Source organism: Kitasatospora acidiphila (assembly GCF_006636205.1).
Classification (GTDB): Bacteria; Actinomycetota; Actinomycetes; order Streptomycetales; family Streptomycetaceae; genus Kitasatospora; species Kitasatospora acidiphila.
Map to the genome: position 1 here is coordinate 1,137,582 of NZ_VIGB01000003.1, position 230,686 is coordinate 1,368,267.

General features: G+C 69.8%; 191 protein-coding genes and 5 pseudogenes (2 of these 196 only partly in view). 100 read left to right on the forward strand and 96 right to left on the reverse strand.

All coding sequences use genetic code 11. The features are described from left to right. Positions 1-3,139, reverse strand: the 5' portion of a protein-coding gene (locus E6W39_RS06005) for a non-ribosomal peptide synthetase (protein ID WP_141632624.1). It extends 17 nt beyond the left edge of the window; only the first 3,139 of its 3,156 coding nucleotides appear in the window; the start codon lies at positions 3,137-3,139; its stop codon lies off the left edge, out of view. 296 nt (positions 3,140-3,435) lie between these two features. Here E6W39_RS06005 and E6W39_RS06010 point away from each other — a divergent pair, with 296 nt between their 5' ends. From E6W39_RS06010 to E6W39_RS06080, 15 genes are all read left to right on the forward strand, one after another. Continuing rightward, positions 3,436-4,239, forward strand: a complete 804-nt coding sequence (locus E6W39_RS06010) for an AfsR/SARP family transcriptional regulator (RefSeq protein ID WP_141632625.1) — start codon at positions 3,436-3,438, stop codon at positions 4,237-4,239. 10 nt (positions 4,240-4,249) lie between these two features. Further along, on the forward strand, positions 4,250-5,773 hold the full coding sequence (locus E6W39_RS06015; RefSeq protein ID WP_141632626.1) for an aldehyde dehydrogenase family protein: 1,524 nt from the start codon (positions 4,250-4,252) through the stop codon (positions 5,771-5,773). After that, complete coding sequence (locus tag E6W39_RS06020; RefSeq protein WP_141632627.1) at positions 5,770-7,536, forward strand: non-ribosomal peptide synthetase; 1,767 nt, start codon at positions 5,770-5,772, stop codon at positions 7,534-7,536. The genes E6W39_RS06015 and E6W39_RS06020 overlap by 4 nt, the downstream gene beginning before the upstream one ends. Continuing rightward, complete coding sequence (locus E6W39_RS06025) at positions 7,526-8,296, forward strand: thioesterase II family protein (RefSeq protein WP_141632628.1); 771 nt, start codon at positions 7,526-7,528, stop codon at positions 8,294-8,296. Before E6W39_RS06020 ends, E6W39_RS06025 begins: the two co-directional genes overlap by 11 nt. After that, positions 8,293-8,493 (forward strand): MbtH family protein, encoded by a 201-nt coding sequence (locus tag E6W39_RS06030; RefSeq protein WP_141632629.1) that lies wholly within the window; start codon positions 8,293-8,295, stop codon positions 8,491-8,493. The genes E6W39_RS06025 and E6W39_RS06030 overlap by 4 nt, the downstream gene beginning before the upstream one ends. A 2-nt stretch (positions 8,494-8,495) precedes the next feature. Continuing rightward, a complete protein-coding gene (locus E6W39_RS06035) occupies positions 8,496-9,704 on the forward strand; it encodes a cytochrome P450 (protein WP_141632630.1) in 1,209 nt (402 codons plus the stop codon). A gap of 63 nt (positions 9,705-9,767) precedes the next feature. Further along, positions 9,768-11,360: a tryptophan halogenase family protein gene (locus tag E6W39_RS06040; RefSeq protein ID WP_141632631.1), complete on the forward strand. Its 1,593-nt coding sequence runs from the start codon at positions 9,768-9,770 to the stop codon at positions 11,358-11,360. Then, entirely contained in the window at positions 11,357-11,872 is a 516-nt protein-coding gene (locus E6W39_RS06045; RefSeq protein WP_220140171.1) for a flavin reductase family protein, read from the forward strand. The genes E6W39_RS06040 and E6W39_RS06045 overlap by 4 nt, the downstream gene beginning before the upstream one ends. Positions 11,873-11,942: 70 nt before the next feature. Next, entirely contained in the window at positions 11,943-15,977 is a 4,035-nt protein-coding gene (locus E6W39_RS06050; protein ID WP_181799128.1) for a non-ribosomal peptide synthetase, read from the forward strand. An 83-nt stretch (positions 15,978-16,060) separates the two neighbouring features. Continuing rightward, positions 16,061-16,708 (forward strand): 4'-phosphopantetheinyl transferase family protein, encoded by a 648-nt coding sequence (locus E6W39_RS06055; RefSeq protein ID WP_141632633.1) that lies wholly within the window; start codon positions 16,061-16,063, stop codon positions 16,706-16,708. An 89-nt stretch (positions 16,709-16,797) separates the two neighbouring features. After that, entirely contained in the window at positions 16,798-17,880 is a 1,083-nt protein-coding gene (locus tag E6W39_RS06060) for a winged helix DNA-binding domain-containing protein (protein ID WP_141632634.1), read from the forward strand. 99 nt (positions 17,881-17,979) lie between these two features. After that, a complete protein-coding gene (locus E6W39_RS06065) occupies positions 17,980-21,168 on the forward strand; it encodes an alpha/beta fold hydrolase (protein ID WP_141632635.1) in 3,189 nt (1,062 codons plus the stop codon). Continuing rightward, entirely contained in the window at positions 21,165-23,597 is a 2,433-nt protein-coding gene (locus tag E6W39_RS06070; protein WP_228717991.1) for an amino acid adenylation domain-containing protein, read from the forward strand. Before E6W39_RS06065 ends, E6W39_RS06070 begins: the two co-directional genes overlap by 4 nt. Positions 23,598-23,672: 75 nt before the next feature. Next, entirely contained in the window at positions 23,673-25,181 is a 1,509-nt protein-coding gene (locus tag E6W39_RS06075) for an MFS transporter (protein WP_141632636.1), read from the forward strand. Positions 25,182-25,218: 37 nt separating this feature from the next. After that, entirely contained in the window at positions 25,219-28,539 is a 3,321-nt protein-coding gene (locus E6W39_RS06080) for a non-ribosomal peptide synthetase (protein ID WP_141632637.1), read from the forward strand. A gap of 30 nt (positions 28,540-28,569) precedes the next feature. Here E6W39_RS06080 and E6W39_RS06085 read toward each other — a convergent pair whose 3' ends face one another. Both E6W39_RS06085 and E6W39_RS06090 read right to left on the reverse strand, forming a co-directional pair. Beyond that, positions 28,570-29,604 carry a threonine aldolase family protein gene (locus E6W39_RS06085; protein ID WP_141632638.1) on the reverse strand — a complete coding sequence of 345 codons (1,035 nt, stop codon included), beginning with the start codon at positions 29,602-29,604 and terminating at the stop codon, positions 28,570-28,572. 139 nt (positions 29,605-29,743) lie between these two features. Beyond that, positions 29,744-30,523, reverse strand: coding sequence for a polysaccharide deacetylase family protein (locus E6W39_RS06090; RefSeq protein ID WP_141632639.1), 780 nt, complete (start codon positions 30,521-30,523; stop codon positions 29,744-29,746). A gap of 238 nt (positions 30,524-30,761) precedes the next feature. Between E6W39_RS06090 and E6W39_RS06095 the strand changes: the two genes are divergently transcribed. Further along, the gene (locus E6W39_RS06095) at positions 30,762-31,811 is read left to right on the forward strand and encodes a C40 family peptidase (RefSeq protein ID WP_141632640.1); all 1,050 of its coding nucleotides are present in this window, start codon (positions 30,762-30,764) and stop codon (positions 31,809-31,811) included. Between the two features lie 70 nt (positions 31,812-31,881). On the opposite strand, the gene E6W39_RS06100 is transcribed toward E6W39_RS06095, so the two are convergent. Beyond that, complete coding sequence (locus tag E6W39_RS06100; RefSeq protein WP_228717992.1) at positions 31,882-34,320, reverse strand: DUF4132 domain-containing protein; 2,439 nt, start codon at positions 34,318-34,320, stop codon at positions 31,882-31,884. Here E6W39_RS06100 and E6W39_RS39100 point away from each other — a divergent pair. Then, positions 34,244-34,765, forward strand: coding sequence for a hypothetical protein (locus E6W39_RS39100; RefSeq protein WP_181799746.1), 522 nt, complete (start codon positions 34,244-34,246; stop codon positions 34,763-34,765). The two genes, E6W39_RS06100 and E6W39_RS39100, sit on opposite strands and share 77 nt — an antisense overlap. Before the next feature lie 54 nt (positions 34,766-34,819). Here E6W39_RS39100 and E6W39_RS06110 read toward each other — a convergent pair whose 3' ends face one another. The 3 genes and pseudogenes from E6W39_RS06110 to E6W39_RS40295 form a co-directional block, all read right to left on the reverse strand. Beyond that, a complete protein-coding gene (locus tag E6W39_RS06110) occupies positions 34,820-35,077 on the reverse strand; it encodes a GyrI-like domain-containing protein (protein WP_141632642.1) in 258 nt (85 codons plus the stop codon). A gap of 131 nt (positions 35,078-35,208) precedes the next feature. Further along, positions 35,209-36,030 (reverse strand): alpha/beta fold hydrolase, encoded by an 822-nt coding sequence (locus E6W39_RS40290; RefSeq protein ID WP_220140346.1) that lies wholly within the window; start codon positions 36,028-36,030, stop codon positions 35,209-35,211. Between the two features lie 51 nt (positions 36,031-36,081). Continuing rightward, positions 36,082-36,534 (reverse strand): annotated as a pseudogene (locus E6W39_RS40295) (cupin domain-containing protein); the annotation flags it as partial. Positions 36,535-36,636: 102 nt separating this feature from the next. On the opposite strand from E6W39_RS40295, the gene E6W39_RS06120 reads away from it, so the two are divergent. Next, on the forward strand, positions 36,637-37,260 hold the full coding sequence (locus E6W39_RS06120) for a TetR/AcrR family transcriptional regulator (protein WP_141632644.1): 624 nt from the start codon (positions 36,637-36,639) through the stop codon (positions 37,258-37,260). A gap of 48 nt (positions 37,261-37,308) precedes the next feature. Here the strand turns inward: E6W39_RS06120 and E6W39_RS06125 are convergent, their stop codons facing one another. Together E6W39_RS06125 and E6W39_RS06130 are read right to left on the reverse strand one after the other, a co-directional pair. Further along, positions 37,309-37,914 (reverse strand): serine hydrolase domain-containing protein, encoded by a 606-nt coding sequence (locus E6W39_RS06125; protein ID WP_141632645.1) that lies wholly within the window; start codon positions 37,912-37,914, stop codon positions 37,309-37,311. Between the two features lie 208 nt (positions 37,915-38,122). After that, positions 38,123-38,287, reverse strand: a pseudogene (locus E6W39_RS06130) (pirin-like C-terminal cupin domain-containing protein); the annotation flags it as partial. A 95-nt stretch (positions 38,288-38,382) separates the two neighbouring features. Between E6W39_RS06130 and E6W39_RS06135 the strand changes: the two are divergent. After that, positions 38,383-39,531, forward strand: coding sequence for a tyrosine-type recombinase/integrase (locus E6W39_RS06135; protein WP_228717993.1), 1,149 nt, complete (start codon positions 38,383-38,385; stop codon positions 39,529-39,531). 50 nt (positions 39,532-39,581) lie between these two features. Here E6W39_RS06135 and E6W39_RS06140 read toward each other — a convergent pair whose 3' ends face one another. After that, positions 39,582-39,794 (reverse strand): helix-turn-helix transcriptional regulator, encoded by a 213-nt coding sequence (locus tag E6W39_RS06140; RefSeq protein WP_141632647.1) that lies wholly within the window; start codon positions 39,792-39,794, stop codon positions 39,582-39,584. 260 nt (positions 39,795-40,054) lie between these two features. On the opposite strand from E6W39_RS06140, the gene E6W39_RS06145 reads away from it, so the two are divergent. Together E6W39_RS06145 and E6W39_RS06150 are read left to right on the forward strand one after the other, a co-directional pair. After that, a complete protein-coding gene (locus tag E6W39_RS06145) occupies positions 40,055-41,146 on the forward strand; it encodes a restriction endonuclease (RefSeq protein WP_141632648.1) in 1,092 nt (363 codons plus the stop codon). Positions 41,147-41,182: 36 nt separating this feature from the next. Further along, positions 41,183-42,241 (forward strand): PDDEXK family nuclease, encoded by a 1,059-nt coding sequence (locus E6W39_RS06150; RefSeq protein WP_141637572.1) that lies wholly within the window; start codon positions 41,183-41,185, stop codon positions 42,239-42,241. 52 nt (positions 42,242-42,293) lie between these two features. On the opposite strand, the gene E6W39_RS06155 is transcribed toward E6W39_RS06150, so the two are convergent. The 6 genes from E6W39_RS06155 to E6W39_RS06180 form a co-directional block, all read right to left on the reverse strand. Then, positions 42,294-44,609, reverse strand: a complete 2,316-nt coding sequence (locus E6W39_RS06155; protein WP_141632649.1) for a UvrD-helicase domain-containing protein — start codon at positions 44,607-44,609, stop codon at positions 42,294-42,296. Next, positions 44,606-51,340, reverse strand: a complete 6,735-nt coding sequence (locus E6W39_RS06160) for a DEAD/DEAH box helicase (RefSeq protein ID WP_141632650.1) — start codon at positions 51,338-51,340, stop codon at positions 44,606-44,608. Before E6W39_RS06160 ends, E6W39_RS06155 begins: the two co-directional genes overlap by 4 nt. Then, complete coding sequence (locus E6W39_RS06165; protein ID WP_141632651.1) at positions 51,337-56,655, reverse strand: hypothetical protein; 5,319 nt, start codon at positions 56,653-56,655, stop codon at positions 51,337-51,339. The genes E6W39_RS06160 and E6W39_RS06165 overlap by 4 nt, the downstream gene beginning before the upstream one ends. Then, positions 56,652-59,750 carry an SNF2-related protein gene (locus E6W39_RS06170; protein ID WP_228717994.1) on the reverse strand — a complete coding sequence of 1,033 codons (3,099 nt, stop codon included), beginning with the start codon at positions 59,748-59,750 and terminating at the stop codon, positions 56,652-56,654. The genes E6W39_RS06165 and E6W39_RS06170 overlap by 4 nt, the downstream gene beginning before the upstream one ends. An 88-nt stretch (positions 59,751-59,838) precedes the next feature. Further along, positions 59,839-61,020, reverse strand: a complete 1,182-nt coding sequence (locus tag E6W39_RS06175) for a serine/threonine-protein kinase (RefSeq protein WP_141632652.1) — start codon at positions 61,018-61,020, stop codon at positions 59,839-59,841. Positions 61,021-61,336: 316 nt separating this feature from the next. Beyond that, on the reverse strand, positions 61,337-62,164 hold the full coding sequence (locus E6W39_RS06180; protein ID WP_141632653.1) for an inositol monophosphatase family protein: 828 nt from the start codon (positions 62,162-62,164) through the stop codon (positions 61,337-61,339). A 196-nt stretch (positions 62,165-62,360) separates the two neighbouring features. On the opposite strand from E6W39_RS06180, the gene E6W39_RS06185 reads away from it, so the two are divergent. After that, the gene (locus E6W39_RS06185) at positions 62,361-63,296 is read left to right on the forward strand and encodes a phosphotransferase family protein (RefSeq protein ID WP_141632654.1); all 936 of its coding nucleotides are present in this window, start codon (positions 62,361-62,363) and stop codon (positions 63,294-63,296) included. Positions 63,297-63,480: 184 nt separating this feature from the next. Here the strand turns inward: E6W39_RS06185 and E6W39_RS06190 are convergent, their stop codons facing one another. From E6W39_RS06190 to E6W39_RS06235, 10 genes are all read right to left on the reverse strand, one after another. After that, positions 63,481-64,149, reverse strand: a complete 669-nt coding sequence (locus tag E6W39_RS06190; RefSeq protein ID WP_141632655.1) for a GDSL-type esterase/lipase family protein — start codon at positions 64,147-64,149, stop codon at positions 63,481-63,483. 271 nt (positions 64,150-64,420) lie between these two features. Continuing rightward, entirely contained in the window at positions 64,421-64,939 is a 519-nt protein-coding gene (locus E6W39_RS06195) for a GNAT family N-acetyltransferase (RefSeq protein WP_141632656.1), read from the reverse strand. Positions 64,940-65,087: 148 nt separating this feature from the next. Next, positions 65,088-65,660, reverse strand: coding sequence for a histidine phosphatase family protein (locus tag E6W39_RS06200; RefSeq protein ID WP_141632657.1), 573 nt, complete (start codon positions 65,658-65,660; stop codon positions 65,088-65,090). Continuing rightward, positions 65,653-66,414 (reverse strand): SDR family NAD(P)-dependent oxidoreductase, encoded by a 762-nt coding sequence (locus E6W39_RS06205; protein ID WP_141632658.1) that lies wholly within the window; start codon positions 66,412-66,414, stop codon positions 65,653-65,655. Before E6W39_RS06205 ends, E6W39_RS06200 begins: the two co-directional genes overlap by 8 nt. Further along, positions 66,399-67,529 (reverse strand): hypothetical protein, encoded by a 1,131-nt coding sequence (locus E6W39_RS06210; protein WP_141632659.1) that lies wholly within the window; start codon positions 67,527-67,529, stop codon positions 66,399-66,401. The genes E6W39_RS06205 and E6W39_RS06210 overlap by 16 nt, the downstream gene beginning before the upstream one ends. Next, a complete protein-coding gene (locus E6W39_RS06215) occupies positions 67,526-68,692 on the reverse strand; it encodes a glycosyltransferase family 9 protein (RefSeq protein ID WP_141632660.1) in 1,167 nt (388 codons plus the stop codon). Before E6W39_RS06215 ends, E6W39_RS06210 begins: the two co-directional genes overlap by 4 nt. Beyond that, positions 68,689-69,267: a phosphoribosyltransferase gene (locus E6W39_RS06220; RefSeq protein ID WP_141632661.1), complete on the reverse strand. Its 579-nt coding sequence runs from the start codon at positions 69,265-69,267 to the stop codon at positions 68,689-68,691. The genes E6W39_RS06215 and E6W39_RS06220 overlap by 4 nt, the downstream gene beginning before the upstream one ends. A 60-nt stretch (positions 69,268-69,327) precedes the next feature. After that, the gene (locus E6W39_RS06225; RefSeq protein ID WP_141632662.1) at positions 69,328-71,133 is read right to left on the reverse strand and encodes a DUF4254 domain-containing protein; all 1,806 of its coding nucleotides are present in this window, start codon (positions 71,131-71,133) and stop codon (positions 69,328-69,330) included. Then, positions 71,130-71,804 carry a hypothetical protein gene (locus E6W39_RS06230; RefSeq protein WP_141632663.1) on the reverse strand — a complete coding sequence of 225 codons (675 nt, stop codon included), beginning with the start codon at positions 71,802-71,804 and terminating at the stop codon, positions 71,130-71,132. Before E6W39_RS06230 ends, E6W39_RS06225 begins: the two co-directional genes overlap by 4 nt. Then, entirely contained in the window at positions 71,798-72,259 is a 462-nt protein-coding gene (locus E6W39_RS06235; RefSeq protein WP_141632664.1) for an NUDIX hydrolase, read from the reverse strand. Before E6W39_RS06235 ends, E6W39_RS06230 begins: the two co-directional genes overlap by 7 nt. 234 nt (positions 72,260-72,493) lie before the next feature. Between E6W39_RS06235 and E6W39_RS06240 the strand changes: the two genes are divergently transcribed. From E6W39_RS06240 to E6W39_RS06265, 5 genes are all read left to right on the forward strand, one after another. Next, positions 72,494-73,564, forward strand: coding sequence for a hypothetical protein (locus E6W39_RS06240; RefSeq protein WP_141632665.1), 1,071 nt, complete (start codon positions 72,494-72,496; stop codon positions 73,562-73,564). A 23-nt stretch (positions 73,565-73,587) separates the two neighbouring features. Beyond that, positions 73,588-74,178, forward strand: coding sequence for a cysteine hydrolase family protein (locus tag E6W39_RS06245; protein WP_141632666.1), 591 nt, complete (start codon positions 73,588-73,590; stop codon positions 74,176-74,178). After that, a complete protein-coding gene (locus tag E6W39_RS06250; RefSeq protein WP_141632667.1) occupies positions 74,141-75,100 on the forward strand; it encodes an FAD-dependent oxidoreductase in 960 nt (319 codons plus the stop codon). Before E6W39_RS06245 ends, E6W39_RS06250 begins: the two co-directional genes overlap by 38 nt. A 46-nt stretch (positions 75,101-75,146) precedes the next feature. Continuing rightward, entirely contained in the window at positions 75,147-75,617 is a 471-nt protein-coding gene (locus E6W39_RS06255; RefSeq protein ID WP_141632668.1) for an NUDIX hydrolase, read from the forward strand. 246 nt (positions 75,618-75,863) lie between these two features. Next, positions 75,864-76,850, forward strand: a complete 987-nt coding sequence (locus E6W39_RS06265) for a phosphotransferase family protein (RefSeq protein ID WP_323808990.1) — start codon at positions 75,864-75,866, stop codon at positions 76,848-76,850. A gap of 124 nt (positions 76,851-76,974) precedes the next feature. On the opposite strand, the gene E6W39_RS06270 is transcribed toward E6W39_RS06265, so the two are convergent. The 3 genes from E6W39_RS06270 to E6W39_RS06280 all read right to left on the reverse strand — a co-directional run bounded on the left by E6W39_RS06270 (position 76,975) and on the right by E6W39_RS06280 (position 80,141). After that, positions 76,975-78,018 (reverse strand): S66 peptidase family protein, encoded by a 1,044-nt coding sequence (locus E6W39_RS06270; RefSeq protein WP_141632671.1) that lies wholly within the window; start codon positions 78,016-78,018, stop codon positions 76,975-76,977. Positions 78,019-78,058: 40 nt separating this feature from the next. Beyond that, entirely contained in the window at positions 78,059-78,790 is a 732-nt protein-coding gene (locus tag E6W39_RS06275; protein WP_228717995.1) for a His/Gly/Thr/Pro-type tRNA ligase C-terminal domain-containing protein, read from the reverse strand. Positions 78,791-79,379: 589 nt separating this feature from the next. Beyond that, the gene (locus E6W39_RS06280; protein WP_181799129.1) at positions 79,380-80,141 is read right to left on the reverse strand and encodes a methyltransferase domain-containing protein; all 762 of its coding nucleotides are present in this window, start codon (positions 80,139-80,141) and stop codon (positions 79,380-79,382) included. Positions 80,142-80,741: 600 nt separating this feature from the next. Between E6W39_RS06280 and alaS the strand changes: the two genes are divergently transcribed. Beyond that, positions 80,742-83,396, forward strand: a complete 2,655-nt coding sequence (gene alaS, locus E6W39_RS06285; RefSeq protein ID WP_141632673.1) for an alanine--tRNA ligase — start codon at positions 80,742-80,744, stop codon at positions 83,394-83,396. Between the two features lie 129 nt (positions 83,397-83,525). On the opposite strand, the gene serS is transcribed toward alaS, so the two are convergent. Together serS and E6W39_RS06295 are read right to left on the reverse strand one after the other, a co-directional pair. Further along, entirely contained in the window at positions 83,526-84,824 is a 1,299-nt protein-coding gene (gene serS, locus E6W39_RS06290; RefSeq protein WP_228717996.1) for a serine--tRNA ligase, read from the reverse strand. Positions 84,825-85,202: 378 nt separating this feature from the next. After that, positions 85,203-85,901: an HAD family hydrolase gene (locus E6W39_RS06295; RefSeq protein ID WP_141632674.1), complete on the reverse strand. Its 699-nt coding sequence runs from the start codon at positions 85,899-85,901 to the stop codon at positions 85,203-85,205. A 95-nt stretch (positions 85,902-85,996) separates the two neighbouring features. Here E6W39_RS06295 and E6W39_RS06300 point away from each other — a divergent pair, with 95 nt between their 5' ends. After that, the gene (locus E6W39_RS06300; RefSeq protein ID WP_181799130.1) at positions 85,997-86,764 is read left to right on the forward strand and encodes a DUF5919 domain-containing protein; all 768 of its coding nucleotides are present in this window, start codon (positions 85,997-85,999) and stop codon (positions 86,762-86,764) included. Beyond that, a complete protein-coding gene (locus E6W39_RS06305; RefSeq protein WP_141632676.1) occupies positions 86,757-87,227 on the forward strand; it encodes an NUDIX hydrolase in 471 nt (156 codons plus the stop codon). Before E6W39_RS06300 ends, E6W39_RS06305 begins: the two co-directional genes overlap by 8 nt. Here E6W39_RS06305 and E6W39_RS06310 read toward each other — a convergent pair. The 7 genes from E6W39_RS06310 to E6W39_RS06340 all read right to left on the reverse strand — a co-directional run bounded on the left by E6W39_RS06310 (position 87,215) and on the right by E6W39_RS06340 (position 93,358). Further along, complete coding sequence (locus E6W39_RS06310; RefSeq protein WP_141632677.1) at positions 87,215-87,790, reverse strand: HD domain-containing protein; 576 nt, start codon at positions 87,788-87,790, stop codon at positions 87,215-87,217. The genes E6W39_RS06305 and E6W39_RS06310 overlap by 13 nt on opposite strands. A 219-nt stretch (positions 87,791-88,009) precedes the next feature. Further along, on the reverse strand, positions 88,010-88,549 hold the full coding sequence (locus E6W39_RS06315; RefSeq protein ID WP_141632678.1) for a S1 RNA-binding domain-containing protein: 540 nt from the start codon (positions 88,547-88,549) through the stop codon (positions 88,010-88,012). A 24-nt stretch (positions 88,550-88,573) separates the two neighbouring features. Beyond that, on the reverse strand, positions 88,574-89,365 hold the full coding sequence (istB, locus tag E6W39_RS06320) for an IS21-like element helper ATPase IstB (RefSeq protein WP_141632679.1): 792 nt from the start codon (positions 89,363-89,365) through the stop codon (positions 88,574-88,576). After that, a complete protein-coding gene (istA, locus tag E6W39_RS06325; protein WP_141632680.1) occupies positions 89,362-90,957 on the reverse strand; it encodes an IS21 family transposase in 1,596 nt (531 codons plus the stop codon). Before istA ends, istB begins: the two co-directional genes overlap by 4 nt. Positions 90,958-91,311: 354 nt before the next feature. After that, complete coding sequence (locus E6W39_RS06330) at positions 91,312-91,806, reverse strand: flavoprotein (RefSeq protein WP_228717997.1); 495 nt, start codon at positions 91,804-91,806, stop codon at positions 91,312-91,314. Positions 91,807-92,030: 224 nt separating this feature from the next. Next, entirely contained in the window at positions 92,031-92,552 is a 522-nt protein-coding gene (locus E6W39_RS06335; protein WP_141632682.1) for an NUDIX domain-containing protein, read from the reverse strand. Positions 92,553-92,599: 47 nt separating this feature from the next. Then, positions 92,600-93,358, reverse strand: a complete 759-nt coding sequence (locus E6W39_RS06340) for a phytanoyl-CoA dioxygenase family protein (protein ID WP_141632683.1) — start codon at positions 93,356-93,358, stop codon at positions 92,600-92,602. Positions 93,359-93,671: 313 nt separating this feature from the next. Here E6W39_RS06340 and E6W39_RS06345 point away from each other — a divergent pair, with 313 nt between their 5' ends. Beyond that, positions 93,672-94,922 carry an IS701 family transposase gene (locus E6W39_RS06345; protein WP_181799131.1) on the forward strand — a complete coding sequence of 417 codons (1,251 nt, stop codon included), beginning with the start codon at positions 93,672-93,674 and terminating at the stop codon, positions 94,920-94,922. A gap of 111 nt (positions 94,923-95,033) precedes the next feature. Here E6W39_RS06345 and leuS read toward each other — a convergent pair whose 3' ends face one another. The 8 genes from leuS to E6W39_RS06385 all read right to left on the reverse strand — a co-directional run bounded on the left by leuS (position 95,034) and on the right by E6W39_RS06385 (position 105,355). Next, positions 95,034-97,535, reverse strand: a complete 2,502-nt coding sequence (gene leuS, locus E6W39_RS06350) for a leucine--tRNA ligase (protein ID WP_141632685.1) — start codon at positions 97,533-97,535, stop codon at positions 95,034-95,036. 218 nt (positions 97,536-97,753) lie between these two features. Further along, positions 97,754-98,545, reverse strand: a complete 792-nt coding sequence (locus tag E6W39_RS06355; RefSeq protein WP_181799132.1) for an HAD family hydrolase — start codon at positions 98,543-98,545, stop codon at positions 97,754-97,756. Between the two features lie 11 nt (positions 98,546-98,556). Beyond that, positions 98,557-99,723 carry a glycosyltransferase family protein gene (locus E6W39_RS06360; protein ID WP_141632687.1) on the reverse strand — a complete coding sequence of 389 codons (1,167 nt, stop codon included), beginning with the start codon at positions 99,721-99,723 and terminating at the stop codon, positions 98,557-98,559. 49 nt (positions 99,724-99,772) lie between these two features. After that, the gene (locus E6W39_RS06365) at positions 99,773-101,032 is read right to left on the reverse strand and encodes a nitroreductase/quinone reductase family protein (protein ID WP_141632688.1); all 1,260 of its coding nucleotides are present in this window, start codon (positions 101,030-101,032) and stop codon (positions 99,773-99,775) included. Next, positions 101,029-102,081 carry a hypothetical protein gene (locus E6W39_RS06370; protein ID WP_141632689.1) on the reverse strand — a complete coding sequence of 351 codons (1,053 nt, stop codon included), beginning with the start codon at positions 102,079-102,081 and terminating at the stop codon, positions 101,029-101,031. Before E6W39_RS06370 ends, E6W39_RS06365 begins: the two co-directional genes overlap by 4 nt. Positions 102,082-102,140: 59 nt before the next feature. Then, positions 102,141-103,250, reverse strand: coding sequence for a DegT/DnrJ/EryC1/StrS family aminotransferase (locus E6W39_RS06375; protein WP_141632690.1), 1,110 nt, complete (start codon positions 103,248-103,250; stop codon positions 102,141-102,143). Between the two features lie 48 nt (positions 103,251-103,298). Continuing rightward, the gene (locus E6W39_RS06380) at positions 103,299-104,255 is read right to left on the reverse strand and encodes a glycosyltransferase (RefSeq protein ID WP_220140173.1); all 957 of its coding nucleotides are present in this window, start codon (positions 104,253-104,255) and stop codon (positions 103,299-103,301) included. Next, complete coding sequence (locus E6W39_RS06385; protein ID WP_141632691.1) at positions 104,252-105,355, reverse strand: UDP-galactopyranose mutase; 1,104 nt, start codon at positions 105,353-105,355, stop codon at positions 104,252-104,254. Before E6W39_RS06385 ends, E6W39_RS06380 begins: the two co-directional genes overlap by 4 nt. Positions 105,356-105,866: 511 nt before the next feature. Between E6W39_RS06385 and E6W39_RS06390 the strand changes: the two genes are divergently transcribed. Next, the gene (locus E6W39_RS06390; protein ID WP_141632692.1) at positions 105,867-106,901 is read left to right on the forward strand and encodes an NAD-dependent epimerase/dehydratase family protein; all 1,035 of its coding nucleotides are present in this window, start codon (positions 105,867-105,869) and stop codon (positions 106,899-106,901) included. A gap of 52 nt (positions 106,902-106,953) precedes the next feature. Here the strand turns inward: E6W39_RS06390 and E6W39_RS06395 are convergent, their stop codons facing one another. Beyond that, the gene (locus E6W39_RS06395; protein WP_141632693.1) at positions 106,954-108,288 is read right to left on the reverse strand and encodes a DNA-binding protein; all 1,335 of its coding nucleotides are present in this window, start codon (positions 108,286-108,288) and stop codon (positions 106,954-106,956) included. A 489-nt stretch (positions 108,289-108,777) separates the two neighbouring features. On the opposite strand from E6W39_RS06395, the gene E6W39_RS06400 reads away from it, so the two are divergent. The 21 genes from E6W39_RS06400 to E6W39_RS06500 all read left to right on the forward strand — a co-directional run bounded on the left by E6W39_RS06400 (position 108,778) and on the right by E6W39_RS06500 (position 133,345). Next, positions 108,778-109,680: an SAM-dependent methyltransferase gene (locus tag E6W39_RS06400; RefSeq protein ID WP_228717998.1), complete on the forward strand. Its 903-nt coding sequence runs from the start codon at positions 108,778-108,780 to the stop codon at positions 109,678-109,680. A 403-nt stretch (positions 109,681-110,083) separates the two neighbouring features. Further along, positions 110,084-111,082 (forward strand): hypothetical protein, encoded by a 999-nt coding sequence (locus tag E6W39_RS06405; protein ID WP_141632695.1) that lies wholly within the window; start codon positions 110,084-110,086, stop codon positions 111,080-111,082. Between the two features lie 87 nt (positions 111,083-111,169). After that, complete coding sequence (locus E6W39_RS06410) at positions 111,170-112,675, forward strand: amino acid permease (RefSeq protein WP_141632696.1); 1,506 nt, start codon at positions 111,170-111,172, stop codon at positions 112,673-112,675. Further along, a complete protein-coding gene (locus E6W39_RS06415) occupies positions 112,675-114,072 on the forward strand; it encodes a glutamine synthetase family protein (protein WP_141632697.1) in 1,398 nt (465 codons plus the stop codon). Before E6W39_RS06410 ends, E6W39_RS06415 begins: the two co-directional genes overlap by 1 nt. Before the next feature lie 83 nt (positions 114,073-114,155). Beyond that, positions 114,156-116,186: a glutamate ligase domain-containing protein gene (locus tag E6W39_RS06420; RefSeq protein WP_141631657.1), complete on the forward strand. Its 2,031-nt coding sequence runs from the start codon at positions 114,156-114,158 to the stop codon at positions 116,184-116,186. Between the two features lie 28 nt (positions 116,187-116,214). Continuing rightward, entirely contained in the window at positions 116,215-116,742 is a 528-nt protein-coding gene (locus E6W39_RS06425) for a helix-turn-helix transcriptional regulator (RefSeq protein ID WP_141631658.1), read from the forward strand. A 93-nt stretch (positions 116,743-116,835) separates the two neighbouring features. Next, the gene (locus E6W39_RS06430; RefSeq protein ID WP_141631659.1) at positions 116,836-117,768 is read left to right on the forward strand and encodes an endonuclease/exonuclease/phosphatase family protein; all 933 of its coding nucleotides are present in this window, start codon (positions 116,836-116,838) and stop codon (positions 117,766-117,768) included. A 204-nt stretch (positions 117,769-117,972) separates the two neighbouring features. Continuing rightward, a complete protein-coding gene (locus E6W39_RS06435; protein ID WP_141631660.1) occupies positions 117,973-118,410 on the forward strand; it encodes an NUDIX hydrolase in 438 nt (145 codons plus the stop codon). An 85-nt stretch (positions 118,411-118,495) separates the two neighbouring features. Beyond that, positions 118,496-120,427, forward strand: coding sequence for an ABC transporter ATP-binding protein (locus tag E6W39_RS06440; protein ID WP_228717848.1), 1,932 nt, complete (start codon positions 118,496-118,498; stop codon positions 120,425-120,427). Continuing rightward, on the forward strand, positions 120,424-121,794 hold the full coding sequence (locus E6W39_RS06445) for an NUDIX hydrolase (protein ID WP_181798988.1): 1,371 nt from the start codon (positions 120,424-120,426) through the stop codon (positions 121,792-121,794). Before E6W39_RS06440 ends, E6W39_RS06445 begins: the two co-directional genes overlap by 4 nt. Further along, positions 121,791-122,231, forward strand: a complete 441-nt coding sequence (locus tag E6W39_RS06450; RefSeq protein ID WP_141631662.1) for an NUDIX domain-containing protein — start codon at positions 121,791-121,793, stop codon at positions 122,229-122,231. Before E6W39_RS06445 ends, E6W39_RS06450 begins: the two co-directional genes overlap by 4 nt. 579 nt (positions 122,232-122,810) lie before the next feature. Next, a complete protein-coding gene (ltrA, locus tag E6W39_RS06455; protein WP_228717849.1) occupies positions 122,811-124,571 on the forward strand; it encodes a group II intron reverse transcriptase/maturase in 1,761 nt (586 codons plus the stop codon). Between the two features lie 98 nt (positions 124,572-124,669). Next, positions 124,670-124,858 carry an NUDIX hydrolase gene (locus tag E6W39_RS06460; protein ID WP_141632698.1) on the forward strand — a complete coding sequence of 63 codons (189 nt, stop codon included), beginning with the start codon at positions 124,670-124,672 and terminating at the stop codon, positions 124,856-124,858. Continuing rightward, positions 124,855-125,541 carry an isochorismatase family protein gene (locus tag E6W39_RS06465; RefSeq protein ID WP_141632699.1) on the forward strand — a complete coding sequence of 229 codons (687 nt, stop codon included), beginning with the start codon at positions 124,855-124,857 and terminating at the stop codon, positions 125,539-125,541. The genes E6W39_RS06460 and E6W39_RS06465 overlap by 4 nt, the downstream gene beginning before the upstream one ends. A gap of 110 nt (positions 125,542-125,651) precedes the next feature. Next, positions 125,652-126,440, forward strand: coding sequence for a class I SAM-dependent methyltransferase (locus tag E6W39_RS06470; RefSeq protein WP_228717999.1), 789 nt, complete (start codon positions 125,652-125,654; stop codon positions 126,438-126,440). 35 nt (positions 126,441-126,475) lie between these two features. Further along, positions 126,476-129,079 (forward strand): methyltransferase, FxLD system, encoded by a 2,604-nt coding sequence (gene fxlM / locus E6W39_RS06475; protein WP_228718000.1) that lies wholly within the window; start codon positions 126,476-126,478, stop codon positions 129,077-129,079. Further along, positions 128,973-129,755 carry a glycosyltransferase family 2 protein gene (locus E6W39_RS06480; RefSeq protein WP_228718616.1) on the forward strand — a complete coding sequence of 261 codons (783 nt, stop codon included), beginning with the start codon at positions 128,973-128,975 and terminating at the stop codon, positions 129,753-129,755. Before fxlM ends, E6W39_RS06480 begins: the two co-directional genes overlap by 107 nt. 65 nt (positions 129,756-129,820) lie before the next feature. Beyond that, positions 129,821-130,588, forward strand: coding sequence for a PIG-L deacetylase family protein (locus tag E6W39_RS06485; RefSeq protein ID WP_141632702.1), 768 nt, complete (start codon positions 129,821-129,823; stop codon positions 130,586-130,588). 60 nt (positions 130,589-130,648) lie between these two features. Beyond that, positions 130,649-131,521 (forward strand): methyltransferase domain-containing protein, encoded by an 873-nt coding sequence (locus E6W39_RS06490; RefSeq protein WP_141632703.1) that lies wholly within the window; start codon positions 130,649-130,651, stop codon positions 131,519-131,521. A gap of 166 nt (positions 131,522-131,687) precedes the next feature. Beyond that, positions 131,688-132,299, forward strand: a complete 612-nt coding sequence (locus E6W39_RS06495) for a 2'-5' RNA ligase family protein (RefSeq protein ID WP_141632704.1) — start codon at positions 131,688-131,690, stop codon at positions 132,297-132,299. 80 nt (positions 132,300-132,379) lie between these two features. After that, a complete protein-coding gene (locus E6W39_RS06500; protein WP_141632705.1) occupies positions 132,380-133,345 on the forward strand; it encodes an NUDIX domain-containing protein in 966 nt (321 codons plus the stop codon). A gap of 464 nt (positions 133,346-133,809) precedes the next feature. On the opposite strand, the gene E6W39_RS42680 is transcribed toward E6W39_RS06500, so the two are convergent. Beyond that, complete coding sequence (locus E6W39_RS42680; RefSeq protein ID WP_267286675.1) at positions 133,810-133,938, reverse strand: hypothetical protein; 129 nt, start codon at positions 133,936-133,938, stop codon at positions 133,810-133,812. Between the two features lie 140 nt (positions 133,939-134,078). Here E6W39_RS42680 and E6W39_RS06505 point away from each other — a divergent pair, with 140 nt between their 5' ends. Continuing rightward, positions 134,079-134,552 carry a P-loop NTPase family protein gene (locus E6W39_RS06505; protein ID WP_220140174.1) on the forward strand — a complete coding sequence of 158 codons (474 nt, stop codon included), beginning with the start codon at positions 134,079-134,081 and terminating at the stop codon, positions 134,550-134,552. A gap of 191 nt (positions 134,553-134,743) precedes the next feature. Here E6W39_RS06505 and E6W39_RS06510 read toward each other — a convergent pair whose 3' ends face one another. The 3 genes from E6W39_RS06510 to E6W39_RS06520 form a co-directional block, all read right to left on the reverse strand. Then, entirely contained in the window at positions 134,744-135,808 is a 1,065-nt protein-coding gene (locus E6W39_RS06510) for a hypothetical protein (protein ID WP_141632706.1), read from the reverse strand. A gap of 271 nt (positions 135,809-136,079) precedes the next feature. Next, complete coding sequence (locus tag E6W39_RS06515; RefSeq protein WP_141632707.1) at positions 136,080-136,730, reverse strand: hypothetical protein; 651 nt, start codon at positions 136,728-136,730, stop codon at positions 136,080-136,082. A gap of 188 nt (positions 136,731-136,918) precedes the next feature. Beyond that, complete coding sequence (locus tag E6W39_RS06520) at positions 136,919-137,140, reverse strand: M20 family metallopeptidase (protein ID WP_141632708.1); 222 nt, start codon at positions 137,138-137,140, stop codon at positions 136,919-136,921. 392 nt (positions 137,141-137,532) lie between these two features. On the opposite strand from E6W39_RS06520, the gene E6W39_RS06525 reads away from it, so the two are divergent. Further along, positions 137,533-137,922: a hypothetical protein gene (locus tag E6W39_RS06525; RefSeq protein ID WP_141632709.1), complete on the forward strand. Its 390-nt coding sequence runs from the start codon at positions 137,533-137,535 to the stop codon at positions 137,920-137,922. Positions 137,923-138,228: 306 nt separating this feature from the next. On the opposite strand, the gene E6W39_RS06530 is transcribed toward E6W39_RS06525, so the two are convergent. From E6W39_RS06530 to E6W39_RS06550, 5 genes are read right to left on the reverse strand one after another with little or no spacing between them, the layout of a single operon-like run. Then, positions 138,229-139,587, reverse strand: coding sequence for a DUF2399 domain-containing protein (locus E6W39_RS06530; protein ID WP_141632710.1), 1,359 nt, complete (start codon positions 139,585-139,587; stop codon positions 138,229-138,231). Then, on the reverse strand, positions 139,584-142,697 hold the full coding sequence (locus tag E6W39_RS06535) for a hypothetical protein (RefSeq protein ID WP_141632711.1): 3,114 nt from the start codon (positions 142,695-142,697) through the stop codon (positions 139,584-139,586). The genes E6W39_RS06530 and E6W39_RS06535 overlap by 4 nt, the downstream gene beginning before the upstream one ends. Continuing rightward, positions 142,694-143,353, reverse strand: coding sequence for a hypothetical protein (locus E6W39_RS06540; RefSeq protein ID WP_141632712.1), 660 nt, complete (start codon positions 143,351-143,353; stop codon positions 142,694-142,696). Before E6W39_RS06540 ends, E6W39_RS06535 begins: the two co-directional genes overlap by 4 nt. Beyond that, a complete protein-coding gene (locus E6W39_RS06545; protein WP_141632713.1) occupies positions 143,350-143,943 on the reverse strand; it encodes a hypothetical protein in 594 nt (197 codons plus the stop codon). The genes E6W39_RS06540 and E6W39_RS06545 overlap by 4 nt, the downstream gene beginning before the upstream one ends. Next, positions 143,930-145,219: a hypothetical protein gene (locus E6W39_RS06550; RefSeq protein WP_141632714.1), complete on the reverse strand. Its 1,290-nt coding sequence runs from the start codon at positions 145,217-145,219 to the stop codon at positions 143,930-143,932. Before E6W39_RS06550 ends, E6W39_RS06545 begins: the two co-directional genes overlap by 14 nt. Before the next feature lie 258 nt (positions 145,220-145,477). On the opposite strand from E6W39_RS06550, the gene E6W39_RS06555 reads away from it, so the two are divergent. Both E6W39_RS06555 and E6W39_RS06560 read left to right on the forward strand, forming a co-directional pair. Then, positions 145,478-146,083, forward strand: coding sequence for a hypothetical protein (locus tag E6W39_RS06555; RefSeq protein WP_141632715.1), 606 nt, complete (start codon positions 145,478-145,480; stop codon positions 146,081-146,083). A gap of 139 nt (positions 146,084-146,222) precedes the next feature. After that, complete coding sequence (locus E6W39_RS06560) at positions 146,223-147,158, forward strand: DUF5655 domain-containing protein (protein ID WP_141632716.1); 936 nt, start codon at positions 146,223-146,225, stop codon at positions 147,156-147,158. Between the two features lie 85 nt (positions 147,159-147,243). On the opposite strand, the gene E6W39_RS06565 is transcribed toward E6W39_RS06560, so the two are convergent. Further along, positions 147,244-147,993: a DNA-methyltransferase gene (locus tag E6W39_RS06565; RefSeq protein ID WP_141632717.1), complete on the reverse strand. Its 750-nt coding sequence runs from the start codon at positions 147,991-147,993 to the stop codon at positions 147,244-147,246. A 587-nt stretch (positions 147,994-148,580) separates the two neighbouring features. Between E6W39_RS06565 and E6W39_RS06570 the strand changes: the two genes are divergently transcribed. From E6W39_RS06570 to E6W39_RS44485, 16 genes and pseudogenes are all read left to right on the forward strand, one after another. Then, positions 148,581-149,732: a C40 family peptidase gene (locus E6W39_RS06570; RefSeq protein WP_141632718.1), complete on the forward strand. Its 1,152-nt coding sequence runs from the start codon at positions 148,581-148,583 to the stop codon at positions 149,730-149,732. A gap of 67 nt (positions 149,733-149,799) precedes the next feature. Beyond that, a complete protein-coding gene (locus tag E6W39_RS06575) occupies positions 149,800-150,108 on the forward strand; it encodes a DUF6112 family protein (RefSeq protein WP_141632719.1) in 309 nt (102 codons plus the stop codon). Further along, positions 150,108-150,815: a hypothetical protein gene (locus E6W39_RS06580; protein WP_141632720.1), complete on the forward strand. Its 708-nt coding sequence runs from the start codon at positions 150,108-150,110 to the stop codon at positions 150,813-150,815. Before E6W39_RS06575 ends, E6W39_RS06580 begins: the two co-directional genes overlap by 1 nt. Positions 150,816-150,842: 27 nt before the next feature. Next, positions 150,843-152,264 carry an SCO6881 family protein gene (locus E6W39_RS06585; RefSeq protein WP_141632721.1) on the forward strand — a complete coding sequence of 474 codons (1,422 nt, stop codon included), beginning with the start codon at positions 150,843-150,845 and terminating at the stop codon, positions 152,262-152,264. 138 nt (positions 152,265-152,402) lie between these two features. Continuing rightward, positions 152,403-153,875 (forward strand): PrgI family protein, encoded by a 1,473-nt coding sequence (locus tag E6W39_RS06590; protein WP_141632722.1) that lies wholly within the window; start codon positions 152,403-152,405, stop codon positions 153,873-153,875. Between the two features lie 33 nt (positions 153,876-153,908). After that, positions 153,909-154,358 carry a DUF6238 family protein gene (locus E6W39_RS06595; RefSeq protein WP_141632723.1) on the forward strand — a complete coding sequence of 150 codons (450 nt, stop codon included), beginning with the start codon at positions 153,909-153,911 and terminating at the stop codon, positions 154,356-154,358. Between the two features lie 16 nt (positions 154,359-154,374). Then, the gene (locus E6W39_RS06600) at positions 154,375-155,880 is read left to right on the forward strand and encodes an ATP-binding protein (protein ID WP_141632724.1); all 1,506 of its coding nucleotides are present in this window, start codon (positions 154,375-154,377) and stop codon (positions 155,878-155,880) included. A gap of 32 nt (positions 155,881-155,912) precedes the next feature. Beyond that, the gene (locus E6W39_RS06605; protein WP_141632725.1) at positions 155,913-156,356 is read left to right on the forward strand and encodes a hypothetical protein; all 444 of its coding nucleotides are present in this window, start codon (positions 155,913-155,915) and stop codon (positions 156,354-156,356) included. A gap of 184 nt (positions 156,357-156,540) precedes the next feature. Further along, positions 156,541-157,539, forward strand: coding sequence for a hypothetical protein (locus E6W39_RS06610; protein ID WP_141632726.1), 999 nt, complete (start codon positions 156,541-156,543; stop codon positions 157,537-157,539). 68 nt (positions 157,540-157,607) lie between these two features. After that, positions 157,608-158,105 carry a hypothetical protein gene (locus E6W39_RS06615; protein WP_141632727.1) on the forward strand — a complete coding sequence of 166 codons (498 nt, stop codon included), beginning with the start codon at positions 157,608-157,610 and terminating at the stop codon, positions 158,103-158,105. Between the two features lie 1,388 nt (positions 158,106-159,493). Further along, positions 159,494-160,765, forward strand: a complete 1,272-nt coding sequence (locus tag E6W39_RS41050; protein ID WP_228718001.1) for a hypothetical protein — start codon at positions 159,494-159,496, stop codon at positions 160,763-160,765. Between the two features lie 36 nt (positions 160,766-160,801). Beyond that, positions 160,802-161,443: a hypothetical protein gene (locus tag E6W39_RS06625; protein WP_141632728.1), complete on the forward strand. Its 642-nt coding sequence runs from the start codon at positions 160,802-160,804 to the stop codon at positions 161,441-161,443. Between the two features lie 104 nt (positions 161,444-161,547). Then, positions 161,548-163,339, forward strand: a pseudogene (locus E6W39_RS06635) (type IV secretory system conjugative DNA transfer family protein). Positions 163,340-163,435: 96 nt separating this feature from the next. Next, positions 163,436-163,672, forward strand: coding sequence for a hypothetical protein (locus E6W39_RS06640; protein WP_228718002.1), 237 nt, complete (start codon positions 163,436-163,438; stop codon positions 163,670-163,672). Further along, positions 163,672-164,853, forward strand: coding sequence for a DnaB-like helicase N-terminal domain-containing protein (locus E6W39_RS06645; RefSeq protein ID WP_141632731.1), 1,182 nt, complete (start codon positions 163,672-163,674; stop codon positions 164,851-164,853). The genes E6W39_RS06640 and E6W39_RS06645 overlap by 1 nt, the downstream gene beginning before the upstream one ends. After that, positions 164,841-165,046: pseudogene (locus E6W39_RS44485) on the forward strand (transposase); the annotation flags it as partial. The gene E6W39_RS06645 and the pseudogene E6W39_RS44485, both read left to right, overlap by 13 nt. A 118-nt stretch (positions 165,047-165,164) precedes the next feature. On the opposite strand, the gene E6W39_RS06655 reads toward E6W39_RS44485, so the two are convergent. Further along, the gene (locus E6W39_RS06655; protein ID WP_181799134.1) at positions 165,165-166,457 is read right to left on the reverse strand and encodes a DUF4241 domain-containing protein; all 1,293 of its coding nucleotides are present in this window, start codon (positions 166,455-166,457) and stop codon (positions 165,165-165,167) included. 378 nt (positions 166,458-166,835) lie between these two features. On the opposite strand from E6W39_RS06655, the gene E6W39_RS06660 reads away from it, so the two are divergent. From E6W39_RS06660 to E6W39_RS06710, 11 genes are all read left to right on the forward strand, one after another. After that, entirely contained in the window at positions 166,836-168,047 is a 1,212-nt protein-coding gene (locus E6W39_RS06660) for an MFS transporter (protein ID WP_181799135.1), read from the forward strand. A gap of 34 nt (positions 168,048-168,081) precedes the next feature. After that, complete coding sequence (locus tag E6W39_RS06665) at positions 168,082-168,786, forward strand: HAD family hydrolase (RefSeq protein ID WP_141632734.1); 705 nt, start codon at positions 168,082-168,084, stop codon at positions 168,784-168,786. A 131-nt stretch (positions 168,787-168,917) separates the two neighbouring features. Further along, positions 168,918-169,487, forward strand: coding sequence for a DUF4913 domain-containing protein (locus E6W39_RS06670; RefSeq protein ID WP_141637578.1), 570 nt, complete (start codon positions 168,918-168,920; stop codon positions 169,485-169,487). Between the two features lie 97 nt (positions 169,488-169,584). Beyond that, complete coding sequence (locus E6W39_RS06675) at positions 169,585-170,100, forward strand: hypothetical protein (RefSeq protein ID WP_141632735.1); 516 nt, start codon at positions 169,585-169,587, stop codon at positions 170,098-170,100. Then, positions 170,100-170,756 carry a hypothetical protein gene (locus tag E6W39_RS06680; protein WP_141632736.1) on the forward strand — a complete coding sequence of 219 codons (657 nt, stop codon included), beginning with the start codon at positions 170,100-170,102 and terminating at the stop codon, positions 170,754-170,756. Before E6W39_RS06675 ends, E6W39_RS06680 begins: the two co-directional genes overlap by 1 nt. Continuing rightward, positions 170,753-171,610, forward strand: coding sequence for a hypothetical protein (locus tag E6W39_RS06685; protein WP_141632737.1), 858 nt, complete (start codon positions 170,753-170,755; stop codon positions 171,608-171,610). Before E6W39_RS06680 ends, E6W39_RS06685 begins: the two co-directional genes overlap by 4 nt. Positions 171,611-171,627: 17 nt before the next feature. Next, the gene (locus tag E6W39_RS06690) at positions 171,628-172,443 is read left to right on the forward strand and encodes a winged helix-turn-helix transcriptional regulator (RefSeq protein ID WP_141632738.1); all 816 of its coding nucleotides are present in this window, start codon (positions 171,628-171,630) and stop codon (positions 172,441-172,443) included. Positions 172,444-172,560: 117 nt separating this feature from the next. After that, entirely contained in the window at positions 172,561-173,364 is an 804-nt protein-coding gene (locus tag E6W39_RS06695; protein ID WP_141632739.1) for a DUF317 domain-containing protein, read from the forward strand. A gap of 16 nt (positions 173,365-173,380) precedes the next feature. Next, the gene (locus tag E6W39_RS06700) at positions 173,381-174,232 is read left to right on the forward strand and encodes a DUF317 domain-containing protein (protein WP_141632740.1); all 852 of its coding nucleotides are present in this window, start codon (positions 173,381-173,383) and stop codon (positions 174,230-174,232) included. A 20-nt stretch (positions 174,233-174,252) separates the two neighbouring features. After that, on the forward strand, positions 174,253-175,098 hold the full coding sequence (locus E6W39_RS06705; RefSeq protein WP_141632741.1) for a DUF317 domain-containing protein: 846 nt from the start codon (positions 174,253-174,255) through the stop codon (positions 175,096-175,098). Positions 175,099-175,162: 64 nt separating this feature from the next. Next, positions 175,163-175,612: a hypothetical protein gene (locus tag E6W39_RS06710; protein WP_141632742.1), complete on the forward strand. Its 450-nt coding sequence runs from the start codon at positions 175,163-175,165 to the stop codon at positions 175,610-175,612. A gap of 7 nt (positions 175,613-175,619) precedes the next feature. Here E6W39_RS06710 and E6W39_RS06715 read toward each other — a convergent pair whose 3' ends face one another. Beyond that, entirely contained in the window at positions 175,620-175,883 is a 264-nt protein-coding gene (locus E6W39_RS06715) for a hypothetical protein (protein ID WP_323808991.1), read from the reverse strand. Between the two features lie 141 nt (positions 175,884-176,024). Here E6W39_RS06715 and E6W39_RS06720 point away from each other — a divergent pair, with 141 nt between their 5' ends. The 6 genes from E6W39_RS06720 to E6W39_RS06745 all read left to right on the forward strand — a co-directional run bounded on the left by E6W39_RS06720 (position 176,025) and on the right by E6W39_RS06745 (position 182,025). Further along, positions 176,025-176,426, forward strand: a complete 402-nt coding sequence (locus E6W39_RS06720) for a DUF317 domain-containing protein (RefSeq protein ID WP_228718003.1) — start codon at positions 176,025-176,027, stop codon at positions 176,424-176,426. 187 nt (positions 176,427-176,613) lie between these two features. Beyond that, positions 176,614-177,225 (forward strand): MarR family transcriptional regulator, encoded by a 612-nt coding sequence (locus E6W39_RS06725; protein ID WP_141632743.1) that lies wholly within the window; start codon positions 176,614-176,616, stop codon positions 177,223-177,225. A 50-nt stretch (positions 177,226-177,275) separates the two neighbouring features. After that, positions 177,276-177,488, forward strand: a complete 213-nt coding sequence (locus E6W39_RS06730) for a hypothetical protein (protein WP_141632744.1) — start codon at positions 177,276-177,278, stop codon at positions 177,486-177,488. A gap of 82 nt (positions 177,489-177,570) precedes the next feature. Further along, positions 177,571-177,900 (forward strand): esterase, encoded by a 330-nt coding sequence (locus E6W39_RS06735; RefSeq protein ID WP_228718004.1) that lies wholly within the window; start codon positions 177,571-177,573, stop codon positions 177,898-177,900. 110 nt (positions 177,901-178,010) lie between these two features. Next, a complete protein-coding gene (locus tag E6W39_RS06740; RefSeq protein ID WP_141632745.1) occupies positions 178,011-178,247 on the forward strand; it encodes a MarR family transcriptional regulator in 237 nt (78 codons plus the stop codon). A 499-nt stretch (positions 178,248-178,746) separates the two neighbouring features. Next, positions 178,747-182,025 (forward strand): PDDEXK family nuclease, encoded by a 3,279-nt coding sequence (locus E6W39_RS06745; RefSeq protein ID WP_181799136.1) that lies wholly within the window; start codon positions 178,747-178,749, stop codon positions 182,023-182,025. A gap of 479 nt (positions 182,026-182,504) precedes the next feature. On the opposite strand, the gene E6W39_RS06750 is transcribed toward E6W39_RS06745, so the two are convergent. From E6W39_RS06750 to E6W39_RS06785, 8 genes are all read right to left on the reverse strand, one after another. Then, positions 182,505-182,900 (reverse strand): hypothetical protein, encoded by a 396-nt coding sequence (locus E6W39_RS06750; protein WP_141632747.1) that lies wholly within the window; start codon positions 182,898-182,900, stop codon positions 182,505-182,507. A gap of 108 nt (positions 182,901-183,008) precedes the next feature. Next, positions 183,009-184,763, reverse strand: coding sequence for a relaxase/mobilization nuclease domain-containing protein (locus tag E6W39_RS06755; RefSeq protein WP_141632748.1), 1,755 nt, complete (start codon positions 184,761-184,763; stop codon positions 183,009-183,011). Further along, entirely contained in the window at positions 184,760-185,194 is a 435-nt protein-coding gene (locus tag E6W39_RS06760) for a MobC family plasmid mobilization relaxosome protein (protein WP_141632749.1), read from the reverse strand. The genes E6W39_RS06755 and E6W39_RS06760 overlap by 4 nt, the downstream gene beginning before the upstream one ends. Before the next feature lie 179 nt (positions 185,195-185,373). Then, the gene (locus tag E6W39_RS06765) at positions 185,374-185,598 is read right to left on the reverse strand and encodes a hypothetical protein (RefSeq protein ID WP_141632750.1); all 225 of its coding nucleotides are present in this window, start codon (positions 185,596-185,598) and stop codon (positions 185,374-185,376) included. A gap of 83 nt (positions 185,599-185,681) precedes the next feature. Continuing rightward, positions 185,682-186,758: a DUF2637 domain-containing protein gene (locus E6W39_RS06770; protein ID WP_141632751.1), complete on the reverse strand. Its 1,077-nt coding sequence runs from the start codon at positions 186,756-186,758 to the stop codon at positions 185,682-185,684. After that, positions 186,755-187,321 (reverse strand): WhiB family transcriptional regulator, encoded by a 567-nt coding sequence (locus tag E6W39_RS06775; RefSeq protein ID WP_141632752.1) that lies wholly within the window; start codon positions 187,319-187,321, stop codon positions 186,755-186,757. Before E6W39_RS06775 ends, E6W39_RS06770 begins: the two co-directional genes overlap by 4 nt. A gap of 108 nt (positions 187,322-187,429) precedes the next feature. Continuing rightward, positions 187,430-188,137, reverse strand: a complete 708-nt coding sequence (locus tag E6W39_RS06780; RefSeq protein ID WP_141632753.1) for an ATP-binding protein — start codon at positions 188,135-188,137, stop codon at positions 187,430-187,432. After that, positions 188,137-189,186: a hypothetical protein gene (locus E6W39_RS06785; RefSeq protein WP_141632754.1), complete on the reverse strand. Its 1,050-nt coding sequence runs from the start codon at positions 189,184-189,186 to the stop codon at positions 188,137-188,139. Before E6W39_RS06785 ends, E6W39_RS06780 begins: the two co-directional genes overlap by 1 nt. A 751-nt stretch (positions 189,187-189,937) precedes the next feature. Here E6W39_RS06785 and E6W39_RS06795 point away from each other — a divergent pair. From E6W39_RS06795 to E6W39_RS06810, 4 genes are all read left to right on the forward strand, one after another. After that, the gene (locus E6W39_RS06795) at positions 189,938-190,372 is read left to right on the forward strand and encodes a Secondary metabolite protein (RefSeq protein ID WP_141632756.1); all 435 of its coding nucleotides are present in this window, start codon (positions 189,938-189,940) and stop codon (positions 190,370-190,372) included. 1,490 nt (positions 190,373-191,862) lie between these two features. Further along, a complete protein-coding gene (locus E6W39_RS06800) occupies positions 191,863-192,360 on the forward strand; it encodes a regulator component (protein WP_141632757.1) in 498 nt (165 codons plus the stop codon). 20 nt (positions 192,361-192,380) lie between these two features. Then, positions 192,381-193,625 carry an MAB_1171c family putative transporter gene (locus E6W39_RS06805; RefSeq protein ID WP_141632758.1) on the forward strand — a complete coding sequence of 415 codons (1,245 nt, stop codon included), beginning with the start codon at positions 192,381-192,383 and terminating at the stop codon, positions 193,623-193,625. Positions 193,626-193,627: 2 nt separating this feature from the next. Beyond that, positions 193,628-194,803, forward strand: a complete 1,176-nt coding sequence (locus E6W39_RS06810) for a cytochrome P450 family protein (protein WP_141632759.1) — start codon at positions 193,628-193,630, stop codon at positions 194,801-194,803. Positions 194,804-195,344: 541 nt separating this feature from the next. On the opposite strand, the gene E6W39_RS06815 is transcribed toward E6W39_RS06810, so the two are convergent. The 3 genes from E6W39_RS06815 to E6W39_RS06825 all read right to left on the reverse strand — a co-directional run bounded on the left by E6W39_RS06815 (position 195,345) and on the right by E6W39_RS06825 (position 197,986). After that, a complete protein-coding gene (locus E6W39_RS06815; RefSeq protein ID WP_141632760.1) occupies positions 195,345-196,307 on the reverse strand; it encodes a pirin family protein in 963 nt (320 codons plus the stop codon). Positions 196,308-196,376: 69 nt separating this feature from the next. Beyond that, the gene (gene rpe / locus E6W39_RS06820) at positions 196,377-197,060 is read right to left on the reverse strand and encodes a ribulose-phosphate 3-epimerase (RefSeq protein WP_141632761.1); all 684 of its coding nucleotides are present in this window, start codon (positions 197,058-197,060) and stop codon (positions 196,377-196,379) included. Between the two features lie 122 nt (positions 197,061-197,182). Then, positions 197,183-197,986 (reverse strand): methyltransferase domain-containing protein, encoded by an 804-nt coding sequence (locus E6W39_RS06825; RefSeq protein WP_228718005.1) that lies wholly within the window; start codon positions 197,984-197,986, stop codon positions 197,183-197,185. Between the two features lie 65 nt (positions 197,987-198,051). Between E6W39_RS06825 and E6W39_RS06830 the strand changes: the two genes are divergently transcribed. Continuing rightward, positions 198,052-198,903, forward strand: a complete 852-nt coding sequence (locus E6W39_RS06830) for an SDR family NAD(P)-dependent oxidoreductase (protein WP_141632763.1) — start codon at positions 198,052-198,054, stop codon at positions 198,901-198,903. A gap of 86 nt (positions 198,904-198,989) precedes the next feature. Here the strand turns inward: E6W39_RS06830 and E6W39_RS06835 are convergent, their stop codons facing one another. From E6W39_RS06835 to E6W39_RS06845, 3 genes are all read right to left on the reverse strand, one after another. Then, positions 198,990-199,961 carry an aldo/keto reductase gene (locus tag E6W39_RS06835; protein WP_141632764.1) on the reverse strand — a complete coding sequence of 324 codons (972 nt, stop codon included), beginning with the start codon at positions 199,959-199,961 and terminating at the stop codon, positions 198,990-198,992. 155 nt (positions 199,962-200,116) lie between these two features. Then, entirely contained in the window at positions 200,117-200,908 is a 792-nt protein-coding gene (locus E6W39_RS06840; RefSeq protein WP_141632765.1) for an ABC transporter permease, read from the reverse strand. Beyond that, positions 200,908-201,930 carry an ATP-binding cassette domain-containing protein gene (locus tag E6W39_RS06845; protein WP_141632766.1) on the reverse strand — a complete coding sequence of 341 codons (1,023 nt, stop codon included), beginning with the start codon at positions 201,928-201,930 and terminating at the stop codon, positions 200,908-200,910. Before E6W39_RS06845 ends, E6W39_RS06840 begins: the two co-directional genes overlap by 1 nt. Positions 201,931-202,059: 129 nt before the next feature. Here E6W39_RS06845 and E6W39_RS06850 point away from each other — a divergent pair, with 129 nt between their 5' ends. After that, positions 202,060-202,815 carry a TetR/AcrR family transcriptional regulator gene (locus E6W39_RS06850; RefSeq protein WP_141632767.1) on the forward strand — a complete coding sequence of 252 codons (756 nt, stop codon included), beginning with the start codon at positions 202,060-202,062 and terminating at the stop codon, positions 202,813-202,815. A 127-nt stretch (positions 202,816-202,942) separates the two neighbouring features. Then, the gene (locus E6W39_RS06855) at positions 202,943-203,329 is read left to right on the forward strand and encodes a RidA family protein (protein ID WP_141632768.1); all 387 of its coding nucleotides are present in this window, start codon (positions 202,943-202,945) and stop codon (positions 203,327-203,329) included. A gap of 7 nt (positions 203,330-203,336) precedes the next feature. On the opposite strand, the gene E6W39_RS42685 is transcribed toward E6W39_RS06855, so the two are convergent. Genes E6W39_RS42685 through def form a run of 4 tightly spaced genes read right to left on the reverse strand, consistent with a single transcriptional unit; the run spans position 203,337 to position 207,167 of the window. Continuing rightward, on the reverse strand, positions 203,337-204,101 hold the full coding sequence (locus tag E6W39_RS42685; protein ID WP_267286676.1) for a nucleotidyltransferase domain-containing protein: 765 nt from the start codon (positions 204,099-204,101) through the stop codon (positions 203,337-203,339). A 46-nt stretch (positions 204,102-204,147) separates the two neighbouring features. After that, positions 204,148-205,578: an RsmB/NOP family class I SAM-dependent RNA methyltransferase gene (locus tag E6W39_RS06865; RefSeq protein WP_181799137.1), complete on the reverse strand. Its 1,431-nt coding sequence runs from the start codon at positions 205,576-205,578 to the stop codon at positions 204,148-204,150. A 52-nt stretch (positions 205,579-205,630) separates the two neighbouring features. Then, positions 205,631-206,566, reverse strand: coding sequence for a methionyl-tRNA formyltransferase (fmt, locus tag E6W39_RS06870; protein WP_141632771.1), 936 nt, complete (start codon positions 206,564-206,566; stop codon positions 205,631-205,633). Positions 206,567-206,621: 55 nt separating this feature from the next. Then, complete coding sequence (gene def / locus E6W39_RS06875) at positions 206,622-207,167, reverse strand: peptide deformylase (RefSeq protein WP_141632772.1); 546 nt, start codon at positions 207,165-207,167, stop codon at positions 206,622-206,624. Between the two features lie 134 nt (positions 207,168-207,301). Between def and E6W39_RS06880 the strand changes: the two genes are divergently transcribed. Then, on the forward strand, positions 207,302-207,832 hold the full coding sequence (locus E6W39_RS06880; RefSeq protein ID WP_141632773.1) for a hypothetical protein: 531 nt from the start codon (positions 207,302-207,304) through the stop codon (positions 207,830-207,832). 169 nt (positions 207,833-208,001) lie between these two features. Here the strand turns inward: E6W39_RS06880 and E6W39_RS06885 are convergent, their stop codons facing one another. The 14 genes and pseudogenes from E6W39_RS06885 to pyrR all read right to left on the reverse strand — a co-directional run bounded on the left by E6W39_RS06885 (position 208,002) and on the right by pyrR (position 224,535). Beyond that, positions 208,002-210,083, reverse strand: a complete 2,082-nt coding sequence (locus tag E6W39_RS06885; RefSeq protein ID WP_141632774.1) for a primosomal protein N' — start codon at positions 210,081-210,083, stop codon at positions 208,002-208,004. Between the two features lie 95 nt (positions 210,084-210,178). Further along, positions 210,179-211,375, reverse strand: coding sequence for a methionine adenosyltransferase (metK, locus tag E6W39_RS06890; RefSeq protein WP_141632775.1), 1,197 nt, complete (start codon positions 211,373-211,375; stop codon positions 210,179-210,181). 225 nt (positions 211,376-211,600) lie between these two features. Then, on the reverse strand, positions 211,601-212,821 hold the full coding sequence (gene coaBC, locus E6W39_RS06895; protein ID WP_141632776.1) for a bifunctional phosphopantothenoylcysteine decarboxylase/phosphopantothenate--cysteine ligase CoaBC: 1,221 nt from the start codon (positions 212,819-212,821) through the stop codon (positions 211,601-211,603). A gap of 80 nt (positions 212,822-212,901) precedes the next feature. Next, positions 212,902-213,168, reverse strand: coding sequence for a DNA-directed RNA polymerase subunit omega (rpoZ, locus tag E6W39_RS06900; protein ID WP_035840778.1), 267 nt, complete (start codon positions 213,166-213,168; stop codon positions 212,902-212,904). 34 nt (positions 213,169-213,202) lie between these two features. Further along, positions 213,203-213,759 (reverse strand): annotated as a pseudogene (gene gmk / locus E6W39_RS06905) (guanylate kinase). A gap of 105 nt (positions 213,760-213,864) precedes the next feature. Continuing rightward, positions 213,865-214,191, reverse strand: a complete 327-nt coding sequence (gene mihF / locus E6W39_RS06910) for an integration host factor, actinobacterial type (protein WP_035840782.1) — start codon at positions 214,189-214,191, stop codon at positions 213,865-213,867. Positions 214,192-214,482: 291 nt separating this feature from the next. Next, entirely contained in the window at positions 214,483-215,331 is an 849-nt protein-coding gene (gene pyrF / locus E6W39_RS06915; RefSeq protein ID WP_141637581.1) for an orotidine-5'-phosphate decarboxylase, read from the reverse strand. A 49-nt stretch (positions 215,332-215,380) separates the two neighbouring features. Continuing rightward, positions 215,381-216,475 carry a quinone-dependent dihydroorotate dehydrogenase gene (locus E6W39_RS06920; RefSeq protein ID WP_141632777.1) on the reverse strand — a complete coding sequence of 365 codons (1,095 nt, stop codon included), beginning with the start codon at positions 216,473-216,475 and terminating at the stop codon, positions 215,381-215,383. Between the two features lie 58 nt (positions 216,476-216,533). Then, positions 216,534-219,842 carry a carbamoyl-phosphate synthase large subunit gene (gene carB / locus E6W39_RS06925; RefSeq protein ID WP_141632778.1) on the reverse strand — a complete coding sequence of 1,103 codons (3,309 nt, stop codon included), beginning with the start codon at positions 219,840-219,842 and terminating at the stop codon, positions 216,534-216,536. Continuing rightward, positions 219,835-220,992: a glutamine-hydrolyzing carbamoyl-phosphate synthase small subunit gene (gene carA, locus E6W39_RS06930; protein WP_141632779.1), complete on the reverse strand. Its 1,158-nt coding sequence runs from the start codon at positions 220,990-220,992 to the stop codon at positions 219,835-219,837. Before carA ends, carB begins: the two co-directional genes overlap by 8 nt. Next, entirely contained in the window at positions 220,989-221,531 is a 543-nt protein-coding gene (locus tag E6W39_RS06935; protein WP_141637582.1) for a PH-like domain-containing protein, read from the reverse strand. Before E6W39_RS06935 ends, carA begins: the two co-directional genes overlap by 4 nt. 29 nt (positions 221,532-221,560) lie before the next feature. After that, on the reverse strand, positions 221,561-222,853 hold the full coding sequence (locus E6W39_RS06940; protein ID WP_141637583.1) for a dihydroorotase: 1,293 nt from the start codon (positions 222,851-222,853) through the stop codon (positions 221,561-221,563). Between the two features lie 86 nt (positions 222,854-222,939). Next, complete coding sequence (locus E6W39_RS06945; protein ID WP_141632780.1) at positions 222,940-223,917, reverse strand: aspartate carbamoyltransferase catalytic subunit; 978 nt, start codon at positions 223,915-223,917, stop codon at positions 222,940-222,942. 9 nt (positions 223,918-223,926) lie between these two features. After that, the gene (gene pyrR / locus E6W39_RS06950) at positions 223,927-224,535 is read right to left on the reverse strand and encodes a bifunctional pyr operon transcriptional regulator/uracil phosphoribosyltransferase PyrR (protein ID WP_141632781.1); all 609 of its coding nucleotides are present in this window, start codon (positions 224,533-224,535) and stop codon (positions 223,927-223,929) included. A 326-nt stretch (positions 224,536-224,861) separates the two neighbouring features. Between pyrR and bldD the strand changes: the two genes are divergently transcribed. Then, positions 224,862-225,365: a transcriptional regulator BldD gene (gene bldD, locus E6W39_RS06955; RefSeq protein ID WP_030056198.1), complete on the forward strand. Its 504-nt coding sequence runs from the start codon at positions 224,862-224,864 to the stop codon at positions 225,363-225,365. 127 nt (positions 225,366-225,492) lie between these two features. Here bldD and E6W39_RS06960 read toward each other — a convergent pair whose 3' ends face one another. The 5 genes from E6W39_RS06960 to E6W39_RS06980 form a co-directional block, all read right to left on the reverse strand. After that, positions 225,493-226,338, reverse strand: coding sequence for a thioesterase family protein (locus tag E6W39_RS06960; RefSeq protein ID WP_141632782.1), 846 nt, complete (start codon positions 226,336-226,338; stop codon positions 225,493-225,495). 133 nt (positions 226,339-226,471) lie between these two features. Then, on the reverse strand, positions 226,472-226,909 hold the full coding sequence (gene nusB / locus E6W39_RS06965) for a transcription antitermination factor NusB (protein WP_101383809.1): 438 nt from the start codon (positions 226,907-226,909) through the stop codon (positions 226,472-226,474). Positions 226,910-226,911: 2 nt separating this feature from the next. Further along, on the reverse strand, positions 226,912-227,478 hold the full coding sequence (efp, locus tag E6W39_RS06970) for an elongation factor P (RefSeq protein ID WP_141632783.1): 567 nt from the start codon (positions 227,476-227,478) through the stop codon (positions 226,912-226,914). A 76-nt stretch (positions 227,479-227,554) separates the two neighbouring features. Beyond that, the gene (locus E6W39_RS06975) at positions 227,555-228,661 is read right to left on the reverse strand and encodes a M24 family metallopeptidase (protein ID WP_141632784.1); all 1,107 of its coding nucleotides are present in this window, start codon (positions 228,659-228,661) and stop codon (positions 227,555-227,557) included. Positions 228,662-228,739: 78 nt separating this feature from the next. Beyond that, the gene (locus tag E6W39_RS06980; RefSeq protein WP_141632785.1) at positions 228,740-229,126 is read right to left on the reverse strand and encodes a hypothetical protein; all 387 of its coding nucleotides are present in this window, start codon (positions 229,124-229,126) and stop codon (positions 228,740-228,742) included. Positions 229,127-229,399: 273 nt separating this feature from the next. Here E6W39_RS06980 and E6W39_RS06985 point away from each other — a divergent pair, with 273 nt between their 5' ends. After that, positions 229,400-230,686 carry the 5' portion of a lipase maturation factor family protein gene (locus tag E6W39_RS06985; RefSeq protein WP_141632786.1) on the forward strand. The gene runs 120 nt beyond the window's last position, so the window shows 1,287 of its 1,407 coding nt (coding positions 1-1,287); the start codon lies at positions 229,400-229,402; the stop codon falls past the right edge of the window.

Consider the following 230,686-nt stretch of genomic DNA (forward strand, 5'->3'; position numbering starts at 1 on the left):
GGGCCTCGGCGGCACTCACCGCCTGCGCGCCGATCGCTTCGTCGGCCGCCAGCCGGTCGGCCAGCTCGCCGAGCACCGGGTGGCCGAAGACGGTCCTGATCGGGATCGGCACGCCGAGCAGTTCACGCAGCAGCGACGCCAGCCGGGTGCCGCTGAGCGAGTCGCCACCGAGCCGGAAGAAGTTGTCGGCGGGCACCGCGTCGGCCAGTCCGAGGATTTGGGCGGCGGCCGCGCAGACCACCTGCTCCAGCGGCCCGCCCTCGGTCGGCGCGGGCGCCCGGTCACTCTGGCGGCCGGCCGACTCGACCAGCGCCAGCCGGTCCACCTTGCCGTTGCGGGTGAGCGGCAGCGTGTCGAGCACGGTCCACCCGGAGGGGACGAGGTGCTTGGGGAGCCGCTGCGCCAGCCGGGATCGGATCTCGTCGGCCGGGCAGCCGTCCGCGGTCACCAGGAAGCCGTGCAGCCGGCGGACGCCGTGCTCGCTGCGCGGCGCCACCACCACGGCCGCTCGCACGCCTGGGTCCTGTCGCAGGGCCGCCTCGATCTCGCCCAGCTCCACCCGCTGGCCCTGGATCTTCACCTGGAAGTCGTCCCGGCCCAGGATCTCGATGCTGCCGTCCGGCAGGTAGCGGCCGAGGTCGCCGGTCAGATAGGCCCGCCGCCCGCTCCCGGGCAGCCGGACGAACTTGGCGGCCGTCCGCTCCGGATCCCGCCAGTACCCGTGGGCCAGGCCGACCTCGGAGGCGACCACCATCTGGCCCGGCACGCCGATCGGACGCTCCCGCAGCTCCTCGTCGAGGATGTGGTACGCCTGGTTGGTGATCGGCGTGCCGTACGGGATGCTCGCCCAGGCCGGGTCGACCTCGCCGATCGGCTGGAACAGCGACCAGCAGATGGTCTCGGTGGGCCCACCGGATCCGACCACCTGCACCCGGCTGCTCTGCGCCCGCATCCGGGCGGGCAGGGTGAGCGGGATCCAGTCACCGGACAGCACCGCCAGGCGCAGCGAGGCGAGCGGGCGGTCGGTGCGGGTCTCGGCCTCGCCGATCAGCAGTTCCATCAGCACCGGGACGGAGTTCCAGACCGTGATCGACTCGGCCGCCACCCGGTCCGCCCAGGCGTCCGGCTCGGCCTGCTCGAACTGGTCGGGCAGCACCACCGTGCCGCCGACGGCCAGGACGCCGAACACGTCGTAGATCGAGGCGTCGAAGTGCAGCCCGGAGATGGCCAGCAGCCGGTCCGCCGCGGTGACTCGGAAGCGGGTGTTGACGTCGTCGATCAGGTTCACCACGCCGCGGTGGTCCACCACCACGCCCTTGGGTTCCCCGGTGGAGCCGGAGGTGTAGATCACGTAAGCCGGATCGGTCTGCCGCTGGACCGTGGGCAGCGCGGTGGTGTCACCGGTCTCGAAGTCCTCGTCCACCCGGTGGCGGACGACGCCGGCCGGCCAGTCGAGCTTCTGGTCCAGTCGGGCCTGGGTGAGGACGGTGCGGACCTGCCCGCCGGCCAGCAGCCGGTGCAGCCGCTCCGCCGGGACGGTGGCGTCCACCGGGAGGTACGCCGCGCCCGAGGCGAGGACGCCGTAGACGGCCGCGTACTGCTCCCAGCCCTTCTCCATCACCACGGCGACCAGTTCTCCCGGACCGGCACCGGCGGCGCGCAGCCGCCGGGCGATCCGGTTGGCGTACCCGCCCAACTCGGCGTAGCTGAGCCGCCGTCGGCCGTCCACCACGGCCTCGGCCTCGGGGGTGCGGGTGATCTGCGCGGACAGCAGCTCGTGGAGCAGCGCGTCCCGGACTTCGCCGTCGGTCGCGTTCACCGAGAACCGCAGCGCCTGCTGGTCGGCCGGGATCAGGTTGAACCGGTCGGTGTGCCAGACGTCCCGGTCCTCGGCGAGGAGGTCGAGGAGCGCACCGTAGGCGGCGAACATGGCGTCCAGCACGCCCGGCGCGAAGGCACCGTCCACGAAGTCCCAGATGACGCGCAACTCGTCGTCCAACTCCCGAAGTTGGACATCCAGTGAGACCTGCGGGGTCTGTGAGATCGAGTACACCTCGCGGCCGAGGTCGGAGACCGGGCGGCGGGTCGGGTAGTCGAGCAGGCTGGTGACCACCACCGGCATGGCGGCCTGCATGCCGGCGCCGTGCACCCGGGTCAGCTCGCGCAGCACCTCGATTCCGTTGAACGCGCCGTGTTCCGTGTCGAGTTCGAGCTGCTGGTGGAGGGCGCGGGCGCGGTCCAGGAAGGTGTCACCGGTCGAACGCGCGGTGAGCAGGACGGCGTTGGTGAAGTCGCCGAGGACCCGGCCGATGCCCGGATGGACCGAAGGGCGGTGGAACACCGGGTAGTTGATGGTGAAGTCGGGGGTGTCCGACCAGTCCCGAACCACCTCGGCGAAGGCCGCGGTGAGCAGGGTGGACAGGGTGAGCCCGTGCTCGGCCGCGAGCTCGGCCAGGCGGGCCGTGTGCTGCTGCGGCAGTCGGCGTTCCCGGCGGTCGAAGCGGACCGGGCCCGGTTGCGACGTCCCGGCCGGCAGCCCGGGGGCCGGGGGCAACTGCGGTACCCGGTCCAGCCAGTAGGCCCGGGCCCGCTGGTACGCCTCGGTGTGCGGGAGTTCCTGCCGCCGCCAGATCGCGTAGTCGCGGAAGCCCAGGCCGGGGTCCGGGAGTCGGGCCTGCGGGTGTTCGTACAGGTCGACGAGGTCGGGGAAGAGCACCTGGAACGCACTGGAGGCGTCGAGGACTTGCAGGTCGATCCCGAGGTGGATCCGGGAGACCCCGTCGGCCAGCTCGGTGATCCGCAGGTCGAACAGCGGCCAGCTGCCGACCGGGAACACCGCGTGGCTCATCTCGGCCCGGATCTCCGCGAGTTCGCGCTGCTCCCGGTCCGGTGTGAGCGCCGCGAGTCGGCGCACCGGGATCCGGTAGTCGCCGGGATCGGCCAGGACCTGCTGGGTGCCGTCCGGCCGGGCCACGGTGCGCAGCATGTCGTGCCGGTCCACCAGCCGGCGCCAGGCCGTGGCGAACCGTTCGGCGTCCAGGTCGTCGCGCTCCCACTCGAAGTAGCCGTGGCAGCCGATGTTGCCGAACTCGACGGCGTCGCCCCGGCCGATCATCAGCGCCTGCTGGGTCTCGGTCATCGGAAAGGGGTGATACCGGCCGTTCGGATCGACGCTGAGCGCGTGTTGCAAGAGATCAGTCACGTCCTTCTCCGCTCGCTGGGTGGCCACCTCGGCAGTTGAAGGCTCCGCAGCGGGGGTTACCCGGGGGTTACGGCTGGTGCGCTATGTCCCATAGCAGGAAGTTCGTCAGCTTTGTGCGGCTGTCGTATGGCGCAGCGGCGACAACACGACACCTTGGCCGGGCCGGTCCGCCCTCGGCCCGGTGGCACGCTCGATGAGGAATCCCATCCCACCCACGTCAAAGGAGTGGTCCGTTGGATGACGGGGCACGGCACTCCGTGGAAGTCCGGTTCCTTGGGTGCTTCTCACTCACTGTCAACGGCTCGCCGATCCGGCAGTGGCGGGCGGGCAAGGCCCGTAACCTCTTCCAGTACCTGGTGCTGAACAAGGACCAACTCGTCACCCGGGACCAGCTGTACGACGCGCTCTGGCCCGAGTCCGAGTTCCCGGGCGGCAGTTCGCTCAAGGTCGCGGCCCATGCGCTGCGCCGGGTGCTGCAGGCCCATCCGGACCGGCCGGGTGACACCGGAATCAGCATCGTCTACCGCGACTTCGGCTACTCGATCCACATCGAGGACTTCTGGTCGGACGTCGAGGAGTTCCAGCGGCTGGTGTCCGACGGCCTGCGCGCGCACCGGGCGGGGGACGCGGAGCGCACCGACCGGAGCCTGCGGGCGGCACTCGGGCTGTACTCGGGTGAGTTCCTGCCCGGCGAGTCGGCCGCGTGGGTGGTCGAGCAGCGCGAGTACCTCAAGTCGCTGGCCATGCGCGCCCTCGATGTGGTGCGGGCGGCCGCGGTGACCCGGGACGACTTCGACGACCTGATCCAGGTGTGCCGGCAGACCCTCGGCATCGACCGGTACCACGAGGAGACCTACCGGGTGCTGATGGCGGCGCACGGCCGCCGGGGCGAGTTCGACCGGGCGCGCAGCTGGTACGAGCTGTGCTCCCGCCGGCTCATGGAGGACCTCGCGGTGGCACCGGACCGGGAGACCGAACGCACCCTTCAGACGATCATTCCGCGCGCCAGGCTCGCCCCGGTGCGCCTGGCCGGCTAGGAGGCAGACCATGACCGCGCGCAGCCGGCCGCCGGTGCCGGAGCAGCAGTTGACAGACCAGTGGATCGGCGGACGCTGGCAGGCATCCACCGCGGAGGCCGGGATCGAGGTGGTCGACCCGAGCACCGAACTGCGCATCGCCACCGTGCCGGCCGGCACCGCGGCCGACGCCGATCGGGCGGCCCGGGCCGCGGCCGCCGCGTTCGACGGCTGGGCGGCGACCCCGGTGCCCGTCCGGGCCAAGGCCCTGCGCCGGATCGTCGAGGGCCTGACCCGGCGGGCGGACCGTTTCGCCGAGCTGATCACGGCGGAGGTGGGTGCGCCGGTCCGGGTCGCCCGCCGCACCCAGGTGGGCCTGGCGATCGGCATGGCGGCGCACAGCCTCGACCTGCTGGACGGCTTCGCGTTCGAGCGCCGGATCGGCAACTCGCTGGTGGTGCACGAGCCGGCCGGGGTGGCGGCCTGCATCACCCCGTGGAACATGCCGCTGCTGCTGACCGTGCAGAAGGTGCTGCCCGCCCTGGCCGCCGGCTGCACGGTGGTCCTGAAGCCCAGTGAGATCACACCGCTGCACGCCTACCTGCTCACCGAGCTGATCGCCGAGGCCGACCTGCCGCCGGGGGTGTTCAACCTGGTGGTGGGAACGGGCCCCGAGGCGGGCGCCGCCCTCGCCGGCCACCCGCTGGTGGACACCGTCTCGCTGACCGGGTCGACCAGGGCCGGGCGGGACGTGGCCGCGCTGGGCGCCGCGACCGTCAAGCGGGTGCACCTGGAGCTGGGCGGCAAGGGCGCCAGCGTCGTGCTCGACGAGGAGAGCCTGGAGGACGCCGTCCGGGCCACCGTGGACCAGGTCTGCTTCAACTCGGGGCAGTCGTGCCTGCAGTGGAGTCGTCTGCTGGTCCCCGCCCGGCTCGAGGACGAGGCCCTGGCGCTCGCGGTCGAGGCGATCGCCGACTACCGGGTCGGCGATCCCCGGGACGAGTCGACCGACCTGGGCCCGCTGGTCAGCGCGGCGGCCTTGGCACGCGTCACCGGCCACATCAGCCGGGGCCTCGCGGACGGCGCCCGGCTGGTGGCGGGCGGGCCCGGCCGACCGGACGGCCTGGACCGGGGCTACTTCGTGCGGCCGACCGTGTTCGCCGGGGTCTGTCCCGATGCGGCTCTCGCGCAGGAGGAGGTCTTCGGGCCGGTGCTCTGCGTGCTCCCCTACCAGGACGAGGACGACGCGGTGCGGATCGCCAACGGCACCAGGTACGGGTTGCACAGCTCGGTCTGGGCCGGGCGGGACCGGCGGGCCGAGCGGTTCGCCCGGCGGCTGCGGACCGGCCTGGTCGACCTCAACGGCGGACCGTTCAACCCCGCGGCGCCGTTCGGCGGCTTCAAGCAGTCCGGCCTGGGCCGCGAGTGCGGCACGGCCGGCCTGGAGGCGTTCCTGGAAGTCAAGTCCCTGCAGTTTCCGCAGGATTCCGGTGGCCCGCTCGGGCCCCGGCTCAAGGACACCGCACCTCGGACCGAGGAGAGGACCTCACGATGAGTACCAGCGCCACAACCGACGCGCGGACCGCCGGCCCGGTGCTCGCCGCCCTGCTCCGCTGGGCCGAAGAGCTGCCGCTGAGCACCGCGGTCAGCGCACCGGACGGTGCCTTCGACTACGTCCAACTGGCCGATCGCACCCGCCGCTTGGCCGCCGCCATGGCCACCCGCGGGATCGGTCCCGAGCGCCGGGTGGCGCTGCTGCTCGGCCGTTCGCGCGACAGCCTGGCCGCCCTGCTGGCGGTGTGGTGGCTGGGTGCCACCGCCGTGCCGCTGGACCCGGGGCACCCCGCGGAGCGCCTGCGCTACATCCTGCGGGACGGCGGCGTGGAACTCGTGGTCACCGCGCAGGCCCCGGACTGGCTCCCGCCCGAGCTGGCCATCCTGCATCCCGAGCAGCCCGCCCCGGCCGCGCCGGCAGCCCTCCCGGTGCGGCCGTACCCGGACGGCGCCGCCTATCTGATCTACACCTCCGGAACCACCGGGCGCCCCAAGGGAGTCGAAGTCACCTACGGCGGCCTCGCGGCCTTCGCCGACGCGCTCGGCGGGATCGGTCTGCCCAGTACCGGGCTCGGCCTGAACGCCGTCTCGCCGGCCTTCGACGGCTGGCTCTGGTGCTCGCTGCTCTACCTGCTGCACGGCCAGGGCGTGGCGATGGTCGACCTGACCCTGGAGGCGCCCGCGCACCAGGGCCCGGAGCCGATCCGGGCCGCCGCCGTGCGCACCGTCTCGCTCACCCCGTCGCTGCTCGCCGCCCACGGCGACCAGGTGACCGGCGCGGAGGTGATCGTGGTCGCCGGGGAGCCCTGCCCACCCGCGCTGGCGGACCGGTTCGCCCCGGGCCGGCGCTTCCTCAACGTGTACGGGCCGACCGAGGCGACCATCGCGGCCACCTGGTCGGACAGCGTCCGGGGCGACGACGTGCACACCATCGGCCGTCCGCTGCCCGGCTACCGGGCCTACGTCCTGGACGCCGAGCTGCGCCCGGTGCCGCCGGGGACCGAGGGCGAGCTGTTCCTCGGCGGTCCGGCGCTGGCCCGCGGCTACCGCGGGCGGGCCGGGCTCACGGCGGCCCGGTTCATCCCCGATGTGTTCCGGGCGGACGGCTCGCGGATGTACCGGACCGGGGACGTGGTGCGCGAACTCCCCAGCGGGGAGTTGGAGTACCGGGGTCGCCGGGACGACCAGGTGAAGGTCCGGGGCTTCCGGGTCGAGCTGGGCGAGGTGGAGCGGGCCGCCCGGGAACTGCCCCAGGTCGCGGCGTCCGCGGCGTTCGTGGTCGGCTCCGGCGACGCCCTCGGGCTGGCCGTGGTGCCGGCGCCCGGCGCGGCCGCGGCGGGCCTGGCCGAGCGGGTGGCGGCGCACTGCGCCACGCTGCTGCCGGCCGCCGCGGTGCCGCAGACCGTCCAGGTCCGGGACGGCATCCCCACCCTGGCCACCGGCAAGGCCGACCGGGCCGCACTGGCGAGCGAGGCGGCGTCGGCGCCCGTGGCGGTCGGCACCGGACGGCCGCCCGCCACCGAGCGGGAGCGTGAACTGCTCGCACTCTGGAGCGAGCTGCTGGACCGTCAGATCGACGGTGCGTCAGCCGACTTCTTCGAGCTCGGCGGCCACTCGCTGCTCGCCGCCCGGATGGTGGCCGAGCTGCGCCGGCGGACCGGTCTGCCGGTCAGCCTCGGGATGCTGCTGGCCAACCCCACGGCGGCGGCGCTGGCGGCGGAACTCGACGCGCTGGCCACCGCCGAGTCGGTGGGTGTGCGCTGAGATGGGCGGCTCCTGGCTGATGGACTGGCCCGCCCCGCCGGCCGTCCCCGTGCTGCTCTGCGTGCCGCCGGCCGGGGCCGGCTGCGGACGGTTCCGGTCCTGGCAGCAGACCTTGGCAGGCGTCGCCCAGGTGATCGGCATCCAGCCGCCCGGGCGGGAGAACCGCTGGCTCGACCCGATGCCGGAGAGCGTGGCCGAGGCCGTCGCTGAGCTGTCGGCCCAGGTCGCCGAGTACGTCGGCCCGGCCCGCCCGGTGGTGGTCTTCGGCCACAGCTTCGGCGGACTGCTCGGCTACGAGCTGGCCCGCACCCTCCGGGCCGAGCGCACCGCCCGGGTCACCGCCCTGGTGGTGAGCGCCTGCCGCCCGCCCGCGCACTGGCACGGGGCCGGACGCGGCATCGCCGAGGACGAGGCCGCACTCAACCGCCTGTTCGACACCGGCGGTCCGGATGTCGCCGCCCTGGACCCGGACACCCGCGAGCTGCTGCTTGAGGTGCTCCGGCGGGACGCCCGGTTGTCGCTCGGCTACCGCCACGACGGCACCCCGGTGCTGGACGTCCCGATCCACGCCTGGGGCGGCGACGGGGACGACACCGTCACCCCGGAGCAGCTGGACGGCTGGCCCCGGTACAGCGAACTCGCCTGCCACCGGCGGCAGTTCCCCGGCGGTCACCATTTCGCCCTGCACACACCGGAGTTGGTGCTGCCGCTGCTCGCCGAACTGCTCGCCGCCGGATCGACCGCAGGAGGACGGCCATGACCAGCACCGACGCACCGCGCTACCGCGTCCTGACCAACCACGAGGGGCAGCACGCCCTGCTCCCGGCCACCGTGCCCGTCCCGGCCCGGTGGTCCGACACCGGATTCCTCGGTACCGAAGCCGAATGCATCGACCACGTCGACGCGCGGTGGACCGACCTGCGTCCGCTGAGCCTGCGGCGAGCCCTGGAGGAGTGACCATGCACATCGACCTGCTGGACCCGGGTCCGTTCAGCCGCAACGAGTTCTGGCCCGTCTTCGCCTGGCTGCGGGCGAACGCCCCGGTCCACCGGCACCCGGAGCCGCAGGGCCCCGGCTTCTGGGTGCTGAGCCGGTACCGGGACATCGTCCAGGTGTACGGCGACAGCGACACCTTCAGCTCCCGGCACGGGATGCGGCTCGGCAGCGATCCGGCCGCGGTGGCCTCGGTCGCGCAGCAGATGCTGATCGTCTCCGACCCGCCCGAGCACACCAACGTCAAGCGAGCGCTGAGCAAGGCCTTCGGGCCGGCCCAACTGCCGAAGCTGGAACGGATGGTGGCCCAGGTGGTGGGCGACCTGGTGGCCGAGGCGGTGGACCGCGCCGAGTTCGACTTCATCGAGCTCGCCAAGCAGCTGCCCAACCGGGTGGTGTGCGCCATGATGGGCATTCCGCGCGGCGACTGGTCCTGGATCGGCGACCTCACCACCGAGGCCTTCGACTCACCGGACGAGGTGGTCCGCAGCCACGCGCACTCCGAGATCTTCCTGTACTTCATCGAACTGCTGCGGCAGCGCCGCGCCGACCCGGGCGACGACCTGATCAGCCAGATCGCCTTCGACGTCCCGGTGCAGGAGTCCGGCACCGAACGGATGCTCACCGACGAGGAGATCGTCTTCAACTGCAACGGCATCCTCTCCGGGGCCAACGAGACCACCCGCTACTCGGCCGCCGGCGCGGTCAACATGTTCGCCCGACTGCCCGACCAGTGGGCGCTGCTGCGCCGACTGGGCCCGGCCGGGATCGATTCGGCGGTGGAGGAGATCCTGCGCTGGACCACGCCGGGCGTGCACGCGCTGCGCACCGCGACCCGCGACACCGAGATCGCGGGCGTCCCCATCGCGGCCGGCGACCAGGTCACGCTGTGGAACGTCTCGGCCAACCGGGACGAGGAACTCTTCGACCACCCCGAGCAGTTCCGGGTGGACCGGCGTCCCAACCGCCACATCGCCTTCGGCCACGGCCGGCACCTGTGCCTGGGTGCCCGGCTGGCCCGACTGGAGCTCTCCGCCCTGCTCGGCGAACTGCTGGCCCACCTCGACGGGTTCGAGCTGACCGGCCCGGCGCTGTTCAACGCGTCCAACTTCACCTGGGGAGTCCGCAGCCTGCCCGTCCGGCTGCTCCGCGCGCCCGCCGTAACCGGGGCATGACTGCGCACCGCTTGACTCATAAGCGCCAATCAACAAGAGCCACAAGCCAGTTGGAGGACTCACGTGAGCAACCGCATCAACAAGGTCGTCATTCTGGGCGGCGGCACCGCGGGCTGGATGACCGCGGCCTACCTCGGCAAAGCCCTGCAGGGCACCGTGGACATCACGGTGCTGGAGGCCCCGACGATCCCCCGGATCGGGGTCGGCGAGGCCACCGTACCCAACCTGCAGCGCGCGTTCTTCGACTTCCTCGGCATCCCGGAGGACGAGTGGATGCGCGAGTGCAACGCCAGCTTCAAGGTGGCGGTCAAGTTCCTCAACTGGCGCACCCCCGGCCCCGGCCAGGCCACCGCCCGGAGCTACCAGGGCCGTCCCGACCACTTCTTCCACCCGTTCGGGCTGCTGCCCTCGCACGACAACGTGCCGCTGTCGCACTACTGGGAGTACCGCCGGCTCCAGGGCGAGACCGACGAGCCCTTCGACTACGCCTGCTTCACCGACACCGCGGTGATGGACGGCAACCTCGCCCCCCGGTATCCGGACGGCCGCAAGGCCGTCAACTACGCCTGGCACTTCGACGCCGCGCTGGTCGCCGACTACCTGCGCCGGTTCGCCACGGACAAGCAGGGCGTGCACCACCTCTCCGACGAGATGACCGACGTGCTCAAGGACGGCCGGGGGTTCATCACCGGACTGCGCACCAAGGCGGGCCGGCTGGTCGAGGGCGACCTGTTCGTGGACTGCTCCGGCTTCCGCGGCCTGCTGATCAACCAGGCGATGGCCGAGCCGTTCCTCGACATGAGCGACCACCTGCTGTGCGACAGCGCGGTGGCCACCGCCGTCCCGCACGACGACGAGGCCAACGGGGTGGAGCCGTACACCTCGTCGATCGCGATGCGCCACGGTTGGAGCTGGAAGATCCCGATGCCCGGCCGGTTCGGCAGCGGCTACGTGTACTCCAGCAAGTTCACCGAACAGGGCGAGGCCACCGAGGAGTTCTGCCGGATGTGGGGCCTCGACTCGAACGCCAAGTTCAACCACATCCGGTTCCGGGTCGGCCGCAACCGGCGGGCCTGGGTCAAGAACTGCGTCAGCGTGGGCCTCGCCTCCTGCTTCCTGGAGCCGCTGGAGTCCACCGGGATCTACTTCACCTACGCCGCGATCCACCAGCTCGCCAAGCACTTCCCGGACCGGGGCTTCGACCAGACCCTGGTGGACCGCTTCAACCGCGAGATCCAGGAGATGTTCGACGACACCCGGGACTTCCTGCAGGCGCACTTCTACCTCGCACCCCGGACGGACTCGGAATTCTGGCGCGCCAACAAGGAGTTGGCCCTGCCGGACAACATCCGGGAGAAGATCGCCATGTTCCGGGCCGGGGTGCCGATCAACCCGCCGGCCACCGACGAGTCAAACTACTACGGCAACTTCGACGCCGAGTTCCGCAACTTCTGGACCAACGGCAGCTACTACTGCATCTTCAGCGGCCTCGGCCTGAGCCCGGACCACCCGCTGCCCGCGCTGACCTACCGCCCGGAGTCGGTCCAGGGCAGCCAGCGGCTCTTCGACCGGGTGAAGCAGCGGCAGCGGGAGCTCACCGAGACCCTGCCGACCAACCTCGAGTACCTCAAGCAGCTGCACGGGACCCGGCCGTGAGCTGGGACCAGGCCGCGGCCACGCCCCAGGCGTTCAGATCCTGGATGAGCTGGTACCCGACCGGGGTCACGGTGGTCACCACCGCGGACCGCGCCGGGAAGCCGTACGGCATGACCTGCTCCTCGCTCACCAGCGTCGCCCTGGAGCCGCCGACCCTCGCCGTCTGCCTGCGCACCGACGCGCTGACCTGGCGGGTGATCGAGCAGCGCGGGGCGTTCGCGGTCAACCTGCTGCACGACGACGCCCAGCGGGCGGCCGAGCTGTTCGCCTCCCCGGTCGCCGACCGCTTCGCCGAGGTGGACTGGCGTCCCTCGGCCACCGGCCTGCCGCAGCTGGCCGGTGAAGCGTTCGGCTACGCCGAGTGCGAGGTGTCGGGCACCGCCGAGGTCGGCGACCACACCGTCGTCCTGGGCCGGGTGACCCGTCTGCAGGGTGGCGGCGGCTTCCCGCTGCTCCACCGCCACCGGTCCTACGGGACCTGGCTCGCCCGTCCGGTCGCCAACGCCATCTGACCCCCGTGGGCCGGGCACCCCGCCGAGGGGTGGCCGGCCCGCGTCCGAAGACCGCCAAGGAGGTCATACCGTGACCGATACCGTGCTCCCTAGCCCGGACTCCGCCGTGCGGCCGGCCGCGGAGTGGAACCGCACCGAGGCCGTCTGGCCCACCGCCGCCTACCCCGAACTCCTCGCCGAGCAGACCGCCCGCACCCCGGACGCGCCTGCCGTGGTGCAGGGCGCGCGCGTCCTCAGCTACCGGGAACTCGCCGCCGAGACCGACCGGTTGGCCGCACTGCTGCAGACCGTGGGCGCGGCGCCGGGCCACCGGATCGGGCTCTGCTACCCCCGCGGCGCCGACTACCTGATCGGCGCGGTCGCCATCCTCAAGACCGGCGCCGCCATCGTGGCCCTCGACCCGGTGAACCCGGACGAGCGGCTCGCCTTCATGCTGCGGGACGCCGCACCGCTGGCCGTGCTGGCGCCCGCCCCGGTGGCGGACCGGCTGCCCGGCGGCTGCCCGGTCCTCGATGTGGGCACGGACCTGGCGGTACCGGGGACCAGGCCCGCACCCGTCCCGCTGACCGCCGACACGGTGAGCCACCTGATCTACACCTCCGGCTCGACCGGCACCCCGAAGGCCGTGCTGGAGCGGCACGGCGCGATCGTCAACCTGGTGCACTGGACCCGACGGGCGTACGGGGTCCGCCCGGGCGACCGCGCCTCCTGGCTGTCCACGCCCGGGTTCGCGGTGCAGATCATGGAGTGGCTGCCCTACCTGGCGATCGGTGCCGCGGTGCACGTCCCCGAGGCGGGCCAGGCGCAGACGCCCGAGCAGATCCGGGACTGGCTGGTCGGCGCGGGCATCACGCACACCATGCTGGTCGCGGCCCTGGCCGAGCGCGCCTGGGGGCTCGACTGGCCGGCCGACACGGCGCTGCGGATCATGGTCACCACCGCCGAGCGGGTGCACAGCTGGCCGCCGGGCGACCTGCCGTTCACCGTGGTGATGACCTACGGCACCACCGAGACCACCAATGTGCTGTCCTGCCTGGACCTCGGCGCGGGCATCGACTTCACGACCCGGGCCACCGACCCGGCGGTGCGCGCCGAGCGTCCCGTTCCGGTCGGCCGTCCGATCGCCAACCTGCGGGTCCACCTGCTGGACGAGCAGGACCGCCCGGTGCCGGTGGGGGAGGTCGGCCGGCTGCACGTGGCCGGTGCCGGGCTGGCGCTCGGCTACCACGACCGGCCCGAGCTCACCACGGCGAAGTTCCGCCGCAACCCCGCCCCCGAACTGGGCGAGGAGGTCCTCTACGACACCGGCGACCTGGCCCGCTACCGGCCGGACGGCGCCGTGGAACTCCTCGGGCGGGGCGACGCCCAGGTCAAGGTCCGCGGCTTCCGGGTGGAGCTCGGCGAGGTGGAGACCGTGGTCGCCCGGCTGGCCGGGGTGCGCGAGGCCGTGGTGCTGGCCCACGAGGAGGCACCGGGCGACCTGCGGCTGATCGCGTACGTCGCCGCCGAGCCGGACGGCGCGCTGGAGCCCGGTGACATCCGGGCCCGGGTGGCCCGCCACCTGCCGTACTACATGGTGCCCAGCGCCGTGCTGGTGGTGGCGGCGCTACCCAGGCTGGCCAACGGCAAGGTGGACCGCAAGCAGCTGCCGCCGCCCCCGCAGGCCCGGGAGGCCGTGCAGACCGGCTATGCCGCGCCGCGCGACGAACTCGAGGACGGGCTGTGCCGGATCTGGTCCGCACTGTTCCGCGCGCCGCAGATCGGCATCCACGACAACTTCTTCGAGCTGGGCGGGCATTCGCTGCTCGCCTTCCAGCTGATCGACGCCGTCCGGCGCGGCTACGCCACCGAGCTGAGCCTTCCGGACCTGTCCGCGCACCCGACCGTGGCCGAGCTGGCCGAGCTGATCGCCTCCGGGCGGCGGACCGGCACCGCGGCGTTCGCCGGCCTGCCGCCGATCACGCCCGACCCGGAGCACCGCTTCGACCCGTTCCCGCTGACGGAGAGCCAGCAGGCGATGTGGATCGGGCGCGGCGGCCTGGTCGAGCTCGGAAACGTGGGCTGCCACGGCTACTTCGAGTGGGAGAGCCAGGACTTCCGGCCGGACCGGTTCGCCCTGGCGTGGCGGCGGCTGGTCGAGCGGCACGACGCGCTGCGCACCGTGATCAACCCCGACGGCACCCAGCAGGTGCTGGTCAGCCCGCCGGACTACGCGATCGAGTCGCTCGACCTCACCGGGCACAGCGAGGAGGACGCCGGGCAGCGGCTCGCCGCGCTGCGCGAGCGGCTCTCGCACCAGGTGCTGGACAGCGACCGGTGGCCGCTGTTCGACGTCCGGGTGAGCCTGCTGCCCACGGTCGCCGAGGGCGCGCTGCGGGCCCGGATCCACCTGAGCCTGGACTTCCTGATCGCCGACGCCTGGAGCTACTTCCAGGTGCTGATCCCGGATCTGATCGCCCTCTACGAGGACCCGGACGCCGAACTGCCGCCGTTGGAGCTGACATTCCGGGACTACGTACTGGGCACCCAGGTCGGCATCCGGGAGACCGAGCTGTACCGCCGCTCGCAGTGGTACTGGAAGGACCGCCTCGCCACCCTGCCGCCGGCACCGGCGCTGCCGGAGCGCGCGGCCGGCCCGGACGGCGCGGACGGCGGGCCGGTGCGGTTCCAACGCCGCAGCCACGTCCTGGAGTCGCAGCAGTGGCGGCTGGTCCAGCAGCACGCGAACGAGCTGGAGGTCACCCCGTCCGGCGCCCTGGCCGCGGCGTTCGCGGAGGTGCTGAGCGCCTGGAGCGGGCAGTCCCGGTTCACCATCAACTTCCCGCTGTTCAACCGGCTTCCGCTGCATCCGCAGGTCAACTCGCTGCTCGGCGACACCACCACGACACTGCTGCTGGCCGTGGAACGCACCGAGCCGACCTTCGCGGGACGGGCGCAGGAGCTGCAGCGCCGGCTCTGGGCGGACCTGGAACACCGCTACTTCAGCGGCGTCCAGGTGCTGCGGGAGCTCACCAAACTGCGCGGCAGCCTGGCTCCGGCGATGCCGATCGTGATGACCAGCCTGGCCGGCCATCCGGCCGGGCTCACCGAGACCGCCCTCGGCGTGCCGGTGTACGGCATCTCCCAGACCCCGCAGGTCTCGCTGGACTTCCAGGTCTTCGAGCGCTCCGGCGGGCTGGCCTTCAACTGGGACTACCTCCCCTCGCTCTACCCCGACGGCCTGATCGAGGAGATGTTCGACGCCTTCGTCTCGCTGCTGGAGGGGTTGGCCGATCCGCGCGCCTGGCAGCGCGAGGAGTTCGGGCTGCTGCCGTCGGTGGTCGGCGCGGGCGCCCTGCTCGCCACCACCGCGCCGGTTGCCGGGCCGCCCGCCGAGCGTGACACCTCCGACGCCTGGGAGGCGTACTGGGCCGGCATCGAGCGGACCGGGCGCGGCGGCGACGTGCTGTGGGATGCGGACGATCCCGAGGAGCTGGCCTGGTGCGCCGCGGTGGCGGAGCGCTACTTCCGGCCGGGCCTGCCGGTCATCGACCTGGGCTGCGGCAACGGCCGGTACAGCCGGGCCCTCGCCGAGAGCTACCCGCGGGTGGTCGGCGTGGACGTGTCGCGCAGCGCGATCGAGCACGCGATCGCCGAGGGCGCCGGCCTGGACAACGTCTCCTACCACGCCCTCGACATGACGGACCGCCGGCAGGCGGCGGACCTGGGTTCCGGGCCGTACAACATCTTCGTGCGCGGTGTCCTCCACATCCTGGACGACGCCGGACGGGCGGCCCTGGCCGAGGTGGTCGAGGAACTGCTCGGGCCGGACGGGGTGCTGATCGTGCACGAGCCCGACTACTCGGCCGGCTCCTTCGGTTACGTCGGCTTCGTCGGCGGCAGCAAGGGCCGGGCGGCCGACCTGGTCGGTCCGCTGGAGGCGGCCGGCGTGCGGCACTCCGCCACGTTCGCCTCGGCGGAGCTGCGCCGGTTCTTCCCCGGCGACCGCTGGGAGGTGCTGGCCGACGAGGAGGTCACGCTGCACGCCATCGACCCGCGGACCGACGCCGGAGCGCTGCGGCTGCCCGGCCACTTCGCGGTCCTGCGGCGGACCCGCGGCAAATGAGCGGATCCCCGGCCAGTGAGAAGGCGCCGGCAGGTGAGAAGGCGCCGGCAAGTGAGAAGCCCCCGGCTGAGGAGGGAGGTTCGATGGGCGGCCTGGTCCTGAGCGGCCCGACGTCGCTGCTGCTCGACCGGATCGAGGGCGCTCACGCACTGAGCGCCACCGAGCTCGACCGCGCCGCCGCGATCCGGGACGAGGCGGACCGGGCCGATTTCGTGGCCGCGCACGCGCTGGTCCGGGTCTGCGCCGGGCGGCTCCTCGGGGTGCCGCCGGGTGCGCTGACCCTGGTGCAGCACTGCGGCTCGTGCACCCGCCCGCACGGCGTCCCGTCGCTGCTGGAGGCGCCGTCGCTGACGGTCAGCCTGTCGCACACCCGGGGGCTGGTGGCGGCGGCCGCGAGCGCCGGTCCGATCGGCGTGGACGTCGAGGCGATGGGCGACCAGCCGCTGGACTGGCGGGTCGTCGAACTAGCCGCCTCGGCGGCGGAGTTCGCCGCGCTGCGGCGGGCCGAGCGGCCGCAGCGCTCGTTCCTCCGGCAGTGGGTGCGCAAGGAGGCGCTGGTGAAGGTCGGGGTCACCACCCTGGACGAGATGGCCTCGGTCGACCTCCCGATCGCGGACCGCTCGCCGATCGACTGGCACGGCTGGCGGCTGGCGCACTGGTACGACCCCGACGGCCGGGCCATCGGCTGCGTCGCGTCCCGGCACCCGGCGACCGTCGAACTGCTCGGCTGAACGGCTGAACGGCCCGGGGGACGGGGCGCTGCGTCCGGTTCGGCGCAGCGCCGCGTGCCCCGAGCTGCCGCGACCTAGGATGACCAGACATGCAGAGCCTTGACACCGCCACAGCCCGGCGGCTCCGTGCCGGTGCCCAGGGCATCGGCGGCGGCGTGCGCGCCGCCTCCGCCGCCGCCGCCCTCGACCGCGCCTTCGCCGTGCAGGCCCAGGACCAGTCGGCCGCCGCGCTCGGGCTCCGGGTCCGTGCCACCGGCCTGACGGCGGCCGACGTGGTGCACGCGCTGGAGACGGACCGCAGCATGGTGCGCGGTTGGTTCATGCGCGGCACGCTGTACCTGGTGCCGGCCGCCGACCTGCGCTGGTTGACCGGCCTGCTCGGTCCGGTCTTCCTCAAACTCAGCGCCCGCCGCTACCGGGAGCTGGGTCTGGACGCGGCCGCCCTGGCCCGCGCCGAGCAGGTGGTCACGAGTGCGCTGGCTGCCGAAGGCCCGCTCACCCGCGCCGAGTTGGCCGAGCGGCTGGCGGGGGCCGGTCTGGATCCGAGCGGCCAGGTCCCGTTCCACGTGCTGCGGCGCAGTGCGCTGCTCGGCCAGATCTGCCACGGGCCGACCCGGGACAAGGAGCCCTGCTTCGTGCTGCTCGACGACTGGCTGCCGCCCGGGCGCACCCTCGATCAGGCCGACGCCGCCGCCGAGTTGGCCCGGCGCTACCTGTCCGCCCACGGCCCCGCCGCGCTGGAGGACTTCGCCACCTGGTCCGGGCTTCCGGTCACGGTGGCGCGCGGGGCCTGGCGGGCCCTGATCGAGGGCGGCGAGGCCGTCGAGTACGAGGTGGCCGGACAGCCCTGCCTGCTGCCCGCCGACCGGCCGCCGGTCGCTGCTCCCGGCGAGCCGGATGTCCGGCTGCTGCCCGCCTACGACAACTACCTGGTGGGCTACCGCACCCGCGCCCTCTCGGTGGCCGCCTCCGACGAGCGCCAGGTCTGGCCCGGCGGCGGCCAGATCCGGGCCACGGTGACGGCCGACGGGCTGGCCTGCGCCACCTGGAGCCGGAAGACGGGCGGTCGGACGGTGGCCGTGGCGGCGTTCCAAGAGCTCTCCCCCGAGGTCAGGGCGGGGATCGCCGCCGAGGAGGCCGACGTCATGAGGTTCCTGGGTTCGAACACGTAACCGGTCCCTAACCGAGCCGTCATTGGCTTCTGGACGACGACGCTGCTGCGCCACGGCCCCGGCCTGGCGCCGGCCCGGACGACCGAGGAGCGATCACAGATGACCCAGCTCGAGGAACTCGGCTCCCGACTCTCCCCGCAGCGCCGGGCGCTGCTCGGTGAACTCGCCCGCAGGCGGGCCGCACCGGTGCGGATCCCGCGCCGTGACGGCGGCGGACCGCTGCGGGCCTCCTTCGCCCAGGCCCGGCTGTGGCTGGTGGACCAGCTGGAACAGGGCGCCTCGGCCTACCAGGTGCCGCTGCCGGTGCGGTTGCGCGGTGTGCTCGACATCGATGCGCTGGCCGGCTCCCTCACCGACCTGATCGGCCGGCACGAAGCGCTGCGCACCGCCTTCCGGGAGGACGACGCCGACGGGCTGCTGCAGGTGGTCCGGCCGCCGCAGCCGATCACGCTGCCGGTCACCGACCTGGCCGGCCTGTCCGAGCCGCAGCAGCAGGCCGCCGTCCGGGAGCACCTGGCCGAGGACCAGGCCGCGCCCTTCGACCTGGCCGAGGGCCGGCTGCTGCGGGCGCGGCTGCTCCGGCTCGCCCCGGACCACCACGTGCTGCTGGCCGGTGCCCACCACATCGGCTTCGACGGCTGGTCGGTTCCGCTGTTCCACCGGGAGCTGGCGGCCGGCTACAACGCCCGGGTGCGGGGGGAGCTGCCGCGACTGCCCGCGCCCGAACTGCAGTACGCGGACTACTCGGCATGGCAGCGGCGGCAGTTGACCGGGGCCCGGCTGGACCGGCTGCTCGACTACTGGTCCGAGCGGCTGGCCGGCGCCGTGGAGCTGGAGCTGCCCACCGACCGCCCGGTGCAGGAGGTCAGGTCGACCCGCGGCGGCACCGCCAGGGTCGCCATCCCGCGCGAACTCATGGCCGATCTGGCGGAGTTGGCGCGCAGCCAGGGCGCCTCGCTGTTCATGGCGATGGCCGCCGCGCTCGGCGTGATGTTCTCCCGTCACACCGGCGGGCAGGACATCTGCTTCGGCACCACCTACGCCGACCGCGACCGGTCCGAACTGCACTCCGTCATCGGCTTCTTCACCAACACCTTCGTGCTCCGCACCGACCTCTCCGGCAAACCGGGCTTCCGCGAACTGCTGCAGCGCACCAGGGAGCGGGCGGTCGGCGACTACACCCACGCCGGCCTGCCGTTCGATCTGCTGGTCGACCACCTGCAGCCGCGCCGGGTCGGCAACCGCACGCCGTTCTTCCGGGTCCACTTCCAGGTCGAGGAGGCCGCGGGCACGCTGTCCGCCTACGAGGAACTCCCGGCCTACCAGGGGCTGTCGGCCGAGGGCCTGGTCCCCGAGTTCGTCGCCGCCAAGTTCGACCTGAGCTTCACCCTGCGCTCGGCGGCGGACGGCGGACTGGTCGATCTGGTGTACAGCGCCGACCTGTTCGACGCCGCCACGGCTGACCGCCTGGTGGCGCAGCTGCGGACCGTGCTGGCCGCCCTGGTCGCCGAGCCCGACCGCGGCATCGCGGAGCTGCCGATCCCCGAACTGCCGCGCCCGGCCGCGCCGCAGCCGGCACCGAGCGGCGGCACGGGAGCACAACAGCAGGCGGTGAGCGAGGAGTTGACCGCGCAGGTGCGCCAGGCCTGGCAAAGCGCACTCGGCCTGGAGGACTTCGGCCCGCACGAGGACTTCTTCGATCTGGGCGGCAACTCCTTCGCCGCCATCAAGGTGCGCCGGCTGCTCGGCGGCCGGGTGCCGATGGTCGACCTGTTCCGCTTCCGCACCGTCCACCAACTCGCCGCCCACCTCGGTGGGTTGTCCGACCGCACCGCCGAACCGGCAGGACTGTGGAGCGAGTTGACCACGCCAGGCCCCTCTGCCGAGGTGTCGCTGATCTGCGTTCCGTACGCGGGCGGGAACGCCGCCGCCTACCAGCCGCTGGCCGAGCGGCTGCCGTCCCGGATCGCACTGTGGGCGGCGAACCTGCCGGGCCACGAGGGCGGCGGAGCCGCGGCGGACCTGCTCCCGCTGCCCGAGGCCACCCAGCGGCTGGCCGACGAGCTCCAGGAGCGGGTCAGCGGGCCGGTGGTGGTGTACGGCCACTGCGCGGGCGCCTCCCAGGCCATCGACCTGGCCCGCGAGTTGGAGGACCGGGGAGTCCCCGTCCGGGCCGTCTTCATCGGCGCCAGCCTGACCGACCCGGAGGCGGCCGCCAACCTGTCCCGGGCCACCGACAGCCCCGACGACGAGCTGCACGGCTACATCAAGGCGATCGGCGGCTTCGACGGCGCACTGGACGAGGCGGACCTGCGGCAGGTGCTGCGAGTGCTGCGGCACGACATGGTGGACGCGACCCGGTTCCAGCGGGACACCCACGCCGCCCCGCCACGCCGGCTGCGCGCCCCGGTGCACTGCGTGCTCGGCGACGCCGACCCGGCCACCCCGGAGTTCGGCACGCGGTACCTGGGCTGGCAGGTGTTCGCCGAATCGGTCTCCCTGGACGTGCTGCCGGGTGCCGGTCACTACTTCCTCCGGGACCGCGCCGCCGAGTTGGCGGCGATCATCGAGAGCCGCACCGGCCTCGCCGACGACCGGATCCCGGTGCTCTGCCTGCCGCACACCGGCGCGGGCGCGTCCTTCTTCCACCCGTGGCTGGAGGCGGCCGGCGACCGGTTCCTCCCGGTGCCGCTGGAGCTGCCGGGCCGGGAGAAGCGGATCGCCGAGGAGCCCTGCCGCACCGTGGCGGCCGCCGTCGACGACCTGCTGCCGCAGGCGCTGCGGGCCGCGGGCGCCGCGAAGCGCGTGGTGGTCTTCGGGCACTGCCTGGGCGGGGTGCTGGCGTACGAGCTGGCGCACCGGCTGGTCACCAGCACCGACATCGAGGTGGCCCGGATCCTGGTCAGCGGCGCGCCCGGCCCGCTGGTGCCCAGGGTGCGCAAGGCCACCGGCCTGCCGGACGACGAGTTCCTGGCCCGGCTGGAGGAGTTGGCCGGCTACCGGCACCCGGCCCTGGACGACCCGGACATGGTCGAGCTGCTGCTCCCGGTGCTGCGGGCCGACCAGGAGATGTACGAGGGCTACTGCCGCACCGAGCCCGCTCCGCTGGACGTGCCGATCACCACGCTGCGCGGCGCACAGGACGCACTGGTGAGCGCCGCCGAGGTGGCCCAGTGGCAGGCCGCCACCGCTGCCCCGCTCGACTCGCGCGAATTCCCGGGCGGCCACATGTACCTGACCGACCGTGCCGGCGAGGTGCTGGACCTGATCTCACGGGAGCTGTCGTGACCGTCGCCGTGCCGCAGACCGCGATCTCCCCGGCCGAACGGGAAGCCCGGATCGCCGACCTGCTGGCCGCCGAGTACGTCCGGCCCGACTGGGGCCTGGGCGACGGCTCGGGTGCCGGAGTCCACCGGGAGCCGCTGGACGGTGCCGAACCCGCGGCGGTCCTGGCTGCGGCCGCCGTGGTGCTGTCCCGGTACGACCACCTCGACCGGCTGGCGGTGCTCGGCCTGGCCCGAGGCGGCGCCCCGGACAGCCTGGCCGCCCTCCCGGTCGGCGAGGACCAGCCGGTGGCCGAGCTGCTGCGGGCCGCCGAGGACCGACTGGCCCGCCCCGGCCCCGCCGACACCCCCGAGCTGGCCGCGCGGCTGGCCCGGGCCGACGGCGGTGGCGCGGTGTCCGTCCAGCTCCGCCTTCCCACCCACGGCCGGGCGGAGCGGGCGGTGGGGAACGGGCGGTTCCCGCTGACCGTCACCGTGGAGCGCGGCCGACTGCGCTGCGACTACCGGCGGGAGGCCTTCTCCCCCGTCATGGTGGCCCAGTTCGCCCGCCACCTGGCCCGGGTGAGCAGGCAGCTCGCCGCCGCCGGCCCGGACACGCCGCTGTCCGCGATCGCCTTGCTGGACGAGTCCGAGCGCGGCCGGGTGGTGGCACTGTGCGCCCCCGGACGGTCCGTGCCCGAGCAGCGGGACCGCATCGACCAGCTGGTCCGCGCCCGGGCCGCCGAACGCCCGTCGGCGGTCGCGGTCCGCTGCGGCGAACGGGATCTGACGTACCGTCAACTCGACGCCAGGGCCGATCAGATCGCCAAGGCCCTGGGGTGGGAGGGTCTGCGGCCCGGGGACCGGGTCGGAGTCTGCCTGGAGCGCTCGGCCGAACTGATCACCCTGCTGCTCGGCGTGCTGCGGGCCGGCGGGGTGTACGTCCCCATGGAGCCCGGCTACCCGGCCGAGCGGCTCGCCCACACCGCCGCCGACGCCGGCCTGGCGCTGGTGGTGACCGAGCTTGCCGACTTCCCGGCCGGCCGGGCACGCCTGCTCCACCCGGCCGAGCTGGCCGCCCTGGCCGACCGCTTCGACGCCGGCCCGGTACCGCGGCACGGCAGCCCGGACGACCCCGCGTACGTCATCTACACCTCGGGCTCGACCGGGCGCCCCAAGGGCGTGGTGGTGACCCACCGCAACGTCACCTCGCTGATCGCCGGAACGTCCCAGGACTTCCGGTTCGGCCCGGCCGACGTCTGGGCGCTCTTCCACTCGGTCGCCTTCGACATGTCCGTCTGGGAGATCTGGGGCGCGCTCACCACGGGCGGGCGGCTGGTGGTCGTCCCCTCCCTGGTCTGCCGCGCCCCCGGGGAGTTCCACGCCCAGCTGGCAGCCGAGCGGGTGACCGTGCTCAACCAGACCCCGTCGGCCTTCGCCCAGCTGATCGAGGCCGACCAGGCCGAACCCCGGGCGCTGGCCCTGCGGTTGGTGTCGTTCGGCGGCGAACCGCTGGACACCCGGATGCTGCTGCCCTGGTTCGACCGCCACCCGGAGACGGACTGCCGGATGGTCAACCTCTACGGGATCACCGAGACCACCGTGCACAGCACCTGGCAGGTCGTCGGCCGGGCGGAGGCCCTGGCGGCCTCCCGCTCGGTGGGCACCGCCCTGCCGGGCGAGCACCTGTACGTCCGCGACCGGCACGGCAGGCTGCTCCCGCCGGGAGTGGCCGGTGAGATCTACGTCGGCGGCGCGGGCGTGGCCGCGGGCTACCTCAACCGGCCCGAGCTCAACGCCGAGCGCTTCCTGCCCGACCCGGACCGGGGCGGCCGGATGTACCGCAGCGGCGACCAGGGCCGGCTGCTGCCGAGCGGCCGGCTGGAGCACCTCGGCCGGCTGGACGGCCAGGTGAAACTGCGCGGCTACCGGATCGAGTTGGACGAGGTCCGGGCCGTGCTGCTGGAGGACCCCGCGGTGCTCGCCGCCGCGGTGGTGCTGAACCGGCCCGATCCGGGCGATCCGGCCACCGACCGGCTGGACGCGTACGTGGTGCTCGGCGACGGCGATCCGGCGGCGGTGCGCGAGCGGGCCGCCCGCCTGCTGCCGGGCTACATGATGCCCTCGACGGTGACCGCGCTGCCCGCCCTGCCGCTGACCGTGAACGGCAAGCTGGATCGAAGCCTGCTGCCCCAGCCGGCCCTGGCGCCGCACGCCCCGGCCGGCCAGTCGGTGCAGGAACGGGTGCACCACGCCTGGCAGTCGATCGTCGGCAGGCCGATCGGCCTGGACGACAACTTCTTCGACACCGGCGGCAACTCCATGCTGGTCGGCCGCCTGGTCAGGCGGCTGCCCGAGCTGGGCCTGCCGAAGCCGAGCCTGCGTCAGACGTACGTCCACTCCACCGTCCGCAGGCTCGCCGCGCTGCTGGAAGAACTCCAGGCCGCAGGGTAACCGGCGCATAACCGCCCGCTTCTAGCGTCGCACCAGATTCCCCGTCCCAGATCGAATGAGGAGCGTCGACCTTTCATGTCCGAGATCATCGTGCAGCGGGACAGCGAGGCTGACCCGGACTCGGCCGCCGCCCCACCGGACGGTGCGGCGGCCGGTGCCGCCGCGCCCGACCCGAGGCGCTGGAAGGCGCTGGGCGCGCTGGCCCTGGTGCAGTTCGTCATCTTCCTGGACGCGACCATCGTGAACGTCGCGCTTCCGTCGATCCGGCGCGACCTGGGGTTCTCCGAGGGCGGGCTGGCCTGGGTCGTCAACGGCTACCTGCTGGCCGCCGGCGGTCTGCTGCTGCTCGGCGGCCGGCTCTCCGACCTGCTCGGCCGGCGCCGGATGTTCAGCCTCGGTGCCGCCCTGTTCGCGGTGGCGTCGCTCACCGCCGCGCTGGCGCAGAACCCGGCGATGCTGATCGCCAGCCGCTTCGCCCAGGGCACCGGAGAGGCACTGGCGGCGCCGGCCGCCATGTCGATGGTGGCCCTGCTGTTCACCGACGAGAAGGAGCGGGCCAAGGCCTTCGGCATCTGGGGCGGCCTGGCCGGCCTGGGCGCGGCCGCGGGCGTGCTGCTGTCCGGGGTGCTCACCGATCTCCTCAGCTGGCACTGGGTGTTCTTCATCGGCATCCCGCCGTGCGTCGCCTCGGTCCTGCTGGTCTTCCGGCTGGTGCCAGAGAGCCGGGTGCCGGAGTCCAGGCGGCGCAGCCTGGGGAGCGCGCTGCTGCTGACGGCCGGACTGGTCGCGGTGATCGACGGCCTGCTCGGCGCCACCGACCACGCCTGGACCAGCGCCGCGGTGCTCGGCCCGGTGGCGGCCGGGGTGGTCGCGCTCGCGGTCTTCCTGGCCGTCCAGGCGCGCTCCGCCGCGCCGCTGATCCCGCTCGGCTTCTTCACCAGCCGTACCCGGGCGACCGGTTACGCGGCCCAGTTGTTCATGGCCACCGCGACCGCCGCGATGTTCTTCCTGATCGTGCTCTACATGCAGGACACCCTGCACTACTCGCCGCTGCGCAGCGGGCTGTCCTGGCTGCCGTTCACGGTGGCGTTCATGCCCGGCCTGGTGTTCTCGACCAAGACGATGCCGAAGCTCGGCTACCGCGGCGAACTGGCGATCGGCCTCGCCGTGATCGCGGCGGGCATGTTCCTGTTCAGCCGGCTGGGTCCGGACAGCTCGTTCCTGACCGGACTGCTGCCCGCGATGGCACTGGCCGCCTTCGGCAGCGGCGTCGTTGCACCGGCGATGCAGGTGGTGGCCCTGCACGGGGTCTCGGACGCGGACGCGGGTCTCGGCTCCGGTGTGCTGACCACCGTCCAGCAGGTCAGCCAGGCGCTCGGCCTGTCGGCCATCGTGGCGATCGGGTTCAGCCACCAGCGCTCCCTGCTCAAGGCCGGGATCTCGGCGGCGTCGGCCAACACCCAGGGGCGCCAACTCGCCCTGGAAATCGCCACCGTGGTGCTGCTGGTCGGCTCGGTCGCCTGCCTGGCACTGCTCCGCAAGCCCGCCCCGGCCGCTGAGTCGGCCGAGCCGAGCACCATCTGATCCGCAGCAGCGTCCCCCGAACCGGAGGAGCACACTCATGCGCGAGGTCCTGGCCAAGCTGGCCGCCATGTCGGACCAGGAGCGCGCCGCGTTCCTGGCTCGGACGCGGACCGCACCGGCCGCCGGCCCCGAGGGTCCGACGGCCCACGAGCGCCCGGACGGTCGCTCGGTCGCCTCATACGGGCAGGAGCAGCACTGGTTCCTGGACCAGCTCTGGTCGGGGGACGCCGCCTACCTGGTGCCGTTCACGCTCCGCCTGCGCGGGCCGCTGCGCACCGACGCGCTGGCCGCAGCGATGCGCACGGTGGTCGAGCGGCACCAGGTGCTGGGTGCCACCTTCGACTTCGAGGACGGCGTGCTGCAGCAACTAACCCACCAAGGACGGAAGTTCGAGCTCCCTGTGGAGACGGTCGACGGTGCGACGCCGGCCGGGCGGGAGCAGGCAGCGCTGCGGTACGCGGTGGCGCAGGCCCGGGCCAAGTTCGACCTGCGCACCGGCCCGCTGCTGCGCACCCGGCTCCTGGTGCTCGGCCCGCAGGACCACGTCCTGCTCTGGATCGCCCACCACGCCGTGGCCGACGGCTGGTCGGTCGGTGTGCTGATCGAGGAGCTGTCCGCCGCGTACCGGGCCGAGCTCGCCGGTACCGCCGCCGAACTGCCGGACCTGCCCATCCAGTTCGCGGATTTCGCCGAGTGGCAGCGGGAGCGGCTCGAAGGCCCCGGGGCGGCCGAGCTGATCGGCCGCTGGCGGGCCCGGCTGGCGGGTGCTCCGGCGGCGGCCGTGCCCACCGACCACCCGCGCCCACCGGTGCAGACCTTCCGCGGCGAGTCCCTGGACTTCACGCTCCCGGACTCGACCACGGCCGCCCTGACCACGCTCGGCCGCCAGTACGGCGCCACGCTGTACCCGGTGCTGCTGGCCGCGCTGCACGTGCTGGTGGCCCGGCACGGCGGCGAGCCGGACGCGGTCACCGGCGCGGTGCTGGCCGGCCGGGCGCGGCGCGAGACGGAGCCCCTGATCGGCCCGTTCGCGAACACCCTGCCGCTGCGGATCGACGCCTCCGCCGACCCCGCCTTTCCCGAACTGCTGGCCCAGGTGCGGGACACCGTGCTGGACGGTATGACCGATCAGGAGCTGCCGTTCGGCCACCTGGTCAAGGAACTCGGTGTCGGCCGGGACACCAGCCGCAACCCGCTCTACCAGGTGCTGTTCAGCATGGGCAGCCTGCCCCGCGGCTCCGGTGGGACGCAACTCGCGCCCGGGCTCACGCTGGTGCCGGTCGGCCTGCCCAACGGCACCTCCCGGCTGGACCTGGAGTTCACCATGGAGCAGACCGGCGAGAGCCTCGCCGGGCGGCTCGACTACAACACCGACCTCTACGAGCGGCGCACGGCCCAGCGCCTGATCGACCAGTTCACCGTGCTGCTCGGAGCGATCGCCGCCGATCCCGAGCTGCCGGTATCCCGGTACCCGCTGCTGGGCGAGGACGAGGAGCTGCGCACCCTGGCGGCGTCGGCCCGCCCGGAACGGCCCGCGATCCGCACCGGGTTCCTCGACCTCTTCGCCCGCCAGGTCCGCGACCGCCCGGACGCGGTCGCCGTCCACTGCGACGGACGGCGCCTGACCTACCGGCAGTTGGACACCCTGGCGGACCGGATCGCCCGCGCCGTCCTGGCCCGCACCCACTCACCGGCCCCGGTGGTCGCGGTCGGCACCGGCCGGACCATCGACCTGCTCCCCGCGATCGTCGGCATCCTCAAGGCGGGCGGCGTCTACCTCCCGCTCGAACTCGAGTACCCGGCAGACCGGTTGGCGTACATGATGGCCGACAGCGGCGCCGAGCTGCTGATCACCGGCAGCGAACCGCAGCCGCAGCTCACCGCACTGCTGCCGGCCGTCCTGTCCGTGGCGGAGCTCGGTGACCCCGACGGCGGTCCGGGCGGCCCGGTACCGGCCCGGCCGGATCTCGACCGGCTGGCCTATGTGATGTACACCTCCGGGTCGACCGGACGGCCCAAGGGCGTCGCGGTGCAGCACCATGCCCTCGGCAACTTCCTGGCCTCGATGGCCGAGCTGCGGGTCATGCGGGACGGGGACACCACCCTGGCGCTCGCCAGCCTGCCGTTCGACGGCTCGGTGATCGAGCTCTTCCTCCCGCTCGCGGTCGGCGCCGCCGTGGTGGTCGGCCAGCGCGCAGACGCCCGGGACGGTGCCAGGCTGCGCAAACTGCTCACCGACCACCGGGTGACCGTGCTGCACGGCACGCCGTCCACCTGGCGGCTACTGCTGGACACCGGGGCGGATCCGGGGCTGCGGGCGGCGCTGTCCGGGGGTGAGGCCCTCCCGCCGGGCCTCGCCCGGGAGTTGCGGGCCCGGATCCCCGAGGTGTGGAACCTGTACGGCCCGGCCGAGACCACCGTCTACTCGCTGGCCCGACGGCTGACGGCCGATGACACCCCGCTGATCGGCCGGCCGATCGCGGGCACCACCGTGCAGGTGCTGGACGAGCGGCTCCGCCCGGTACCCCCGGGCGTGCTCGGTGAGCTCCACATCGGCGGCGCCGGGCTCGCCCAGGGCTATCTGAACCTGCCCGAGCTGACCGCCGCCCGGTTCGTCACCCATCCCGTGACCGGCGAGCGGCTGTACCGCACCGGGGACCTGTTCCGCGAGCGGGCCGACGGCACCCTCACCTTCCACGGCCGGGTCGACCACCAGGTCAAGCTGCGCGGCCACCGGATCGAGCCGGGCGAGATCGAGAGCGTCCTGGCCCGCCACCCCGCCGTCCGGGAGGCGGTGGTGCTGCCCAAGACCTTCGCCGAGGACGACCGGCGGCTGGTGGCCTATGTGCGCTGCGGTGCGGACGTGACCGAGACCGAACTCAAGTCGGCGGCCCGGGGCCTGCTGCCCGAGTACCTGATGCCGTCCCGGGTGGTCCTGCTGCCCGACTTCCCGCTGAACGGCAGCGGCAAGGTGGACCGCAAGGCGCTGGCCGCCCTGCCGCTCACCGAGGACGAGCCCGGCGAGCACTACGAGGCCCCGGCGACACCCACCCAGGCGCAGCTGGCCACCGCGTGGCACGACCTGCTGGGCCGCAGCCGGATCGGGGTGCGGGAGGACTTCTTCACCGCCGGCGGCCACTCCCTGCTCGCGGTACGGCTGCTGCACCGGGTGCGCGACGAGTTCGGGGTGGAGGTGCCGCTCGACGCGTTCTTCGCCGCCCCGACCATCGCCGCACTGGCGGAGCTGCTCGACACCGCCCTGCCGCCCGAGGAGCTGGCCGACCTCGGTAGGCAGGTGGCAGAGCTGAGCGACGAGGAAGTCGCCGACCTGCTGGCCGAGTTGCTGAACGAGCACTGAGGCGCTGAACCGCCGGCGCGCGCGGTCCCGCTACTCGGGGCCGGCGGCGCCGGCGGCCAGCAGCACCTCGGCGGCCCGCTCGCAGGCCCGCCGCCGGACGTCGCGATGCGTCACCAGGCGGATCAGCTCCGGCCCGAACGCCGAGACCAGGACCCCGTGTTCGGCGGCCCGGGCCGCCAGCTCGGGCGCGCCGGGGACGTCCAGCAGCACGATGTTGGTCTCCACCGGACGGACCCGGCAGCCCGCCCCAGCCAGCCGCTCCGCCAGCAGCGCCGCATTGGCGTGATCGGCGGCGATGCTCGGCAGGTGGTGGGCGAGGGCGTACCGGGCGGCGGCGGCGAGCAGCCCGGACTGGTGCATCCCGCCGCCCAGCCGCTGCCGCAGCCACCGCGCGGTGTCGATGCGATCGGCATCGGCGAGGAGCACCGAACCGATCGGCGCGCCCAGCGCCTTGGAGAAGCTGACGGACATGGTGTCCGCCAGCGCGCCGTACTCCGCGAGCGGCACGCCGTTGGCGATGTGGGCGTTCCAGATCCGGGCGCCGTCGATGTGCACGGCGGCCCCGACCTCGGCGGCGGCCGCCCGGATCCGGCGCAGGGTGTCGAGCGGGTAGACCGAGCCGCCACCCCGGTTGTGGGTCTGCTCCAGCGCGACCGCCGTGGTTCCGACGGTGTAGGGGTTGCCGACCCGCAGCACCTTGCGGAGGTCCCCGGGCTCGATCAGGCCGCGCTCGGCGAAGACCGTGCGGGTCTGGATCCCGCCGTGCCAGGCCAGTCCGGCGCCCTCGTGGGAGACGAGGTGCGCCTCGGAGTCGCAGACCAGCTCCTGCCCGGGCTGCACCAGCAGCCGCACGGCGATCTGGTTGGCCATGATCCCGGACGGCATGAAGAGCGCCCCGGAGAAGCCGAGCAGCTCCTTGACCTCGGCCAGCAGCGCGTTGACGGTGGGGTCCTCGCCGTAGACGTCCTCCCCCACCTCCGCCTCGGCCATCGCCGCCCGCATGCCCGGCGACGGCTTGGTGACGGTGTCACTCCGAAGGTCGACCAGCTCCCCCGACCAGCCCATCCCGCACCAGCTCCCCTGCTCCCGGAACCCTGCCGCTCACCCGCACGGCATTGTCTCCGGAAGCCCGCCTCGCCGATCCCCCCGCACCGCCCGCACCCGGGGACTCCGTCAGGTTTGCGGCCGGTCGGCGAGGCGCGGTTCAGGCGCTGCGGTGCTGGTGCTTGGCCGGGAGCGGTGGGTGGGCGTCGGGTGTGGTGAACGTGTAGCCGGCCGCGAGCAGCTTCGGCAGGTAGGTGCCCAGGGCGGCCACGGTCTGGGAGCGGTCGCCCCCGCTGCCGGGAGCGGGGTCGGAGTCACCGCCCTCGGTGCCGTCGTGGTCCAGCACGATGGCACCCGTCGCGGCGCCGGCCAGGACCCGGTCGACGATGGTGTCGGTGCCGGGGTTGGCCCAGTCCTCCGGGTCCACCGACCAGGAGATCGGACGCAGGCCCATGTCGGCGCAGACGGCCAGCGTGGAGTCGGAGAAGTCGCCGTAGGGGGCGCGGAACAGCACCGGCGTCCGGCCGCAGGCGTCGTTGACGGCGTCCTGGGTGCGCTGGATCTGGTCGCGGATGTCGGCGGCGGACAGGCCCGGGAGGTCGGGGTGGGACCAGGTGTGGTTGCCGATCGTGTGTCCCTCGGAAACCATCCGGCGGATGACGGCGGGATACTCCACGACGTTGTCGCCGCACACGAAGAACGTCGCTTTGACGCGGTGCTCGCGCAGCACGTCCAGCACCTGCGGCGTGTACTGCGGGCTGGGGCCGTCGTCGAAGGTGAGGGCCATCACGTTCGGGCCGGCGTGGACCTCGTACTCAGGCTGCGGGACCTGGACGGTCCTGGCGGCGGCCCGGCCCGGCGGACCGCCGAGGCCCAGCAGGGCCGTGGCACCCACGGCAAGGAAGCGGCGGCGGGACAACGGCAGGCGGATCTCTCGCATCGGCCCAGTGTTGGTCCAGGGGCGTGCCCCGATGAGCAGGCTCACCGCGAGGTCCGGCTGATCCGCCCGGACAGCTCAATCCGGCGGCTGCTGACGCGAACTCAGCAGACTCGTTCGACCGGTGAGTTCCCCGGGGGCGAGCTGGCCCGATCATCACAGGAGCAGTATGGTCTGACGTCAAACCGCTCGTCCGGCCGACTCACTCGACCGAGCGACCCCTCGGGAAGAAGGAGCCGCCGTGGCGTCCCACCGCCGTCCGAAGCAGCCGAGCCAGGCCCGGGTCCTGGTGCTCACTGCTGCGGCCGCTGCCACGGTCGCCCTGTCCGCGCAGAGCGCATGGGCCGATCCGAAGCCGTCCGTCGACGACGTCAAGACGCAGATAGACGGCCTGAACGCGCAGGCGGAGCACGCCACCGAGCAGTACGACGGCGCCAAGGAGAAGGCGGACGCGCTGCGCCAGCAGGCCTCCCAGCTCCAGGACCAGGTGGCCCGCACCCAGGCCCAGGTGACCCAGCTGGAGGAGGGGCTGGGCGCGGTGGCCGGTCAGCAGTACATGCAGGACGGGCTCGACCCGTCGGTCGAGCTGATGTTCAGCTCCAACCCGGACGGCTACCTCGACCAGGCCACCACCCAGCGCCAGGCGAACATCAGCGAGGCCGAGGCACTGAAGGCCCTGCAGCAGGCCGAGCGCACCCTGGACCAGCAGAAGCAGGACGCCGCGAGCACGCTCGCCCAACTGGACACCAACACCACCGCGCTGAACAACGCCAAGGCCCAGGTGCAGGCCAAGCTCCAGCAGTCCCAGACGCTGCTCGACTCCCTCACCGCGAGCCAGCGGGCAGCCCTGCAGGCGGCGCAGGACCAGGCCGACGGCGGCGCGGCCTCCCGCAGCAGCAACCGGGCCGACCTCGGAAACCCGCCGCCTGCCTCCGGCCAGGCGGGGGTCGCGGTGCAGCAGGCGCTGACCCGGATCGGCGACGCCTACGTCTGGGGTCACAACGGCCCGACCACCTTCGACTGCTCGGGTCTGATGCAGTGGGCCTACGCGCAGGCCGGCGTCTCGCTGCCTCGCACCTCCCAGGAGCAGGCCACGGTGGGCAGCGCGGTGCCGAGCCTCGCCCAGGCCCAGCCCGGCGACCTGGTGATCTACAACGCCGAGGACGGCCCGGAGGGCCACGTGGGCATGTACATCGGCAACGGCATGGTGGTGCACGCGCCGCACAGCGGCGCCGATGTGCGGACCATGCCGGCCGACGCCATGCCGATCGCCACCATCCGCCGGGTCTGACCGCCCGGCACCGGGCCTGCGGGCCGCCGGCGTCCCACCGCCGCCGGCCCGCGACGGCCGCCGCGACCCGCTACAGCTGGCTGAGGATCGTCGGGTCCGCGATCTTCGTGTCAGCGGCCAGCAGCATCGCCTTGCTGAGGATCACCGCCAGCGTCCGGTCGCCCTCGAAGGGGAGGTACCCGGTCTGCGCGGCGCCCGGGTCGGCCTTCGGAACGATGCACAGGTACCGGTCGTCCGGCGTCATCAGGATGTTGCCCGAGCCGAGGTGGATCTTGTACGTGTGGCGCTCGCCCGTCACGTGCAGGAAGCGGCCCTCGATGGTGCAGCGGTCGGCGATCGCCAGCCGGGGTACCAGCCGCTCCAGCAGCCCGCGGCGGGTCTCGGCGCTCTGGTTGAGCTCCCCGAAGCCGTAGCGCGTCCAGTACTCCCGGAAGCGGCCCTCGGGCCCGCCGTCCTGCCAGGTGGGGTCGTTGCCGACGCTGGCCACACCCACGAACAGGTCGACGTCGCGCAGGACTTCGGACAGCACCAGGGGCGGGATGTCGGCGAGCGGGAGGGACTCCACCGGGGCGGCACCGGTGCCCAGCCACATCTGGTACTCGCCGCCGGAGCAGTGCGCCGAGTTCTCCGGGGCGTCGATCGGGTAGAAGCGGACCTGGTCGGTGCTCAGGCGCAGATAGCTGCCGGATTCGGTGGTGTCCTCACCGTAGCCGTCGCCCTCCCCGTGGATCCAGTACTCGGCGCGCAGCCCCCACTGCGGCAGCTCGCGGGTGGCGGGCGGGGCCGAGTCGTCGACCATCAGCCGCAGCCGGTTGCGCCAACCCCGGATCGCGGCCAGTGAGTTGAACTGGTGCTGGCGCAGGATGTGGGCGGCGAAGCGGTTGGAGTAGCTGCCCGTCGCCCGCTCGGCGTCGGTCAGCAGGTACACCTCGCGGTGGGCCTGCTTGAACGGCTGGGTGATCCCGTGCCGCTCCAACCAGTCACGCCAGGCCACGATCGCGGCGGGCTCGTGGCCCACCGGGTGCCAGAGCCGGACCTCGGCCCCTTCGCGCACCGGGTCGTCGGTGAGGGTGCGCAGCTCGCCGTCGGCGAATCCGACGGTCGTGCCGTCGACCGTCCACAGCAGCCGGCGGACCAGGGTGCCGATCAGGGGGTGGTCGAGGTAGCGCTCGCGCCAGGCGGCGTACGGCCAGCTGCGGCGGGCGAGGAACTGGCGGTCGAGGCGCTCGCTCTGGGCGGCGAGCATCTTGTCGATGTCCTTGACCGCCGCCTTCAACTCCTTGAGCTCCTCGGCGTGGTCGCGCTTCACGGCGGCGGGCACGCTCTTGGTCACCTTGCCCGCCGCGTTGCGCCAGCCGACGACCGCCTTGCCGCCCTGGACCTCCAGGACGGCGGTGGCCTCGCCCAGTTGCCGCTCGGCGCGGCCGACCTCGGTCAATCCGTAGGCGGGGACGGCGAGTTCCTCGATCTCCTCGCGGGACAGGCCCAGCGCCTCGGCCCGGCTCTCCAGGGCGGTGTCGAGCAGCTTGGCCGTGCCCTTGTAGGTCACCCGGGTGGCCAGGCGGGCGAGTTCGGCGAGGGCGGGTTCGCCGTCGATGCGGGAGAGCGCGGTGACGCCGGCGTTGGCGACCTTCGGGTTGCGCGGGCCGAGCCCGGCGACCTTCTTGAGCGAGGTCTCGACCAGCGCTCCGAGCGCGCGGGCGGTGTCCGGGTGCGGCGGCAGCAGGGCGAGCAGCCAGGTCAGTCCGCGCAGGGCATTGGCGTTGCAGGGGTCGTAGGCGTTGTTGATGTCGGCCTCGTACTGCCGCCGCTCCAGCTGGAACGTGCGGCGGCCGACCAGCGTGAGCCAGGGCAGCAGGGTGGAGCGGACCAGGTCGGCGCCGAGGGGCTCGATCAGGGCGCGGGCCTGCTGCTCCCAGGTGCGGGTGGGCTTGGCCGCGGTGGCGGTCGTCGCGTGCCGCAGCAGGGCCTGCCAGCCGGGGGCGCCCCGGGTGTCCCGCATGGCCTGCTCGGCCCACTCCTCGCCGACGTTGAGCACGGGCTCGGTGAGCTTCCGGGCCAGCGCGGCGACCGACTCGTCCCGGTAGGCGTCCAGGGCCGAGCGCCGGAAGGCGGCCACGACGGCGGGCGCGAGGGCGCGCCCGGCGGCGAGTTCGGCCTCGGCGAGGGCCTCGTAGCGCATGCCGTACCAGAAGGAGTTCTGGCGGCCGAGTTCGTCGAGCGCCTCCAGGCGCTCCACCGGGAGCCGGTCGCCGGGCAGGCCACGCGTGACGACACCGACCAGGGTCAGGGCGTTGCCGCGGGCGATCGGGCCCGCCTCGGCCGAGTGGTACTGCGCCACCAGGGCGTCGGCGAGCGCCGTGCGGGCCTCGGGCGGCAGCGCGCGCAGCTCCTCGGGCACGTCGGCCAGCACCCCGGTCCAGCTGCCCCCGTTGACGGCCGCGGCCTTCAGCAGCTCGACGGCGAGCTCGGTCGACTCCCCCGCGGCGGCGCGCTGCCGGATCAGCATCCTGAGCTTTTCGGCCTGCCCCATCGTCATCCCCCACCAGCGCGACGAGCTTCAGGAACGTGACCTCCGTGCCGAGCGCGAGCTCGATCTCCTCGGCCGGGTCGGTGACCTGACGGTCCCCCACCAGGACGAGGAAGCCATTGCCCGCGAAGGCCTTGAGCGCCAGCTCGGCCTGCGCCTCGGGGTCGATCCGACGGGGGGTGCGCAGCACATAGCCGTTGAGCACGCGCTCGGCGTCCTCGGGCTGCACGAGCCCCTGGAACACCTGCGGTGTGCGCGCGTTGTACTCAGCGACCTCCTGGAACACCCGACGCCGGATCAACTCACCCACGGTGAGCCGCTCCTCGGCGATCTCCAGGCCCCAGCCGTCGCTGCGGTCCCCCGCCGTCGTCTCGTCGACGAACATCACGATTGCCATGCCGCCGACAGTACGGGCCACCAGTGACAACGCGACCGTGCTGCGGGCCGCGGCGTCCTGGCCGCCACCGCGGCACGGACGCTAGCCGTTGGAGCGGAAGATGGGCCAGCCGACCTCGGTGACCAGGTCGTCCTCGTCGGGCACGTCGAGGGGACTTCGCAGGTAGTACTCGCGCAGCGGGCCGTCGACGCCGATCTCGTGGCGCGCGGCGTAGACGCCCAGGTCACCGAAGGTGAGGTCGATGGTGTTCAGGGGCCCGCGGTGGACGGCGATCGCGAGTTCCGCACCGGGCACGACCAGCGAGTCGATGCGGCCGACCAGGCGCGCGTCCGCGTCCACTGGGACGAACCCGCCCCCTGGTGCTCCACGGGGCCTGAGCCCGTGCGGGACGGCCCGTCCTCGTGCAGGATCGCCGCGCCCACGAACCAGCTCGTGACGTCGAGCGGGCGGACGGCCGCGACGGTTGGCCGTCAGTTGCCTTCGGGCTTGAGCTCGGTGGCCACGAAGTCGCCGATGGCGCCGAAGACCGCGTCCGGCTGCTCGAGGTGGGGGAAGTGCCCGGCCTCGGGGATCGGGCGGAAGGTGGCGCGGGGGAAGGAGTCGGCCAGGGCGCGCTCGTACTCCAGCGGGACGATGCCGTCCTGCTCGCCGGCGAGCACCAGCACCGGGACGCCGACCCGGTGCAGGCGGCCGCGCAGCTTCGGGTCGTGGCAGAACGGGTCGCCGGCGTACACGGCCAGGGTGCGCCGGTTGGCGGCCATGGCGGCCTTCTGCTGGTCGCTGAGCGCGGCCGGGTTGGGGCGCAAGTCGGGGTTGTGGAAGGCCAGTTCGCCGGTACGGACCGGGCCGAGGTCGGCCGGGTCGGCGATGGCCAGCGGGGGTTCGGGGGTGATGCCGGTGGCGCCGAGCAGGACCAGCGCGCTGATCCTGCCGCGGTTGTCGCGCAGTGCCATCTCGGCGGCGATCCAGCCACCGGCCGAGCTGCCGACGACCATCACCTCGTCCAGGCCGAGTTCGTCGAGCAGGTCGAGGTAGGCGCAGGCCAGGTCGGCGACGGTGTCGGTCCCCTCCGGGCGGGGCGTGCCGTCGAAGCCGGGGTGGGTCGGGACGAGCACGTGGGCGTGCTGGGACATGCCGGCGGCGAAGCCGGCCATCGAGCGCGGTCCGGCGCCGCCGTGCAGCATCAGCACGCCGGTGCCGTGCCGGTGCTCGCCGAACTCCTGGACGGTGACGCTCGGGCCGTGGTGCAGCTCGATGGTGCGGGTGGTGCCGGTCGGGGCGGAGACGGTCATGGGGTTGGCTTCCTTCTGCTCGATCGTGGGCGTGGCGAGCGGGCCGTCGGCATCGGGGACGGCGGTCGTGGCGTAGCGGTCCATCACTTCGGCGATGTTCTGCGCGGTCATGGCCCGGCCGCCGGTGATCATGTCCCGCAGGTCGCGGAAGTACTGGACGTACAGGTCCGGGGTGAAGGTGTTGATCATGACCAGCGGCTGGTCGCCCGGGTTGGCGAAGGTGTGCGGAGCGCCCGGGGGGACCATGACCAGCGTTCCGGCCGGCGCCTCGTGCACATCGCGGCCGACGGTGAAGCGGGCGGTGCCGGAGACCACGTAGAAGCCCTCGTCGTGCTGGGCGTGGCGGTGCTGGGGCGGCCCTTGGGTGTGCGCGGGGATCGTGATCTCGGCGATCCCGAGCCGATGCGCGGTCGTGGTGCCGTCTTCCAGGATGCGGATCCGAGCCTGCCCGAGGTCGATCACCTCGCCGCCGCCGGGAGCGACGACGGAGACGTCTGGTGTCATGGTCGATCCTTTGTGAGAGCTGACTCTCATGACTGTAGGGCGGTCGCATCTCATCGTGCAAGTGCTCTCTCATCATTGGAGTCCACTTGCTAGAGTGGCGTCATGCAGGAGACGGAACCGAAGACACGCCAGGGCGCGAAGGGCCGCACCAACCAGAAGCTGCGGACCCGCGCGGCGATCGTGTCGGCCGCGGCCGAGCTGATGCGCACCGGGCACGAGGTGACCATGCCCGAGGTCGCCAAGGCGGCCCTGGTCTCCGAGGCCACCGCCTACCGCTACTTCCCCGATCTGGCCAGCCTGCTCCGGGAGTCGATGGCGGACCAGTGGCCCACCCCGGAACAGGCGCTCAGCGCCGTTGCCGGCTCCACCGACCCGGTGGCGCGCGTCGCCGCCGCGACGGAGCACCTGCTGCGGCACGTCCTGGCCTACCAGGGCGCCACCCGTGCCATGATCGCGGCCACCATCACCCGCCCCGAGGCCGCCGCCACCCGCCCCGCCCTGCGGATCGGGCTCATCGAGCACGCACTCGCCCCCGTCGCGGACGCCCCCGGCACCGACCCCGCCGCGCTGGCGCAGCTGAAGCGGGACCTCGCCGTCGTGCTGAGCGCCGAGACCCTGTTCACCCTCACCGACCTGCTCCGCCTCGATGCGGAGGAGGCCATCGCCAGCGCCGTCCACACCGCCACCACGCTCACCCGCGTCGCCCTGGGCTCCGACCTGAGCTGACCCACTGCCCCAGGCCGCCCCCGCAGCGGCAACGGACCCGGTGCGCGGCTACGCCCGAGGGCCCGGTTCGCCGAGCACCGTGCAGACCGCCGCCTGCTCCAGGGCCCGTTCGGCAGCGGCTGCCGCCGGGGCGGCCAGTCCGAAGATGGTGGGGACCAGGATCGTCACCGTGCCCCGCCCCGCCGCGTCGGTGTAGGCGACGCTGCTGTAGCCGGCCGCCTGGCCGTCGTGGCCCCACACCGTGCCGCAGGGGAAGACGACCTTGCGCAGCCCGAGCCCGTAGCCGTTCCCGGACGGGTCGTTCGGGTCCTCGGGGACCGTGGTCTTCATCTCGCCGAGCTGGGCGGCGGGCAGCAGCCTGCCGAACAGCAGGGCCCGGTCGAAGCGGGCCCAGGCCGCCTGGCGGACGATCTCGGTCACCCGGCCGTGGCCGTCCTCGACGCGCACGACGACGCCCGGCGCGCCCGCGTCCACGACCTGCTGCGCGAGGGCCGCCAGGCCCATGGGGTCCGCGGCGGCCCGCGGCTCCGCGGCGGTGTGCGCGGGGGAGGCCTGCGCCGTCCCCGCGCACACCGCCAGGGAGCCGCCGAGCAGACCGGCGAGGGCGAGCACTGCGGCCGACCGGCGACGCGCCGCCCGAAATTGCTCGAACATGACTACTACCCCTCAGAGTTGGCGTCCTCGGCGTCGAACGCCAGTCTCCCGCCCGGCCGGCCGGCGGGGACTGGGGCAAGTCCCCCTTCTGCCATGGGGATAACCCCCTGCCAGTAGCCGTGAGGCGGCACTCACGCCTGCGAGGCGGGCAGCGGGTTCTGGGAACCTCCGGCGGCAGCTGCCAAGCGGGACCAGCACGCCGCCGGGGTCAGCGCGCCCTCCCCCGCGGCTTCAGCCCCACCGCCGGCAGCTCCGGCGCCCGCAGCCGCTCCCCCGCGTACCCGTGCACCTCGCCGAACCGGTCCCCCCGCTCCCACTCCTCCCGCGCCTGGGCGATCTCCTCGCTGGAGCGGCCCACGAAGTTCCACCACATACCACGTATTTGGCGGTTCTTCCCAGCTCAGAGCCTCGGTGGACCCTCCAGAGTCAGCAAAAGGTCAGCAAGACTCCCGGGGGTTCGAACCGATCATGGCAACCACCAACCTCATCCGCGGCATGGGCACGTTCTTCAAGGAGTGCGAGCACCCCGAGTCGCGGTGGAGCAGGTGCCCGCACGAGTACAAGATCCGCTACCGCAACGCGGCCGGCCGCCAGACCGAAGAGGGCGGCTTCACCACCCAGGACAAGGCGAAGGCCCGGCTCGCCGAGGTGTACCAGGCTCGGAAGAACTCACCGATGAGCCAGCGCAAGGCGGAGCGCATCCAGAAGTACGGCAGCATGCAGTTCTCGGAGTACGTCGCGGACTGGAAGAAGGGCCAGCGGCACCTGAGCCCGAGCTCGCTACAACACCTCGACTCGCTCCTGACGCATCATCTGCTCCCGGAGTTCGGAAGTCGTCGGATGGGCACCTTCGATCACAAGGTCGTAGACGCATTCATCCGGACCATGGAGCGCAACGGCACCGGCCTCGCCACACAGGCCAATACCTTCGACAAGCTGAAGGCCATCCTGCTGGACGCGCATCGACTCGGCCTCTACGAAGACAACCCACTCGACGGCGTCAAGCCGCCCCAGTACGACCCCAAGCGGGCAGTGATCCCGTCGATCGGCCAGGTGAAGGAGCTCCGCACCGCAGGAGACGACGCGTTCCGCGTGGTGGCCGACCTGATGAGCGGGTGCGGCCTCCGCAACGGCGAGGCGTATGCCGTCAACGTCAAAAACATCGTCGCGGACGACATTTATCGAGTCCACGAACAGGTCAACCACACCACCCACACATTCGCACGCCTGAAGCACCGCAAGGATGGCGAGTACCGCGATGTCCCGCTGCCCGCCTACACCAGGCAGACCATCGAGTGGTACGCCGACACCTACGGGACCGTCGACGGGTACCTCCTCCGCCGCCCTACAGACATCTCAAAGCCGATGCAGTGGTGGACCATCGAGAACCAGTGGCGGAGGATCAAGGACTCCGGCCTGGTCGACATCCCCGAGGGCATGGTCATGTACGGCCTGCGCCACTTCTTCGCCTCGAACTGCCTCGGCAACAACATCCCGATCACCGACGTCGCCGAGTGGATGGGGCACCGCAGCATCGACGTCACCTTCAAGATCTACCGCCACCTGATGCCCGGTTCCATCGGTCGCGCGGCCCAGGTCCTCGACCTGGCCGCCTGAACACCGCGGTGGGCCAGCCCGGTTGGGCTGGCCCACCCTCGTCAGCACAGTCAACCAGCAGAGATCCTTTGCTGGTTGACCCACGCCTGTACTTCCGAGATCTTGAACTGCAGCTTGGCGTTCCTGCCCGTCCCGAAGCGGTACGGCACAAGTCCGACATCAGCGGCTTCGCGGTAGACCCAGGCCACAGACATATTCAGATACTCTGCGGTTTGTTTAACGCTCATGAACTGCTCGGGCAATGCATCCTCCTTCTCGATCAACAGATCTGCCCGAGATCATCCAAGAAGGCGCAAACTTGGCGCCGCCGCCCTGATCCGGTAAGAGGCCTGCGCCCCATCGGGTGGATTGCCTGGTCATACCTCGGTTCTACTCGAGCCACTTGGCCCCAGCGATCGCACGGGACGCCTGACTGCGCCAGTCCGAACCGCGCAGGTCAGGGCCGTATCGGACGTTCCAAGGCCCCTCTTGTCACTCCCCGCCGGTAGCCTCTCGTGCCGTAGGGAACGACGGAGGGGCGTAGATGAACGAGGCGGGCACGGCTGGCCTGGGGACAACGGAACGCAGGCTTCCACCAGCAGCCGGGGCTGATCAGATGGCCGACCTGGCGAAGGCCGCGGGAAATCTGACACAGGCGTTAACGCGACGGGATGACATCGTCCCCCCTGATGAACTCCTGGGCCGATTCACGCTCGGGATGCCGCAGATGAAGGCTGGACTGCGCGAGAACTCGATCGAGCGCCGCGAGGCCCTGCTGTATCTCGACATGGCGAACCAGTTCCAGGAGTGGGCGGATGCCGTCGAGCGGGCTTCCATTCAGCTACGCTCGAACCTTCTGGCCGCTCTGGCGTTGGACCCCAAATCCTCGCGACGGAAAGCGCTGGTTCACTACTTCGCTGACTGGTTCCACGGCCTGTCCGTCTACACGGAAGCGAAGCTGGACCAGAACGGTGAAGCGGAGGCCGTCAATCCGGGTATCGACCCGCGGGGCATGGAACGTGCAAAGTCTGTCTTCATCCATGCCGCCTCCCCGATCCTGGAGTCCGAGTTCTACGCTCCGTCGCGAAAGCTCCTTTTCCGCTACGGACAGGAGGCTCAGCTATGCCTGGACCGGTTCGATCGGTCCCGAGAGGTCACTCTGGAGCTGAAGCGGGCACTGAGCGAGCTCGAAGAGTCACAAGCGTTCGCTCCCCGAACCGCCGCCTACCTCGACTACATCGACACCATGCACTTCAGCGAGTTCGAGCACCTGGTGGCCGACCTGCTCGACCGCGATGGCTACCGTGTCACTCAGCGCGGTGGTAAGGCTGGGGACCACGGCATGGATGTGATTGCTCTCGGCGAGTTGGGGCAACCCGTCGTCGTCCAGGTGAAGCACTCCGAGGGCGGCAACGGCAAGGTTGATGAGGGGGTAATCCGGGACATCGCGGGGGCATCGCGAGTCATGCACCCGTCCTCAATCGCTATGGTGGTGACGAATCGTCACATCACACAGCCGGCGCGGGATTGGGCGGCGAGGGAGAACGCATTCGTGCACCTGGTCGACCGTAAGAAGCTGCAGCGATGGGCAGAGGACGGGTTGCCGCTCGCTGCAGTACTCGAGGACGGCCGGTGACCCGGACACTGTCTTGGCAGTGTGCGGGGGTTGACCATGGTTAAGGGTGCCGTACTGCAGGGGTACCTCCTGGAGGAGGCGCTTGCCTGGCTCCTACGCTCCTCCGGCTATCGCCTGCTGGTGCATGCGAGCCAGGATCCCGATGAACTGGTGACCGACGGGAACACACTTCGGGTCCGGGGCCGGGGTGCGCTGCACCAAGTGGACGCGTTGGGGGAATTCGCTTTCACGCCGGCCTTCTCGATGCCCGTGCGGCTCTTCCTGGAAGCGAAGTTCAAGCAGGATCGTTGCGGACTGGAGATCGTTCGCAACGCTCACGGTGTGCTGCATGACGTCAACGAGAACTTCATGACACACGCCGGCAGGAGACCACGGCAGCGGTACCACTACGCGTACGCCCTGTTCTCGACCAGTGGGTTCACGCCGGATGCTCAGAAGTACGCCGTGGCCCACCAGATCTCGCTGGTAGACATGTCGGGTGCCTCATTCGCCTGGCTGCTGGGAACGATCGGCACGACGGCCTGGACCCTGGAGCAGGCACAGGGCGGTCTCGGGAAGTCGGCGACGTTCCCGGTGACGTGGTTGCGCACCGAACTGCGCAAGAGGCTGGGGACCTGGACCGCGTCTCCGAGCTTGCTGTCGTCGGCGGTGCCGACGGACGACAGGTTCCGAAAAGAGGCCGCGGCGGTGATCGCTGACTTCGCTGACGCGCTGCGGCGAAACGGCGGTGCCGAGCTGCTACTGGGCTTCCCTTCAGCGCCGTTCATCCTGCCGCTGGCTGTCAACAATCACCTGGCATTCACCTCGTACGCGGACGCCCAGCCGGACCATGCAGTACGAATCCGGCGACGGGGCAGCGGCGGGTCGGCGGAGTGGACCTTGTCACCGCTTGGCCAAGAGGGTGCCTACGAGCTCGCTTTCAAGCTGCCGGAGCAGGTGGAGGAGTGGATCAGCGACGTCGAGGAGAAGGAGCGACGGCGCACCGTGGAGGTGAAGGAGCAGTTCCTTTCCACGATCACGATCTACCGGATGAACGGCGGTGGCGTGCGGGCATACCAGCTGCGCTACGAGCCCAGTTCCCTCTCGCGTTCCTGAGCTGGCGAAGCATAGTGGTCGGCCTCCCCGCTCGAGGAGGCCGACCACGGTGTCAGACCGGCAGATAGGGGCTGGGCTTGCCGTGCCAGCTGATGTTCAGTGCATCGCGGGCCCGGGTGGTGGCCACGAATAGCAGGGACCGGGCCTTTCGCTGCTCGCGCTCATAGCGCGGCGGGTCTTCGGTGCGGTACCGGTCGATGACGTGGGTGCGGGGAATGATGCCATCGCTGGCGGCCACGATAGCGAGACGCTGGTACTCAAGGCCCTTGAAGCGGTGCATAGTGCCGACGTGGACCTCGCCATCGCCCTTGGGGCCTTCCTTCGTGAGCTCAGCGCACGTGATGCCGGCCTTGGTCTCCAGGTAGTACATGGCCTGGTTGACCAGGTCACGGTCGGCGACGCAGACGGCGATGTGACCGCTCGGATCCCTAGGCGATCCGTTCTCGTCCGTGGAGAGCTCCGCACGCCATGCAGTCAGGGTGGCAGCGAGGCCGGCGAGTTCGTCGTCCCAGCTGATATAGGGCGTGAAGGTGGGAGCAGGACCATGGAGGACGGAGCGGTAGCCGGCGAGGTTGTCGGCGCCGTCGTCCAGGTCGTCGTAGCTGACCTTCTGACCGGGCGCGCTGGGGTCGACCACACGGAGGGCCTCGGTGAGGATCTCCTTAGTGGTGCGGTAGCTGAGGGTCAAGCGGGAAGACCGGCCCCGGATGTGGATGCCGAGGGCGCTGAGGGCGACCTGGTGATCGTAGATGCGCTGGTGGGTGTCCCCCGCGATGAACATGTCGTTGGGAAGCTTCGGGTCGACCATGGCCCGGAGCATCTTCCAATGCGCAGGGCTGAGGTCCTGGGCCTCGTCGACGATGATGTGCCGGTAGCGGTAGTTGATGTAGCGCATGCCGGAGCTGTTGTCGCGGTGGATGAGGTCCTTGCCGCCGACTTCCTCCTTGTACTCGCTCCGGGCCTTGATCTTCGCTGCGCGTTCCATCTCGAACCGGGCTGCACGCTCGGAGACCTGTCCCCAGGTTTCCACACCGAGCTTGTCGAGTCGGGCGGTGAACTGCTCGAGGAGCTTCCAGATGTGGTTGCGCTCCGGCCGGGTGAGCGAGCGACCCCGGCCCGCCCTGCGAGCCTGGAAGTAGGCGGAGCGGGTGGGAACGGACTGCCCGAGGATGACCTGCTCCCACTCCTCGATGAGGAACTCGGGCTCCCAGCGGTGGTCGCCGAGTTCGGCGAGGAGCTGCCGCATCTCGTTCAGTGCCACGTGGTCGTAGACACGCTGGCGGCCACGACCGGGGGCGGTGTTCTCGCCCATCACCCTGGCGGCGAGCTGGTCGATGTGAGCGATTTCGACGCGAGCGAGAAGCTCGGGTTCGACCAGGGAGGCCAAGCGCAGACGCAGGTCAGTGGTGAGGTTCTTGGTGAACGTGGTCAGCAGGATCGCCTTGTTGTTGCCGGGCGGCAGCTGCTCGGCGAGGTACTTGACCCGGTGCAGGGCGACGATGGTCTTGCCGGTGCCGGGACCGCCTGAGACCCGGGCAGGACCGTTGTTGTGGCGGCGGACGATCCGTTCCTGGGTGGGGTGGAGGAACACCTTCCAGGCGCGGAAGTCGCCTTGGTCGATGGCAGCCTGAACGTCGTCATCGACGGCAGTGACCTTAGTACGGATCAAGGCCGCGGCGAAGTCGCCGAGATCGGGTTCTTGGCCGAGCTCGACGGGCTGGGTGATCTCCTGGCGGACCTCATCGATGGACATGCCGGCGGCGAGACCGTAGAGGACGTCCTTGGACAGCAGAGGGGCACCCTCAAGGAGCTGGTCCAGCTCTGCACTGTCGGTGACGGCGAGGGCCAGTTCGACCAGCTGGTCGGCAACGCCCAACTCGCGCAGCTGATCAGCGCTGTACGCGGCCAAGAGCGCTGCCTGGACCGGGAGAGGTCCCTGCGGCTCCGGCTCGGCTTCGGTGCGGGTTACGGCCTGGTCCGGCTCGGCCGGCGTGAGGGTGATGCCGGCGCGGCGGAGAGCACTGTCACCAACGACAGCGAGGTCGACGAACTCGATCTCGCCGGTGACGCGGTTGACGGCGACCTGGAGTTCTTCGTAGACGTCCTTGCGATGCCGGACGGCGATGACCAGCCAGCTCTCGGTACCGTCGGCGTCGACCCCGGTCGGTGTCAGCAGGGCGCGGTAGGAGTCGTTGACCCGTGCGGACCAGATACGGGAATCGCCCTTGAGCTTCTTCTTCTTGAGGCCGGGCTGGTCCGGCTTGTTCCGGAAGACGTGGCAGAAGTCGTAGAACTGGGCCTTGACCGAGCGGTCGAGCTTGTACAGCTCCTGTTCGGCCTTGCGGTACAGGCTGAGCCGGGCGGTCATCGGGTGGTGCCTTCCGTGTCGGGGAGCTGGTCGAGCAGGTCGTCGAGGTGGTCGAGCCACGCGGCGGCGGTCCGGACCGTCCAGCCATCCTGGGCGTAGGCCGCGTCGCGTCGCTGGGCCTCGATGTCGTTGTCGCCGTGGTGGGCGGCAACGACGACGATCTTGACGTCCGGAGTCTGCCAGGCGAAGTCGGCAGGCCAGAGACTCAGCCCGAGTTCGTATCCGAAGACCGGAGCCCGCTTGCCGCGTTCGGCGAGCGTCTCGGCGAGGCGGAGCAGATCTGGTGCTTCCTCAGCGTCCTCGCGGAGGATCTCCAAGATGTCCTCGTCCCAGGCAGCGTCTCGGATGATCTTCCTGAGGCTGGCCTCCAGCGGCGAGTCCGTACTCGGGGTCGAGGCGGCACTCGGTCGGGCGGACTCGGGCACGGGAGCCGATGCGGGGGCGAGTGCCGCAGTGAGCGAGTCGAGTTCGCCCAGACCGCCGCACACGGCGAGGACCTCGACCTCGAAGTCTTCGGCGCTGCTGGCCGCGAGCTGGACGCCGTCACCGCCGGCGAGGGACAGGAACTGGGTGATGTTGGTCCAGTACAGCCAGGACCGCCACCGCAGCTTGTGCTCGTCGGTGTCCAGGACGGCGTCGCTGTCGTCAAGGACTGCCAGGGCGGTCCACCGCAGTTCGTCGGGGTTGGCGGCGTCCAGGGCAAACACGATCGGCAGACCGTGCTCGTCCTGGGTGCTGAAGACGTGGACGGGGCCGATGCCACCGGCATCGGCTGTGATCGGCTTGTCCTGCCCCCGGCCGGCTCCGAGGGAAGCGAGCTGCTCACGGAGCGCGGCTACGAGCTCGCTCCGTCTTCCAGTCGCGACCACGGCGGTCGTGGCAGGGACAGCGGTGAGACCAGTGACCAGGGCACGGGCTCTGCGCGCCCACCGGGTGGCATCTGGATCCCGGAGGTACGCGATGAGGGTGTCGATCGGGTTCACGAAGACGGCTTCGCCAAAGTGCGCCCGGTGGCCCCCATACTGCTCGTAGGCAGCCCTGGCCTGCTCCTGGGCAGTGCCGCGGTAAGGCGGCCAGACAGGCCGGGCGCGCCCCTGACGCTGCTCGAACAACTCGACGTCGGCCCAGGTGACCTGGAAGACGATCTTGCCGTCGGCGCGGAGCCGAGTGCGCTGGGCCGCGTTCTTGGCGATGAGGTTGTGCTCGCCGCTGGCGTGGAAGCGGAAGCCCTCCGTGTAGACGTGCACGTTCTGCGCCGGACCACCGACGCGACTGAAGGTGAAGTCCGTGCGGGTGCCCCCCAGTCGGCGCTGAGCGGTGAGCCGCCAGTGCATCACGTCCGAGCCGTCGGTGAACCGCAGGTGCCCGCTGGCATGGCCGTCCTCGTCCAGCGACGCGTCGCCAGTGTCCTTCACCCAGCCCCGAAGGGCAGTCAGGAAGCGGGCCTCAAGGTCGGATTCGACCTGGGCGTCCAGCCCGACCAGGCCAGTGTGCTCCACGTCGCTGATGTCCCAGCCGTCCTCACCGTCCTCCTTGAAGAGCAGCGACTTCAGCATGCTGAGCGCGGCCTGCCGGGAGACGACGTCCTGGAACTGCTCGGGGGTGTAGCGGTGCAGGCAACGGTGGCAGGCTCGCCGCTGCTCCTCAGCGCAGGGACACGCCTCCAGCTGTTCGTACGCCCGAAGGAGGGTGTCCCGGAACGCTTGGCGGTCGGTGAGCCGGTCCAGGTAGCCGGTACCTCCGGGGAGCGAATCGAACAGCACCAGGAACCAACGGCGCTCGCCGCTGCCGTTGTCCGGCATGGAGGCCACCGTGGTGTCCAGGTGCTGCGGGTCGCCGCCGAAGTGCAGGTCCACACCCAGCCGCAGAGCGGCCCGGAAAGAGTGCACCCGTGCGTCCACATCCGCCGTCGCGGCCGGGATGAGGATCCGGAGCGCCTCGGTCTGCAACTGGTGGGCGAGCAGCACCCGCTCCTGCGTGACGCCCTCCTTCTTGCCGCGGCGCAGCGGGCACCACGGGCGGTGGTGCTTGAGCTCCGGGGAGCGGGCCGCAGCCGATTCCAGGGCATCGGTGTCGTGGTCGAAAACGGGTCGCCCGTCTGCGGTCGCGGCTCCGCAGGCCGTGCACACATGGAACGGGTTCAACCGGACCAGATGGCCGGCGAAGTCGTCACGGGCGGGAGCGTCGTAGCGGACCGGCCCGACGTTGATCCGGCGGATCACGGCCGTGCGGCAAAAGTCCACGCCGAAGGTCTCGCGGTCGTGCCGCCAGGATCCCGGTGCGATGCTCTCGACAGGGATGTCCACCGCGTCAACGACGGTGTACGAGCGGCGCTCGCGGTCGTCCTTGTCGTCGCGGATCCGGGCGTCCTCGCGCTTGTCCCGCGACGTCACGGTGGCCGGTTCGACCACCTGGAACAGGCAGGAGCCGTCGTCGGCAATCTGGCTCGTCTTGCACCGGGGGCACGACGAACGGTCGTTGGTAGCGTCCTCGGTGCGCACGTACCCGCAGCCCGGGCACACCCGCCAGGTGTGCCACTCCTGGCGTCCACCCGTGGACAGTTCCAGCCCCGTGACCTCATGGCGGTAGCCGTTGACGTAGAAGGTGTTGCCCGGCGCCAGTTCCTGGATCGCGTAGCGGCGTGGCCGCTCGTAGGAGAGGGTCTCGGACGTGAAGACGGTCTTGCCCGTCTTCGGGTCGATACCGTCCTCTCCGTACAGGGTCGCCGACAGCGTGGTCGAGGAGTCGATCAGGGCGTAGTTGGGTAGTAGTCCCAGGTCGCACAGGGCGCTCTGTGCCGAGGTGTCGCCCAGGTGGAGCAGCTGCCGGCCCACTCCGCGGCGCTCGGCGTCCAACTCGGCCTTCTGGCGAGCCTGGTCGGGATCGCTGTCGTGCAGCTCGCCGTGGGCTTCGTCGATCTCGCGCAGGCGCCCCCGCAGGGCTTCCTCGGCGCGGCGCCACTCGTGCTCCGCCTTCTCCACGGCGCTGCGCAGGCCGTGGCTCGCGTATGCCTTCAGGTCCTCCTGGGTCTGCTCGCTGACACCGGTCGGGAAGAGCCGCAGGAACCCCTTGGCCAGTTCCTCGCCCTGGTCGAGGGCCAGCTCTACGAGGTCGGCCAGATAGCCGGACGGGCCGAACAGGCGTGGCGCCTTGTGCGGCAGCGCGCGCAGCACGATGCCATCCGCCCGGACGAGACGGCCTGCTGCGGCAAGGTCCAGCAGGTGCGCCAAGTACTGGCGCCGCAGGATCTCGACGGCCGACAGGTAGCACCCGGGCGGCACGATCGTGCCGGCGATCAGGTCCTTCGGCCGCTCAAGGAAGTACAGGTCGCGGCGCCGCCGGTCCGGGATAGTCAGCAGGAACGCGTTGCCGGTGCGGCGGCCGGCGCGGCCGACCTGCTGCGCATACGAGGCAGGACGGCGCGGCAGTGCGGCAAGCACGACGGCGGACAGGTCGCCGATGTCGATACCCATCTCGAGCGTCGGCGTGCAGGACAGCACGTTGGGGTCCTTGAACCCGCCACCGCGCTTGAAAGCTTCCTCCACCCGCTCCCGCTGATGGCGCGTCAGCATGCCGGTGTGCTCGGCAGTGACCACCTGGTAGGTGCCCGCGCCGAGGTACAGCCGCCGGTAGTAGTCCTGCCGGTAGTCGCGGTCACGGTGGTGTATCCCCAGGCCCTCGGGCCGGTCGCCGGCCACCAGGTGGCCCTTTCGGCAGCGGTAGGAGGGACACGGCTGATCGTGCCACTGGTCAAGCAGCGACGGGTGGACCGTCTGCTCCCAGAAACACACCGGACACCGCACGTACGAGACCCGCACCTGGTCGTCGTCCAGCAGCCTGGCCTCGATGTTGCCGGGCTTGAGTCCGTACACCCGCACCGAGGTGTCGTTCGGGGTGCGCACCGATAGCAGCCCCATCGAGGCTAGTTCGGGCAGTAGCCGGCTCCACAGCTCGGGCGCCAGCTCGCGTGGCAGTCCGAGGCACCGGCGCACCCACCGCTCGTACCAGGACAGTCGGCCGGTAGCGAAGTCGAACTCGCTGCCGTTCTTGGCCTGTCCGAGCAGGAAGACGGGGGCGGCGATCCCCCTCGGGAACGCCCGCATGCCCGGAGCCCGCTTGCCCCAGACGAAGTACCGGCTGGTGCCTGCCTCGTCGATGTACTTGTCCAGCCACTGGTGCGCGACCGCACCGCGCGTGCGCAGCCGCTCCAGGAAGATCCGCACGAACGCCAGGTACCGGACATCGTCCTGCACCACCAGCGGCAGCCCGTCCCGCACGCACTCCTCGTGCAGTCGCTTGACCAGCGCGATCACGGCCGCCGGGTCGTCGATGCGCACCTGAGCGGCAGCCGTGCGGGTCAGCTCCAACGTACGGCCGTTGCGGGACCTGAAGCCGAACTCCATCAGCGCCTCGAACGCCAGTCGCTGCCCGATCAGCCGCCACGTCTTCAGGTCTCCACCGCGGCCCTGGCCGGACAGGAGCCGGTCCACGCCTTTGAAGCCGTGCAGGTCCGGCGGCACCACCGCTGAGAGGGTGTCCTTGTCCGTCGTGGCGGTGACGACGTTGGCGATCAGATCGTTCAGTGCGGTCGGCTCGTCGTGCCGCAAGTGGTCGGCGAGGAGCGCACGGAGCGAGAAGGTGTACGAGCGGTTGGCGACGAACCCGGCCCGGTGCGCGGCATCCTGCACCGAGTCGTTGAACATCAGCGTCTTGTCCTCGTGCAGCTCCTCGTCGAGCTCTCCGCCCGTGAACAGCTGCGTGATCGACGCCGCGGCCATCGCGGCAGCACCCGTACCGAGGTAGCGGATCGCGTTGCGCTCACCGCACGCCGGGCACCAGTCCTCCTTGGCTGCGGTGTTCGCCGTCTCCCCGAAGTTCACGAGGACGAACGCCGAGTCACGGGCCGTCAGCCGGGGCTCCTTGGTCTCCCGGTCGTAGTCGTTCAGCGGATCGGGCAGTCGCAGCCGCTTGCGGGTGCCGTCCAGCACCATCAGCACGCCGCCGGCGCCTTGGGACGCGGCCGAGCCCGCCTTGCCGCTGGCCGCCGTGAGCGGCGCGGCACCCGAACCCTCCCGGGCTTGCTGCTCCGTCGCGGTGATCAGGTTCCGCACCCGCGCCTTGTCCTGGCCAAGTGACGCCCGCCTGATCTTGTACGTGTCGAACTGAACGTCGTGGTCGTCGCTCTCAGGAGAGAACACCGCCCAGCCCGACCGCCCGCAGTCACGGCAGTAGATCGCCGGCAGGAACAGGTTCGCGCTCTGCCCCGAGGTCGCGGTCGTCACCGGCGCTGTACGCCCACCGTCGGCCGCGCTCGCGTCGGCCATGCCGGCCGCGTCCCAGCGGAACTCCGCCTTCGGCCACGGCAGCACCCCACGCAGCAGCCGCGACACCGAACGCGCCCACTGATGAACCTCAACATGGACGAAGGGCCGGGGCTCCGCCGGGGAGGATTCCGGATCCCGAGCGTACGAGAGCAGCGCGACGAACCGCGCGAGCGCCTCGGCCGCCTTCTCGGGCTGCCGCGCCACGGCCTCGGACCAACCGGCTGCGCCGGCCCGCCACATCACGTCCAGCACCTCGGCGCTGGTCTTCACCCCGCCGCCGAGGGCCTGCATCACCGCACGGGTGAACAGATGCCGCCTGAGGTTCCCGCCGAGCGCGAACGGGTCGAGATCCCGGACGTCCGTCACCTTCTCGATCAGATCCAGCAGCGCCTCGTCGCCGGTGGCCGGATCAGGCAGTGCCAGCAGCTCGTCGGGGGTCGGCATCGGCTGCATGGTCACTTTGCCGAGGGGGATGAACTCCTCGACCGTGAGCCGGTTCTCCCCCACGATGGAGTCCTTCGTGAACTCCGTGCCGAAGACGTGGGAGGCCACCTCCAACAGCTGTGCCGTGCCGTCCTCGCCCGTGCCTGAAGCGAGTGTCGCCGACGTCGCCACCGGACAGATCTTTCCGAGCGGACGGCCGTCCTCGGTCGCGCCCACGGCGGCGGCGAGCCGACGCAGCAGAATCCCGACGTCCGTGCCTTGGGCGCCGTCGTACGTGTGGAACTCGTCGACGACGACGTAGCGGATGTCCGACTCCCGCCACAGGGCGGCATCGTCCGCGCGCTGGAGGAGGAGGTCCAGCATCTTGTAGTTGGTGATCAGAATGTCCGGCGGGGACAGCTGCATGTCCGACCGCCGGGTCCGCACCTTCTCGTACTGCGTCGCCGCGCGCTCACCGATGTACAGGCCCGCCGACAGCCTCTCCAACTCGGCGTTCTGCGTGAGCAACTCGTTGATGCGCTGCGCCTGATCGGTCGCCAGGGCATTCATCGGGTACAGGAAAACCGCCTTCACCCCGGTCTTGCCTGCTGCCCGCTCGCGCCGGCAGTGGTCCAGCACGGGGTACAGGAATGACTCCGTCTTACCGGACCCAGTACCCGTGGTGACCAACGTCGGCTGTGGAGTGTGGCCGTGCGCCGAGCTCAACCGCGCGAACGCGACCGCCTGGTGTGCATACGGCCTGAAGCCCTCGCGCTGCCACCCCAGGTGCTTGCGCCACTCCTCGCCGGCCACGGTGAACGGCGTCCGGATCCGCAGGTACGGACCACGGAACATCCCCGACGTCTCGTCCCCGAGGAACCGGTGCAACGCCTCGCGTGCGCCCTCGTCGGTGAGTGCGTACGTCGTCGACAGATACTGCAGCAGGCTCTCCTTGAGCCCGCGCGCTTGAAGCGTCGGCCTCACGGCTTCGGCACCTCCTGCTTCACTGGGTCCCACTCGCCACGGGCGACAGCCTCATCGAGCCGCTTCTGGAAGTAAGCGTGAGCTTCGCGCATCTCCGCCTCGCGGTCGACCTTGTGGAACGGTGGCACATAGCCCGCGGGTGGAGGCACTACGGAGGGAGTGGCTAGGTGAGCTTGGAGCTGCTCGTAATGCTCCTTACTTTGACCATGGCCAAACGTGTAACGGTTTCCGGCGATCTTCCGTTCGTTACCATCGAACCACATGACTGATTCGAAATCTTGCAGCACAGGGAAGCGCGCCTTATACATTGCAATTAGCGCATCTGCAGAAACTCCGAGCCATACAGCAACCAAAGCGTCCAGCTCAACAAGGGCAGCTCGTCGTGAGCGTTCACTTCGCAACGGAGTAGCACTCGTCCAGATAGGAGCCACCGCATGGAGCGGCTGCAGTTCCGGCCAGCCGCACGCCCACGTTTCGTGTGTCAACCAAGCGGGATCAAAGAGTTCCATCCAGAGATCAGCGTACGCCTGCGTCAAGCAGTTAAGACGGAGCGCCCGGAGTAGCAACGCCGAGGCAAGCGGATGTTCGGGAACAGGTACCGGGATGCGCTTTACTGCACCCGGCTGCAAATGCCTGGTTCCCGTGATACGCAACAAGTAGTCCGTAGGCAGTGCACTCCAGAAACCGACCGTCAGCGCCACATCGAGGGCGCCCCGCATGGGAGAGCTGAAGATGGAATTGACATGCGCGGGTCCAGGGGGAAGCAGGGCGGAATACAGTGCACGCTCAGTATCAAGCGCAATGAATTCACGCCAGGCAATCCTATAGAATTCAGTGAATGGCTTCCCTCGGGAATCATCGAAGCCGGGGGCGACCCAGCGGTCGATAACATCCGCGACCCTATCGCTGTCAGCTGAATACAGAAACGAGGTTTCAGGGATGGCATCCACTGCAAGGGTTGCAAGATTCAATCCAAGCACCTCGCCAGCCCCCTGACTGGGCTGCTTAAACATCGGATTCGAAACACCAATCTGGGGACCCGAAAGAATCACATCACCCCACCTCCGGGGCTTGCAATCCTCACCCTTGGGGTTATGGCCGATAATCCCGGCCAATTTTGCCTCGGTCTCACGGAATCCGCGAGAAAATTGATCAGTGCGCTGCCCGAGGCGAATTGGATATTCGGCGAGCGCCTCCATGGCGTCAGCTTCCGCCGTACTGACAGGTGAGAGCAGACGCGCCTGCTCGACAGGCATTTCAAAGTCACCGGTCAACTTCTGCCATCGAGCGAGAATTTCTTCGGTGACACGAATGACTCGCTTCCTGTGCGGCCTCTCATCCCAGGAGTCGCCATACTTCACTCCTGGGTCCGACTGGCTCCCGTCATCACTCGGGGAACGACGCAGGACTTCGACGGAGAAAAGCCAAGAAAGGTGATCGAAAGAGATTTCGCCGCATTTCCCATAGATATGGACACCGAAATGCTTTGCTCGACTAACGGGGGGAGGGAAGAAGCGATTAGCAACATTCGCAAAGTCGCCATGGACCTTTAGGCGCGAATAGGCTTCCGCGCGAAGTCGACCTTCCGTGTCACCTGTGAAATGGGTGTCAGGGTGAATCATCCCCGCCGTACCGGCGGCCGATGTATGCTCCCAAACCTGCGACATGAATGCGCGGTACAGGTCAGGCTGAGTACCTGTCAACAGTGGGTACATCTGCGCTGATCCGAACACGGCGACTTGGGCGGTAGTGCTCGTCAGCTCGCCGCGTACATATCGATTTGCGACCTCGGATGCCAGCAGCTTTCGACGCCGACGGTCCTTCTCAATCGCTGGCGCCTTGTCCTCCAGCTCGAACCATGGCTCATGCTCCGCGAGCACAGCCGAATCATTCCAGCGGGGTCGCACCCACGGCGGATTCCCCACTTGGAGGTCGAACCCGCCGCCGCCAGCGAATACGAGAGCGAACTCCAACTCCCAGTGAAGAAATCCCTGATCCTCCGCGATATCATGCACTTCCCGCAGCCATGGAAAGCGGTCCTCCGGGTTGCCAGCGTCCATGCCCATAAAGCCGGGCAGTGTCTCCTCGAAGGTCTTAAGTGCGTCGAGGTCCTTGAAGCTGTCGATGAGGGTGCCTTCGGGCACGTCGGCCGTGCCGAGCATGGCCTCCAGGAACTCCAGCCAATCGTCGAGGTCGTTGAGCGGGACGGTCGGTCGGCGTTCCGGGGTCTTCGGCTTCGGCGCTGTCACCTGCGCCCTGCCTCGCGACGTAATCTGCTTGATCTCCACATTGGCGTCGTCCGCGCTCAGTTCAAGGTCCCCGAAGCTGGTCTGCTCCGGGCCGAGTGCAAACAGGGCTGGCGCTTCGACGAATCGCGGCATGGGCCGGAGCATGGGGGCAGCCAACGGTTCCGGTTCGGCGAGGGAGGCGGGTGGCTCCGTCGCCAGCGGCACGCCGTCGAGCAAGCGGCTAAGGCTGTCCACTCCCGTCACCTGATGGCACGTCACGTAATCACTGGCCGTGCCGTCGAGCAGCCCGGCCTTATCGACGGGCCAGAACCACAGCGCACACCAGGCGTCCATGATCTTCTTCAGGCGCCAGTACGGGGTGTCCGCAGCATTAAACAGGTCTTCGAGGACCTGCTCCTTGGTCACCGCCTGATCCGGGTGGCGCAGGAAGGCGTACTCGGGATCGGCCGGATCGGCGCCCCAGACGTCTATCCGCCGAGCGATCGCCCGCTCGGAGAGCTCCATGCGCTTGACGACGAGGGACCAGAGGAACTCAGTCCGCCGGGCGGCGTCCCGGAGGCGGGTGAACTGGGAGACCGGCTCCTTCTTCGCCTTGCCGACCTTACTGCGCTTGGGGCGTTGGAGGATGCCCTTCTTCCAGGCAGCGAGCTGTTCGACACCTTCCTTCGCGAGTTCCTTTGCCTCCTTCGAGCCCGCAACGGCAGCCCAACCGGGGCTCGGCAGCAGGAACTGGTGCACCGAGTCCTGGGGCAGCAGCTGGGACTCGCTTTCCTTGAGGAAGGGCAGCGGAGTGGGAGCCAGCGCGCCCTTGGCCTTGAGCCATTCCCTGCCGGTAACGTCGTCGGCCGCGTAGACGGCGCGGCGGGCGCCGATGAGGCTGTTGCCCCGGCGCAAGTGGAGTCCGAACCAGGGGGCTCGCATACCGGGGTGCATGGTGTTCAGCCACAGTGACACCTCGGCAAGTTCGACGCCGGTGGCGTTGAGGTCGACGCCATACGCGTTGTGGAGGGCGATGTACGCCTTGGCCTTCTGCTTCTCAGTAAGGGTGTCGGCGGTCGGGATCGTGACGCCCAGTTCGTCCTGCCTGCGGCGCAGGTACTCCTCAGCGACTTGGTTGATCGCCTCGTTGAGGAAGGCTCCCGAGCCGAGGGCGGGCTCGCAGATCTTGTACTTGAGCAGGTCGGCCGCACGGGTCTTGATGACGTTGCCGTCGGCGTCGCGTTCCTGGTCGAGGCGGTGCTTGAGGGTGAGCTCGACCGTGACCTGGGTGAGCGACTCGGGGGTGTAGTAGGAGGCGCTGGTCTCGCGGTCGCGGCCGGCGAGGCGGTAGACGAAGGAGCCCTTCTCGTACTTCTTGACGCCGCGCAGGCCCTTGCGGGCGTCATCCTCGTCGTACTGGACGAGCGTGTTGTCAGGGTACTGATCCTGCTTGTGGGAGGGGATGAGCCACGAGCCCTTCTCTGGGTCGCCACCCTTGGCGACCTCGCAGAGCTCCTCCTCGGCGATGATGCCGGTGTACGACATCAGGCCCTCGTACACGGCGCCGAGTTGGTTGATGCCGAGGTTACGGTACGAGATGAAGCCACCTCGCTCGCCGCGCTTGCCTTTCTTCATCGTGAGCAGGCGCAGCACTTCATGCAGAGCGACGTTGCGCAGGCGCAGGTCGAGCCAGCTCGGGGCATCGTCCTCATCGCTGCGGGGGTCGACGACGTTCCGGCCGATCAGGCGCACCGCGCCGGGTTCGAAGAGTTCGCTGCGCAGGGGTTCGAAGCGCAGGCCGCGGTCCTCGCTGCGGCGCTCGGCCTTGGCCTTGCGGGTGTTCTCGTCATCGCCGGGCTGGTCGTCGTCGGTCTCGGTTCCGTACGGACGGTGGCCGAAGTTGACCTTGTTGAAGAGGACGTCCAGGGATTCGTGGAGGTGGAAGCCGTTCCGGGCCTCTTCCTCGACGAGTTCTTCGTCGCGTTCGACGAGCTCGCGCAGGCGGGCCACGGAGTAGCCAGCCTCGTAGCTGCCGTCGTCGGCGGGAAGGATACCGAGTTCGGGGCGGGCCTCGGCGTAGAGGAGGAACAGAATGCGGTAGAGGTAGCGCAGGGACTCGCGGGTGAGTTCCCGAGCGAAGGGGATCTTGGGGCTTTCGATGTCGGCCGGGGTGACGTCGTTCTTCGGTTCGGCCATCCGTGCCAGGACTTCGTTGGCGATGATCTCCACCGAGCGCTGGAGGCCATGGCGCAGTTCACCGGAGACGCCGGCGGCGTTGGCACTGGAGGACTTCAGCAGGGCATCGATGGCCCGGCTCTGGTCGTTCTCACCCGGGCGGAGCATGTCCAGACTGAACAGAGCGGCGATGGTGGCGAGTTCGCCCTGCTGGGTGCGGTCGTTTCGTTCCAGCGCCGCGTCGAGGTTGACGGCGAGGTAGCGGCCCTCGCTCCAGGACTGGCGGTCAGCAAGAACGAGTACCCCACCGCACAACAGCAGGACGAAGCGGGGATGGGGTCCGCCAGCCTCGCCGAGCTCGCTCTGGAACAACCACGAAGCGAGGGCGGCGCCGGTCTCGTAGGTCTCGCTCGCGCTCACTCGCAGCGTGTGCAGCAGTCGGCCGGGGCCGGTGCCGTCGAGGGCGGCGTCGTTGTCGGCGGCCCAGCCGCAGTCGAGGGCGATGATCCCGTGGCCGTGGTACGCAACGGGCAGAGCGTGTTCGCGTCCGGCGCGGTGGACGGTGACCTCGGTCGGGGTGTCCTCGTAGCCGAGGGCACTCAGAACCGTTCGATGCCACTCAGATACGCGCTTGCGCCACTCGGTGTTGTTGTGGGTGTTCGGGCGGAACTCGTCTCCGGTATCGCGCTCGGCTGCATCGGCGAAGTACCCGCGTACGTCCTCGGAGAGATAGGCGCCGCGCAGGGAGCGGAGCTGCTCGCGCGGGGTCTTGCGCGGGTCGTTTTCGTCGCCTTCGCGCATGGCCCAGGTGGCGAACAGTCCCTTCTTCAGGTCCGTGCCGAGCTGCTCGGCGAAGTAGTGCGCGGCGAGGTATTCGCCGCGGTTACTGAAGGAGTCGAAGTCGGTGCTCATCGGTTGTTGCCTCCCTCAGCGGCGGTGAGCGGTTCCAGGACAGCGAGCAGGCGCAGCATCGGCTTGCCCGTCGTCTGCAGGGACTTGAGCAGTGTCAGCCGCGTGCTGGCGCTGCGGTCCACTCCGCGCTTGCCCGTTCCGTCAGATGAGAACAGGGCTTCCTGTTGCCAGTGCACGACGCGCTTGCGGTACGGGGTCAAGATTGCCTCGATCTCCTCCTCGTGCCGCTTCCTCAAGCCTTGCAGGTGCTGTTCTGCTCGGTCGATTGCAGCGGGCACGAGCTCTGTCAGGCCGTCGAGATCGCGCGGTGCGGCACGGCCGGGCATCGTCGGACCCACGCCGTAGTCGTCGAGGGCCTCCGGGGTCAGCGAGGTCACCTGAAGGGCGTCCGGTTCGCCGTGGACGGCCATCCACTCGACGATGGTGGGCCGCCCCAGGGCATTAGAGCAGATGCCCTGGACCAGGAAGGTCGGCGAGCTGACGGAGGCAGCGAGCACGGGCGCCTGATGGCGGCCGACCTCGACAAGCACCTTGTCGGTCAGCCAGTCCAGGACCGGGTGGACGTCGGTGACGTAGGAGACGTTCGGCCACTGCGACTTGGACGACTCCCGAGCCGCCTTGAGCCGCCGGTCCGCGAGGTCCTTGGAGAAGGTGATCCGAATCCGGCCCGGTTCACCCTTCCTGGGCATGATCCGCTGCTCGTCGAGATACGACTTAGGCAGTGCCTTCAGCCGGTACAGGAGGTCACGCGGGGGTTCGAAGGCGATCGTGCCGTCGTCGTCGCGGCGCAGCGAGAGCTGGTCCTCGGGATTGGGCCGGCAGACCTGGCGCAACGCCTCGTCGAAGTAGTCGGCGGTGGAGGCGAAGAGCTGCGGCACGTTAGCCCGTCGTACCTCGGGGTGCTCGGGGACGGCGCCCACCTGGCCGAGCAATCCGGATAGGAATGCGGCTCCGCCCTGTTGAGACTGCTTGATGGACTCCTCGACAGTCCGGCCGGCGATGAGATCCTGGGTGAGGCGACTCTCCTCTTCCTTCGCCCGGTACAGACCAGTGACAGCCTCCGCCGAGCCCTCGATCTTGTGCGCTTCCTCCTCACGCTTCAGCAGCTTCTCACCCACGAGACGGTCGTCGAGCGTGCGGGGCTCCCCCGTGGTCTCGTCCGTCCGCCAAGGGACGTCGCTGGTAAGGATCAGCGCGCGGAACTCGGGCTGGTGCTTCTGGCCGTAGCGGTCGATACGGCCGTTGCGCTGCTCGATGCGGATCAGGGACCAGGGCAGGTCGAAGTGGATCAGCCGGTGACACTGCTGGTGGAGGTTGACGCCCTCGGAGGCGACATCGCCCGTGAACAGGATGCGGATCGGGTCGTCGCGCAGCCCGAACTTCTCGACGAGCGCCTGCTGTTCCTCGTCGCTGGTGGCCTCCCCGTGCATGACCTGCACCACGCCGCCGAAGTCCAGCCAGGGCTTGTTGTCGTCGGGGCTGGCACCGCGTGGAAAGCCGAGCGCGGCCGGGACGGCCTGCGCGAGCCACTTCAGCGTGGGGATGCGCTCGGAGAACACGACCACGCGGGTCTCCGAGCCTGGGCCGACGCCCATCGCACGCAGCTCCTCCAGGAGGGCCGTCAGCTTCGCCGAATCCTCGTCCTGGATCTGTTCGGCCAGGGCCCGGAGATCCAGGAGGGCCGCTCGCTCGATCTTCCTTGCTTCCTCTCGGACCGCCGGGTCGAGCGGGCGTGCCTTTCGCTGTCCGGGCCGTGCGGGCTCTGTAGCCGGCTGCTTGTCCAACGTCGTCAGCCGCGTTTTGACGGTTTCCAGGAGCGCCTTGTGCGAGGACAGAAAGGACTTCAGCAGTTGGTAGGGCACCAGCTGGTGCCGGCTGACCGACGGCTGGTCCGGATCGGCCGGGATCCAACGCGTAGCGAGCTCCTGGAAGACGGCGAGCTCCTTCTCCCTCGCCGGAACGCGGATCGGCAGAGATGGTCCACGGTCCGCCCAGGCACCTTTCAAGGAGTCACGGACCTCCGGCGTGGTCTTCGTACGCCGGATGTAGAGGTGCTCCAGGTCCTTCACCTCGTACTGCGACGGGTTGGCGATGGCCGCCTCGTCCAGCATCTTGACCAGCTCAGCGAACGACTCCGTTCGACCGTTGTGGGGTGTGGCGGACGCCAGCACCAGCGCGTCGGTCTTCCTTGCCAGCAGTCGGGCGAGCTCGTTGTTCTTGGTGCCCCGGTTGACCAGGTTGTGGGACTCGTCGATGACGACGGCGTCCCAGTTGGTGTGCTCCAGGTGGTGTGCGTAGACGTCGCTCTTGAGGGTGTCCACGGAGATGATCGCCCGCTTGAAGTACGCGAACGGGTTCCGCCCGGCCGGAATGTCCTGTTGGATGCGCTGAATACCGGTGGAGTCCAGTCGGACCAGCGGGATCGCGAACCGGGTCCACAACTCCCGCTGGAACTGCTCCAGCACGTGCTGGGGGGTCACAACCAGGATCCGCTCGCCGCGCCCCCGCCGGATCAGCTCGGCCAGCAGCACCCCGATCTCCAGGGTCTTGCCCAGGCCCACCACGTCCGCAATCAGGATCCGCGGTTGGGGGTTCTTCTCCAACGACAGCGCCAACTCGGCTGGCCGCAGTTGGTGGACCTGATGGTCCATGAGGAACCGGTCAGCCAGCGCCAGCCCGTGCTCGCTCTGCGGCAGGAACGTCTTGCGCATCACCGCTTCAAGGAACAGGCGGCCCCGCCGGTGATTCGGTGAGTCGTCCGGGACAAGCCGGGTCTCCCGCGGGTCCAGCACCTGGATGGCGTCAAGCACACTGTAGAAGACCGCGTCTGTTCCCCGCACGAAGGACGAGATCCCGGTGACCTCCACCATCCAGCCGTCCTTGCCGACGTCCTCGGACTTCCGGACGAGCCATAGCTCGTCGCGGATCAGGACCTGGGACCCCGGAGCGTAGCCTGCGGAGCCGGTAGTCGGCCGCACAGCCGGAGCATCCTCCGGCTTCCAGGCCTCCCATACCGCATCGCCCTGGCCGCCAACGGCTTCCGCCTCGACGCTCAACGTCCGCTCCGATCCCTCACCAGTGGCCTTGGCGGCCACTCACATCCTGCGTGTCTTTTAACGACGGACTGCGTCGTCCTACGCACTACTCGAACAGAGCTCTCAGCCGGTGGTGTCGGCGGAGGAGTCACAGAACCGGATCGGCCGCATACAACACACGCAGCTCGTCCGCGATCCGCTTCGACGCCGGGGGCCGCCCCCTCGCCGGACCGGCCTTCGGCTGCTCGTTCCGCCGCCCGGTATCCGCAGACGGCCCGGGCAGGAGGACCTGCGGCTCTTCCGGTTCCGCCACCGGCTCCGCTTCGTCGATGCCGGACTGTGATGCACGTGCGGGGTCGTCGAGCGGGCTCGCCGGCCCGTTGTCCTCGACGAGGTCAGCCCGCTCCTGGAGGAGCTTCTCGAACGACACCGTCAGTGGCTCGCTGGGGGCTGCCGGGGCTTGGCCCACCCTGGTGTGGGCGATCAGCGCGAGCCGAGCCGCAGCAGGGGTCATCCTGCAGTCGGTAAGGACCTGCGCACACGCATCGGAGACCGCTTCCAGAGCCAGCCGCTCCTCCGGCGCGTGAGCGAGCATCGACTCCAACAGGGGAACCAGCGGCGAGGGCACACCAGAGAGATCGGGAGCGATCTCGGGGTTGGTGACCTGCGCCGCGATCGCCTCCCAACGTGATCCGTCATACGGATAGTGGCGAGCCGCCGCGTACAGCAGAACCGTCCCCAGCGCATACACATCCGCCGCGGGCGACACCTGCGGATGACCGCCGGCCTGCTCCGGCGGCATGCACCGCACAGTGCCGATGATCATCCCGCTGTGCGACAGCGTCTCCTGCGAGGCGTCCATGAACGCACCCAGTCCGAAGTCGATGATCATCGGACCGTCGTCGCCCATGACGACGTTCTGCGGCTTGAGATCCCGATGAAGCAGCCCCGCGGCGTGCACTGCCGACAAGCCCTCCGCGAGCAACGCCCCTAGGCTGGCCACCAGTGGCAGCGGCAGCACACCGTCGCTGTCCACACAGGCCAGCAGCGTGCGACCGGCCACGTACTCCATGGCCAACCACGGCCGGTCCGCGTAAGGGTCGGCGTCCAGGAAGCGGGCCACGCGGTTCGTGCCGATCACAGTGCGGGCGATCAGCGCTTCCTTCTCGAAGCGCGCACGCGTCAGTGGATCAAGCTTGTCGCTGCGGATGACCTTCACAGCGACCGGATCACCCGCCGGCGTGTAGGCGAGGTAGACCTCGCCCATCCCGCCCGAGCCGAGCTCCCGCGCCACCGTGTACCGGCCAATCCGCGTGGGCACCCCACTCATCCGTACCGACTCACCTTTCCAGCCGCGCCCATCCGATCGGCACTCTTGTCCCGGACCACTCTAGTCGGCTGAATGATCAGCCTGAGGGGCTTTCGTCCCGATCGGGACACTGAGCGACATGGTCGCCCCACCTCAGGCTGGATGAGGCCGCCGGCGACGAGTGGGACTCGCGTCGGTACTCCCGCTTCCCGGTCACGGTCAGGCAACCATTCCATCACCGACCCCGACCACGCCGCCGCGGTAGCCCACCTGCGCGAGGACGCCTCGGCTCGCGTCCAACGCTGACTTCTGCCGGCGGCGCCCCCGCCAGGTACCTCTATGCGGTGCCCGCCAGTAGGTCACGGACGCGGATGGCGGTTGCGTCGTCACGCGCGATCGCGAAGGGCAGCGCGTTGTCCCAGTCCACCCGAAATGGCTCCCCGGCCACCGTGTACTGGGCACCGCCGGCTTCCGCGACCAGCAGCAGGCCTGCCGCGTGGTCCCAGGCTGCAGGCCAGCTGAACGCCAGGGCATCCATGTCGCCCTGTGCCACCCGCAGGTACTCCAGCCCGGCCGCGCCGCAATACCGGAGCCGCACGCCGGGCACCTCAAGGCGGGCCAGCACCGCCTTCTCCTCAGGACTGGTGTAGTCCGGGTGCGTGATGGCCACCCTCAGCTCGGAGCCCGACTCGGGCGAACCGCTCACCAGGCGCCGCCCGTTGAGGTACGCCCCCTCACCACGCACGGCGGTGGCGAACTCCCCCAGCGCGGGTGCGTACGTCCAAGAAGCGAGCAGTTCACCGTGGTGTGCCAGCGCCACCAGGGTGCAGAACGCCGGGTCCCCGTGCACAAACTGACGGGTGCCGTCGACCGGGTCAACGATCCACACCGGCACGCTTCCACGCAGCGCCCCGTACACGCCAGGGTCGGCGTGCACCGCCTCCTCGCCAACCACGACCGAACCCGGCAGCAGCCCCGTGAGCGCGGCGGTCAGGTACTCCTCGGCGAGCCGGTCCGCGACGGTGACCAAGTCGTGCGCGCCGGCCTTGGACTCCACTTCGTGGTCTGCCAGTTTGCGGAAGCGAGGCATGATCTCCGCGGCCGCGGCCTCGTGCACGGCCTCCTCGACGGCGCCCAGGCGGTGGGTCAGGAAGTCATCGATCACGCCCCCAGCCAAGCACACTCCCGCGGTAAACCGCTGTCCGTAAAGGAAGATGGAGTGCCAATTCTCTTTTGGTTCAGTCGTTCAAAGTCGCATGCACTCCCGCAGGCAGCTGTGTAGTCCTTCTGTGTAGCAAAGCGCTACTCTGCGTGGGGTGTCCGGCGATGGCCGATCTGTCGAAGCTCCCTCGAGGTCGCACATGCAGTCGCACGAGACGAACTGGATCGAGTACTTCAGCTCTGGCGGATACCGTGACGTGGTCCCGCTGGCCGCCGGGATGGAGGGTGCGGTCTACCGCCTCGGCCAGGGGCTGGTCGCCAAGGTCTGGGGTCGGCGCGAAGCTGCGGAGTTGAAGCGCCTGCAGAAGTTCTACTCGGACATCTCTCGGGCGGGCCTGTCGTTTGCGACACCGCAGATCCTCGAAGTCCGCGAGGTCGATGGGAATGCTGTAACGATCGAGAGAGAGCTGATGGGTCGGCCGCTCAAACAGTTCGTGGGTGCCGGCGTGCCACCAGAGGCGGACGCTGCCGTCATAGAGGTACTGCGGGGATTGGCCATGGTGCCAGCGACGGCAGCAATGCGTCAGCTGGCGGTACTGGATGAGCCGACGCCGTTGTGGGAAGGCGCGGAGAACTGGGCGGCCGCCCTTAACGGGTTGCTGCAGCGTCGGGTTGCGTCGTTCGGAGACCAACTGCGCTTGGTGGTCGATGGCTTCGACGTTGTCTTCAGCCAAGTTGCCGAGCTTGTGTCTCGGCAGGCTGAGCGGCCGCAGTCAGTGGTGCACGGTGACGTGTGCTTGGAGAACATCCTCGTGGGCGACGATCTGCGGCTGACTGCCTTGCTGGACTTCGGTTTCCTATCTGGCGCGGGCGATCCTGCATGGGATGCGAGCATCGCTGCGGGGATCGTCGACATGTACGGGCCTCACGCTCGAGAGGTCGATGACCGGCTTACTCACCGGGTGGCGCGAGAGTTCGGTTACCCCGTTGAGCTGCTGCTCGGATATCGCGCCGCGTACGGGATCGCAGCGTCCAACGCGTACGACCCGAATGGGGCCGACGGACATTTCTCCTGGTGCGCCGCGGTACTTGGGCGTGAGGATGTCCGCGAGGCTCTTGAAGCTGTTGCCGTCTGAGGAACCGTTCCTCCCCTGCCCGGATGGAACACGGGCCTCTCGGCATCAGCCGACTGGTCTCCTGAACCGGTCGATGGCGTCAGGAACTTCGCCGAGTCGGCCGCCCTGGCAATCGCTCGCAGATGCCCGTAGAGGTGGTAGCGGTCGTACAGGCGTGGCAGGGCGATACCGGCGGCTGGCGGGTTCAGACCGCCACCTTCCCCTTGATTGCTTGCGCCACAAGTTCGGCGACAGGAGCGTGCGAGTCGCGATCGAGGTGCAACCCGTCTTCACCCACGCTGGCCACATCGCCGAGGCTAACGAACGCCAATCCACGACTCACCGCCAAAGCGCGAAGTCCGCCAGCCAACTCCTGTGACTTATCGATTGATTGACGATCAAAGTCGGCACCATAGAGTTCGGCGAACTTCGGCCTACGATTGTCCGGAGGCACTGGGGCCAGCAGGACAATGTGACTTTGGGCACCGTCGCGGCTACTTGCCGTGACCAGGATGTCATCCACGAGTTCGGATACTGCAGAGACAATCTGAGCTGAAGAGCGTTCGAAGCGGACCTTGAGGTCGTTCGTACCCAACATCAATACCACGATATCCAGCGGCAGATGCGTCTCCAGGCACGGCCGTAGGTATTCGCGACCATTGGCGCCGATTTGCTCGCAATCGTCCAAGTCGGTCGTACGCCCGCTCAGCCCCTCCTCGATGACGCTGTACTCGTCTCCCAACAGGCGCTGCAACTGACCCGTCCAGCGCATGTCGACGGGCCATCGTCCGAGCTCGACCTGCTCGGAGCGCTGTCCGTAGGTGTTGGAGTCACCGAAGCAAAGCACGGTAAGCGCATCGGGGTTGGTGAGCACTCGCCGATGATACTCGGAAGAGCGCCGGATCTGCTGGCGAACCGCAGCAACCTTGCCAGACATTCCGACGTCAAATCCGTTGGGGGGAAGCAACTTCGGCACGATGACATGACGTCATGCGTCATGTCGGGTGCTGTCGCGGGGTAGCCTCCGCAAGGACCGGTGCCAGTTCCGCGTAGTACCCGCGACCGACTATGCGGACGAGGAAGGCCCGCTACAGGCCCGCCTGCGTTACCGTCAGCGGTCTCCAGAGCAGACAGAATCTGGCAACTCACGTGAGACGTAGGTCGAGTGTGTATCGCAGCTCGGGGATGGTGAAGCCCCTGATGGTTTCTTCGCGGGCGACGCCGTCAGGACTCCAGCCGTGCCGTTCATAGAACCTACGGGCGCGGGCATTGCCGGTGAGCACCCACAGAGTCGCCCTGTCGAACCCGCCTCGACGCAGGACGTCATGAGCCGTCCGGACGAGGGTGGAAGCCAGGCCGCTACCCCATTGCGACGGTGCCACGTTCAGCGCCCAGAGCTCGCCGGCACCGTCAGCGTCCGCGTCCCGTCCAGGACCAGTGTGCGCAAAGCCCAGTGGAGTTCCGTTCACTTCGGCGACCAAGATGTTCTCTCTCAAGGTGCGTTCCCCGCTCAAGGTTAGTTGCCACGACACCGTACGGCGCTCCATGGTCGTCGCGTCGAGCAGGCCCTGCGGCATGAGGCCGGCGTATCCGACATGCCAGGCATCAAAGTGAACACGGGCCAGCGCGGGGCCGTCGCCGACGACCGCGTCGCGAATCAGCATGTTGAAGCCCTTCAGGCGACCTGGGCCCCGCAGTTGGCGAGGCCGTTTGAAGCTGGCCCGACCACGCCCGGAGGCGGATCCTGTGGAACTGGGTAGCCGCTGCGAATGCCCCGAGAACTGGGCAGGTGCCCCTCTCGTCGCTGCGGCTTCAGTTGCCTGCAGTCAATGTTGTCAGCACTCGGGTTTCGGTGAACTGCCAAAGGTCCCGCGCCGCGTCCTCGAAGGCTACTGCCGCGCTGTTGCCGAGACGGGTGAGAACGCCGAGATACAACGCGTGGGAGATGAGGAGCAGGCTGCCCTGGCGGGCTGTGGCGTTCAGAAGCGTGAGGCCGTCCATAGCGCGCGCATGCAGGTCGGCGAGGCTTTCGCCGTCGCCGCACCGCAGTTCAGGTTCCTCGCGTCGCCGAGCCTGCCAAGCGGTGTACCTCTCGGGGTAGGTGCCAGGTCCGCGGCCGTAAACGATGCTCGGCGCTTGCCACTCGGCGAAGATCGGAAGCGCAGCGACCAGCGGCAGGCTGGTGTGGTTGGCGAGGATCTCGGCGGTTTCTCGTGCACGGGGCATCGTGCTGGTGACGATGCCGACGATGCCGTCCGGGACGCTGCGGGCAGCGTGACGGGCCTGCTCACGGCCTTCGTCGCTGAGCGGGGCGCCGGGGTGGGCGTGATGGCCGGTTTGGTGTCCCTGGTAGGCAGCGTGGCGCATGAGCCAGATGTCAGCCAAGGATCCAACCTCCGTCAACGCGCAGGGTCTGGCCGGTGATGAAGCCGGCTTCGTCGCGGGCGAGGAAGGCGACTGCGGCGGCCACGTCGTCGGGATGGCCGCGGCGTTGGATGCACTGGCGGGCGAGTTGGCGGGTGGTCATGGCTTCGGGGTCGGGGACGACGTCGTCTTCGGCCGGCACGCGGATGGAGCCGGGGACGATGCAGTTGGCGGTGATGCCGCTGGGGCCGAGTTCGCGGGCGAGGGCGCGGGTGAGTCCTTCGAGGCCGGCCTTGGCGCTGATGTAGGGGGCGAGGTCGTGGCGGCCGGCGGTGGCCAGGACGGATCCGAGGGTCAGCATTCGTCCCCAGCCTTGTGCGGCCATGGCCGGGGTGAGGGCCTGGGCCAGGAGGTAGTGGCTGGTGAGGTTGGTGTCGAGGCTGTCGCGCCAGTGGTTGAGGGTGAGTTCGGGCCAGGGTGTGCGCGGATAGACGCCGGCGTTGCTGACGAGGATGTCGATGGTGCCGAGTCTGTCGGTGGCGGCCCGAGCGAGGTGTTGGGCCTGGTCGGGGTCACGCAGGTCGGCGTGGATCGGCACAGCGGTGGTGCCTTGTCGGCCGAGGTGGGCGGCGAGGTCGTCCGCGGCCTGGTGGTCGTTGAAGTGGGCGAGGATCAGGGTGGCTCCGTCGGCGGCGAGGCGGCGGGTGATGGCCTGGCCAATGCCGCCGGTTGCTCCGGTGATCAGGGCGGTGCGGCCGGTCAGGGTGTCGCGCACAGGGTTTCCTCGAGGTGGAAGAAGGTGATCGGGTTGAAGCCGGGGTCCATGGCTTCGGCGAGGCGGGCGAGGATGATCATTCGGTCGCGCGCTTCGAGGTCGGCGACGTTGTAGATGGCGAGGATGCGCATCACGAGGTAGGGGCGCAGGAGTTGGCCGAGGTCTTGGCCGGGCCAGAGGTCGGCGGCGGTGGGTTCGACGAGGTGCTTCCAGTACCAGTTGGCGGCGGCTTGGCGGGCTGGTGCGGGGGTCGTGCTGTAGTCGATGCGGATGGTGCGGGTGCGCGGCTCGATGGCGAGCCAGTGGAGTTTGGGCCGGTTGATGGGGAGTTGATCGAGGGTGGCGGGGTGGTCGGTGAAGGCCGTGGGGTTGTAGGTGGGTACGAGCCATCCGCCGAGGGCGGTGGTGTACCAAAGGAAGTTGGCGAACTCGCCCGGGAGGCTGTTCATGCCGGCGGTGTCGTAGTCGAGCCAGGCGAGGGGGTAGGCGAGATTGACGTCGGTGGGGTCGCCTTGGGTGAGTGCCGCCCAGATCGGCTCGTCGGTGGCGAACTGGTCTCGGATCCAGGTGAGGGTGTGGTGCCAGTCGAGGTGCAGTTCGCGGTTGTTGACGATCAGGGTGTGGTTGGTGAGTTCGCTGACGGTCAGTGGGCCGTGGAACGGGTAGTCGCGGCCGAGGTAGTAGTCGTCGAGGCGTCCGCCGGGTTGTGCGCGGTCCCAGTAGAGCTTGCGGACGATGTGGCGTGGGTGGAGCAGGCGGGCGGTGGTGGACATGGCCTTCCGGTACGCCTCGGTCAGTGCGGTCATGTAGTCGCGCAGTTCGTTGGTGGGCTCGCCGGGTTGGTTGAGCAGGTCGAGGAGCAGGCCGCTGTCGGTGCCGACCGGCAGGCGCTCGTAGAGGAGCAGGTGCCCGCCGGGGACGCGCTGGTGGGTGTGGAGGGCGGGCACGCGGTAGTGGTCGGCCAGAACCTGGTGCCCGCGGATCTCGGCGAGTGCCTCACTCGGGTCGCGGGTGTACTTGAGCATGATCGGGTGGCCGGCCACGGTGGCGGGCAGGAGCAGGTTGCGGGTGAAGCGACGGATCGGTCCGATGCTCCAGCGCGGGTTCGGGGTCATCGGCGGCCTGCCAGGAGGTGGGTGGCGAGGTCGGCGACGGCGGCCGGGGTGATCGCGGTCAGGTCGGCGTCCTTGGGTTGGTCGAGGTGGTCGCGCACCGGGCAGAGGTCGCCCTGGTGCATGCGTTCGGAGGCGGTGGTGGCGATGGCGTGGTGGTGGGGCAGTCCTGTGCGCCACTTGCTGTGGCTGTGACGGGCGTAGAGGCCGATGACCTGGGGGCCGGCTCCGTTGGGGTTGCGGGCGAGGGCCGCGAGGTGGGTCAGCCCGGTGTCGTTGCCGAGGACGAGGTCGGTCTGTGGGAGGAGGTCAGCCAGGTCCTCGGCCGGCATGCCGTCCAGGTGCAGGATCTGCAGGTTGCCGCGGGGCGGCTCGGCCTTGGCAGTGGTCCGCGTGTCGGTTTCCGTCTTGGCGCCGATGAGCAGGAGCCGGACGGGGGCGCCGGTGTGGTGGGCGATGCGTTCAGCGGTTTCGGTGAACCGGTCGGTGCCCCAGTCTTTGAGTTGGGGCCAGCTGGTGGCGGTGATGGCGGCGATGGTGAGTCCGTCCAGCCAGTGTGCGCTGTGGAGTTGGTGGACCCTTGGATTGCTGCGTGCGTACAGCAGCGGGGTGAACGGGCCGCTGGCCGGAAGGCGCACGCCCAGGCGGCGCTCGAGCGCGAGGTAGTGGCGGGCGGGCAGATCGGAATGAGCGTGGCCGTCGGTGGACCAGCACGGTGGTGCGGCGGGGTCGCACATCAGGTAGGTGCCGGCCGCGGGGCCGCGGGCACTGGCACCGTCGCGGTCGGCGATCACGGCTTGCTGCTGGTCGCTCGGGCCGATGACGTCGAGGCGGGCGAGGTTGCTGCGCGCGAACAGCGCGGTGTGCGGGCCGGTTACCGTGACCGGTACCGGTTCGCCATGGCGTAGGGCGAGCCACTCGGCTGCGGCGCGGACGCTGGACAGTGTGAGGAGACTGTCGCCAAGCTTGCCGTGCAGGGCGATCTCGATCTGAGTGCAGTCGGCCAGGCGGTTGACCAGGTCGATTGCGGGCGGGATGGGAAGTTGCTGGCCGATGTCCAGGCCGGATCGGTCGTAGCCCAGCGGCGTGGTGTGCAGGTCAGCTGCCGGGTAGCGGGTCTGCCCGTTGTGGCACCCTATGGCAGGAGCGGGGGTCTTGGTGCTCACCGGTCGGCCTGGATGGAGTGCAGGCTGGTCAGTGGGAGGCCGAGGCCGGCCAGGCGGTGCCGGCCGGCGTGGCGCTTGTCCTCGACAAGGCAAACCGCGCCGAGCGGGATCGCGCCCGCGCCGCGCAGGCGCTGAGTGAGGTTGGCCAGGGTCTCGCCGGTGGTGATCTCGTCGTCGACGATCAGTACCCGGCTGCCACGGGTGATCCCGTAGGCGTAGACGTCGGTGCGGCGGGCGTGCGGCTCGCTGAACTGGACCATGCCCTCCAGCGGCAGGTGCAGCTTCCAGGCGATCTTGTACGGCAGCCCGGCCGCCTGGGCCAGCGCAAGGGTGGGGATGATGCCGCCGGCATCCAGGCCGAGGAGGTAGTCGATGGGGCCCAGCTCCATCTCCTCGTTGGACTTCTTCCACAACTCCTGGCCGGCGCTGGTCAGGTCGGCCATGCGGACGGGCTGTTCCAGGCCGTCCAGCGAGTGGATGACGCGCTCACGGCGGCTGGTCTCGGGAACGCTCAGGCGCTCCACGGTGCGGGCGGCGAACGGTGCGGGGATGGTGGGCGCGAGGGTTTCGGGCATGGCTGTACTCCGGTCGTGGCTCGTGGGGTGCTGGGAGGCGGTTCGGCGAAAGGGTCAGCGTTATGCGGCGAGCTGCAAGGCGTACCAGGCCAATAGGCGATCGGCCGCGGCGATGACCGTGCTGAGCGCGTTGTCGGGTGTGCCCTCGCGCCACGCGTCGGCGACGCTCTGCAGCGTCGGCAGGTCGAGCGGGCCCAGCCCCGGCAGGTTGGAAGCGGCGGCGAGGATCTGGTCGGGGCCGCTGGTCCATTGACCGTTCTCGCGCAAGATGAGTCGGGCGGCGAGAACGATGTGCTTGTAGAGCTGGCGCAGGATGCCCGGTGTGGCTTCGGCCCGCAGGCGCCGCAGGGTGATGACGACCTGGGGAAGTTCGCGCACGGCAGCCCGAGCAAGGTCGTCAGGCGTGATGACGGGCACGTGCAGCGTGGCGGTCCGGTGCAGGACGGGCATGCCGTTCTGGATGTTGTAGAGGGCGAAGGCCAACCGGGGCACGAGGCGGTGCGCGAGCAGCTCGTCGGCGGTGACCAGCGTCAGGCCGACCGAGGCCACATCGCCCAGGCGGCGGCGGTAGTCGGCCAGCGCCCTGCTGACGGCAGGGGCGGCCTGGTGGTCGGCGACGACCAGCAGGTCCAGGTCCGACCAGCCGGGAATCCAGGCTCCCTGGACGGGGCTTCCGGTCAGGGCCGCAAGCTGCACCGCAGGGCCGGCGGAGCGCAGGGTGTCGGCGAGCGCGGCAGTGGCATCGGCCACGGTTGTCGGCACGTCGGGAGGCTGGGGTATCGCGGTCGGTGACTGGTCGGGTTGGACGGCCGGCCGCTGGGCGATGTGGGCCAGCCAGGCGCGCAGGTCGAGGACGCTGCCGGTGTTGTCGAGGACAAAGTCGGCCACCTCCAGGACTCGGTGGGCGCCGCGGGAAAGCTTGACCTCGTCCTTGGCGGCAACCGCTTGCGGGCAAGTTCCGGAGCGGGTTGCGCGTACGTCGAACGGCACGTCCAGGTAGACGATTTGCAGCACGTCGCCCATGAGTTCCTTCAACTCGGCGATGGAGGCGTCGTCGTGGACGGACTCGATGGTGAACAGGCGAACGTCGCGGTGCCCTTCGGCGAAGCGGTTCAGCTCCTCCAGCAGCAACTCGGCCTGGCGCGCAGCGGACAACTGGTAGGGGTCACTCAAACCCCGGCGCAGCGCGCCCTGCTGCAGGAGGTAGCCGATCTTCAGGCGCTGTGCGCCGTGGAAATCGACGAGGTACCGGGCGCTGGTGCTCTTGCCGCACTCGCTCAGGCCACCGAAGGCCACCACCTTGTCGATTCCCCGCGCCGGTCGCATGGTGACCGAGACGGCCTCATCGCGGCCGTAGAGCTTGTGGCGAGCCGCATTCGGGAGCCGGCGGCGCCCGGACATCACCTCGATGGTGAGGATGTCGATGGCGGCGCCGAGCTCGTCGCGTTGCTGGTGGAGCGTCGGCACCCTGCGAGCAATGAGGTCGTCGAGTACGGCGGCCCGCTCCGTGTGGAAGACACGAAGCGTCAGAACGCTCAGCCGGTCCAGGCTGCCGGCGATCGTCTCGGTGTGCACCGGGGTCTCGGCCGACGCGGTGGTGGCCAGGGTGGCCAAGACCTCGTCGGCTCGTTCGGCGAGCTGGTTGCGCTCGGCGTTCAGCTGGTCGATGGCCCGCTTGGCATCGGCCACCGCCACCGGGCTGGCGTCGGCCGCGCGAACGCGGTCTTCCGCCTCCCACAGGCGGCTGTTGACGGCGTGCAGGCCCTCCAGCGCCTGAGTCAGGCGGCGGCAGTCCTTGTCGGGCAGCGTTTGAACAGCCTCGGCCAGGCCGTCCGGGAGAATCAGGGGCGGGATCGGGAGGATCACGAGTCGTCTCCTGTCCGGAGAAACAGTGCGGGGATGATGCGTGCGGCGTGGGTGAGCAGGCGGACGTGGACGTCGTTGATGCTGCGGCCTTCACAGTCGATCACCGCTGCGTAAGTGCCTTTGCTGGCTTGAAGGGTGAGGACCTCGTGCAGGGTGTGCTGGTAGCGGACGTACACCCCGGTCCACACCCGGCCCTCGCGCACGCTGGTGATCGCGTAGCTGCGGGCAGCGTCACGCGAGGGCAGCAGCAGGATCGCTGCCTCCGGCTCGGCGGCCAGGCCGCTCTCAGCGGCGAGGGCTTCGATGCCGGCCAGCGCCTGCGCGCTGGTGAGGCTGTCCTTGATGGCGCTGGTGGCCGCGGCTGCCGCCAGGAGCATTGGCAGACCGCGATCCAACAGACCCACGGACTGCGGACTACGAGCCGCGGCTCGCATGGCGTGGCTGGCCAGCATCATGCCGGTCAGCTCCCTGGTGCTGACCTTCTCGAACCACCAGGTAGCGTAATCCCCTTGCGCGGCCCCATTCCACGGCGTCGGATCGTGATGGTGGATCGAACCGAGCGGCTGCAGTGCGGGATAGTGCTCGGCGATCCGCGCCAGGTGGGTGGTCTTGCCGACGTTGTCCGGCCCGTTCAAGCTCAGGAACCGCGGCAGCGCGTCGCGGCTCACCATTCGCTCACCGTTCGGATCGCCTCGATGTTGGCGGCGATGAAGTCGGCCAGCTGGGGCGGCATCAGCTGGATCCCGCGCACGGCCTCCGCCGTGAACGGCACCCGGACGACCTCGTAGCCGCCGCGCTCGGGCTTGGCGAACTCGGTGCCGGTGCGCGCCTCGAGGTCCATCTCCTTCAAGCGGGCCACGAAGATGTGCTGCACGCCCAGGCCCTCCTCCAGCTCGTCCGTGATCAGGTGGACGAGCCGGGGCGGGTGGATCGCGCCGCCCAGCTCCTCGAACACCTCTCGGTGCAGCGCCGCCTCAACGCTGTTGTCGCTGGACTCGACGCCCCCTCCGACCGTCACCCAGTACGGCTCGCGTCCGGGCTTGGTCCGCCGGATCAGCACCAGCTGGTCCAGCTCATCGCCGTCGAGCAGGATCACCCGGGCGTTGCGCTTCACGATCTGAGACATGGTCTGTGGACTCCTCGCGGTCACGACCGGACGGGTAACTCCGGTGAGACATCAGCATGGCGGCTGACGAACTGCATGAGGTTGAACGAGTGCCGCACCGCCGCCGTACCGCTGCCGAACCAAGATGGCTACGCTGGCCGTCCAATGCCGGTACTGTCGGTGACCCGTAGGGGGTGAGGGATGATCGGCGTGCAGCAGTGGAGTGGCAGGGAGGCCGCCCTTCTGTGTGCGGCTATGCGCAAGTCGCAGCGCGACTTCGCCGAGCACCTCGGGGTCAGCGACCGGACAGTGTCGAAATGGTTCGCCGGCGGAGCTGCCCTGATCCCGCGTCAGGAGTCACAGGCCATCCTGGACACCGCACTGGAGCGCTGCTCGCAGGACGCCCGCGCCCGCTTCGCCGAAGCTCTCGGGCAACGACCCGCCACCGGTTCGGTATCCGCCCCGATCGTCGTCGACTCCCACAAGTTCATCCCGGTCTACATCGGCGAGGACCTCGCCCGACACCTGCGCGGTTCGACGGCTGGTGCGCCGGAGGCGTGGCTGGAGCGCTCGTCCGCGCAGGTCAACCACCCTGACGGCGATTGCACGCTGCACCTGTTCGCCTGCGGTGTGGCCGTGTTCCATCTCGTCCAGCGCCGAGAGCCCTCCTCCCTCACCGATCTGGCCCTGTGGCGCTACCGCACCTACGCCGCCGACCTGCCCTGGGCCCGAACCGCGCTCGCCGGCGCCCTCGACATCCCAGCCGCGCAGGCTCCGAACCCGGAGTACGTCCTGTCCCTGTACTGGCTCGCCAGCAGCCCGTGGGCCGGCGACCAACTCGACACCGCCACCCGGCTACTGTCGACTCCGTCGGTTCTCGTCAACCGCACCAGCGCCACACCGCAGCCCCTCGACGCCTCGGTGGAGGACTCACTCCTCGCCAAGGGCTTCGAGCATCCCGACCTGGTCTCCTTCGGCATCCGCGGCGTCTCGACCGGCTACGCCGGCTGGTCCGGCGTGGCCTACGCCGCCCAGGACGCCGAACGGAGTCTGACCCTCGACGAGCTGATTGCCTGCGAGCTCGACGTCCAGGCGCTGTGGGCCTTCTGTCGCCAGATCCAGCAGCTCGTCGAAGACGGCCGCGACCCCACCATCTCCGAGGGCTACGGCTGGCGCTTCCTGCGAGCGGCGTACTCTCGCCTCACGACGGCCCGCGCCCAGGAAACGGCCCAGCACGTCCTGATGCGCGAAGCAGTCGTGAACACCAGCGGCCTGGCCGCCCGCATGCGCGCGGCCCAGGACGCCCTGCGGGACACAGTCGGCTGACGGTCAGGACGGGAAGGACATCGATGGACCCCAAAGCGGCGTTGATCGTCGTCGACATGCAGAACGGCTTCCTCAACCACCACACCGAGCACCTCGTGGCCAAGGTCGCCGGACTCATCGACCGCTGGAGCGCGACCGGTCGGCCAGTCGTCTTCACCCGCTACCTCAACTACCCCGGCAGCCCGTTCGAGCGGCTCATCCACTGGACCCGCCTGCAGACCTCCCCGGAAACCGATATCGCACCTGGCCTACTGCCCCACGTGGAGCAAGCCGTAGCAGTGATCGACAAACCCGCCTACAGCTGGTTCACCCCCCAGGCCGCCTCCCTCGCCGCCGAGGAACGCTGGAGCGACCTGGTGTTCTGCGGAGTAGCAACAGAAAGCTGCGTCCTCAAGTCAGCTGCCGACGCCTTCGAGCGTGGCTTCACGCCGTGGATCGTGACCGACGCCTGCGCCAGCGACGCCGGCCCGGAGATCCACGACGCTGGCCTGCGCATCGCCCGTCGCTTCATCGGCTCCGGCCAGCTGGTCACAAGCGACCAGCTGCTCACCCGGCTTACCACACCCACCGCAGAACATGAGATGGAGCGCAGTGGACATCCCCTCTCCCCATGACTTGATCATCATCGGCGGCGGCCCCGCCGGCTGCGCGGCAGCCGTCATGGCCGCCAGCGTCGGCATGCGCTCGGTCCTCGTGGAACCGCGCTCGCTGTGCCACACCCTCCGGCGCATCCCCGCGCTCGGCAACGTCCTCGGCTTCACCGCCGGCCCCGCGCTGGCCGACGCCATCACCGCCGACGTCCACCGCAGCGGTCTCTGCGAGGTCCTGCTGAGCGAACACGCCGAGTACCTCGACGCAGACGAGAACCAGGCCACCGTCGGGCTCGCCTCAGGACGGCGCCTCACCGCCCCCTTCGCCATCGTCGCCACCGGCGTACGACCAGCACACCTCTCCGAGACGCCCTGGATCAGCCACCACTCATCCAGTCATCTCACCACTCCCCCGCTCTGGGAAGCCGACCCCTCTGCCCTGAAGAACCGGACAGTGCTGGTCCTCGGCGCCGACCGCCCCCTCGGCACCCTCCTGCGCGCCCACCCCGACCTGCCAACGCGCCTCCTGGTCCTCCACCCGGCCGCAGACGACTACAAAGCCGAAGAAGCTCGCCACGACAGCCGCGTCGAACTCATCCGCATCAACCACATAGCCCTCGAAGAGCAACAGGACGGCACGCTCGCAGCAACGGGCACCACCAATGACGGCCGGACCGGCCGCTGGCCAGCCGACGCCGCCTTCCTGAACGTCGGTTCAATACCCGCCACGCTGAGAGGACTTCTCGCCACCGACGCTTCGGGGTACTGCCCACCCGATCGCCAGCACCCGCGTGTCCTCACCGTCGGCGACCTGCGATCCTCCCGCGGACAGCGGATCATGATCGCTACCGGATCCGGCAGCGAAGCGGCCCTGCATGCCTACTACACCACCCGACTCGACCAACAACGGCCCGGCACGCCCGCTCAGAGTTTCGAAGCGGCCTAGAGCACGGCGCGGCCCTGGACAAACGATCACGAGGAGTCCGGTTCAGATGCGTAGGACGGAATACTACGGCGACCCGGCGGCCCCACAGGCGAACTCGCTCGTCCCTGCAAGCAACCTGCTCGTTCAGGATGAGGACGGCGCGATCCTCCTGCAGCGCCGGCGCGACACCGGCCAATGGGCACTTCCAGGTGGCAAGCAGGACATCGGGGAGTCCGCGGCGGAGTGCGCGGTGCAGGAGTGCCTGGAGGAGACGGGCATTGTCGCTGAGATCACCGGGCTGCTCGGGGTCTACTCCAACCCGGCGCACATCGTCGTCTACAGCAGTAACGGCGAAGCCCGCCAGCAGTTCGAGGTCGCCTACATCGGCCGCCCCATCGGCGGTGAGCCGACAGTCAACGAGGAGGCCGACGGCGTGCGCTGGGTGCAGCCGCGGAACCTCGACGACTACGACATCCACCCGAGCATGCGGCAGCAGATCGGTGACTACCTCAGCGGCAAGTATCCCTTCCTCGGCTGAGCGTTCAGTGCGGCGGCGATCTGAAGCTCACCTTGATAGAGTCGTTCGGCGTGGTCAGGACCACTCTGCTGCTGCCAGTTGATCAGTTTTTGAGCCATGGGCACAGTACCTCGGGGACGGTAACGCTGCCGTCGGGCTGCTGATGCTGCTCCAGGATCGCCGGGGGCACCCGGCTGGTGGCCAGCCGGCACGTGCTCGCGCGGTATTTCAGTGGCGGCCGACAAACTGCGACGACAGCATGAGCCCATGCCGAGCACCGTAACACCCAGGCCGTCTTACACCTCTACGGCAGTTCGCCCATGCTGGGCGCAGCTTCCACCGACCGTAAGGGCCACCATCGAGCAGCGGCTGGGTGGCGCAGTGGTCCCTGGTCTGGTTGCGGGCAGTGGCTTTACGCCGGGGTTTGCGGCCGTCGTTCAGGGGCAGAGCGGTGCCCAGTTCGTAAAGGCCGTCGACGGCACGATATACCCGGGTTTGGCTGATAACTACCGCCGGGAGAGCAGGATCAATGCGGCGCTGCCTGATGGGGTGCCAGCTCCCCGGGTGCGCTGGGTGAACGAGAGCCCGGATGGCTGGGTCGCTCTCGGTATCGACGCCGTCAATGGGGCGCGCATGCCCGTCGACCCATGGCAGCAGAACGAACTCGACGCTGTCCTCGTGGCCTGTTCCCGGACGGCGGAGCTACTGGCTGAGCCAAGCCGTCAACTGCTCGACCAGGGGTTGCACCCTCTTGCGGATGAAGTCTCGTTCGAGTACTGGCGCCAGGCCGACGCGGGAACGGCCGCGGTCGATGAGCTCCCGGACTGGTTCCCGCGGTGCTTGATCGCTGCCCTGGCGGAGTTGGAGAGCACCTGGATCGAGGCGACGGCTGGCAGTTCGGTTCTCCACCACGACCTTCGGCGCGACAACCTCCTGCTTGATCCTATTGGCCAGGTATGGATTTGCGACTGGAACTGGCCATGCCTCGGGGCAAGTTGGTTCGACAGCTCGCTCCTGCTGGCAACGGCATACGCCGATGGCTACGACGCGACTGCACTGTTCTCCGCTTACTCGCCTGCCCGAGGCGTGTCCCCCGAGCAACTGGACGCTGCCCTTGCCGCCCTGTGCGGACTGTTCCTCTTCAATGGTGCTCTTCCCGCACCGGCCGGCAGCCCCTCGCTGCGCCAGCACCAGACGTGGTGCGGCGAAGTCGCCCTCCGCTGGCTCGCTGAGCGGCGCCGATGGAATATCTGATGGAAGGCAACGGTCAGCTTTCACCGTTCGCCGACAGGCCAGGTCTGGCAGGGCCACGCGGGCACCGGCGTCCCGAGTTGGCTAACTGAAGCAGGCGGGTGGCAGCGCCGAATCTGGCCGGTCCTCAGTACGTCACGAAGACCCTACGCTCTGGCCCATCGACGCGGATGGTACCGCCGCAGGGGATTACTAGCTGTGGGTCTGTGTGGCCAAGGTCGACGTCAAATACAGCGACAGCCCGAGGTGCGTACTCTGCCAGGGCGCGTAGGACGGCCTCGCGCTGTCCTTGGCGGAACTGTGTCTTCTGCTCAGCATCCAGCGTGCGATAGCGGGACCACGTCTTCGGACGGCCCATCAGCAAGGCCGAAAACTGCTCGAGCAGACCGCGCTCTCCCATGTTGCGCATGATCACATACGCTTGCTCAGCACTTGGCATCGAATCTCCGGTTTCCAGAAACAGCACCCCACCGGAGTACGCCTCGACCGGTTGCATAGCCAGGCCCGCCATCAGTTGCCAGGACACGATCTCCAGGTCACCTCCCCAGCCGGCGCCTTCCACTACTCGATTCGCGTTGTGCCAGTTCCAGCCGTTCGCAGGTTCCATGTACGGCTCGACATCGAAGGTCTGCGGATCCTGCCAGGAACCAAGGACCTCGCCGAACATGAGTGGCTGCCGAAGTTCAAACTCGCCGGAGGTAAAGAGCGCCGCCCGCAGGGATTCTGCTGTCATCGGGTGCAGCTTGCCGGGTCGGCCGTACTGAGTCATGACCATGCCGCCGTGAAAGCTGACAATGCCCAGGCTGCACAGGAACAGCACCAGATTGGTGTTGTCGCTGTAGCCGAAGAACGGCTTCGGGTTGGCGCGAATTAGGTCCCGATCGAGGTGGCGTAGCACGGTGATCTGGTCGGAGCCGCCTACGCTGGCGATGACTGCCTTGATCTGAGGGTCAGCGAAGGCCGCGTTGATGTCGGACGCACGAGCCTGCGCGCTCGCTCCCATTGTGCGGGTGGTGGGGTACTCGACAGTCCTGAGACCGAAGTCTTCCTGGAGCCTTCGCAGCCCCAATTCGTAGGGTAGTGGTACGTCACCGGGCAGGCCGCGCGAAGGTGATACGACTGCGACAGAGTCGCCGGGCTTAGGCTTGGGCGGATAGACCGGAGCGATCATGTCGTCATGGTAGTAGGCAAGTTGCCAGACCAGGGGGACATCAGTGCTGACATGTCATTGAGCGGCTCCCTGGTTGAACCTCACAGGGGTAACCCGAAGATATGCCCCTGAGATTGTCAGCTTGGGCTAGCAATCCGCCGATTGCAGTCGTTTGCCGCCCTATCCCCGCGTGGCGCGTGCGTTCGAGAAGCTTGGTCACCTGTCCAACAACCTCGCTGAGAGTCACCTCGATCTGCTCGCGGGTAGCCAGGTTCCGAACAGCTACGAGTCCGCGTTCCCACTCACTCGGAGCGACGACGACCGCGACCCGGGCACCGACCTGGTCGGCGTGCACGAGCTCCTTGCTCAGCTTTCGAGGCTCCAGTGGCGTAGACGTGCGGATGCCGGCTAGCCGCAAGGTGCGGGCGACGGCTCGACAGTCGGACAGCAAGTCCGCGCCGACAGGGATCACCACGACGTCAACCTCAGCGCGGGGCTCTGGCAGTAGTCCGTGTCCCTCCATGAAGTCATGGAGGGTGACGTCACCCATGCCGAATCCAATACCCGGAATCCTCTGGGTCGTGAAGAGCCCGGCCAGGTCCTCGTACCGGCCGCCGCCGAAGAGCGAGCGGCTGTTCTGCGGATGCTGGTCGAAGACCTCGAACACGGTGCCCGTGTAGTACTGCAGGCCACGCACGATGAAAGGGTCGAAGGTGACCAGGTCGCGGGAGTCTCCCGCAAGGATCTGCGCCAGCATGGACCTGCTGCGCGCCTCCTCGGAGACGTAGTCCAAGACGCCGATTCCACTGGGAATAGAGCTGCTGATTGGCGATCTCCTGGCCGGACTTCGCCTCGTAGATCTCCGCCGACTCCAGGATGGGGCCGTCATAGCGGACGAAGCCGTAACGCTCGATCGCTTCGTAGAGCTGATGGAAGACCTGCTGCCGAACGGACATCTCCGAGGGGAGGAAGTCCCTCGTGCCGCGATACGGGGTTGTTGGCAGCAAACGTCCCACCAGGTATGCCTTTCTACGCGAAGCGAAGTCCGTTGAAGGAGCAGACGTTCCGTCAGCTTAGCAACCGGGCAGTGACGTTGCGTCGACGTCGTATCGCTCGGGCGAACCCCTGCTCGTGCCTGCCAGGGCTGGTTCAGCTCCGGCAGGCCACGAGCGACCGTAGCGCGGAGGTTCTACTCAGCGCACTCGAGCCCGCGCGGCACCAGGTCGCAGAACGCGAAGCGCGGATCGGCGTTGCGGCGCGAGTAGACCGCGCGGCAGGCGAGATCGGAGCGCCGGAAGAGTCGAGCCAGCTGGTATGCCTACGCGAGAAGCGCTGGAGCGTCAGGATGTGCACCAGGTCCAGGTCGGAGTCACTCTGTCTCACTACGCCGGTCGGCTAGCGCTGACGACCACTGCTGTCTCAGCAAAGAAGAACCGTCCGAGACTGGCCGACTCCTGTACGGCGGCGTACCAGGCATCGACCTCCTCAAGGGCCACGAGACCCGTCCCTCGCCGCGCCGAGTTGGTCAATGCCTGCCGGATGTTGTCGATCCGGCGGGCGGCTTGGCCGCTCATCTCGGTCGAGGAGGTGACCCATGTACGAACCTTCGTCAACGCCAGCGGTGATGCCTTGACCAGTCCCGGGAGCTTCCTGCCGATCCGCCCGTCAGCGTGATCCATCCAGGTCTGCTGGTCGTCGGTGAACGCATGACAGATCTGCCGGTCCAGCTGGCGGTCTGCTCCTTCGATCACGATGGAGTCGAAGTCGACGTGCGCCACTACGGCCTTCCCGCGCGGCTTCAGTAGCCGCCAGATCTCGGCGAAGAACGGGTCCGCGTCCGGAAGGCACTCGAGGAGGTTGTACGAGACCACCGCGTCGGCGCAGCCATCTGGCAGGGGAGCCGGAACCCGCAGATCTGCAGCAAGAACCTCCAGCCGTCCGGAGTAGTCGGCCAACATCTCCCGGGCCGCCTCGACGCTCTCAACTGAGCGGTCAATCCCGGTCAAGCGCATTCCGGGGTACGTACGCGCGAAGGCCGCCAGAGTCGGCCCCCTCCCGCAGCCGAGATCGATGACCCACCCATCCGAAGGAGCCTCTGCCGCCTCGACCAGGTACTGGTGGATCAATTCGCTTTCATCGGACACGCTGCTTCCTTCCTCAGCCAACCCGGGCAAGCGACTCCACCGACGGCACGTCAGGTAGGCCGGCACAGGCGTACTCGTGAACGGTGGCCAACCCAAGATGAGTTGGGACAGCCTTGGCGACGAGTACAGTCCCCGGAGTCCGCTTGAGGCAACTGGATATGAGCCTCAGGGATCACGGTTGGAAGATCGTTGGCAGCGTCCATCCGATTCGAGTCGGTGCAGCCCTTCGAAGCCCGCAGTGCCGACGGTGCAGCAGCCCGGCGTGGTCATCGCTCTGCCAGCGCTGTCATGATCCGCCTCGCTGTTGTGACGTAGCGCCGCGGCATGGATGCCGCATGCTGGGCCGCGACGGACCCCCGTGAATAACCCAGAGCGATCTTCGCGTTACACGCTATGCTCCTCGGTACACTGGGAGGAACCGTTCATCCTGACCTGATGTACGGCCTGCAAGCAACGGATCTGGAGTCATGGTGTTCACCGTGGGGGCGCGAGCTATCTGCGTCGAGCTGGAGAACTGAGAACCTCTCAGTCCCTGTTCTCGGCCCGGCTCGACATGTGCTCTGCCCACCTCCCACGACTCTTCCGTGAGGCCATGCCGTCATGCGCTCAACGCAGATCCGCTCCACCTTCCTGGACTTCTTCACCTCCCGCGGCCACCGCCAGGTACCGTCCAGTCCACTGATCCCCTCCGACCCGACGCTGCTGCTGGCCAATGCCGGCATGAACCAGTTCAAGCCCTACTTCCTTGGCGAGGTCACCCCTGAGTTCACCCGCGCCACCTCGGTGCAGAAGTGCGCGCGGACCAGCGACATCGCCAACGTTGGCCGCACCAACCGGCACGCCACGTTCTTCGAGATGCTCGGCAACTTCTCCTTCGGCGACTACTTCAAGGCCGACGCGATCGCATACGCCTGGGAGCTATGCACTCAGGGCTACGGCCTGGAGAAGGACCGGCTGTGGATCACTGTCTATGAGGACGACGACGAGGCCGAGCAGCTCTGGCGCAAGATCGGTGTCCCCGCGAGCCGGATCCAGCGACTCGGCATGGAGGAGAACTACTGGTCTATGGGCGTCCCCGGACCGTGCGGCCCGTCCTCGGAGATCAACTACGACCGCGGCCCGGCGTTCGGCCGTGAGGGTGGTCCCGCGGCTGACAGCGAGCGCTACATGGAGATCTGGAACCTGGTCTTCATGCAGAACCAGCGCGGCGAGGGGCCGGCCAAGAAGGATTACCCGATCCTGGGTGAACTCCCGCAGAAGAGCATCGACACTGGGCTGGGCTTGGACCGGCTTGCTGCGATTCTTCAGGGCGTCGAGAACGTCTGCACCACTGACTTGCTGCTGCCGACGCTGAAGACCGTCCAGGAACTCGCCGGGCGTGAATACCCGGGCGGGGGCGAGGAGAAAGTCTCCTTCCAGGTCGTCGCCGAGCACTCACGCTCCATCGCCTTTCTCATCGCCGATGGTGTTCTGCCCGCCAAGGACGGCCGTGGCTATGTCCTGCGGCGCCTCATGCGCCGGGCGATCCGTCACGCGTGCCTGCTCGGCATCGATGGCCCGGTCCTGTCCACCACCACCGCCAGCGTGATCACCAACCTCGGCGAGGTCTGGCCCGAACTCGCCGATCACTCCTCCCTGGTCGAGCGGGTCGTCACGGCAGAGGAGAAGTCCTTCACACGCACCCTGACCCAGGGCAGTCGATTGCTGGATGCCGCGATCACCCACACCCGCAGCGCCGGCTCCGCGTCGATCGCGGGTGAGACCGCGTTCGAACTCCATGACACCTACGGCTTCCCCGTCGAGCTGACCATCGAAGCTGCTCGCGACGCGGGTCTGACGGTCGATGAAGACCGTTTCGTCGCCCTGCTCACCGAACAGCAGCAGCGTGCGAAGGCCCGCGGCAAGTCCAGGACGGCCGAGGCTCTGCGCCGCCAGGATGCCTATCGGGAGTTGTCCGCCCGGCATGGCAGCACTGACTTCGTCGGCTATGACCGTTTGCAGACCGAGGCCACCGTCGTGGGTCTGGTCAGCGACGGCGTGATCGTCCCTGCGGCCTCGCAGGGTATGACCATCGAGATCGTGCTGGACCGCTCACCGTTCTACGCCGAATCCGGAGGGCAGGTTGGAGACACCGGTGCCGTCCGGACCGCTGGCGCTGATCTGGAAATCCTCGACACACGCCTTGGACTGGACGGATTCCACGTCCATACCGCCCGGGTGCGTGACGGCGAGATCCGCGCTGGTGAACTTACCGAAGCCCTCGTCGACGAGGCCCGCCGGAACGCGGTCGCACGCTCGCACACTGCCACCCACGTCCTGCACGCCATGCTGCGGCGCACTCTCGGCGAGCATGCGCGCCAGCACGGCTCGCTGGTCGACGCCGGCCGCTTGCGGTTCGACTTCGCGCACTTCACGGCGGTCGACCCGGTCCAGCTCCGGGCGATCGAGCATTTGGTCAACGACCACCTGCTGGATGATCCGGACGTCCGTGTCTGGCACGCTTCCCGCGCGGATGCCGAGGCAGCCGGCGCGACGGCCCTGTTCGGCGAGAAGTATGGTGACCACGTGCGGATCGTGGACATCGGTGACTTCTCCCGCGAGCTCTGCGGCGGCACCCACGTGGGACACGGTTCCAACGCTGGCCCGGTGCGAGTCCTCGGTGAGACGTCCATCGGATCCAACCTCCGCCGGATCGAAGCCCTGACCGGGGGCGACGCGCTCAGCTATTACGACGGTGAGCGGCACCTGCTCGAGGAGCTTTCCGCCTTGCTCGGCACCCGGCCTAAGGACGCCCCTTCCGCGCTGCGCAAGCGCCTGGAGGCGCTGACCACGGCGCAGGTCGAGCTTTACCGGCTCCGCGCGGAGGAACTCCTCGCGCAGGCGAACTGGCTCGCGGCGCAGGCCCGTGAGACAGGGCGTGGCTGGATCGTCGCCGAGAAGATCACCGGGATCGGAGCTGAAGAGCTGCGCGACCTCGCCCTCGAAGGGACCCGCCGCGTCCACCGCGGACCCGCCATTGTCGTGCTGGGCGCCGAACAGGCGGGCAAGGGCTTGCTCGTTGCGGCCGTCTCCAAGGGGTTGCTGGACGAAGGGATCCAGGCTCGGGCCGTCCTTGCCCGGGCCGCAAAGGCTGTTGGAGGCGGAGGCGGTGGTGCTGGCCAGGTCGCCAGTGCCGGCGGCCGCAACCCTGAGGGGCTCGACCAGGCAATGATCCTCGCGGCCGAGGACGCCGGCCGGCTACTGGCAAGCAACTGAGCCTACGAAATTGCCCGCGGGACGGGGCATGAGACACCCCGTCCCGCGGTCCGTGATGCAGCGGACCTATCGACCTCGCCGACCTCACTACCGCCGAGTTGCCGGGCTATTGATGGTCAGCTGCGAGGGTCATTCAGTCGTTGACGGTTTCAAGAACTCGCAGCCGAGCCAGCGTTGCAGCACCTTCGGCACGGCGACGGTCCCGTCAGGCCGCTGGTGCTGTTCCAGCATCGCCGGCAGCAGGCGGCTGGTCGCCAGCCCGGAGGCGTTGAGGGTGTGCACGTATGCGGGCTTTCCTGCTGCTGGGCGGTAGCGAGTGTTGCCGCGCCGGGCCTGGTAGTCCCGGGCGTTCGACACCGAGCTGACCTCGACGTAGGCACTGATGCTGGGCAGCCAGACCTCGACGTCGAAGGTCTTGGCCATCGCCGCGCTGGTGTCCTCGGCGGCCAGCCGGGTGATCCGGTGGTGCAGGCCGAGTGCCTCTACCAACTCGGCTGCCCTGGCCAAGAGTTCCTCGTGGGCGAGGTCGGAGGCGTCGGGGTGGGCGAACTGGAACATCTCGACCTTGTTGAACTGGTGGCCGCGAAGGGTCCCGCGCTCGGTGGCGCGGTAGCTGCCGGCCTCCCGCCGGTAGCAGGGCGAGTAGGCGACGTACTTGCGGGGCAGCTCGGCCTCCGCCAGGACCTCGTCGCGGTGCAGGTTGACCAGGGCGGTCTCCGAGGTCGGCAGCAGGAAGCGCTGCGGTCCGGCCGGGCCCTGCTCGATCGCGAAGACGTCCTCGGCGAACTTGGGGAACTGGCCTGCGGTGTAGCCGGCCTGGTAGGTCAGCAGGTGTGGCGGCAGGATGAACTCGTAGCCGTCGCGCACGTGGGTCTCGAGGAAGAAGTTGAGCAGCGCCCATTCGAGCAGCGCGCCGTTGCCGCGGTACACCCAGTGGCCGGTGCCGCCGAGCTTGACGCCCCGCTCGTAGTCGATCAACCCGAGGCGGCGGGCGAGGTCGACGTGGTCCCGCGGCTCGAAGTCGAAGTCCGGCTGGGTGCCGTGCTCGCGGACGACCTGGTTCTGCGCCTTGCCGCCGGCCGGTACGTCCTCGTCGGGCAGGTTGGGGAGCTGGTCGAGGAAGGCTTGGCGCTCGGCGGTAAGGCCGGCGAGTTGCTCCTCGATGGCGGCGAGGCGGGCGCTGAGCTCGGTTGCCTCGGCGCGCTTGGCGACGGCGGTCGGGCCCGTCGGGGGGAGCTGCGCGATCTTGCGTGAGATCCGCTTGCGCTCGGCGCGCAGCGTTTCCGCCTGGGTCTTGTTTTGCCGGTACTTCTCGTCCAGGGCGAGGAAGGTGGTGAGGTTGACGTGAACGGCCCGCTTCGCCAGCGCGCGTTCGACGCGCTGCGGGTGCTCGCGGATCAGGGTGAGGTCCAGCATCTCGGGTCCCATCGATCAGTCGGAGTCCGACGTGATCCCTTGGGGGCATGGGCGAGAAGGGAACTCGCGGTGCCACCACGCCTTCGCCGCCACCCGGAGGTGGCGGCCTCGACAGCTCGGTAACGGGAGCTAACCGGCGGGGCATTGGACCGCGGACGGCCGTTCCTCCCCGCACTCGGGAGGGGATTCGCCCCAGGACGCGAGACTGCCTTCCCAGCTACCGGCAGCTCTCTCTGCTCGCGTGCCCTGCGGTTACTCGTCTCCGTCAGCGCGTTGTCGAGAGGATAGAACGGTCCGCTGCGGTGGGCAACGCAGAATCGCCGCCCCATGGCCGATCGATCGCCCTCGCGCGCCGATCGACCAAGGCCACACGGGCCACTGCTTCGCAGCTCAGCGGCGCTCTGCTGCCATCAAATGGAGATGATCGATCACCGATTCCGTGTCCGTCAGGTCCGGCAGGACCACGCGGGCGCCAGCATCTCGCAGCTGGCCGGCGCTGTGCACACCGGTGGAGACGGCGATGATGCCCGTGTCATTCACCAGTGCGGCCTCCACGTCCCTGGGAGTGTCGCCGACCAGCACGACGGGCGTGGAAGCAGGGAGTTCGTATGCCTCGCCCACGCGGTGCCGAGCCACCGCGACGAGAGCCTGCCGCTCCTCGTCGTCGGCTCCGTAGGCGCCGACCCCCATGTCCACCAGGCCGTCAAGGTCGAACGCGGACAACTTCGTTCTGGCGTTCGCGGCGATATTCCCCGTCAGTACGGAACTGATCAACTGCCCCTGCCGCTGGACCGCGTTGAGCGTCTCCCTCACACCTGGCAGAGCGCCCCCTCGGCGGCGCAGCTCGGCAGTCAGCCGGTTCCCGGCCGCTTCGAGCGCGTCGTTCACGACTGGCCAGTCCGGCATTGCCAGGTCGTGTCGGAGGAACATGTCACGCATGATCAGGCGGTCGGTCCGGCCGTCAGTTACCGCCGGTGCCACGGGTGCGTGTCCTGCGATGGATGCGAAGGCGCTGGCATAGATCTCTTTGCTCACACCCCCGTTGTCGATGAGGGTGTGGTCGATGTCCCACAGGACGATGAGCCGCATCCTGCCAGCGTAAGCACGAGATCGTGTGCTTGCCCGGGCCAATTCGTCCCAAGACGTCCTTGCGCGTCCCGGCGCGGTCGGATTGGATGTTCGCTGTGAACGAGCGACTGCGCTCCGCACTCATCCAGCGTGGCATAACTCCCGAGGACCTCGCCACGCTCTGCGATGTGGACCCCAAGACCGTGGCGCGCTGGATCGGTGGCCGCCCCCCGCGGGTGCGCTACCGCTGGATGGTGGCCAAGCATCTCGACATGGACGAGACGTACCTGTGGCCGGATCCGCAGCCCAAGGGAGGCCGGGCGCCAGGGTTGAGTGGGTCGGGGTTCGTCGCGGCCTACCCAGACCGGGCCAGCGTGCCCAGAGAGATGTGGATCTCGCTGCTGCTTGAGGCTGCCCAGCAGGTCGACGTCCTCGTGTTCTCCGGGACGTTCTTCGCCCAGTCGAATCCGCACGTTGCCAAGATGCTCGCTCAGCGCGCCGAAGCCGGCGTCCGGGTCCGGCTGTGCTTCGGCGACCCAGACGGCCAAGCAGTCGCGCTCCGGGGGCGCGAAGAAGGCATCGGGGATGCGCTCGCAGCGAAGATCCGGGCCTCCCTCACCTACTACCGGGCGTTGATCACGAGCCCGAACTGCGAAATCCGGCTGCACGACACAACGCTCTACAACTCGCTGTTCCGCTACGACGGGGACATGCTGGTCAACCCGCACCTCTGGGGTCAGCCGGCGAGCGCGAATCCGTTGATGCACCTTCAGCAGAGCACAGAAGCCAACTGGTTCGACGGCTATGCACAGAGTTTCGAGGCGGTCTGGCACACGGCGCGGCCCTGGACAATCGATCGTGAGGAGTCCGGTTCAGATGCGTAGGACGGAATACTACGGCGACCCGGCGGCCCCACAGGCGAACTCGCTCGTCCCCGCAAGCAACCTGCTCGTTCAGGATGAGGACGGCGCGATCCTCCTGCAGCGCCGGCGCGACACCGGCCAATGGGCACTTCCAGGTGGCAAGCAGGACATCGGAGAGTCAGCGGCGGAGTGCGCGGTGCGGGAGTGCCTGGAGGAGACGGGCATCGTCGCTGAGATCACCGGGCTGCTCGGGGTCTACTCCAACCCGGCGCACATCGTCGTCTACAGCAGTAACGGCGAAGCCCGCCAGCAGTTCGAGGTCGCCTACATCGGCCGCCCCATCGGCGGCGAGCCGACAATCAACGAGGAGGCCGACGGCGTGCGCTGGGTGCAGCCGCGCGACCTCGACGACTACGACATCCACCCCAGCATGCGGCAACAGATCGGCGACTACCTCAGCGGCAAGTACCCCTACCTCGGATGAGCGTCCGGCTCAGCGGTGAGCCTGGCCTCCATCCGGGCCACCGCGGCATAGATCTCGGGCTCGGCCCGCCGAATGAACCGCCCAATGAGACTGTCGACGCCGTACCGGCCGACGATCTCCGCAACACGCTCCGCTGCAGTCGTCACGTCTCCGTCCGGGGTAGTGGTCATATCGCAGAAGACCAGGGCGTCCACCAGCAGCTCATCCTCGAGAAGCGGGAACTCCACCTCCAGGGTCTTCCGCAGTCCTCGTTCCTCGGCTTCCAAGAGCGCGAACGAGTGATTGGCGACCAGGCGGGTCAGCCGCTCGTCCGCCCCGTGGCCATCGCGCAGATAGCGCGCCCCGTCCAACGGATGGAACCCGGTCACGGCCAGGTGCGGCGCGTAGCCGACATCATGGAGCACGGCAGCGGCGGCCAGGAGGTCGAAGTCCTGCCCGAGGGCCGGCGCGAGGAACGCGGCCCGGTCTGCGACGCCTTGCGAGTGCGCCCACCTGCGCGGCAGACACGCCCCCAGCTCCTGATCCGCGAGCTGCCGCGCCCACTCCCTCAGCGTCCCACCCATGAACCTGCCTCCCACTCCCTGGCCGCACAGACTGCTGAGACAGTGCCCCTGCAGTTGCCCGGATACGACGCACAGCATGGGCCACATCACCCGACTTCAGATACTCTCAGCCCGCATCGGCGGTGTGGGGCAGAACGACAGAAGTACCTGTGGACGATCGCGTAATTCCCCGGGCCTGTGGTCATGGAACTCCCCGGGTGCTGACGTGGGTGGGCGGCGTCATGCTGTGCCCCGGGCTGGGAGGGAGAGTCGGATGCGGCGCATTGCTGGTTCGACTTCTGCGATCTGAACGGTGAGCTCGTCTCCGACCTGGATGTTGTGCTCGATACCCAGCTGGGCCAGCTCGGAGTTATGGATCAAGCCATCCATACCGTCATCAACACTTACGAATATCCCGAACGGGACCTGCTTCGTGACGGGCCCTCGAAGGACGCTGCCGATCCGGTCGACCCATGCCAGCCAGGGGTTGGGTTGCAGGGCGATCAAGGAGAGGACCGCCTGGCCGCGCATCTGGGTGTCGACGCCAAGGACCGCCGCGGTCACCCGTTGACCGGCCGTCACGACCTCGTCGCAGGAAGAGATCCACTTCCACGAGACCTCCGGCGGTGGGATGAAACCGACCGACGGCTCGGGGGCTCCATCAAGATCGACGAACACGCCGAAGCGTTCGATCGAGGTGACCACCCCCGAGCGTTCTTCACCACGCCGGAGTGTCGCGAGGAAGTCCTTCAGAGTCTGGGAAAGAGGCGGATAGGTCACGGCGTGACCCTATGCCACGCCTGCTCAGTGGGCGATCGAGGCACTTTCCCGATGGCTGCCAGATGCTCCTGCCGCAGGGGTCTTGGGGCGCTTGTTGGGCCGGTAGCTGGGGCCGTTCATGATGACCTGGTGGCTGGTGTTGATCAGTCGGTCCAGCAGTGACTCGGCGACGACGGGGTTGGGGAAGAGCGGATACCAGTCGCTGGGCGCCCGGTTGCTGGTGATGATCAGGGACCGGCCCTGGCGTTCGCTGACCAGCTCGTAAAGGTCGTCGGCCTGGGCCGCGCTCAGCTGGCGCATCGCGAAGTCGTCCAGGATCAGGACGTCGGGGCGGATCAGCTCGCGCATCCGCTTGTCCCAGGTGCGGTCCGCGTGGCCGCCGGCCAGCTCGGCCAGAACGCGGCTGGTCTTGGCGAAGCGGACGTTCGCACCCAGCCGGACGGCGAGGTGCCCGAGGGCCTGGGCGACGTGTGTCTTGCCCACCCCGACCGGCCCGAACAGGATGACCGACTCGCCGGCGTGAAGCCATCGCAGGGCGGCCAGGTCGCGGATCTGGGCCGCGGGCAGCTTCGGGGAGGCGGCGAAGTCGAACTCCTCCAGGGTGACCTGCTGCTCGAACTTCGCCTTCTGCAGCCGCCGTTGGAAGGCGACGGTCTCGCGGCGGGTGATCTCGTCCTGGCAGAGGACCTGGAGGAAGTCCAGGTGTCCGAGCTCGCCGCCATGTGCCTGGGCCAGCCGGGCGTCGAGGGTCTCCAACATGCCGGAGAGGCGAAGGGCCTTCAGCGACTCGCGCAAGGCGGTGTCCATCACGCTCATCGCACGGTCTCCTCAACGTCGTCGCGACCCCGGTCATCGCGGAGTTCGTCCTGCGTCTGGGTGGGGATGGCGGCGGCGAACAGACCCTCCGGACCGTGGAGGAAGGCCGAAGCCCCGGCGTCTCCGGTCTCCGGCTCGGGATCGGTCTCCGTGCCGGCGATCAGGATGCCCTTGATGGTCCGGTAGGACGGGTCGCCGACCGCGATCGCCTTGCGGCAGGCCGCCTCCAGACGGCTGTCGCTGTACTTCTTCCGCAGGCCGAGGATCCCCTGGGCGGCGCGGAGGCGGTAGAGCGCGTTGACCTCAAGCAGTTGGTCGATCACCTCCCGGCAGGCGTCGCCGACCTCGGATGACTGGCTGCGGCACCAGATCGGGGTCTTCATCTGGAAGGCGATCTTCTCCGGCGGGTAGTCGCCCTTGTCGGTGCGTTTGCCCTGTTCAAGGGCGGCGTGGGTCTTGACCAGCTCACTCTCGTGGAAGACCTGGACCATGGTCGCGGTCGAGCGGACGTCCACCCGGCGGCCGATCAGCTTCCAGGGCACCGAGTAGAGGGTGCGGCCGACCTTGATGTGGATATCCGGGCCGACCGTGGCGGTTGACCAGCGGGCCAGCACGAACGGTACCTCCGGCAGCGGCAGCAGGGTCTGGGCCTCGACCGCCTCGAACACCGCGATCGGGGCGGCTCCTTCCAGTGGCCGGCAGTGACGGCCTCCGGCGACGTTTCTGGCCCAGGTGACGGCCTCGGCCTGCATGTGCTCGATCGAGGTGAACTGGCGCCCGCTCCAGAATGAGTCGCGGACGTAGGGCATCGGTCGCTCGACCCGCGGCTTGTCCTTCGGATGCAGGGCTCTCGCCGGATCCACCAACGTCCCGTAGTAGGTGGCAAGTTCGGCATACGACTTGTTGATCTTCGGGTCGTAGAGGTCCGACTTGTCGACACCGGTTCGCAGGTTGTCCGGTACCAGCCGTCGCGGGACGCCGCCGAAGAAGCGAAACGCCTCGACGTGGGCCTGGGTCCAGGCATGCTGGTCCACGTGCACCACCGGGCGGACGAACATGTGCCGCGAGCAGGGCAGCACCATCACGAACGCCCAGATCCGGTGCCGCTTGCCGGTGCTCGGGTTGACCCACTGGCCCAAGAAACCGTAGTCGATCTGGGCCTCCGAGCCCGGTTCGACGTCGTCGCGCAGGACCGTCACCCGCGACCTGGCCGCCTCGTCCGGCAGGTTGGCGTGCACCCACCGGCGGAACGACGACAGCGACGCCTTCAACTTCTGCTCGTCCCGCAGACGCTGATGGATCGTGGTGACCGTCGTGGTCTCCAGCAGGTCCTTGATGTAGTCGCGATGCTGGTCGATCTCCGGCCAGGTGATTTGGTTCAGCCGGCGACTGGACAGCTCCGGGAACCAGCCCTTGATCAGCTTGGCCCAGTCCGCCTCGCTCATCGGTGGCCCGCCCGGGGTGATCCCGGCCGCCTCCGCCGGCCCCAGGTACTTCCTGATCGTCTTGCGATCCACCCCCAGCGACGCCGCTACCTGCGTCTTCGACCTCCCCGCGTACCAGTGAATGTAGATCTCGATGATGTCGACCACGGCGAACGTTCTCCTTGCCATCCAGTGCGTCCGTCGACCTCTCGGCCCGTAGGTCGAGGAAGACTGCAGCTCCGAGATGGCCAGGCCCCTCAACCCGGCACCGGGATGCCCCTGGGGAAACAGAAGGAACCAAGGCGGATGGAATATCTGTTCTCAAACCACCCAAAACAGCGAACCTGCGGTCAGATCATGCTCAGCTTCCGCAGCAGACCGCGGCCACCGTCCCCACGGGGAAACGTGACCACAGTGGTGGAGAATTCGGTGACGCTCAGCCCACCTGACGCGGGGAAAAGCGTGACCGCTGACAGTACCGGACAACAGCGCGCACTTGACGGTGACGCGCTACTCGCCGTCCTACGCAGCGCCGCGAACCTGCTCCAACTGAGTGCCCACCGCAGCCCAGGGGAACAGCTCCGACTGATCGGCTGGCAGGAGTCGTACTCCCCAGCCGCGAAGACGTGCTGTGGCATTTTTGTATGCCGGATGCCGTGCCAAGCTGGCCTGAGTCCACGGTACGGCGATGACCGGCAGACCGTCACCGAGAACGTCGTGGACGAGGGCGAGAGCCAATGTGTCCGCAATGCCAGCGGCGAGCTTGTTGATGGTGTTGAAGGTGGCCGGGGCGATGACAGCAGCACGTGCCTTGCACTGAGTCAATTCGTTTGGGGCATCCGGATCGAAGTCCCAATACACAGTGTTGCCCGACTTCTCCTCGGCCTGCGAGGCGTTCAGAAACCGGCGGCCCACGGGCGTCGGCACGATGAACGGATCCCAGCCAGCTGACCGCAGTTGACCGGCGAAGCGAGGCAGATCGGTGGTGGGCCGACTGCCGCAGCCGATGAGGTACACCAATGTGCGCACCTGGGTACCCCTCTCGCACCAAGCCTGATGCCCGGCGCTGAAGCGCGTTGAGTGCCGGGCAGGCCGGACCGCTTCTTCGTCCCGGCTGTTGACGGATGGGTCACCATTCTGACCAAGCTCCAGGGGTACCGCACCCGCTGGCTGATCCACAGCGATGACGTACCGCTGCGCACTGGCGCAGCTGCTGTGTATGCGCTACCGCGGAGAGCGCGTCATGGGGATGCTGGGGACGCGAAGAATGCCTCCATTGCTTTTGTGTGTGCCGGGAAGGCAAGTGGCACGGGCTCACTCACTAGAAACCATTCGATGGTCTCGGGAGTCGGCATTGGGGCTGGCATTGTCTTGGCGTCACAGGCGGGAAGAAGTGCAAATATATCGATCGTTCCTACAGCAGTTCGCACATCGAAAAGTTCAACATCGCGTGCCGCTGCGACGAGGTGGGTTTCCTCTCGCAGTTCTCTGACAGCAGCTTCTTGCCAGGACTCTCCGACCTCGATGTAGCCGCCGGGAAAGGCCAGCTTGCCCCGACCAGGCTCAACGTTCCGGCGCACCACCACGAGGGAGAGCTGGCCATCCGGGCCGACGGCTGGCTGCAGCGCAACCGCGACAGGTAGCGGGTTATGCCAACTCGTCTCTCCGCAGGCAGCACAGTCACGGGGCCAGCCGGCGTCGTCTGCATGACGGGTGCCACAGAAAGGGCAGTGGCGGCTGACTCGGCCGCGTGTGTATCCCACGAGCGACGGACTCCTCGGCTCGGTGCTCCTTGGTGGTGACGTGTTGCTCAGACATCGAGAATGAAGCGTGCGGCAGGGCCGGTGCGGGCCAACGTCTCCGGGCGGACAAACGCCGCCTGATCGAGCTGCTGCTGGTTGGTCCGGCGGGTGAAGTAGGCGTTCACCGCACGACGGGGGCGGGTACTGCGATTCTTCGTGCCGCCATGCCAAACGTGCCCATTGAAGACCACCAGCGTGCCTGCCGTGCCCAGGATTAGTTCCTCTTGCGGGTGCGGCGCGGTCAGGTCGGCCATCACCGCGGAGGGCGACTGGCCCAGCAGGTGCGATCCAGGGATCACGCGCGTTGCGCCGTTCTGCGGGGTGAAGTCATCCAGCATCCATATCGTGTTGAACACCTGGTAGTCCCCGTTGACAGGTGCGGGACCCTCCCAGTCGGGGTGCAGTTCCTGGTGTCCCTCGCCCGGCGGCACAGAGCGACTGCTGAGTGAGGACAACTTGAAGTCGCCGAGGACATGGTGGGCGAAGGCGAGGACAAGCGGGTGGGTATAGCCGATTTCGAAGGCGGTGCCCTTGTTGACCAGGTCGGAGAGGCGGTCGATGCCCTCCTCCGTGCCGACCTCCGTGCCGGCCAACTCGCCTTCCAGCGTGTGAAGCTCTGCCAGGCGCGTCCGAAACGAGTTGACTGTCTCCCGGGGAATGACTCCTGGAATGCTGGCGTAGCCGTCCTCATCAAGCTTTCGAGCTGTCTCGGTGTCGAGCAGAGCTTCGGTCACCCCGAGCTCCTGCAGGGCCAGCACGACGTCCATTCAGGGGCCTCCTGAGGCGTGAGAGTCCATCTGGGCAAGCTATGGCGGATTTGCTCAGAGCACGCGATATCGGCGCCAAGGATAATCGGGGTGATTTCACCGAGATTGGGTGGCTGATTATCTTCGCGGTCGGCTCGCCGAGATCAAGGTGGGCGAGTAAGAATCTGGCTGGCCCGCACACTCCCCGGATTATCCGGTCTACGGTGCGGGCCAACCAATTCCTGTGTTGCTAGTAGGGCTTGGTCAGGTCGGCTCGGTGGTGGCGTGTCCTTTGTGCCGGGTGGCGCGTTGTTGAGGTGTGACACCTGGGGAGATGGCCGAGGTCCGGGAGGACCTGGAGGCGTTCGCGGCGGAGATGTTCGGTGCGTTCACCCGTGCCGATCAGCGCCGTTGGGGGCAGGCGTATGTGCGGGGTCTGCTGTTGGACGGCCGGAGGAAGTCGGTGGAGCCGATGGCCGCGCGGCTCGGTGAGGACGGCAACCGGCAGGCCCTGGCGCACTTCGTCACGACGAGCCCGTGGGACCCCGCGCATGTCCGTGCGCGGCTGGCGTGGAGGATGCAGGATGCCATCGCACCGACCGCGCTGATCATCGACGACACCGGGTTCCTCAAGGACGGGGACGCCTCGGCCTGCGTGTCGCGCCAGTACACCGGGACAGCGGGCAAGGTCACCAACTGCCAAGTGGGCGTGTCGCTCCACCTGGCCCGCGACCACGCCTCCGCGCCGGTCGACTGGCGGCTGTTCCTCCCGGCGAGCTGGGATGCGGCCTCGGCGAAAGCGGATCCGGACAAGGTCGCCCGCCGCACCCGGTGCGGCATCCCCGCCGACCTGGGCCACGTGGAGAAGTGGCAGCTGGCGCTGGACATGATCGACGAGACCCGGTCCTGGGGCGTCCACGTCCCGCTCGCCGTCGCCGATGCCGGGTACGGCGACGCCGCCGCCTTCCGCCTGGGCCTGCAACAGCGAGGCCTGCACTACGTGGTGGGGATCTCCACCACCCTGTCCGCGCACCCCGGCGAAGCCCGTCCGTTCACACCCGCCTACAACGGCACCGGCCGGCCGCCGGTGGCGAAGTACCCGGACAAGCCCCGCAGCGTGAAGGAGCTGGCCATCGCCGCCGGACCGAAGGCGGCCAAGCCGGTGTCGTGGCGAGAGGGATCCCGCCCCGGCCGCGCAAGGAGCGGCTTCAAGCGGATGTACTCGCGGTTCGTGGCCCTGCGGATCCGCCCCGCCGGGCGCGAGGTCCGCGACGCCACCGAAGGCGCGGAGCTGGCCGAGTGCTGGCTGCTGGCCGAATGGCCCGCCAAGGAAGCCGAACCGGTCCAGTTCTGGCTCTCCGACCTGCCCGCCGACACCCCGCTGACCACGCTGGTCCGAACAGCCAAGCTCCGCTGGCGGATTGAGCACGACTACCGGGAGATGAAGCAGGCCCTGGGCCTGGCCCACTTCGAGGGCCGCACCTTCGGCGGCTGGCACCACCACGTCACCCTCGTCTCCCTCGCCCACGCGTTCTGCACCCTGCGCAGGCTGAACACCGCCCCAAAAGACACGGCGCCGGCCTGAGCCTCTACCAGGTCGTCCGCCAGCTGCAGACACTCCTGGCGACCTGGGCCGGCGCCTGCCCCACCTGCCACCGCGACATACCCACACGACAACAGACCTGACCAAGCCCTACTAGTTGCTTGCCGGGACAATGTTGACGAGCTTGGGGGCCCGTACGATCACCTTCGCGGCCTCATTCCCGTTGAGGGCCTCGCGCACCTTCACCGAGTCCAGCGCGAGCCTCCTTAGCTCCTCCTCGCTGATCTCGGGCGAGACCTGCAGCCGGTCTCGAACCTTGCCGGCCACCTGCACCACGCAGGTCACCTGGTCCTCGATCAGCAGCGCCGGATCGGCTTCCGGCCAGCCGGCCCGGAGGACCGAGGGCTCGTGGCCGAGCCGGCTCCAGCACTCCTCTGCGGTGAACGGCGCAACGCACGACAGCATCCGGGCCAGCGCCTCCACGCCTTCCTGCACGGCGCTGTCGCGCGGCCCGGGCCCGCTGTCCACGGCCTGGCGCAGCACGTTGGTCAACTGCATCATGCGAGCGATGGCGACGTTGAAGCGCTTGGCCTCCATCGTCTGGGTGGTCTCGGCGATGAGCCGGTGGATGGTCTTCCGCAGTTCCGCATCGTAGGGCGTGTTGTGCAGGTCGGGGCCAGCGCCGCCGATGTCGCGCGCCAGACGCCACACGCGGGCGAGCCACTTCACCGAGCCAGCGGGCGAGACGTCGGCCCAGTCGATGTCGTCCTCGGGCGGGCTGGCGAACAGCATGGTCACCCGGACGGCGTCCGGGCCGTATGCGGCGATCTGCTCCTGGAGGTTGACCAGATTGCCGAGGCTCTTGCTCATCGCCTTGCCATCCATGATCACCTGGCCCTGGTTGGTCAGGCGCTTGAACGGCTCGGTGAACGGCACCAGTTCCATGTCGTAGAGGACCTTGGTGAGGAACCGGGCGTACATCAGATGGCCGGTGGAGTGCTCCTTGCCGCCGACGTACTCATCGACCGGAAGCCACGCGGCCATGCCGGCCGGGTCGAACGGGCCTTCCTCGTAGTGCGGGTTGGGGAAGCGCAGGAAGTACCACGAGGAGTCGACGAAGGTGTCCATCGTGTCGGTGTCCCGGCGGGCCTCGGCGTGGCAGGACGGACAGCTGACCTGTACCCAGGCGGTCGCGGTCTCCAGCGGGGACTTCCCGCCTTCCGGCCGGAGCGTGTAGCCCGTCTCAGGCAGCCTCACCGGCAGGTCGTCGTCCGGGACCGGAACCGCACCGCAGGACTCGCAGTGGATGATCGGGATAGGGGTGCCCCAGAACCGCTGGCGGGACAGCAGCCAGTCCCGAAGGCGATAGGTGACCGCTCCCTTTCCGAGGCCGCGTTCTTCCAGCTCGGCGTTGACCGCAGCGATGGCCTCCTGCTTGGCAAGCCCGTCCAGCGGTCCGGAGTTGACCAGCACGCCGTCGCCTGCAGTTGCCGTGCCGCTCTGTACGGGATCCGCCTCGCCCGTGTCGACCACGACGCGAACTGGCAGGTCGAAAGTGCGGGCGAAATTCAGGTCGCGCTGGTCGTGAGCAGGCACGGCCATGACCGCTCCGGTGCCGTAGTCGGCCAGAACGTAGTCCGAAGCGTAGATCGGCAGGAGTTCACCGTTCATCGGGTTGACGGCGTGCCGGCCGAGGAAGACACCGGTCATCGGCCGGTCGACGGCCAGGCGCTCCTGCTCCGGCTTGGCGACCAGGCCGGCCCGGTACTCCTGCAACTGGTCGACGTGCTCCGGGGCACACAGTTCCTCGGCGAGAGAGGAGTCAGCGGCCACGACGAAGAAGGTGGCGCCGTAGATCGTGTCCGGCCGGGTGCTGAACACCCGTACGGGCTCCGTGCGGCCCTGGATCGTGAAGTCGATGTAGGCACCAGTGGAGCGGCCGATCCAGTTGCGCTGCATGCTCAGGATCTCGTCGGGCCAGTTGCCCTCAAGCTGTTGCATGTCGTCCAGCAGCCGCTGGGCGTAGTCGGTGGTGCGGAAGAACCACTGGGTGAGGTTCCGCTTGATCACCTCGGTCCCGCACCGCTCGCACTTGCCCTGGATCACCTGCTCGTTGGCGAGGACCGTCTCGTCGGTCGGGCACCAGTTGACGGGTGCGGCCCTGCGGTAGGCGAGGTTGCGTTCGAACATGCGCAGGAACAGCCACTGGTTCCAGCGGTAGTACTCGGGGTCGGAGGTGTGGAACCGGGTGCGCCAGTCGAAGGAGATCCCGAGCCGTTCGAAGGACTCGGCCTGGATCTCGATGTTGCCGTAGGTCCATACCCTCGCGTCGAGGCCGCGCTTGCGGGCGGCATTCTCGGCAGGCAGCCCGAAGGAGTCCCAGGCGATCGGGTTGAGTACCTGCTGACCACGCAGGCGGGCATACCGCGCCATGGTGTCGCTGATGCTGTACACCTCGGCATGGCCCATGTGAAGGTCACCCGAGGGGTAGGGGAACATGCTGACGACGAGGGTGCGCTGCTCATCCTTGGCGCTCGCGGGAGTTAGGTCGCCCGCCTCGAACAGGTGCTGCTCGCGCCACAGTCGAAGCCACTTCTCGATTCCGGCGTGGGGGTCGTACGTCTCCTGGGGTGCGGCCCCTTGCTCGTCAGCCATGTGGTCCAGTCCTCGTTGCGGGATGAAGTGGTGAGCCCTTGCGGGTTCAGCGTGCTCGTCTCGGTGCGGGGCGAACACTTGTCCTGGCCGCCGACTCGAGCCGATATCCCGAAACAGGGTAGCGCGAGTTGACGGATCATCAGAGCCAGGTCAATACAGGACGGTTGGCCCACGCGCGGGCTGTGCGGCGATACTGGCCTGCTCAGGCGCCCAGACAGTCAGCCAGGCGACTCCTCCAGTGCCTGTAACGCCCCGAGTACCTCCCCCGTGGAGTCGACAGCTGTCACCGAGCTGTTCGCCGGTCGTGTCTGCCCCTCCTGGCCGCAGATCCAGATAGCCGGCACATGGCAGGCCAGCGCTCCCAGGACGTCGCGGTCGTAGGTGTCGCCGATCACGATGGCCACATCGGTGTTGCCGCCAGCACGGTGAACAGCCAACGCGACGGCCCGCGGGTCGGGTTTGGCGAACCCCACCTCCGTTGAGATCACCGCGTCCAGGACCAGGTCCTGGAGCCCGGAGACCGCCAGCTTGCGGCGCTGTCCGTCTGCGGGGCCGTTGGACAGGATCACCAGGCGCCGGTCCCGCCCGAGCTGCTCCACGAGCTCGGCCGCGCCGGGCAGCAGTCGAACGTCCTCGTGCCGGTGGCGGATGTACGTGTCACCTACCGCAGCGGTCAACCGCGCGTTGCTGATCCCGAACTCCTGGAGGGCGAGGGACCAGACATGTCGGCGAAGGTCCGGCAGCCAGGACCGCAGCTGGTCGAGCGCGGGCACCGTGCCGGTGAAGTCCTCCGACAGCCCGTCCCAGGCGGACAGCCCGAACGCATCGCTCAGCGGATCGATCCAAGCCTCATCCCACCACGCCTGCTGAGCGGTGGCTCGGGCAGCCTCGGCGAAGCGGCCGGCATCGATGCCAGCGTGCTTGTGGGCGACCTCTCCGGCTGCCGTGAACGCTCGCTCCACGTTCCCGTGTTCATCCGTCAGGGTGCCGTCCAGGTCGAGGATCACCACCTCGCGGCGCCTCACCGGGCCCGCAGCCGATCGAGCCAGGCGCCGAGCTCCGAGGCCATGCCCTCGTAGGAGAAGTCATCACCCGCCGCCGCAGCGGCTGCGCGCATTGCCTTCGAGGCGCCTCCGTCGAGACAGGCGCGCATCGCCGAAGCGACCTCCTCCGGTGCCAGGGACGCGGCGGTCATGCCGAGGCCCCGGGCTGCGACAAGGTCACCGAGGGCCCCGCGCCGTGTGGTGACGATCGGGAGCTGATAGAGCAGCGTCTCCCGAAGCCGCATGGGTGGGCACAGGTCCCACAGGACGTGCGGCTCATACAGGCACACCGCCGCTCGTGCCGACTCCAGTACGGAGATGCGTTCCAGCATGCTCAGCCCGCCGTCGCAGAACCGGACGCGGGTCGCCAAGCGGGGATCCGCCCTCACCGCCTCCTGGACCGCCCGATAGGCCGCGGTGGCTGTGCCGCGCAGCGGGTACAGGAACCACAAGCTTGCGTCGTAGTCACCATCCAGGAGTGCGCCCAGCCCGCGGACCGCGGCGACGGGCGAGTAGTGGTTCCATAGCCCCCCGTTCCAAACGAAGTCCGGCGCCGGCGCAGAGGTGCCGCCAGCCAGCCGCAGCTGGCTGCGTTCGTTGACCGCGCTGAGCCCGACGGGCACGGTCGCGATGATGTCCTCCAGCGACAGGTCGAGTCCGTCAGTCAGGAGCCGTTCGAAGCTGCAGGTCGTCAGCATGCCGGTGAGCACCTGCTTCTCCATTTGTGAGGCGACGAGATAGCCGTCTGCCAGCCGGAGCTGCCTCAGGTAGTCGTCCAGCACCTCCTGATAGGCCGCCGAGCTGTCAGAAGCATCGCGGATCCACTGGTAACCGGTGTACTCCATAGGCCAGATGATCGCGTCGAACACGCAGATCGCGCCGGCCTTCTTGAAGCGCGCTATGGACTGCGGGTCTGTGGCGAACCCGTAGAGGAGAACGTCCTGGTCGTGCCGGACACTCGGCAGCTCGGACGTCCTGCGCCAGGCCACCTTGCTCCAGGTCTCACGAACGTCCGGGTGCGGGACGTCGGGAGTCAACACGAGCACCTCCTCGTAAGCGGAGAGCGCTGCGGCCAGCTCCCACGCTCTGATGCCGACACCGTTCAGTCCCGGGGCCATGTCGACACCGAAGTCGATGAACAGCACGATCAGCTCCCTTCTGCACGGATCAACGACGGCGGACGCCGGCGATGGGTCAGCGTGCGTCTTCGGTCAGCCGGATGACGGGTATCAGCCGACTGGTATCGCGCTGGTACTGCGCGAACTCGGGCTTTAGCGCGACCTGGCGGGCGAACGCCTGTTCGCGTTCTTCGCCTTCGAGTTCTTCGGCGACCGCTTTGAACGTGCGGTCTCCGAGCTCGACGGTCACCTGCGGCTTGGCGACCAGATTCTGGTACCAGTCGGGGCTTCTGGAGCTGCCTCCGTTCGACGCGAACACCAGCAGGCCCTGGCCGTCGCGCAGGTAGCCGAGAGGTGTCGTGCGGTGCAGCCCGGTCCTGACCCCCACCGTCGTCAGCAACAACAGCTCCCAGCCCTCACGGCGACCGCCGAGCCGACCGCCGTTGGCGCGGTACTCCTTGATCACCTGGTTGCGCTCTTCATGGCTGGCCGCGAGCTGGCTGACAAGGCCTTCGGCCAGGACGGCAGGAAGGTGGCGGCCTGTGGAAGTGGCGGCGGGTAAATGCAGACCGAGCCTGTCGGCGAAGCCCAGGGCCAACGCGAGCTCTCGACTGGTGCGCTGAACGAACGGAGTCGTGCCGAGACCGTCGCTCAGGGCGCGCTCGTCCGCCTCACCCCAGTGCTCCAGGACCCAGCTGCTACCGGTGCTCGATCGCACCCCAGACAGAAGAGCTTCCCGGGCGACGCCGCCGCTCTCGCACAGGTGGGCCACCTCCAGCATGGCCAACCTGTTGGCGTGAAGCAGCAGGTTGTTGCCGAGCTTCAGCGCCATGCCGGCGCCCACCGGGCCGGCATGCACCACATTGTTGCTGTAGAGGTCGAAGGCCCACCTCGCGGACTCGATGGCATCCGCCGTTCCTCCGGCGAAGAGAGTCAGCACCCCGTCCCTCATCGATCCCCGCCCGCGGCTCATGCCGGCGTCGACCACGACGAGTCCATGCGCCTTCAGACGGTCGGCGAGGGCAGTGCACGTGGCCGGATCCACCGTCGAATGGACGACCACGGTCGTGCCCTTGCAGGCGGAGTCCAGGATCCCGCCCTGGCCCACGACCACGTCTCGGACCTCGGCGTCGGTGTGGACGATGACGAGGACCACGTCGCAGGCCACAGCAACGTCCGCAGGCCGCCCGGCCCGGGTGAAGAGCGGGGAGTCGAAGTCCTCTGCTGTTGGTGAACTGTCGTGGCCCACGACCGGCTGGCCGAGCGACAGAATGCGCGCGGCGATCACTCGGCCCATCTCGCCCAGGCCGATCACACCGATAGGTCGGTTCGTCATGAGGGGGTTGTCCCTTCGAAGCTCTCGAGCCGGTCGTCGAAAGGCGCGGAGTTGGCGGAGCTGGCGTACGACCTGTCCGCGTCCCTCAGCAGGGCACGAGCGCGCTCGAGCAGCGCCGCCACCAGGTCCTGGCCGTCGGGGCCACCGCGTGCATCGGACGGCGGGGGCCAGACCCGTTCCCAGAAACACCGCACTGCGGCGGGCATGCGGCGGACCTTCTCCGCCTGAGCCTCGGGGGCTTCCCCGCAGAAGATCACGGATCGCTCGGACGCTCGGGCCATCCGGCTCGTGCCGCTGACCGAGGGAGAGGGGAGATGAGCGAGATGATCGAGCCTCGCGCTGGGGGCCAGCGCCGGAAGGAGACGCCGGGCGGCATCGATGGCCCGAACCTGGTGGAAGTTCTCCGCCACGACGACGTGCTGGACATCCGCGTAGCCGGTGAGCGCCGCAACCACCGAGGGCAGGTAAGAGACGATGCTGCGGCGGTACTGCCGGAGCCTGGCGGTCCCAGGCCGCTGAGCGCGTGCGGGAACGATCGTGTAGAGCTCCTCCATCTCGCGCTGGTCGAGCAGGACCGACACCTGGTCAGCCGCCGTTTCCAGATGAGTGGAGACCTCTGGGGCGTCTGTCCTGATGAGGATCGGCCGCTGGCCGTCGGGGATGGCGTCGGCCAAGGCGTTGACGAAGACCTCGAGGCGGTCGCCGAAGCTCTGCCATGCAGGCAAGCCGATGGAGGGGCCGCTGACGATGGCTTCCTCCGCGATGGGCAGGTACAGCACACACGGAGTGCCGGCGCATGCGGCGAGCAGCAGGGGGTGCACGGTGTCCGCCACGAACTCGAGCCGAAGCCGGTCGAGCCGTGCGGCGCAGCCACTCAGGCAGGCGCCACCGATCACCAACGACCCACCGGACTGCGGGCCCTGGAACTCCTGGTTCGTGGCGAACGCCATGCCGGCGGCCACCGGCCGGTAGTCCGCCAGGGCGCTAACCGTCGAAGCCGACTCCATCCCGCGGTGCTCCAGAAGCCATTCCGGCGACCGGTCGTACATCCCTTGAAGCAGACTGCCCGTCAGTCCTGCGATTGCCGCTGCTTTGTTCGTCGGTGATGTCAATGGCCCGTCCTCACGTGCGCCAGTACGGCTTCGCCGATGAAGTCGATCTCGGTGTCCATCAGTTCCGGGTAGACCGGCAGCGACAGCACCTCGTCAACCAGACGGGAGGCGTGGTCGAAGCTCTCTGCCCGTAGGCCCCTACCGGCGAACGCTGGCTGGGTGTGCAACAGGTGCGGGTAGCAGACGAGTGTGCTGACCGAGCTGTCCTTCAGGTACTTGCGCAGGCCATCGCGGTCAGGTATCCGGATCGTGTACTTGTGGAACACGTGCGCCCCAGGCTCAACCATCGACGGCGTGATGATCTGCGGCGCCTGGGACAAGATGCTGGTGTACCGGTCGGCCACTTCGCGCCGCCGCCCAATCCATCCGTCGAGGTAGGGAAGCTTCACGGACAGCAGCGCGGCCTCAAACGGGTTGAGCTTGCTGTTGATGCCGAGCGCCGTGTGATGGAACGTCCCCTCGTTGCCGTAGCTTCGAAGAGACCGAAGCCGGTTGGCCAGGCCAGCGTCGTTGGTGAGGATCGCGCCACCGTTGGAGAAGCTGGACAGGTGCTTCGACCAGTTGAAGCTGACGGCTGCTGCAACGCCGAAGGAGCCGACGAGTTGGCCGTTGCTGGTCGCTCCGAGCGCCTGGGCAACGTCCTCGACGATCGCCAGCGAGTGCTCGCTGGCCAGTTTCTGGAGTGCCGGCATGGCCACTGCTTCCCCGAACAAGTGGACCGGCACGATGGCGGCTGTACGCGGGGAGATGGCCGCGCGGACCGCGTCCAGGTCCATGGTCATCCGCCCAGGCGCCGTGTCCACGAACACCGGGATCAGGTCGGCCATGATGATGCTCGCGGCCGTGGCGTAGAACCCGAAGTCGCATGTGATGACTTCCGAGCCGGGCGGCAGGTTGAGCGCCCTCAGGGCCAAGACCAGGGCGTCGCTGCCCGACGCGACCGACACCACGGATTCGACCTGGCAGTAGTCGGCCAGCTTCTGCTCGAACTTCTCCAGCTGGTGCGCGAACGCCGAATCGTCCTTCAGGTCGACACCGTGCAGTGCCTGCGCCAGCGCCTCCGAGAGGTCGGCGTGCTGCCTGCTGTTCGAGTGGAACGGAATCAACTCGTCGCTCCCTTGAGTGCAGTTGTGCGGGAAGGTTGGGGAAGGCGGTTACTCGGGAAGCCGTTCGCCGTGCTCGACAGCTGCCACCACCTGGCGCCGTAGCTCCTGGCAATGGGCAAGGTCCCGGGCGAGCTCGTGATCGGTGCGGACGCACTCCTCGGCGACGTGCAGGAACTGCTGCCAGGGGCGCTCGATGTCACTGCCGTACTCCCGCACGAGCGCTCGCCACGACTTCTCGTAGGCGGTGACCGACACCACCCACTCGTTGAGCGTCCTGCGCGGGGTGTGGCGGCACAGGAGCCGGCTGGTCGCGCGGATCTCCCGGCCGGCGGCGAGCGAGGTGGCCGACAGCGTCGGCCCGATCAGGGTTCCCATGGCCAGTGCTTGGTCCACTGCCTGTTCGAACACCTGCCGCCGGGCGAGAGTGCCACCCGCCCCACCCTGGATGTACGGCTTCTCGACGACGCCGACCACTCGCGCGACTGCTTCGATGAAGCGCTGGGAACTCGGCGTCTCCCACACCTCGCAGTGCTCATGGATGACCAGGCCGCTGACGGCATCCAGCATCGGGTTGAGGGAGAGTGCCTTCGCGAGAACGCTCCAGTGCCCGAGGTCACACAGCAGCGCGTCAGCGTCCAGGAACCCGACAAGATCAGCGTGACAGCCGAGCCGGCTGGCGATTCCGAGCCCCGCCCGAACCGCTCGCACGTACCCCACGTCAGCGGGTATGACGGCCACCGCGAGGTCGGGGGTCAAGCTCGTCAGCTCTCGGACCAGAAGTCCAGGCTCCACAGCCGGCTCCCGGGACCCATTGAGGATCACGATGTGCAGGGTCGACGGGTGTGCCCCGTCGCCCCGGCTGGAACGAAGGCTGGACTCCACGGCAGCGCGGGGGTCATGCCCTGGCCCCACGGGCACGACGATCGGCAGAGTCTGCCCGTAGGCCCGTGAGTTCGGCTCGTACACCATGGCAACGGGGCTCTCCGTAGCCTGGCTGCTCGTCACGATGCCTCCAGAATCCGTCGGGCTGCGTCGAGCCCCTGACGGATGGCTTGGTCCATGTTGATGTAGCGGTACGTCGCGAGCCGGCCTGCGGGGATCAGGAGGTTGCGGGCGTCCTGTACGAGTAGGTGTTCGTAACTGCGCTGCAGCGCGCGATTGGCGCCAGCACTGTCCGGAACGGGATAGTGCTTCGAAGGAGCGCCCGGGTACTCGCGCATCACGATCGTTCCCGGGAGGGAGTGCAGCCTCTCCAGCGCCCACTTCGTCTCGATACTGCGAGTCCACGGCACCGTGGCGTCCGGGTCGTTGACGACCATGGCCGGCTGCACGAGCTTGGCGTGCGGGACCAGCTCGCTCTTCAAGCGCACACCGCGCCATTCGAGTGGGCCTAACCCGCAGCCGAAGAAGTCGTCCAAGGCTGAGGTCACGATGACCGGCTCTCCTGGAGCGCAGAGCTCTACGAGGTCTGTGTGCGTCACGGCCTGCCCGAGATGCAGCTCCGCCCGCTCAAGCAGGCCCTCCACCAACTCGGTGTATCCGCGATCCGGCCACCCCTGGTAGGGATCACGGAAGACGTCGTGATGCCCGTCACCCCGCAGCTCAATCCGACCGTAAGCAGCTGATGCTGACAGGGTGTCGGGATCGCGGCCCCACTGCTTGCGGGTGTACTCGCGAATCGCCAGACCGTACAGCGTCTCGCCCATGAGGGAGACGCAGTGCGTCTCGAAGTTCGTGCTGTCCGGGACCGGTGGACGGGCACTCAACTGGAACTCGATCTCCGGCCACTCTTCAAGCTGCGACAGTTCGGCGTGCTGGAGCGGCCAGCTGAGATGGTGGGAACGGATGCGCATGGCGACGCGGTGCCGGTAGGGGACGAAGGCCGCCAGCTTCGTGACCAGGTTCCAGACGTCTTCATCGGCGGTGTGGAAGATGTGAGCACCGTGCGGCTCATAAGGAATGCCGCGCAGCCACTCGTTTCGCACGTGCCCGCCAACGACGTCTGCCTGTTCGTGAACTCGCACCTTGAAGCCATGCTGGGTCAGTTCCCATGCCGCAGCCGATCCGGCGAGGCCGGCGCCAATGATCAGGCAAGTTTTGCGCATTGCTCACCCCCACCTCTATATGGACACTGCTCATCGGGCGAGCACGCGAGACCGCGGTGGCGGCTCACGGGTTGGTGTGTCCAGTGCGATCGCGGGCCTGGCAGGTCGGTGCACTGGTGAGCGCGCGTCCTGCCGTTTCGCTCCGCGTGGTCTTGGATGCTGGCAGGTAGGAGCGGGACGGCACGACCCCACACTGGGACGCTACGGAGACGTCTGGGGACGCTCTGTAGTCACTCGCGTGAGTATCAAGCCCCTGGGTGTGTGCCCCGAGCTCTGCCCTGCGGTGCTCCACGGTCCCCGTTGCGGGGTACTCAGCGCCATATCACGGAGGACTCACCCTTGGGGTGAACGGATCAGCGGGTGATCGAGGGCTGTCATCTGCCGCTCAGGCCTTGCGTCCAGCCGGGCACTGCCGTATCGACGCGCCGCAGTGAAGATCAGATTCCTTTGGCAACCGCCGAGCGTGGCTACGGGGGTGGCACCAAGGCCCTGGATTCGGCAGGATCTCGGCATGAGGATTCTGGTGATTGGTGGGACATGGTTCCTAGGTCGGGCGGTAGTTGAAGACGCACTCCGTCAGGGTTGGGCAGTCACTACGTTCAATCGTGGCCGATCGGGCTCGGATGTGCCTGGCGTGGAGCCGATTCATGGTGATCGAACCGATGGAGACGATCTGGCGCGTCTGGCAAGCCATGGGCCGTGGGACGCGGTCATCGACACCTCGGCCGGCGAACTGCCACCACGGGCAGTTCTGGCGGGCGCACGAGCCTTGGAACCCGTGACTTGCCAGTACGTCTACATCTCCACAGCCTCGGTCTACGCGGGATGGCCCGACGAGCCGCTTCGCGTCGGTGATGCGGTGCTTGACGGCCCACCGGACGCGGACGAGGACTACGGGCGCAACCCGGCCGGTTGGCTAGGACCCAACCTTCACTACGGGCGGCAAAAGGCCGGCGCCGAGCGCGCAGTGGTCACCGTCTTCGGCCCGGAGCGGTCCTGGATTCTGCGTCCCGGTGTGATTCTTGGACCGGGGGAGTACGTCGGCCGGCTGCCTTGGTGGTTGCGTCGGGCCGTACGCGGTGGACGGATCCTGGCACCCGGAGATCCGCGAAAGGCCATCCAACCAGTCGACGTTCGTGACGTAGCACGGTTCGCGCTTGGCGTCGCCCAGCGAACCGGCGGTGGGGTGCACAACGTCACGGCACCGATCGGCCGCGAGACGATGTCAGACCTTCTGCAACTCTGCCTCGACACCACAGGAAGTGATGGGCAGCTTGAGTGGGTCCCCGATGCTGTGCTGCTGGAGAGCGGCGTGACCCAATGGACCGAACTCCCGCTGTGGCGCACGCACGAAGGGGTCTGGCTCATCGACGCATCGACGGCCTATGAGGTCGGGCTGACATGTCGACCGCTGGCGCAGACCGTCGCCGACACTTGGGCGTGGCTGCAGTCCGGAGGTCTTCCGGTTCCGCACCCAAGGGCCGCAGCGCACGGCATTGCCCCTGAGAAGGAGGCGGCGATTCTCGCAACGGCAGCCCGGAAATGAGTTGGTGCGCGCGTCGAGCTTGGCTGGACGCGCGCACCGGCCCGATTGGGCGTCAGTTCCCGAGCGCGAGACGAGTTGCACCAGTGCCGAGTTGCCTCGGTGCTGATGCCCTGACGTACTCCTCGAGGTCCTCGCCAAGCGAGATCGCCACCGCCGACGTGCGGATGGGGTCTTCCGTAAGCAAGCCGCGAACACGGCGGATCCGCTCCACCAGGCCCGCGATCCGCCGGTCAGGTGGTAGCGCCGCAATGGGCTTCAGCATCTCGACCGCGCCGTCCAGATCGCCCGTGAGGAGCAGGGCCGCGGCGCAGTCCGCGCGGGCCTCGGCTTCGATCCGGGGTGTCCGCTTGGACGCTGGTAGCGCGGACTGCAGAGTCAGGACCCTGGTGGTGTGTTCCTGAGCTCCAGCGCCGTCGCTCAGCAGAAGGAACGTCGTGCCGTACGAACGGGCCAGGCGAGCAGCATCGTGATGGAACTCGCCGCCGATGCCGTCATGGAGGTCGTCGACGCCCTCCCAGTCATCGTTCAGGAAGGCCTGGACAGCTCGTTGCGCCCGAGCGGCGTCGCCGAGGTGGCCATAGGCACGAGCCTCGATTGAGCCGAGCCGCGCACGGGCAGCAGCTCCGATGCCCGGGTGCAGCTTGGCCTGCCGGACAAGTTGGACAGCCTCCGCGGGACGACCGTCCCAGTAGGCAAGAACAGCCAGCGTTCCACCGGCAAAGGCTTGCAGCGGGCCGAACCGTGCTGCTTCTCCGTAGATTGCTGCCGAGCGGGCCAGCCTGGTTGCGGAACCCAGTGACCCGAGATCGAACGCTGACATGGCGAGCAGCGCAGCAGCCTGGCCGGCGATGATTAGTAGGTCCTGCCGTTGCGCCGGAATCTGGGTGCGGTCCAGCAGATCCGCCACGTTCGCGCGCAGCATCTTGCCTTCGCGGAAGACGTCGAATGGTGGCCTTCGATCATAGGTACGGGCGAGATGAACGAGGTCGTCACGGAGCTGCTCTAGCGACATTCCGGGAAGGGACTGGGAGGCCAGGGCGAACGCGTGGTCGGATGCGTCACGTGCGGTCATCGCGATGTCGCTTTCGAGGTTGTACTGGGGCTGCTCGTTGGAGGCGAGGCTGGGCGCCGGTGCTAACAGCGAGGCCGCTGTCCTATGGAACATGTGCTCCAGCACCTGGGCAGACCTGCCGGCTGTCCGGCCCACCCGACCTGCCGTCCAACGTCGGAACGTCGGTTCGGAGACGGTCAGGTTGTTGAAGTGCCGGTCGCCGAGGCGCTTCGCCAAATCGGTGGCGGCTGCGGCAAACGCTCGCTCGAAGTCCTTGTAGCTCCAGTGGCGTTGCTCGGCAACCAGAACCCAGAGCAGGGTCTTCGTGTTCGTCACGCGGTAACCCCTTCCGGTCGTCCTCGGCACTCGAGGCAGCCCTGTGCAAAGTCGTACGAGCCGATATCCACTGATACAGCCTCAGGTCGCTATGCGCAGCGGTTATCGCTCAGATGACACGTCGGTGATACCCAATGGCTTCGATCGCGCTCAGTTGATCGCGGGGCGAGGTGGTGGCGATACGGCACCTTGACGGACAGTGAGTCCCCGGTCAGGTTCGAGTGTTGCGTCCCAGGACGTCCTTGCACCGTCCGGCTATGCGGTACCACCGTCCGTGCTTCAACGGCCACTATCAGCCAAACGAGCAGGCGAGCTGAACCTCCCCGTCGAGCACACGATCGCACTGTCCACCGTGTGACCTACGGCGCGTCGGCACGCGCACCGCCACCCGTTGACCGCCTGCTCGCCGTGACATCCCCTGCGCGGCGAGCAGGCACCAGCAGCTCCACCCGTTTCGTCCGGACCATGCAGATGAGCGCCGAGGAACCCATGACCGTGCTGAAGACAGAGCGAGCGGTAGTCGCTGAGGCGACGGTCTCGGTGGCTTCCACCGAACCTGACGGGCGGTCCGATCCACTGAGGGGTTGGCAGTCGATCGGCCGAGCCGGGGGGAACGGCAAGCCGTCGCGGGCGCGTCTGGACGACCTGCTCCTTGGCGGGAAGGACCATCAGGTGATCGACCGGACGGTGGCGGCTGAGCTGAAGAAGGTTGCCCCTGCGATTCGGCGATCGGTTCGGGCCCGGCGGGATTTCATCGAGCGTGCTGTGCAGTTCCTGGCCAGGGCGCACCAGGTGCGTGATGTGCTGGTGCTCGGTGCCGGCTTGCCTACAGGTCCTGCCTTGCACGGTCTGGCCCAGGCGTTCCAGCCCAGTGTCCGAGCCGTGTACGTGGACGACGACCCGATGGTGCTGACCCACCTGCGGGCCCGGCTCAGCTGTCCTCCGCCCGGGCGGATTGCGGTGGTACCTGGTCACCTGGGACAGCCGAAGGAGTTGTTGGCTGCTTCGCCGGTGCAGGCGTTGCTGGAGCCGGGGCGGCCGGTGGCTCTGGTCGTGGAGTCGGCGCTCGAATTCATGCCTGACGAGCAGGACCCGCACGGCTGCCTGGCGGCCGTGCTCGAGGTACTGCCTGCCGGCTCCTGGGTGGTGCTGGCGCACGCGACTGCGGACTTCACCCCGAAGGCGTGGGAGAAGGTCGCAGCGGTCTTCGCCCGGCACCGGTTGCCGATCCATCCACGGTCGGTGGAGGAGGTGGCCGGGTTCTTGGAGGGGCTGATGCTGTCGGCGCCGGGGCTGACCACCGTGAACCGGTGGCCTCGCCTGGTGGATCAGCTCACTCCGGCTGAGGTGTCCCGGTACGGGGCCGTGGGTCGAACTCTGGGGGCTCGGTGATGGCTTCGGTGACACCGGCGGTGGCCGGGACGATCGTCTGCTCTCTGGTCGCGCTGCTGGTGGCAGTCGTGTCCCAGCGCTCCGCCGCGACGGCCCGGCGTCGGGCCGCCGCGGCGGAACGGCAGCTGGCCATAGTCAGGAAGCAGGACAGCGACCTCCTAGCCGAGGTGGCGGTGCAGTTGGCGGTGCTGTCCGATGAGCCGAACTCCCTGGCCTACGTGGTCGGGGAGGTCGTGTCGAGTATGCGGGCAGAGCGCCGGCAAGTGGACGAGGCGATCAGCCGGCTGGTGACGCTGGTGTGCTCCGCGACTCGAGGGCCGGCTTCGGCGTGGTGCCCTCGCTGCACCGGGGCGCGAACGGACGGCAGGTCGGTTGGCGGTCGGCGCGGTGAAGGGGGGCGGCGATGAGCGGCAGCTCACCGTCGGACCGGGTGGTCTTTCACCCGGCTGGCCTGGACGACGCGTTGAGGGCGGTGGTGGAGGAGGTAGGGGCGGGCCGGTGGATGGCGATGCGTGACCTGCTGGCTGCCTCGCGCTCCTTGCCCGGAGTACGGACCGCCCGCTCCCAGGTGCTCGGGGCTGTGGCCGCCGGGTCGACGGTGGTGGAGGAGTGGCGCCGTGAGGAGCCCAACAGTGCGGATGCGGCGGCCATGAGCGCTCGAGTGGCGGTCGAGCGGGCGCTGCGAGCCGGCCGGGAGCACCCTGGTTGGGCGGGGGTGCTGGCGGGCCGGGCCCGTGAGGCCTGCTGGTCGGCAGTGAACACTGCACCGGCCGACCCGGTCCCATGGGTGTGCCTGCTCGCACTTGCCCAGCTGGACACGACCGAAGCGGTGCCCGACCACCGGGTGGCGGCGCCGTGGGGCGGGAGTTTCCTGCCGACCGGTCCGTGGGGTCTCCTGCACGAGGCGATGCTGCGGGACCCGGTGGGACGCGAGGCCCATGTGAGGATGCTGCAGTTCTGGCTGTCGCGGCCCACCGGCCAGTTCTCGGCGGTGTGGAACTTCGTCTTCTTCATGGAGGGCCTGGCACCGGCCGGGTCGCCACGCCTGGTGCTGCCACTGCTGGCGCACGCGGAGACCTACTGGGCGCTGCGCAAGAGCGGCCGGGCGCGAGACGCGGACCACCGGCAATGGCAGGTCTCGGAGTCGGTGGGCCGGCGCACGGAGCGGGCCTGGAGCGAGTGGTTCCGGCAGCCGTTTCAGGAGCCGCCCACCGCGGTGGACCTGAACCTGTTGGCCCACGCGCTGTGGGCCGGGCGTCGCCGCGCCGATGCGGCGCAGGTGTTCGAGGTGATCGGGCCGCACGCCAGCCGCATCCCGTGGGCCTACGTGGCTGACCGACCCGGCGGCCCGGAGCAGGCATTCCTCGAAGCGCGCGATCAGTGCCTGTACCTGAGGCACTGAAGAACCACCGTGCTCACGGCCGACTGCCCAAGCTTCGGCTTGATGTTTTCAACTTTCCTATTTCATTGCTGATTTGGAGGTTGCACAATGGCGCGCTCGCACCGAGCGGTGTCCGGATCCGCGGATGAAGCGTTACTGCGCCAGCTGGGCTATCAGCCCCAACTGGTCCGCAGAATGAGCAGTTTCGGGAACTTCGCGATCTCGTTCTCGGTCATCTCGATTCTGTCCGGATGCATGACCCTGTACGGGTACGGCTTGGGGGCGGGTGGCCCGGCGGTGATGCTGTGGGGCTGGGTCGGTGTCGGGGCGCTGGTGCTGCTGGTCGGCTCCGCCCTGGCAGAAGTCACCTCGGCCTACCCGACGTCCGGGGCGCTGTACTTCATGGCGGACCGCTTGGGCGGGAGGGCCTGGGGCTGGTACACAGGCTGGCTCAACCTGCTCGGCCTGTTGGGCGGGATCGCTGGCATCGACTACGGGGCCGCGTCGTTCATCGGGGCGCTGGCGCACCTGCAGTTCGGGTTCAACCCGACGCCCAGTTCGCTGATGGGGATCTACACGGGGATCCTGCTGCTGCACGCGGTCCTGAACTTGGCCGGGGTGCGGCTGGTCAGCATGCTGAACAGCGTCTCCGTGTGGTGGCACATCGCAGGTGTGGTGCTGATCGTCGGCGTCCTGCTGCTGGTGCCCAGCCATCATCAGTCCGCTGCCTGGGTGTTCGGCCACTACAACAACGCGACCGGGTGGCACAGCCCGGTGTACGTCGCAGCGATCGGCTTGCTCCTCGCCCAGTACACGTTCAGTGGGTACGACGCCTCCGCGCACCTGTCGGAGGAGACGGTCTCGGCGGCGGTGTCGGCCCCGCGGGGGATCGTCCGGTCAATCTGGGTCTCCTGGGCAGCGGGTTTGGTGCTGTTGTTCGGCCTGACCTTCGCGATCAAGGACTACGCCGCCACCGTCGGCACAGCCACCGGCGTGCCGCCGGCGCAGATCTTCCTCGATGCCCTGGGCACGCGCGGGGCCGAGGGCCTGTTGATCGTGGTCATCGTGGCTCAGCTATTCTGCGGGAACGCCGAGACCGCCGCGGCAAGCCGGATGGTGTTCGCGTTCTCCCGGGACGGTGCGCTGCCGGGCAGCACCTGGTGGCGACGCACCTCGACCCGCACTGGCACGCCCGTGGCGGCAGTATGGCTTTCCGTTTCGGTGGCCTGGCTGCTGGCGCTGCCCTCCCTGTGGTCGATGACCGCCTACGGTGCCGTCACCGCCATCAATGTCATCGGCATGACCCCGGCGTACGCCATCCCCATCTACTTGCGCCTGCGCGCCAAGTCCCGCTTCGTTCCGGGACCGTGGCACCTTGGCCGGTGGAGCCGTCCGATCGGGATTGCCGCGGTGGTGTGGGTGGTGATCGTCACCGTGCTGGTGTGCCTGCCGCAGAGCAGCCCGATCACCGCCAACTCGTTCAACTACGCACCCGTCGCCCTGGCCGTCGTGCTACTGCTGGCCACCGTGTGGCGGTGGATCGCCGGCCGCTCATACACCCCGCCCAACGCCCCGAGCGCCCGCATGACCGAACTGGCCGGCGAGGTCGTCTGATGCCCACCACACCGACCACCACCCAACAGCTCTCGGGTCGGTTGACGCGAGACCAGCTGCGCCAGGCCGCGCTGACCGGCGAGCTCCGCAGCGTCCTGCTTGCCGTGGTCGACACGCAGGGCCGGTTGAAGGGGAAGGCATACGATGCCGAGTACTTCGTGCGGCACTTCGTCGACGGCCAATCCGAGGCGGAGATGTGCGGCTACGTGCTGGCCACCGACATCGAGATGACCCCCTTGGACGGGCTGGACCTGGCCGGCTGGGAGTCGGGCTTCGGAGACGTTCGGGTGGCTCCCCATCTCGCGTCGGCACGGACGGTGCCGTGGCTGCCCCACACCGCTCTGGTGTTTGCCGACGCCGTCACCCCGGATGGGAACACCGCGCTGCCGGTAGCCCCGTCGACGATGCTTGCTCGCCAGCTCGATCTGCTTGCCGACGCCGGGTTGAGCGTGAAGGTCGGCTTGGAGACCGAGTTCCTCGTCTACCAGGGCACGCTCGCCCAGGCCACCGCTATAGGGTTTCGCGGCCTGACCCCGGTTACCTGCGACAACCGCGACTACTCCCTCGACCAGCCAGCCCACCTGGTGCGCTACACCCAGCGCCTGGCCACCCTGCTGCGCCGGGCCGGCTCGCCCATCGAGGCGGTCAAGACGGAGGGCGCCCCGGGGCAGGTGGAGATCACGCTTCCGTACGGGGATCCGGTGGAGGCTGTTCGCGGGCAGGTGCTGCTCAAGGCGGCAGCCCGAGCGGCTGCCGACCGGATGCGCCTGGTGCCGACCTTCATGGCGGCTCCGACGACCGGGGTCGGCTCGGGCCTGCACCTGCACCTGTCGCTATGGGACGACGGCGCCTCCCGGATGGCCACCGGCGACCAGCCTGAGGAGCTGTCCGAGGTGGGACGGGGCGCTGTGGCCGGCCTGCTGGCGGCTCTGCCGGTGCTGGCCCCGCTGTGGGCTCCGAACGTCAACTCCTACAAGCGGTTCCGGCCGCGCAGCTTCGCGCCGACGCGCTACTGCTGGGGCCGGGACAACCGGTCCTGCGCGGTGCGTGTCGTTGGCCACGGCCCCAGCCTGCACTTGGAAGTTCGCCTGCCCGGCGCGGACAGCAACGCCTACCTGGCGCTTGCCGCCGCGGTGGCCGCGATGCGCCACGGCATCGCGGCCGGCCTCAAACCCCCGGCGCCCGTCACCGGCAACGGCTACCGCACCACCGCCGGGCCGCAGCTGCCCGGCAACCTGGGCAAGGCCGTGGAGTTGTTCGCCTCGAGCACGCTGGCCAGCACGCTGCTGGGCGAAGACGTCGTTCATCACTACGACACCCTGGCCCGCGCCGAACTGGCCGCCCACGAGACGCGAGTGACCGACCTCGAGCTCGTGCGCGGCTTCGCCCAGACCTGACCCTGTCCCCTTGTGCCGGGGCCCCGAGGCGTGGGCAGTCCGCCTCGGGGCCCCACCCACCGTCCTGGAGAACTTCTAGAACCGTGTCCTCCACACTCGCTCTTCCCGCGCCGAGCTGCGGGGCCGAACCTCCGTCCTACCTGACGATCCTGCTGGCCGGCACCGAGCACGACACCACAGCATCCCTTACCGCCGTCAGCGACGAGGCACTAGAGATCGTCGAGGAGTATGCCGATATCGCTTCCGACCCCGGCTTCGCCACCAAGACGATCTGTGCCTGGAAGGGCCGGATCACGATCGGCGATGTGGTGGTGCTCTTGTTCGCCCTACCCACCCCGGCGGCGGCTTGGCGGCGCTGGACGGACCTGCTCGACGGTGCCACCGCCGCACTGCTGGTGACCGATCACTGGCCCGTGATGGGCACCGACCCGAGCGCCCTGGACGTCTTCGAGCAGCGCGGAATCCCCCACTTGATCGCCATCACCAACCCACCGAGCCACAACTGCGAGCAGTCAACGGAGCCTGAGCTCCTGCGCGTCACCGGGGCCTGCCCGCCCCTGACACGCGTCGCCGCACGTCCGCACGGTGTCGGCCATCGAGTATTCCTCGTCGCCGCGGCACTCGAAGCGATCAACCAGGACTGGCCCCCGCCCATCGCCACCATTCCGCAGGAGAAGCCCCGCATGAACTCCACGCCCAACGCCCAACCACTGCTGACCGTCCCGCACCTGGTCGGTATCGACGCCGAGGGCTCCGGACTGCCGGGCCTGGCCGAGCTGCTGCTGGCCCGCGGTGCCCGCGTCAGCGGCTCCACCAACGCCACCACGGACACCCCTGCCATCAACGCGCTGCGCGGCCTGGGTGCGGTCATCCACCCGCACAGCTCCGCCCCAGTGCGGGCCGACATGGCCTGCCTGATCTGGCCCGGCCCAACTACCAAAGCCGCGCGGGCCGAGCTAGACCGGGCCAGGGCCCTCGGCATCCCCGCCCTGACCGTCGCCGAGGCGCTCGGTGAACTGATCGGGTGCGCCACCACCGTCATGGTCGCCGGCAGCCACAGCACCGCCACCGTCTCAGGGATGCTCACCAGCGCACTCGGCCACCGCAACCCCGCCTGGATGTTGCGCCGCCCGGTGACCGGTCAACGGCTCGGTCACCACAGCGGAGGGGACTTGTTGATCGCTGACCTCGCCCAGGACTACGACCTGGCCGTCAGGACCGAGGTCAGCGTGATCACCGCTGCCAGCGCTACTCGACTCGACCGACTCGACGATGAGCTTGAGGAGCTCGAAGGCATCGCGCGGCGCAGCGAGGCGGTGGTGCTGCCGACCTGGGAGGCGGGTGTGGGCAAGCTGGCCGCCCGGCTGGCCGCGCAGCCCGGGCCGCGGGTAGTGACAGTCGGGCAGGCCGGCGGTGCCGACGTGCGGATCCTGGACAGCTGGCGGAACCGGAGCGGCACGCGGCTGCGGCTGAGAGGCCTGGACGGTACGGAGTACGAGCTGACGGTACCGGTGATGGGCCGGCAGGCGGCGCGGGATGCGGCGATGGTGGTCGCCGCCGGGCAGCTGCTCGGCGTCGCTGTCGCAGATCTCGCCGAAGGGGTTGCTGACTTCAGCGGCATTGCCCGTTCCCTGACGGTTGCCGGCAAACCCAATGGCATCACGGTCTTGGACTCCGTCGCTGTTCATCCCGTGGAGTTGGCGCATGACCTTGCCGTCGCCCGCGAGCTGACCGACCACCGTGGGCGAGTGATCGCCTTGTTCGAGCCAAGCGGCTGGCCCGCCACTGTCGCCAACGGCCGTGAACTTGGCCGCCAGTTGGCCGCCGCTGATCACGCCTTCCTGCTGCCCGTGTACGACCCGTCGGGCGCTGCCCATCCGGGATTCCCCTCCGGCGTGGAAGCCATCGCCCGCGCGGCAGCTCATCAGGGCATCGCCGACCACCTCCACGTTATGCCTAGCGTGCAGGCCGTGCTCAGCCACGAACTGGAACGGCAGATCGCCGACCTAGCACGCCCAGGTGACGTGATCGCCGTCGTCGGAAGCGGCTACGCCACCCAGCTCGCCGAACGCCTTCTCGCCGCGCTGGCCACCCCCGTCCCCGCCAACCGCTAACCCCGCCACCAACGCCCAAGGACCCCAGGTGACCATCGCACCCGATTCGCATCGGCCCGTGCCCGTGCTGACCACAGAGCAGGCCACCCTGCTTAAGCTGCGGGCCGCCGGCCGCTCCCGTGCCCGAATCGCCCGCGCTCTCTACACCTCTGAGAGCCAGATCACCGACCTCCTGAACCAGCTTCAGGCTGCCCTGGGCGCCGAGTCCCGTGCCCAGTTGATCGGGCTGGGACTGATCCACCGCATCGTCTCTCCGCAGGACGTCATCGTCCGCCACGTCTCGGTCCCGATCCCCCTGACCCCGCGCCAGCGCCAGGTCCTGACGATCTTCGCCACTGGCGGCAACGACCAGGACGCCGCCACTGCGCTGGGGATCACCACGAGCACGGTGCGGGAGTACGCGAGCAAGCTGCTGAGCAACCTCGGTGCCCGGGACCGCGCCCACGCAGTCGGCCTGGGCTTGGTTTATGAGGTTCTGCTCCTCAGCGATCTCAATCCAGCTCTTCCGGCCGTCACGCTGACTGACCACCTCGCCCAATTCGCCGCCAATACGTGACTGCTGACAGCCACACGCTGTTGCCGCAGCGGAAAAGCAATCGGCCGAAACGGCCGAGCTGTCGACCCGTCCCACCTACTGGAGGTCTACACCATGGCCGTGATCGTCATCGGCAGTTTGAATCTCGAGCATGACGGCTTCACGCCGCATCCACGTGGTGGCGGACACTTCGACAAGTGGTATGCCGCACACGAATTCCTGTCTGGACTCCCACTCGATGCCCTGTTCCGGCAGGAAATGACGCACACCCATGAGCAGGGCGGCCGCCTGCTGCACGAGGCCGAACGCATGCTCTCCATGCGGGGATTCCTTGCCTCCGCTACACCGGAGTCTCCCAACCCGACGGGGCTGTTCGTCCGAGAGGACACGTTCTCGGTGACCGGCGTGTGGCCGCAGAGCACAGACTGGTGGCACGCCCCCTGTGCGATCTCAGTTCGCTACGGCGGGGTGGATGTTCCGCTGCAACTGGCCTCCGTGCACCTGAGCTCCCGCTCACCGGAACGCCGCCAGATCGAGGCCCGCAACATGACCACCTGGCAGCGCCGCAAGCTCGCGGTGCTGACCGCCGGAGACTTCAACTCCTACAGCGCCTCCGGCCACGAGCAGGGCCCCTTCCCGGACTGGCCGAATCTGGAGGACCGCGGGCATCAGGAGCGCCGCACCCGCGATGGCGCGCACACTGACACCGAGCCGGACCGGATCCTGACCGCAATCGGTCTGGCCGATCCGGCCGTGCACGCCGCCCTCCAACTCGGCCAGGCAGACGCCCTCACGCCGACGGCCAGCATGCGCCCAGCCGTCAACCGCAGACAGGGGCCACCGCAGCGCATCGACCGCCAATACGTCTCGCGGGCGCTGCTCCCGGCTCTGAAGGAGTTCAAGGTGGTGCCGCTGCCGGAGTGGTCCGACCACGCCATGACCGTGTCGGTCTGGGACGCGGAACTGTTCATGGCCGGCCTGCATCGCCATCCCGACTACGACTACCGCACCCACGACGCTTGTCCCGCTCCTGTGCCTGCGACCTGACCACGCGCCAGCCGGCGGCACCGTCCCCTCGTGACCAGGTTGCCCAGCGTCGAACCGACGTTCGCACGATCGGGTGACGCTCTACGCGTTCTGCCTCCACGCGGGGTGCCCGGTTGCCAGGATCCTGGTGGACCCCGCGCCGTGGCTCAGGCTGCCACCGTGGTGATCCCGCTCATGTTCACCTCTGGAAAGGGGGCGTCCGCCATGGCTCATCCGACGGGCATCGGCGTGCACCTGGTCCTCATCCGCGAAGACCGGATCCTGCTGGGCAGGCGCCGCAACACCGGCTACGCGGACGGATGGTGGCACCTGCCGGCCGGGCACCTGGAGGCCGGTGAGTCGGTCGCCGCCGGAATGGTCCGCGAGGCCGAGGAAGAGCTGGGGCTGCTCATCGCCGAGGACGAGCTGCGGCTGGTGCACGTACTGCACGACCGCGACCCTGACGACGGGGTGGTACGGCTGCAACTGTTCTTCGCCACCGACACCTACCGGGGTGAACCGGCCAACTGCGAGTCCCACAAGTGCTCCGAGCTCAGGTGGTGGCCACTCACCGGGCTACCGGAACCGACCGTGCCCTACCTCCGTGTCGCGCTGGCCGGCATCGCCGCCGGCCGCCAACTGACCGTGCAGGGCTTCGGCTGAACCCACAGGCCTGGGGGGTCTCGCCGGTTGGTCCAGGGTGCCTGCCGGCTGTTCGTGATCGTGACCTGAACATGGGAGGCACCGCTTGAGTACGGCTACCGAGCAGCTCACCGACACCGCGGACGAAGAGCTCCAGTGGCTTGCCGATGGCCGCCGGATCGAGGCCATCGAGGCGATCAGCGTCAGCGCGATGGCCCGGCGGCTTCCCCAACTGGTCGTCAGAGCCTTCAGGTTGGGCTGGCAGATCGACCGGGTGTCGGTTGCCGTCCTCCTCGGCTGCCAGATCCTGTCCGCCGTCCTCGGCGCCGCCGGCCTGTTCGCGACCACCGGAACGATCGCGGCGGTCTTCGGCCCCGGCAAGGTGGGTGACAAGCTCACCCACGCCGCGCCGTCGATCGCGGTGATCGCCGCCGCGGCCGCCCTGCGTTCGCTACTGGGCATCGCCATCCACGCCATCACCGTCCACCTGTCGCCCCGGATCTCCCGGGAGGCGTCGGCCGCGGTGCTGCGCGCCACAGTGGCGACCGAGCTGACCGCCTACGACCGCGCCGGGTACGCCGACGAGTTGGAGGCCGCGGACCGGGGCGCGGAGGTCGCCGTCGACATCATCGGCGAGGCGCAGAACCTGTTGTCCTCGGTGGGCTCGCTGGTCGGGGCGGCCGGTGTGCTGACCGTGCTCCATCCGTTGCTGCTGCCGCTGCTGGTGGCCGCCGCGCTCCCGCAGGGTTTCGCCTCGGTGTACGCCGCCCGGGTGCAGTTCCTCGCCAACCGCCTGGCCTCGGGCGACCGGCGGATCCTGCTCAACCTGCGCTGGTACATCCACCAGAAGAACAATGCCGACCAGGTGCGCTCCGACACCATGGGCCGGTTCCTGCTCGACAAGTACGACCTGATCGGGCGCCGCCTGGACGGCGTCACCCGGCGTGCGGCGCTGCAGGGTGCGCGCGTGTCGGTGATCGGCGCGGCCGTGTCCGGCCTGGGCACGGCGGTGGTCTGGCTCGTCATGCTGTACCTGGTCAGCACCGGGAGGATGAGCCTGCCGCACGGCGGTGCCGCGGTCATCGCCCTCGGCGCGGTCGGCTCCGCCCTGCGGGGCATCGTCGGCTACGGCGCCGACCTGTTCCGCACCGGCATGTACCTGGACGACTGGACGTCGTTCCTCGACAAGGCTGGCGGCTTCGCGCTCCAACGCGGCCCGGCGATTGCCCAGCGGCCGGAGCGGATCGAGCTGAAGGACGTCAGCTACAGCTATCCGTCCTCGGACCGGGCCGCCTTGAACGGGGTGAGCCTGCACGTGGAGACCGGCGAGATCCTGGCACTCGTCGGTGAGAACGGATCCGGCAAGACCACCGTTGCCAAGACCATCGCCGGCCTCTACCTGCCCGACAGCGGAGCGGTGCTGTGGGACGACCAGGACACCCGCGACCTGGACCCGCACGCGCTGTGGCGCCAAGTCGCCGTCGTACCGCAGAGCTACGCGCGCTGGCCGCTGACCGCCCGGGAGAACATCACCCTCGGCCACGCCGCACCAGGCGGTGACGAAGCGGCACTGCGGGCAGCCGCCGCCTCCGGTGCGGACGAGGTCATCGCCAAGCTGCGGCGGGGACTGGGCACCTTGCTCGCCGTCGAGTGGATGGGCGGCGAGGAGCTCAGCGGCGGACAGTGGCAACGGATCGCGATCGCGCGGGCGTTCTACCGCGAGGGCGGCCTGCTGGTCCTCGACGAGCCGACGGCCGCGCTCGATCCGCGCGCCGAGCACAAGATCTTCGCCAACCTGCGCGAGGTAGCACGCGACCGCGCAGTCGTCCTGGTCACCCACCGGCTCACCAACGTCGCCATCGCCGACCGGATCGTCGTCCTCGAAGACGGCCCGGTCATCCAACAGGGCACGTTCGACCAGCTCGTGGCGCAAGAGGGCTCCAGGTTCCGCGAGTTGTGGGACCTGCAGAACGACCGCACCGGAATCCCCGCTCAGCGGGACGTGACGGCCCGACAGGAACAGGAGCAGGCCCAGTGATCGACTTCGATGTACTGACCGCGTTGGCGGCGCGCGAGGGGATCGAGCGGATCGGCGTCGGCGTGATCGTGCGCGACCACTCCGGGCGGGTCCTGCTGATCTGCCGGGCCGCCCACGACGTCCTGCCTGGCCTGTGGGAGTACCCGGGGGGCGGTCGCGAGGGCGACGAGGCGGTGGAGGCAGGCGCGGCACGCGAGTTGGCCGAGGAGACCGGCCTTACCGGCCTGCCGCTGGAATACGCGCGCAGCCTGGACTACACCAACCAGAACGGTCGGCGGGTGCGGCAGTTCGTGTTCACCACCGCGGTGGCAGATGGCACCGCGGTGACCCTGTCGGAAGAGCACGACGCCCACCAGTGGGCCGAACCCGACGAGTTGCCGCACACCAGCGACGGGCAGCGCGAGGTCATCCAGTGGCTGACCCGTCGCCTCTCACTCCCCAACTGGCGGCCCGTCGGCGGCTACCTCTCCACCATCGCGCGCCCCACCACCTACGGCTGTCTCCTCGTCACCGACCGGCAGGGCCGCGTCATCGGGATGCGCTCGACCGTCGACCCGGCCGCCTGGGACTTCCCCGGTGGCAACGTCGAGCACGGCGAAACGCCGTTCGACGCCGCGCTGCGCGAGGCCCAAGAAGAGCTGGGCCTCGACCTTGCTGCGGAGAACCCGCAGGTGCTCCGGCGCCGCCTGGTCGCCGTGATCCATGCGCAGGCCGACACCTACTTCCCGGTGCCGACGTGCGGCTACGTGTTCGACGGCGGCACGCTGACTGCAGAACAGCAGGCCCGGATCCGGCTCGATCCGGCCGAGCACACCGAGTTCCGGTTCGAGACGACCCACGACTGGCGCTCCCGCATGACCCCTGCCCACTACCAGTGGCTCCGGCAGGTGTTGCGCGCCCACCGGTCCGGACGCCCGCTCTACCTGGAACGCCCTGCCCGGGCCGACGACGACTTCGAGGGCGTCCTGGTCTTCGTCACCGACCCTGCGGGCCGACTGCTGATGCACCTGCGCGACGACCTGCCCGGCATGGCCTGGCCCGGCTACTGGACTCCGATCGGCGGCTGGCGCGAGGGCGACGAGAGCGCCGAGGAGAGCGCGGTGCGCGAGGTCCGCGAGGAGGCCGGGATCGAGATCACCGGGCTTCGGGCCCTCCCCGACCCGCACCACGACCTCGGCCTCCCCCTCACCCGCGTCCTCCACGCCGTCTGGCACGGCCCCGAGACGGAGCTGCGGCTCGGCGACGAGGGCCGCGCGGTGCGCATGGTCCCCCTTACGGAGCTGCCCGGTCTCAAGGTCCCGCCATACATGGCGCACTACCTGCCGCAACTCGCAGCCGCCCACCAGTCCGAAGGAGTGAACCAGTGACCCAGCCCACCATCGCCCGCCAACCAGTCGCGCCCCTGCCCTGGCAGCAGCACGGCCGCACCACCCTGCTCGACACCGGCTCGTACCTGATCCAGCGCGACACCGTCACCCAACCCGACGGCACGCACAGTGCCTTCGAGTTCCACCAGGCCCGCGTCGACGCCGCTCTGACGGTCGCCCTGGACGACCAGGGCCGGATCGCGATGGTCCGCTACCACTCCTACGTCCACGGCGAGATCGTCACCCCGCCCGGTGGCGTCCTCGAACCGGGCGAGGAACCGCTGGACGCGGCCCGCCGCGAGCTCAAGGAGGAGTCCGGCATCACGGGCGCCGACTGGAGCAAGCTCGGCCAGGTCGCCCTGATGACCAAGTGCACGTGCGACCTGAAAGCCCCTCTGCGTGAGTGGGAAGGACCGGAGACGCCAACCCCCCGCTAGTGATTCCAGCGGGTCCTCACTGTCAAGCGCTTCGGCCGTAAGGCTGGGGTGTTGAGCTGACAGCAAAGTCCAAGGGACCTCGGTCCGCTCAGAGGTCCACAGGCGAGAGGAAGGACGAAAGGGTGAACGAAAGTGAACTGCCGTACCTAAAGATTCGAAAAGGTCATCCGTGCAGCGGACGCAAAAGGCGCGGATATGGGCAGCCGACCACACCTGGCAAGGTGGAGTCGACGCAGGACGGGACGTCGGGCAGTGCAGCACCGGCGGAGGATCACCCCGGCCCCGGATCAGAGGCAGCACCCGACCCGTCCGCAGTCTCACAAGAGGGGAACAGGGAAACCCCGTAGCGGTCCCCGAAGCCAGGGGTAGGCCGGAGGTAACGAAGGTGCAAGCCCGCGCGGGAAAAGGATGGTTCGAGAAGCAAGCCGATAGGGCGAAAGCCCAGGGGAACGGCCGGGATGGAAGGCGCTCCGAGCCTCCGGCCCAACCCGTCGGATATGCCCACGCGAACCAGGTAGGTCTTTGAAGAAACGATGGGGACCGCCCCAACGAGGGCACAAGTTAGACAAGGAGGGCGAGTTGAACGACAGTCAGTTGCCGGATAGCGACCCCTCCCGGAACGGAACCCCCGACTTCGCCGCCAACTGGCACAGCACGGACTGGGCCAAGGTGGAGAACGAGGTAAGACGGCTCCGCCACCGGATCTTCAAGGCTTCGCAGGCTGGAGACCTGGCGAAGGTCAGAAACCTCCAGAAGCTCATGCTGCGGTCGCACTCCAACACGCTGCAAAGTGTGCGGCGGGTGACGCAGCAGAGTAAAGGACGACGTACGGCCGGAGTGGACCACTTCAGGGCTCTGACACCGGAGGGACGGGGCAGGCTTGCCCATGCTCTCTCGGTCCCCGGAGCTCCAAAGGTCAAGCCGGTACGACGGGTGTACATCCCGAAGGCGAACGGCAAGACGAGGCCGCTCGGCATCCCGACCATCAGGGACCGGGTAGAGCAGGCCAGGGTGAAGAACGCCCTGGAGCCGGAGTGGGAGGCCAAGTTCGACGGCCGCTCCTATGGTTTCCGCCCCGGACGAAGCTGCCACGATGCTCTGCTGATGATCCACAATGTGGTGAACAAGAAGAGCAGGCAGTGGGTTCTGGATGCGGACCTGGAGGCCGCGTTCGACCGGATCGACCACAACCACTTGATGCGAGAAATCGGGCACTTCCCGGCCCGAGAGCGGATCAGGGACTGGTTGAGGGCCGGTGTGATGGAGAACGGTGCCTTCATCTCTACAGACGAAGGCACACCACAAGGTGGGGTGATTAGCCCACTGCTCCTGAATATCGCGCTGAACGGGATGGAGACGGCGGCGGGAGTCCGTATCAGGCGGACAAAGGAGGGGCTAAAGACCCATCTGAAATCGCCCGTTCTGGTGAGGTACGCCGACGACTTCGTGGTGCTATGCCACGACGAACTCGGAGCGCATGAAGCGCGGCTCAAGCTATGCAGCTGGCTGGAAGCTCGGGGTCTGCGGATCAACGAGCAGAAAACCAGCGTGGTAGAGGTAACCGAAGGATTTGATTTCCTCGGGGCCCGATGCCAGCTGTATGGCAACGGGACGACGCTCATCGTACCGTCCACGGACGCCGTTAAGAAGGCCAGGAAGAGGATCAAGGAAATCATCACATCCTGCGGGAGTGGCAGCGAGGAGTTTCTAATCTCCAAGCTAAGCCCATTCATCAGAGGATGGAGTGGCTACTACAGTCCAATGTCCTCATCGAGGACATTCAGCAATCTCGACAGATATGTCTTCGAGAGATTGTGGGAGTGGGCTCGTAGGAGGCACCGCAAGAAGGGGAGAAGGTGGGTGAAGGACCGGTACTGGGGCCGACACCACCCGACCAGGAACGACAGATGGGTATTTGGCAACAGCCATATGTATCTGGCGAAGTTCGCCTGGACCCCAATCCGCTACCACCGAGGAGTCCCGGCGCACGTGTCGAAGGACGACCCGGAACACGCGGAGTTCTGGGCCCGCAGATCCCGCAGACGCGGATTGCCAGTGACCGAGCGCAAGCGCATCACGTTGCTGGCAGTACGACAGAAGGGACTGTGCCCAGGCTGCGGTCTTGACCTCATGGAGGGAGCCGGCTTCGAGCCGGACAACCTCCGCGACTGGGTGGCGTGGTTCGACGGCGCCACACGGGCATTCAATGTCCACCACGTCGTGCAGCGGGTGAACGGTGGCTCCGATCACCTCAGCAACCTGGAACTCAGACACACCGAGTGCCACCAGCAGCTACATGCTGGTGGACACGACAAGTCCGGACCTGGGAGGTCCCAGTGACCCGCTTGAGCCGTGTGCCGCGACGAGTGGCACGCACGGTTCTGAGGGGGCCGGGGCCACAGCAATGTGGCCCCGGCTACCCGACCGCACGCCTGCACATGTTCATCGCCCGGAACCTGACGATCGGCGAGCAGGAACTGACCGGCACCGAGACCGGCATGACCGTGGAGTGGTGGCCGCTCCAAGACGCCGTCGCCGCCGCGATGGACGGCCGACTCCTGCTGTCCGGGGCTGCCGTGTCGGTCCTGATGGCCGCCAACACCATCCCCACTCCGGGGCACGCATGAGCACCGCGCCACCGGCCGACGCCCCCGCCCTGCTGCACGCCTGGTCGATCCCAGAGCGCGAGTACGCCCGCCAGGAAGCACACCGGGGCCGCCGGCACGCCTACACCCGGCTCGACCCGGCCCGCACCGCACTGGCGGTGATCGACATGGTGCCGTTCTTCGACGGACCGTACGCGCGCGGGGTAATCCCTCAGATCCAAACCCTGGCCAGCGCCCTGCGGGAGGCCGGCGGCCTGGTGGCCTGGGTGCTACCGGGACCTGGTGGACCGAGAGCCGCCCGCGAGGAGTTCTACGGCCCCCGCATCGCGGAACTGTACCGGACCTCCGGCGGCAGCGGCCCGCTCGCCGGGCGCCTGTGGCCGCAGTTCACCGTCGACCAAGGCCGCGACCTGCTGGTGGAGAAGGCCTCCTCCAGCGCCTTCTTCCCCGGCTTCTGCCCGCTGCCCGACCTCCTGGCCGAGCGCGACATCGACACCGTGGTGGTGTGCGGAGTCGTGACCGACGTGTGCGTGGCCGGATCGGCACGCGACGCCTCCACCCTTGGCCTGCGGGTGGTCGTCGTGGCCGACGCCACGGCCGCCGGCAGCGACGAGGTCCACAACGCCGCCCTGCGCACCCTCTACCGGTCCTTCGCCGACGTACGCGCCACCGCCGAAGTCCTCGACCTGATCCGGACAGGCTGATGAGGCCCCAATCCGCACCGCCAGCGGATGATGCCGAGCCTGGTGCCCACGCACTGCCTCTCCCACCATGCCTGAACCGAGCGACCCGAACGGACTTGGAGGCCACGAAGGTGCCCCTCTTTCCCGGCGCTGCCCGCGCCTACCGCGAGTTCCGGCCCAGCCTGCCCGAGGATGCCGTCGCACTCCTGACCGACACCGTCCACGGCACGCCCCGCCCGGTGCTGCTGGACCTGGGCACCGGCACCGGGCAGGTCCCCGCCGCCCTTCACCAGGCGTTCACTCGGGTCGATGTCGTCGAACGCGACCCGGAGATGATCGCCGAGGCCGAGAAGGCACTGCGGCCGCTCATGCGCGACAAACCGCTGGGCGTACACGCCTGCCCAGCCGAGGAGTTCACCGCTCCCTACCCCGGCTACCAGGCTCACCTGGTCACCTGCTGCCGGGCGTTCCACTGGATGCCCCAGGACCAGGTCCTCAGCGTGATCGACGAGGTCGCAGCCCCCAACGCCGTAGTCGCGGTCATGGGCGACGGCAGTCTGTGGACCGCCCGCAACGCGTGGACGGATGCCCTGCGCGCGCTCATCCAGGCCTACCTGGGCCCCGAGCGCCGCGCCGGCACCGAAGGCACCTACACCCAGCCACGCCGCCGCTACGAGGAGGTCCTCGCCGACTCGCCGTTCTGCCGGATCGAGGAACACGTCCTGCCAGTGGTGCGCCGGTGGACGCCGGACCAGGTGGTCGGCTACCTGGCCAGCACCTCCTTCGCGGCCGACCAGCTGTTCGGCGACCAGTTGGCCGCCTTCCAAGCCCAGGCCCTCGAACTGCTGGAACGCCACGCAGTGAACGGCGATCTCACCGAGAACGCCGAGTTCACCATCCTGCTCGCCAGCCGCCCGTGACCACTCACACCACCAACCGAACACAGGAGCAGCACGTGGCGTATGTCCTTGAGGATTGGGAGCAGCACTACGCTGATGGCCGGGGGTTTCGGCCGCTTGGCGATTGCGAGCGGGCGCTCCTTGCCGAGCACGTCCCCGCGCCGGAGGGCGGTGGGCGGGCGCTCGATGTCGGCTGTGGCACTGGGGAGTTGGCTGCGCACCTTGTGGGTCTCGGCTATGCGGTGGACGGTGTGGACTTCGCCGCCAGTGCGTTGGAGCGGGCCCGGGCTGAGCACGACGGGGTCGAAGGGGTGCGGTGGCTGCGGCTGGACATCGAGCGCGATGACCCGATGTATCTGGGCGAAGACGGCTATGACCTCATCACGTTGCGCTTGATGTACCCGTTTCTGGGCAACCGGACTCGGGTCCTGCACGCCCTCGGGGAGCGGCTGCGGCCCGGCGGCGCGCTCGTGGTGATCACACTCATGGTCGAGCAGATCCCGGCCACCAGGCGGGCCATCGCGCTCGACGAGGACGAGATCGGCCTGCTCACCGCGGGGTGGGAGACGGCAGAGCGGTGGGCGGCGGACGACCTGGCGGTCCTCGTCCTGCGCGGCCCCTGTCACTCCGACACCAGGGCCGTCGAGAAGGACCCGCCCACCGGGCACGCCCTGACCGGAGCCGTGGTGGTCGTCACCGACGATGCCGGCCGGGTCCTGCTGGGCCGCTCCCGCCGGAACATGTGGGAACTGCCTGCCGGGAAGACCAGCGGCTCGGAGAGCTTCGAGGAAGCGGCGGTTCGGGAACTCGCCGAGGAGACCGGCCTGACCGCCGGCACCGCCGACGCCACCGCGGTGACCATGCTCAGCGACGACAGCCACGGCGTGCCCCGGCTGACCGCCGTCATCCGCGTCAGCGCCTGGACCGGGACTCTGGCGAATCCGGAGGCGCGGCTCTTCGACCGGTGGGAGTGGCACGACCTCCACGCCCTGGCCTGCCTCGGCGAGGTGTTCGCCCCGGCCGCGCAGGCCCTGAACGCGATCTGGCCCGGCGTCATCCCGGACCTGCCGGCCGTCCACGCCTACCCGACCGCCACCCAGCCGCCCGTGCCCGGGGAACCCGCCAAGGCGGTCCGACTGCGCCGGCAGATGGCCGACGCCGTCATCGCGGCCGGCTGGGCGCCCTCCCCCGCAGTCCAGGACGCGCTGCGCACGGTGCCCCGCCACCGGTTCGCACCGGAGAAGGACCTCGCGACCGCCTACGACGACGACCTGGCCATCGTCACCCGCTGGGACGGGAGCGGGCGGGCGACCAGCTCGGTGTCCGCGGCGTGGCTGCAGGCCGACATGATCGAGAAGCTCCGGTTGGAGCCCGGCGCGGCTGTGCTGGAGGTCGGTTCCGGTGGCTACAACGCGGAGTTGATCGCGCACGTCGTCGGCGAGGGCGGACAGGTGGTCACCGTCGACATCGACCCGTACGTCGTGCACCGCACCCGGCGGTTCACCGCGGAGGCCGGCAGTGGTCGCGTCCTGGCCCTGCAGGGCGATGGAGCCCTCGGCGCACCGGCGCGGCACGTGCCCCGCGGCGGGTTCGACGGATGCGTGATCACGCACAACGTCTGGGACATCGTCCCCGCCTGGCGGCAGCAACTGGCTGAAGGCGCAAGGATGGTGGTCCCGCTGGAGGTTCACGGCTACACCCGCGCGATCGCCTTTGAGCGCCGCGGTGACGTGCTGCACGCGACGGGCTGGACGTACTGCGGGTTCGTCCGCGACCTCGGCCAGAACGGCCGCACCACCCCGGTCGTCGACCTGGCCGGCGGTGAGCTGCGGCTGCGCTTCGAGGACGGGCCGACCGGCGACATCGCAGGGCTCGAGGAGGCGCTGCGTGGCTCGCGGCACGAGGTGCGCACCGGCGTGACGGTTGCCGGCGGGGAGACCTTCGAGACGCTGCAGCTGTACCTGGCCACCACGCTGCCCGGCTTCTGCCGCCTGGCCGGCGACCGGGACAAGGACACCGGGATTGCCGCCTTCGCCCGCAGCGACAACGCGGCCGCCCTGCTCGGCGACGGCTGCCTGGCCTACCTCACCTACGTCTGGGTGCGCGACGGCGAGACGCCTGCCGAGCGCCGGGCAGAGTTCGTGGTCCACGCCTTCGGCGAGCACGGCCCGGCCCTGGCCTTGGCCGAACAGTTCGCCGCCGCCGTCCGTCTCTGGGACCAGCACGTGCGCGGCCACGGCTACCCCCAGCTGACCGTCCACCCCGCCACGACCCCGGACGCCGACCTCCCGCCCGGCCACGTCCTGGACAAGCGGCTCAGCCGCCTGGTGTTCCCATGGCCCGGACCTGACTCTCCCCTCCCCCGACAACCGGCGAGCCCGTCGCGCGGACCGCCGGATGACCGGCGACCAGCGCCCCACTGGCACGAACCCCGCAGGCAAGGAGAACCAGGTGCCGCATCCGATCGTCGACGTCGTCCTGCTGACCATGAACGACCGCCCCGAGGAGGAGCACGCCTCGCAGGCCACGCTCCTCGCCCAGCGCGGCGTAGAGGTGCGGGTCTGCGTCGTCGGCAACGGCTGCACCCCGGTTGTCGTCCCGCCGGGCGCGCGCACCGTCGTCCTGCCCGAGAACCTCGGCATCCCGGGCGGCCGCAATGAAGGCGCCCGCGCCCTCGCCGAGCTCGACCCGCCGGCTGACTACCTGTTCTTCTTGGACAACGACGCCTCCTTCCCTCATCCGGACGTCCTCGCCCAGCTCGTCGCCGAGGCCGAGAAGCACCCCGAAGCCGCCTACGTGCAACCGCGCCTGACCGGCCCGGACGACACCACCACACCACGGCGCTGGGTGCCCCGACTGCGCGTCGGCGACCCCGGCCGCCCCGGCACGATCACGTCCATGACCGAGGGCGTGGTCCTCGTCCGCCGCGCCGTCTTCGAGCAGGTCGGCGGCTGGAACGGCGGCCTGTTCCTCTATCACGAAGGGTTCGACCTCAGCTGGCGGATCTGGGACCGGGGGTGCACCGGCTGGTACGCGGCAGGGATCCGGATGCACCACCCTCTCAGCAGCCCGACCCGGCATGCCCTGTTCTACCGGCTCTCCGCCCGCAACCGCGTGTGGGTGGCCTACCGCAACCTGCCCGCGCCGCTGATCACCCCGTACCTGCTGGTCTGGACCGCCTCCACCGCGGTGCGGGCCGTCCGCGGCGGCGGCGCCCGCGAGTCCTGGCAGGGCTTTCGCGAAGGGTGGGCCGGCCGCCATGACCAGGACCGGCACCCGATGAGCTGGCGCACCGCGTGGCGCCTCACCGCAGCCGGACGCCCGCCCGTCCTGTGACCCGTCCGCTTCAGCGCGCCCGGCCTGCCAACGGCCGACACACCCTGCTGCTCAAGGAGGTAGCCATGCCACAACTTCCCAGCCTGCTCGCCGTGTTCGGGCATCCGGACGACGAGTCGCTCGTCGCTGGCGGCGTCCTTGCCCAGCACGCCGCGTCGGGAGCGCGTACCGCGGTGGTGACCGCCACCTGGGCCCCGGGTACCCATCGCGCGGCCGAACTGGCCGACGCCGTCAGGATCCTGGGAGCCGGGGAGCCACGGATGCTGGGGTACGCCGATCACCGCGCCCCGGACTCCTCCACCGGCCCGCGGCTGTGCGATGTGCCTCTGGACCACGTGGTGGCGGACATCGTGCGGCACATCCGCTCGTTCCGGCCCGAGGTCGTGCTCACCCACGATGCCTACGGCGGGCTGACCGGGCACCCGGACCACCGGCAGACCCACCGCGCGGTCGTGCTCGCCGCAGGCGCCGCCGGACTCGAACACCTCTACCCGGAGGCCGGCGCCCCCTGGCAGCCCGCGGCGATGTACGCGGCCACCCACCCCCACGGGGCGGTCGCGGACCTGGGTCCGCTGCTCACCCGAGTCGACAAGTCCGTACTCAGCGTGCCGGACGAGCTCGTCGACGCGGTCGTTGACGTCCGCCCGTGGCTGGAGACGAAGTTGGCCGCGATCCGCGCCCACCGCAGCCAGATCGAGCGGGAACGGCCACTGCCCGGCATCTTGTCGCGTCTGCCCGACGCCGAGCGGGATCGGATCATCGGGACCGAGTACTTCACGCGCATCGGCGCCCGGCCCGGACCTGGCCGCATGAGCGAGCTGACGACGATCTGACGGTCGCCCCGTTCGCCTCATCTCGGCTGCATGCCCCCTCACGCGAAGGAGTACCGGAGGATGCGTCAACCCGTGGCCCACAGCTTCACCGCCGTCGACCATCAGCCCCGGCCGAGCGACTTCGTCCAGGTCCTGGACACGCTGAGCTGCGAGCCGTTCTACGCGGCCTACAAGGTCCGACTGCGCGAGCTTCTGCACCCGCACCCCGGGGCCCGGTTCCTCGATGTGGGCGCGGGGACGGGCGCCGCTGCCCTGGCCATGGCCCAGGAGTCCGGCAGCATCGTTGCGGCCATCGACTGCTCCACCACGATGGCCGGCCAGGCCCGCGCACGAGGCCTACCGAACGTCGCGGTCGCCGACGCCCACCTCCTGCCCTTCCGGGACGCCTCGTTCGATGGGGCCTGGGCCGACCGCGTCCTGCAGCACGTCACCAACCCGGGGCAGCTTCTCGTCGAGATGCTGCGGGTGATCCGGCCCGGTGGGCGGATCGCGCTCGCCGATCCCGACTACGACACCCAGGTCCTCGACATCACCGACCAGGCGCTGGCCCGCCGTGTCCTGCGCTTCCGGGCCGATGTCCAGCTCCGCAACGGCACCCTCGCCCATCAACACGCCGGCCTCCTGAGCCGCCTTGGCGTCCTCGACGTGACCACCGAGGCCCGCACGCTCGTCGTACGAGACCCCGGGGAGGCCGACAACTGCCTGGGGCTGCGGACTTGGGCGGACAGCGCGGCCGAACACGGCCTCCTCACCCGTGCCGATGCCGAGCGGTTCACGGCCCAGTTCGACGAAGCCGTCCGCACCAAACGCTTCACCTACGCCCTGACGTTCTTCCTCACCAGCGGCACCATCGCGCCGAACGGCTGCCATGACACCTCCGCTCTGAAGACCGAGGCCTGGGCCAGGCGCGGTCAGCCCGCGTTGTCCCCCTAATCGAGGAAGGCACGCACACCGAGTTGATGGGCGTCCCGACCCGCTACCGCGATGCCTACTTGCTCCACGCCGAGCAGTGCCAAAGCGCACCCGTACCCCCGAGCCCCAAGGCACCCATCCCAACCCCGCACCCCTGAACCAGCCCACCCTGGAAGGACATTCGACGATGGAGAGCTTCTTCGACCGCGTCCGCCACCGCTGGCCCGCCGGCCGGGAGGACCTGCACGTTCACATCCTCCCCCCGCCCGAGATCAGCGCCGTCTTGTTCGAGCACTACCGGGACCTGACCCACCGCGATCCGCTCGTGCCGGTGGGCCCCGAGTGGCTGCACGTCACCCTGCTGCACTCCGGCCCTATGGCCGAGTGGCATCCGGGCGAGGTCGAGGCACTGGTCGATCAGCTTGGCACGCGCCTGGCCGACGCAGAGCCGGTCACGCTGACCTTGCACCGGCCGAACGTGGGTGCTGTCGCGCTGGAGTGCTCCTGCACCCCCGGGGAACCGACACGGCAGCTGTGGCGAGCCTGCGCCGAGGAGATCAGCAGCGTCACCGGCAACCGGTTCCCTCTCATCCCCACCGTTCACTATCCACATGCCTCCATTGCCTACAGCACCGGCAAGTTGGCAGAGCGAGCCGAACTGAAGGCGTGGCTCTCCGATCACCACACCGATCCGCTCACCTTCATCGCACACCGCGTCGCGGTGGTCGCCCAGCAACACGACGAGCGGGAGATCACCTGGCGTCTGCTGGCTGAGCTTCCCCTTGGCGGCGCCGCGTGATCGACACGGCCGATGAGCACTACTGGTGCGGGGTACCGGTACCGTGCCACACAGCATCCGACACCCGGGCGGGAGAAACGGTGAACGGTACAAGTCAGACGAGGCGGCTGGCCTGGGACGCGTGCGTGCAGCTCAACACCCGCACACCGCTTGCGCCTCCGACCGCGGCGGCCGACGCTCCCAAGCAACTGCTGCACGACGCGCAGACGATAGACGCTGTGCTGGCCGCCGTCCTCGATAGCGGCCCGCCCAGGGGTGTCGCCACTGTGATCGGCCAGGCCCGCCAGGCGCTCCTGCCCGGACTGGTACTCCGGGCCGACTTCGAACAGTGGTGCGGCGCAACGGGAGCGGCAGCAGTGGGCGACGGTGAGCGGCAATGGCCGGCATTCGAAGACCTCGTCACTGCGCTGGACGACGCCCGGCCGCTGCTTGAGGCGGCAGAGACCGTGCTCGACGCCTTTGCCCGCAGCTCGACCTGGGGATGGGTGACGCTGGACAGCCAGGTGGTCCACAAGGGCTCACACCTGACGGTCCGCCGGGACCACATCCGCCGCCCCGACGGCACGGACGGGACATACGAGTACATCGAGGTCGCCGACACCGTCCGGGTGCTCGCCATCAACCCAAACGGGGAAGTCGTGATGGTGGAGGACCACTTCTATCTCCAAGCCGCCCAGCCGGTGCTGCACCTCCCCGGTGGTGCCGTCGATCCAGGTGAAGGCGTGGAGCAGGCCGGGCACCGCGAGCTGGAAGAGGAGACCGGCTGGCGAGCCGAACGCCTGGAGGTACTCGGTCGGATCGACCCGCTTCGCGGGGCGGCCCGCACCACCAGCCACCTCTTGCTGGCAACCGGCCTGAGCCCTGGCCAGCCCGCCCGGGAGGTCGCCGAGACTGGGATGAGGGTTCGCTACGTTCCCGCCGCCGAGGCCGTCCGCCTGGCCCGCACCGGCGGGATCCGCGAGGCCGGCAGCCTGACCGCGCTGCTGCTCGCCGAACTGCCGTCCGCCTGGCCCGCACCGGCGGGATCCGCGAGGCCGGCAGCCTGACCGCGCTGCTGCTCGCCGAACACCTCCTGCCGCCGGCCCAACTGCGGTGAACGCATGCCGGTCCGGTCGTAGGCCGACCGGACCGGCAGTTGCCAGGCTGCGTCCACGTCGGTGGGCGGGGCGCGGGCGACCTGCGCGACCTCGACAAGGTCAGTGGGCGCTGACAGAGGTGCTGGCTGGGACGCATGTCTTGGGGGCGGAGCCATGGTGGCTGGCGAGCCAGAGCCCCCGAGCAGACCTGCGATCGCGAGGACCTTGTGCCGGTTCCGCTTCCACCACGAGGGTGATCCCGCCACCATGATCCGCAGCTGCGTGAAGTCCGGATGCTCGCTGGGCGGCGTGTCCTTGAACAGTCCCATGTGCGATGAACCTCCTTTCGCCATCGGGAGATTCATGACCATACGCGGCGCCGCACCTTGATCGCCGGGATTAAACGTCCGAACGAGAGCATGGTTTCCGGGTCATCAGAAGACAAGCCCGCCGGAGCCAGCGATCACCACGGCTTCGTGTTCATCAAGACCGATCTCATCGACATCAGCAACCCTTGGCACTACCGATGAACCGACCACTAACCCGCCGAACTGCGAGAACATGCCGCACCAGGCCGCCGTCCCCATGCCGATTCACCCACTACCACTGGAGGCAAGCATGGTGAGAGCAGGAACGGCGGCGACCAAGTTGGTGGTCCTGCGCGGCCCTTCCGGCGCCGGCAAGAGCACGATCGCCCAGCAGATTGAGCTGCCACGGACGCGGAATCGCCATCGTTGGCCAAGACAACCTGCGTAGAACCGTCCTGCAGGAGCACGATGTCGCGCACGGCGCCAACATCGGCCTCATCGACACCGTCGCGCGCTACGCCTTGGACCACAGGTTTCACGTGATCATCGAGGGCATCCTGGCGACCAACCACTACGGTCAGATGCTCACCGCGCTGCTGGCCGAGCACCGCGGCCGCACCTGCTGCTTCTACCTCGACGTACCGTTCGAGGAAACGGTGCGCAGGCACTCAATGCGGCCACAGGCATCGGAGTTCACCGCCGAGGACATGGCGTCCTGGTACGAGGAGCACGATCTCCTGCCCGGGTCCGTGGAGCAGATCATCACTGCGGACACCTCGCTGGAGGAAGCCGTCGACTTGGTAGTCGCTGCCGCTGACCTCAACTGTCCTGAAGCCAACCCGACCGAACGCCCAAGGCCCGGCGGTTGAGCCGAAGCCGCGCCAGCTGCCTACGGCGCCGACTCCAGGCAGGGCTGGGCAACGGCGGATCCGTCCTGATCAGCATCCGAACCGGGCGATGGTGCTCTCCCCCACGCCGGGCTCCAGCACGGCAACGGGGGTGCCGTGCTGGCGTGCGCGAACTCGACGACCCTCGTCGGTCCGGCCGAGATCGCTCTGCCTCAGCCGCTACTGTCGGCGCCTACTCCGTCAGCAAGATCACTCGATGGCTGTACCTTGGGAATACCGTCATCGACCGCTTCGTCCTGCCACGAGTTGGGCGTATACCAGGATGCGTCGTCGTCTGCGAACTCGACACAGTTGTTCCGTTCCCACAGCACCCCCGGTCGAGTGCTCAATACGTCCTGGGTAGCGATACGCCAATCGTGGATCGCTCGCAGGTGTTCGTTAAGCACCCGCTGGGCACCGTCACACCAACGCTCCCAATCCGAGTCGTCACACTGTTCCAGCCTGGCCGCATCGGTCAGTCGCAGGGTACCCAGCGGTCTATCGGACCCCGTATGCGTTCCGCACGGCCGCGTCTGCCGGAGCCGCCGACGCCGCCCACCTGCGGCGTCGTCACCAGGTCGTAGACATTCCATCGCGTCAGCAAGCTTCAAGTACTCAAGGCCGTCGCCGAGCTTGGCGTCGAAGGCAGCGTCGTGCAAGGCAAGACCCAGTGCCAACATAATCATGTGTGCTTCGTGGGGTGGGCTGGCGATGTCGCTACCGTAGATTCGCTCGAAGGTCTCGCCGTCGTGCGGGATAGCCCAGGTCACGAGGCGCCGTGCCCACGTCATCGCCGCCATGAAGGGCGCATCGGTGACATGTGAGGTGATGCCGAATTCCCAGCTCCAATCCCGCAGTTCGCTCTGCACGTCGTTCGCGGGTTGTGGTGTCCGGTCCTCCTCCAAGCGGGGCAGCATCGACACCACGACAGGATCACCGCGATGGACTGGGATGAGCGGCCGGTCCGCAGGAACCCCGGCCTGGTAGATGGCATATGTCTGCCGCACGCTGGCTGCGTTTACCCCAGGATCGCTGAAGCCGAGACCGTCCTCGGGACAGATCAGGTAGGCCTTGCGATCCTTGGCTCGTAGCGTCAGACCAGTGGCACTCTGGCAACGCGGGCACCGCACCGTGCGAAACCACTGCTCAAAGGTGACCCAATCCATGTCGGGGACATGGATCTCCACCGGCACCATCAGCTGGACCTCGCCGGCCCACTCCCGCTCCTGACCCGCCATCTGCCCTCCTTCTTCAAGCCCACCAGGAGTCTGGCATCCAATCGACCCTCCGCACTGCGGAATCGCGAGGGAAGTCGGACAGGACCCCCGGAGAGCCTCATCGACCTGGCAACCTGAACTGCTGAGGATATTGACCCCAGAGCCGGGGGCCTCGTCCTGGACTCTGCCCCGGCTTGGCCTCCAGCTGATTGACGGTCATCTCCGCAGTCTCCAACCGGCTCTCGGCACCACTGACACCTGGCTGCCAGGTACCCCGACGGCGCCCGAGCGCCTACGCGGCTGTCTCGTCTAGGCCGTGGTCTGCGAAGAAGCTGCGCCACTCCTGTACAGCCTGTCGCGCCTTCGTCAGAGCGTCCTCTGTGCCCGTGACTCCGCTTTTCGTGTCCGTCCACTCGATCCGGAACGATGCCGACTCTTCGGTGACCGTGCCTCCGGTGGCGTAGGCCTCGCGCTGTCCCAGGTTCCGCTTGAGATGCTTGCTGGTGTTGGCGACGTCGCGCGCCAGCGCGATGCCGGGCTGCGTCTTTGCGTAGCCGTCGACGGAGTCTCGTGCGACCTGTGGCACGGCCGGGTCGTTCCGAAGCCAGTCCTTGAGGTGCCAGACGTCCTTGCAGAACTCCGTGGGGAGCGTCCGCCAGTCCGATGGCGGGTCAATCCTGCGAGCCGCCACGTCCTCCAGGTCCGCTAGGCCCTTGAGCACCGCGCGCCATAATTCCTGCCACGGGCGGTCCTTCACATAGGTGACGGACGCCTGCGCCGAGTCCTCGGCGCGGGCGGTATCGCCGGCCGTGACGAGGTACGTGCGCTCCGTCTCGCCGCAGTCAGGGCACGGGTCCCCGCTCGGGAGTCCGCCGATCCCGGCGCCGCACGCACTGCACGACACAGGCCACTCGGGAGTCTCAGCCTCTTCGCCACTCGTCATGAGTCGATCGTCCGACCGACGGGACGGTCCTGCAGGCGCAGTGGACCGGAGGGCGCACCATCCGTCTCCTGGTTCCGTCCGCCCCTGATGCTCCCATATGGCGAAGCTGGGGTCCGGCGCCGCAATCAAGGCCCTCCCCAGCAGTACAAAGTCGCCCAGAAGACCGCTGGCGACCGCGACCTCAGGCGTCAGACGATGTGGACCCGCTCCAGGTTTCCCGCACTGTCGCGCAGTAGCAGCTCCTTGCCACCATGCATCTCCTCAGCGATGAATCCGTAGACCTGGACCGCTCGATTGATGGAGTCCGCCCTGGTCAGCCCAGTCGCCTTCATGATCTTGGCGAGGGCCTGCTGGGCAACCGGGATCAGGGTCAGACTGAACCGCTCACTGGTGGGTCGATCGTCGGTCATCTTGTCACCTCCTCCGAGACTCTGGCACAGCTATCGACACCACAAAAGGTAGCAGAGAAGCATCATCGATGCATCACTTGCGGTGCACTTTGAGTGCGCATGTCCTCGCAGAGCAGTATGGTTCTGCTGGCGCAGCTGGCTACTGCGCTCGCTCGATCCTTCGAACCGCTCACGAGGAGGCAACCGTGCATGCACGTTGCGAGACCAGGAACCATCAGGCGCGTCCGTCAGGCCTAAGCCCGGCCGCAAGTTGCGGCGGTGACGTGCCGTAAGGGCACTCACCGAAGGGCTTGACCTCGGAGCCGGTCGTCCCGATCCCGACCGAGCGCCGAAGCCGAGCTATCTCGGGGGAGCCGTTCCTCCGACTCGGCCGTTCCGTAAGGAGACGGCATATGACGACCACTCAGCAGTCCAGCCAGGACCAGGAGAGCAGCAGCAACATCCCCGCACAGGCGCAGGGGGCCTTGGACGCCGTCGGAGACACCGACACCACGACCCCTGCCGCGGCAACCACCATCTTCGCCGTCGCCGAAGCCTCGTTCAAGGCCGACAAGACGGGAGCCGAAGCCAAGATGACGGTCCCCGGCACCAGCGCCGACAAGCTGATCTCCCACGCGAGTGCGCTCGCCCTGCCGGCGATCCTCATCGTCGGTATCGTCCTCACCATTACCTACGGCAAGAACTCCGGCCTTCCCGGGCCGGTAGAGTCGGCCGTGGTCCTGATCCTCGCCCTTGCCGTGGCACTCATCGCCGTAGTGCGGACGCTCGGCAAGGACCACTAACCCCCGACGCCCCTGCCTATCAAGGAATAGCGCCACCACGACCAGAAGTGTCTGGCGGGAAGCGGGTGGGCCGCCTGGCGGCCCACCGCCACCGCCCGGATGGAATCGGAGGGCATTTGATTGAGCCGTCGACAACACCCCATCCAGCCTCTCGGATCCGTCCCGGCAGCGCCATTTTCGATGGTCAAACCACGGTGGGAGAGCCAGAGAAGTCCGCGATCTCGGCGAGACCATGAACGGTCGTACTGCCTGTTGCGCGGTTGCACCTTTCGGCTTCTGACGAAGTCGGTACGCTGGGTTGAGGGTTCAAGGTCCCAGCTCGGCGTTGAGAAGGGCAATCACGGCTTCGACAACGCAGCCCTCTTGCTCGACTGGGTAGCCTCGGCTCAGGCAGCCTTGAGCAAGTGGCGCGGCCGGGCTTGACAGCATCGTGCGAAGGTCGGCCCACACGGGGCTGTCTGGCGACCAGGGTTCCTGTGGCGTGTGGGCCGGGGCCAGTCCGACGTCACAAATCATCGAGCTTTGCTGGGCACTTGGGGTGAGCGAGCTCCAGATAGCAGTGGCGATCCGAGTCCCGCCGAGGTCCGCATCCGGGGCGATGACGACACGAGCGGCCTGGTCGGCGAGGCCGGTGATGTGCTTGAGGATGTCATGGCTCGGCATGCCGGCGTGGTAGATGATCCCGGGCCGCTGGCTGCTCGGGACGAATGCGTCGTACAGGGACTCCGCGGCTTGGAGGTTCTCGACCACGATCAGGGTCCTGCTGCGCAGCTCGAGCCGCAGGCCCGCGATGGCTGCCGGCAGTAGGACGATTCCGAGGTCGTCGAGGCGGCTGTGGTGGCCTCTCGCGAGGGCCGTAATGGGTCCTCCAAGCCCCACGCGGCTGTGGCCGCGTAGGCCGACCGCCTCGACCAGCGCGGTGGGAATACCCGACTCGCGAAGGGTGGAGATCGCGTCGTCCCAGGTCTTGGTGTTGCGGGTGTGTGCGAGCGAGAAGGCCCGGGGGCTGGCGTGGCGTATTCCAGCACCGAGGTCGCGGGCCACAGCGGCGAGGATGGCGGTGCGCTTCGGGGCTGGCACCGGTCGGTCCAACTCCCGGACGAGCGCGTCGTCGAGGTACTGGAGATCATCGGGGTCTATGCCGTCGGGTAGCGCGTCGAGGTCCCGGATGGCGTCGCGGGCGCGCTGCAGCGTGGTTGTTATGCGGTTACGGGTAGCTTCGCGTGCCTCCTTGTGCAGACGTGCCTGACCTCGGCCAGCGATAGTGAGGTGCCAGCGGAGAGGGGTGCCGAGAGCTAGGTCATCGGTGACCTCGCAGCGCAAGGTGATGGCTCCGGCGCGCACGAGGTCGATGGCTCGGGGCCAGGCGTTGTCGGCGAAGCGCGCCTTGACGGTGCTCCACGTGCGGGTGGAGGCGCCGAGAATGAAGCTGCGGTCTCCCTGACGGCCCTCGTTCAGAACGGCTTCAAGAGCGGCCGGGTCCGGCGCTGTACTGGCCATGAGGTCTACGTGCTTGTCCCGGAGCCGCTTTCCGCCCTGAAGGACGATCCGGCGGGTGCCGTCGCTGTCAGGGCGGGTGCGTTGGATGGTGCGGGCTGTCAGGCCGATCGGCGTGCCTACCAGATGCATGACGGGCCCCTGGTGGGGCTGGCTGGCGGCGGTCACCACAATGCTCGTCCTGCCAGTAGCGCTTCGAGGGTGAGTTCGACGCGCTCGTTGTTCTCGTCATAACCGAACATGCGGGTGGCGGTGTTGAGGGCTTCGGTGTGGCTCGGGTAGTGGAAGTAGAGGAGGCTGCCGTAGAAGTCGGCGGCGTCGTCGATGAGGGTCTCCTGGCACGTGCCCAGGACGCTGATGCCGTGCTGCTCGGCGGTGCCGGCGATGGCGGAGAGCACTTCACGGCGGTGGTGGTATCCGAGGGCGTCGCCGAGTTCGTCGAGGATGAGGACTCGTCCGCGAGGGTGCGGTGAGGCCAGCAGTGCCGCGAGGACGAGGTGGATGGAGAACAGCTTCTCCTGGGCGGCGTTGGTGATGTTGTCGTACGGGAGCATCGGTCCAGTGGGGGTGCGTCGCCAGCAGGGTGTGATCTCGCAGCGCCACATGTCGGAGAGCGATGCCGGTGGGGTGAGGGTACGGCGGAGTTCGGCTCCGTAGAGGCCGGCTCCGCGGTTGAGGCGGTCGAGGGCGTCCTCGATGTCCTGGAGCGCCTGGTCGAGTCGCAGGGTGATGCTGCCCTGCATGGCGCGCACGCTCTGGTTGAGGTCGGCGACGGTTTGCTGGGCTGCGGCGAGGCCGACTTCGCGTTCCTCTCGGTTGGCTGTGACACGGGCCCGGGTGCCTCGGTCGATGTCCGCGCGTGTGCCGAGCCATTCCTGGATGGCGTTCGCCGGCCGCTCGAAGGCTTCGGCGCTGGCGAACTGGCGGCTACCCTCCTCGCCGGCTTGGTTGGCTCGCAGTTGTACAGCCTGCGTGATGGCAGGGATCGGGGCGCCTGCGCCGCTGATGAGGTCGATGCCGAGGTCGGCGATGGCCTGCTGCAGGTGGCGGCCGGCCAGCTCCCGCAGTGAGATCTCGCTTCGGCGTTCGGGCGGTAGCGCGTTGGGATCCTGCTGCTGGCCGTCTGGGGGCAGGCGGAGGGCGGTTCGGGCCTGGTCCGGGCTTCCGGCCCGCTCCATCCAGTAGTCAATGTTCAGCGTGGTGAGCTGGCGGGAGAGGTCGTCATCCTGCTCGGTGAGGTTCTGCTCGGTCTTCCGGGCCGCCTGGAGCTGGTGCTCGGCGTCCTTGCGTTGCAGGACGAGGACCTTCTGTTTCACCAGAGCGTCCTCCTTCACCTGTGCGGCCTGCTCGGATACGGCGTGCAGGCGCTGCAGCTCCGGTGCGAAGTCAGCGAGTTCGGTTTCGAGTGCTTGGCGTCGTGTGCGCAGCTCGGTGGCTCGTTGCGCGTGTTCCAGGCGCCGGACGAGCAGGTCGGCGTCCTCCTGTGCCGTGCTGGCGCGTTGCGCCGCCTCGACCGTAGTGCGCAGTGTCTCTTGGGCCTGGTCGACGAGGTGGTGTAGGCGTTCGAGGAGGGCGCTGCGGCCGGTGATGGGTTGGGGGAAGCCACCGAGGATTCGCAGGCCTAGTTCGTCGTCGAGAGCGGCGATCGGGTCGGTGGTGGTGTGCAGGCGTTCGGCCAGGGTGTGGAGGAAGGGGCGGAGGGCGGGTGTGGCGAAGGCTGGGGATCGTGCGGATCGGCTGTTCTGGCGCAGGACGAGGACGGCGCCGGGGAGTTCGGCGAGTTCGTGCGTGGCGCGGTCGGCTTGGTCTGCGTCGATGCACACCGCGTCGCGGTAGAGGGCGAGTCGGGCCTCCCAGCGAGCTCGTTGGTTGGGTGGGATTTCGAGGCCGTCGAGCAGGCCGACGGCCTCGATGCCGGCGGCGGTGAGGATCTCGACGGTGCGTCCGGCCTGGCCGTAGTGGCCTCTCTCGGCCTTCTCGATGTCGCGCAGTGCGCTGGTGCGAGCGGCTTCGGCTGCGGTGCGGCGCACTTCGGCGTCGAGGGTGGTCCTGCGTGCTTCGCTTGCTGCTCGACGGGCGTCGTCCAGGGTGCCGTGCGCTCCGACGGCTTCCCGTTCTGCTTGCTGGATCTGCTCTTGGGTGTTGGTGATGTCCAGCCGCAGGCCCCGTTCCCGGTCGAGGGCTTGGTTCAGTCGATTGGTCGCGGTCTGGTTCTTCTCGTCGGCTTCGCGGAGGTCCTGGTCGACCTTCCGTGTGTCCTGCAGTGCGCTGAGGCCCTCTGCGGCGCGAGTGACAGCGCGCTTCGCGTCGTCGAGGAGTGGCTGGATGTCCTGCTTAGCGGCGGATAGTTCCTGCTGCTTGTCGAGGACGTCGAGCAGGCCACGGGCGTAGTGCAGTTGCCAGAAGTCCCATGCCTGGTTGAGGTTTTGGCGGGCCTTGTCTCGCTGGTCGATGGCGTTGAGTGCCTGCTCCTCCTGGGCGAGGGCGTTCTCGTTCTCGTGCTCCAGGTCGGTGAGCTGGGCTGTTTCCCGGGCGAGGTCGCGGCGCACTGCCTCGTCGGTTTCGAGCAGGTGCGCTCGGCCGGTGAGGTCGATCAGGGCTGCTCCGATGCCGGCTGGGGTGAACAGTCCGGTCTCCAGTTTCAGGAGCGAGGGTCCGCCTCGGCGCTTGCCGCGGGATGTGAGGTAGGCCAGGCAGCGCGGGACCGGGCCGTAGAGCCGCTCGGCGTACTGGGTGGCGCCAAGTGCCGGGCTCGGCAGGGACTTGAAGATCGCCGGTGCGGCGCTGTGCCGGTCCTCCTCGTCGTTGGAGGTGGCCAGGTGCACGCCGGGTGCGTGGCGGATCTGGACGTAGGGGGCTGTGGCGGAGATCCTCATCCAGACGGTGTGAGCGGTGGCCAGGACGTCGTCGGGGTTCGCGAAGACGCCGGCGATGAATCCGAAGGTCGCTGCGGGATAACGCTGGGCCGCGACGCCCGCGGTGTCGGGTTCGAAGAGCAGCTGTGCGACGGCCGCCGGGCCAGCCCCGTACATCCGCCACTCGGGATCGCCGAGCAGGAGGGACACGCTGGCCATCCAGCTGGTCTTGCCGGACTCGTTGGAGTCCTCGGGGCCTTTGCCGGTGACGGCGACGAAGCAGCTGGGGACGAGAACGACCGGGGCCGAGGGATGGCGGGCGATGTCAAAGAGCTGGACGCACACCAGTTGGCGGTCGCCGATGATGCCGAGATCGATCTCCCGTTCGCTGGTGGGCTCAACCGGCTGGGCCTGGGTGGTCATGATTCACGCTCCTCCAGCGACGGAGCAACTGGCGAAGGTCGGGGCGCCTGCTCGCGTCGGCCACGGATGATGTCTGCCCACAGCGAGTGGGGCAGGGTGACCAGGATCAGGTCCTCCCAGAGCCTGGTGGACTGCGCTTCGGTCAAGCGCAGCAGGGCTGGTCCGGGCAGGAGTTGCCCTCGGTAGCCCGTGCGCAGCAGGCGCCGGGCCTTGAGTCTTCGCACGGCGAATCTGACGTGGTCGTAGGTGAAGTAGTTGTCCGTGTTGGCATGGATCTCCGCTACCGAGGTCCCCGGGCCATCGCTGAACCAAGAGGTGGAACGGTGCTGACCCCCGGCCCGCGGAATCGCCACGGTGCGCAGCAGAGCGATGGCCAGCACGGCTCGGTCGGCTTCCGGAAGGACACCGATTCCCTCGGAGGCCAACCGGAGCGCGACGTCGTCGTCGTAGCCGCTGATGTAGCCGGCCACGGTGCGGTGTTCGCGCGCGAGCAGCACGCGGCCAGCCGCCTCGAGGCGGTGGGCGACGACGGCACGCAGGGCATCGTCAGCCAGTGCCGGGAATGCCTCGCCTGGCACGATGCCGTCTGCGATCTCCAGGGCGCCGATTGCTGCCTGGACGAGGGTTTCTTCGCGATCCGACAGAACGTCAGTCATGATTCGTCGTCCTCTGACTGCGAGGCGGTGTACTCGTGCGGCCGGGGCAGGTGGTCGTACATGCGACGAACGGCCTCGGCGAACGTGTCAGGCAGGGCCGCGACTGCGGGGCCCAAGCGCAACCGGCGGCCGTCCTTGCAGATGAGCAGGAATAGGTGGAGGTCCGTATCGATGGCGGCTTTGACGGCGCGGGCGTCTGCGCCGATCTCCCACAGGGTGTCGACGACATCCGCACGCCGGAAGGGCTCTCCGGGATAGGGGCGCTGGCGGACGTCGCGCCATGCGGCAGCGAGGCATACGGCGAAGGTGAGCGACTGCGTCGCGCTGAGCCGTCGGACCGGGTACGAGGCGGCCTCCTCGGGCACGGGCGCCAGGGACCATCCGAGCGTCAGAACACGGCGCAACTCGCCGGGCTGGCCGGAGGCTGCCGCGGGCGTCGGGAGCGGGCCCTCGCACTCAACCAGGCGCCGGCCGCAGGCGAGCGCCCGGCACTGAGCGGCCTCGACCGTCTGGGCGGGCACGTCGGTCAGGTCTCTCAGACCTTGGGCCCGGACCGAGGCAAGGAGGTAAGCCGGATCAGAGACCTTCATGGCGTTCCTCGTGCCTGCGGTGCCGCAGTTGTTCGGGCGGTTCGGTGGTCTGTCGGTGGAGGTGAACAGGGTGGAGGTAGGTGACCCATCCGATGCGGTCGACGATCAGTTCGATGCTGATCCGCAGCCGGTAAGGGGCGTACGGGTCCGCGTCGAGGCCGATCAGATCCGCCAGCAGGCGGGCCGCGGAACGCCAGCGAGAGTGGCGAAGTTCGTCCGTGAGGTCCGCCTGGTCGCTTTCCAGTAGGACGCGCTCGGCCAGGTGCTCCTGGCGGCTGCGCTCGCGGGAGCGGGCCTCGCCCATGCGTTGCGCGGGATCGGGCTCTGGTGGAACCTGCGGCATCGGTGGGCGGCGGCGCACCCGAACGTAGGGGGCGAAGTCCTCGACAGCCTCCATCAGCGCGCCGGCGTCGAGCCACACCGATGGAGGGTCCACGACGAGGTCAGCGCCGAACTGGCCGAGCAGAGCCAGCGGCGCATGCCGGGCCGCTTCGAGGTACTCCTCAGCGCTGAGCACCTCGAAGTCCAGTGTCCGGCCTCCCTGCTCGATCACTCGCTGGCCGGCGGCCGTCAGCCCCTGCTGGTAGTGCTGCTCGGCAGCGACCAGCGCCACAGCCTGGTGATCGAGAGCGTGATCACCAGGGAAAAAGTCGGAGACCTCCTCGTTGAGCTGCTTCACCCGTGTGCTCAGGCCCGGGTGGTTGTGCTCCCGCTGCTCATCGGCCAGCTCACGGATGCTGGCCACCGCGACCAGCCGTTCGAGGTGGATGGCGTACACGGTCAGCATCTGGCGGCAGAACATGATGTTGAACTCGATCGTGGCCCGGTCGCGGGTCGGCTGGCCGATAAGCGCCCTGGTCTCGTCGAGCAGCGCAACCAGCTCGTCGATGCCTCGGTGCCTGCGCAGCCGCTCGTGGACTAGCGTGGCCGGGCCGACCGCCGGGTGAAGCGCGTAGCGCTGCTGGTGCTTCTTGGCGAGGTAGGGCTGGATCGCACCGTAGTGTTCGAAGATCGCCCATCGGGAATCGAAGAATTCCTGCGCGTACTGCGGTGCGCGCCGCTCTGCGATCAGAGACCACACCTCGCTCCTGGTGGGCCCGCCGGACATCCCGCTGTCCGCGAACGCACCAACGACATCGCGTGCGAACGCGAGAGCCTCCGGACCTTCGAGAAGAGCTTCCCGGAACTTGGCAACCACCGCGCTGAACGCACGAACATTGCGGGCCTGTTGGCTCGGGCTGAGATGCCTGGGCAGGCCCTCGGGATCCCCAGGCATCGCAGAATCGTGCTGCGACTCGTCCGCCGCACCCATATCCGACACTTCCCGCAATTGCTATACAAGTGCCCTTATTGTCCGCCAATGGGAAGTATGCGACAAGTATCGGCAGTGGCTGGACCGCCGCCCGTCGCCGAGACGATCCAGGAGAGTGCATTTTCCCCGTTTTGGTGGCACGGAAGCCAAGGGCTGCGGGATCGTCACCCTGGAGCCCCAGCCCGGGGGCTCTTCGGGCACCGGGGTCGCCGGAGGGACACCATGGGTGAGCGGGAGACGTGGACGACGGAGGAGTTCGGCTCGTCGCATGAGGGCACGGTCGGGGTGCTCCTGGCGGACGGCACCGTCCCCGAGCCGGTCACCTACCTGCTGATGAGCGGCGGGTGCGGGATGACGGTTTCGCACTGGAGCGTCTACGACGGCCGCATCGGACTCGCACCGCGGGCACACGCGTTGCGGGCGGTGTGCTGCTGTGGCTGGACCGGCCCCGAGCACCTGTTGAACTGGGATGAGATCGGTGAGCAGGCGCTGTCCACGGCGGGCGCCGACGCTGCCGGTACGTGCATGGAGGAGTGGGGCCGGCACACCGTGGAGGTGGAGCAGTCGGCGATCGCTCTACCGGAGGCGGTTACCGATCTGTTGGAGCGGCTGGAGGCGGAGATCGAGAAGCTGGAGAAGACCGCCCCACTGGTGGCGCTGCGAGCGGCCCGCCGACTGGAGGTGACCGCCGAGCGGGTCGCTTACTGGCCCGCCCACGAAGCACGGCACGGCACGAGCCTCGATGAGGTCGCCGCCGCCCTCGGCCTCAACGAGGACGGTGCGCGCCAGCTGCTGGCCCGCTTCGGCAACTGGGACCCCTACAGCTGAGAGGCGACCCGACCACCCATCACGTGTCGAGCTCGGAGCTTCCTCTCCGAGGGCCTGGTGGCGTTGCCTGGATTCGGAGGGAATACCGCGTTCCTCTTCGTGATTGGCCCCTCCGTACAGTCGTGCGAAGGGGACATGAGTGGCCGATCTGAAGATCTTCCAGCGGGATGCCGATGGCCGTGAGGTCGAGCTGCGAGGCTCGACGGTAGCGCGGGAGCGGGAGCTGCAGCGGCGGGTCGAGGGGGCGCTGGAGGAAATGCTGGGGGTCCGGCTCCTGGCGTCGGAGTACTCGACCGGGGACTGGCACCGAGGGCGGATCGACACGCTTGGTCTGGACGAGGACAACGTCCCAGTGATCATTGAGTTCAAGCGGGGCCGGGACGCCGGCATCATCACGCAGGCGACTTCCTACCTCGTCTGGATGAAGGCACACCGCCACGAGGTGGAGGCGCTGGTGCGCAGACGCCTGGGCAACAAGGTAGCGGGTGCGGTCGACTGGCGACGGCCCCGGGTGATCTGTGTGGCGGGCGAGTTCTCGCGGCACGACCGGGCTGCTGCTTCGCTTCACCAACGGGAGCACCGCGTGGACCTGGTGCGCTATCGGGTGTTCGGCCCGGATCTGCTGACGTTGCAGCTGGTCGAGACCGTCCCTGGGTTCGGCGTTCCCATGGAGTCGGCCGAACTGGTCAGTGAGGTGGCCGCCGAGCCGGAGGCGACGGCGACCCTGGCTTCTGATCAGGTCGAAGTGCCCGAGACTCTGGCAGAGCTGTACGGCGAGCTGGACGAGGTACTGACCGGGGCAGGCGAGCTGGAGGTGGTAGTGCTGAGGCACTACATCGCCTACCGGAGGATGCTGAACGTGGCATCGGTGATCTTCCGTCCGTCGGCGTCGCACCGGGCGATCCTGATGTACCTGCGGCTGGACCCAGACACGGTGAAGCTGGAGGACGGCTTCACGCGCGATGTGCGGAGGATCGGTCACCTGGGGACGGGTGACCTTGAGGTGCGAATCGCCTCGTCGGCGGACGTGGAGAAAGCGGTGCCGCTGATCAGGCGGGCAGTCGAGGAGTCCTGACGGGCAACGAAGGGCGGCTGGAGCGTGGTGCTCCGGCCGCCCTTCGCGTGTCTGCAGCCGGTCCGTCCGGTGGCAGGTCTCATGGTCACGCCTCCGGGCCGGCGAGGACGAAGTCGTCCTGGGTCAGCTCGTCGCGCAGGCGCTGTTCGGCGATCTCGGCGTAGTGCGGGGAGAGTTCGACGCCTACGAAGCGCCGGCCTTCGCGGAGGGCGGCGACGCCGGTGGAGCCGCTGCCGGCGAAGGGGTCGAGGACGGTCCCGTTCTCGGGGCAGATCTGCACGAGCTGCTGCATGATCTCCAGCGGCTTCTGGGTGATGTGGACCCGGTCCTTGCGGGGCTGGGAGGCGATGAAGTGGCCGGGCAGGTAGATGTTCCGCGAGTTGTCGAGGCGGCCCTTGACGCCCCAGGTGATGAACTCCGCGGACTGCTTGAAGCCTCCCTTCCTCGGCCTACTGGCGGGCTTGATCCACGGGATCGTGCCCTGCCAGGTCCAGCCCGCCATCTGCAGCGCGTCGCTGGTGGTGGGCTCCTGCCTCCAGTCGGAGAAGACCATCGCAACGGAGTGCTCGGTGCTCGCCCGGTACGCCTCGGTCATCAGCTCGGTCAGCCACGACCGGTAGGAGCGCTGGTCGCGGTTTTCACCCGGGAAGGTCTTCAGGTCGTGCTCGACACCGGAGGTCACGTACTTGGCGCGGGCGTCGCGGCTGGTGCGCTCGGAGCTGGTGCGCCCGCCGCTGTTGTACGGGGGGTCGGTGATGACCGCGTTGACGGACTCGTCGGGCAGGGACTTGAGGACGGTGAGGGCGTCGCCTCGGTGGAGGGTGAAGTCGTTCATGGGGCCTCTTTCAGGGCAGGGGTGGACTTCAGGGCAGGGGTAGACCCGCTCCCGGCGGCGCCCGGCGGCAGCCGCCGGGAGCGGGGTTGACCGGGACAGTAGCCGCGATTCGCGGCCGGACCTAACGGCGGCGAAGGCCTCGTCGGGTCTGGTGGAGGGGTCGTTTGGTGCGGCCGTCTTTCGCGTCTACTGTCTCGCCATGCCAACCGGGCAGGAGGCCGACTCGGCCGGGTCCGGCCTGTGTTGATCCGTGCTGCCTCGTTCGAGCGGGGCCGTGCGCGGGTCCCATTCCCTGTCGTCCTTGCCCCGAGGAGTCCCTATGTTCCGGCTGAGATTACAAGCGCGGCTGGCTGCCGCGCATGACCCGAGACCGGCGTCCAGGAGCTACCAACTCCCGTTACCCGGGCCCGCCCTGAAGGCGGATTCACTACCGGCGCGGTGCCGGCGGCTTCTTCGCACGAGAGCCGGCACCGCGCCTCCTACGAACCCCGAGGAGCCGCTGCGATGCAGCATGCCCTGGCACAGCTGTGCCTTGACCCGCCGTCCCCGCTCGTCCCGGCCGTCGGCCTCGCCGAGCGGCGGCGACGATGAAGAAGACCACGGGCGGCATCGTCGGTCTCGTCGCTGCCGGTCCGCTGCTGCTGGCCCTGCCGATTCTCGGCGTCGCGGCCGGGACCGCCTCGGCTGCCTGCTCCACCAACGACACCCAGGCTGTGGACGCTTCGGCCGTGGCCACCCAAGTGAAGGCGATCCTGGCCGGGGGCAGCAGCAGTTCGGTCTCGGTGCCCGGTCTGGACGACCCGGTGCACCAGGTGCCCAACGCCAAGACCATCGTCACCACCGGCGTCGCGATGAGGGTTCCCGCCCGAGGACAGATCGCGGCGCTGGCAACTGCTCTGCAGGAGAGCGGCCTTCAGAATCTGACCTACGGCGACCGCGACTCACTGGGGCTGTTCCAGCAGCGTCCGTCGCAGGGCTGGGGTACCGCGGAGCAGATCCTGGATCCGGTCCACGCGAGCACCGAGTTCTACTCGGCATTGCTGCAGGTGTCGGGCTGGCAGTCGATGACCGTCACTCAGGCCGCCCAGGCGGTGCAGCGTTCGGCGTTCCCGGATGCCTACGCCAAGTGGGAGCCGCTGGCCACCGCCCTGCAGGGGGCGATCGTGCCGCTGCTCGCGCCAACGGCCGGAAACTCGTCGCCGAGTCCGGCGCCGTCCGGATCACCCGGCGCTGGCAGCTCGCCACCCAGCCCGGCCAGTGGCTGTTCGAGCGGCGGCAGCGACGGACCCGGGTTCGGGACCCTCCCGCCGGGCACCCTGCCGGCCGCGTACACGATCCCGGCCGACGCACCGCCGCAGGTGCAGACCGCGATCCGCTGGGCGCTCGGCCAGCTCGGCACCCCGTACCAGTGGGGTGGCACCTGCACCGACCCTCACGGGCCGGACCCGATGGGCCGCTGCGACTGTTCAGCCCTGATGCAGGCGTCCTATCGGGCGGCCGGCGTCACCCTGAGCCGAACCACCTACGACCAGGTCACCGAAGGCCAGGCGGTCTCGGTGGACGCCCTCAAGCCGGGCGACCTGCTGTTCACCGAAGGCTCGGCCCAAGCGCCCGACCACGTCGGGATGTTCATCGGCGGCGGTCTTGTGGTGCAGGCCCCGCACACCGGCGACGTGGTCAAGATCTCGACCCTCGCTGACTGGAAGCCGCAGGTTCTCGCGGCCCGCCGGATCGTCTGACCGGCCTTCCCTCCCCCTCCCCTCTTCGGGCTGCCTTAGCGTGCCCACATTCGAACTGGAGTACCGCATGCTTCTCGCCGCCAAGGCCGTTCAGCTGGCCTACGACCCCGGAATCACCCCGAACGAGGGCGGCCTTCCCGGCCTGTCCGTCCTCAAGGAGGTGATGGGGTCGATGAACCTCTTCGCCATCATCGCCGTGGTCGGCGCGCTCGCCGTCAGCGCGGGCGTGTGGGCTTGGGGTCACCACTCGGGCGGCCACCAGGCCGAGGCCAACGGCAAGAAGGGCGTCCTGGTGTCCGCCGGGGCGGCCCTGCTGCTCGGCGCCGCCAACGGGATTGTGGCGTTTTTCACCGGGCTGGGCGGCCAGGTCCACTGATGCAGCGATTCCTTACCTCTGCTTCCCGTAGCGGTGAGCCCGGCGGCGCATCTCGCGTGCGCCGCCGGGCGCTGCTCGGCACCGCGGTCCTGGTGCTGCTCGTCGCACTCGCCGGCCTGGCCGCCTACCTCACCCGCGACGGCAGTGCCACCCCCAATCCCCATGTTCCGCAGCTGAGTTCCGCGCCGTTTCCGTCCACTGCGCCGGCCGCTTCTTCGCCTACACCACCCGCCGGCGAACGCGGGAAGTTGCCCGTTGCGCCGTCGACGCGTGACCCGATCACATTCGCGAAGGCTGCGGCCGTGGCGCTGTGGTCCTACGACACCCGCGCCTACTCCCAGCCCGTGCTGGAGGCCGCGCTGCACCGGTGGTTGACCGGCGAGGCGCAGTACGCCGATGCGGCCTCGGTCGATGCCCTGGTGCCGTCGCCGGTGTTGTGGGGCCGGATGGCCGACTCGGGCCAGTTCGCCATCGCCACGGTGACCGAGGCGCACTTCCCGGACTCCTTCACCCGGGCCCTGCAGGCGGATCCCGGGGCTTTGACGCAGGCGTACGTGTACGCCGTCACGGTCTCCGGCCGGCAGGCGATCGCGTGGAACGGTGCTGCCGCCGGTGGCGGCGAGGACCGGGTCACCACCCTGGCCGTCCAGTGCCGCCCCTCCCAGCCCTGCGCGCTGGCCGGTGTCCTGCCGGCCGTCGCGCCCTGACCCCCGCCCCAGAAAGGAGGCATCGACATGGGAGTCTGCGACCTTCCGCTGATGAGCACGGTCTGCGGTGCCGTCAACTTCGCGAACAACCCCGCCGGGGCCGTTACCGACGGCATCGGCGCCTGGATCGCCAAGTCCGCGGGTGAACTCGCCGCCAGCGCGGCCGACCTCGCGGCCAAGGCCGTCAACTCGACCACCGCGATCGACCTGAACGCCGGCTGGTTCCGCGCTGACTACGAGCTGCTGCTGCCGATCGGCCTGGCCGTCATCGTCGGCACGTTCTGCATCCAGCTGATGTTCGCCGCCTGGCGACGCGACGAACGGGCCCTGGCCCAGGCCGCGATCGGCACGATGACCGGCGTCCTGTTCTCGTTTTGCGCCGTCAGTTTCACCACCGTGGCCATCACCGTGGTCGACGCCCTGTCGGAAGGGCTCTTCCAAGCGGCCAACACCAGTGTCGACGACGCGATCCGCCGCGTGATCAAGGTCGACGAACTGGGCGCGATGTACGGCCTGGGCTGGGGAGTGTCGGCACTGGTCGCCCTCGGCTGCGCGATCGGGGCGTTCATGTACTGGGGCGTCATGGTCGCCCGCAAGGTAGGGGTCCTGATCCTGGTGGCGTTCGCGGTCTTCGCGGGCAGCGGCGGCGGCTGGGAGGTCGCCAAGCGCTGGCGGCGCGGCTGGACCGAGGCCACCGCCACCCTGGTGGTCAGCAAGCTGCTGATGACCGTGGTCTTCCTGATCGGTGTTTCCGCGATGGGCAAGTCGGATGCCAAGGACGGCATGTCTGCCCTCTCAGACGCGATGGCCGGCATCGTCGTGATGATCCTGGTCTTGCTGTGCCCGTACGCCACCTACAAGTTCGTCCACTGGGCGACCGACAACGGCGGCCACGACGACATGCACCGCACCGGCATCGCCGGACTCGCGGTCGCAGCCGGCGCCGCGAAGACGGCCGCCAGCCTGGCCATGCGGACGGGCACCGGCACCCCCGCTCCCCAGGGCCCGGCCCAGGTACCGGGCATGGGCAGCGACGGCGTCGCCTCCGGTATCGACCCCACCGGCCGCATCAGCAAGGAGGGCATCGACGCCGGCCCGGCCCGGCCGCAGTCCACCTTCCGCTTCGGCGAGGATCCCAGCGCCCCCGGCGACAGGGGTCGTGCCCTGGTCCAGCGCCCCGGCATCCCCGCGCTGATCACCCGGCCCGGCTCCGGCGGCACCCAGCCGACGGCCGACGGCGAGAGCCCGGAGGCCCCGGCTGCACCGAGGGCCCCGGATCTCGCTACCGCCGGCCCCATCGCCCCGCCCCCGCCCAGCACGCCTGCCGCTCCGGCTCCCCGTTCGTCGGCTCCGGCTCCGGCTCCGGACAGTCCCCCTCCGGCGGGGCTCTCCACCGCCGAACCGGTTCGCTTCATCTTCCCGAACCGACCCTCCACGCCCGGTTCCTGACCACCGCCTGGGGTGGGCCCCGGCCTGCGGCCCACCCCAGGCGCCCACCACTTCCACCCCCGAAGGAGTCCAGCCATGACGTCCAGAAGAGCGCCGCGCCCCCGCCCGCCGCCCACACGCTCACCCCTGGATCACCCGATGTCCTCCATTCCGACGCCCGACGCCGCCCCTGCGAGGGTCAAGTTCCCCCACCGCTCCAAGCGCGGCATCCTCCTCGGCCTGAGCGCCTCGCAGCTGGCCGCCGTCTCGGCCACCGGCCTGCTCTTGCTCGCCGTCCTCACCACCCGCGGCGTCACCGGTGCCCTTGAGCTCATCCCCCTGTGGGCCGCTGTCGCCGCGTTCGTGTTCATCCGCTACCGGGGCCGCGCCCTGGCCGACTGGGCGCCGATCGCCATCCGGTACGCGCTGCGGCGCTTGCGGGGCCAGTTGGTCTGGCTCGCCCGCCCCTCCCGCCGGCCGGTGCGCGAGGGCCTGCTGCACCTGCCCGGCAGCGCGGCCAGCCTGCGCGTGGTCACCGCCCCGGATCGCCGCTACGGCGCCGTCCACGACCCGCACGCCGGCACCCTGACCGCCATCGTCAAGGTCAGCAGCCGCGCGTACGCGCTGCTCGACCCCGGCACCCAGAACGCCAACGTCAACAGCTGGGGACGGGCGCTGGCCGCGCTGGCCCGCACCGGACACGTCGCCCGGATCCAGGTGATCGAGCGGACAGTCCCCGACTCCGGCGACGCGCTACGCCGCTACTGGGAAGAACACGGCAAGCCCAACGCCCCGCTGGCCGGCGCCCTCTACGGCGAGCTGATCCGTGGCGCCGGACCTGCCGCTGCCCCGCACGAGTCCTATGTCGCCATCGCGCTGGACTTCAAGGCCGCCCGGCGCCTGATCAACCAGGCCGGCGGCGGGCTCACCGGCGGCTTCTCGGTCCTCGCCCAGCTGACCTCAGCCTTCGAGCAGGCAGCCCGCACCGCCGGTCTCAACCCGAACGGCTGGCTGTCCGCCACCGAGATCGCCGCCGTCGCCCGCACCGCCTACGACCCCAAGTCCCGTGCCGCACTGGACCGCTGGTCCCCGGACGGCCGCCCCGCCGCCGATCCCGGGGCAGCGGGCCCGGTGGTCGTGGTGGAGAAGGCCGACCACATCTCCACCGACTCGGCGCACCACTGCACCTACTGGGTGGAGAACTGGCCCCGCACCGAAACGTCGCCGGGCTTCCTGCACCAGCTGATGTTCGCCTCCGGGGTGCGCCGCACCGTCTCCCTCGCCTACGAGCCCAAGGACCTGGACTCCGCGATGCGCGACGTCCAGCGCAAGAAGGCCAGCGTTATCGCCGACTCGGCCGAGCGCGCCCGAAAGGGCCAAGTCGCCTCCGAAGCCGACTCGGTGGAATACCAGGACATCCAAAACCGCGAACGCCAGCTGATCGCCGGCCACGCCGACGTCGCCCTGACCGGCCTGATCACCGTCTCCGCCGACACCGAGGACGAACTGCGCTCCGCCTGCGCGGTGGTGGAGACCGCCGCCGTCGGCGCCCAGCTCGACCTGCGCCCGCTCACATGGCAGCAGGCCGAGGCGTTCACCGCCTGCGCCCTGCCGTTCGCCCTCGCCGCCTGATGCCGGCCACCTCCCCTCCGAAAGAGCACCCCGATGCCGGCCACCACCGCCACCGCGCAGGACTTCGTCCCGTACGCGACCGCCGCACTCGACTTCCATCGCGCCCTCAACATCCCCGCAGGTCCACTCGTCGCCTCCCGCGCCGAACTGGACTCCCTACACGCCCACCTCGTCGCACTGCACGGCCTCTTGGACGCCCACGCCCAGCGCACCTCCCCGCTGCTGCCGGGCGAGGGCGACCACCTCAAGGCCGCGCGCACCCGCCTGTGGCAGGCCGCCGACCACCTCCACGCCGCCTACCACTCTTCTCCCCGGCCCGACAGCGGCGAAGTCCCCGACACCGAAGCGTGCCGGGCCCGCCTGCCTGAGGGTGCGCCGGAGCTGACCATCTGTCGCCGCCACCAGGAGGCCGCGCAGCTGGTCCGCCGCCGCACCACCCCCGCCGACCTCCACTCCCCCTTCACCGGCCTCGTCCGCCACTGACCCGGAGTCCGTGATCATGCCCAGGAACCGCGCCACCGCCAGCCCCCTGTTCGTCCCCCGCAAAACCTCACGCGCCCAACAGCGCGCCGCCCGTGCCGAGTTCGCCGAAGCCCGCACCAAGGCCCGCCGTGCCGAGGCCCCGGCCGAGCGCGGCGAGTCCGAGGGCGTCGACCCCGAGCTGCAGGCCACCTACCCCGCCTCCGGCCGACCCGGGCCGGCCTCCGCCCGCGGCGGCCGGCTGCGCCTGCCCAAGCACCGCATGACCACCGCCGTCGCAGGCGGCGCCTACCCCTTCCTGGCAGAAGCCGGCCTGGGTGCCGAGGGCGTCTTCATCGGCCGCGATCTCCACGCCGAAGGCTCCTTCTGCTTCGACCCGTTCACCCTCTACAACTCCGGCCGCATCGAAGGCTTCACCAACCCCAACGCGGTGCTGTGCGGGGTGATCGGCATGGGCAAGTCCGCACTCGCCAAGTCGATCGCCACCCGGTCCATCGCCCACGGATACAAGATCTACATCCCGTCCGACCCGAAGGGTGAATGGTCCAGCCTCGCCCAAGAGCTGGGTGGCCAGACGATCGCGCTCGGCCCCGGCCTGCCGGGAAAACTGAACCCACTGGATGCGCCGCAGCGGCCCGCCGGGGTGGACGAGGACGACTGGACGGCCGAGGTCCGCAAGCGCCGCCTCCTGCTACTGGCCAGCCTTGCCGCCACCGTACTCAAGCGCGACCTGCTGCCGATGGAGCACACCGGCCTGGATGTCGCCCTGGACCTCGTCGTCGCCGAAGCCCATGCTGCCGGGACGGTGCCGCTGCTGGGCGACATCGCCCACGCCCTCGGCCGCCCCGAGCGCCTGGACGCAGCCCTCGGCGAGCAGGCTGGAAGCCTCGGCCACGCAGTCGGCGACCTCGCCCACGCCCTGCGCCGACTCGTCCACGGCGACCTGTCCGGCATGTTCGACGCCCCCTCCACCGTGACGTTCGACCCGAACGCGCCGATGCTCTCCATCGACCTGTCCCGTCTCGGCAGCAGCGGCGACGACACCGCACTCGTGCTCGCCATGACCTGCGCGAGCGCGTGGATGGAGTCCGCGCTCACCGACCCTGACGGCGGTCGGCGATGGGTCATCTACGACGAGGCCTGGCGGATCATGCGGCACGTCAGCCTGTTGGAGCGCATGCAGCAGCAGTGGAAGCTGAGCCGTGGCCTGGGCATCGCCAACCTGCTGATCCTGCACCGGCTTTCCGACCTGCTGTCCGCCGGCGACGCCGGATCGCGCGGGCGCGTGCTGGCCGAGGGCCTGCTCGCCGACTGCAGCACCAGGATCATCTACCGCCAGGAACCTGACCAGATCGCGGCCTCCAGGGCCCTGCTCGGCCTCACCGGCATCGAAGCCCAGGCGATCGCCGCCCTGCCCCGAGGCCGGGGCCTGTGGAAGGTCGCAGGCCTGTCGTTCATCGTGCAGCACCTCCTCCACCTGCGCGAACGCCAGCTCTACGACACCGACTTCCGCATGGCCGCATAACCAACTCTTCTGAACGAACCAGGAGTTCCACCATGACTGACCCTACCCCCGACGCGACCTCCACTCCCTCGCTGCCGCAGCGGCTGCGCAGTGCACCCGACCTGGACGCGTTCATGGAGGTCTTCGACGGCGATCTCCCCCGCGAGGAAGACCCGCTCATGTATCTGGAGGACTACCTCAAGGCCGCTGCCACCTGGTGCGACGACCACGGCGCGCCGGCCAGCGCGGCGAAGCTGCGCGAATGGCTGCCCGTGATCGAGGAGATGAGCGACGACCTGTTCACCCTGACCGACGAGGCTCAGACCGAGATGCGTAAGGCGGCGATGCCCAGCGGCCCTCAGCCCGCGGTGAGGGAGTTGCGCGTGACCGCCGCGCTGACGCGCTCGCCCGGCGCAACTTCCGCTCCCCGCTTGCCTGCCACGCCAGCAGCGGGCGCTCCCGAAGCCGCCGCACCGCAAAGGGCCCACCGGCTCTGACTGCCCACCTACCACCAGGGTCCGGCCGGACCAAATCCCCTTCCTCGCATGATCCTTCTACCCGGCCGCTGCGACCCGCAGCCGCCATCTCCAGACAGGAGCACTGCCATGCCCCGGCCGCTTAGACCCCTCCACGTCAACCCTGCGCCCTCCTCCGCTTCCCGCCCCTTTGGATGCCTCCGCCGTGCTCACCGACTTCCCCCCGTACCAGCCCCATGTCAACCTCGGGATCCACCCCGACTACGGCATCATCGCCACCACCCCCACCCGGCTGCCGGCCGCCAGCTGGATGCTGGAACGCCTCGACTTCCACCCGGTCCCGGACCATCCCACGATGTTCGCGCTCAACGACCAGGCCCACGACGGGCACACCCGCACTGAGCAGGCCATCGCGACACTGCGGATGGTCGGGTACGAGGTCAACGCAGACGCCTTCCTCTACCCGGGTGAAGTGGGCGCGCCTTTCTACGAGATGGTCCCCGACCGCACGGCCCTACTGCCACCGGTCGTCGCGCCCGATGTGGCCTTCGCTGAGCACCCGTGGCTCGGCGTCATCGCCGCCACCGCCGACACCCCGAACGCCGTCGAGCATGGAAAGCCCATCCTCGAAGCCAACGGCTGGCGGCACGACGCAGAGGCGGACATCTACGTCCTGCCCACCGAGGTCGACCGGCGCACCTCGCTCGATCGCGTTGCCCAGGCCGTCACCACGATGCACCGCAGCGACGACCTGCATGTGGCCCTCCAGCCCGCACTTGCCGAGGGCGTGGCATCCCGCACCGCCTCAACCACACACGGCTTCCGCCCGGTTGACCAGTTCCCCACCCGGAAGTTCACAGTCGGCGATGCAGCACGAGCCACCAGCCCCGCACTCGCCAGTCGGCCTCCCGCAGCTGCTGTCCCACAGAACTCAGCCACAGCCGTGTCCCCCGCCGAGCAGGTCGAAGGCTACTCCTGGGAGATCCAGGCAGTGCAGCGCGACCTCGCCAACCGGGATGCCCCGCACCCAGGCCGTATCCACCCCACGCCACCGTCCGTCCGGACCTCTACTTCCTCCGAAGGGCGGGTCGCTGCCGCCCTCGCGACCTCTCCTGCGGCAACACGCGTCCTCACCAGCCACCCCATCGAAGCCGCCCCGGCCCCGGCCGCCGGCCGGGTGAGCCCGGCCACTCCGCGCCGCTGACCATCTCGCCCGGCGACCCCCGTCGCCCAGCCGCCAACCACCCACCCCGATACCCGAGGAAGACTTCGATGGCTGTGAAGAAGGTCTGGACGATCACCCACTCGTGCGGACACCAGGCCGAGCGAGACCTCGGCGACCGTCCGGCCGACCGCCGGGCCGGCTTCGCCGACTGGCTCGCCAAGCAGGACTGCACCGACTGCTGGCGCGCCGCCAAGGACGGCGACGAGGCCGACAAGACGGCGTGGCTGGAGGCCAAGCGCGCCGCCGAGCAGGCTGAATCCGAGGCCTGGTCCGCCCAGTACCGGATGCCGCCACTGGAGGGCACCGAGCGGGGCATCGCCTGGGGCGTGCGCTGCCGCCACCAGCTGCTCGCCGCCGCCTACACCGCCCTGGTCCTGGAGGGCGACCTGACCGAGGCCGACTGGGAGCAGATTGAGAGCCGGGCTCGATCCATCACCCGTGCCGGCTGGTGGATCGACCAGCGCTCCGCCGAGCCCGGTGACCTGGACGAGCTGCTGCAGGCCGCCGTGGACGCCGACCGGCCCACCGAAAACCCCTTCGTCTGATTTGCCGGTGCCCTGCTCACCGAGCAGGGCACCGGCCCCAAGTCCCGTTCATTGCACCATCATTCGGAGCTCGCTACCGCGCCCGCTCCCCGCTGTGCCACACCGAGAGCACCATCGAGCCGCTGACCATACCGAATGACGATCCGTGCCATCGCCTCAACACCCGGGAGTGTATCGGCGCGATGTCGTCCCCTCCCTCCTACGGTCACCGTCGCGCGAAGTAGCCCGCGGCGAGACTGAACAAGGCCGTCCCGACGCTGACCACCCCTCGCACAGGAAACCGTTGGACGCGCAGGTAGAGCCCGCCGCACCGGAGTTCGAGCGCGGGCGGTGGTTCGTTGGTTCCCCTGCTCTCGGCCACGTCGCCTGGAGGCACGGCCTGTTGATGCAGCTCGGACATGGTGAGCGGGCCTTCCGCTTGGACGGAAGGCGGGTCACTTAGGCAGCTAGTACGGCGCTCCCCAACGCGCTGCGGTGGTGCCCGCCCCGGTAAGTGGTCACGGGGAAGGCAATGTTCGGGCCTCGGGGTGTGATCTGTGGTGACTCTTCGATCGGTTCGGGTTGCCACACAGGGACGTCGGCGGCACGGGTTCGGGCCAGCGAGCCAGACAGCAGTAGCAACAGGGCTCGGACCAGAAAGCGCAGCAGACAGACGACTAGCTCTGCGAGTGCAGCGAGGAATTCTCGTACGGCTGGCTGGCGCCCCGTTGCTGTATTGATAAGTCGCAAGCGAGCAGCTGCGTTCTTCACTCGGTCCGCCGCCGACTTCGAAACCCCGCGAACGCTTCGCCCAGCACGCTGTACGAGGGCAACGTCGAAATCAGGGAAGATATCGACCTCGACCGGTGGCTTGTCCGCTGTACGCAGGGTACGGATGGTGAGTTTCTGGCCAGGGAGCCTCATCGCATCCCCGATGGGACCGCGTTCGAAGTACAACGAACGCAGCGTCCTGGCAAGTTCTTCGATGTGCAAGGGATCTAGCTCGAAAGCCTCTGTGCCGTCCATCTTCACTCCTCGGCTGCGAGCGATTGCGGGGAGTCTACCGCTGTCGGCCGCTGTGTCTCGCCCGTTCCAGTGAAGGATCGCTCGTGCCGTGTATGCCCAGCCCCTTGCTAGACCTCTGAGTGACCGGAGTTGACCGCCCGTGGGGACCGTTGTGTCGCCCATGAGCGGGAAGCCAAGGCCTTGCGCGGGAGCACTGCTGGCCGGGGCTACTCGACTTGTTGGCAGCGTATGCGGCGGGCGCTCCTGTACCGGCACCGTGGTGTCCGCTGTGTGGATTGGTGGCGTCTACCACCGTTTTCCGGCCGGGCCAAACCGGCGGATCTGCGGATTCTGTCCCTGTCGGCCCGACCTCCGGGCCCGAGGACTGTCCGAGAGGGGACGCCGTGATCGCCCACCTGCAGCGCGCCACCAGCACGGCCGCACTGATTCCCGCCCTCTACGGGCCGGACGACCCCCGTTACCGGGTCCGTCCCCGGCTGATCATCGCCGACTACCGAGGCGCCGACAAGCAGCTACCGTTGTTCGGCGACCCGCAGGAAGTCCTGGGTGGTGGTGTGCTGGACGCCCCGGCGATGCGGATCGGCGCCCGCGCACCCGAACGGCCGCTGTGGCTGTGTTCAGTGCGCACCGACCCCCGCCAGCCGGACCTGACCGACCACCAGTGGGCGGGCGTCGCCCGGCGCCTGGTCGCCGCCACCGGACTGGCCCCCGACGGCGACCCGGACGGCTGCCGGTGGGCCGCGATCCGCAACCTGGAGCGCTCGGTGCACATCGTCGCCACTGTCGTCCGCGAAGACGGCTACATCCACGGCTCGTACCGGGACGCCTTCCACGCGCAGGCCGAGTGCACCCGCATCGCCACCGAACTCGGCCACCTCCCCCAGTCCGTACCCTCCATCACCACCGCCAAGGACTACCGCATGCCGACCCCGTTCATCACCATCAGCATCGAGCCCAGCGGCAGCGTCGTCGCCAAGGGCTCCAGCGACGACCTGTCCGCCACCCTGCTACGAGCCGCCGGGTTCCGCGAGATCAACGACTGGCACGGCCGCCGGCACCGACTGCCCACCACCACCGACCGCTCCGACCGCATAGCCATCGCCGCCCATGCCGCCGAGATGCTGCGCGCCGCCCGCTACAACGTCGACCTCGACCCCCAGCTCGACACCGGCCGGCTCACCACCCCCACCGACCCGCACGGGCTGAACACCGCAGGCGGACAGATCCTCCAGCTCTCGGACCAGATTCGCGGCGCCACGACCTTCGCCGAAGTCGCCGGTGTGCTGGATGAGTTGCTTGACCCCGACGACGGGGTTCTCACCCTTCTCCAGGAGGCCCTGGAGGCCGCCAGCGAGCAGATCACCGATCTCGATCCCGAGGAGTTCGCTCTCGCCGACCTCTTCGGCCTCGCGTCCGACCAACTCATCACGGCCCAGGGCGAGCTGGCCTGGGCAGTCGACGAGGTCGAGCGTTCCCGGCCCCAGGGGGTCCACGCCGACACCGGCCTGTCCGCCGCGCCCTACCCCACTGCCGCCACGAGCGCGGCCCGCGCCGCCTCGCCGACCGTCACCGCACGCGCCGTGCATGCCACAGCTCCTGCCGCCGCCGCACCCCCGCCGGCCGTGAGCCCCCAGTCCGCAGGCCGCGCCCGCTGACCACCCACCCCGCCCCACCCATCAGAGAGTTGACCCATGCCTGAGCACTACTCGTCGATCGGCGAGGCCATCGGTGCCGCGATGCAGCACAACATCCGCCTCGCCCACGGACCCGATACCGACCCGCCTCTCCAGGTCCGCTACTTCCCGCCGCCTGCCGCCGACCCATACTCGATGCCCGGCATGATCTCGCGCCTCGAAGTGACGGCGAGCCCGCAGGACGTCGCCGGAATCGTCGAGGAGACGACCAGTGCCCTCGTCGGTCCGCTACCCCAGCTCACCGAACTGGTCGCCGCCTCAGCCGACTGGGCCAGGGCCAGGCTCAACTTCGACGACCCCAACAACTCGAGCCCCTACAACCTGTGGGTCCGGCTGGCCTCCGCCCACCAGATGCTGACCCTCGCCCAGCAGGACCTGGAAGGCGCCATCGGTGCCATCGCCGCCGCACCGGCCGAACTCAGCCACCCACGGCACCACGACATCGTTCAGGTCCTACGCACACGAGAGCTCCTGCACGACGTCATGGGAGCCGGGCGGACGGAGACCGCCAGCGAGGAGAAGCGGCAGCAAGCCGCCCTCGCCGGTTCCCCCACCGCCGCCCCTCGCCCGGTGAACTCCGCAACCGCGGCATCACCGCCCACCGCTGCCGCGCCCCGTACGACCGGCTGCACTCGCTGAAACGTCCCTCCACCCCCGCCCCGAAGGGAGATTGGTCCCGTGGCGATCCGTACGAGATCCGAGCCCGCGCCGCCCCCGCCCGCTCGCACACCCCAGGAACCGCCTTGCCTTCCCCGCGTACCAGCGCGCCGTCAACCACCACCGGGTCCGACGCGCTCCTCTACCTCCTGTTGGGCGTCCTCGGCGCCGCCCTCGCCTTCGGCTCCCTCGCCTGGCTGACCGGCAACCTCACCAACGCCCTTGTCGGCCACGGGCCATGGACACCGTTCCGCGCCACTGACGCCCTGCTGCACCCCAACGTGCTGTGGCCGCACCTGAGCGCCACCGCCGTACTGGTCGGCGCCCGGATCGTCCCCGGCCTGCTCACCCTGGGCCTGGCCATCACCGGCCTGGTGCTCTGGATGCGCTGGCGCGGCGGCGCCAAGACGGGCCTGGCCCGCAAGGCCGATCTTGCCCCGCTGCTGGACAAGGACGTCACCGCCAAGGCCCGCAGCCTGCGCCCGGGTCTGAACGACCGGGAGTGTAAAAGAGGTCGCACCCGATGACCGGGGCATCCTGGTCGGCACGCTCTCCCCCGGCAAGGCCGAGGTTCGCGCCTCCTGGGAGGACGTGATCGTCGCGATCATGGCGCCTCGCTCCGGCAAGACGTCCGGCCTGGCGATTCCCGCGATCCTCGCCGCCCCCGGCCCCGTCCTGCTGACCAGCAACAAGGCGGCCAACGACGCCTACACCACCACGGTCGACGCGCGGGCGAAGGTGGGCACCGTCTGGACGCTCGACCCGCAGCAGATCGCTCACCACCCGCGCGAGATGTGGTGGGACATCCTCGCCGATGCCCGCGACCTCGCCGGCGCCAAGCGGCTCGCCGGACACTTCGTCACCGCATCCGTGGACGAGTCCAGCGGCTCCGACTTCTGGTCGACCGCGGCGAGCAACACGCTCGGCGCACTGTTCCTGGCCGCCGCCAGTCACCGGCGCCCGATCACCGACGTACTCGCCTGGCTCGCCTCCCCGGCCGACCGCACCCCCGTCGACCTGTTGGCCGATGCCGGCCACCACGCCGTTGCCGCCCAGCTCCAGGGCACCGTCTCCGGCGCCACCGAAACCAGGGACGGCATCTACGAAACGGCGCGGCAGTACGCGAGTTGCCTGCTGGACCCGGAGATCGCCGCATGGGTCACCCCCACACCCGGCCTGCCCGAGTTCGAGCCGTTCGACTTCGCCACCTCCCGCGACACCCTGTACCTGCTCTCCAAGGACGGCGGCGGCTCCGCGTCGGCGATCATCGCGGCGGCGGCCGACGCGGTGATGCGCGCGGCCGTCATCGTCGCCGAACGCTCCGGTGGACGACTCGACCCGCCCGCGTTGTGCGTCCTGGACGAGGCCGCCAACGTGTGCCGCATCTCCGATCTCCCCGACTTGTACAGCCACTTGGGCAGCCGGGGCGTCATCCCGATGACCATCCTGCAGTCCTACCGGCAGGGCCAGCGCTGCTGGGGCGATACCGGCATGGACGCCCTGTGGTCCGCCGCCACCGTCAAGGTCATCGGGTCGGGTATCGACGACGCGGACTTCGCGGACAAGCTGTCGCGGCAGATCGGCGAGCACGACGTGCAGACCACCTCCGTCTCCACCTCCGACGGCGGCAAGTCCACCTCCGTGTCGATGCGCACCGAACGCATCCTGCCGCCCGACGCCATCCGCGCGCTACCCAAGGGCAAGATCCTGCTGTTCGCCACCGGGCTGAAGGTGGCGATGCTCGACCTCAAGCCCTGGTTCAAGGAGCCCTCCGCCAAGGAGATCGGCCCGGCCTCCGCCCGCGCCACCAAGGCCATCACCGAGCGCGCCCTCGCCAAGGCCACCACTGACCGCGACGACTTCGGGCTGGCGACGTGAGCCCCGGCCGCTGTACTCCTCCTCGGTCCGGCGTCCTCGCGACCGCCGAGCTCACCCTGGCCGCGTGAACCCCGCTACCACCACAAGGAGTTACCCATGCTCGACCCCACTCCCTTCGCTTCCCACCTTCCCCGCTCCGATCAGCTGGCAGGCTCCTCAGCCGTCCGCCGGGGAAACCAGTGGTGGCTGGTCACCGGCGCCGAATCGATCCTGGCAACCGATCCGACCTTCACCGGTGAACTGGACCGATTCGCCTCCGCGTTGGCCGCAGCCGACGACGAGGTCGCCCGGCTGCGGGACGAGCGGACGGCTGCCCGAACGGACGGGCCGTGATGGACGCGCTGCTCAAGGGCGAGCAGGCCGTGCTCGGCGCGGTCCTGCTCGACCCGGCCCAGCTCGACAGGCTGTCCTGGCTGACGCCCGCCGACTTCTATCGCCCCGCCCACCGAGCCCTGTTCGCCGCGATGCGGACCGTGCGCACCAACGGGCTCCCCGCCCTCGATGCCAAGGGCAACGTGCCGCTGTCGTGGGTGACCGACATCCTCACCGAGGCTGGCCGCCACGTACGCGGCCTGACCGCCTCGTACCCACACACCTTGATCGCCGCGTGCCCGCGCGCGCAGAACGCCCCCGTGTATGGCCGGATGGTGCTCGAAGGCTCCATCCACCGCACGGTGCTGGAGCACGCCGTCCGTCTGGAGCACGTCGCCCGGACCGAAGCCGACCGGCAGGAGGTCGAGGGCGTTCTGCACCAGGCCGATGTCCTGACGGGCGTGCTCGGCGATCTGGCCCGCCGCTGGGGCTCCGAGCCCCGACCGGTCCCCCTTGCCGGAGCAGCGGCAAGCTCGAAGCCGTCGCCGGTCGGGCCCGAGGAGACCGAGGAGGAGCGATTCCTGCTGGCCGTCCTCGTCAGCCAGCCCGGGGCGATGGCAGAGGTGTACGACTGGCTGCGGCCCGGTGACTTCGCCGACGCCGGCCATGGCCAGGTCTACCGCTGCCTGGGCGCCCTCCATCACCGGGGTGAGCCGATCGACAACGTGACCGCCCTGTGGGAGGTCCAGCGGCGCGGCCTGCTGGCTGGCGGCACACTCTCGCAGGACCAGCTCGACGACCTCTTCGGTGGACCGGGCGCCGGCTCGGCAGAGTGGCTCGGCGAGCAGCTTCTGCGGTCCTCTCTGACCCGCACAGCTGCCGGCGCCGCGCTGCGGATCGCCGCCCATGCCGATGATCAGCGACTCGCTCCCGGGCAGTTGATCGGCCATGCACTACACGCCCTCGACCCGCTCGACGACATCCGCGCCCGCTGGGGCAAGGCCGGCTCGCCTCCCCAGCCGCAGCCGCTGCCGGATCAGTCGGCTCGCGTCAGCGCCGCGCTGACACGCAGCCCGCAAGGACGGCCCAGCCACCGCAGGCTTCCCGCTCCGCAGACCGACCTCAAGAGGCCAGTTAGAGCCGCCCAGTCGGCCCCGCTGCGGCCGCATGGCTCACCCCTTCCAGGTCCCCGCCGACCATAAGGACGATGGTGTACTCCACGAACATGATCGAGTCGATCAACTCCGGGCTGCGGAAGGCCACCGCAACCGCGGCCACTTCCCGCCCGAACAGGCCGCATTGAAGGTGCTCTACCTCGCGGCCCCGGAACTGATCATCCCCAAGGCGCGCGACGCCAACCACGTCGCCGCACCGTGGAAGGGGACGCTGAACCAACGCCGCCCTGCGCCAGCTCGTCGGCATTCTGCACGGCTGGCTCAAGACCGGCACGATGTACGACGATGCGACCGCCTGGTCGCATCACTCCCAGGTACTCGCTGCTTGATGCCCTGGCTCATGAAGTCAACGGTTCCATATAGCCGACTTCGAAACGGTCCGCCACTACGACCGCCGTGACCTCGCCTGTGTCGTCACGTCCCACCCAGACCGGGTAGACGCCGTCTCCGCCCAACATGAAGGTGACCATCTCGGCCCCGGTGACGTCATTGGTCACCTTGCTGTAGCCGCCATCGATGTCGTGGATGTCGTCACCACCGCCGGAGGTAAGGTCCCGCATGTAGCGGCGGCCCAGTTCGGTTCGAGCAGCGAGGTCGACGAAGCAGCCTGTGGCGGAGTCGACGCCGAAGCCGAAGTACTGGCCGTCACGCAGCAGCCTCACGTCCATGCCTGGCGGGACTGCCATCGTCCAGCAAGCGGTCGGCTTCTGGCTCACCACCAGACGCACGGCAAACGTGTCGCGGGCGGCGAAGCGGTCGCCGAACATCTCGCCCTCGTAGCTGGCACCGGTCTCCTGCACCGGATAGACGCCGGGCGGAACTTCGATCACCAGCGGCTCACCCTCCGTGCCGTTGGGCAGGTACGAGGGATCGCAGACCGCCAGCTTGCCTGCTGGCAAGGCGATCTCAGTCACCGTTCTCACCGGCTCGATGGTGAGCGGCTCCGACCGATACTGATGCGTGAACCTGAACCCTGGAGTGAACAACTCCTCGGGCCAGGGCGCAGCCGCCGGCACCGGCGGCTGCCAGCCGAAGGGCCCTGCGGCACCAGTGGCCGGCTGTGGTGCGATGTCAGATGTCTCCTCGACGAGCTTGAATGTTCCCTTCAACCCGAACTGGGGTGCCGCCAGCAGGTGTGCCCAGCGCCCGAATTCCGGAAGCGGCAGCCACCACCGGTCACGCGGCAGGTCGACCAGCGTATGCCTTGAGCCGCCGCCGCGCCCGCGTGGGTACAGGCCTTGGCTGTTTTTCCCGTCCGGATACAAGTCGACGGTCCGTCTCAAGGCTTCGTCAGCGAGATCGGGGAGATCCTCCTGCTCGTATCGCCACTCGGCCAGGTGGCGCAGGAACAGCCTGCCCGGCTCCAGCTTGCGCAGGTCGGCTTCGAACGCCCGGCGGCCCAAGCCGTCGAACTGCCAAATGCCCAGGTAGTGGTCAGCCCAGGCAACATGCAGCACAGCAACGGGAAGCTCTTGCCCCAGGGCGGCGAGCACGACGGCGTACGGCTCGCCTACCGCGTCTCGCCGGGCGGCTTCCCCTCGGGGGATTGGACGGACTGTCGAACGAGTCGAGGGATCCCACCCGTCGCCGTAGAACGCTTCGACGAGCACGTCGCTGTGCACCTCAGTCATCTCTGCCTTCCATCGAGTCATCTGCTCCACGGATCACCCTAGAGATCGAGTCCGACACGGGATCTCCCGGTGGCGAGCCGGACCGGAAGCCCGATGGCAATTCGCCTGGGCTGCGATAGCGAGTCGCCCATCCGTGCGGCGAGGTGACCGCTTGTCCAATCTGGCCTCACCACTCGCTGTTTGACACCCGAGCCCGTGGGAGGTCTGTCGAGAGGGGGCTTGTACCTCCTTTTTCCGGCCAGGCCAAATCGCGGATTATCCGGACTCTTCTCCCCGGCAGCCGCACGAACCGAGAGGGCTGTCATGCCTGCGTATGCCCCGGTCCACCGGGCGCCTGCCCGCGCACCGCCGATGCCGCACGACCGAAGGACCCCTTCCTTGCGCACCACCCCCGCCGCCTCCGGCCCGGCCCAGGACAGCAGCTACCGGGCTGTCCTGGGCACCCGCCACGTCGCCCGCCTGCTGGGCGGCACCCTGATCGGCCGGCTTCCCACCGGCATGGCGCCGATCGCGATCCTGCTGCTGGTGCGGACTGAGCACGGCTCGCTCGCCCTGGCCGGACTGCTCGGTGCCCTGCACGGGCTCGCCGCCGCGGTCGGCCAGCCGCTGCTCGCACGCCTGGTCGACCGCCAAGGCCAGACCCGCGTCCTGGTCGCCTCCACGCTCATCGCCAGCGCCGGGTTCCTGCTGCTTCCGTGCACCGGGCCGGTGCGCCACCCGGTGCTCGCCGCGCTGACCGTCCTGGCCGCCGGGCTGGCGACGCCGCCACTGGAGGCCGGCCTGCGCGCCCTGTGGCCGGTGCTGCTGCCCGACCCCGAACGCCGACGCACCGCTCTCGCCCTGGACAGCAGCTCCCAAGGCCTGGTCTTCATCGCCGGCCCCCTGCTGGCCACCAGCGCCTCGGCCATCATCGGTGCCCACGGCGCCCTCGTGGCGACCGCGGCGCTCGGCCTGCTCGGCTCCGGGATCGTCGCCTCCACCGCACCCTCACGGTCCTGGGTGCCGACCGCCGCTGCGGGCCCGGCGCACTGGCTGGGCCCGCTGCGTGTCTCGGGCCTGCGTGTCCTGTTCGCCGCGCTGTGCGGGACCGGAGTCGCCCTCGGCGCGGTGAACGTGCTCGCGCTGGCCGCTGCCGAGCGCCACCACGCCGGGTGGCTGGCCGGGGTGATGCCCGCCGCGCTGTCCGTCGGCAGCATGCTCGGCGGCCTGGCCTACGGCCGACGCGCCTGGGCCGGCGCCCCGGCCCGGCACCTGGTGGCCGCCTCGCTCGGCTTCGCCGCCGGGTGGCTACCGCTGCTGAACGACCCGGTGCCCGCCGTCGCCGCCCTGGTCGCCGTGCTGCCCGGCACCTTCCTCGCCCCGCTGCTGACCGCCGCGTTCGTGACTGTCGAACGCCTCGCCCCCGACGGCGAGACGACCGAGGCATGCGCCTGGCTCATCGCTTCCATCGGCGTCGGCCAAGCCGCCGGCACCGGCCTCGCCTCCCTCGCGAACTCGGGCGGGCCGCTGCTCGTCGCCCTCGTCCCGCTCGCCGGGGCCTACGCCGCGCTGTGGCTGCTGCGGCGCTTCAACGACCACCTCCGTGCCTGACCACCCCCACACCAGCTCAGCTGAAAGAACCGCCATGAACACCACCTTCGCCACCGCAACCTCCCGCTCCGCCATGCATGTTGTGTGGGACTGGAACGGCACGGTCAAGGACGACCTCGACGACCACGTCAACGCGCTGAACGCGACGCTACCCGCCCTCGGCGGCGACCTCGTCGACCGGGAGACCTACCGGGCCAAGCACACCGTGCCGATCCCCGCCTTCTACGCCCGCCTGCTGGGACGCGAGATCACCGAGCAGGAGTGGCTGGCCAGCGACGGCGCGTTCCTGGACCACCTGCGCGCCCAGCCCGTCCGGATCCGGGACGGCGCCGTCGAGTTGATGACGGCCCTTCACGAGGCCGGGCACACCCAGTCGCTGCTGTCGCTGTGCCCGCACGACACCCTGCTGCGCGAGGTCGAAGAAGCCGGGATCGGCTACTTCTTCAACCGTGTCGAGGGGCGCACCGGCCCGTCCGGCGGCACCAAGGCCGCCCCGCTGGCCACCCACCTGGACGCGCTCGGCCTCACCGGCCAGGGCCACCGGGTGCTGCTGGTGGGCGATGCCCTCGACGACGCCGACGCCGCCCACGCCAACGGAGCTACGGCTGTGCTGCACACCGGCGGCCTCCACCACCCCACCAAGCTCGCCGCCGCCGGCCACCCCCTCGCCGACACGCTCGCCGAGGCCGTCGCACTCGGATCGCGCCTCGTCGCCGACACCCATCTGGTCTGCGTCTAGCACGAATTGGCGTCCGGACCAAACCGCCGTATCTGCGGATCCTCTTCCCATCCGACCTCTGGAGTTCGCCCGTGACCTGCCGAAGAAGACCAGCTTCGCTGCCGCCCTTCCTGTCCGCCCGAACCACCTGGATGTGCCATGTCCGCCCCGACCGCCGGTGCCCCGAGCCCGACCCAATCCGTATCCCCGACGCGGACCTCGACGACCTCGTCAGCACCCTCGCGAAGACCATCGCCGAGGTCCGCCAGCACGGTATCCTCCTCGACCGCCTCGGCGCCGACTCCACCGCGCACGGCACGGAATCCCCCGAGGCCGAACCCGACGGCCCGGCCTCGGTGTTCATCCTCGCTATGGGCGGCGCGGAGTACGCCGCCGAGCTGGCCGCGCTCGGCAACTGGGTCACCCACATCCTCCTGCCGACCTACGGCCGGGAGATCAGCTCCACCCGCCCCTGGTGCTCGCGCTGGTATGAGCACCAGGAGGCCGTCGCCCGCCTCCACGGGCTGTGGCTCGCCTGGCAGCAGCTGACCGACGCGGAGGCCGGCCTCACCGGCCCCTCGACGTGGCACCGCGACCACCTCGACCACGCGCTCCTCCAACTGCGAGCCCCGGACGGTCCGTTCGCCGCGTGCACCACCAGCCCGGCCCGGCCCAACCACCGCGTCCTGAGCACGCCCGACCGGCTGGGACTGGCCGCATGACGAACGTCCTCTTCCATCACGGTGTCCTGGCGGCAGGCCTTGTCCCGACCGCTGCCGACATCCCCGTCAACTCCCCGCAGTCCCTGGGAAGGTCACTGTGAGCCGCGCCAAGTTCGCCTTCGCCGCGCACCCCGACGCCATCGCCGACCTTCGCCAACTCCCCGAGCCCATACGGGACCAGGCCCTGCTGCACCTGCAGGACCTGGTCCACGGCGAGCGCGTCGCAAGCCGCCTCGACGGGCGCCTGGAGGGCTTCCACAAGATCGTCCTCGGCGCTGGAACTGACTTGGCCAGCCACCGCCTGGTGGTGCAGTTCCGCGACGCCCCACCCACCTCCACGCACCCCCGCGAGGTCTACCTCGTCGCCGCCGGCCCCCGGCTCGACTACGCGGTCTACCGCTCCGCCCAGAACCGCCTGGGCCGCACCGGGCTCACCCTGACCGACGACATGGACCCGGAACAGGAAGCCCGCATCCGGGCAACCCAAGAAGCCCGCGTCCGGGCAGCCCGCGCCCGCTCCGCGAGCTACCCGCAGAACCGCAGCCCCGCCGGCACCACCTACACCACCACCTCGCCCGGCTTCGCCCTTACCACTGCCCGAAAGGCCCGCTGATGACCACCACCGCCACGCCCAGCCGCTCCGACCTGGCCGGTTGGCTCACCGACGCCGCCCAGGCCGTCGCCGCCATCCTCACCGCCGAATACTCCACCCCGGCCACCCGCTCCTACCTCCACCCCGTACTCGGTCCGCTCGCCGCCGGACCCCGCGTAGTCGCCGAGCTGAACCTCCGGCTGGAGAACCTGCTCGACGAGCCACTGCCGGCCACCCCCGTCGGCCTGTTCACCCTCGCCTCCTACGCCTCCGCCCTGGGCTGGCTGACCGAGTCCCTCGCCGAACTCACCACGGCCGTGGACGCGATCTGCACCCGCGCGGGCATCCCCGTCCTGAAGCCCGGCGAGGCTGTACTCAGCCCGGACGAGGACGACGAGGGCTTCGACTACGCCTTCAGCGCCCTGGAGTTGGCCGCGATCCGCAGCGCCGCCGAGGCGGCCGGGATGACGCCCGGCGCCTACATCGAGCTTCTCGCCGACGCCCTGCGGGCCGCCGCTGCCATCACCGACGCCTGCATGGAGATCAGCAGCGGCCTGATCGAGGACGCCCAGGACATCCTCGCCGAGGCCACGAGCGACGTCCGGATCGGCGACGGCCCCGGGAGCCTGCCCACCCTGATCCGCTCCCTGCTGGCCCGCATGGAGGCAGCCGAGTGAACCCCCACGACCCGCATAAACGCCCCGGCGCCCACCGCGTCTACTCCTGGCTCGGTGCCGAGGATCCCCGCGCACTATCCGCCAACCACCCACCCGACAGCCCGAGTTACCACCTCGCCCGAACAGTCGCCACCGCCGCACGGGACGTCGACCTCCTCCACCGTGACCTCACGATCCGAATCCAGCGCGTGATCGAGCCGCCGGAGCCAATCGCCCGTGAAGACCACCCCACCATGCGCGAGGTGACCAGCGTCATCCAATCCGCCGGCTTCCAGATCGAGTTGATCGCCACCCGGCTCGGCGCGGCACACGAGCAGCTCACCCGCGCGATCTACGCCTACGAGCAGCGTGCTGAAGCAGGACCACTGCCGCCAGAGCCCGTCCGCAGGCACGGACGGGACAACACTCCCGTCGCAGGCGACCAGTCGGCGGATGCCGGGTTCGCCCCGCTCAGCACCGCAGCCAGGGACGATCCGAAGGGCTTCGACCGACGGGCGTTGCAGGAGATCAAGCGCGGCGATCTCTGGCTCCAGGAGGACCCAGTCAGCGGCGAGAAGTTCCTCACCTACGGCAGTGGCATGGGCGCCGACCCATTCCCGGAGACGGTTGCGGATCTGATCGCGGACGGCCTCGTCATCGCCGACACCAACCCTGCTCCGCACCAACCAGGCCGCCTGCTCTCGCTGACACCACAAGGCGAGGACGCCCTCGCCGCCCTCGAAGCCTCGTACGCCGCCGACCGCCGGCGAGTTCTCTCGGCGCTCCACCGCAGCCCCGCCCCCGCCCCGCGCATCGCACCCGTACCGAGCGCTGCCACGGCGCCCCTGCCCACGCTTCCTTCCCGCACCCGCTGATCTCCGGAGAAACGATCATGACCGTCCAGCTTGCCACCACCACCTCCGCCGCGATCACCGTCGCCGATCCGCAACGCGTCGAAGACGTCCTGCGCCGGCTCTCCCCGAGGTGGACCACCCAGGTCGTCCACACCATCGCCAAGTACGGCCCGGAGATGCGGGTGCGCGACCTCACCCAGCACCTCCCGTCGGTCGGTCAGCCGTTCGTGAGCAAGCGCCTGGCCACCATGCATGCGGCCGGCCTGGTGGTGCGCGACGCCGAGTTCGACCGCACGGCCCCCTACCGCCTCACCCGACAGGCACTCACTCTCGGTCCCGTGTACCGGTCGCTGGCGCAGTGGTCCGCAGAGAACGTCGCCCAGGGCCGCTGGGGGCGGGAGGACCGGATCGAGGACGCTCTGCGCCGCCTGCAGCCGCTCAACACCACCAAGGTCGTCCAACTGCTCTCCGAGGAAGGCGCCACGCGCTTCACCCGTCTCGCCGAAGCTGTCGGCGTCAAGGAGCAACTGATGGTGCCCCGACTCACACAGCTCCAGGCCGACGGCCTGGTCACCCGCACCGGCCCCCGGCACGGCGATCCGTACACCCTCACCGAGGCCGGACGCGCGCTCGGCCCGGTCTACGCGGCGATCCAGCGCTGGGACAACCGCCACTCGCCCTCACCTACAGCCCCGGTGCCGACCGCTGTCCGCACCCTCACCGACCCGGCCGTTGCCCGCACAGCAGCAGCCCTGCGCCGAACCGCGGTGCCGACCGCGCTGTTCAGCCACGCGCAGCAGCCCCGGATACCCGTGGCCGTCGTGACCGCCTCCGGCCCCGCTCGCGGCCGATGACCCCCGTGGCTCCCCAGCACAGACCCGCGCCCTATCCCCGCCCCGGGCCCGCGCACCGACTCCGTTTCGCCGCGCACGGTGTGCGGGCCCGCTCCCCACCAAATCAAGGAGCCCGCGGTGCACTCCGCCCCTGCTCTGCTCGTCCAGCCGCTCCGACTCGCCGGTCCCGGCGACCACTGGCTGATCACCGCCCCGCTGACCACCACCTTCGGGTGGAGCCGCACCGGCACGCCCGACGGCGGCCACCGCTTCACCAGCCCCTGCCAGACCGCTGTCCTCACCCGCGAGGGACCGGCCGACAACCTGGGTTCCTGGTTCGTCCACGGCTTCATCCGGCCGGGTGCCGAGCCCCTGTGGCGGGCCACCTTCAGCTCCGGCACGCCCGCCGAGATCACTTCCGCCTTCACGAGTGTCCTCGCCGACGGCCTGCGCAGCCGGCACCGCGACTACCTGCCGGGCGGCGCGCACTACACTCCCGACACTCCCGCCTCCGTCCTGGCCGACCGGGGTTGGCGGCCACTGCCCGGCCCCAGGGACTACACCGGCCACCACGACCAGGTCGCCCCGGACCTGACCGCCTGCTACCGGCACCGCATCGGCTACCAACCGCGCAACGCCGAGGTCGCCGGCCAGGTCCCGCCGTCCTGGAGCATGCTCGCCGGCGACCCGAAACGCCCGTCCTGGCGTGCGGACTTCACGATCGACGAGCCGTTCTACCCCCTCGTGAGCGCCGCCCTCGCCTTCAGCGACCCGGCACCCGTGCAACGGGCGGCCGGTGACATCCCCACCCGCCACCTGGCCTTCGCCACCGTGCAGCGGCCCCCAGGAGGCGCCCGCCCCCGCCAGGCGCCGGCTGGTTGCACGGCGCCGTCCAGCACACCACCCGTCTGCCCCGCGCCTACCGCCGCGCGCCGCCGCTGAACCCCAGGAACCCGAGATGCCGAACACCCCCGAGCGGGTGCGCGAGTACCAGGTCGCGCCCCGCTACCTCGCCGGCTCCATCTACACCGGCGACCCCGGCCTGCTGCCCCTACTCGACGCAGGCTGGGCCCTGAGCCGGGACGAGCTGGGCAACGTCATCGTCGCCTCCCCCGACCACACCCTGCGCGTCGGGTTCCTGCCCGAGGACGAGCGCGGCGAGCTGTGGATGATCAGCGCGCACCCGCACGCCTTCGCCCCGCCCGAGTGGCTGGTCACCCTCGACCTATCGGCTCCACCCGAGATCGTCGGCGAGTTCACCACTGCCCTCGCCACCGCCCACTCCGCAGAGCCCAGCTCAGTCCTGGGCGGCAGCGCCAGTGCCGGGCTCGATGTCACCGACCGACTGCGCGCGTCCGACTGGGTCATGGACAACTCCGAGCCCCTTCTCCTGTCCTTCGAGTCACCCGACCGACTCGTCGTCCTGCGTCGGCGGGTCGGCCACCTGCGTCACGAGGCCGAGGCGGCCGGCGACACCGAGCGCTGGCTGTTCGAGGTCGGCCCGCCAGGCCACCGCTGGTACGCCACCGCCACCTCGAACCTTCCCGACCACCTGCTGCAAGCCCTCACCACCGCCATCGCCAACCCGGTCCCGGTGCCCAGGCACCTGGTGCGCTCCGAGCTGGAGCGGCTGCCCACCCAAGCCGCCGCGACACCGATCGCGCCGAGCCCGCTGGAGGTCGCGCGCATCCAGGCCGCCACCGCCCGCTCGATCGCTGCCCCTCGTCCGCCCGCTTCCGCCCTGGCCTACACCACCGCCACCCGGCCGCCCATGCCGCCGAGTTTCACGCTCGCCGGCCCCACCCGCTGACCCACCGCCCAGGACCTGCCATGCCCAACACCCCCAACCAGCCCCGCGAATACCGGATCGCGCCCCGCTACCTCGCCAACGCCGACGCCGACGGCTCCGCCGCCATCCAGCCCCTACTCGATGCCGGCTGGGCCCTCAGTCGGGACGAGCCGGGGAACACCTTCGTCACCGCGCCGGACCTGTGTGCACGCCTGGCGCACCTTCCCGAGTTCAGCGGTCGAGCGCTGTGGAAGATCAGCGCCGGCCCAGACGCCTTCGCCCCGCCGCAGTGGCTCGTCTCCTTCGACTACCAGACCCCGCCCGAGGTCGTCGCGGACTTCACCACCCACCTCGCCGCCGCCTACGCCCACGGCCCCGACGCCTACCTGAAACGCGACAGCCGCACCACCGGAGTCGACACCTGCCTCCAACTCCTCGCCGACGGCTGGACCATGGGCCCGACCACCCCCTTCCTCACCTACCAGTCCCCTGACCAGCAGATCCGGCTCCACTACCGCGACAACCACCTGACGCACTCGGACGAGATCGTCGGCGACACCGAACGCTGGCTGATCGAGGTCGGCCCACCCGGACAGGTCTGGTACGCCACCGCCTCCACCCACCTGCCCGAGCACCTCTTCCAGAAGCTCGCCACCGCGATCGCCAACCCGGCACCGGCCTACCGGTACCTGCGGCGCATCGACCTGGACCACCTCCCCTCCCAGGCCACCGCGACGCCAACCGCACCGAGCCCATTGGAGGTTGCACGCATCCAGGCAGCCACCGCCCGCACCGCACCTCGGGCGACCGCCTCCACGCTCGCCAACCCCACCGCCACCCAGCCCCCGACGCCACAGAGGTTCACGTCCGCCGGACCCACTCGCTGACCCGACCTCACTGACACCTGGAGGCCGCCATGTCCGACACCACCCCCTCGGCCACGCCGACGCAATGATCGAACGCGCCTGGGGCCGACCGATCGCCGAACTGGAGAAGGAGGCGGAGCGCCGGCCCGTCGAGGACCCGCACCTGCGCGCGGTGATGCAGACCCGCAGCTACCTAGCCACATCCTCCAACTCCCTTGCCGTGCACTGGGAACGTCTGCACGCCCTCACTCGACCCGGCCGTACGCCCGCGTTCTACGACCTCGACCGGATATCGGAGTCCGCCCTCGCACTGCGGACCAACTACGCCGAGAGCAACGCCGCCCTGGCGTCGATCGGCCACGTCATCGACGCCCGCGACGCCTTCCTGAAGGCCGGCGGCGACCAGCCCGCCGCCGACCGCGTCCGGGCCGCCACCGCCCGCACCACGCAGTCCCGCGTGCGAGGCCTGCCCTCCGACCGGCCCGCCCCGCCAGCCGCCGCCGTCGCAGCCCCAGCAGCGGCCAACCGCCGGTAGCCGCTGGTCAGTCCGTGGCCGGATCGCGGTGAGCGCCCGGGTCGGCGGCGCCCACCGCGCGGGCCAGCTCCTCCACCGTCAACTCCACCCGCTGACCGTCCTCTACCCGGGCCCGGACCTGCTCGACCTGTGCCCGCTCAGCCCAGCTCTCCGTGCGTACGGCCCACTGCCCGTCGGCGACCATCACAGTGTCGCCCATCGTCCACGGCCGCCCCGTGCTGCGGATCTTGCGCGCCAGCGCCGCCATGTCCCGGCCTCTGCTCGGCTCCAATACCGTTCTCCCCCTTCGGGCCCGTGCACGGCCCTGCGCCGTAACCCTGCTTCAGCACCCGGAACCGCTGATCCATTCCCTCCAGTTCGCCCACGGCAGACCGGATTACCTCGGAATTGACTACGAACTTCGGCACGCTGCATGTCAACGTACTCGTATCGCCGAAAACCGCAGGTCAACAAAGGGACCGCACCCGATGAGCACCCCCGGCAGCCTCCTGCCCGCCCCATCCAGCCGACCGTCAAAGACCGTTCCTGGCTCTCCACCGACCACTGCGCGGAGCCCGTGCTCGCCCTGCTCGGCGGCCTCGGCTGGCCGATCGTCGACACCCCGGAGGCGAACGTGCACTGCGCCAGCCCCGACGGTCGGCTGTACGTCGGCTGGCTGCCGGAGGACCCGGGCGCCTGGCAGCGCGGCATCGTCTGGCGCATCCAGGTCCGCCCCGCCGACGCCGACGCCTGGACACAGGAGTTCGGCATCCACACCCCTTCCGAAGCCGTCGCCGCCTTCCTCGCCGCGCTCATCGCCACCCCCAACCGCTGACCGCAACCGACCTACCGGAAAGACCAACCTCCTGAAGCCCCGCATCGACCTCAACCGCATCCCCGGCTCGGCCACCGCCGCAATAGGCCTGGCCAGCGCCGCATGCGGCCTCGCCCCCATCCTCACCTTCCAGCCGCACTCCAGTGGCCTCCTCCTCACCATCGTCCTCAGTGGCAACGGGCTCTGGATGGCCCTCACTGGCGCCAGGGAGATCAAGCGTGACTCGCGGGTCCTCGCCCACCTCGCCAACACGCCAGGCGACGCCCAAGTCCACCAGATCGGCGCCGCGCTGGGCCTGCGCGACCGCTCGGTCGCCAGGTCCCTCGACCGGCTAACCGACGACGGCCTGGCGGTCTCGCTCGACACTGACGACCAGCCGCTGCCACTGCGCACCTACCGCCCCGCTGACCACCCCACCACCCTGAGCATCCGTCACGTCGACTTCCACCCGGTCATCGTCACCGCCACCACCGACCACCCCGCCGCCCACCCCGCACTCACCCGACCCGACCTGCGCATCGTCCGCGCCGACAGCGTCCGCCCCGGCGACCTGATCGTCTCGGCCTTCGCGGCCACCCCGGACGGCCGCCTGCGCAGCACCGACTACTTCGCCTGCGGCGCCTACCCGGCTATCCCCCAGCCGTACGACCCGGAGTGCGGATGCGGCGTCTGCGGCACCCCCGAGGTCGAGGGGCTAGAGGGCACCGTGGTCCTCTCCACCAGCTACCCGTGGGAGAGCTGCGACCCGTGGCCCGCCGACGAACTCGTCCTCGTTCTGCCCCGCCCCGACCTCCCGTGACCGTCCGGCTCCTCAACCACCCTCCGTTCCGAACCTCCTGGAGATCCGCCTTGCCGCAGTACCTGACCGTCGGCCACCTCCTCACCCAGCTCCAGAACCTCGACCCAAACCTGCGCATCCGCCTCGCTGTGAACCCGGACTGGCCCTTCACGCACCTGCTGGCCAGCACCGTCGTCGTCCACGACGGCCACGCCTACCTCGCCGAGGACGGCCAGGAGGACTACCTGCCCACCGCAGTCCGCGACGAACTTGCCTGGACCTGAACCCCGCTCGAAGGAGCCACCCATCCCGACCCACTACCGCCCCAACACCCCCCACTCCCTCGACCGGCTCGCCCTGCACCCGATGCCAACCTGGGCCACCGGAGCACTCATCCACACCGCACCCTCCGCCCCCGAGCACCCGATCACCGTCCTCTGGGTTCCCAACACAGCCCCCAGACTTCCCTTCGGCCGCATCCTCCTGCAGTGGGAACCCGCCGCCCAGGCCGGCTGGGACGTCACCGCCCGCCTCGGACTCGCCACCATCGACGCGCACCTCGCCAGTTGGCCCTGTGCCCCCGACTACTGGCCGCAGCTCGTGCGCCCCACCGTCCACGAGGTCACCGGCCTGTGCTCAGCTCTCAGGGTGGCCACCGCCGCCCTCGAACTCGCCAACCGGCTCGCCGAGTCCTGACCATCACCGCACGAAGGCCGCCCCGCGCCAACCCGGCAGGGGCGGCCTTGCCGTACGCCCACCCGTCCAGCCCGCGTACCCTCGTCACCGAACACCGAGGAAGGAACCGCATGGCCGACGACCAGCAGCTCTGGGGCTACACCGAGGTCGCCACCCACTTCGGGATCAGCGTCGGCGCCGCCCGCAGCCGCAAGAGCCGGGGCACACTGCCCGCCCCCGACGACGAGAGCATCCCCGACCGCCCACGCTGGAAGCCCGCCACCCTCCGAAACTGGAAGCCGCTCGGCCAGGGCTACCGCAGCGACCTGGCCAGCGCAGCCGAAACAGCCGACCCAACCGGCAGCTGAACTCGCGGGACCTACGCTCTCCATCCATGAGCGCTTCTCCGATGCCCCCGCCGTACTGCAGCTGATCGTCGCCAACGCCGCGAACTCCGTACGCTCTGGCGAAGCCACCGTCGAGGAGGCGGTCCTGCACACCACCCTGAACAGCTCGTCCGAGGGCCACGTCCAAGGCGGGGAATAGCGGCTCGGCTGCGACTTCCGGGCCGACTGCCCATGTCACCCAACCCCAAGCGAGTCGCGGCAGCTCGGCGGTCAGTCGGGCAGCGCCAGCCCGGACCTACGGTCTGCGGCAGCTGGTCCTGTGGGCCGCGCGGGATCTCTGACGAGCTCGGGCGCCGGCCTCGCACGACTGGCTGTACCCGAGTGAGCTTCCGTCGGACAGACACCCCTACAACCGGACCTTCCGTATGGTCGAAAGATTCTCCCGAGTCCGCCCACCTCCCCCATGGTGCCTACGAAGCCGGTCCCGCGGATTGTCGGTGCCATACCGCAGACTGGGAGCGTGTCAGATGCCGACCCGATCCTGCCAACGGCCACCACGTCGTCCTCGCCCCCAGCCGGGGCAGATGGGCCTGATGCCGCGTGGCAGGACTACATGCAAGACCCTGCCCTCAAGGCCTCGCCAGAGCCGGGCACCCCGGGCAACGTGCCCCCCTGTGAGGACCTGAACCTCCACGTTGGCTGGGACCGCTTCGAGAAGCTGATGCTCGCGGTCTGCCAAAGCGGACTAGGACTTCACCGGGTGAAGTTCCGCCGCTACGGCGTGCAGGGCCAGCCGCAACACGGGATCGACCTGGCAGGACGCGGCCCGGACGGCTACACGGTGGTCCAGTGCAAGGACTATCAGCAGTTCACGCCTGCCGTTCTGCGGGCAGCAGTTGAGAAGTTCGCCAGCGGTCGGCGGCCGTTCGGCGCTCAGCATCTGATCGTCGCGACATCGGGCTCCACCGAAAGCACCCAGTTCGCTGAGGAGCTCGATGCCCTCGAAAACGAGCACCCCGACCTCGTCCTAGAGCTGTGGGGGTCCGAGCAGATCAACGAGCGTCTTCGGTCGCTCGGCAATGTGGTCGCCCGGTTCTGGACACGCGAGACGGCCAAGTCGTTCTGCACGGACGCCCCTCCCGCGGGGATTCCTGTGCCGCTGCCCGACCGCGTCGAACAGGCCGAGCAGATCCTCATCGGCCCTCTGAATACCAGTGCCGTAGCCCCTTTGCTCCGGAAGGCTGAAGAGCAACGTGCCACGGCGCCTGAGGTCTCCGCCCGCCTTTACGCGGAACTGGCTGGGCAACTGGAGGAGGCCGGCTTCCTCGGCCACGCGACGGTCTTGAGGCGAAGGCAGCTCGACTCCTTGCAGGGCGCCCGTCTCTATGTCGAGGCGGCTGGCCTGGCGGGGCAGTTGGCGGTCCACGCAATCCACGCCGGCGAAACGAGCGAGCCCCGGGCCCTGGTTGGCCAGCTCGAGCGCATGGTGACGGAGGCAGTCAAGGCCGACAGCGCGGCCGCACCCTTGATCAAGCGTCATGCGGAGCTGGTGCGTGCAGGGCTTGAGGTCGCTGTTCACCCGCTGGGACCGAGCGAGACGCTGCGGACCGCGCTGGAGAACCCAACAGAATCCGAGCCGAAGTACCGGTCCGTCCTGGTGCTGCTGCTCACCGAGAACACCCTGGTCTGGGCGCCGGAACTACTGCCGACGCTGGACACGCTCATCCGCGGTGCCATCAATCAGCAACGGACGCAGGAACCCGAGGCACACGACACGCTCATGCGCCTTCGCCTGATCCGTGCCGAGTACGACCCGGCCGAACGCGCCGAGCTTCAGCGACTGGCCCGCCGGCATCAGGTGCCGGGACGGCTGGCGGCCTGGGTGAACGCACGCGAGGCCCGCCGGTGCGCTTGGGAGAGCAGCGCTGACCTGGCCGTGGACCACTGGCGCGCTGCTGTGCAGGACGCGATCCACGCTGGGCTGGCCGAGGATTCCGCCGACTGGCTGTATGCGATCCGCGCAGTGAACACCCTGTTCGGTCCCTGGGGGGACCTGGACGACGAGCACCGGCTTGCACAGGCGCTACGTGGCACCGGGACAGCCCGACTGTTGGCGCGTGCTCGTGAGCCGCGCGACCACGCTCTGTCCGCGAAGAGGAACGACACCCCGCTGGAGGCGGTGCTGACGGGACGTCGCTGGCTGGTCGACGCCGTCGTAACAGGAGACTGGGGCGGCGAGCTCGAGGCACTGGGCTTCTTGGCCGACCTGTACGCCGCGAACCAGGAACCAGAGCTGGCGGTCAGCCTCTACGGCCGCGCCGGCCAGACGCAGAAGCTGCAGGAACTGGCTGCGACGGTGGGCGACCGCCAACTGGCCAGTGCCCCGATCGGTGACGCGCCCTGGTGGGTCCTTCACGCTTACACCGGGCTGGTCGAGGCACAGGCCGACCTCATCGACGACGACACGGCGCAGGAACTCATGAGCGCCGTGATCTCCCTTGCGGAGAGAGGCCGCGCCGGCGAGCTGACCGAGTCGCCCACCCGGCCACTCACCCACCAGGCCACCCGGACCGCCTGCTCGCTAGCCGGCCGCAGCGCCCCTGAGCAGGCCGTCAAACTCCTGGACCTGCTGGCCGTGGACGTGCTTCGCGAGCCGAACCACTTCCATCACTCTGACCAGGGCCACGCCCAGGCGTGCCTGGCGATCGCCAAATCCCATCCCAGCCTCGCGAAGTGCGCCCTCACACGACTGTTCGACCTGGCAGGGGTGGGAGTCCAAGAGGCACTCGAACTGCTGGTGAGCGACGAGCTGATCGGTCTGATCCGCACGCCCGAGGGCGGTCCCGCCCCGGCGCGGGACCCAGGGCTGTCCGACGAGGACATCGCCGAACTGCGAAACCGCATCGGCCACCTGGATGACAAAGGCCTGTACCTCGCCGATGTTGTGCGCGCCTTGTTCGAGCCCACTCATCCGACGGTACTGATGCGGGCCGAACAAGCCCGCGACCGCATTCTTCAGCGTCCCGCACCCACACCTGGCGTCGCCGCCATCGGCACCGCCCTCGTGCCCGATTCCTACCAGGTCGGCCACGCGCCCGGCCTGAACGATGACGACCGGAAAGCGTGCCTGGAGCAACTCCTGGCGATCGCTGGCGACGCACGGGAGGTCGCAGTGACCCGGCAAGAGGCTCTGGTGGCGGCGAGGAACCTGGTCGTGGACCGGCCAGAGCAAGAGCGGCGGCACGCCTTCCAGGCCGTCACAGGCCTGGTGATCAACAACAACAAGTTCGACGGCCTCCTCAGCGAGGTACTTACGGACAGTCCACATCCGCTGAGCGCGTTCAAGGTGAACATCGGATCGGCGTCGCTGCGCGGCTCTGGGCTCATACTCGCGGCAGCAGCGGCCTCCAGCCCCGATGAGCACGCCTGGGTCCGCGATCAGGCAGTCGACCTCCTGCGCAGCCACGACGAACACGACGTCCAACAGGCGGCTGCTGCGCTGTGCAGACTCCCGGACGACACCGCGGACAGCGTCGACCCGGCTCTGCTGTCCACCCATGACCACTGCGGTGTCCGCCAGGCCAGCGCCGTGCTGTGTATGCGGTTCCCCGCCCGCCACCACAAGACCGCCCTGAACCTCGCCGGCGACCGCGACTGCCGCGTGCGTCGGACCCTGGCCCAGGCCGCCGCCAGCACGGCCGCGAAGTGCCCTGAAGCCGAGTCAATTCTTCGGGTCCTACGCGGCGACCCGCGCCACAGCGTCCGGGTCCTCGCGGGAGCACGGACGGACCTCTCCTGAGCGGTCCGGTGCCGGGCCCGAGGCAGCGCTTCGTTGGCCCGGCCAACGTTCGCGTCGAGGTCACGCACCAAGTGCAGTCCCAGAACGGGTGTCGCAGGGATCGGCGGTGCGGGCCCGGGTGCAGCGGGCGCGGATTCGCGCCCCGTCCGGGTGCCAACGGGTGAGTGGGCGGCGCTCGCCGCAGTCAGCGTAGCCGGGCACCACGACGCTAGCGGCGCCAGCGCGCTCCAGCTCGAGAAGCAGGCAGACAGCAGCAACCGGCGGCCCGGACGAGACGTGACCGAGCCGGGGTGTCTCGGCCGTGCACGGCGTCGCTCCTGCGGCTTGACAGCATCATTGGGAATCGTTGCATCGGCTACGCGCGCCCCGGCTCTGATGCTGCACAGGGGGCCGACTCAGAGTCGGCTCCCTCGGAAAACAGCAGGGCAGCGGCCTGTACCGGGTCATGCTGAATGTTGCATCCGATGCAACACCGCTCGTTACTCCAGGTAGAGGCCGGCGAACGACCCGTCGAACCCCAGCGCAACGCACGCCTGAGTGAGATTCGGGTAGTGCGTCCAGGTCGGGTCGGTGAGCATCGCGTCGAAGTCCTTGCGGGTGATCTCGGGCTCGAGCCACTCGTTCCCGCACCGGCAGCGGACCCACACGTGGCGACGGTGGTTGATCAGCAGCCAGTCGCGCCGTGCCCGGCAGGCGGAGCACACCACCGGCATGCCGCGCAGCGACAGCTCGTGTGGGCACTGCGCGCCTCGCATCGCGTCCGGACCGCTCGGCGGCGCCGTCTCGTAGGCCAGTTGGAGCAGCGGGTCGCTGGCCGTCGGCCGGACGGTGGGCGTGGAGGGAGTGGTGGTGGGCTGTTCGGTGGTTCTGGGCACGGGCTCTCCGTTCGGGCGGTGCTGGTTGTTGGGTAACACCTGGTGGAGGTGGGTGTCGAGGGGTTTCGGGGTGATGCCGCGGCGGCGGGTGTGTGCCAGGCCTGATGCTCAGCGTCGGGGTGTCGGGCGGTGGGGGTCGGTGGACGGGCGGGCGGGTGCTGGCGTTTCGGTGCGGGTGCCTGTGCGTCCGGGTGCGGGCCTGGTTCGGGTGGAGCTGGTGAAGCTGGTCATCGTCTTGGCGGGGTGGGTGGGGTTGGAGGGCAGGTCGGCGATGCGGCGGATGCGCCAGACCAACACGTCATCGGTGTTACGGGCGGTGTCGAGTTCCCGCCAGGAAGTGGCTTCCTCCAGGAGGGCCCTGGGGTCGTGGCCGGCCTTCTCGGCCTCAGCCAGGGTGGCTGCCAGGGCGTCGTATCGGCGGTCGGTGCGGTTGTCCGGTTTGCCGAGGGCGGCTCGGATGGTGGCGTCGTAACGGCGGCGTTCGGGCTCGGGCAAGGCGCGTCCGATCTCACGCATCGCTCGCATTGGGGCGGCGGCGGCCTGCTGGTAAGCGGCGCGAAGGTGTTCGGCTGCCTGGCGGGAGGCTGCTGCCTGCTGGGCGTGGCCCCGGGCGGAGTGCCAGCGGGCGGCGGCCAGGGTGAGCAGGACAAGGGTGGAGAGGACCATGGCGGTGGTACCGCCGTCCTCTCCACGTCCGAGCGCGCCGCCGGCGTGGACTATTCCGCGGGCGGCTGAACGCAGGGCGCGGATGTCGGCGTTCTCGGCGCGGATGTGGCTGCGTGTGGCGCGTTCGAAGGCGCCTGCGGCTTCTCGGAGTTCGGTGCGGGTGGCGGCTGGGGAGGTCTGGGCGAGGGCGTCGAGGATTTCTCCGGTGCCGACGAGTTGGGCGGCAGCCTGGTCGTCGCCCTGGTCGAGGACGGCGGCGGCGTGATCGGCGCTGCTGGCGGCTTCGCGGCGGCGGTGTGCGGGTGCGGACCGAGCGCTGCGGGCCGAGGTGGCAGTCGGCTCCGGGGTGTCGGTGGCGGGGCTGGTGTTGAGGCGGCGGCGGATGCGTGGGAGGGAGAGGTCGGGGGCGAGGGTGTTGCCGGCGAACCAGATGGGTTCGCTGTCGCGGTTGCGGTCGCCTGGCAGGGCGACGCTGTAGCCGAGGACGTCGCCGGAGGGGGCGTGCCGCAGCTTCACCCGCACGCCTTCGTCGCGCAGGCGGGTGAAGAACTCCTCCTCGGTGGCGGCTCCTGCGAGGGCGTCACGGGCGGCCTGGTGCAGGGTCTTGCGTGGGGGTTCGGTGCGGCCGGTGCGCTCGGCCTTCCACTGTTCCTGGCTGGTGGGGTTCTTGGCGCCGGTGCCGTCGCCGGGGGTGAGCTGGCGCAGGCCGTAGTCCTTCTCTATGCGGCGGGCTTCCGCCTGGGCCTTACGGCGGTCGTAGCTGAGGCCGGCCAGGCGGCCGTCCTGGCGGACCAGGGTGGCGGCGATGTGGATGTGGTCGGGGGCGTGGCGGACGGCGACCCAGCGGCAGGCGGTGGTGTCGCCTTCGGGCGCGATGCCGGTGGCGTGGACCATGCGGCGGGCGATCGCTGCCCATTCGGAGTCGTCGAGAGGGCGGTCACCGGGGGCGGTGCGGATCGAGCAGTGCCAGATCTTGTTGGCCGGTGCCTGCTTGCCAAGGGCCTTGACGGGCTGGTCGAGCTGGTTGGCGAGCTTGGCGACCTGGTGCCGCTCCGGGTTGGGACCCGGGTCCGGCGCGAAGCCGTTCCAACTCGCCACGAGGTGCTGGTCGGTGTGTTCCTCGTGCCTGCCGGGGCCGAACAGGTAGTCGATGAGAGGGAAGGATCGGTCGGTGCCGGTGCGGATCTTGGGGATCACCGGCGGACCAGCCACTCGACGGCCTCGTCGACCGCGTCGATGGAGGCTTCGATACGGGCCAGGAGCTGCCGGAGCTCGGTGCCCGGCTGGCCGCCGGCGTTGACGTAGTGGGCAAGCTGGTTGAGGTTATTGCCGACGGCGCCGAGCTGACGGTTGGACTCCATGAGTTCTTGGATGCCGCGCCGGTAGTCGGCGACCGCGGCGTTCGGGTCGGCACTCGCGGCGGCGGCCACGGCGGCAGCAGCTGTGTAACCGCCGAGGGCGAGGCCGACCTGCCCGGCGGCCTGCTGCAGGAGGGACCACTCGGGATCGCTGAATCGGGGGCAGACACGGTTGGCGCGCGGCACGCTCTGGCGCAGGCGTCGGCGGGCGGCGGCGCGGACGGCTTCGGCAGCTGGCGGGTTCTGCTGCTCCTCCCCCTTCGACGGCACCCCTGGGCCGACTCCTCGGTCGTCGGCAGGCACCCCTGGGCCTGCCGCCGACCGAGGAGCCCGCGCCCCCTTGGGGGCGGGGGCGGGGTAAGGACTCCTTACCCCACAACTTGCTCCGGCGGGAGCCTGATCACGGTCACGCTCCAGTCCCGCGGTGGTGCCGTCTGACCGGGTAGCGGTCACCGGCTGGCCTCGGCGTCGCGCTGGCGGATCTCGCGGACGAGGTCCTCGATGAAGTCGAGGGCGAGGACAGGGTGGTGGAGGGTCCAGGGGTGGGAATGTCGGCCGCGCTGGACGGTTCGGGTGCCGTCGGGGCCGGTTTCTATGTGGTGGAGGTGGCCGCGCTGGTGCAGGACAGCGAGCCAGGAGTCCGCCTCGGCCGAGGTGGCGGGGGTGGTGCGCATGCTGGAGTGCTTCCGTTCGACGGTGGTTCAGGTGGGTGACCGGCCGGGGTGACGTGGTCGGTCACCCCGGCGATGCGGGTCGGTCAGTCGTGGTCTGTGGTGACCGGCTGACCGTGCTGGGCCCGGAGCTGTGCCATCAGTTGGGTCAGGGTGTCGCTGGACAGGGGGATCTGCTGACCTCGGATCGCCTGGGCGACCACCTTGCGGGTCAGCTTGTCCTCCTCCTTGACCGCCTGCCGGGCGATCTTCAGCAGGTCCTCGGTGTCCAGCTCAGTGCGGCGGTCACTGTCCCGGTTAGAGACCGGCGGGACGGTGACCGGGCGCGTGACCAGCTGACCGGTGGCGGGGGTGACCTGCGAGGCGGTGACCGGCTTGTTGTCTTCCGGTCGGTCAGTGACCGGCCGGGTGCTTTCCGGGTGACCGCCCAGGTCAGCGGGCTTGGTCGGGCTGACCGGGACCGAGGTGGTCGGAGTGACCTGCGTGACCGAACCGACCGGGGTGACCGGGGTGACCGGGGTGACCGGGGTGACCGGGGTCAGCATTGGTCGGTTCTCCGGCTCGGTGAGCGGATGGCTGACCGGCCGACCGGCACCGGAGTGACCGACCCCGTTCTGACCGCCGGTCAGTGCAGCCGGTCGCTCGTCCCGGTCAGCATCCGCGGTGGCCTGACCGAGGTCGGTGCCAGCTGTTCGGTCACCGCGGCCGGGCCGGTCAGCGAGGTCAATCTGTCCGCGGGCGATGAGGATGTAGAGGTGGACGGCGCCGGCCAGCGCGAGCGGGGCAATGGTGGACAACACCGCTACCACGGTGTTGCCCAACCTCAGGCCTCCGTCGGCCGAGTGCAGTTGGTTGAGCCGGACCGCGTGGAGCGCGTTAGCCCACAGGCTCGCGGTCGTCGCGGAGCCGAAGAGCGTCCAGACGTAGGCGCGGGCCCGCAGCGGCGCGTTGCGCAACACCAGCAGGGCGCGCACGCCGTAGGCGATGAAGCCGTCCACGACCAGCGGGAACAGGTAGGTGAGGGTGCCTCGGACATGGATGGCGACCGCCATCTGCTGGAGTGCGGAGAAGCTCAGCGCACAGCCGGCGGCGCCGAGGGCGATGACGACGGCCCGGTCCCAGGCGGTGACGTGTGCCGAGTTCGGTGTGGTGACGGTGGTCATGCGGCCGTCCCGAAGTCGTCGCGGTTCAGCTGGTTGACGGTGTCGCCGATCGTGGCGGCGCGGGTGGCGTTCTCGGCGATCTGCCGGTGGCGGATCGCGCGGCGGGTCTCGCGGTAGAGCTTGAGTGCGTGCGGCGGTGTGATCTTGAGGAGCCGGGCGAGGCGCTCGACCGGGACACCCTGGCGGTAACCGGCGAGGACGACCGCGCGGCGCTCGGCGTTGCTGAGGTGGATGTCGCGTCCGGCCAGGATGGCGTTGACCCGGCTGTAGTCAAGGCGGTGCGCCAGCATGGTGTGTAGGGGTTCGCGTTCCTCTTCGGTGAGTCCGCCCCGGATGCCGTGGGTGTCGCCCCCTTCGAGGGCGGCGTCCAGGCAGGTGCGGGCGACGGGGCACTGGGCGCACAGTGCCTTGGCGGTGGCGATCTTGTCGGCTTCCTCCGGCCCGGGGAAGAAGGTCTCCGGGTCGACGGGGTTGTGCTCGGTCGGGGTGCAGACGGCCTGGTCCTGCCAGGTGTGGTCACCGAGCATGCGGTGGCGGACAGGGCCGGTCGTGGTGGTGGTCATGCGGGGTTGCTCCGATCGCTCTCCGCGCGCGGGGCGGCGTCGGCGGAGAGGTGCGCTGGGTCGGTAAGGGTGGGCAGCTCGCCGTGGGGCGGCTGGGCGCGCTGGCGGTCAGGCTGCGTGTTGGAGGCGTCTGCGGTCGACCGACTCGAAGCTGACCCGGGTGGTCATCTGGGCGAGCCGTGAGGTGACGCGGTCACCAAGGCAGGTCTTGAGGTCCTTGATCGGCAGGTTGGTGGTGATCAGGGTCGGGAGCATGTGGTTGTAGCGGCGGTTGATCAGCCGGTACGTCTGCTCCTCGACGAACTCACTCGACTTGGCGGCGCCGAGGTCGTCGAGGATCAGCAGCGGCACCCGGCTGTAGGCCGCGAGCACCCGTTCGGCGTCGGTGTCAGCCCCGGGTCGGAGCTCCGCGTACAGGTCGGCGGCGGTGGTCGCTCGCCAGCGGACCCCGATGCCGGCCTGCACCAGGGCGCGGACGGCGCCGTATGCCTCGTGGGTCTTCCCGGCGCCGACGACTCCGGCCATCAGCAGGCTGGGGCCGGTGGTGACCTGGCGTCGGGCACCCGTGCTCGGGGCGACGGCCTGGTCGGCGACCTGCCGCGCCCACGCCAGGACCTGCGGGTGCTCGGCGACCGCGTCGCGGTAGCGGGGCAGCATCCCGGCGGACAGGGCCTCCAGGGCCGAGTAGGGCTCCTCCTCGTCCGGCAGGGCGTCGACCGTGGCCTGGTCGATGCCTCGGGCGGCGAGGATCTGGGCCATCCGGTCGAGCACCGATGGGCCATCGGCGAGGGTCTGCGGCTCGCGGTAGGTGCGCATCACAGCTCCTCGGCGTAGGCGGCGACGGCGTCGACCGGGTTGGTCCACGCCTGGTGAGCCGGCACGTTATGCCGGAATCGCGGCCGCGCCAAACCGGCGCCTCGTGCGTTCATGGCGTCGTTGACCAGGCTCGGCAGCCGGGACGGGTGGCCCTGGATCTCGGCATATCGCCGCAGTCCGGCGCGGACGTGGTCGGCCGGGATGCCCTCGGCCAGCAGGGTCTTGACGACCTTGCCGAGGTGGCCGAGCACGCTGCCCGGCGGACGCTCGGCGCAGGCGGCGACGTACTCGCCGATCAGCTGGCTGGCCGAGACGGTGTCCGCGTCGGGCGCCTGGCGCCCCGTAGGGAAAGAAGATCCAGGATCCAAGATCCTAGATCCAGGCGCCGAGCCCTCCGGGAGGGTTCGGCGAACCCTCGGGGAATCCTCCACGAATGCCGTCTGACCTGCGGTTTTCCGGGTCTCCGGAACCAGCATGCAGTCGGCATCGACCGCAGAGGCCACTGCTGCCGGGGCGAGAGATGCGGTCGGCGCGGGCGGTGCCAAAGAGGGCTCGGACCGCTGGTCAAGCCCAGCGGGAGTATTCGCCGACGTTTCGGCGAATACTCGGGGAGCACTCGCGACGTCATCGGCAGTGTTCCCCGTGGTGTCGGCGAGAGCTGCGCGCTGGATACACGGGCCCTTGCAGACGCCGCACCGCTCCGGCTCGCAGTGCGGGCACGCGGGCAGCCGCGACAAACTCGGCTTGTCGATCTTCTGGTGCTTGTGCCAGGTCGGGTAGTGGAAGTACCGGCGGCCGTCGCAGCCGGTGTACCGGCAGATGGCGCCGACGGAGGCGAGCTGCTGCAGGTGGTCCTCGACGTCTGCCCTGCTGATCTCATCGCGCATCGGCCAGATGAGGCCGTAGACGATCGCGGCGTTGTCGCGGTGGCGGCCGTGGTCGTCGGCGTGGTTGGTCATGCCGAGGAAGGTGAGCATCGCCGGGATGGACACCTCGGCGAGCGTCTCGGAGACCCAGGTCTCCGGCTTGACCGATCGAATTCGGGCCATGTCAGCGGCCCCGACCGGCGACAGCGAGGGCAAGTTCTCCGGTGCCGAGGTCCAGTGTGTGGGGCAGGCGCCAGTCGGCGTCGGGCCACGTCCGCAGCACCCAGCGGGCAGCGGTCTTGGCCACGACCCGCTTGAGGCGAACCGGCTGGCCAGCCGTGTCCATTGCTGAGGCGTGGGGGTGGGGCCACTGGTGACAGGGGTCAACGAGGCTGACGCGGACGGCGGCCGCACCCGGGATCATGTCGGCCAGTTGAATAGCGAGCCGCCGCTGACTTGGACTGGCAGCCGGGCAGTGAGTTTCCTTGGGTATGGCGAGCATGCGATACTCCGTGATTTGTAGGAGCGCGCGCAGTGGTCCTCGTGCGAAGAAGTCCCGCTGTGTGCGTGGTTGTGAATCGGTGCCGCTCTGGGGCGCCGGCCCGGCGCCCAGGAGTTGGTAGCTCTGGGGCGCCGGTTTGCGTTTCCGCTCAGTTCTGCGGTCGTGGCGGCCGGTAGGTCATGGGCTCCTTCCCGAGCCGTCGCTCCCCCCGGCCCTGCGCGGGAGCAGCACCATACGAGGCACCTGCGGCAGCAGTCCAGGCTGTTTGGCACACCGCCCCACCAGCGCATTTCCACTACAGAACGTGGGTTCACTGCAACAACGTACACTGCAGTTGCGCCATAGCGTCAACTGCAGTGTCGGCATCTCGGAGGCAAGGTGGCATCGCGAACACTGCAGTGGTTAGACTCCTCGTGACGATTGGAGGTGGGCATGACCGAGAGAAGCTTCGCCATGAGGCTCGATCACCTGTTCCGGGAGGTCCACCCCAAGGGCCGGGGCCCGTACTCCTACGCCGAGGTGGCCCAGGCCATCAAGGAAGCCGAGGGCGCGATCACCGCTAGCGGGATTCAGCAGTTGCGCACAGGCGCACGCACCAATCCGAAAATGGCGACGATCAAGGTGCTGGCCGACTTCTTCGGCGTACCCGCCGGCTACTTCTTTGACGACGAGGTGGCTGAGCGCACGGCCGCCGAGATCCAGCTGGCGGCCGCGATGCGGGATCATCAGATCGCCACGGTCGCACTCCGCTCGGCTGGCCTGTCGACGGGGAGCCTCAAGATGGTGCACACCGTCATCGAGCAGGCGCGAGCCCTCGAGGGGCTGCCGCCAACCGATGATCTTCCCGGGATCGATCTGAGCGAGTAATGCTCCCTCGCGCCTGGGCACTGTGGCGCGGCAGGCTGACGCTTACTACCCGACCCGCCCCCTCGGCGCTCATTCCAGCCGCATCATGATCACGGCCCGCATGGCGATCCGTCGAAGCGGCGCGAGCGCCATCAGTCGAGTCCCGATCCCCCGATTCCCGCGACAGGGATTCCAGAGGCGTCCCACGTCATCGGGATGCCGTATCAGATCTCGGCACCCCTATAGCTCCCGCACTCCAGGCATCTAGAGAACATCGTGTGCGACCTGCTTGATCTCTGCATTCTCGGGCTTTGGAAGCATGCATGGCGCAACTGACCAAGCATCGCCTCCACTCACCCCGCTGCCGGGCTCCAAGGGAACCAGCAAGCTTGCGGGCGAGTATGCCCGACGATGTTCCATGCCCCACCGGAAAGGTACGCGGATTCGGCAACTGACTACCCAGCAGCCGCCATATTCCCTCATAGAGGATTCTGGTCGCTTCCGGATTGCCGCCGCGGCGCGGCCTGGGTGGATGCCCCCGCAGTCCACTGGCACAGCGCCCCCGCTCCACCCCTGACGGCGCCAGGGCAAGGACGAGCCGATCGGGAAAGACCGGGCTGAGCTTCGCGTGCCGGTCCAGTTCCAGTTCGCGGCACCAGCGATCGGTCACACCGGCGAGGCCGACACGCCTCCTTCTGCAACAGCCCCGGACCCCGCCGCCCGCCACGGACGAGCCCCAGAATGCGCCGAGGATCCGCCCAAGCACGCCAGGACCACGGAAGGCCGCCAAGCGACTGCACCGGACCGCCCAAGAGATCCGACCCCGTATCCCGGGCTTCTCGCGGCGGGACCTATGTGCACCCTCCTCACCACCAGCGCCATTTTGGCACCCGTGGCACAAATCACAGCAAAACTAACATTTCCTCAGATGATCACGGTAATCAGTCGATTACTACCGACAGTAGGCACCAGCAGTCTTATTGCGCGATTGCCATGCCCTCGAGAACAGCCGCAGCGAGGCGCCACATGCAAAGCCTCCAGCCGCATTCCATGATCATCTGATTGTGCCCCAGAAGGACGCCCGCGGAGGCACCAAAGAGCCACTTGATTACGATCCGTATTCGAATCAGGCCCTTCCCGGAAGTGGCAATTCCTCTGAGCTCCAGGCATGGTGTTGAAGCGAAACGGCCCTCCGGCAGCATGTCGTGATCCATGGCCTGCTCATCCCTGCCGCTACCAGCAAATACACAGGAGAAACGCCATGCTCGCGGTTACTGGTCATCAGCGGCTGAAGCAGACCATCGCCCACGTCGCACTGAACCGGGTCGCAGTGGCGGTTCGGTCCAGTGTGAGTGCCGACGCCGATGAGATCGCCAGGACCGGCGGCTCTGCCGACGGCCGCGTGGCTATGGGTCACTGACCGGCTGCCAACACCAAGGCGCGACCGCGCTGGCCGATCGGTTCGCTCACCGTTCGGTGTCCTCACCGGCTCGTCTTCTCCAGGGGAGACCATGGACGTCAGTCAGCTCCGGGCTGAGTGCGAGCAGCGACTCGCCCTCCTCAACCTGCCCCATCGTTTCGGCACCCAGCAGCTCCGGGAGGCAGTAGCCGCCTTGCGGGGCAAGCCGATCGTGTTCCGTCAGCTCCCGCCCGAGGCTGGCAGCACCGCTCCGTGCGGCATCCGAGTCGAGACGCCCACCGCGGACTTCCTGTTCGTCGAACGCGGAACCTCTGCCGCTCACCAAATGCACATCCTGGCGCACGAGATCAGCCACATCCTCTGCGACCACCCTGGCTCCCTGGCCCTGGGTGACAACCTCGTCGAGAGCTTCGGGTTCAACCCGACCCTCGTTCAGCGGATGTCCGGCCGTACCGCCTACACCACCGCTGACGAGCGCGAGGCCGAGCTGATGGCCACGCTCATCCGTCGGCGCGCCTACCGTGAACGACTCCTCCCAGCCCCTCGGCCAGCCGGTGCCGACGAACGCTGGGATGCGATCTTCGCCTGATTCCCAAAGGACCCTCACCCGTGATCAGCGCCATCTTCGGCGGCATGCCCGTCCTCCTGCTGGCTGCGTCGCTCTACTGGGCGCTCAGACGCCGCCCTGGCCAACGACCGCCCGGCACCCTGAGCATGTCCGCGTTCCTCGCCTGCTTCGCTGTAGCCTTCAGCGCCTACGCGCCGGCGATCCGCGCGCTGGAGGATTCGATCTCGCTCGACTTCTCCCGCCTGGTGAGCAACTCGGCGACCCTGTCAGCAGCAGCGGCCGTGTCCTCAGTGCTGCTGTTCCTCAACCATCCGGCGCCCGAGGCCCGGCGCCGGCTCCGGGTCCGCCTGCGCCTGCTGGCCCTGGCCGTCTCCACGATGGCCGTCGCATTCGCGCTGACCCCGTCCTCCCTCGTGTGGAGTGCTGCCGAAGCCCACGGATCCCTGGACGAGGCACCCACCTCCCTGCACCTCTACTCGCTGGCCTACATCTCCTACCTCGCCTACACGGTCTTCGACTGCCTCACCCAGACGTGGACCCGGGCACGAACCGCCCCCCGGGCCAGCCAGCGACTCGGGCTTCGCACAACCGCCGTCGGCTGCCTCTTCGCTCTCGCCTACACGGCCTACAAGGCCGTCAACGCCCTTGCCGCAGTATTCGGTTGGGAAGCCATCCCCGGTAAGGAACGCTGCACAAGCCTCTTCACCCCGGCGAACTGTGCCCTCAGTGTCACCGCTCCGGCAATCGGCGTGCTGCTCATCACCCTCGGCCTGACAATCCCTGCCGCCGTCTGGCCGGTGACGCGCCACCTGCAGCGGCGCTGGGAGCTGCGGTCACTTGCCGAACTCGAACCGCTCTGGCGCGACCTCACCACCGCGATGCCCGAGCTCGTCCTCGACCCGGACACCGGCGTCTCGGAGCCCGACTTCCTGCTCCAGCGCCGAGTCATCGAGATCAACGACGCCGTCCTGACTCTGCGGCCCTACCGATCGCTCGCGATCCAGCAGGCGGCCACCCACGCGGTGGAGCGCAACCAACTCGCCGGCACAACTGACGGCGATGCAGTCATCGAAGCCGCTGTCCTATCTGCCGCGTTGCAAGCCATGGTCAACGATGACTGCCCGGAGGTCGAGCAGGCTCCGCAAGCGCCGGGCACCGCGGCCCGCGCGGGAGACCTCCGCGCGGAAACCGCGTGGCTACGCTCGGTGGCACGGGCCTATGTCGCGAGCGACATCGTCCGAACTGCCGTGCAGCACCGATCGATTCCCGCGACCGCGAACGGATGACCATGAGCAGCCCCTTGCAGGACCCCGAGTTCCTCCGGAACCCGTATCCCACGTACGCGGCTCTCCGGAGCACCGGGCCAGTGCAGAAGCTCCCCAGCGCCGGCGGCCGGTCCGGCTACCTGGTCACGGGTTACGCCGAGGCGAGGGAGGCGTTCGCCGACTCCAGGCTGTCGAAGGACACGAAGCGCTTCTTCGCCGGCCAGGACACCGGACGCAACCTCCACCCTGCCGTCTCGCAGAGCATGCTGGCCACCGACCCGCCGGACCACACCCGGCTGCGGCGCTTGGTGACGAGCGCGTTCACTCCCGGCGCGGTCGCCCGCCTGCTCCCGTACATCGCCGCCGTAACCGATTCCCTGCTCGACACATGGGTGCCCGGCGAACAGGTCGACGTCATCGAGAGCCTCGCCGTCCCGCTGCCCGTCACCGTCATCTGCCAGCTGCTGGGAGTCCCCGAGCACGACCGCGCCGCTGTGCGCGCCTGGTCGAACGACCTCTTCGCGGCCGGGCAGCCCACTCTGGTCGACGCGGCGTCCCACGAGGTCGCCGACTACATGAGCGGCCTCATCGCCGCGAAACGCCGTGCGCTGGACGACAGCCTGCTCGCAGACCTGATCCGGGTCCGCGACGGCGAGGACCGACTCAGCGAGGACGAACTCGTCTCTCTCGCAGTGCTCCTGCTGGTCGCCGGCCATGAGACCACCACCAACCTGATCGGCAACGGCCTGCTGGCTCTGCTCCAGGCGCCCGGCTCGCTCCAGCGGCTCCGCGCGGAGCCCGGCCTGGTCGAATCAGCAGTCGACGAGTTGCTTCGGTACGACTCCCCGGTGAGCACGGCGACCTTCCGGTTCGCCACCGAGACCCTGGTGATCGGCAGTACTGAAATCCCCGCCGGTGCCCCGGTGTTCATCGCACCCGGTGCTGCCAACCGCGACCCCGCCCGCTTCCCGGATCCGGACCGGCTCGACCTCGACCGAGACGCCAAGGGTCACCTGGCTTTTGGCCACGGCATCCACCGCTGCCTGGGAGCACCACTCGCCCGTGCCGAGGCAGCGATCGCTCTTCGGGCGGTTGCCCACCGATTTCCACATCTCCGGCTAGCGGTCCCAAGTGCGGAACTCGAGTGGCAGCACACTCGGCTCATGAGGGGAGTCCAATCGCTTCCCACCATTCCGTGACGGGCACAGCGACCGCGTCCCAGGCAGCCAGCAATCAAGGGCCGGACATGCGAGGACGTCCAGCGCACGGGCTGCTCGGACTCAGGAAGAGCCTTCCGAGGCGTCGGTGAGCCCTCCTGGTCCCGGGCGAGGCCCGCGTGAGCGTAGCTGCCCATCGCTCACCCACACCTCGCTCCGGTTTACACGCATTCGGCTCCATCCGCCTGGCCAGCGGTCAGCATCGTTCCTACCGCGCACCTGACCGACTTCTGGCACCCGAGTCAGCACTCCACCCCACGGGTCCAGAGTCGCTGGCCACAAAGGCCAAGTGGCCTAGACCATTTGCCTGACGATCCGTCAGAAAAGTCAGCAAAAAGTCAGCATCAGTACGAGCAGACCCTGCTATACGCGCGTAAACCTGAGAACGATTCACGTTCCAGAAGGTCTCGCGAACCCCACCCATCAAGGACCTGCGCGCATGCCCTCAGGGGCCCCAGTGCGGCAGCCACACACCCAGCGCCCACCACCTCACGCCGCTCGCTGCATCGGACATTTCCGCAGGTCAGCGCGCCCTCCCTCGCGGCTTCAGTCCTACCGCCGGCATCTCTGGGGCCCGCAGTCGCGCCCCGTCGTACCCATGCACATCGCCGAACCGGAGCCCCTTTTCCCAGTCCTCTCGTGCTTGTACGATCTCCTCACTGGAGCGGCCCACGAAGTTCCACCACATCAGCACCTGCTCCTCGAACGGCTCGCCGCCGAGCAGCAGCAGGGTGGCGTCGGTGCGGGCCAGGAGCGGGAGTTGGCGGCGGCCGCAGCCGAGGTAGAGGAGGGAGCCGGGCTCCAGGCGGACGCCGTCGACGTCGGCGCTGCCGCTGATCGCGAGGGCGGCGTACTCGAACTCGGGCTCCAGGGGCAGCAGTCGAGGGGTGGTGGACTCGGTGAGGGCCAAGTCGACGCCGACCAGCGGGGTGTAGGTGGTGCCGGGTGAGGCGGCGCCGTCGACGGAGCCGAGGATCACGGTGCCGTGCAGGCCGGCGATGTCGACGATGGGCAGCTCGGGGTGGTGCTCGAAGGCGGGGGCGGTGTGCCGGTGGGCGTCGGGCAAGGCCACCCACAGCTGGGCGCCGTGCAGCAGGCGCGGGTGCTCGCGCGGGGACTCCTCGGAGTGCGAGATGGCCCGGCCGGAGGTCATCAGGCCGAGCTCACGCGGGCGGATCGTCTGCAGGCTGCCCAGGCTGTCGCGGTGCAGCACCTCGCCGTCGTGCAGCCAGCTGACGGTCTGGAGTCCCAGGTGGGGATGGGGTGGGACCTGCATCCCCGGCTCGTCGGCGATGTCGTCGGGGCCGTAGTGGTCGACGAAGCACCAGGCGCCCACCATGCGGCGGCCCAGGGTGGGCAGCAGGCGGCGCACCTGGGTGCTCTCGCCGAGCTGCACGGTCCGACCGGTCAGCAGGTCGTGGGTCGGACCGGCGCTCGCGTCACCGCTGCACAGGGTGGCCGTTGGCTTGAGATCGAGGTTGCTCACCGCACTACGGTAACCAGCTGACGGCTGATCAGCCGGGATGACGGCAGCGTTGAGGAGCAGGGCGGGGAATCAGTGCGCGCAGGCCCAGGGCGCGGCCGCGGTGGCCGTCTCGGCCTGGGCCCGCAGGGCGCGGACGGCCTCGGCCGGGTCGGCGGCACCGTAGACGGCGGAGCCGGCGACGAAGACGTCGGCTCCGGCCTCGGCGCACTGCTCGATGGTGCCGGCCGAGACCCCGCCGTCCACCTGGAGCCAGAGGCTGAGGCCGTGCTTGCTGATCAGCTCCCGGGTGCGGCGGATCTTGGGCAGCATGATGTCCAGGAAGGCCTGGCCGCCGAAGCCGGGCTCCACGGTCATGATCAGCAGCATGTCGAGCTCGGGGAGCAGGTCCTCGTAGGGCTCGATCGGGGTGGCGGGCTTGAGCGCCATCGAGGCACGGGCGCCCTTGGCGCGGATCTCGCGCGCCAGGCGGACGGGGGCGGCGGCGGCCTCGACGTGGAAGGTCACCGAGCCGGCGCCGGCCTCGACGTACTGCGGGGCCCAGCGGTCGGGCTGCTCGATCATCAGGTGGCAGTCCAGCGGGATGTCGGTGGCGCGGGCCAGCGACTCGACCACCGGGATGCCCAGGGTGAGGTTGGGGACGAAGTGGTTGTCCATCACATCGACGTGCAGCCAGTCGGCACCCCGGACCGCCTCGGCCTCCTGGGCGAGGCGGGCGAAGTCCGCGGACAGGATGCTGGGGCTGATCTGGGCCATGGCGGTTGAACCTCACGATGTCTGCACGGTGTCGGCGGGATCTCGGCGACTGGGCCCGCCGGGTCGGCCGGGCCCGGTTCCATCATCTCCCGAACCGGGCCGGCCGCTGCGAACGGGTCCGGTCAGGCCGGCTCAGCGGCCCGTTCCAGCACCACAACGTCATATCGTTCGAGTACTTCTCCATCACCGTCAGCAGGTCCGGCAGCGGGCTCCACCGAGACCGCCGCGTCCAGGCGGGCCAGGCCGGCCGCGAACTCGGCCTCGCTCAGCACGCCGAACTTGGACTCGGCGCGCAGCGCGTACCGGTCGCGCAGCTCGGCCAGGTTGCGGGCGATCGGCTGGGCGAACGAGAACACCCTGGTGACCGCGAACCGGCCGCCGCCGGTGAAGTCGGCGAGCAGCTCGGCCTCGGCGGGGAAGCGCCGGGCGTCATGGGCGAGCAGTTCGGGCCAGTAACGGTAGACCGGGGCGTCGAGGCGTTCGCGCACGGTGGTGCGGATCACCACGCGCCCGCCGGGGCGCAGCACTCGGGCCAGCTCGCGGGCGGCGGCGGGCCGGTCGGGCAGGTGGTGCACCACGCGGGAGAGCAGCGCCGCGTCGCAGCTGCCGGCGTCCAGCGGCAGGGCGTCGGCGGTGCCGAGCCGGTAGTGGACCCGGGGGTGGCCGTGGTGCCGGGCGGCCTCGGCGAGCATCGGCTCGCTCGGGTCGACGCCGACGATCTCGGCCTGCGGCACCTGCTCGGCCAGTGCGGCGCAGAAGATCCCGGTGCCGGCGCCGACCTCCAGGATGCGGTCTGCATCGCCGAGTTGACTGGCTATCAAGTCGGCCCAGGCGCGCAGCGAGGCGCCCGGCAGGTCGTTGCCGCGCTCATAGGCGGCGGCGAGTCGCGGGTCGGCATGTGCGATGTCCTTGAAAATCCCCACCACGTCCCTTGGTTGTAGCCTTACGATACATACTGACTCGAAACTGTGCGCTTCCAGGAGCTGAAACCGTGTCATCCCCCCGCACCATCCTGATCACCGGCGCCACCGACGGACTGGGCCGCGGCCTGGCCCTGCGCCTGGCCTCGCCGGACACCTTGCTGATCCTGCACGGCCGTTCCGAGCAGCGGGCCGCCGAGGTCGCCCGCCAGGTCCGCGCCAAGGGCGGCGCCGCCGAGGTCCGGCTGGCCGACCTCGCCGAGCTGCGCCAGGTCGACCGGCTCGCCGACACCGTGCTGCGCGACTTCGACCGGCTGGACGTCCTGGTCAACAACGCCGGCGCCGGTGGCGGCGCACCCGGCGCCGATCGCCAACTCAGCGCAGACGGCTATGAGTTGCTGTTCGCCGTCAACTACCTGGCGGGCTACCACCTGACCAACCGCCTGCTGGAGCGCCTCAAGGCCGCGCCGGCGACGCAGGGCCCCTCGGGCGAAGGCCGGGCGAGGATCGTCAACGTCTCGTCGGCCGGTCAGGCGCCGATCGACTTCGCCGACCCGCACCTGACCCGCGACTTCAGTGGCGGCACCGCCTACTGCCGCGCCAAGCTGGCGCAGATCCTCTTCACCTTCGATCTGGCCGAGCGGCTGGCCGCCGAGGGGTCCGCGGTCAGCGTCAACGCGCTGCACCCGGCCAGCTACATGGCCACCACCATGGTCCGCGAGGCCGGGGTCGAGCCGTGGAGCACGGTCGACGAGGGGGTGGACGCGACCATGCGCCTGGTGACCGGCGAGGCCGGTGCGGTCGGCGGCCGCTACTTCAACGGCACCCAGCCGACCCGCGCCCATGCCCAGGCCTACGACCCCGGGGCCCGGCAGCAGTTGCGGGCGCTCTCGGCGGAGTTGATCGCCAAAGCGCTCGCCTGACCTGCTGACCCCCGAAGCACTCCGCTGACCCGACCCTGGCAACGGCCGGACCCATCCGCACCCCGCGCCCGGCCCCCGCGCCCGGCTCACCAAGCGTAGTCCTCCGGCGCCGTCTTGTGGCCGGGGAAGATCTCGTCCAGCCGGTCCAGGGTCTTCTGGTCCAGCGTCAGATCGAGGGCAGCCAGTGTGCCGTTCAACTGCTCGATGGTGCGCGGGCCGATGATCGGGGCGGTCACGGCCGGGCGGCTGAGCAGCCAGGCGAGCGCGAGGTCGGCGGGCTGGTGGCCGAGCTCCGCGGCGAGGTCCTCGTACGCCTGGATCTTGTCGCGGTGCTTCTCCAACTGCTCCACCGCGCGCTCGCCCTGTCGGCGCTTGCCCTGCTGCTCCTTGCCCAGCACTCCGCCGAGCAGCCCGCCGCCCAGCGGGGACCACGGGATCAGGCCGATGCCGTAGTGCTCGGCGGCCGGCGCCACCTCCAGCTCGACCGCGCGGTTCAGCAGGTTGTAGTGCGACTGCTCGCTGACCAGGCCGAGGAAGTTCCGGGCCCGCGCGGCCTCCTGGGCGCGGGCGAGATGCCAGCCGGCGAAGTTGCTGGAGCCCACGTAGAGGATCTTGCCCTGGGCGACCAGGGTCTCCATCGCCTGCCAGATCTCCTCCCACGGAGTCTGACGGTCGACGTGGTGCATCTGGTAGATGTCGATGTAGTCGGTCTGCAGGCGGCGCAGGCTGGCCTCCACCTCGCGGCGGATGGCCAGTGCGGAGACGCCGCGCTGGTTGGGCCAGTCGCCCGTGGGGCCGTAGAGCTTGGTGGCGAGCACGGTCTTCTCGCGCCGGCCGCCGCCCTGGGCGAACCAGCGGCCGATGATCTGCTCGGTGATGCCCTCGCCGCGAACCGCGCCGTAGACGTTGGCGGTGTCGAAGAAGTTGATGCCCAGCCCATGGGCGGCATCCATGATCTGGTGGGCGTCGGACTCCTCGGTCTGCGGGCCGAAGTTCATGGTGCCCAGGCAGAGCCGGGAGACGCTGAGGCCGGTGCGGCCGAGGTTGGTGTATTCCATGATCCAAGCCTCGGGCGCACCGACCGCTTTGTCCAGGGGACTTGCTCGTCATGAACCGGTCTTTGCCGAACGGGTCCTTCACGGACCGGTCTTTGCCGAACGGGTCCCTCATGGACCGGGGTTTGACGAGCCGGCTCCTGACGTCCTGTCAGTGGTCAGCGGCCGTGCCGGCTGTAAGCCCGGACGGCCAGCGGCGTGCAGACCACAAGGAGCAGCACGGTCCAGCCCAGGCAGGCCACCAGCGGGTGGTGGAGCGGCCAACCGGTGGCCGCGCCACCGGGATTGCCGAACTGCTCACGGCAGGCGGCGACCAGCGAGCTGACCGGGTTCCACTCGGCGACCACCCGCAGCCAGCCGGGCATCCCGGCGGTGGGCACGAAGGTGTTGGTCACCATCGCCACCGGAAAGGTGAGGATGGAGAGTTGACCGGCCACCTCCTCCCGGCCGGCCAGCAGGCCCAGGCAGGTGCCCAACCAGGTCATCACGAAGCGGAAGAGCAGCAGCAGGCCGAACCCGGCCAGCGCGTGGTCGATGCCGCGGTGCGCCCGCCAGCCGGTGGCCAGGCCGACGGCGGCGAGCAGCGCCATCACCACCACGCTGACCGCGAGGTCGGCGAGCGCGGTGCCGAGCAGCACGCCGCCGCGCGAGACCGGCATCGAGCGGATCCGGTCGGCCGCGCCCCGGTCCAGGTCGCGCGCGGTGCCGACCATGGTGGGCATCAGGCCGTTGACGGCGGTCATCGCCAGCAGGCCGGGCATCAGGAACTCGCGGTAGTTGCCGCCGGGCACGGTCATCGCGCTGCCGAAGACATAGCCGAAGACCACCACCATCACCACCGGCACGGCGAGCGAGGCGACGACGAGGCCGGGCGAGTGGCGGTAGTGCAGCAGGACCCGGCGGGCCGAGGTGGCGGCGTCGACGGTGGGGCGCAGGGCGAGGCTGCTCATCAGGCCGCCACCTCCGCCGCCACGTCGTTCTGAGCAGCGCCGTCGGCGGCACCCGCCACCGCACTGTCGGCGCCGGTGAGCGCCAGGAAGACGTCGTCCAGGGTGGGTGTGCGCAGCGCGACGTCACGGGCCGTGACGCCGGCCGCGTCCAACTCCCGTACCACGGTGGGCAGCGAGACCTCGACGCCGGGGCGGGAGATCACCTCGACCAGCAGGCGGTGCGGATCGGCGATCGGCTCGCCTTCGGTCAGTGCGGCCAACACCCGCTGGGCATACGGCAGTTCGGCAACGCTGCCGACGGCCACCTCGACCCGGGCGCCGATCGACGCCTTGAGTCGCTCTGGTGGTCCGTCGGCGATCGCCCGGCCCTGGCCGATCACCAGCACCTGGTCGGCGAGCCGGTCGGCCTCGTCCAGGTACTGGGTGGTGAGCAGCACGGTGGTGCCGGTCTCGGTCAACTCCCGTACGGCGTCCCAGATCTCACCGCGACTGCGCGGGTCGAGGCCGGTGGTGGGCTCGTCCAGGAAGAGTACGGGCGGGCGGGTGACCAGGCAGGCGACCAGGTCCAGGCGGCGGCGCAGGCCACCGGAGTAGCCGCGCACCAACCGGTCGGCGACGTGGGCGAGGTCGAACCGCTCCAGCAGTTCGGCGCTGCGGCGGCGGGCCTCGCGGGCGCCGAGGTGGTGGAACCGGCCGACCAGGTGCAGGTTGTCGCGGCCGGTGAGCCCCTCGTCCACGGCGGCGTGCTGGCCGGCCAGGCCGATGCTGCTGCGGACCCGCTCGGCCTGCCGGACCACGTCGTAGCCGGCCACGCTGGCGCTTCCTTCGTCCGGAGTAGCGAGGGTGGCGAGGATCCGCACCGCGGTGGTCTTGCCCGCGCCGTTGGGTCCGAGCAGGCCGTAGACGGTGCCGGCCGGAATGGCGAGGTCCAGGCCGTCCAGCGCGGTGGTGCTGCCGTACCGCTTGACCAGGCCCTGGGCCCGGACCGCGAGGTCGGCGACTGCGGCGGGTTCGTGGGTCATGGCTCTGCCCTCTCTCTAAGTACATCGTACGTAGAAGCGCTTGCGCAAGCATCGTACTACGTACGTGGTACGTGGTTAACCCCGCGCATGGCGATCGACTTCGTAAGATGGGGCCCGAGGTGATCGTCCGTGCCGTCCCGCAAGACCCCCGCCGACTCCGCAGTACCAGCGGACTCGGCCCATCCCACCCGCTCCGACGCGGGCCCCGAGCTGATCTGGCTGCGCCCCGAGCGGGCCGGACGCGGGCCGCGCCCCGCGCACAGCCGAGCCTCCATCGCGGCGGCGGCGGTCGCCCTGGCCGACGCCGAGGGGCTGGAGGCGGTGACGATGCGTCGGATCGCTGCTGAACTGGGCGCGGGCACCATGTCGCTCTACAACTACGTGCCCAAGAAGGAGCAGTTGTTCGACCTGATGCTGGACGCGGTGGTCGCCGAGTACCAGCTACCGGACGCACCGAGCGGCGACTGGCGGGCCGACCTGCGGATGCTGGCCCACCAGCAGATGGACATTCTGCGCAGGCACGGCTGGGTGACCACCGTCATCCGCCAGCGGCCGTCGATCGGACCGAACAGCCTGCGCGTCACCGAGTTCTTCCTCGGCGCGGTGGCCGGGTTCGATCTGAGCGGCGGCGCCAAGATGGAGGCGCTGGCCATGCTCAACGGCTCGGTCTGCCAGTTCGCCGACTTCGAGCGCGCCACCACGGCCGCCGCCACCAGTCCGCAGCGCTGGCAGCTCGAACTGGCCGGCTACCTCGGCCAGGTGGCAGCCGGTGGCGACTACCCCAACCTGACGGCCGCACTGGGCTCGGGCGGTCCACCGCCCGACGCCGGCGCCTCGTTCGAGCGCTACCTGGACCGGCTGCTCACCGTGCTGTTCCAGGCCTGACCGTCATGGGCACGCGCCTGCCGCGCGGCTGTCGTGCGGCAGGCGCGCGCAACTGCCGGGCGACTGTTAGGCGCGCAACACCGCGAACGCTGGACCGCGCGCCCGCCCCTCCCCTAGCGTCGTGATCATGACTGAGCGACGCGCCATTCTCAGCGGTTCCACCTTCGAGGAGCAGATCGGCTACGCCCGCGCCGTGGTGGACGGCGACTGGGTGCACGTCTCCGGCACCACCGGGTTCGACTACGCCACCATGACCATCTCCCCCGACGTCACCGAGCAGGCGGAGCAGTGCCTGCGCAACATCGGCGCGGCCCTGACCGAGGCCGGCTGCGACTTCCGCGATGTGGTCCGGGTCCGCTACCTGCTGCCCGAGCGAGCCGACTTCGAGCCCTGCTGGCCGGCGCTGCGCGAGGCCTTCGGCGAGGTGAAGCCGGCCGCCACCATGATGGTCTGCGGGCTGGCCGACCCCCGGATGAAGATCGAGATCGAGGTCTACGCCCGCCGCCGCGGCTGATCCACGGTCAGGAGCGGTGATCGGCCACGACCTGGCCGATCCCGCACCGCATCACCCGCCGCGTCTCGGTCGCCCGCCGCGACTGCCAGCGCCACCCGGTCGCCACCGGCTGCCCGTGCCGGCGTCGGCGCACATCCGCCAGCAGCTCCGCCGAGACGCCGAACTCCGGCAGTACATCGAGTGCCTGACTCTTCGTCAGCAGCCTGCCGTCCCGCAGGGTGACGCTCGCCCGGGCCAGCGTGGTGAGCCCGACGTCCACCCAGTCGTCACGCCGCCAGCGGAGCCAGTGCGCCGTGGCGGGGAGCCAGAACTCCGTGAGGTCGGCCCGGATGAACCGGTGCAGCTCCGCCTCCCCCACCGGGGGCAGCAACTCCCCCGGCACCGGGCCGAGGTAGCAGCGGCCGCCGAGCTCCAGCTCCCGCCGGGTCACGACGGTCACCGGCCGCTCCAACAACTCCCGGTGCGCCCAGGTGAGATGCTTCAGCGCCGGGTCGGCCAGCCGGTCCGGCAGCAGGTAGGAGCAGTGCAGCTTCTCGGCCAGCGGCGACTCCCGCTCCAACTGCCGGTGCAGCTCGACCAGTCGGGCCCGCCCGGCGGCATCCGGCGCCCGCTCCAGCACCGCGAGCAGGTCCAGGTCGCTGCGCCCGGGCTGGTAGTCGCCGAGCGCCAGCGACCCGTGCGCCCACAGCGCCGTCAACGGCAGCGCCGCGCCCAGCAGTTCGGCGAACCGCTGGACCAGCCGCTCGGTCGCGGCATCCGATCGATTGTCCACGAAAGCACCCCCTCCCGGCCACCCTACGGGAGGGGATGAGCCTTCGTCAGGAAGTCCGCCGCAGCAGCGCCAGGTACATCGCGTCGGTGCCGTGCAGATGCGGCCAGAGCTGAACGTCCGGCCCCTCGCCGAGGCTTGGCACGCCCGGCAGCAGCGGGCGGGCATCCACCCACTCGACGTCGCCCCGGTCCCGCAGCACGTCGTCCACCACGCTGCGGGTCTCCGCCAGGTGCGGCGAGCAGGTGGCATAGCCGACCACGCCGCCGACCCGCACAGCCGCCAGCGCCGAGCGCAGCAACTCCCGCTGCAGCGGGCCGAATCCGGCGACGTCCTCGGGGCGCCGGCGCCAGCGGGCCTCGGGACGGCGGCGCAGCGCACCCAGCCCGGAGCACGGCACGTCGACCAGCACCCGGTCGAAACTGCCGGGCCGCCAGGCGGGCTTGGTCCCGTCGGCGGTGATCACCTGGTAGGGGCCGGGGTTGCCGTCCAGGGCGCGGGCCACCAGGCGGGCCCGGTGCGGCTGCCGCTCCGAGGCCACCAGGGCGGCGCCGCGCTCGGCGGCCAGCGCGCCGAGCAGCGCGGCCTTGCCGCCGGGGCCGGCGCAGGCGTCCAGCCACAGCCGGTCGCCGCCCGCCACCGGTGCGTTGGCCAGGGCGAGCGCGACCAGCTGGCTGCCCTCGTCCTGCACACCGGCCTGGTTCTGCTGCACGGCCGTCAGCTCGGCCGGGTCCCCGCCCTCGGCGAGGCGCAGCGCGTACGGCGACCAGCGGCCCGCGGAACCGGCCTCCACCTGCTCGGCCAGCTCCTCGACCGCGATCCGCCCCGGCCGCGCCACCAGCGTGACCTCGGGGCGCTCGTTGTCGGCCCGCAGCAGCTCCTCGATCGCGGCCCGCCCGGCGGAGTCCGGCTGCCAGCGGCCGAGCGCGTCCCAGAGCGCGGCGACCACCCAGCGCGGGTGCGAGTGGACCACGGCGAGGTGGTCCTCGGCGTCCTCCTCGAACGGCGGGGCGACCTGGGCGATCCAGGCGTCCAGGTCCTGAGCGCTGATCCGGCGCAGCACCGCGTTGACGAACTTGGCCCGCCCGTCGCCCAGCACCACCCGGGCCAGCTCGACGGTCGCGGAGACCGCCGCATGGGTCGGGATCCGGGTGGCGAGCAGCTGGTGGGCGCCGAGCGCCAGCACGTCGAGCACCGGCGGGTCGACCTCCCGCAGCGGGCGGTCGATGCAGGCGGCGATGATCGCGTCATAGCTGCCCTGCTGGCGCAGCGTGCCGTAGACCAGTTCGGTGGCCAGTGCGGCGTCGCGCCGCTCCATGCCCTGCTTCTCGGCCTCGCGCAGCAGCGGCGGCAGCACCAGGTTGGCGTAGGCGTCGCGCTCGTCGACGGCGCGCAGGGCCTTGAAGGCGGTGATCCGGGCCGGGTCCTTCTTGGGGCGTCGGTACGGGCGGGCGGGGCGCTTGGCGCTGGATGTGCTCACTGTGATGCCTTAATGTGCTGCGGCGCTATCGAGGTCAACTGTACGGCGACGATCAGCCGCCGAGCTGCTCACCGCTCTCGATGCGGGCCCCGCGCGCCCAGTCGGCCGCCCGCATCGCCTTCTTGCCCTGCGGCTGCACCTCGCCGAGCTCGATCTCGTGGCTGCCGGTGCCGACCCGGACGCTGTTCTTGCCGACCGCCAGCACGCCGGCGGCCAGCCCGGTCTGGCCGGGGAGCAGCTTGACCGGGCCCGCGACCTTCAGCCGCTCGCCGCGGAAGGTGGTCCAGGCGCCGGGCGCCGGGGCGCAGCCGCGCACCACCCGGTCGATCCGCAGGGCGGGGTGGGACCAGTCGATCCGGGCGTCCTCGACGGTGATCTTCGGGGCCAGGGTGATGCCGTCGACGGGCTGCGGGCGGGCGATCAGGGTGCCGTCCTCGATGCCGTCCATGGTGGCGGCCAGCAGGCCGGCGCCGGACCGGGCGAGCCGGTCGAGGAGTTCGCCGCTGGTGTCGGTGGGCCGGACCTCCTCGGTGATCACGCCGTAGACCGGGCCGGAGTCGAGACCGCGCTCGATCAAGAAGGTCGAGGCGCCGGCCACCTGGTCGCCGGCCAGCACGGCGTGCTGCACGGGCGCCGCGCCGCGCCAGGCGGGCAGCAGCGAGAAGTGCAGGTTGACCCAGCCGTGCTCGGGGATGGCGAGCGCCGGCTCGCGCAGCAGTGCGCCGTAGGCGACCACCGGGCAGCAGTCGGGCGCCAGCTCGGTCAGCCGGGCGAGGAACTCCGGGTCGCTGGGCTTCGCCGGCTTGAGCACCTCGATCCCGGCCTCGGCCGCCCGCTGCCCGACGGGGCTGGCCACCAGCTTGCGCCCGCGCCCGGCGGGGGCGTCGGGCCGGGTGACCACCGCGACCACCTCGTGCCGGTCGGAGGCCAGCAGGGCCTCCAGGGCGGGGACGGCGACGTCGGGGGTGCCGGCGAAGACGAGACGCAAGATGACGGCCTTTCGGAAGTGGCAGAAGCAGTAGCAGGGACGGGTCGGGAAGGGTTCAGCTGATCGGGCCGAAGGTGCTGTGCGGGGATATCCGCACCTCGGGGGCCGGCTGCCCGCCCCAGTCGGCCTCGCGGATGGCGCGCAGCGCCTCCTTGCGGAGCTCCCGGTCGAGGCGGTCGATGAAGATGATCCCGTCCAGGTGGTCGGTCTCGTGCTGGATGCAGCGGGCCAGCAGCTGGGTGCCCTCGATGGTCACCGGGTCGCCGTACTCGTTGAAGCCGCGGGCGACCACGCCGTGGGCGCGCCGGGTGTCGAACCGCAGGCCGGGCAGCGAGAGGCAGCCCTCGGGGCCCTCCTGCTCGTCCTCGCTGAGGCTCAGGTCGGGGTTGATCAGATGCCCCGTGACGCCGTCCACGTGGTAGGTGAACACCCTTAGCGAGATGCCCAGTTGAGGGGCCGCCAGGCCGGCGCCCGGGGCGTCGAGCATGGTGTCGGTGAGGTCCTTGACCAGGGTGCGCAGCTCCTTGTCGAAGGTGGTCACCGGCTGCGCCTTGGCGCGCAGCACCGGGTCGCCGAAGATCCGGATCGGCTGGATCGCCACGGGTCACTCCCTCTCAGACGGCACAGCTTGTCAGTCTAGTTGGTGCGGTACGCGTGACCCCGGGGCATGGTCCCGCGTTGGTCAAGTGAGATTGACCAACAAGGAGAGTCACTCCGGAAGGTGGCCTGAGCACAATGGCCGAGCAGATCAACCACGACACCCGGGCGCGGGCCAGCCTGCACCTGCTGGTGCGTGACATCGAACGCGTCCGCCGCCAGGTGGACGCCCTGCGCACCCTCACCGCCCAGCTGGGCAATGTCTACCGCCCGCGCCGCCCCAGCAGCTCCGGCGGCTTCGTGGTCTACGGGCGGGCGCCCGCGCCGACCGTCCGCCTGGCCCAGGAACTGCGGGAGAGCGTGGAGACGCTGGTCGCGGCGGCGGTGGAGTTCGACCGGGCGCTGGGATTCTCCTGGGACTCGGTGGGGTCGGCGCTCGGGGTGACCAAGCAGGCGGTGCACCGGCGGTACGGGATGCGGCGCTCGGCCTCCGAGCTGCTGGGCGCGGCCGGTGGCGCGCTGCCGCAGGGCCCGGGCGTGGGGGCGCCGCTGTCCCCCACCGGCGCCCCGCGTGACGACGAGGCGCCGCAGCCGGCGCCCGGCGGCCTGGCGCGCACCGTCCCGGCGGCCCGGCAGGGCGGGCTGGACCGGCACGGGGTGCACAGCTGACGAAGCGTCAGTTCCCGTTGGCCTGACTGGATTTGCGCGGGAAGTCGGCTCACTCGACTTCCCGCGCAGGCGCCACCAGCCGACTCTCCGCGCAGGGGCGTCACCCACCATCCGACGACTCTCCGCGCAGGCACCACCCGCCATCCGACGGCTTCCCCGCGCCCAGGCGTCACCCGATGTCCGGCGGATCGATCCGCACCTTGACCGGCTCCGACCCCCGCAGCGCCAGCCGCGCGATCTGCGCCGCCTTCAACGCGGCCGCCAGCGCACCGCCCTGCCCCGGGCGCACCCGCAGCAGCGCACGCTCCTGCTCCTCACCGCGCAGCGGCGGCAGCGGCACCGGCCCCAGCACATCGGCCCCCTCCGGCAGCCGGGCCACCCCCAGCAGGTCCTCGACGGCGCTCGGCGTGCCGGTGACCGAGGCCATCCGGGAGACCGGCGGGAAGCCCAGCTGCGCCCGCTCCGCCAGCTCCGACTCGGCGTGCCCGAGCGGGTCCCAGCGGACCAGCGCCTGCACCGGGCGGGCCGTCGGCTCGGCCACGACCACCACCGTGCCGCCCTCCTCCGCGGACCGCACCAGCGCGGCCGCCGCCAGCCAGAGCCGCATCGCCTCCTCGGCGGCGCGCAGGTCGGGGCGGTTCAGCAGCGCCCAGCCGTCCAGCAGCAGGGCGGCCGCGTAGCCGCCCTCGGCCACCGGTTCGGCCCCCGGCGTGGAGATCACCAGCGCCGGCTCCCCCGTCACCTCGGCGAGCACCGCCTCCCGCCCCGAGGTCCGCACCGGGATCCCGGGGAACGCCTTGCCCAGCTCCTCCGCCGTCCGCCGCGCCCCCACCACCTGCGCCCGCAGCCGGAAGGACCCGCACTCCACGCAGTGCCAGTCGGCCTCCTCGACCCCGCACCAGGCGCAGCGCAGCGCCTGCCCAGCGCCCACGGCCTCTAGCGGCCCGGCGCAGTGCGCGCACCGGGCGGGTTCGCGGCAGCGCTCGCAGGCCAGCCGGGGCACATAGCCGCGCCTGGGCACCTGCACCAGGACCGGGCCGGAGCGCAGCGCCTCGCGGGCGGCCTGCCAGGCCACCGTGGGCAGCCGGGCGGCCTGGGCGGCTGCGTCCCGGGCCTGGTCGGTGTCGGTCACGGTGCGCACCTGGGGGGCGGTGGCGCGCACCACGGCCCGTTCGGCGACCAGCGGGCGGGCCCAGCCGGTGGCCAGCAGCTGGGCGCCCTCGACGGTCGTCGACAGGCCGCCGACCAGCACGGCCGCGCCCTCCTCGGCCGCGCGCAGCAGCGCCACCTCGCGGACGTGCGGGTGCGGGGCGCGCGGGTCGCTGTGGCTGCTGTCGCCGTCCGACCAGACCACCAGCAGGCCGAGGTCGTGCACGGGCGCGAAGACGGTGGCCCGGGTTCCGATCACGGCGTGCACCGAGCCCCGGCTGACGGCGAGCCAGTTCCGGTAGCGCTCGCGCGGCCCGAGGTCGGCGGTGAGGACGACGTGGCGGTCCGAGTCGCCCAGCAGTCGAGCCAGCGCTTGGTCGACGCGCGCCACCGCCCGCCCGTCCGGCAGGACGGCCAGGGCGCCGCGCCCGCCGGCCAGGGCGCCGGCCACCGCGCGGGCGATCTCCTCGGGCCAGGTCGGCCCGGGCAGCGCCGTCCAGACCGCGCGCGGCGCGTGCCCGCCGGCCAGTGCGGCCAGGAACTCCGGGCCCTGCTGGTAGCGCCGCCAGCTGCCCGGGTCGGGCACCGGGGGCGGCGGCAGCGGCGCCGGTGACGGCTCGGCCTCGGCCTTGGCGTGCCGTGGCGGCACGGCCAGCTGCAGCACGTCGGCCAGGGTGCCGGCGTAGCGGTCGGCGATGGTCCGGCTGAGCCCCAGCAGCGCGGGCGTCAGCACCCGCTCCGGCGACAGCACCTGCGCCAGCGGGGCCAGCACCCCGGGGTAGTCGCTGGCGGGCAGCCGGGCCACGATGAACCCGTCGTGCAGCTCGCCGCCCTCGCGCCGCCCGGCGGAGGTCATCCGGGCGCCGAACCGCACCCGCACCCGCACCCCGGGCTGCGCGGCCTCGGCCATGGCCACCGGGACGGCGTAGTCGTAGTACCGGTCGAGGTGGAGCAGGCCCTTGTCGACCACCACCCGGGCGACCGGCAGCTCCTCGGCCAGGTGCGCCCCCCGCCAGGTGCGCGGCTTGGCCCGGCGGACCGTTTCGCGGATCAGCGCCAACTGCTCCGGCTGCCCGTTCTCGGGGGCGTTCTCGCTGCTCATCTCGGTCTCAGTGGTACCACAGCGGTCCGACAGACAACGGCGGTGGCCGCCCCCTCGGCAGGGGACGGCCACCACGGTACGGCTCGGACGGGGGCTCAGCCCGCGACGGCGGCCTTCAGCGCCTCGGCGCGGTCGGTCCGCTCCCAGGTGAAGTCCGGCAGCTCGCGGCCGAAGTGGCCGTAGGCGGCGGTCTGGGCGTAGATCGGACGCAGCAGGTCGAGGTCGCGGATGAGCGCGGCCGGACGCAGGTCGAAGACCTTGGTGACGGCCTCCTGGATCTTCAGCACCGGAACGGTCTCGGTGCCGAAGGTCTCCACGAACAGACCCACCGGCTCGGCCTTGCCGATCGCGTAGGCCACCTGGACCTCGGCGCGGCGGGCCAGGCCCGCGGCGACGATGTTCTTGGCGACCCAGCGCATCGCGTAGGCGGCCGAGCGGTCGACCTTGGACGGGTCCTTGCCGGAGAAGGCGCCGCCACCGTGGCGGGCCATGCCGCCGTATGTGTCGATGATGATCTTGCGGCCGGTCAGACCGGCGTCGCCCATCGGGCCGCCGATCTCGAAGCGGCCGGTCGGGTTGACCAGCAGCCGGTAGTCGGAGGTGTCGATGGCGATCTCCCGCAGCACCGGCTCCACCACGAACTCGCGGATGTCGGGCGCCAGCAGCGAGTCCAGGTCGATGTCGGACGCGTGCTGGGTGGAGACGACCACGGTGTCCACGCGCACGGCCTGGTCGCCGTCGTACTCGATGGTGACCTGGGTCTTGCCGTCCGGGCGCAGGTACGGGATGGTCCCGTTCTTGCGCACCTCGGTCAGCTTGCGGGAGAGGCGGTGCGCCAGGGTGATCGGCAGCGGCATCAGCTCGGGGGTGTCGTCGCACGCGTACCCGAACATCAGGCCCTGGTCACCGGCGCCCTGGCGGTCCAGCTCGTCGTCGACGTCGCCCTCGACGCGGTGCTCGTGCGCGGTGTCGACGCCCTGGGCGATGTCCGGCGACTGCGAGCCGATCGAGACCGAGACCCCGCAGGAGGCGCCGTCGAAGCCCTTCTTCGAGCTGTCGTAGCCGATCTCCAGGATCTTCTCCCGGACCAGCTGCGCGATCGGCGCGTAGGCCTTGGTGGTGACCTCACCGGCGATGTGCACCTGGCCGGTGGTGATGAGGGTCTCGACGGCGACCCGGGAGGTCGGGTCGTCCTTCAGCAGGGCGTCGAGGATGGTGTCGCTGATCTGGTCAGCGATCTTGTCGGGGTGCCCCTCGGTGACGGACTCCGAGGTGAACAGGCGGCGAGACACAGCGCTCCCTGGGGTTGCAGCGGCTGCTGACTGAATGCCCCGGTCGGGACCGGGGCATCCGGAAAGACTTGATGCCTTGGAGTGTAACGGTCAGCTATCGGCGTTCAATACTCACTACCGGCCAGTTCACGCGGTCGTCTCAGCCAATGGTCGTGAAAATGATCACCCGGGGCGTCCCGGGGCGCCGGGGAACCGTCGGCCGCCCGGCATCCACTGCTCCTCCGCTCAGCCGAGCCGCGCCACCACCTGGTCCCAGATCGCGTCCGCGAGCTCCTCCTTGGGACCGGGCGGCACCGGTGTCTCACTGCCGTCCGCGCCCAGGATGACCGCTTCGTTGGTATCCGTACCGAAGGCCTTGCCGTCGCCGACCTCGTTGACCACCAGCAGGTCGCAGCCCTTGCGGGCCAGCTTGGCCCGGCCATGGGCCAGCACCTGGTCGGTCTCGGCGGCGAAGCCCACCACCAGCTGCCCCGGACGGGTGCGGTCGGCGGACAGCTCGGCCAGGATGTCCGGATTGCGGACAAGGGCCACGGGCGCCGGCTCCTCGCCCTCGACCTTCTTGATCTTCCCAGTGGCATATACGGCGGGTCGGAAGTCGGCGACCGCGGCGGCCATCACCACCACGTCCGCCTCGGGCGCCGCCTTGACAGCCGCCTCCCGCAGCTCCAGGGCCGTGGCGACCGGGATCACGTCGACCCCGGCCGGCCCGGGCAGCGACACATTGGCGGACAGCAGGGTGACCCGGGCCCCGCGGGCGGCCGCGGCGGCGGCCAGCGCGTAACCCTGCTTGCCGGAGGAGCGGTTCCCCAGGAACCGCACCGGGTCCAGCGGCTCGCGGGTGCCGCCGGCCGAGACAAGTACGTGCCGCCCGGCCAGGTCGGCCTCCCCGACGCCGCGGACCAGCACCCGGCGGCAGGCCGCGAAGATGGCGTCCGGATCCGGCAGCCGGCCCTTGCCGGTGTCCTTGCCGGTCAGCCGGCCGACCGCCGGCTCCAGCACCACCGCGCCGCGCCGGCGCAGCGTGGCGACGTTCTCCTGGGTGGCCGGGTGCTCCCACATCTCGGTGTGCATCGCGGGCGCGAACACCACCGGACAGCGGGCCGTGAGCAGGGTGTTGGTGAGCAGGTCGTCCGCCATGCCGTGGGCCGCCTTGGCCATCAGGTCGGCGGTGGCGGGGGCGACGACCACCAGGTCGGCGTTCTGCCCGATCCGCACGTGCGGGACCTCGTGCACCCGCTCCCAGGTCTCGGTGGCCGCCGGGCGCCCGGACAGCGCGGCCCAGGTCGCCTCGCCGACGAAGTGCAGTGCGGCCGCGGTCGGCACCACGGTCACCTGGTGGCCCGACTCGGTGAACCGGCGCAGCAGCTCACAGGCCTTGTAGGCGGCGATCCCGCCGCTCACGCCGAGGACGACACGGGGCTGGCTCTGGGGAGAAGTCTCGCTCACGCCTTCACCATAGAGCCCGGCCCCGGCGGGAAGCAGCAAGGGGCCCACCGGACGGATCCGGTGGGCCCCTTGAGAGGCCGTCAGGCCGCGTCGACCGCCTCGGCGGTCAGCATGCCGGCGTTGATCTCGCGCAGCGCGATCGACAGCGGCTTCTCGTGCACGTGGGTATCGACCAGCGGACCGACGTACTCCAGCAGGCCCTCGCCGAGCTGGGAGTAGTACGCGTTGATCTGGCGAGCGCGCTTGGCCGCGTAGATCACCAGGCTGTACTTCGAGTCCGTGGCCTCAAGCAGCTCGTCGATCGGCGGGTTGATGATGCCCTCGGGCGCGGTCATGGAAGAGGACACGCGAAAACCTTCCGAAAGGGTGGAAAACAAAAGGTCAGACTACACCGAGCAAGGCTAGCAGCTCGGCCGTCACCTGCTCGACCGAGGTGTTGACCAGCGTGGTGTCGAACTCCGGCTCGGCGGCCAGCTCGACCCGGGCGGCGGCCAGCCGCTCGTCGATGACGTCTTGCGGCTCGGTGCCGCGGCCGGTCAGCCGGCGCACCAGCTCCTCCCAGCTCGGCGGAGCCAGGAAGACCAGCTGGGCCTCCGGCATCGACTGCCGCACCTGGCGGGCCCCCTGCAGCTCGATCTCCAGCAGGACCGGCTCACCGCGGTCCAGCTTGGCCTCGACGGCGGCCCGGGGGTGCCGTACCGGTTCCCCGCGAAGACGGCCCACTCCAGCAGCTCGCCGTTGGCGATCAGCTTGTCGAACTCGTCGTTGTCGACGAAGTGGTACTGGACCCCGTCCTGCTCGCCGGGCCTCGGGCGCCGGGTGGTCGCGGAGACCGAGAGCCACACCTCGGGGAACTGCTGCCTCAAATGGGCGACGACCGTGCTCTTGCCGACCCCGGAGGGGCCGGAGAGCACGGTCAGCCGCGGACGCTCACTCATGCACCGATTATCCCGGATCCTGGACGGTCCGGAGAACACCGGGGTTCAGGACACCGACGCCAGAGCGCTCAGCACACCGACGCCAGGCCGTTCAGGACACCGACGTCAGGACGCGGTGCCGCCGAACTCCCGCTCCAGCGAAGCGATCTGGTTGGTACCGAGACCACGGACACGCCGGCTCTCGGAGATGCCCAGGCGCTCCATGATCTGCTTGGCACGGACCTTGCCGACACCGGGAAGGCTCTCCAGCAGTGCGGAGACCTTCATCTTGCCGATGACCTCGTTGTCTGCCTTGCCGGCCTTGATGACCTCGTGCAGGGATGCGCCCGAGTGCTTGAGCCGGTTCTTCACCTCGGCGCGCTCCCGGCGAGCCTCGGCGGCCTTGGCCAGCGCGGCGGAGCGCTGTTCAGGGGTAAGGGGCGGAAGAGCCACGCCGTTCACCTCAGGGTCTGGAAGGAATTGAAGTGCTAGGACATTGGGGTTGAACCAGATGCCTGCCACCGCCCGTCATGGGCGATGACCGCAGGGCGATCCAGCCGCTCTGACCTGCGAGAGCAGCGAGATTTCGCCCCGCCGAGGGCATCTACCGCCGGACACTACCCGCATTGTGCGCCCACGTCAGGAAAAGAAGCCGAAAAGTCCTGGTCAGCACAGGTAGGCCAGGACTTTTCGGGAGAAAACGGCCCGGTTTGAACCGACTTTGCCAGCCGAGTGTGACAGCCCTCACATCGCCGATACGGCCCGGATCTCGTCGATGAAGCGCTGGGCAGCGTCGCGCAGGCCGGTGACCGACGGCCCGTGCTTGAGCACGTCCCGGCTGACGCTGGGCACCACGGCCGGAACCGCGGCGCCGAAGACCCGGGGCAGGTCGGCCATCGTGGCCCCCTGCGCGCCGATCCCGGGGGCCAGCAGCGGGCCGTTGATCGCCAGGTCCACCCCGGCGTCGGCCAGGGTGGCGCCGACCACCGCGCCGAACGAACCCAGCGGGGTGGCACCGGCGTTCTCGGCGGCCAGCCGGTTCAGCACCTGCTGCGCCACGCTCACGCCGTCCGGGCCGGTGGCCCGCTGCACCTCGAAGCCCTCCGGGTTGGAGGTCAGGGCCAGCGCGAAGACGCCGCAGCCGTTCGCCCGGGCGAGGTCCAGCGCGGGCTGCAGCGAGCCGAAGCCCAGGTAGGGGCTGACCGTGACGGCGTCCGAGAAGAGCGGGCTGCCGGGGCTCAGGAACGCCTCGGCGTAGGCCGCCATGGTGGAGCCGATGTCGCCGCGCTTGGCGTCCATCAGCACCAGGGCGCCGGCCGCCCGGGCGTCGGCCACGGCGCGCTCCAGCACGGCGACACCCTTGCTGCCGAACCGCTCGAAGAACGCGGCCTGCGGCTTCAGCACCGCCACCCGGTCGGCCAGCGCCTCGACCACGGTGCGGCTGAAGGTCTCCAGGCCGGCCAGGTCGTCGCCCAGGCCCCAGGCGGAGAGCAGGGCGGCGTGCGGGTCGATGCCGACGCAGAGCTGGCCGCGCTCGTCCATGGCGTGGCGCAGCCGCCCGCCGAAGGAGTTGGAGTCGAAGGGGGTGGTCATGGCGTCCTTCACGGTGGGGTTGTAGGTGGGTGGGTGCGATCTCGGGCCGTCAGGCTCCGGCGCCGACCGCCTCGGTGATGCTCTGGTAGCCGTGCCTGCGCAGCCGGGAGGAGAGGCCCTTGTGGATCCGGCGCATCCAGAACGGGCCCTCGTAGATGAAGGCGCTGAAGCCCTGCACCAGGTCGGCGCCCGCCAGGATCCGCTGCCAGGCGTCCTCGGCCGTCTCGATGCCGCCGACCGAGACCAGCACCAGCCGGCCGTCGGTGCGCCCCCGCAGCCGCCGCAGCACCTCCAGCGAGCGGTCCTTGAGCGGCGCACCGGAAAGCCCGCCCATGCCGATCGCCTCGACCTCGGCGGCCGTGGCCCGCAGCCCCTCGCGCCCGATCGTGGTGTTGGTGGCGATGATGCCGTCCAGGCCCAGCTCCAGCGCCAGGTCGGCCACCGCGTCCACGTCCTCGTCGGCCAGGTCGGGGGCGATCTTCACCAGCAGCGGCACATGGTGGGCGGTGGCGTGGTCGGCGGCCTCCCGCACGGCCGTCAGCAGCGGGCGCAGGTGCGAGACGGCCTGCAGGTTGCGCAGCCCCGGGGTGTTCGGGGAGGAGACGTTGACCACCAGGTAGTCGGCGTGCCCGGCCAGCCGCTCGGTGCTCTTGACGTAGTCCGAGACGGCGTCGGCCTCCTCGACCACCTTGGTCTTGCCGATGTTGACGCCGACCACCGGCGACATCGAGCCGCGCTGGCGCTGCGCCAGCCGGGCCGCGATCCGCGCCGAGCCCTGGTTGTTGAAGCCCATGCGGTTGATCAGCGCCCGGTCCTCGACCAGCCGGAACATCCGCGGCGCCGGGTTGCCGGGCTGCGGCTCGCCGGTCACGGTGCCGATCTCGACGTAGTCGAAGCCGAGCATCGCCAACCCGTCGATGCCGATCGCGTTCTTGTCGAAGCCGGCGCCGAGACCGAACGGGCCGGGCAGGTCGAGGCCGAGCGCATTGGTGCGCAGCGCCTTGTCCTTGGGGGCCAGCACCAGCGTGACCAGCTGCCGCAGGCCGGGCACCGAGGCGGCCAGCCGGATCCAGAAGAACGCCAGGTGGTGCGCCTTCTCGGGGTCCATCTTCCGGAAGACCAGGTTGAACAGAAGCTTGTACACAGGGCTCCTCGCATGGGAATGGGGGCACCACACTCGGTGCCCCCCATTCAGGATCGGGCTACTTGCGGGCGGAGTTGATCAGCGCCGCGTGCTCCTGGAGCGACATCACCCCGACGTCGCCACGGGTCAGCGCGTCGATGCCCTGGACCGCCGCGCCCATCGCCTGGACGGTGGTCAGGCACGGCACGCCGCGGGCCACGGCGGCGGTGCGGATCTCGTAGCCGTCCATGCGGCCGCCGGTGCCGTAGGGGGTGTTGATGATCAGGTCGACCTCGCCGTCGTGGATCAGCTGCACGACGGTCCGCTCGCCGTTCGGGCCGACGCCCTCACTGTGCTTGCGCACCTGGGTGGAGGGGATGCCGGCGCGCTGCAGCACCTCGGCGGTGCCGGCGGTGGCGAGCACCTCGAAGCCCAGCTCGACCAGCGCCCGGGCCGGGAAGACCAGGTTGCGCTTGTCGCGGTTGGCGACCGAGACGAACACCCGGCCCTTGGTCGGCAGCGAGCCGTAGGCGCCGGCCTGGGCCTTGGCGTAGGAGGTGCCGAACACCTTGTCGATGCCCATGACCTCACCGGTGGAGCGCATCTCCGGGCCGAGCACGGTGTCCACGCCGCGGCCGTGCACGTCGCGGAACCGCGACCACGGCATCACGGCCTCCTTGACCGAGATCGGGCAGTCGGCGGGCAGCGTGCCGCCGTCGCCCTCGGCCGGGAGCAGGCCCTCGGCGCGCAGCTCGGCGATGGTGGCGCCCAGCGAGATCCGGGCGGCGGCCTTGGCCAGCGGCACCGCGGTGGCCTTGGAGGTGAACGGCACGGTGCGGGAGGCGCGCGGGTTGGCCTCCAGCACGTAGAGGATGTCACCGGCCAGCGCGAACTGGATGTTGATCAGGCCGCGCACGCCGACGCCCTTGGCGATGGCCTCGGTGGAGGCCCGCAGCCGCTTGATGTCGAAGCCGCCCAGGGTGATCGGGGGCAGCGCGCAGGCGGAGTCGCCGGAGTGGATACCGGCCTCCTCGATGTGCTCCATGACGCCGCCGAGGTAGAGCTCGGCGCCGTCGTAGAGCGCGTCGACGTCGATCTCCACCGCGTCGTCCAGGAAGCGGTCGATCAGCACCGGGTGCTCGGAGATCAGGCCGGCGTGCCGCTCCAGGTAGGAGGCGAGGCTGGCCTCGTCGTAGACGATCTCCATGCCGCGCCCGCCGAGCACGTAGGAGGGGCGGGCCAGCACCGGGTAGCCGATCTCGTCGGCGATGGCCTTGGCCTCCTCGAAGGAGAAGGCGGTGCCGTGCTTGGGCGCCGGCAGGCCGGCGTCCCGCAGCACCCGGCCGAACGCGCCGCGCTCCTCGGCCAGGTCGATCGCCTCGGGCTGGGTGCCGACGATCGGCACGCCGTTCTCCTTGAGCGCCTGGGCCAGGCCGAGCGGGGTCTGGCCGCCGAGCTGGACGATGACGCCCGCGACCGGTCCGGCCTGCTCCTCGGCGTGCACGATCTCCAGCACGTCCTCCAGGGTGAGCGGCTCGAAGTAGAGCCGGTCGGAGGTGTCGTAGTCGGTGGAGACGGTCTCGGGGTTGCAGTTGACCATCACGGTCTCGTACCCGGCGTCGGCCAGCGCGAAGGAGGCGTGCACGCAGGAGTAGTCGAACTCGATGCCCTGGCCGATCCGGTTCGGACCGGAGCCCAGGATGATCACCGCGGGCTTGGTGCGCGGCGCGACCTCGCTCTCCTCGTCATAGGACGAGTAGAAGTACGGGGTCTTGGCGGCGAATTCGGCGGCGCAGGTGTCAACGGTCTTGAAGACCGGGCGGATTCCGAGCGCGTGCCGCACCTCGCGGACCACGTCCGGCTTGAGGCCGCGGATCTCGCCGATCTGCTGGTCGGAGAAGCCGTGCCGCTTGGCGTGCCGCAGCAGCTGCGGGTCGAGCAGCTCGGCGGCGGCCAGCTCCTCGGCGATCTCGTTGAGCAGGAACAGCTGGTCGACGAACCAGGGGTCGATCTTGGTGGCGTCGAAGACCTCGCCCGGCGTGGCGCCGGCCCGGATCGCCTGCATCACGGTGTTGATCCGGCCGTCGGTCGGCACCTTGGCCTTGGTCAGCAGCTCGGCCTTGTCGCCGGTCGCGCCGACCCAGGTGAACTGCGAGCCCTTCTTCTCCAGCGAGCGCAGCGCCTTCTGCAGCGCCTCGGTGAAGTTGCGGCCCATCGCCATGGCCTCGCCGACCGACTTCATGGTGGTGGTCAGCGTGGCGTCGGCGGACGGGAACTTCTCGAAGGCGAACCGCGGGACCTTGACGACGACGTAGTCGAGGGTCGGCTCGAAGGAGGCCGGGGTCTGCTCGGTGATGTCGTTGGGGATCTCGTCCAGGGTGTAGCCGACGGCCAGCTTGGCGGCGATCTTGGCGATCGGGAAGCCGGTGGCCTTGGAGGCCAGCGCCGAGGAGCGGGAGACGCGCGGGTTCATCTCGATGACGATGACCCGGCCGTCGTCGGGGTTGACGGCGAACTGGATGTTGCAGCCACCGGTGTCGACGCCGACCTCGCGGATCACCGCGATGCCGATGTCGCGCAGGATCTGGTACTCGCGGTCGGTGAGCGTCATGGCCGGCGCGACCGTGATCGAGTCGCCGGTGTGCACGCCCATCGGGTCGAAGTTCTCGATCGAGCAGACGACCACGACGTTGTCGTTCTTGTCGCGCATCAGCTCGAGCTCGTACTCCTTCCAGCCGAGGATGGACTCCTCCAGGAGCACCTCGGTGGTCGGCGAGAGCGCCAGGCCCTGGCCGGCGATCCGGCGCAGGTCCTCCTCGTCGTGCGCGAAGCCGGAGCCGGCGCCGCCCATGGTGAAGGACGGGCGGACCACGACCGGGTAGCCGCCGAGGGTCTCGACCCCGGCCAGCACGTCGTCCATCGAGTGGCAGATCACCGAGCGGGCCGACTCGCCGTGCCCGATCTTGGCCTTGACGGCCTCCACGACCTGCTTGAACAGCTCGCGGTCCTCGCCCTTGTTGATCGCCTCGACATTGGCGCCGATCAGCTCGACGCCGTACTTCTCCAGCGTGCCGGCCTTGTGCAGGGCGATCGCGGTGTTGAGCGCGGTCTGCCCGCCCAGGGTCGGCAGGAGCACGTCGGGGCGCTCCTTGGCGATGATCTTCTCGACGAACTCGGGGGTGATCGGCTCGACGTAGGTGGCGTCGGCGATCTCCGGGTCGGTCATGATCGTGGCCGGGTTGGAGTTGACCAGGATCACCCGCAGGCCCTCGGCCCGCAGCACCCGGCACGCCTGGGTGCCGGAGTAGTCGAACTCGGCCGCCTGGCCGATCACGATCGGGCCGGAGCCGATGACCAGAACGGACTTGATGTCGGTGCGCTTAGGCACGCTGGCCCTCCATGAGCTGGGCGAAGCGGTCGAACAGGTACGCGGCGTCGTGCGGACCGGCGGCGGCCTCGGGGTGGTACTGAACGCTGAATGCGGGGGTGTCCAGGCACTGCAGGCCCTCGACCACGTCGTCGTTGAGGCAGACGTGGGAGACCTCGGCGCGGCCGAACGGGGTGTCGCTCACCTTGTCCAGCGGGGCCTCCACGGCGAAGCCGTGGTTGTGCGCGGTGACCTCGACCTTGCCGGTGGTGCGGTCCTGCACCGGCTGGTTGATGCCGCGGTGGCCGTACTTGAGCTTGTAGGTGCCGAAGCCCAGGGCGCGACCGAGGATCTGGTTGCCGAAGCAGATCCCGAAGAACGGGGTCCCGCGGCCGAGCACCTCGCGCAGCACCGCGACCTGGTGGTCGGCGGTGGCCGGGTCGCCCGGGCCGTTGGAGAAGAAGACGCCGTCCGGGTTGACCGCGTAGATGTCCTCGGCGGTGGCGTTCGCGGGCAGCACGTGCACCTCGATGCCGCGCTCGGCCATCCGGTGCGGGGTCATGCCCTTGATCCCGAGGTCGACGGCGGCGACGGTGAACTTCTTCGCACCGATCGCCGGGACCACGTAGGTCTCGGTGGTGGCGACCTCGGCGCACAGGTCGGCGCCCTTCATCTCGGGCGCCTGCTGCACCCGCGCCAGCAGCTCGGCCGGCTCGGCCAGCCGCTCGCCGGAGAAGATGCCGACCCGCATCGCCCCGCGCTCGCGCAGGTGGCGGGTGAGGGCCCGGGTGTCGATGCCGCTGATCCCGACCACGCCCTGGTCGGCCAGCTCCTCGTCCAGCGAGCGCTTGGCCCGCCAGTTGGAGGCCACCCGGGCGGGGTCGCGGACCACGTAGCCGGCCACCCAGATCTGCTTGGACTCGTCGTCCTCGTCGTTCCAGCCGGTGTTGCCGATCTGCGGGGCCGTCATGACCACCACCTGGCGGTGGTAGGACGGGTCGGTCAGGGTCTCCTGGTAGCCGGACATGCCGGTGTTGAAGACCGCCTCGCCGAAGGTCTCGCCGATCGCGCCGTACGCCTCACCGCGGAAGGTGCGACCGTCCTCCAGGACCAGCACGGCAGGCACACGCTCCCGCCAGGAGCGCGGCTTGGTGGGGGCAGGTGCGGTCATGGTGTTACGCCTTCCGTCTTCTTCGTACGTGGTGCTAGTTGTTCGATGGCGGTGACCCAGGCCGCGTGCTGGTCGGGGTGGTCCAGCCGCAGCCCGGACTCCAGCTCCTTGCCCTGGAGTCGCCAGCCGACCACCAGCAGGCCGGCCGGGACCACCTTGCCGGCGTGGCCGGAGTCGGTCCGAGCGCCCGTCAGCTCCTCGGCGGGCAGCCAGAGGTCGACGTCACCCGGGCGGCGGACCAGCAGCCCGCGTTCGGTCAGGGTCAGCTCGGCCAGGCTGCGGGTGCCCAAGCCGTGCGCCACCACCCGGTCCAGCCAGTTCCCGGCCGTGGTGGTGCCGTGGTAGCGGCCCTTGCTCTCCAGGATGGTGGCGCCGGGCTCGGCCGGCACGGCGGGCAGCTCCGGCAGGTCGGACTGCAGGGTGCGCCGCCAGTTCCAGCCCTGGCGCATCAGCCAGTAGATCAGCGCCACCAGGATCAGCAGGCCGACCGACCAGCCGATGTACGCGGGCCAGTTGTGCACCTGCGCCTTGTGCATCATCAGCGGCGTGCCGGCGAGGGGGGTGCCGCTCACGCCGGCTCGCCCGGCTCGACCAGCTCGCCGGCCAGCACCGTGGCGGTGCCGCGCAGGAAGGTGGCGTGCACGCGACCGGGCAGGTCAAGGCCGCGGTAGGGGGTGTTACGGCTGCGGGTGGCGAAGCTCTCGGGGTTCACGGTGCCACGGTACGCGGGATCGAAGAGCACCAGGTTGGCCGGCTCACCGACCGAGACGGGACGGCCGTGGCCGGCGAGACGGCCGATCCGGGCCGGGCGGTGCGACATCCGGTCGGCGACGCCCTCCCAGTTCAGCAGGCCGGTGTCGACCATCGCCTGCTGAACCACGGAGAGCGCGGTCTCCAGGCCGACCATGCCCATCGCGGCCACGGCCCACTCGCAGTCCTTGTCCTCGGCCGGGTGCGGCGCGTGGTCGGTGGCCACCGCGTCGATGGTGCCGTCGGCCAGCGCCTTGCGCAGCGCCTGCACGTCCTCGGCGGTGCGCAGCGGCGGGTTGACCTTGTAGACCGGGTCGTAGCTGCGGACCAGCTCGTCGGTGAGCAGCAGGTGGTGCGGGGTCACCTCGGCGGTGACGTCCCAGCCCTTGGCCTTGGCCCAGCGGATGATCTCCACCGAGCCGGCGGTGGAGACGTGGCAGACGTGCAGCCGGGAGCCGACGTGCGCGGCCAGCAGCACGTCGCGGGCGATGATCGACTCCTCGGCGACGGCCGGCCAGCCGCCGAGCCCGAGCTCGCCGGAGACCTGGCCCTCGTTCATCTGGGCACCCTCGGTGAGCCGCGGCTCCTGGGCGTGCTGGGCGACGACGCCGTCGAAGGCCTTCACGTACTCCAGCGCGCGGCGCATGATCACCGCGTCGTCCACGCACTTGCCGTCGTCGGAGAAGACCCGCACGCCGGCGGCCGAGTCGTGCATGGCGCCGAGCTCGGCGAGCTTCTTGCCCTCCAGGCCGACCGTGACGGCGCCGACCGGCTGCACGTCGCAGTAGCCGGACTCCTTGCCGAGCCGCCAGACCTGCTCGACCACACCGGCGGTGTCGGCCACCGGGAAGGTGTTGGCCATCGCGTGCACGGCGGTGTAGCCGCCCTTGGCGGCCGCCTGGGTGCCGGTCAGCACGGTCTCGGCGTCCTCGCGGCCCGGCTCGCGCAGATGGGTGTGCAGGTCGACCAGGCCGGGCAGCGCGACCAGGCCGGTGGCGTCGATCTCCACGTCGGCCTCGGCCCTCAGGTCGGTGCCGATCTGCTGGAAGGTGCCGTCGGCGATCAGGATGTCCTGCGCCGGGCCGCCGAGGATCTGTGCGTTGCGGATCAGATAAGAAGTGGATCGGCCACTTCGCTGGAGCTCGGCGGCCGCTCCCCTGGGGTCGCTGCTCTCATTGGTTCGCTCGCTGCGCTCGCTCACTTTGCGGCCTCACTCTGGTTGGTGCTGGGGGCGTCGGCGAGGGTGGCTCCGCCGAGCAGGAGGTACAGGACGGCCATCCGGATCGAGACGCCGTTGGCGACCTGCTCGACCGCGGTGCAACGCGGCGAGTCGGCGACCTCGGCGGTGATCTCCATGCCGCGGACCATCGGGCCCGGGTGCATCACCACGGCGTGCTCGGGCAGGCGGGCCAGGCGCCGGCCGTTCATCCCGTAGCGGCGCGCGTACTCGCGCTCGGTCGGGAAGAAGGCGGCGTTCATCCGCTCGCGCTGGACGCGGAGCATCATCAGCGCGTCGGTCTTGGCCAGTGCGGCGTCCAGGTCGTAGGAGACCTCGCACGGCCAGTGCTCGATGCCGATCGGGACCAGGGTGGGCGGGGCCACGAAGGTGACCTCGGCGCCCAGGGTGTTGAGCAGCAGCACGTTGGAGCGGGCGACCCGGCTGTGCAGGACGTCGCCCACGATGGTCACCCGGCGGCCGCTGAGGTCGTTGCCGAGGCCCGGGTTGAGGTGCCGACGCAGCGTGAAGGCGTCCAGCAGGGCCTGGGTGGGGTGCTCGTGGGTGCCGTCGCCGGCGTTGATCACGCTGCCGTGCAGCCAGTCGGACTGGGCGAGCCGGGCCGGCGCGCCGGAGGCGTGGTGGCGGATCACCACGGCGTCGGCGCCCATCGCCTGCAGGGTGAGCGCGGTGTCCTTGAGGCTCTCGCCCTTGGAGACCGAGGAGCCCTTGGCGGCGAAGTTGATCACGTCGGCCGAGAGGCGCTTCTCGGCGACCTCGAAGGAGGTCTTGGTGCGGGTGGAGTCCTCGAAGAACAGGTTGACGACGGTGCGGCCGCGCAGCGTGGGGAGCTTCTTGACGGCCCGTCCGGAGAGCTGGGCGAGCTCCTCGGCGGTGTCCAGGATCAGCAGCGCGTCGTCGCGGCTGAGGTCGGCGGCGGAGACGAGGTGGCGCTTCACGGGGGTTTTCTACTCCGGGCGGGTCGGATCGGCGGCGAGTGCCTGGGAGCTGCGGGCGGTGTAGTCGCGGTCGCCGACCAGCACGGCGTCCTGGCCGTCGCTGTCGGCGAGCCGGACCTGCACGGCCTCGCGCAGTGAGGTGGGCAGGTTCTTGCCCACGTAGTCGGCGCGGATCGGGAGCTCGCGGTGGCCGCGGTCGACCAGCACGGCGAGCTGCACGGCGCGGGGACGGCCGATGTCGCCGAGGGCGTCGAGGGCGGCGCGCACGGTGCGGCCGGAGAACAGCACGTCGTCGACCAGGATCACCAGCTTGCCGTCGACACCGCCGGCGGGGATCTCGGTGTGCTCCAGCGCGCGGGCCGGCTTCAGCCGCAGGTCATCGCGGTACATGGTGATGTCGAGGGTGCCCAGCGGGATCTCGCGGCCGGTGATCTGGGTCAGCTTGGCCTGCAGGCGGCGGGACAGGTGCACGCCGCGGGTGTGGATGCCCAGCAGCACGACGTCCTCGGCGCCCTTGGCGCGCTCGACGATCTCGTGCGCGATCCGGGTGATCACCCGGGAGATGTCCGCGCCGTCCAGCACCTGGTGCGGCGGACGCGGTGAATCGTTTGTGGTCATGCCGAAGCGGACCTCCTTCCCCGCCTCACAGGACGGGCCTTAAAGGATGTCTGATGGTGGCCGTCCGGCTACGTGGCGGACGCCTCAGTCATCCTACCAGGGAGATCGTGCCGAGCCCGCCACGCTTCGTGTCGTGTTCACGCAGAGGTAGCGACCGGTTCGCACGACTGCCCCATTCGGCTTGACGCACCGACCTCACTCTACGTAACCTCACAGTGAGTTACGGAACGGGCGTCTTACCGGCCGGTAGGACACCCGGGCAGTCAGGGCATTCCTCACTCCTCCGTGACCACCATGCAACCAGCAACATTCGGCCGGGGAGATCAATGTCCAGCGACTACGCGAAGCAGCTCGGAGGAAAACTCCGCGCGATCCGCACTCAGCAGGGGCTCTCCCTGCACGGCGTCGAAGAGAAGTCCCAGGGCCGCTGGAAGGCGGTTGTCGTCGGCTCGTACGAGCGTGGCGACCGTGCTGTGACCGTGCAGCGCCTGGCGGAGCTCGCCGAGTTCTACGGCGTCCCCGTGCAGGAGCTGCTGCCCGGCGGCACCCCGGGCGGTGCGGCCGAGCCGCCGCCGCGCCTGGTCCTCGACCTGGAGAGACTGACCCAGGTTCCGAGCGAGAAGGCCGGCCCGCTGCAGCGCTACGCGGCCACCATCCAGTCCCAGCGCGGGGACTACAACGGCAAGGTGCTGTCGATCCGCCAGGACGACCTGCGCACCCTGGCCGTGATCTACGACCAGTCCCCCTCGATCCTCACCGAGCAGCTGATCAGCTGGGGCGTGCTGAACCCCGACGCGCGCCGCGCGGTGCGCGAGGAGGACGCGAGCTGACCTGGCGTCGGTTCGCACACTTCTGAAGAAACGTCACGGCGCGGTCCTGAGGGGCCGCGCCGTTGTCGTTCCCCGTGCGCCGGGCGCACGTGGTGCGGAGCGGGCGCACTGGTGCGCCCGGGGTGCGTTACGCCTGCCGGGGCACCCGGGCCAGCTGGCGGGACTGGGCGACCAGCCGGCCCGCATCGTCCCAGATCTCGCAGTCCTCCTCGAAGTACCCGCCGGCCAGGTTGCGGGTGCCGTGGCTGACCCGCAGCCAGCCCTTGGCCGGCACCGCCCGCAGGTGCACCGTCAGCTCCACGGTCGGCGCCCAGCCGGGGAACCCGAGGTCGTAGGTGACCGGCGGCAGCGCGTCGGCGACCAGCAGCAGCGACAGCGGGTCCGGCTCACGGCCGTCGGCCAGCCGGAACCAGCCCTGGAGCCGCCCGTTCATCGACGGCTGGCCGACCGCCCAGCCGACCGTGGCCGGGTCGAGGCGCAGTTCGAAGCGCTCCAGCAGCGCCAGGTCCGGGGTGATCGGCATCGGCATGTGCTCCCGCCCGACGCACTGCTCCGGCGGCGGCAGCTGCGGCGGCACCGCCGAGGTGCGCACCTCGCCGTCCAGGGCGGCCAGGTCGGTGTAGCCGGCGACCACTCTGAGCCGCTCCACCGGCCGGCCGTCCTCGTCGAGCTGGCCGAGCGAGGCGGTGGCGTTGGACAGGCCCCGCCCGCGCCGGATCACCTCGGTCTGCACGGTCAGCGGGCCGGGGCGCGAGGTGGAGAGGTAGTAGCCGCTGATCGAGACCGGGTCGGGGTGCCCGGGCAGCTCCTGGCGCAGCGCGTTGGCGGCCACGGCCAGCAGCAGCCCGCCGTTGATCCCGCCGCCGATCTGCCAGCCGGCGCCCAGCTCCCCCGTGTAGCGGCCCGGGGCGTCGGGGCCGTCGGGGCCAAGGGCGATCGCCCGGTCGAACTCGCTGCTGGTCACGGTGGTCATGGGGGTGCCGCCCTTCGAATAAGTTACCGGCCAGTAGGCAGCTTACGCCAGCCCTCTGAGCGCGCAACGCCCCCGGGAACGCAACAGCCGCCGAACCCCGTGCGGGGTCCGGCGGCCACTGCCGAAGGCTGCCTCAGCGGCGGATCGAAGCCTTGTTCTCCTGGAACCGGGCCAGCATCCCGTTGACGAAGCCCGGGGACTCGTCCGTGGAGTACTCCTTGGCGATCTCCACCGCCTCGTCCAGGACGACCGCGTCCGGAACGCCGTCCTCCCAGATCAGCTCGTAGGCCCCGAGCCGCAGGACGTTGCGGTCCACCAGCGGCATCCGGTCCAGCGTCCAGCCCACCGCGTAGGTCGCGATCAGCTCGTCGATCCGGCGGGCGTGCCGGGTGTAGCCCTCGACCAGCTGCATGGTGTACTCGGCGACCTTCGGGACGCTCTCGCCCGGCTTGGCCTCGCGGCCCCGGGCCACCCAGTCGGCGAGCACCGAGAGCGGGTCGACGTCCCGGTGGTCCGCCTCGAAGAGGATCTGGAAGGCGTGCGTGCGCGCCTTGGTGCGTGCAGACGCCACGGTTACTTGTTCACCCGGCCGAGGTAGCTGCCGTCGCGGGTGTCGACCTTGATCTTCTCACCCTGGTTGATGAAGAGCGGCACCTGGATCTCGGCGCCGGTCTCCAGGCGGGCCGGCTTCGAGCCACCGGTGGAGCGGTCGCCCTGCAGGCCCGGCTCGGTGAACTCGATGACCAGCTCGACGGCGGCCGGCAGCTCGATGTAGAGCGGGTTGCCCTCGTAGACGGCGACCAGGGCGGTGAAGCCCTCCAGCATGTACTTGGCGGCGTCGCCGACGACGTCGCGGGAGATCGGCAGCTGGTCGTAGGTGTCCATGTCCATGAACACGAACTGCTCGCCGTCCATGTACGAGAACTGCATGTCGCGCTTGTCGACGTTGGCGGTCTCGACCTTGGTGCCCGCGTTGAACGTCTTGTCGACGACCTTGCCGCTCAGCACGTGCTTGAGCTTGGTGCGCACGAACGCGGGGCCCTTGCCCGGCTTGACGTGCTGGAACTCGACGACGGACCAGAGCTGGTCGTTGTCGAGCTTGAGGACCATGCCGTTCTTGAGATCGTTCGTGGAAGCCACGGGCGCACTTACTCCTGGATATAGCTTGTCAAGGAACCAAGGGGTGCGCGCCTGTCCCGACCGGGAGACCCGGCGGTCACAGGGCGAGGAGCTCCTTGGTGGTGATGGTGAGCAGCTCGGGCCCGCCCTCGGCAACGGGGCGCACGACGAGCGTGTCCTCGATCCGGACCCCGCCGCGGCCCGGAAGGTGAACCCCGGGACCAACGGTGACCGGCACGCGATTGTCCAGTTTACCCGTCTCGCTGGGGCCCAGTTGCGGCGCCTCCCGGACTTCCAGGCCGATACCGTGTCCGAACGGCCTGGGCCGGTCCTCCCGGTAGCCCGCCTCGCCCAGCATTTCGCGGGCCGCCCGGTCCGGCGTGCTGCACGGCACCCCCGGGGCCAGCGCCTCCCGGGCCGCCCGCTGGGCCTCGAAGACCAGCCGGTGCAGCTCCACCTGCCAGCCCGCCGGCGCCGCGCCGATCACGAAGGTCCGGGTGCTGCGCACGGTGTAGCCGCGGTACTGCGCGCCTAGCGAGACGGTCAGGAAGTCGCCCTCCTCGACCCGCCGGTCGGTGGGCCGGTGGTCGGCCTGCCCGGAGTGGCTGCCGGTGCCGACCGAGACCGGGAAGCCGGCCCGGTCCGCGCCGTGGTCCACCATCCGGCGCTCCAGCTCCATCGCCAGGTGCCGCTCGGTGCGGCCCACCAGGATCGACTCCAGCAGCTCGCCCAGCGCCTGGTCGCCGATCTCGGCGGCGATGCGCAGGTCGGCGATCTCCTGCTCGTCCTTGACCACCCGCAGCCGCTCCACGGTGCGGCCCAGGTCGTGCAGCCGCACCCCCGGGGCCCGGTCGGCGACCTCCCGGTACCGGCGCACCGTCAGATCGTGCTCCTCCACCGCCAGCTCGCCCACCCGGTCGGCGGCGGCCGCCATCGCGGCAAGCTCCGCGGTGTCCTGGTCGGCGGCCGCGCTCTGCTGCGGCAGGTCGACCGGGTAGACGAACTCGCCGTTGTCCTCCGGCGGCAGGTCGGCGGGGAGGGCCAGCAGCGCCCGCTCCCGGGTGACCAGCAGGCTGGCGCCGCAGGGGGTGCAGCCGGTCAGGTACCGGACGTTGGCCGGGCTGGTGATCAGCGCCGCGTCCATCCCGGCGGCACTGCAGTGCTCCAGGAGCCGATCCCGGCGGGCCGCGTGCGCATCGGACATGTCTTCCAGCCTACGAACCGCACCGGCCGCCCGCCCCTTGTGCTGCGCCGGGCGGGCGGCCGGTGTCGCCGGGCCTGGTCAGCCGCAGTGGCCGGGGCCCTCGTAGGCCCAACCGTCATCGGTGCCGCCGCCCCAGTAGATGCACTGGCCGCTGGGCGCGTCCACGTACCGGGGGCCGGCGTAGTAGCTGTAGGTGCTGTCGTCCCGGTTCTGATCCTCCAGGCCGTTGAGGTTGATGTAGGCCCAGACGTGCGTCGGAGTGCCCACGTTGGTGGTCTTGAGCGTCACCACGCAGTTGGTGTAGCCGTTGTACTCCACCGCAACAACGGCCCCTGCCACCGGGGTGTTGCCGACGTTGTAGTAGCCGGGGCCGCAAATCGCGTCGGCCGGGGAGGAGGCGGCGTTCGCCGGGGCGGCGGCCACCCCTGTTCCGGCGGCGGCCAGCGCGAGGCAGGCCGTTGTCATTCCGAGCTTTCGAGCAAGGCGCACAGGTTCCCCCAAATCGAAACGTACGTATGCGGCGATGATCATTTCCCACTTTGCTGATCTTCGGCAAGTGCTTTGACCTTCCGATACCCGCCGCCCGGTTCAACACCGGTTCGCATGCCGTGCCCCGTCACCGGTCGGGCACCGCCGCTGATTGACGGCCCGTCAGGGCTGCTCCGGCTGCGCGAGCCCTGGCACACGCCCCCGGCGCGGTGGCCCGGGCGGCGCGGCGCAGGGTGGTGGGATGGGCGCGTGGAGTGGTTCACCGCGCCCGGGTACGCGCTCAGCCGGCTGGTGCTGCTGCGGCTGCTGGCCGCCGTCTACCTGGTCGGCTTCCTGGCGGCGGCCCGGCAGTTCCGGGCCCTGCTGGGCGAGCACGGCCTGCTGCCGATCCCCCGCTACCTGCGCTACCGCGGCTGGCGGGACGCGCCGAGCCTGTTCCAGTGGCACTACTCGGACCGGTTCTTCGCCGCCGTGTCCTGGGGCGGCGCGGCGCTGTCCGCCGCGATCTGCGCCGGGCTGGCCGACCTGGTGCCGCTGTGGGCCTCGATGCTGTTCTGGGCGCTGCTCTGGGTCCTCTACCTGTCGATCGTCAACGTCGGGCAGACCTGGTACTCGTTCGGGTGGGAGTCGCTGCTGCTGGAGGCCGGCTCGCTGGCGGTGTTCCTCGGCAATGCCAAGGTGGCGCCGCCGTTCACGGTGCTGCTGCTGTTCCGCTGGCTGCTGTTCCGGGTGGAGTTCGGGGCCGGGCTGATCAAGCTGCGCGGCGACCGCTGCTGGCGCGACCTCACCTGCCTCAAGTACCACCACGAGACCCAGCCGATGCCCGGCCCGTTCAGCTGGTACTTCCACCATCTGCCGCTGCCGCTGCACAAGGTCGAGGTGGCCGCCAACCATGTCGCGCAGCTGGGCTTCCCGGTGCTGCTGTTCACCCCGCAGCCGGTGGCCTCGATCGCGGCCGGGGCCATGGTGCTGACCCAGCTCTGGCTGGTGGTCTCCGGGAACTTCGCCTGGTTGAACTGGCTGACCATCGCGCTGGCCTTCAGCGCGCTGCGGCTGCCGGGCGGGACCTCGGGGAGCCGGTCGGCGCCGATCTGGTTCGAGGTGCTGGTGCTGCTGTTCACCGCACTGGTGGTGGCGCTGAGCTGGTGGCCGGCCCGCAATCTGCTCTCCCGCGAGCAGCTGATGAACTTCTCGTTCAACCGGCTGCACCTGGTGAACACCTACGGCGCGTTCGGCAGCATCAACCGGATCCGGTTCGAGGTGGTGCTGGAGGGCACCGAGGACGCCGTGCCGACGGCCGACAGCGTCTGGCGGGAGTACGGGTTCAAGGGCAAGCCGGGGGACGTACGCCGGCGCCCGCGCCAGTACGCGCCGTACCACCTGCGGCTCGACTGGCTGATGTGGTTCGCCGGCATCTCCCCCTCCTACGCCCGCCCCTGGCTGCGCACCTTCGCCGACCGGCTGCTCGCCGGGGACCCGGCGACGCTGCGGCTGCTGCGGCACAACCCGTTCCCCGACCACCCGCCGCGCTGGGTC

Bases quoted from the DNA above. Each gene is read 5' to 3' on its own strand.
- E6W39_RS06570 (WP_141632718.1), top strand. From the start codon at position 148,581: ATGAAGAAGACCACGGGCGGCATCGTCGGTCTCGTCGCTGCCGGTCCG.
- E6W39_RS06700 (WP_141632740.1), top strand. From the start codon at position 173,381: ATGCCGAACACCCCCGAGCGGGTGCGCGAGTACCAGGTCGCGCCCCGC.
- E6W39_RS06080 (WP_141632637.1), top strand. From the start codon at position 25,219: ATGCGCGAGGTCCTGGCCAAGCTGGCCGCCATGTCGGACCAGGAGCGC.
- E6W39_RS06855 (WP_141632768.1), top strand. From the start codon at position 202,943: ATGACTGAGCGACGCGCCATTCTCAGCGGTTCCACCTTCGAGGAGCAG.
- E6W39_RS06975 (WP_141632784.1), bottom strand. From the start codon at position 228,661: ATGTCCGATGCGCACGCGGCCCGCCGGGATCGGCTCCTGGAGCACTGC.
- E6W39_RS06800 (WP_141632757.1), top strand. From the start codon at position 191,863: ATGGACGTCAGTCAGCTCCGGGCTGAGTGCGAGCAGCGACTCGCCCTC.
- E6W39_RS06135 (WP_228717993.1), top strand. From the start codon at position 38,383: ATGGCAACCACCAACCTCATCCGCGGCATGGGCACGTTCTTCAAGGAG.
- E6W39_RS06305 (WP_141632676.1), top strand. From the start codon at position 86,757: ATGCGTAGGACGGAATACTACGGCGACCCGGCGGCCCCACAGGCGAAC.
- E6W39_RS06145 (WP_141632648.1), top strand. From the start codon at position 40,055: ATGAACGAGGCGGGCACGGCTGGCCTGGGGACAACGGAACGCAGGCTT.
- E6W39_RS06185 (WP_141632654.1), top strand. From the start codon at position 62,361: ATGCAGTCGCACGAGACGAACTGGATCGAGTACTTCAGCTCTGGCGGA.
- E6W39_RS06690 (WP_141632738.1), top strand. From the start codon at position 171,628: ATGACCGTCCAGCTTGCCACCACCACCTCCGCCGCGATCACCGTCGCC.
- E6W39_RS06575 (WP_141632719.1), top strand. From the start codon at position 149,800: ATGCTTCTCGCCGCCAAGGCCGTTCAGCTGGCCTACGACCCCGGAATC.
- E6W39_RS06550 (WP_141632714.1), bottom strand. From the start codon at position 145,219: ATGCCTGGGGATCCCGAGGGCCTGCCCAGGCATCTCAGCCCGAGCCAA.
- E6W39_RS06295 (WP_141632674.1), bottom strand. From the start codon at position 85,901: ATGCGGCTCATCGTCCTGTGGGACATCGACCACACCCTCATCGACAAC.
- E6W39_RS06490 (WP_141632703.1), top strand. From the start codon at position 130,649: ATGCGTCAACCCGTGGCCCACAGCTTCACCGCCGTCGACCATCAGCCC.
- E6W39_RS06125 (WP_141632645.1), bottom strand. From the start codon at position 37,914: ATGTTCGAGCAATTTCGGGCGGCGCGTCGCCGGTCGGCCGCAGTGCTC.
- E6W39_RS06795 (WP_141632756.1), top strand. From the start codon at position 189,938: ATGACCGAGAGAAGCTTCGCCATGAGGCTCGATCACCTGTTCCGGGAG.
- E6W39_RS06845 (WP_141632766.1), bottom strand. From the start codon at position 201,930: ATGACCCACGAACCCGCCGCAGTCGCCGACCTCGCGGTCCGGGCCCAG.
- E6W39_RS06655 (WP_181799134.1), bottom strand. From the start codon at position 166,457: ATGACTGAGGTGCACAGCGACGTGCTCGTCGAAGCGTTCTACGGCGAC.
- serS (WP_228717996.1), bottom strand. From the start codon at position 84,824: ATGGGACCCGAGATGCTGGACCTCACCCTGATCCGCGAGCACCCGCAG.
- E6W39_RS06495 (WP_141632704.1), top strand. From the start codon at position 131,688: ATGGAGAGCTTCTTCGACCGCGTCCGCCACCGCTGGCCCGCCGGCCGG.
- E6W39_RS06770 (WP_141632751.1), bottom strand. From the start codon at position 186,758: ATGACCACCGTCACCACACCGAACTCGGCACACGTCACCGCCTGGGAC.
- E6W39_RS06120 (WP_141632644.1), top strand. From the start codon at position 36,637: ATGCAGGAGACGGAACCGAAGACACGCCAGGGCGCGAAGGGCCGCACC.
- E6W39_RS06545 (WP_141632713.1), bottom strand. From the start codon at position 143,943: ATGAAGGTCTCTGATCCGGCTTACCTCCTTGCCTCGGTCCGGGCCCAA.
- E6W39_RS06400 (WP_228717998.1), top strand. From the start codon at position 108,778: ATGACCGTGCTGAAGACAGAGCGAGCGGTAGTCGCTGAGGCGACGGTC.
- E6W39_RS06555 (WP_141632715.1), top strand. From the start codon at position 145,478: ATGGGTGAGCGGGAGACGTGGACGACGGAGGAGTTCGGCTCGTCGCAT.
- E6W39_RS06840 (WP_141632765.1), bottom strand. From the start codon at position 200,908: ATGAGCAGCCTCGCCCTGCGCCCCACCGTCGACGCCGCCACCTCGGCC.
- E6W39_RS06175 (WP_141632652.1), bottom strand. From the start codon at position 61,020: ATGAGTGGGGTGCCCACGCGGATTGGCCGGTACACGGTGGCGCGGGAG.
- E6W39_RS06245 (WP_141632666.1), top strand. From the start codon at position 73,588: ATGGACCCCAAAGCGGCGTTGATCGTCGTCGACATGCAGAACGGCTTC.
- E6W39_RS06165 (WP_141632651.1), bottom strand. From the start codon at position 56,655: ATGAGCACCGACTTCGACTCCTTCAGTAACCGCGGCGAATACCTCGCC.
- E6W39_RS06645 (WP_141632731.1), top strand. From the start codon at position 163,672: ATGGACGCGCTGCTCAAGGGCGAGCAGGCCGTGCTCGGCGCGGTCCTG.
- istB (WP_141632679.1), bottom strand. From the start codon at position 89,365: ATGAGCGTGATGGACACCGCCTTGCGCGAGTCGCTGAAGGCCCTTCGC.
- E6W39_RS06390 (WP_141632692.1), top strand. From the start codon at position 105,867: ATGAGGATTCTGGTGATTGGTGGGACATGGTTCCTAGGTCGGGCGGTA.
- E6W39_RS06250 (WP_141632667.1), top strand. From the start codon at position 74,141: ATGAGATGGAGCGCAGTGGACATCCCCTCTCCCCATGACTTGATCATC.
- E6W39_RS06580 (WP_141632720.1), top strand. From the start codon at position 150,108: ATGCAGCGATTCCTTACCTCTGCTTCCCGTAGCGGTGAGCCCGGCGGC.
- E6W39_RS06565 (WP_141632717.1), bottom strand. From the start codon at position 147,993: ATGAACGACTTCACCCTCCACCGAGGCGACGCCCTCACCGTCCTCAAG.
- E6W39_RS06065 (WP_141632635.1), top strand. From the start codon at position 17,980: ATGACCCAGCTCGAGGAACTCGGCTCCCGACTCTCCCCGCAGCGCCGG.
- E6W39_RS06605 (WP_141632725.1), top strand. From the start codon at position 155,913: ATGACTGACCCTACCCCCGACGCGACCTCCACTCCCTCGCTGCCGCAG.
- E6W39_RS06365 (WP_141632688.1), bottom strand. From the start codon at position 101,032: ATGACGAACCGACCTATCGGTGTGATCGGCCTGGGCGAGATGGGCCGA.
- E6W39_RS06705 (WP_141632741.1), top strand. From the start codon at position 174,253: ATGCCCAACACCCCCAACCAGCCCCGCGAATACCGGATCGCGCCCCGC.
- E6W39_RS06235 (WP_141632664.1), bottom strand. From the start codon at position 72,259: ATGTCTCAGATCGTGAAGCGCAACGCCCGGGTGATCCTGCTCGACGGC.
- bldD (WP_030056198.1), top strand. From the start codon at position 224,862: ATGTCCAGCGACTACGCGAAGCAGCTCGGAGGAAAACTCCGCGCGATC.
- E6W39_RS06810 (WP_141632759.1), top strand. From the start codon at position 193,628: ATGAGCAGCCCCTTGCAGGACCCCGAGTTCCTCCGGAACCCGTATCCC.
- E6W39_RS06585 (WP_141632721.1), top strand. From the start codon at position 150,843: ATGGGAGTCTGCGACCTTCCGCTGATGAGCACGGTCTGCGGTGCCGTC.
- E6W39_RS06410 (WP_141632696.1), top strand. From the start codon at position 111,170: ATGGCGCGCTCGCACCGAGCGGTGTCCGGATCCGCGGATGAAGCGTTA.
- alaS (WP_141632673.1), top strand. From the start codon at position 80,742: ATGCGCTCAACGCAGATCCGCTCCACCTTCCTGGACTTCTTCACCTCC.
- E6W39_RS06405 (WP_141632695.1), top strand. From the start codon at position 110,084: ATGAGCGGCAGCTCACCGTCGGACCGGGTGGTCTTTCACCCGGCTGGC.
- E6W39_RS06710 (WP_141632742.1), top strand. From the start codon at position 175,163: ATGATCGAACGCGCCTGGGGCCGACCGATCGCCGAACTGGAGAAGGAG.
- E6W39_RS06485 (WP_141632702.1), top strand. From the start codon at position 129,821: ATGCCACAACTTCCCAGCCTGCTCGCCGTGTTCGGGCATCCGGACGAC.
- E6W39_RS06785 (WP_141632754.1), bottom strand. From the start codon at position 189,186: ATGGCCCGAATTCGATCGGTCAAGCCGGAGACCTGGGTCTCCGAGACG.
- E6W39_RS06670 (WP_141637578.1), top strand. From the start codon at position 168,918: ATGTGCCATGTCCGCCCCGACCGCCGGTGCCCCGAGCCCGACCCAATC.
- E6W39_RS42680 (WP_267286675.1), bottom strand. From the start codon at position 133,938: ATGTTCTCGCAGTTCGGCGGGTTAGTGGTCGGTTCATCGGTAGTGCCA.
- E6W39_RS06525 (WP_141632709.1), top strand. From the start codon at position 137,533: ATGACGACCACTCAGCAGTCCAGCCAGGACCAGGAGAGCAGCAGCAAC.
- E6W39_RS06055 (WP_141632633.1), top strand. From the start codon at position 16,061: ATGGGCGGCCTGGTCCTGAGCGGCCCGACGTCGCTGCTGCTCGACCGG.
- carA (WP_141632779.1), bottom strand. From the start codon at position 220,992: ATGACCGCACCTGCCCCCACCAAGCCGCGCTCCTGGCGGGAGCGTGTG.
- E6W39_RS06270 (WP_141632671.1), bottom strand. From the start codon at position 78,018: ATGATCGCTCCGGTCTATCCGCCCAAGCCTAAGCCCGGCGACTCTGTC.
- E6W39_RS06060 (WP_141632634.1), top strand. From the start codon at position 16,798: ATGCAGAGCCTTGACACCGCCACAGCCCGGCGGCTCCGTGCCGGTGCC.
- pyrF (WP_141637581.1), bottom strand. From the start codon at position 215,331: ATGACCACCCCCTTCGACTCCAACTCCTTCGGCGGGCGGCTGCGCCAC.
- E6W39_RS06345 (WP_181799131.1), top strand. From the start codon at position 93,672: ATGGCCGAGGTCCGGGAGGACCTGGAGGCGTTCGCGGCGGAGATGTTC.
- E6W39_RS06535 (WP_141632711.1), bottom strand. From the start codon at position 142,697: ATGACCACCCAGGCCCAGCCGGTTGAGCCCACCAGCGAACGGGAGATC.
- E6W39_RS06415 (WP_141632697.1), top strand. From the start codon at position 112,675: ATGCCCACCACACCGACCACCACCCAACAGCTCTCGGGTCGGTTGACG.
- E6W39_RS06765 (WP_141632750.1), bottom strand. From the start codon at position 185,598: ATGCGCACCACCCCCGCCACCTCGGCCGAGGCGGACTCCTGGCTCGCT.
- E6W39_RS06720 (WP_228718003.1), top strand. From the start codon at position 176,025: ATGTCAACGTACTCGTATCGCCGAAAACCGCAGGTCAACAAAGGGACC.
- E6W39_RS06255 (WP_141632668.1), top strand. From the start codon at position 75,147: ATGCGTAGGACGGAATACTACGGCGACCCGGCGGCCCCACAGGCGAAC.
- E6W39_RS06430 (WP_141631659.1), top strand. From the start codon at position 116,836: ATGGCCGTGATCGTCATCGGCAGTTTGAATCTCGAGCATGACGGCTTC.
- E6W39_RS06155 (WP_141632649.1), bottom strand. From the start codon at position 44,609: ATGACCGCCCGGCTCAGCCTGTACCGCAAGGCCGAACAGGAGCTGTAC.
- E6W39_RS06935 (WP_141637582.1), bottom strand. From the start codon at position 221,531: ATGATGCACAAGGCGCAGGTGCACAACTGGCCCGCGTACATCGGCTGG.
- E6W39_RS06640 (WP_228718002.1), top strand. From the start codon at position 163,436: ATGCTCGACCCCACTCCCTTCGCTTCCCACCTTCCCCGCTCCGATCAG.
- rpe (WP_141632761.1), bottom strand. From the start codon at position 197,060: ATGGCCCAGATCAGCCCCAGCATCCTGTCCGCGGACTTCGCCCGCCTC.
- E6W39_RS06960 (WP_141632782.1), bottom strand. From the start codon at position 226,338: ATGACCACCGTGACCAGCAGCGAGTTCGACCGGGCGATCGCCCTTGGC.
- E6W39_RS06015 (WP_141632626.1), top strand. From the start codon at position 4,250: ATGACCGCGCGCAGCCGGCCGCCGGTGCCGGAGCAGCAGTTGACAGAC.
- E6W39_RS06465 (WP_141632699.1), top strand. From the start codon at position 124,855: ATGAGCACCGCGCCACCGGCCGACGCCCCCGCCCTGCTGCACGCCTGG.
- E6W39_RS06740 (WP_141632745.1), top strand. From the start codon at position 178,011: ATGGCCGACGACCAGCAGCTCTGGGGCTACACCGAGGTCGCCACCCAC.
- E6W39_RS06835 (WP_141632764.1), bottom strand. From the start codon at position 199,961: ATGGAATACACCAACCTCGGCCGCACCGGCCTCAGCGTCTCCCGGCTC.
- E6W39_RS06680 (WP_141632736.1), top strand. From the start codon at position 170,100: ATGACCACCACCGCCACGCCCAGCCGCTCCGACCTGGCCGGTTGGCTC.
- E6W39_RS06520 (WP_141632708.1), bottom strand. From the start codon at position 137,140: ATGACCGACGATCGACCCACCAGTGAGCGGTTCAGTCTGACCCTGATC.
- E6W39_RS06980 (WP_141632785.1), bottom strand. From the start codon at position 229,126: ATGACAACGGCCTGCCTCGCGCTGGCCGCCGCCGGAACAGGGGTGGCC.
- E6W39_RS06085 (WP_141632638.1), bottom strand. From the start codon at position 29,604: ATGGGCTGGTCGGGGGAGCTGGTCGACCTTCGGAGTGACACCGTCACC.
- E6W39_RS06210 (WP_141632659.1), bottom strand. From the start codon at position 67,529: ATGACCCCGAACCCGCGCTGGAGCATCGGACCGATCCGTCGCTTCACC.
- E6W39_RS06265 (WP_323808990.1), top strand. From the start codon at position 75,864: ATGCCGAGCACCGTAACACCCAGGCCGTCTTACACCTCTACGGCAGTT.
- E6W39_RS06100 (WP_228717992.1), bottom strand. From the start codon at position 34,320: ATGCTGATCCGGCAGCGCGCCGCCGCGGGGGAGTCGACCGAGCTCGCC.
- E6W39_RS06540 (WP_141632712.1), bottom strand. From the start codon at position 143,353: ATGACTGACGTTCTGTCGGATCGCGAAGAAACCCTCGTCCAGGCAGCA.
- E6W39_RS06735 (WP_228718004.1), top strand. From the start codon at position 177,571: ATGCCAACCTGGGCCACCGGAGCACTCATCCACACCGCACCCTCCGCC.
- E6W39_RS06590 (WP_141632722.1), top strand. From the start codon at position 152,403: ATGTCCTCCATTCCGACGCCCGACGCCGCCCCTGCGAGGGTCAAGTTC.
- E6W39_RS06515 (WP_141632707.1), bottom strand. From the start codon at position 136,730: ATGACGAGTGGCGAAGAGGCTGAGACTCCCGAGTGGCCTGTGTCGTGC.
- E6W39_RS06195 (WP_141632656.1), bottom strand. From the start codon at position 64,939: ATGCTGATTCGCGACGCGGTCGTCGGCGACGGCCCCGCGCTGGCCCGT.
- E6W39_RS06075 (WP_141632636.1), top strand. From the start codon at position 23,673: ATGTCCGAGATCATCGTGCAGCGGGACAGCGAGGCTGACCCGGACTCG.
- E6W39_RS06775 (WP_141632752.1), bottom strand. From the start codon at position 187,321: ATGACCACCACCACGACCGGCCCTGTCCGCCACCGCATGCTCGGTGAC.
- E6W39_RS06220 (WP_141632661.1), bottom strand. From the start codon at position 69,267: ATGCCCGAAACCCTCGCGCCCACCATCCCCGCACCGTTCGCCGCCCGC.
- E6W39_RS06310 (WP_141632677.1), bottom strand. From the start codon at position 87,790: ATGGGTGGGACGCTGAGGGAGTGGGCGCGGCAGCTCGCGGATCAGGAG.
- E6W39_RS06510 (WP_141632706.1), bottom strand. From the start codon at position 135,808: ATGGCGGGTCAGGAGCGGGAGTGGGCCGGCGAGGTCCAGCTGATGGTG.
- E6W39_RS06625 (WP_141632728.1), top strand. From the start codon at position 160,802: ATGCCTGAGCACTACTCGTCGATCGGCGAGGCCATCGGTGCCGCGATG.
- E6W39_RS06595 (WP_141632723.1), top strand. From the start codon at position 153,909: ATGCCGGCCACCACCGCCACCGCGCAGGACTTCGTCCCGTACGCGACC.
- E6W39_RS06885 (WP_141632774.1), bottom strand. From the start codon at position 210,083: ATGAGCAGCGAGAACGCCCCCGAGAACGGGCAGCCGGAGCAGTTGGCG.
- E6W39_RS06090 (WP_141632639.1), bottom strand. From the start codon at position 30,523: ATGCGAGAGATCCGCCTGCCGTTGTCCCGCCGCCGCTTCCTTGCCGTG.
- E6W39_RS06030 (WP_141632629.1), top strand. From the start codon at position 8,293: ATGACCAGCACCGACGCACCGCGCTACCGCGTCCTGACCAACCACGAG.
- E6W39_RS06600 (WP_141632724.1), top strand. From the start codon at position 154,375: ATGCCCAGGAACCGCGCCACCGCCAGCCCCCTGTTCGTCCCCCGCAAA.
- E6W39_RS06780 (WP_141632753.1), bottom strand. From the start codon at position 188,137: ATGCGCACCTACCGCGAGCCGCAGACCCTCGCCGATGGCCCATCGGTG.
- E6W39_RS06370 (WP_141632689.1), bottom strand. From the start codon at position 102,081: ATGTACGACCGGTCGCCGGAATGGCTTCTGGAGCACCGCGGGATGGAG.
- E6W39_RS06615 (WP_141632727.1), top strand. From the start codon at position 157,608: ATGGCTGTGAAGAAGGTCTGGACGATCACCCACTCGTGCGGACACCAG.
- E6W39_RS06240 (WP_141632665.1), top strand. From the start codon at position 72,494: ATGCGCAAGTCGCAGCGCGACTTCGCCGAGCACCTCGGGGTCAGCGAC.
- E6W39_RS40290 (WP_220140346.1), bottom strand. From the start codon at position 36,030: ATGACCGTCTCCGCCCCGACCGGCACCACCCGCACCATCGAGCTGCAC.
- E6W39_RS06435 (WP_141631660.1), top strand. From the start codon at position 117,973: ATGGCTCATCCGACGGGCATCGGCGTGCACCTGGTCCTCATCCGCGAA.
- leuS (WP_141632685.1), bottom strand. From the start codon at position 97,535: ATGGCTGACGAGCAAGGGGCCGCACCCCAGGAGACGTACGACCCCCAC.
- E6W39_RS06150 (WP_141637572.1), top strand. From the start codon at position 41,183: ATGGTTAAGGGTGCCGTACTGCAGGGGTACCTCCTGGAGGAGGCGCTT.
- pyrR (WP_141632781.1), bottom strand. From the start codon at position 224,535: ATGACCACAAACGATTCACCGCGTCCGCCGCACCAGGTGCTGGACGGC.
- E6W39_RS06880 (WP_141632773.1), top strand. From the start codon at position 207,302: ATGGCCGAGCAGATCAACCACGACACCCGGGCGCGGGCCAGCCTGCAC.
- E6W39_RS06460 (WP_141632698.1), top strand. From the start codon at position 124,670: ATGTTCATCGCCCGGAACCTGACGATCGGCGAGCAGGAACTGACCGGC.
- E6W39_RS06385 (WP_141632691.1), bottom strand. From the start codon at position 105,355: ATGCGCAAAACTTGCCTGATCATTGGCGCCGGCCTCGCCGGATCGGCT.
- E6W39_RS06665 (WP_141632734.1), top strand. From the start codon at position 168,082: ATGAACACCACCTTCGCCACCGCAACCTCCCGCTCCGCCATGCATGTT.
- E6W39_RS06725 (WP_141632743.1), top strand. From the start codon at position 176,614: ATGGCCCTCACTGGCGCCAGGGAGATCAAGCGTGACTCGCGGGTCCTC.
- E6W39_RS06020 (WP_141632627.1), top strand. From the start codon at position 5,770: ATGAGTACCAGCGCCACAACCGACGCGCGGACCGCCGGCCCGGTGCTC.
- E6W39_RS06230 (WP_141632663.1), bottom strand. From the start codon at position 71,804: ATGGTGAGCCGCGACGCGCTGCCGCGGTTCCTGAGCTTGAACGGGCCG.
- E6W39_RS06340 (WP_141632683.1), bottom strand. From the start codon at position 93,358: ATGGACGTCGTGCTGGCCCTGCAGGAGCTCGGGGTGACCGAAGCTCTG.
- E6W39_RS06035 (WP_141632630.1), top strand. From the start codon at position 8,496: ATGCACATCGACCTGCTGGACCCGGGTCCGTTCAGCCGCAACGAGTTC.